Origin of the sequence: Amycolatopsis roodepoortensis (genome assembly GCF_024628825.1) — a bacterium.
Classification (GTDB): domain Bacteria; phylum Actinomycetota; class Actinomycetes; order Mycobacteriales; family Pseudonocardiaceae; genus Amycolatopsis; species Amycolatopsis roodepoortensis.
In genome coordinates this window covers 3630426-3857848 of sequence record NZ_CP102415.1, presented here as the reverse complement: position 1 = coordinate 3857848, position 227423 = coordinate 3630426, and the positions used below count along the sequence as shown (strand labels likewise).

Annotated in this window: 217 protein-coding genes and 1 other RNA gene (2 of these 218 cut by a window edge); 126 read left to right on the top strand and 92 right to left on the bottom strand. The window is 69.4% G+C overall.

Features of this window, described 5'->3' with window-relative positions:
• The 3 genes in view from NQK81_RS17915 to NQK81_RS17905 are tightly spaced (at most 32 nt apart) and all read right to left on the bottom strand, a layout consistent with a single transcriptional unit that may run on beyond the window.
• Positions 1 to 190 carry the beginning of a glycosyltransferase family 4 protein gene (locus NQK81_RS17915; RefSeq protein WP_126735159.1) on the bottom strand. The gene continues 899 nt to the left of window position 1, outside the view, so only the first 190 of its 1089 coding nucleotides appear in the window; it begins with the start codon at positions 188 to 190; its stop codon lies beyond the left edge, outside the window.
• Positions 183 to 2696, bottom strand: coding sequence for a glycosyltransferase (locus tag NQK81_RS17910; protein WP_257489083.1), 2514 nt, complete (start codon positions 2694 to 2696; stop codon positions 183 to 185). Before NQK81_RS17910 ends, NQK81_RS17915 begins: the two co-directional genes overlap by 8 nt.
• A gap of 32 nt (positions 2697 to 2728) precedes the next feature.
• Positions 2729 to 3640, bottom strand: coding sequence for a glycosyltransferase family 2 protein (locus NQK81_RS17905; RefSeq protein ID WP_257489082.1), 912 nt, complete (start codon positions 3638 to 3640; stop codon positions 2729 to 2731).
• Positions 3641 to 3659: 19 nt separating this feature from the next.
• Here NQK81_RS17905 and NQK81_RS17900 point away from each other — a divergent pair, with 19 nt between their 5' ends.
• Positions 3660 to 4727, top strand: a complete 1068-nt coding sequence (locus NQK81_RS17900; protein WP_257489785.1) for a glycosyltransferase family 4 protein — start codon at positions 3660 to 3662, stop codon at positions 4725 to 4727.
• 103 nt (positions 4728 to 4830) lie between these two features.
• A complete protein-coding gene (locus NQK81_RS17895) occupies positions 4831 to 5967 on the top strand; it encodes a glycosyltransferase family 4 protein (RefSeq protein ID WP_126735334.1) in 1137 nt (378 codons plus the stop codon).
• 204 nt (positions 5968 to 6171) lie between these two features.
• Here the strand turns inward: NQK81_RS17895 and NQK81_RS17890 are convergent, their stop codons facing one another.
• A complete protein-coding gene (locus NQK81_RS17890) occupies positions 6172 to 6705 on the bottom strand; it encodes a hypothetical protein (protein WP_257489081.1) in 534 nt (177 codons plus the stop codon).
• A 128-nt stretch (positions 6706 to 6833) separates the two neighbouring features.
• Here NQK81_RS17890 and NQK81_RS17885 point away from each other — a divergent pair, with 128 nt between their 5' ends.
• Together NQK81_RS17885 and NQK81_RS17880 are read left to right on the top strand one after the other, a co-directional pair.
• Complete coding sequence (locus NQK81_RS17885; RefSeq protein ID WP_257489080.1) at positions 6834 to 7700, top strand: glycosyltransferase family 2 protein; 867 nt, start codon at positions 6834 to 6836, stop codon at positions 7698 to 7700.
• Positions 7701 to 7758: 58 nt separating this feature from the next.
• Positions 7759 to 8799, top strand: a complete 1041-nt coding sequence (locus NQK81_RS17880) for a serine hydrolase domain-containing protein (RefSeq protein ID WP_257489079.1) — start codon at positions 7759 to 7761, stop codon at positions 8797 to 8799.
• Between the two features lie 16 nt (positions 8800 to 8815).
• Here NQK81_RS17880 and NQK81_RS17875 read toward each other — a convergent pair whose 3' ends face one another.
• Together NQK81_RS17875 and NQK81_RS17870 are read right to left on the bottom strand one after the other, a co-directional pair.
• Positions 8816 to 9316: a hypothetical protein gene (locus tag NQK81_RS17875; protein WP_185927248.1), complete on the bottom strand. Its 501-nt coding sequence runs from the start codon at positions 9314 to 9316 to the stop codon at positions 8816 to 8818.
• 137 nt (positions 9317 to 9453) lie between these two features.
• Positions 9454 to 9906 carry an adenylyltransferase/cytidyltransferase family protein gene (locus tag NQK81_RS17870; protein WP_257489078.1) on the bottom strand — a complete coding sequence of 151 codons (453 nt, stop codon included), beginning with the start codon at positions 9904 to 9906 and terminating at the stop codon, positions 9454 to 9456.
• 74 nt (positions 9907 to 9980) lie between these two features.
• Between NQK81_RS17870 and NQK81_RS17865 the strand changes: the two genes are divergently transcribed.
• Positions 9981 to 10877, top strand: a complete 897-nt coding sequence (locus tag NQK81_RS17865; RefSeq protein ID WP_126735154.1) for a DNA-3-methyladenine glycosylase family protein — start codon at positions 9981 to 9983, stop codon at positions 10875 to 10877.
• A 38-nt stretch (positions 10878 to 10915) separates the two neighbouring features.
• On the opposite strand, the gene NQK81_RS17860 is transcribed toward NQK81_RS17865, so the two are convergent.
• From NQK81_RS17860 to NQK81_RS17825, 8 genes are all read right to left on the bottom strand, one after another.
• Positions 10916 to 11104 (bottom strand): hypothetical protein, encoded by a 189-nt coding sequence (locus NQK81_RS17860; RefSeq protein ID WP_126735153.1) that lies wholly within the window; start codon positions 11102 to 11104, stop codon positions 10916 to 10918.
• A gap of 53 nt (positions 11105 to 11157) precedes the next feature.
• Positions 11158 to 11565, bottom strand: a complete 408-nt coding sequence (locus NQK81_RS17855; RefSeq protein ID WP_257489077.1) for a GntR family transcriptional regulator — start codon at positions 11563 to 11565, stop codon at positions 11158 to 11160.
• A gap of 30 nt (positions 11566 to 11595) precedes the next feature.
• A complete protein-coding gene (locus NQK81_RS17850; RefSeq protein WP_257489076.1) occupies positions 11596 to 12390 on the bottom strand; it encodes a hypothetical protein in 795 nt (264 codons plus the stop codon).
• A 64-nt stretch (positions 12391 to 12454) separates the two neighbouring features.
• On the bottom strand, positions 12455 to 13123 hold the full coding sequence (locus tag NQK81_RS17845) for a hypothetical protein (RefSeq protein ID WP_306856047.1): 669 nt from the start codon (positions 13121 to 13123) through the stop codon (positions 12455 to 12457).
• 30 nt (positions 13124 to 13153) lie between these two features.
• Positions 13154 to 13699, bottom strand: a complete 546-nt coding sequence (locus tag NQK81_RS17840) for an NUDIX hydrolase (RefSeq protein ID WP_126736395.1) — start codon at positions 13697 to 13699, stop codon at positions 13154 to 13156.
• Positions 13696 to 15033: a coenzyme F420-0:L-glutamate ligase gene (locus tag NQK81_RS17835; RefSeq protein ID WP_257489075.1), complete on the bottom strand. Its 1338-nt coding sequence runs from the start codon at positions 15031 to 15033 to the stop codon at positions 13696 to 13698. Before NQK81_RS17835 ends, NQK81_RS17840 begins: the two co-directional genes overlap by 4 nt.
• Positions 15026 to 16021 (bottom strand): 2-phospho-L-lactate transferase, encoded by a 996-nt coding sequence (gene cofD / locus NQK81_RS17830; protein WP_257489074.1) that lies wholly within the window; start codon positions 16019 to 16021, stop codon positions 15026 to 15028. Before cofD ends, NQK81_RS17835 begins: the two co-directional genes overlap by 8 nt.
• A complete protein-coding gene (locus NQK81_RS17825; protein ID WP_257489784.1) occupies positions 16018 to 16752 on the bottom strand; it encodes a GNAT family N-acetyltransferase in 735 nt (244 codons plus the stop codon). The genes cofD and NQK81_RS17825 overlap by 4 nt, the downstream gene beginning before the upstream one ends.
• A 53-nt stretch (positions 16753 to 16805) precedes the next feature.
• On the opposite strand from NQK81_RS17825, the gene NQK81_RS17820 reads away from it, so the two are divergent.
• The 3 genes from NQK81_RS17820 to dapC all read left to right on the top strand — a co-directional run bounded on the left by NQK81_RS17820 (position 16806) and on the right by dapC (position 18516).
• Positions 16806 to 16997, top strand: coding sequence for a hypothetical protein (locus NQK81_RS17820; protein ID WP_192746619.1), 192 nt, complete (start codon positions 16806 to 16808; stop codon positions 16995 to 16997).
• 110 nt (positions 16998 to 17107) lie between these two features.
• Positions 17108 to 17428, top strand: coding sequence for a ferredoxin (gene fdxA, locus NQK81_RS17815; RefSeq protein WP_016331413.1), 321 nt, complete (start codon positions 17108 to 17110; stop codon positions 17426 to 17428).
• Positions 17425 to 18516, top strand: coding sequence for a succinyldiaminopimelate transaminase (dapC, locus tag NQK81_RS17810; protein WP_257489073.1), 1092 nt, complete (start codon positions 17425 to 17427; stop codon positions 18514 to 18516). The genes fdxA and dapC overlap by 4 nt, the downstream gene beginning before the upstream one ends.
• Here dapC and NQK81_RS17805 read toward each other — a convergent pair whose 3' ends face one another.
• Complete coding sequence (locus tag NQK81_RS17805) at positions 18517 to 19125, bottom strand: TetR/AcrR family transcriptional regulator (protein WP_257489072.1); 609 nt, start codon at positions 19123 to 19125, stop codon at positions 18517 to 18519. It abuts the gene before it with no gap.
• A 79-nt stretch (positions 19126 to 19204) separates the two neighbouring features.
• Between NQK81_RS17805 and NQK81_RS17800 the strand changes: the two genes are divergently transcribed.
• Positions 19205 to 20608: an FAD-dependent monooxygenase gene (locus NQK81_RS17800; RefSeq protein WP_257489071.1), complete on the top strand. Its 1404-nt coding sequence runs from the start codon at positions 19205 to 19207 to the stop codon at positions 20606 to 20608.
• Here NQK81_RS17800 and NQK81_RS17795 read toward each other — a convergent pair.
• The 3 genes from NQK81_RS17795 to NQK81_RS17785 form a co-directional block, all read right to left on the bottom strand.
• The gene (locus NQK81_RS17795) at positions 20584 to 21552 is read right to left on the bottom strand and encodes a CHAD domain-containing protein (RefSeq protein WP_257489070.1); all 969 of its coding nucleotides are present in this window, start codon (positions 21550 to 21552) and stop codon (positions 20584 to 20586) included. The two genes, NQK81_RS17800 and NQK81_RS17795, sit on opposite strands and share 25 nt — an antisense overlap.
• A 440-nt stretch (positions 21553 to 21992) precedes the next feature.
• A complete protein-coding gene (gene dapD / locus NQK81_RS17790) occupies positions 21993 to 22979 on the bottom strand; it encodes a 2,3,4,5-tetrahydropyridine-2,6-dicarboxylate N-succinyltransferase (RefSeq protein ID WP_126736387.1) in 987 nt (328 codons plus the stop codon).
• Between the two features lie 28 nt (positions 22980 to 23007).
• Entirely contained in the window at positions 23008 to 23397 is a 390-nt protein-coding gene (locus NQK81_RS17785; protein WP_257489069.1) for a hypothetical protein, read from the bottom strand.
• Positions 23398 to 23445: 48 nt separating this feature from the next.
• On the opposite strand from NQK81_RS17785, the gene dapE reads away from it, so the two are divergent.
• On the top strand, positions 23446 to 24519 hold the full coding sequence (dapE, locus tag NQK81_RS17780; protein WP_126736385.1) for a succinyl-diaminopimelate desuccinylase: 1074 nt from the start codon (positions 23446 to 23448) through the stop codon (positions 24517 to 24519).
• Here the strand turns inward: dapE and NQK81_RS17775 are convergent.
• Together NQK81_RS17775 and NQK81_RS17770 are read right to left on the bottom strand one after the other, a co-directional pair.
• Positions 24512 to 25399, bottom strand: coding sequence for an aminoglycoside phosphotransferase family protein (locus tag NQK81_RS17775; RefSeq protein WP_257489068.1), 888 nt, complete (start codon positions 25397 to 25399; stop codon positions 24512 to 24514). The two genes, dapE and NQK81_RS17775, sit on opposite strands and share 8 nt — an antisense overlap.
• The gene (locus NQK81_RS17770; protein WP_257489067.1) at positions 25396 to 26649 is read right to left on the bottom strand and encodes a helix-turn-helix domain-containing protein; all 1254 of its coding nucleotides are present in this window, start codon (positions 26647 to 26649) and stop codon (positions 25396 to 25398) included. Before NQK81_RS17770 ends, NQK81_RS17775 begins: the two co-directional genes overlap by 4 nt.
• A 111-nt stretch (positions 26650 to 26760) precedes the next feature.
• Between NQK81_RS17770 and NQK81_RS17765 the strand changes: the two genes are divergently transcribed.
• Positions 26761 to 27519 carry a DUF3152 domain-containing protein gene (locus tag NQK81_RS17765; protein WP_257489066.1) on the top strand — a complete coding sequence of 253 codons (759 nt, stop codon included), beginning with the start codon at positions 26761 to 26763 and terminating at the stop codon, positions 27517 to 27519.
• Positions 27520 to 27718: 199 nt separating this feature from the next.
• On the opposite strand, the gene NQK81_RS17760 is transcribed toward NQK81_RS17765, so the two are convergent.
• From NQK81_RS17760 to NQK81_RS17745, 4 genes are all read right to left on the bottom strand, one after another.
• Positions 27719 to 28774 (bottom strand): chitinase, encoded by a 1056-nt coding sequence (locus NQK81_RS17760; protein WP_257489065.1) that lies wholly within the window; start codon positions 28772 to 28774, stop codon positions 27719 to 27721.
• A gap of 203 nt (positions 28775 to 28977) precedes the next feature.
• Entirely contained in the window at positions 28978 to 30567 is a 1590-nt protein-coding gene (locus NQK81_RS17755; protein WP_257489064.1) for a M28 family peptidase, read from the bottom strand.
• Positions 30568 to 30655: 88 nt separating this feature from the next.
• Positions 30656 to 32923, bottom strand: a complete 2268-nt coding sequence (locus tag NQK81_RS17750) for a M4 family metallopeptidase (protein WP_257489063.1) — start codon at positions 32921 to 32923, stop codon at positions 30656 to 30658.
• Positions 32924 to 33200: 277 nt separating this feature from the next.
• Positions 33201 to 34505 (bottom strand): helix-turn-helix domain-containing protein, encoded by a 1305-nt coding sequence (locus NQK81_RS17745; protein ID WP_257489062.1) that lies wholly within the window; start codon positions 34503 to 34505, stop codon positions 33201 to 33203.
• Between the two features lie 191 nt (positions 34506 to 34696).
• Between NQK81_RS17745 and NQK81_RS17740 the strand changes: the two genes are divergently transcribed.
• From NQK81_RS17740 to NQK81_RS17730, 3 genes are all read left to right on the top strand, one after another.
• On the top strand, positions 34697 to 36559 hold the full coding sequence (locus NQK81_RS17740; protein ID WP_257489061.1) for a glycoside hydrolase family 9 protein: 1863 nt from the start codon (positions 34697 to 34699) through the stop codon (positions 36557 to 36559).
• Between the two features lie 112 nt (positions 36560 to 36671).
• Entirely contained in the window at positions 36672 to 37457 is a 786-nt protein-coding gene (locus NQK81_RS17735; protein ID WP_126736377.1) for an LOG family protein, read from the top strand.
• On the top strand, positions 37457 to 38035 hold the full coding sequence (locus NQK81_RS17730) for an LOG family protein (RefSeq protein WP_257489783.1): 579 nt from the start codon (positions 37457 to 37459) through the stop codon (positions 38033 to 38035). Before NQK81_RS17735 ends, NQK81_RS17730 begins: the two co-directional genes overlap by 1 nt.
• Before the next feature lie 451 nt (positions 38036 to 38486).
• Here NQK81_RS17730 and NQK81_RS17725 read toward each other — a convergent pair whose 3' ends face one another.
• Positions 38487 to 39161, bottom strand: a complete 675-nt coding sequence (locus NQK81_RS17725; RefSeq protein ID WP_126736376.1) for a lysophospholipid acyltransferase family protein — start codon at positions 39159 to 39161, stop codon at positions 38487 to 38489.
• A gap of 51 nt (positions 39162 to 39212) precedes the next feature.
• On the opposite strand from NQK81_RS17725, the gene NQK81_RS17720 reads away from it, so the two are divergent.
• A complete protein-coding gene (locus tag NQK81_RS17720; protein WP_257489060.1) occupies positions 39213 to 40115 on the top strand; it encodes a glucosyl-3-phosphoglycerate synthase in 903 nt (300 codons plus the stop codon).
• Here the strand turns inward: NQK81_RS17720 and cydC are convergent.
• The 4 genes from cydC to NQK81_RS17700 form a co-directional block, all read right to left on the bottom strand.
• Positions 40104 to 41639: a thiol reductant ABC exporter subunit CydC gene (cydC, locus tag NQK81_RS17715; RefSeq protein ID WP_257489059.1), complete on the bottom strand. Its 1536-nt coding sequence runs from the start codon at positions 41637 to 41639 to the stop codon at positions 40104 to 40106. The genes NQK81_RS17720 and cydC overlap by 12 nt on opposite strands.
• Positions 41640 to 41760: 121 nt before the next feature.
• The gene (gene cydD / locus NQK81_RS17710; protein ID WP_257489058.1) at positions 41761 to 43356 is read right to left on the bottom strand and encodes a thiol reductant ABC exporter subunit CydD; all 1596 of its coding nucleotides are present in this window, start codon (positions 43354 to 43356) and stop codon (positions 41761 to 41763) included.
• 9 nt (positions 43357 to 43365) lie between these two features.
• On the bottom strand, positions 43366 to 44358 hold the full coding sequence (locus tag NQK81_RS17705; protein WP_257489057.1) for a cytochrome d ubiquinol oxidase subunit II: 993 nt from the start codon (positions 44356 to 44358) through the stop codon (positions 43366 to 43368).
• 3 nt (positions 44359 to 44361) lie between these two features.
• A complete protein-coding gene (locus NQK81_RS17700; protein WP_257489056.1) occupies positions 44362 to 45540 on the bottom strand; it encodes a cytochrome ubiquinol oxidase subunit I in 1179 nt (392 codons plus the stop codon).
• 140 nt (positions 45541 to 45680) lie between these two features.
• Here NQK81_RS17700 and NQK81_RS17695 point away from each other — a divergent pair, with 140 nt between their 5' ends.
• The 7 genes from NQK81_RS17695 to NQK81_RS17665 are packed head-to-tail and all read left to right on the top strand — an operon-like array spanning position 45681 to position 49294.
• Positions 45681 to 46007: a helix-turn-helix transcriptional regulator gene (locus tag NQK81_RS17695; protein WP_005155407.1), complete on the top strand. Its 327-nt coding sequence runs from the start codon at positions 45681 to 45683 to the stop codon at positions 46005 to 46007.
• Positions 46004 to 46669, top strand: coding sequence for a permease prefix domain 1-containing protein (locus NQK81_RS17690; protein ID WP_257489055.1), 666 nt, complete (start codon positions 46004 to 46006; stop codon positions 46667 to 46669). The genes NQK81_RS17695 and NQK81_RS17690 overlap by 4 nt, the downstream gene beginning before the upstream one ends.
• A complete protein-coding gene (locus NQK81_RS17685; RefSeq protein ID WP_257489054.1) occupies positions 46666 to 47316 on the top strand; it encodes a permease prefix domain 1-containing protein in 651 nt (216 codons plus the stop codon). Before NQK81_RS17690 ends, NQK81_RS17685 begins: the two co-directional genes overlap by 4 nt.
• Positions 47313 to 47984 carry a permease prefix domain 1-containing protein gene (locus tag NQK81_RS17680; RefSeq protein WP_126736369.1) on the top strand — a complete coding sequence of 224 codons (672 nt, stop codon included), beginning with the start codon at positions 47313 to 47315 and terminating at the stop codon, positions 47982 to 47984. Before NQK81_RS17685 ends, NQK81_RS17680 begins: the two co-directional genes overlap by 4 nt.
• Positions 47981 to 48283, top strand: coding sequence for a DivIVA domain-containing protein (locus NQK81_RS17675; protein WP_039917099.1), 303 nt, complete (start codon positions 47981 to 47983; stop codon positions 48281 to 48283). The genes NQK81_RS17680 and NQK81_RS17675 overlap by 4 nt, the downstream gene beginning before the upstream one ends.
• Positions 48280 to 48729 carry an SRPBCC family protein gene (locus tag NQK81_RS17670; protein WP_034324054.1) on the top strand — a complete coding sequence of 150 codons (450 nt, stop codon included), beginning with the start codon at positions 48280 to 48282 and terminating at the stop codon, positions 48727 to 48729. Before NQK81_RS17675 ends, NQK81_RS17670 begins: the two co-directional genes overlap by 4 nt.
• Complete coding sequence (locus NQK81_RS17665) at positions 48722 to 49294, top strand: DNA-3-methyladenine glycosylase I (RefSeq protein WP_306856046.1); 573 nt, start codon at positions 48722 to 48724, stop codon at positions 49292 to 49294. The genes NQK81_RS17670 and NQK81_RS17665 overlap by 8 nt, the downstream gene beginning before the upstream one ends.
• 258 nt (positions 49295 to 49552) lie before the next feature.
• Here the strand turns inward: NQK81_RS17665 and NQK81_RS17660 are convergent, their stop codons facing one another.
• Positions 49553 to 50347 (bottom strand): enoyl-CoA hydratase/isomerase family protein, encoded by a 795-nt coding sequence (locus NQK81_RS17660; protein WP_126736366.1) that lies wholly within the window; start codon positions 50345 to 50347, stop codon positions 49553 to 49555.
• A 195-nt stretch (positions 50348 to 50542) separates the two neighbouring features.
• On the opposite strand from NQK81_RS17660, the gene NQK81_RS17655 reads away from it, so the two are divergent.
• Both NQK81_RS17655 and NQK81_RS17650 read left to right on the top strand, forming a co-directional pair.
• Complete coding sequence (locus tag NQK81_RS17655; RefSeq protein ID WP_005155393.1) at positions 50543 to 50710, top strand: DUF3117 domain-containing protein; 168 nt, start codon at positions 50543 to 50545, stop codon at positions 50708 to 50710.
• Between the two features lie 90 nt (positions 50711 to 50800).
• A complete protein-coding gene (locus NQK81_RS17650) occupies positions 50801 to 52255 on the top strand; it encodes a leucyl aminopeptidase family protein (RefSeq protein ID WP_257489053.1) in 1455 nt (484 codons plus the stop codon).
• 7 nt (positions 52256 to 52262) lie between these two features.
• On the opposite strand, the gene NQK81_RS17645 is transcribed toward NQK81_RS17650, so the two are convergent.
• Both NQK81_RS17645 and NQK81_RS17640 read right to left on the bottom strand, forming a co-directional pair.
• On the bottom strand, positions 52263 to 52874 hold the full coding sequence (locus NQK81_RS17645) for a phosphatase PAP2 family protein (RefSeq protein WP_257489052.1): 612 nt from the start codon (positions 52872 to 52874) through the stop codon (positions 52263 to 52265).
• Positions 52875 to 52943: 69 nt separating this feature from the next.
• On the bottom strand, positions 52944 to 53828 hold the full coding sequence (locus NQK81_RS17640) for a LysR family transcriptional regulator (RefSeq protein ID WP_257489781.1): 885 nt from the start codon (positions 53826 to 53828) through the stop codon (positions 52944 to 52946).
• Between the two features lie 87 nt (positions 53829 to 53915).
• Between NQK81_RS17640 and NQK81_RS17635 the strand changes: the two genes are divergently transcribed.
• A complete protein-coding gene (locus NQK81_RS17635) occupies positions 53916 to 55169 on the top strand; it encodes an MFS transporter (protein WP_257489780.1) in 1254 nt (417 codons plus the stop codon).
• Between the two features lie 22 nt (positions 55170 to 55191).
• Here NQK81_RS17635 and NQK81_RS17630 read toward each other — a convergent pair whose 3' ends face one another.
• Entirely contained in the window at positions 55192 to 55842 is a 651-nt protein-coding gene (locus NQK81_RS17630) for an O-methyltransferase (protein ID WP_192746594.1), read from the bottom strand.
• 199 nt (positions 55843 to 56041) lie between these two features.
• On the opposite strand from NQK81_RS17630, the gene sigE reads away from it, so the two are divergent.
• Both sigE and NQK81_RS17620 read left to right on the top strand, forming a co-directional pair.
• On the top strand, positions 56042 to 56641 hold the full coding sequence (gene sigE, locus NQK81_RS17625) for an RNA polymerase sigma factor SigE (RefSeq protein ID WP_016331450.1): 600 nt from the start codon (positions 56042 to 56044) through the stop codon (positions 56639 to 56641).
• The gene (locus tag NQK81_RS17620) at positions 56638 to 57312 is read left to right on the top strand and encodes an anti-sigma factor family protein (RefSeq protein WP_126736361.1); all 675 of its coding nucleotides are present in this window, start codon (positions 56638 to 56640) and stop codon (positions 57310 to 57312) included. The genes sigE and NQK81_RS17620 overlap by 4 nt, the downstream gene beginning before the upstream one ends.
• 9 nt (positions 57313 to 57321) lie before the next feature.
• On the opposite strand, the gene NQK81_RS17615 is transcribed toward NQK81_RS17620, so the two are convergent.
• A complete protein-coding gene (locus tag NQK81_RS17615) occupies positions 57322 to 57888 on the bottom strand; it encodes an LppU/SCO3897 family protein (RefSeq protein ID WP_257489051.1) in 567 nt (188 codons plus the stop codon).
• Between the two features lie 161 nt (positions 57889 to 58049).
• Between NQK81_RS17615 and NQK81_RS17610 the strand changes: the two genes are divergently transcribed.
• Positions 58050 to 59579, top strand: coding sequence for a S1C family serine protease (locus NQK81_RS17610; RefSeq protein WP_257489050.1), 1530 nt, complete (start codon positions 58050 to 58052; stop codon positions 59577 to 59579).
• Positions 59580 to 59634: 55 nt separating this feature from the next.
• On the top strand, positions 59635 to 60054 hold the full coding sequence (gene tatB / locus NQK81_RS17605) for a Sec-independent protein translocase protein TatB (RefSeq protein ID WP_126736358.1): 420 nt from the start codon (positions 59635 to 59637) through the stop codon (positions 60052 to 60054).
• A gap of 84 nt (positions 60055 to 60138) precedes the next feature.
• Here the strand turns inward: tatB and NQK81_RS17600 are convergent, their stop codons facing one another.
• The 4 genes from NQK81_RS17600 to NQK81_RS17585 form a co-directional block, all read right to left on the bottom strand.
• Positions 60139 to 61284, bottom strand: a complete 1146-nt coding sequence (locus NQK81_RS17600) for an Mrp/NBP35 family ATP-binding protein (RefSeq protein ID WP_257489049.1) — start codon at positions 61282 to 61284, stop codon at positions 60139 to 60141.
• A 123-nt stretch (positions 61285 to 61407) separates the two neighbouring features.
• Complete coding sequence (locus tag NQK81_RS17595; RefSeq protein WP_257489048.1) at positions 61408 to 61917, bottom strand: DUF1003 domain-containing protein; 510 nt, start codon at positions 61915 to 61917, stop codon at positions 61408 to 61410.
• On the bottom strand, positions 61910 to 63208 hold the full coding sequence (locus NQK81_RS17590) for a magnesium transporter MgtE N-terminal domain-containing protein (protein ID WP_126736355.1): 1299 nt from the start codon (positions 63206 to 63208) through the stop codon (positions 61910 to 61912). Before NQK81_RS17590 ends, NQK81_RS17595 begins: the two co-directional genes overlap by 8 nt.
• 44 nt (positions 63209 to 63252) lie before the next feature.
• On the bottom strand, positions 63253 to 64164 hold the full coding sequence (locus tag NQK81_RS17585; RefSeq protein WP_257489047.1) for an aminoglycoside phosphotransferase family protein: 912 nt from the start codon (positions 64162 to 64164) through the stop codon (positions 63253 to 63255).
• 88 nt (positions 64165 to 64252) lie between these two features.
• Between NQK81_RS17585 and NQK81_RS17580 the strand changes: the two genes are divergently transcribed.
• Positions 64253 to 65101 carry a slipin family protein gene (locus tag NQK81_RS17580; RefSeq protein ID WP_257489046.1) on the top strand — a complete coding sequence of 283 codons (849 nt, stop codon included), beginning with the start codon at positions 64253 to 64255 and terminating at the stop codon, positions 65099 to 65101.
• Between the two features lie 47 nt (positions 65102 to 65148).
• Here NQK81_RS17580 and NQK81_RS17575 read toward each other — a convergent pair whose 3' ends face one another.
• Genes NQK81_RS17575 through NQK81_RS17565 form a run of 3 tightly spaced genes read right to left on the bottom strand, consistent with a single transcriptional unit; the run spans position 65149 to position 66572 of the window.
• On the bottom strand, positions 65149 to 65799 hold the full coding sequence (locus tag NQK81_RS17575) for a DUF4190 domain-containing protein (RefSeq protein WP_257489045.1): 651 nt from the start codon (positions 65797 to 65799) through the stop codon (positions 65149 to 65151).
• Between the two features lie 49 nt (positions 65800 to 65848).
• Positions 65849 to 66223 carry a DUF4190 domain-containing protein gene (locus NQK81_RS17570; RefSeq protein WP_126736351.1) on the bottom strand — a complete coding sequence of 125 codons (375 nt, stop codon included), beginning with the start codon at positions 66221 to 66223 and terminating at the stop codon, positions 65849 to 65851.
• A 31-nt stretch (positions 66224 to 66254) separates the two neighbouring features.
• The gene (locus tag NQK81_RS17565) at positions 66255 to 66572 is read right to left on the bottom strand and encodes a DUF4190 domain-containing protein (RefSeq protein ID WP_257489044.1); all 318 of its coding nucleotides are present in this window, start codon (positions 66570 to 66572) and stop codon (positions 66255 to 66257) included.
• Between the two features lie 158 nt (positions 66573 to 66730).
• On the opposite strand from NQK81_RS17565, the gene NQK81_RS17560 reads away from it, so the two are divergent.
• From NQK81_RS17560 to NQK81_RS17530, 7 genes are all read left to right on the top strand, one after another.
• The gene (locus NQK81_RS17560) at positions 66731 to 67927 is read left to right on the top strand and encodes an acyl-CoA dehydrogenase family protein (protein ID WP_126736350.1); all 1197 of its coding nucleotides are present in this window, start codon (positions 66731 to 66733) and stop codon (positions 67925 to 67927) included.
• An 85-nt stretch (positions 67928 to 68012) separates the two neighbouring features.
• Positions 68013 to 68522 (top strand): YflT domain-containing protein, encoded by a 510-nt coding sequence (locus tag NQK81_RS17555; protein ID WP_257489043.1) that lies wholly within the window; start codon positions 68013 to 68015, stop codon positions 68520 to 68522.
• A gap of 245 nt (positions 68523 to 68767) precedes the next feature.
• On the top strand, positions 68768 to 70090 hold the full coding sequence (locus tag NQK81_RS17550) for an ABC transporter substrate-binding protein (RefSeq protein WP_257489042.1): 1323 nt from the start codon (positions 68768 to 68770) through the stop codon (positions 70088 to 70090).
• A complete protein-coding gene (locus NQK81_RS17545) occupies positions 70087 to 71037 on the top strand; it encodes a carbohydrate ABC transporter permease (protein WP_257489041.1) in 951 nt (316 codons plus the stop codon). The genes NQK81_RS17550 and NQK81_RS17545 overlap by 4 nt, the downstream gene beginning before the upstream one ends.
• Positions 71037 to 71879 carry a carbohydrate ABC transporter permease gene (locus tag NQK81_RS17540; RefSeq protein ID WP_126736347.1) on the top strand — a complete coding sequence of 281 codons (843 nt, stop codon included), beginning with the start codon at positions 71037 to 71039 and terminating at the stop codon, positions 71877 to 71879. The genes NQK81_RS17545 and NQK81_RS17540 overlap by 1 nt, the downstream gene beginning before the upstream one ends.
• 3 nt (positions 71880 to 71882) lie before the next feature.
• Positions 71883 to 73061, top strand: coding sequence for an ABC transporter ATP-binding protein (locus NQK81_RS17535; protein WP_192746581.1), 1179 nt, complete (start codon positions 71883 to 71885; stop codon positions 73059 to 73061).
• Between the two features lie 338 nt (positions 73062 to 73399).
• Positions 73400 to 74161: an NPP1 family protein gene (locus NQK81_RS17530; protein ID WP_257489040.1), complete on the top strand. Its 762-nt coding sequence runs from the start codon at positions 73400 to 73402 to the stop codon at positions 74159 to 74161.
• Positions 74162 to 74167: 6 nt separating this feature from the next.
• Here NQK81_RS17530 and NQK81_RS17525 read toward each other — a convergent pair whose 3' ends face one another.
• Positions 74168 to 74320: a PspC domain-containing protein gene (locus tag NQK81_RS17525; protein ID WP_016331469.1), complete on the bottom strand. Its 153-nt coding sequence runs from the start codon at positions 74318 to 74320 to the stop codon at positions 74168 to 74170.
• A 247-nt stretch (positions 74321 to 74567) separates the two neighbouring features.
• Between NQK81_RS17525 and NQK81_RS17520 the strand changes: the two genes are divergently transcribed.
• Complete coding sequence (locus NQK81_RS17520; protein ID WP_257489039.1) at positions 74568 to 75491, top strand: hypothetical protein; 924 nt, start codon at positions 74568 to 74570, stop codon at positions 75489 to 75491.
• 340 nt (positions 75492 to 75831) lie between these two features.
• Here the strand turns inward: NQK81_RS17520 and NQK81_RS17515 are convergent, their stop codons facing one another.
• Positions 75832 to 76509, bottom strand: coding sequence for a TetR/AcrR family transcriptional regulator (locus NQK81_RS17515; protein ID WP_257489038.1), 678 nt, complete (start codon positions 76507 to 76509; stop codon positions 75832 to 75834).
• Between the two features lie 122 nt (positions 76510 to 76631).
• Between NQK81_RS17515 and NQK81_RS17510 the strand changes: the two genes are divergently transcribed.
• Positions 76632 to 78158: an MFS transporter gene (locus NQK81_RS17510; RefSeq protein WP_257489037.1), complete on the top strand. Its 1527-nt coding sequence runs from the start codon at positions 76632 to 76634 to the stop codon at positions 78156 to 78158.
• 59 nt (positions 78159 to 78217) lie between these two features.
• Here NQK81_RS17510 and NQK81_RS17505 read toward each other — a convergent pair whose 3' ends face one another.
• The 3 genes from NQK81_RS17505 to corA form a co-directional block, all read right to left on the bottom strand.
• Positions 78218 to 79063, bottom strand: coding sequence for a ParB N-terminal domain-containing protein (locus NQK81_RS17505; RefSeq protein WP_126736340.1), 846 nt, complete (start codon positions 79061 to 79063; stop codon positions 78218 to 78220).
• Positions 79060 to 79707, bottom strand: coding sequence for a metallophosphoesterase family protein (locus NQK81_RS17500; protein WP_257489036.1), 648 nt, complete (start codon positions 79705 to 79707; stop codon positions 79060 to 79062). Before NQK81_RS17500 ends, NQK81_RS17505 begins: the two co-directional genes overlap by 4 nt.
• Positions 79708 to 79884: 177 nt before the next feature.
• Positions 79885 to 80973, bottom strand: coding sequence for a magnesium/cobalt transporter CorA (corA, locus tag NQK81_RS17495; RefSeq protein WP_034313298.1), 1089 nt, complete (start codon positions 80971 to 80973; stop codon positions 79885 to 79887).
• Between the two features lie 324 nt (positions 80974 to 81297).
• Between corA and NQK81_RS17490 the strand changes: the two genes are divergently transcribed.
• Together NQK81_RS17490 and NQK81_RS17485 are read left to right on the top strand one after the other, a co-directional pair.
• Complete coding sequence (locus NQK81_RS17490; RefSeq protein WP_034313413.1) at positions 81298 to 81801, top strand: MaoC family dehydratase; 504 nt, start codon at positions 81298 to 81300, stop codon at positions 81799 to 81801.
• A 33-nt stretch (positions 81802 to 81834) separates the two neighbouring features.
• The gene (locus NQK81_RS17485; RefSeq protein WP_257489035.1) at positions 81835 to 82938 is read left to right on the top strand and encodes a DUF2332 domain-containing protein; all 1104 of its coding nucleotides are present in this window, start codon (positions 81835 to 81837) and stop codon (positions 82936 to 82938) included.
• 125 nt (positions 82939 to 83063) lie between these two features.
• Here NQK81_RS17485 and NQK81_RS17480 read toward each other — a convergent pair whose 3' ends face one another.
• Positions 83064 to 83492, bottom strand: coding sequence for an NUDIX hydrolase (locus NQK81_RS17480; RefSeq protein ID WP_257489034.1), 429 nt, complete (start codon positions 83490 to 83492; stop codon positions 83064 to 83066).
• A 186-nt stretch (positions 83493 to 83678) separates the two neighbouring features.
• On the opposite strand from NQK81_RS17480, the gene NQK81_RS17475 reads away from it, so the two are divergent.
• The 7 genes from NQK81_RS17475 to NQK81_RS17445 all read left to right on the top strand — a co-directional run bounded on the left by NQK81_RS17475 (position 83679) and on the right by NQK81_RS17445 (position 88181).
• Positions 83679 to 83840, top strand: coding sequence for a hypothetical protein (locus tag NQK81_RS17475; RefSeq protein ID WP_005167589.1), 162 nt, complete (start codon positions 83679 to 83681; stop codon positions 83838 to 83840).
• 24 nt (positions 83841 to 83864) lie between these two features.
• Positions 83865 to 84425 carry a PH domain-containing protein gene (locus tag NQK81_RS17470; protein WP_034313292.1) on the top strand — a complete coding sequence of 187 codons (561 nt, stop codon included), beginning with the start codon at positions 83865 to 83867 and terminating at the stop codon, positions 84423 to 84425.
• 51 nt (positions 84426 to 84476) lie between these two features.
• Positions 84477 to 85340 (top strand): PHP domain-containing protein, encoded by an 864-nt coding sequence (locus NQK81_RS17465; protein ID WP_126736336.1) that lies wholly within the window; start codon positions 84477 to 84479, stop codon positions 85338 to 85340.
• Positions 85337 to 85966 (top strand): MarC family protein, encoded by a 630-nt coding sequence (locus tag NQK81_RS17460; protein ID WP_016331481.1) that lies wholly within the window; start codon positions 85337 to 85339, stop codon positions 85964 to 85966. The genes NQK81_RS17465 and NQK81_RS17460 overlap by 4 nt, the downstream gene beginning before the upstream one ends.
• Positions 85967 to 86138: 172 nt before the next feature.
• Entirely contained in the window at positions 86139 to 86999 is an 861-nt protein-coding gene (locus tag NQK81_RS17455; RefSeq protein WP_126736335.1) for a RecB family exonuclease, read from the top strand.
• Positions 87000 to 87033: 34 nt separating this feature from the next.
• A complete protein-coding gene (locus NQK81_RS17450) occupies positions 87034 to 87369 on the top strand; it encodes a hypothetical protein (protein WP_257489033.1) in 336 nt (111 codons plus the stop codon).
• Positions 87370 to 87485: 116 nt separating this feature from the next.
• Positions 87486 to 88181: a hypothetical protein gene (locus NQK81_RS17445; RefSeq protein WP_257489032.1), complete on the top strand. Its 696-nt coding sequence runs from the start codon at positions 87486 to 87488 to the stop codon at positions 88179 to 88181.
• A 40-nt stretch (positions 88182 to 88221) separates the two neighbouring features.
• Here the strand turns inward: NQK81_RS17445 and NQK81_RS17440 are convergent, their stop codons facing one another.
• Together NQK81_RS17440 and NQK81_RS17435 are read right to left on the bottom strand one after the other, a co-directional pair.
• Positions 88222 to 89616, bottom strand: a complete 1395-nt coding sequence (locus tag NQK81_RS17440; protein ID WP_257489031.1) for an Rv3212 family protein — start codon at positions 89614 to 89616, stop codon at positions 88222 to 88224.
• Positions 89617 to 89651: 35 nt separating this feature from the next.
• The gene (locus NQK81_RS17435) at positions 89652 to 91271 is read right to left on the bottom strand and encodes a DEAD/DEAH box helicase (RefSeq protein ID WP_257489779.1); all 1620 of its coding nucleotides are present in this window, start codon (positions 91269 to 91271) and stop codon (positions 89652 to 89654) included.
• Between the two features lie 508 nt (positions 91272 to 91779).
• Here NQK81_RS17435 and NQK81_RS17430 point away from each other — a divergent pair.
• The 3 genes from NQK81_RS17430 (at position 91780) to NQK81_RS17420 (ending at position 94119) form a co-directional block, all read left to right on the top strand.
• Positions 91780 to 92433 carry a ferritin-like fold-containing protein gene (locus NQK81_RS17430; RefSeq protein ID WP_034313407.1) on the top strand — a complete coding sequence of 218 codons (654 nt, stop codon included), beginning with the start codon at positions 91780 to 91782 and terminating at the stop codon, positions 92431 to 92433.
• A 60-nt stretch (positions 92434 to 92493) separates the two neighbouring features.
• Positions 92494 to 92724, top strand: coding sequence for a DUF3107 domain-containing protein (locus NQK81_RS17425; protein WP_005167610.1), 231 nt, complete (start codon positions 92494 to 92496; stop codon positions 92722 to 92724).
• A 114-nt stretch (positions 92725 to 92838) separates the two neighbouring features.
• On the top strand, positions 92839 to 94119 hold the full coding sequence (locus NQK81_RS17420) for a heparan-alpha-glucosaminide N-acetyltransferase domain-containing protein (protein WP_257489030.1): 1281 nt from the start codon (positions 92839 to 92841) through the stop codon (positions 94117 to 94119).
• A 74-nt stretch (positions 94120 to 94193) separates the two neighbouring features.
• Here the strand turns inward: NQK81_RS17420 and NQK81_RS17415 are convergent, their stop codons facing one another.
• Both NQK81_RS17415 and NQK81_RS17410 read right to left on the bottom strand, forming a co-directional pair.
• The gene (locus tag NQK81_RS17415; protein WP_126736330.1) at positions 94194 to 94520 is read right to left on the bottom strand and encodes a DUF4873 domain-containing protein; all 327 of its coding nucleotides are present in this window, start codon (positions 94518 to 94520) and stop codon (positions 94194 to 94196) included.
• Complete coding sequence (locus NQK81_RS17410; RefSeq protein ID WP_125680280.1) at positions 94517 to 95284, bottom strand: TetR/AcrR family transcriptional regulator; 768 nt, start codon at positions 95282 to 95284, stop codon at positions 94517 to 94519. Before NQK81_RS17410 ends, NQK81_RS17415 begins: the two co-directional genes overlap by 4 nt.
• 50 nt (positions 95285 to 95334) lie before the next feature.
• On the opposite strand from NQK81_RS17410, the gene NQK81_RS17405 reads away from it, so the two are divergent.
• Positions 95335 to 96243: an AurF N-oxygenase family protein gene (locus tag NQK81_RS17405; RefSeq protein WP_185927314.1), complete on the top strand. Its 909-nt coding sequence runs from the start codon at positions 95335 to 95337 to the stop codon at positions 96241 to 96243.
• The gene (locus NQK81_RS17400) at positions 96240 to 97163 is read left to right on the top strand and encodes an alpha/beta fold hydrolase (RefSeq protein WP_126736328.1); all 924 of its coding nucleotides are present in this window, start codon (positions 96240 to 96242) and stop codon (positions 97161 to 97163) included. The genes NQK81_RS17405 and NQK81_RS17400 overlap by 4 nt, the downstream gene beginning before the upstream one ends.
• A 205-nt stretch (positions 97164 to 97368) precedes the next feature.
• Here the strand turns inward: NQK81_RS17400 and NQK81_RS17395 are convergent, their stop codons facing one another.
• Positions 97369 to 97905 carry a carboxymuconolactone decarboxylase family protein gene (locus NQK81_RS17395; protein WP_126736327.1) on the bottom strand — a complete coding sequence of 179 codons (537 nt, stop codon included), beginning with the start codon at positions 97903 to 97905 and terminating at the stop codon, positions 97369 to 97371.
• 100 nt (positions 97906 to 98005) lie between these two features.
• On the opposite strand from NQK81_RS17395, the gene NQK81_RS17390 reads away from it, so the two are divergent.
• Positions 98006 to 99049, top strand: coding sequence for an amidohydrolase family protein (locus tag NQK81_RS17390; RefSeq protein WP_257489029.1), 1044 nt, complete (start codon positions 98006 to 98008; stop codon positions 99047 to 99049).
• 35 nt (positions 99050 to 99084) lie between these two features.
• Positions 99085 to 100506 carry an amidohydrolase family protein gene (locus NQK81_RS17385; RefSeq protein WP_257489028.1) on the top strand — a complete coding sequence of 474 codons (1422 nt, stop codon included), beginning with the start codon at positions 99085 to 99087 and terminating at the stop codon, positions 100504 to 100506.
• Positions 100507 to 100577: 71 nt separating this feature from the next.
• Here NQK81_RS17385 and NQK81_RS17380 read toward each other — a convergent pair whose 3' ends face one another.
• Positions 100578 to 101201 carry a TetR/AcrR family transcriptional regulator gene (locus tag NQK81_RS17380; RefSeq protein ID WP_125680286.1) on the bottom strand — a complete coding sequence of 208 codons (624 nt, stop codon included), beginning with the start codon at positions 101199 to 101201 and terminating at the stop codon, positions 100578 to 100580.
• 282 nt (positions 101202 to 101483) lie between these two features.
• Between NQK81_RS17380 and NQK81_RS17375 the strand changes: the two genes are divergently transcribed.
• The 3 genes from NQK81_RS17375 (at position 101484) to moeZ (ending at position 104890) form a co-directional block, all read left to right on the top strand.
• Complete coding sequence (locus tag NQK81_RS17375; protein ID WP_257489027.1) at positions 101484 to 102341, top strand: alpha/beta fold hydrolase; 858 nt, start codon at positions 101484 to 101486, stop codon at positions 102339 to 102341.
• Between the two features lie 81 nt (positions 102342 to 102422).
• Complete coding sequence (locus tag NQK81_RS17370) at positions 102423 to 103592, top strand: DUF3152 domain-containing protein (protein WP_257489026.1); 1170 nt, start codon at positions 102423 to 102425, stop codon at positions 103590 to 103592.
• A gap of 119 nt (positions 103593 to 103711) precedes the next feature.
• On the top strand, positions 103712 to 104890 hold the full coding sequence (gene moeZ / locus NQK81_RS17365; RefSeq protein WP_126736324.1) for an adenylyltransferase/sulfurtransferase MoeZ: 1179 nt from the start codon (positions 103712 to 103714) through the stop codon (positions 104888 to 104890).
• Positions 104891 to 105174: 284 nt separating this feature from the next.
• Here moeZ and NQK81_RS17360 read toward each other — a convergent pair whose 3' ends face one another.
• A complete protein-coding gene (locus tag NQK81_RS17360; protein WP_257489025.1) occupies positions 105175 to 106143 on the bottom strand; it encodes a hypothetical protein in 969 nt (322 codons plus the stop codon).
• Positions 106144 to 106248: 105 nt separating this feature from the next.
• On the opposite strand from NQK81_RS17360, the gene NQK81_RS17355 reads away from it, so the two are divergent.
• Entirely contained in the window at positions 106249 to 107046 is a 798-nt protein-coding gene (locus tag NQK81_RS17355) for a TIGR02569 family protein (RefSeq protein WP_126736322.1), read from the top strand.
• 1 nt (position 107047) lies between these two features.
• Here NQK81_RS17355 and NQK81_RS17350 read toward each other — a convergent pair whose 3' ends face one another.
• The 3 genes from NQK81_RS17350 to NQK81_RS17340 are packed head-to-tail and all read right to left on the bottom strand — an operon-like array spanning position 107048 to position 110508.
• Entirely contained in the window at positions 107048 to 109291 is a 2244-nt protein-coding gene (locus tag NQK81_RS17350; RefSeq protein WP_257489024.1) for an FtsX-like permease family protein, read from the bottom strand.
• Positions 109288 to 109968, bottom strand: a complete 681-nt coding sequence (locus tag NQK81_RS17345; protein ID WP_257489023.1) for an ABC transporter ATP-binding protein — start codon at positions 109966 to 109968, stop codon at positions 109288 to 109290. Before NQK81_RS17345 ends, NQK81_RS17350 begins: the two co-directional genes overlap by 4 nt.
• Positions 109969 to 109983: 15 nt before the next feature.
• Positions 109984 to 110508, bottom strand: a complete 525-nt coding sequence (locus NQK81_RS17340; RefSeq protein WP_257489022.1) for a PadR family transcriptional regulator — start codon at positions 110506 to 110508, stop codon at positions 109984 to 109986.
• A 319-nt stretch (positions 110509 to 110827) separates the two neighbouring features.
• Between NQK81_RS17340 and NQK81_RS17335 the strand changes: the two genes are divergently transcribed.
• The 6 genes from NQK81_RS17335 to NQK81_RS17310 are packed head-to-tail and all read left to right on the top strand — an operon-like array spanning position 110828 to position 119657.
• The gene (locus tag NQK81_RS17335; protein WP_257489021.1) at positions 110828 to 112897 is read left to right on the top strand and encodes a molybdopterin oxidoreductase family protein; all 2070 of its coding nucleotides are present in this window, start codon (positions 110828 to 110830) and stop codon (positions 112895 to 112897) included.
• Positions 112894 to 114321 (top strand): FAD-dependent oxidoreductase, encoded by a 1428-nt coding sequence (locus NQK81_RS17330; RefSeq protein WP_257489020.1) that lies wholly within the window; start codon positions 112894 to 112896, stop codon positions 114319 to 114321. Before NQK81_RS17335 ends, NQK81_RS17330 begins: the two co-directional genes overlap by 4 nt.
• A gap of 29 nt (positions 114322 to 114350) precedes the next feature.
• Positions 114351 to 115709, top strand: a complete 1359-nt coding sequence (locus tag NQK81_RS17325) for a nitrate/nitrite transporter (RefSeq protein ID WP_257489019.1) — start codon at positions 114351 to 114353, stop codon at positions 115707 to 115709.
• A complete protein-coding gene (gene nirB, locus NQK81_RS17320) occupies positions 115709 to 118213 on the top strand; it encodes a nitrite reductase large subunit NirB (RefSeq protein WP_257489018.1) in 2505 nt (834 codons plus the stop codon). The genes NQK81_RS17325 and nirB overlap by 1 nt, the downstream gene beginning before the upstream one ends.
• Entirely contained in the window at positions 118210 to 118557 is a 348-nt protein-coding gene (nirD, locus tag NQK81_RS17315) for a nitrite reductase small subunit NirD (protein WP_257489017.1), read from the top strand. Before nirB ends, nirD begins: the two co-directional genes overlap by 4 nt.
• Complete coding sequence (locus NQK81_RS17310; protein WP_257489016.1) at positions 118554 to 119657, top strand: uroporphyrinogen-III synthase; 1104 nt, start codon at positions 118554 to 118556, stop codon at positions 119655 to 119657. The genes nirD and NQK81_RS17310 overlap by 4 nt, the downstream gene beginning before the upstream one ends.
• A 9-nt stretch (positions 119658 to 119666) precedes the next feature.
• On the opposite strand, the gene NQK81_RS17305 is transcribed toward NQK81_RS17310, so the two are convergent.
• Positions 119667 to 120785 (bottom strand): DNA glycosylase AlkZ-like family protein, encoded by a 1119-nt coding sequence (locus NQK81_RS17305; protein WP_257489015.1) that lies wholly within the window; start codon positions 120783 to 120785, stop codon positions 119667 to 119669.
• Between the two features lie 9 nt (positions 120786 to 120794).
• Positions 120795 to 121190, bottom strand: coding sequence for a DUF3224 domain-containing protein (locus tag NQK81_RS17300; protein WP_257489014.1), 396 nt, complete (start codon positions 121188 to 121190; stop codon positions 120795 to 120797).
• A 60-nt stretch (positions 121191 to 121250) separates the two neighbouring features.
• Between NQK81_RS17300 and NQK81_RS17295 the strand changes: the two genes are divergently transcribed.
• From NQK81_RS17295 to NQK81_RS17285, 3 genes are read left to right on the top strand one after another with little or no spacing between them, the layout of a single operon-like run.
• Positions 121251 to 122219 carry a helix-turn-helix transcriptional regulator gene (locus NQK81_RS17295; RefSeq protein ID WP_257489013.1) on the top strand — a complete coding sequence of 323 codons (969 nt, stop codon included), beginning with the start codon at positions 121251 to 121253 and terminating at the stop codon, positions 122217 to 122219.
• Positions 122212 to 123021 carry a uroporphyrinogen-III synthase gene (locus tag NQK81_RS17290; protein WP_257489012.1) on the top strand — a complete coding sequence of 270 codons (810 nt, stop codon included), beginning with the start codon at positions 122212 to 122214 and terminating at the stop codon, positions 123019 to 123021. Before NQK81_RS17295 ends, NQK81_RS17290 begins: the two co-directional genes overlap by 8 nt.
• A 54-nt stretch (positions 123022 to 123075) precedes the next feature.
• On the top strand, positions 123076 to 124365 hold the full coding sequence (locus tag NQK81_RS17285; protein ID WP_257489011.1) for a sensor histidine kinase: 1290 nt from the start codon (positions 123076 to 123078) through the stop codon (positions 124363 to 124365).
• Between the two features lie 344 nt (positions 124366 to 124709).
• Here the strand turns inward: NQK81_RS17285 and NQK81_RS17280 are convergent, their stop codons facing one another.
• Positions 124710 to 125540, bottom strand: coding sequence for a siderophore-interacting protein (locus tag NQK81_RS17280; RefSeq protein ID WP_257489010.1), 831 nt, complete (start codon positions 125538 to 125540; stop codon positions 124710 to 124712).
• Between the two features lie 14 nt (positions 125541 to 125554).
• On the bottom strand, positions 125555 to 125878 hold the full coding sequence (locus tag NQK81_RS17275) for an MGMT family protein (RefSeq protein WP_257489009.1): 324 nt from the start codon (positions 125876 to 125878) through the stop codon (positions 125555 to 125557).
• 54 nt (positions 125879 to 125932) lie between these two features.
• Between NQK81_RS17275 and NQK81_RS17270 the strand changes: the two genes are divergently transcribed.
• On the top strand, positions 125933 to 129148 hold the full coding sequence (locus tag NQK81_RS17270; RefSeq protein ID WP_257489008.1) for an ATP-dependent helicase: 3216 nt from the start codon (positions 125933 to 125935) through the stop codon (positions 129146 to 129148).
• Positions 129145 to 132402 (top strand): ATP-dependent helicase, encoded by a 3258-nt coding sequence (locus NQK81_RS17265; RefSeq protein WP_257489007.1) that lies wholly within the window; start codon positions 129145 to 129147, stop codon positions 132400 to 132402. Before NQK81_RS17270 ends, NQK81_RS17265 begins: the two co-directional genes overlap by 4 nt.
• Here the strand turns inward: NQK81_RS17265 and NQK81_RS17260 are convergent.
• Positions 132399 to 132785 (bottom strand): DoxX family protein, encoded by a 387-nt coding sequence (locus NQK81_RS17260; protein ID WP_034313224.1) that lies wholly within the window; start codon positions 132783 to 132785, stop codon positions 132399 to 132401. The genes NQK81_RS17265 and NQK81_RS17260 overlap by 4 nt on opposite strands.
• Before the next feature lie 88 nt (positions 132786 to 132873).
• Between NQK81_RS17260 and NQK81_RS17255 the strand changes: the two genes are divergently transcribed.
• Positions 132874 to 133950: a potassium channel family protein gene (locus NQK81_RS17255; protein WP_125680307.1), complete on the top strand. Its 1077-nt coding sequence runs from the start codon at positions 132874 to 132876 to the stop codon at positions 133948 to 133950.
• 161 nt (positions 133951 to 134111) lie between these two features.
• Positions 134112 to 134519: a hypothetical protein gene (locus NQK81_RS17250; protein WP_257489778.1), complete on the top strand. Its 408-nt coding sequence runs from the start codon at positions 134112 to 134114 to the stop codon at positions 134517 to 134519.
• 161 nt (positions 134520 to 134680) lie between these two features.
• Here the strand turns inward: NQK81_RS17250 and NQK81_RS17245 are convergent, their stop codons facing one another.
• Positions 134681 to 135766, bottom strand: coding sequence for a neutral zinc metallopeptidase (locus NQK81_RS17245; RefSeq protein ID WP_321183858.1), 1086 nt, complete (start codon positions 135764 to 135766; stop codon positions 134681 to 134683).
• Positions 135767 to 135982: 216 nt separating this feature from the next.
• Between NQK81_RS17245 and NQK81_RS17240 the strand changes: the two genes are divergently transcribed.
• The 7 genes from NQK81_RS17240 to NQK81_RS17210 all read left to right on the top strand — a co-directional run bounded on the left by NQK81_RS17240 (position 135983) and on the right by NQK81_RS17210 (position 142830).
• Positions 135983 to 137137, top strand: a complete 1155-nt coding sequence (locus tag NQK81_RS17240; protein WP_257489006.1) for a DUF7847 domain-containing protein — start codon at positions 135983 to 135985, stop codon at positions 137135 to 137137.
• Entirely contained in the window at positions 137131 to 137772 is a 642-nt protein-coding gene (locus NQK81_RS17235) for a DUF4129 domain-containing protein (RefSeq protein WP_257489005.1), read from the top strand. The genes NQK81_RS17240 and NQK81_RS17235 overlap by 7 nt, the downstream gene beginning before the upstream one ends.
• Positions 137769 to 138893, top strand: a complete 1125-nt coding sequence (locus NQK81_RS17230) for a DUF4350 domain-containing protein (protein WP_257489004.1) — start codon at positions 137769 to 137771, stop codon at positions 138891 to 138893. The genes NQK81_RS17235 and NQK81_RS17230 overlap by 4 nt, the downstream gene beginning before the upstream one ends.
• Before the next feature lie 17 nt (positions 138894 to 138910).
• On the top strand, positions 138911 to 139870 hold the full coding sequence (locus NQK81_RS17225; protein ID WP_126736589.1) for an AAA family ATPase: 960 nt from the start codon (positions 138911 to 138913) through the stop codon (positions 139868 to 139870).
• Positions 139870 to 141156: a DUF58 domain-containing protein gene (locus NQK81_RS17220; protein WP_257489003.1), complete on the top strand. Its 1287-nt coding sequence runs from the start codon at positions 139870 to 139872 to the stop codon at positions 141154 to 141156. The genes NQK81_RS17225 and NQK81_RS17220 overlap by 1 nt, the downstream gene beginning before the upstream one ends.
• A gap of 58 nt (positions 141157 to 141214) precedes the next feature.
• Positions 141215 to 141961, top strand: a complete 747-nt coding sequence (locus NQK81_RS17215) for a maleylpyruvate isomerase family mycothiol-dependent enzyme (RefSeq protein WP_257489002.1) — start codon at positions 141215 to 141217, stop codon at positions 141959 to 141961.
• Between the two features lie 86 nt (positions 141962 to 142047).
• Positions 142048 to 142830, top strand: coding sequence for an RICIN domain-containing protein (locus NQK81_RS17210; protein WP_257489001.1), 783 nt, complete (start codon positions 142048 to 142050; stop codon positions 142828 to 142830).
• An 80-nt stretch (positions 142831 to 142910) separates the two neighbouring features.
• Here the strand turns inward: NQK81_RS17210 and NQK81_RS17205 are convergent, their stop codons facing one another.
• Complete coding sequence (locus tag NQK81_RS17205; protein WP_257489000.1) at positions 142911 to 143984, bottom strand: hypothetical protein; 1074 nt, start codon at positions 143982 to 143984, stop codon at positions 142911 to 142913.
• Between the two features lie 17 nt (positions 143985 to 144001).
• Positions 144002 to 145009: a stage II sporulation protein M gene (locus tag NQK81_RS17200; RefSeq protein WP_126736569.1), complete on the bottom strand. Its 1008-nt coding sequence runs from the start codon at positions 145007 to 145009 to the stop codon at positions 144002 to 144004.
• 61 nt (positions 145010 to 145070) lie between these two features.
• Between NQK81_RS17200 and NQK81_RS17195 the strand changes: the two genes are divergently transcribed.
• Positions 145071 to 145949: an RDD family protein gene (locus NQK81_RS17195; RefSeq protein WP_257488999.1), complete on the top strand. Its 879-nt coding sequence runs from the start codon at positions 145071 to 145073 to the stop codon at positions 145947 to 145949.
• A 111-nt stretch (positions 145950 to 146060) separates the two neighbouring features.
• Here the strand turns inward: NQK81_RS17195 and NQK81_RS17190 are convergent, their stop codons facing one another.
• Positions 146061 to 147317, bottom strand: coding sequence for a neutral zinc metallopeptidase (locus NQK81_RS17190; RefSeq protein ID WP_257488998.1), 1257 nt, complete (start codon positions 147315 to 147317; stop codon positions 146061 to 146063).
• A 228-nt stretch (positions 147318 to 147545) separates the two neighbouring features.
• Here NQK81_RS17190 and NQK81_RS17185 point away from each other — a divergent pair, with 228 nt between their 5' ends.
• The 6 genes from NQK81_RS17185 to NQK81_RS17160 all read left to right on the top strand — a co-directional run bounded on the left by NQK81_RS17185 (position 147546) and on the right by NQK81_RS17160 (position 155077).
• Complete coding sequence (locus NQK81_RS17185) at positions 147546 to 149315, top strand: DUF2207 family protein (protein ID WP_257489777.1); 1770 nt, start codon at positions 147546 to 147548, stop codon at positions 149313 to 149315.
• A gap of 1 nt (position 149316) precedes the next feature.
• Positions 149317 to 150912: a DUF2207 family protein gene (locus NQK81_RS17180; protein ID WP_257488997.1), complete on the top strand. Its 1596-nt coding sequence runs from the start codon at positions 149317 to 149319 to the stop codon at positions 150910 to 150912.
• A 21-nt stretch (positions 150913 to 150933) separates the two neighbouring features.
• A complete protein-coding gene (locus tag NQK81_RS17175) occupies positions 150934 to 152238 on the top strand; it encodes a M16 family metallopeptidase (protein WP_192746527.1) in 1305 nt (434 codons plus the stop codon).
• Positions 152235 to 153611 (top strand): M16 family metallopeptidase, encoded by a 1377-nt coding sequence (locus NQK81_RS17170; RefSeq protein ID WP_257488996.1) that lies wholly within the window; start codon positions 152235 to 152237, stop codon positions 153609 to 153611. The genes NQK81_RS17175 and NQK81_RS17170 overlap by 4 nt, the downstream gene beginning before the upstream one ends.
• Complete coding sequence (gene nudC / locus NQK81_RS17165; protein ID WP_257488994.1) at positions 153611 to 154624, top strand: NAD(+) diphosphatase; 1014 nt, start codon at positions 153611 to 153613, stop codon at positions 154622 to 154624. Before NQK81_RS17170 ends, nudC begins: the two co-directional genes overlap by 1 nt.
• A 204-nt stretch (positions 154625 to 154828) precedes the next feature.
• On the top strand, positions 154829 to 155077 hold the full coding sequence (locus tag NQK81_RS17160) for a hypothetical protein (protein WP_257488993.1): 249 nt from the start codon (positions 154829 to 154831) through the stop codon (positions 155075 to 155077).
• Between the two features lie 104 nt (positions 155078 to 155181).
• On the opposite strand, the gene NQK81_RS17155 is transcribed toward NQK81_RS17160, so the two are convergent.
• Together NQK81_RS17155 and NQK81_RS17150 are read right to left on the bottom strand one after the other, a co-directional pair.
• Positions 155182 to 155544: a hypothetical protein gene (locus NQK81_RS17155; RefSeq protein ID WP_126736561.1), complete on the bottom strand. Its 363-nt coding sequence runs from the start codon at positions 155542 to 155544 to the stop codon at positions 155182 to 155184.
• Positions 155541 to 155924, bottom strand: coding sequence for a TetR/AcrR family transcriptional regulator (locus NQK81_RS17150; protein ID WP_257488992.1), 384 nt, complete (start codon positions 155922 to 155924; stop codon positions 155541 to 155543). Before NQK81_RS17150 ends, NQK81_RS17155 begins: the two co-directional genes overlap by 4 nt.
• 403 nt (positions 155925 to 156327) lie before the next feature.
• Between NQK81_RS17150 and NQK81_RS17145 the strand changes: the two genes are divergently transcribed.
• From NQK81_RS17145 to NQK81_RS17120, 6 genes are read left to right on the top strand one after another with little or no spacing between them, the layout of a single operon-like run.
• Positions 156328 to 157578, top strand: coding sequence for an ROK family transcriptional regulator (locus tag NQK81_RS17145; RefSeq protein WP_257489776.1), 1251 nt, complete (start codon positions 156328 to 156330; stop codon positions 157576 to 157578).
• 10 nt (positions 157579 to 157588) lie between these two features.
• The gene (locus tag NQK81_RS17140) at positions 157589 to 158971 is read left to right on the top strand and encodes an extracellular solute-binding protein (RefSeq protein WP_126736559.1); all 1383 of its coding nucleotides are present in this window, start codon (positions 157589 to 157591) and stop codon (positions 158969 to 158971) included.
• A gap of 4 nt (positions 158972 to 158975) precedes the next feature.
• A complete protein-coding gene (locus NQK81_RS17135; RefSeq protein ID WP_185927330.1) occupies positions 158976 to 159965 on the top strand; it encodes a carbohydrate ABC transporter permease in 990 nt (329 codons plus the stop codon).
• Entirely contained in the window at positions 159962 to 160855 is an 894-nt protein-coding gene (locus tag NQK81_RS17130; RefSeq protein WP_257488991.1) for a carbohydrate ABC transporter permease, read from the top strand. Before NQK81_RS17135 ends, NQK81_RS17130 begins: the two co-directional genes overlap by 4 nt.
• On the top strand, positions 160852 to 162117 hold the full coding sequence (locus tag NQK81_RS17125) for a 6-phospho-beta-glucosidase (RefSeq protein ID WP_257488990.1): 1266 nt from the start codon (positions 160852 to 160854) through the stop codon (positions 162115 to 162117). The genes NQK81_RS17130 and NQK81_RS17125 overlap by 4 nt, the downstream gene beginning before the upstream one ends.
• Positions 162102 to 163106 (top strand): N-acetylglucosamine kinase, encoded by a 1005-nt coding sequence (locus NQK81_RS17120; protein WP_257488989.1) that lies wholly within the window; start codon positions 162102 to 162104, stop codon positions 163104 to 163106. Before NQK81_RS17125 ends, NQK81_RS17120 begins: the two co-directional genes overlap by 16 nt.
• Before the next feature lie 58 nt (positions 163107 to 163164).
• Here the strand turns inward: NQK81_RS17120 and NQK81_RS17115 are convergent, their stop codons facing one another.
• From NQK81_RS17115 to NQK81_RS17100, 4 genes are all read right to left on the bottom strand, one after another.
• Positions 163165 to 163674, bottom strand: coding sequence for an SRPBCC family protein (locus tag NQK81_RS17115; protein ID WP_257488988.1), 510 nt, complete (start codon positions 163672 to 163674; stop codon positions 163165 to 163167).
• Positions 163671 to 163997, bottom strand: a complete 327-nt coding sequence (locus NQK81_RS17110) for an ArsR/SmtB family transcription factor (RefSeq protein ID WP_257488987.1) — start codon at positions 163995 to 163997, stop codon at positions 163671 to 163673. Before NQK81_RS17110 ends, NQK81_RS17115 begins: the two co-directional genes overlap by 4 nt.
• Positions 163998 to 164110: 113 nt before the next feature.
• Positions 164111 to 165478: a GntT/GntP/DsdX family permease gene (locus NQK81_RS17105; protein ID WP_257488986.1), complete on the bottom strand. Its 1368-nt coding sequence runs from the start codon at positions 165476 to 165478 to the stop codon at positions 164111 to 164113.
• On the bottom strand, positions 165475 to 165969 hold the full coding sequence (locus NQK81_RS17100) for a gluconokinase (RefSeq protein ID WP_126736552.1): 495 nt from the start codon (positions 165967 to 165969) through the stop codon (positions 165475 to 165477). The genes NQK81_RS17105 and NQK81_RS17100 overlap by 4 nt, the downstream gene beginning before the upstream one ends.
• Positions 165970 to 166072: 103 nt before the next feature.
• On the opposite strand from NQK81_RS17100, the gene NQK81_RS17095 reads away from it, so the two are divergent.
• Positions 166073 to 166768, top strand: a complete 696-nt coding sequence (locus NQK81_RS17095; RefSeq protein ID WP_257488985.1) for a FadR/GntR family transcriptional regulator — start codon at positions 166073 to 166075, stop codon at positions 166766 to 166768.
• A 52-nt stretch (positions 166769 to 166820) separates the two neighbouring features.
• Positions 166821 to 167762 carry a cobalamin biosynthesis protein CobD/CbiB gene (locus NQK81_RS17090; RefSeq protein WP_257488984.1) on the top strand — a complete coding sequence of 314 codons (942 nt, stop codon included), beginning with the start codon at positions 166821 to 166823 and terminating at the stop codon, positions 167760 to 167762.
• Positions 167763 to 168040: 278 nt separating this feature from the next.
• Here the strand turns inward: NQK81_RS17090 and NQK81_RS17085 are convergent, their stop codons facing one another.
• Genes NQK81_RS17085 through NQK81_RS17075 form a run of 3 tightly spaced genes read right to left on the bottom strand, consistent with a single transcriptional unit; the run spans position 168041 to position 170022 of the window.
• Positions 168041 to 168661, bottom strand: coding sequence for an FMN-binding negative transcriptional regulator (locus NQK81_RS17085; protein ID WP_257488983.1), 621 nt, complete (start codon positions 168659 to 168661; stop codon positions 168041 to 168043).
• Between the two features lie 54 nt (positions 168662 to 168715).
• Positions 168716 to 169537, bottom strand: a complete 822-nt coding sequence (locus NQK81_RS17080; protein ID WP_257488982.1) for an SURF1 family cytochrome oxidase biogenesis protein — start codon at positions 169535 to 169537, stop codon at positions 168716 to 168718.
• A 23-nt stretch (positions 169538 to 169560) separates the two neighbouring features.
• On the bottom strand, positions 169561 to 170022 hold the full coding sequence (locus NQK81_RS17075; RefSeq protein WP_257488981.1) for a low molecular weight protein-tyrosine-phosphatase: 462 nt from the start codon (positions 170020 to 170022) through the stop codon (positions 169561 to 169563).
• A 130-nt stretch (positions 170023 to 170152) separates the two neighbouring features.
• Here NQK81_RS17075 and NQK81_RS17070 point away from each other — a divergent pair, with 130 nt between their 5' ends.
• Positions 170153 to 170473, top strand: a complete 321-nt coding sequence (locus NQK81_RS17070) for a hypothetical protein (protein ID WP_126736547.1) — start codon at positions 170153 to 170155, stop codon at positions 170471 to 170473.
• A gap of 322 nt (positions 170474 to 170795) precedes the next feature.
• Here the strand turns inward: NQK81_RS17070 and NQK81_RS17065 are convergent, their stop codons facing one another.
• Complete coding sequence (locus tag NQK81_RS17065; protein WP_257488980.1) at positions 170796 to 171350, bottom strand: chorismate mutase; 555 nt, start codon at positions 171348 to 171350, stop codon at positions 170796 to 170798.
• Positions 171351 to 171381: 31 nt separating this feature from the next.
• Here NQK81_RS17065 and NQK81_RS17060 point away from each other — a divergent pair, with 31 nt between their 5' ends.
• The 4 genes from NQK81_RS17060 to NQK81_RS17045 all read left to right on the top strand — a co-directional run bounded on the left by NQK81_RS17060 (position 171382) and on the right by NQK81_RS17045 (position 176089).
• Positions 171382 to 172203 (top strand): Nif3-like dinuclear metal center hexameric protein, encoded by an 822-nt coding sequence (locus NQK81_RS17060; RefSeq protein ID WP_257488979.1) that lies wholly within the window; start codon positions 171382 to 171384, stop codon positions 172201 to 172203.
• Positions 172204 to 172219: 16 nt separating this feature from the next.
• Positions 172220 to 172957 carry a zinc ribbon domain-containing protein gene (locus NQK81_RS17055; protein ID WP_126736544.1) on the top strand — a complete coding sequence of 246 codons (738 nt, stop codon included), beginning with the start codon at positions 172220 to 172222 and terminating at the stop codon, positions 172955 to 172957.
• A complete protein-coding gene (locus NQK81_RS17050; RefSeq protein WP_257488978.1) occupies positions 172954 to 174063 on the top strand; it encodes a bifunctional RNase H/acid phosphatase in 1110 nt (369 codons plus the stop codon). Before NQK81_RS17055 ends, NQK81_RS17050 begins: the two co-directional genes overlap by 4 nt.
• A gap of 289 nt (positions 174064 to 174352) precedes the next feature.
• Complete coding sequence (locus NQK81_RS17045) at positions 174353 to 176089, top strand: glycosyltransferase family 39 protein (RefSeq protein WP_257488977.1); 1737 nt, start codon at positions 174353 to 174355, stop codon at positions 176087 to 176089.
• 61 nt (positions 176090 to 176150) lie between these two features.
• Here NQK81_RS17045 and sfnG read toward each other — a convergent pair whose 3' ends face one another.
• The 4 genes from sfnG to NQK81_RS17025 are packed head-to-tail and all read right to left on the bottom strand — an operon-like array spanning position 176151 to position 181076.
• Positions 176151 to 177242 (bottom strand): dimethylsulfone monooxygenase SfnG, encoded by a 1092-nt coding sequence (gene sfnG, locus NQK81_RS17040; protein ID WP_257488976.1) that lies wholly within the window; start codon positions 177240 to 177242, stop codon positions 176151 to 176153.
• Positions 177243 to 177275: 33 nt separating this feature from the next.
• Positions 177276 to 180110, bottom strand: a complete 2835-nt coding sequence (locus tag NQK81_RS17035; RefSeq protein WP_257488975.1) for a BREX system ATP-binding domain-containing protein — start codon at positions 180108 to 180110, stop codon at positions 177276 to 177278.
• A 31-nt stretch (positions 180111 to 180141) separates the two neighbouring features.
• Positions 180142 to 180525: a zf-HC2 domain-containing protein gene (locus NQK81_RS17030; RefSeq protein WP_257488974.1), complete on the bottom strand. Its 384-nt coding sequence runs from the start codon at positions 180523 to 180525 to the stop codon at positions 180142 to 180144.
• Positions 180522 to 181076, bottom strand: coding sequence for a sigma-70 family RNA polymerase sigma factor (locus NQK81_RS17025; protein WP_192746918.1), 555 nt, complete (start codon positions 181074 to 181076; stop codon positions 180522 to 180524). The genes NQK81_RS17030 and NQK81_RS17025 overlap by 4 nt, the downstream gene beginning before the upstream one ends.
• Before the next feature lie 246 nt (positions 181077 to 181322).
• Here NQK81_RS17025 and NQK81_RS17020 point away from each other — a divergent pair, with 246 nt between their 5' ends.
• The 14 genes from NQK81_RS17020 (at position 181323) to NQK81_RS16955 (ending at position 195643) form a co-directional block, all read left to right on the top strand.
• A complete protein-coding gene (locus tag NQK81_RS17020) occupies positions 181323 to 181973 on the top strand; it encodes a DUF4142 domain-containing protein (protein ID WP_257488973.1) in 651 nt (216 codons plus the stop codon).
• A complete protein-coding gene (locus tag NQK81_RS17015; protein WP_257488972.1) occupies positions 181970 to 182779 on the top strand; it encodes a ferredoxin in 810 nt (269 codons plus the stop codon). The genes NQK81_RS17020 and NQK81_RS17015 overlap by 4 nt, the downstream gene beginning before the upstream one ends.
• Complete coding sequence (locus NQK81_RS17010; protein WP_257488971.1) at positions 182776 to 184059, top strand: NAD(P)/FAD-dependent oxidoreductase; 1284 nt, start codon at positions 182776 to 182778, stop codon at positions 184057 to 184059. The genes NQK81_RS17015 and NQK81_RS17010 overlap by 4 nt, the downstream gene beginning before the upstream one ends.
• Positions 183980 to 184531 carry a COG4315 family predicted lipoprotein gene (locus tag NQK81_RS17005; RefSeq protein WP_257488970.1) on the top strand — a complete coding sequence of 184 codons (552 nt, stop codon included), beginning with the start codon at positions 183980 to 183982 and terminating at the stop codon, positions 184529 to 184531. Before NQK81_RS17010 ends, NQK81_RS17005 begins: the two co-directional genes overlap by 80 nt.
• 14 nt (positions 184532 to 184545) lie before the next feature.
• Positions 184546 to 184944, top strand: an RNA gene (gene rnpB / locus NQK81_RS17000) — RNase P RNA component class A.
• Between the two features lie 379 nt (positions 184945 to 185323).
• Positions 185324 to 186187: an SCO6745 family protein gene (locus tag NQK81_RS16995; RefSeq protein ID WP_257488969.1), complete on the top strand. Its 864-nt coding sequence runs from the start codon at positions 185324 to 185326 to the stop codon at positions 186185 to 186187.
• 443 nt (positions 186188 to 186630) lie between these two features.
• Positions 186631 to 186900: a hypothetical protein gene (locus NQK81_RS16990; RefSeq protein ID WP_126736535.1), complete on the top strand. Its 270-nt coding sequence runs from the start codon at positions 186631 to 186633 to the stop codon at positions 186898 to 186900.
• Positions 186901 to 186909: 9 nt separating this feature from the next.
• Positions 186910 to 187386, top strand: coding sequence for a hypothetical protein (locus NQK81_RS16985; RefSeq protein WP_076153445.1), 477 nt, complete (start codon positions 186910 to 186912; stop codon positions 187384 to 187386).
• A 3-nt stretch (positions 187387 to 187389) separates the two neighbouring features.
• Complete coding sequence (locus NQK81_RS16980) at positions 187390 to 190347, top strand: ATP-binding protein (RefSeq protein ID WP_126736534.1); 2958 nt, start codon at positions 187390 to 187392, stop codon at positions 190345 to 190347.
• Positions 190344 to 192509 carry a magnesium transporter gene (locus NQK81_RS16975; RefSeq protein WP_257488968.1) on the top strand — a complete coding sequence of 722 codons (2166 nt, stop codon included), beginning with the start codon at positions 190344 to 190346 and terminating at the stop codon, positions 192507 to 192509. The genes NQK81_RS16980 and NQK81_RS16975 overlap by 4 nt, the downstream gene beginning before the upstream one ends.
• 3 nt (positions 192510 to 192512) lie before the next feature.
• Positions 192513 to 193109 (top strand): hypothetical protein, encoded by a 597-nt coding sequence (locus tag NQK81_RS16970; protein WP_126736532.1) that lies wholly within the window; start codon positions 192513 to 192515, stop codon positions 193107 to 193109.
• Positions 193110 to 193113: 4 nt separating this feature from the next.
• Entirely contained in the window at positions 193114 to 194112 is a 999-nt protein-coding gene (locus NQK81_RS16965) for a C40 family peptidase (RefSeq protein ID WP_126736531.1), read from the top strand.
• 102 nt (positions 194113 to 194214) lie between these two features.
• Positions 194215 to 195411 (top strand): hypothetical protein, encoded by a 1197-nt coding sequence (locus NQK81_RS16960; protein WP_257488967.1) that lies wholly within the window; start codon positions 194215 to 194217, stop codon positions 195409 to 195411.
• 34 nt (positions 195412 to 195445) lie between these two features.
• Positions 195446 to 195643 (top strand): hypothetical protein, encoded by a 198-nt coding sequence (locus NQK81_RS16955; protein ID WP_007035345.1) that lies wholly within the window; start codon positions 195446 to 195448, stop codon positions 195641 to 195643.
• Between the two features lie 151 nt (positions 195644 to 195794).
• Here the strand turns inward: NQK81_RS16955 and NQK81_RS16950 are convergent, their stop codons facing one another.
• Positions 195795 to 196760 (bottom strand): ATP-binding protein, encoded by a 966-nt coding sequence (locus NQK81_RS16950; RefSeq protein WP_257488966.1) that lies wholly within the window; start codon positions 196758 to 196760, stop codon positions 195795 to 195797.
• Positions 196761 to 196894: 134 nt separating this feature from the next.
• Between NQK81_RS16950 and NQK81_RS16945 the strand changes: the two genes are divergently transcribed.
• Together NQK81_RS16945 and NQK81_RS16940 are read left to right on the top strand one after the other, a co-directional pair.
• Positions 196895 to 198304 (top strand): RNB domain-containing ribonuclease, encoded by a 1410-nt coding sequence (locus NQK81_RS16945; protein ID WP_257489775.1) that lies wholly within the window; start codon positions 196895 to 196897, stop codon positions 198302 to 198304.
• A complete protein-coding gene (locus NQK81_RS16940; RefSeq protein WP_257488965.1) occupies positions 198301 to 199062 on the top strand; it encodes a helical backbone metal receptor in 762 nt (253 codons plus the stop codon). The genes NQK81_RS16945 and NQK81_RS16940 overlap by 4 nt, the downstream gene beginning before the upstream one ends.
• 39 nt (positions 199063 to 199101) lie before the next feature.
• Here the strand turns inward: NQK81_RS16940 and NQK81_RS16935 are convergent, their stop codons facing one another.
• Entirely contained in the window at positions 199102 to 200532 is a 1431-nt protein-coding gene (locus tag NQK81_RS16935; protein WP_257488964.1) for an aldehyde dehydrogenase family protein, read from the bottom strand.
• Complete coding sequence (gabT, locus tag NQK81_RS16930) at positions 200529 to 201860, bottom strand: 4-aminobutyrate--2-oxoglutarate transaminase (RefSeq protein WP_257488963.1); 1332 nt, start codon at positions 201858 to 201860, stop codon at positions 200529 to 200531. Before gabT ends, NQK81_RS16935 begins: the two co-directional genes overlap by 4 nt.
• Positions 201861 to 201969: 109 nt before the next feature.
• On the opposite strand from gabT, the gene NQK81_RS16925 reads away from it, so the two are divergent.
• A complete protein-coding gene (locus NQK81_RS16925) occupies positions 201970 to 203439 on the top strand; it encodes a PucR family transcriptional regulator (RefSeq protein WP_257488962.1) in 1470 nt (489 codons plus the stop codon).
• Here the strand turns inward: NQK81_RS16925 and NQK81_RS16920 are convergent.
• Together NQK81_RS16920 and NQK81_RS16915 are read right to left on the bottom strand one after the other, a co-directional pair.
• On the bottom strand, positions 203423 to 204157 hold the full coding sequence (locus tag NQK81_RS16920; RefSeq protein WP_257488961.1) for a cache domain-containing protein: 735 nt from the start codon (positions 204155 to 204157) through the stop codon (positions 203423 to 203425). The genes NQK81_RS16925 and NQK81_RS16920 overlap by 17 nt on opposite strands.
• 32 nt (positions 204158 to 204189) lie before the next feature.
• Positions 204190 to 204933 carry a FadR/GntR family transcriptional regulator gene (locus NQK81_RS16915; RefSeq protein ID WP_034313079.1) on the bottom strand — a complete coding sequence of 248 codons (744 nt, stop codon included), beginning with the start codon at positions 204931 to 204933 and terminating at the stop codon, positions 204190 to 204192.
• A 164-nt stretch (positions 204934 to 205097) separates the two neighbouring features.
• Between NQK81_RS16915 and NQK81_RS16910 the strand changes: the two genes are divergently transcribed.
• From NQK81_RS16910 to NQK81_RS16890, 5 genes are all read left to right on the top strand, one after another.
• The gene (locus tag NQK81_RS16910; RefSeq protein ID WP_257488960.1) at positions 205098 to 206519 is read left to right on the top strand and encodes a gamma-aminobutyraldehyde dehydrogenase; all 1422 of its coding nucleotides are present in this window, start codon (positions 205098 to 205100) and stop codon (positions 206517 to 206519) included.
• 20 nt (positions 206520 to 206539) lie between these two features.
• Positions 206540 to 207634 (top strand): ABC transporter ATP-binding protein, encoded by a 1095-nt coding sequence (locus NQK81_RS16905; RefSeq protein WP_371878905.1) that lies wholly within the window; start codon positions 206540 to 206542, stop codon positions 207632 to 207634.
• 27 nt (positions 207635 to 207661) lie between these two features.
• Positions 207662 to 208867: an ABC transporter substrate-binding protein gene (locus tag NQK81_RS16900; protein WP_257488959.1), complete on the top strand. Its 1206-nt coding sequence runs from the start codon at positions 207662 to 207664 to the stop codon at positions 208865 to 208867.
• Positions 208868 to 208946: 79 nt separating this feature from the next.
• Positions 208947 to 209831, top strand: coding sequence for an ABC transporter permease (locus NQK81_RS16895; RefSeq protein ID WP_257488958.1), 885 nt, complete (start codon positions 208947 to 208949; stop codon positions 209829 to 209831).
• A gap of 9 nt (positions 209832 to 209840) precedes the next feature.
• Positions 209841 to 210647: an ABC transporter permease gene (locus NQK81_RS16890; RefSeq protein ID WP_034313067.1), complete on the top strand. Its 807-nt coding sequence runs from the start codon at positions 209841 to 209843 to the stop codon at positions 210645 to 210647.
• 6 nt (positions 210648 to 210653) lie between these two features.
• Here NQK81_RS16890 and pip read toward each other — a convergent pair whose 3' ends face one another.
• From pip to panB, 3 genes are all read right to left on the bottom strand, one after another.
• Positions 210654 to 211607, bottom strand: a complete 954-nt coding sequence (gene pip / locus NQK81_RS16885; protein WP_257488957.1) for a prolyl aminopeptidase — start codon at positions 211605 to 211607, stop codon at positions 210654 to 210656.
• 88 nt (positions 211608 to 211695) lie between these two features.
• The gene (locus tag NQK81_RS16880; protein ID WP_257488956.1) at positions 211696 to 212670 is read right to left on the bottom strand and encodes a right-handed parallel beta-helix repeat-containing protein; all 975 of its coding nucleotides are present in this window, start codon (positions 212668 to 212670) and stop codon (positions 211696 to 211698) included.
• A gap of 239 nt (positions 212671 to 212909) precedes the next feature.
• Positions 212910 to 213785 (bottom strand): 3-methyl-2-oxobutanoate hydroxymethyltransferase, encoded by an 876-nt coding sequence (gene panB, locus NQK81_RS16875; protein ID WP_257488955.1) that lies wholly within the window; start codon positions 213783 to 213785, stop codon positions 212910 to 212912.
• Positions 213786 to 214028: 243 nt separating this feature from the next.
• Between panB and lysX the strand changes: the two genes are divergently transcribed.
• Both lysX and NQK81_RS16865 read left to right on the top strand, forming a co-directional pair.
• Entirely contained in the window at positions 214029 to 217346 is a 3318-nt protein-coding gene (lysX, locus tag NQK81_RS16870) for a bifunctional lysylphosphatidylglycerol synthetase/lysine--tRNA ligase LysX (protein ID WP_126736515.1), read from the top strand.
• A 324-nt stretch (positions 217347 to 217670) separates the two neighbouring features.
• Positions 217671 to 218258 (top strand): DinB family protein, encoded by a 588-nt coding sequence (locus NQK81_RS16865; RefSeq protein ID WP_257488954.1) that lies wholly within the window; start codon positions 217671 to 217673, stop codon positions 218256 to 218258.
• Here the strand turns inward: NQK81_RS16865 and NQK81_RS16860 are convergent.
• On the bottom strand, positions 218255 to 218791 hold the full coding sequence (locus NQK81_RS16860; protein WP_257488953.1) for a methylated-DNA--[protein]-cysteine S-methyltransferase: 537 nt from the start codon (positions 218789 to 218791) through the stop codon (positions 218255 to 218257). The genes NQK81_RS16865 and NQK81_RS16860 overlap by 4 nt on opposite strands.
• 90 nt (positions 218792 to 218881) lie before the next feature.
• Here NQK81_RS16860 and NQK81_RS16855 point away from each other — a divergent pair, with 90 nt between their 5' ends.
• Entirely contained in the window at positions 218882 to 219508 is a 627-nt protein-coding gene (locus NQK81_RS16855; protein WP_257488952.1) for a VOC family protein, read from the top strand.
• Here NQK81_RS16855 and NQK81_RS16850 read toward each other — a convergent pair.
• A complete protein-coding gene (locus NQK81_RS16850) occupies positions 219479 to 221236 on the bottom strand; it encodes an NAD+ synthase (protein WP_126736511.1) in 1758 nt (585 codons plus the stop codon). The genes NQK81_RS16855 and NQK81_RS16850 overlap by 30 nt on opposite strands.
• A gap of 155 nt (positions 221237 to 221391) precedes the next feature.
• Complete coding sequence (gene secA2, locus NQK81_RS16845; protein ID WP_257488951.1) at positions 221392 to 223719, bottom strand: accessory Sec system translocase SecA2; 2328 nt, start codon at positions 223717 to 223719, stop codon at positions 221392 to 221394.
• Between the two features lie 149 nt (positions 223720 to 223868).
• Between secA2 and NQK81_RS16840 the strand changes: the two genes are divergently transcribed.
• Both NQK81_RS16840 and NQK81_RS16835 read left to right on the top strand, forming a co-directional pair.
• The gene (locus NQK81_RS16840) at positions 223869 to 225440 is read left to right on the top strand and encodes an alpha/beta hydrolase (protein WP_371878904.1); all 1572 of its coding nucleotides are present in this window, start codon (positions 223869 to 223871) and stop codon (positions 225438 to 225440) included.
• Positions 225441 to 225493: 53 nt separating this feature from the next.
• Positions 225494 to 227047: an alpha/beta hydrolase gene (locus NQK81_RS16835; protein ID WP_257488949.1), complete on the top strand. Its 1554-nt coding sequence runs from the start codon at positions 225494 to 225496 to the stop codon at positions 227045 to 227047.
• 78 nt (positions 227048 to 227125) lie between these two features.
• On the opposite strand, the gene NQK81_RS16830 is transcribed toward NQK81_RS16835, so the two are convergent.
• A protein-coding gene (locus tag NQK81_RS16830; protein ID WP_257488948.1) for an LppX_LprAFG lipoprotein crosses the window boundary here: on the bottom strand, positions 227126 to 227423 show its 3' end. The gene runs 371 nt beyond the window's last position; the window shows 298 of its 669 coding nt (coding positions 372-669); the start codon falls outside the window, past its right edge; the stop codon is at positions 227126 to 227128.

Below are 227423 nucleotides of genomic sequence, written 5' to 3'. Positions count from 1 at the left end.
CCCGGACGCCGTGCGGCAGCACGTGCCGCAGCCTTCGCCAGCCGCGCAACGTGAACGCGACCGCGCGAGTGTCCACTTCGGACATCGAGGCGAGCTCTTCGGACAGCGCGACGGTGTACCGGCCGATACCCGTCCTGGCACCGAGCAGCGGGGTCCCGTCGAGCAGGACGCGCAAGGGGCGGTCAGCCACGGCCGAGCCTCTGCTTGGCGACCTTGACCACGCGGCCGCCGACGCGGCGCGCGAGCTCCTTCGGGCCGCCGTCGGCGAGGTACTCGCGGATCAGGTCGACGTCGCGGCGCAGCATTTCCTTGCCCCGCAACGGTTCGGAGACCACGAGGTCGCTGGAGCCGGGCAGCCGGTCGGCGGCGGGGCGCGGGTTCCGGCAGAACTCCACCAGCGGTTTCAGCGCCTCCGGCCAGGCGTAACGCCGGGCGACCGCCGCCATCCGCTCGACACAGCCCGTGGCGAACTCCTCGTCGTACAACGCCTTTTCGAGCGCGTCGGCGAGCGCGTCCACGTCCTCGGCCGGGACGACGACGCCGAGCCGTTCCTCGCGGACCAGGTCGGCGAACGAGTCGCCGTCGGTGGTGACGATCGGCAGCCCGGCCCACAGGTAATCCAGCACCCGGGTCCGGAACGCGAAGGTCGTCTCGACGTGCTCGTAGTGCGTGGTGACGCCGCAGTTCGCGTCGAGCAGCCAGTTCTGGCGCTCCTCGTAGGGCACCCACTGCTGGTTGAAGAACACGTGCTTGCCGGTGAGGCCGAGCGTGTCGGACAGCAGCATCGTCCGCGCGCCGATGTCCATCTCGGTGACCTCGGGGTTGGGATGCTTCATGCCGAGGAACACCAGCCGGACGTCGCCGCGGCGCTGCCGCAGCAGTTCGATCGCGCGGACCAGGGTCAGCGGGTCGAACCAGCTGTAGACGCCGCCCGCCCACAGCACGACGTGGTCGGTCTCGCCGATTCCGTCCAAAGTGGACCGGAGGCCGGGGCCGGTGCGCACCGGGGCCTGCGACGGCAGGCCGAACGGGACGATGGACAGCAGCGATTGCGTGGTCGGGTCGGCGTCGTACAGGCGCGGCGACAGCCTGCCCATCGCGGCGAGGTGGCCCAGCCAGAAATGGCGCTGACGGTCCGAGGCGCAGAGGAAGAAGTCGCCGCGTTCCAGTTGCGCGTCGAGGACCTTGGTGACCCCGATGAGGTCCAGTGCCCGCTTGTCGTCGGGAACGCCCTTGCCCTGTTCGAGCAGTTCGAGGTGCATCGGGTCGTACAGATCCGCGACCACGATCTTGTGCGCGTACTGCTTCTTCAGCGAGGGCGCGAGTTCCAGCACGTGGCCCTGCAGGACGATGATATCGGCCCAGGCGATCGGCGTCTCCAGGTCACGCCGGGTGGCCGCGCTGACCCGGAACGCCGCGGGCGGCGGATCGGCGAGCGGATTGACCGTCACCAGGTGGACGTCGTGCTCGGTGGCCAGCGTCGCGGCCATGTTCCACGCGCGGATCGCCGGGCCCGCCATGCGTTCGGTGATCGCGTCGCCGGTGATCACCAGTACCTTGCGGCGCTGGCCGAAGAGCGCGTCGATACCGAACGTCTCGACCAGGATTTCGTGCGCGGCGAGATAACGCGGCAGCGGATATGCGGGCTCCAATGCCTTGCGCAGCAAGGGAAGCAGATCGGCGTCGGTGCGGACGCGGGCGGCCTGTTCGGCGGCGCGCGACTCGGCGAGCGACGGCAGCAGTTCGACGAACTGGTCGATCGCCAGCACGCCGGCCAGCGTCGTCCTCGGCACCTCGACCGGGCCGGTTTCGGCCGGACCGACACCCTTGGCGAGATCGAACCGGGTGGCGTCGAGGTCGCCGCGCGCGGTCGCCCGGCGGACGGCCAGCGCCAGCGCGGCGGGCAGCGCGCGCGTCAGCGTCTCGTCGGAAAGGTTCTTGTACAGCGCCGCCAAGGCGTTGCGCTCCAGCAGGAACGTCTCACGACCGGAGTCTGGAGCGTCCACTGTGGACATCGTGGCGTGGTGCCGGTGGTAGGTCAGCGACTCCGGCACGTAGCGCACGCGCCAGCCGCGCAGGTTCAGCCGCCAGCCGAGGTCGACGTCCTCGTAGAACATGAAGAACCGCTCGTCGAAGCCGCCGAGTTCGGCGAACACCCCGGCGCGGACGAACATCGCCGAACCGGTCGCGAACAGGACGTCCTTGGCGATCTCGTGTTCGGCGGCGGGGACGTCGGACAGCGGACTGCCGGCGTGGCGCTTGTAGCCCATGCCGAACCAGGTGAGGCCGGCGTCGACGAAATCGGTGCCGGTGCCGTCCCAGTCGAGGACCTTGCTGGCCACCGCGGCGACGGTCGGCTGCGCGCGCAGTTCGGCCACGGCCGTACCGACCCAGCCGGGAGCCGGGCGGGCGTCGTTGTTGAGGAAGGCGAGGACGGTGCCCGTCGCGTGCCGCGCGCCGAGGTTGCAGCCGCCCGCGAAGCCGGAGTTCACCGGGGACTCGACGAGCGTGACGCCCGGGGCAGCGGCCTTGATCTCGGCCACGTCGGTGCCGCCGGAGGCGTTGTCGACGCAGATGACCTCGAGGTTCGGGTAATCGTGTTCGGCGAGCGCGCGCAGGCAGGTGACGGTGTCGGCCGCTCCCCGGTAGTTCACCACGATCACCGAGACGACCGGTTGCGTTTCCCCCTGCGCCAAAGCCGTACTCCCTGCTCTCGATTGGGGCAAGCTTAATTGCCCGCCCACGCGTCCCAGACCGCGCCTCGGCCCAGTGTCGCCCGGCGCCCGATGGCCCGCCGCTCGAGCAGCGTGCGCGGCAGCCGGGCGGCGACGGCGCCCAGCACCTGGCACCGGAGGCTCAGACGGAAGTTCGGGGCGTCCGGTTTCCCGCGGAGGGGGAGTATCGCGGTCAAGATCGTGAACTTCACCAGCTGGCGGACCGCCACCGCGCGCGGAGCGCACCGCAGGAGGGTCAGCAGGCGGTTGCGTTCATTCCACAGGTGGAACGGGACCGAACCCGGCCGGGTGCTCGCGCCATGCCGGTGGGTGACCTCGGCTTCGGCGCCGACGACGTCCCAGCCCGCCAGCCGCAGCCGCCACGCGGTGTCGGTGTCCTCGTAGTAGCAGAAATAGGACGCCGGGACGCCGCCGACGGAACGGAGCGCCTCGACGTCGAGCACGGCCGCGCCCCCGCAGAAGCCGAAGATCTCGTCGGCGGGTTCCGGCAGGTCGGCGCCGTGGCCGTCGGCGGTCAGGCGGACGCCGGTGGACTGGACGGTCCCGTCGGCCAGCGTCAGCCGGGCGCTCACGGCCGCGGCGAGCGGAGCCTTGGCGAGAGTGTCTTCGCAGGTCGCGAGCCAGTCCGGGGCCGGGGCGGCGTCATCGTTCAGCCAGGCCATCAGCGGGGTGCCGACTTCCTCCAGCGCGGCGGCCATGGCGCCCGCGTAACCGGTGTTGTGCCGCAGCCGGAGCACCTCGGGCTTCGACGGATGGGCGGCGAGCAGGGCGGCCGTCCCGTCGTCGGAGGCGTTGTCGACGACCAGCGTCCGATGCGGGCGGGTCTGCGCGGCGAGCGCGTCGAGGCAGGCGGTGATGTGCGCGGCGCCGCGCCAGGTGACCACGACGACGGTGGTGCTGGTCATGCCAGAGAGAATAGAGACCATGCCCGAACTGGTCGTGCTCGCGGAGCAGCTGCTGGCACCCGTCCCCGGCGGGACCGGCCGCTACACCGGCGAGCTGCTGCGCGCCCTCGCCGAGACGGCGCCGCCGGGCTGGACGGTGTCGAGCGTGGTCGCGCGGCACGTCGACATCGACGCGGCGATCGTCGAAGGAGTCGCGGGGCCGCGCGTGCTGCCGATCCCGCCCCGGGCGCTGATCGCCGCCTGGCAGCTGGGCCTGCCGTGGTGGCCGGGCGGCGACGCTGTCCACGCGCCGACACCGCTCGCGCCCGCCCGCGTGCCGAAGGGGCGGACGTTGTCGGTCGCCGTGCACGACACCGTGCCCTGGACGCATCCCGAGACGCTGACCCCGCGCGGCGTCGCGTGGCACAAGGCGGTGATCGCGCGGGCCGCGGTGCGGGCGACCGCGCTGACCGTGCCGACGCAAGCGATTGCGGACGAGCTCACCGCGCTGGTCCCGGTCTCGGTGCCGCTGCGCGTGATCCCGCACGGTGTCCGGCCGCCCGCCGGGTTCGCCGAGGTCGCGCTGCCGGAGCGGTACGTGCTCGCGATCGGGACCATCGAGCCGCGCAAGGGCATCGACGTGCTGATCGACGCGGCCGGCCGGATCGGGGTGCCGCTGGTGCTGGCGGGTCAGCCGGGCTGGGGCGGCATCGACCCGGTGGCGCTGGCGCGCGAGCACGGCGCCGATGTCCGGGTGCTGGGGAAGGTGAGCGACGCGGAACTGGCGTTCGCGTTGCGGGGCGCGTCGGTGCTGGCGATGCCGAGCCGGGCGGAGGGATTCGGGCTGCCGCTGATCGAGGCGATGGCGGCCGGGGTGCCGGTGGTGCACTCGGACGTCCCGGCTCTGGTCGAGGTGGCCGGGGGAGCGGGCGTGACGGTCCCTGTCGGCGATGCGCAAGCGCTTGCGGACGCCCTTCGCGACGTACTCGACCGTCCGGAGCGTGCGGCAACGCTGCGTGACAGCGGCCTCGGCCGTTCGAGTGAGTTCACCTGGCAGCGCGCCGCTTCCGCCGTCTGGGGTCTCCACCTGCGGCAGCGGGTTGCTTGACCGGATTCAGCCGGAGTTTTCCTCGCGCGGCGGCAATCTGTCGGTTCCCCACCGCGGACCCAGGGCACCGCCGTACCCTCCTAGGGTGACCGATGACCCTCGCGTGCTGATCGACGCGACCGCCGTCCCCGCGGACCGGGGTGGCGTCGGACGTTACGTGGATTCGCTGGTCGCGGCGCTGGACGAGGACGGCGCGCGGATCACCGTCGTCTGCCAGCCGCGGGACGCGGTGCTGTACGACCGGCTGGCGCCCGGCGCGCGGATCGTGCCCACCTCGCCGTCGACGTCGACCAGGACGGCCAGGCTGACCTGGGAGCAGGCGACCCTGCCCCGGCTGGTCCGGCGGCTCGCCGCCGACGTCGTCCACTCCCCGCACTACACGATGCCGCTGGCCAGCCCGGCCGCTTCGGTGGTGACGCTGCACGACGCGACCTTCTTCACCGACGCGGTGCTGCACTCTTCGGTGAAAGCGCGCTTCTTCCGCGCCTGGACCGCGACGGCGCTTCGGCGCGCGACGCTGTGCATCGTGCCGAGCATCGCCACGGCCGCCGAGCTGGAGCGCGTCGGCCAAGTGCGCAACGCGGAACTGGAGATCATCCATCACGGCGTCGAACCGGACCGGTTCCATCCGCCCTCGCCCGCCGAAATCGAGGCCGCTCGCCAGGCCGTCGGGCTCGGGAAGACTCCGTACGTCGCCTTCCTCGGCGCGCTGGAACCGCGCAAGAACGTGCCCGCGCTGATCCGCGGCTTCGCGCACGCCGTGACCGGCAGGCCGAACCCGCCGGCACTGGTACTGGCCGGGCAACCGGGCTGGGATTCGCAGGTCGAACGCGCCCTCGACGCAGTACCGCACCGGCTGCGCGTGATCCGGGCCGGATATCTGCCGTTCGACACGCTCGCCGGCTTCCTCGGCGGCTCCGAACTGGTGGCGTACCCGAGCCTCGGCGAGGGATTCGGGCTGCCGGTGCTGGAGGCGATGGCGTGCGGCGCGGCCGTGCTCACGACCCGGCGGCTTTCGCTGCCGGAGGTCGGCGGGGACGCGGTCGCCTACTGCGGGGTCGGCGCTGGAGACGTCGCGGCGGCCATCTCGGAGCTCCTCGACGATCCGGCTCGACGGGCGGAGCTGGCCGAAGCCGCGCTTCGGCGGGCGAAGGAGTTCTCGTGGGCGACGACCGCGGAGCGGCATCGGGAGGCTTACGCGAAGGCCTGGCACCGGCATGCGCGGCGGCGGGCCGGCTGACCATTGCTTCCGGCCTCGTGCGTGTCGGGGAGCAAGGGACCTTTGCTACCGCCTCCGGCGGGGTCGCGTTCGATGCCGAGGTCGTGTCTCTGCCGGGGAGCCGCATGCGGCTCGTGGGGTATGCTTGAGGTGCGAGGCCCCGGTGGGGCCGAGTATGAAAGCCCGCGACGCGTCCGGACGGTCGTCTCGCGGGCTTTTCGCCGTTCAGGATTCGATGATCGAGTCGATGAGCCTGCTCGCTCTCCGGCGCCAATCACCGCCCGCGCCGAAACACCAGCCCACCGCGTCGGAAATCCACAGCAGGGGTTCGGCGGTCGAATTCAGATGTTCGTAGGTGAGCTCGGTCTTGGACGGCCGGTGGCCGAGGGCTCTCTGCATGGTCTGGCGATCGTGGAGATCTCGATGGTCACGCGAGTCCAGAACCAGCCGGTGAGCGTTCTTGGCGAGTAGGTCGGTGACAGCGCGTTCGAGGCATTTCTGTCTCGTCACTTCCTCTGTTTTCCGGGTGCACGAGCCCAGGTAGATGGCCGTCGTGACCTTCAACGCGGCTATACGGTCGATCAGTTGCCTTCGCCGGGGTTCCTTTTCCTTCTTGAAGTGCAGTTCCCGTGCTCCAGGAAGCAGCAACGAGCTCAACTCTCGTCGCGAGGGCGCGAGCTGTGCGGGGGCGACCAGGGTCATGCACAGGAGATATCGCTGATCTCGCACCGATTCGTCGATGAAGGCGTGCACGGGCATCGGTCCATTCTGCCCGGCGACGATCACGGATCGAAGTGGGGTGCACACGTACAGTTGCGACCGCGCAACCCTGGGCGTCGGGGTGGGTGCGGCGCGATCGCGTTCGGTGACGGGTGGACAATGGCCGCGTGACTGAGCACCCCAGCTACGGCGATGGGCTCGCCGTCGTGACCGTGACGTACTTCCCCGGCGAAACCCTGGAGAAGTTCCTCGACACGCTCGAGAAGGCGACGGACCGGGACGTCCAGGTCGTCGTCGCCGACAACGACTCCACGGGCGACGATGCGCTGGACAAGGCCGCCCGCCGGGACAACGTCAAGCTGCTCAGGATCGGCGAGAACGTCGGTTACGGCACGGCCGCCAACCGGGGTGTCGCGGAGCTGGACGACAGCTACGGCTGGGTCGCCGTGGTGAACCCGGACGTCGAATGGGAACCCGGTTCGCTCGACGCGTTGCTCGAGGTGGCCGGGCGCTGGCCGCGCGGTGGCGCGTTCGGGCCGCTCATCCACGATCTCGACGGCACCGTCTACCCGTCGGCGCGGCTCCTTCCGTCCTTCGGCCGGGGGATCGGGCACGCGGCGCTCGGCAAGATCTGGCCGGGCAACCCGTGGACGCGGCAGTACCGGCAGGAGACCGGCACCCCGGTCGAGCGCACGGCGGGCTGGCTTTCCGGGTCCTGTCAGCTGTTCCGCCGCGAGGCCTTCGACTCGGTCGACGGGTTCGACACGCGCTATTTCATGTATTTCGAGGACGTCGACCTCGGTGATCGGCTGACCCGCGCGGGCTGGCTGAACGTGTACGCGCCTTCGTCCAGTGTCATGCACATCGGTGGGCACTCGACTTCGAAGGCTTCGGCGAAGATGCTGCGCGCACACCACGACAGCGCGTACCGCTACCTCGCGGACCGTCACCGCGGTCTCCTGTGGAAGCCGGTCATGCTCGCGGTCAAGGCCGGTCTCGCGCTGCGTCTCAAGCTCGAAACGCGCCGGAAGTAGCCGTTCCGGCCACCGGAATTCGCGCGACTCGGCTCCCTGCCGTCGTTACCGTCGGTGCATGGACTTCGCCGCACTCGACACCTGGCTGACGGAACGCGCCGGAGAGGACCGCTTCTCCGGCGTCGTGCTGATCCGGCGCGGAGACGAGACACTGTTCGAACACGGATACGGCCTGGCCAGCCGACGCTGGTCGGTGCCGAACGCGCCGGACGTCCGGTACGACACCGCGTCGATCACCAAGGTCGTCACCGCGATCGCCGCACTGCGGCTGGCCGACGAGGGACGGCTGGACCTCGACCGCCCGATCGGCGAGCTCGTCGACCTCGCCGGCACGGCGATCGCGACCGGGGCGACGACGCGGCACCTGCTCACGCACACGTCCGGGATCGCCGACGACGCCGACGAGGAAGCCGGTGAGAGTTACGAGGCGTTGTGGGTCGACAAGCCGGTGTACTCGGTGGTCCACACCCGGGATCATCTGCCGAATTTCGCTTACCGGGCACCGAATTTCGCGCCGGGCGAGGGCTGCCGGTACTGCAATTCGGGATACGTCCTCGCCGGGCTGGTGATCGAGGAGATCACCGGACGGCCCTATCGCGACCACGTCCGCGAGGCCGTGCTCGACCGAGCGGGGATGACCGATTCGGGTTTCTTCGACCGCCGTGATCCGGAGCCGAGGGTCGCCGAGGGCTGGGATCCCATCCTCGACGGTGAGCGGGTCACGGGCTGGAAGCAGAACATTTTCAGCTACCCACCGATCGGTTCACCCGATGGTGGCCTGTACTGCACCGTCGGCGATCTCGTCCGGCTGCTGCGGGCGATCCGGGAGGAACGGCTACTGAGTCCTGCGCGCACGAAGGAGTTCCTGACGCCGCAGGTGCTTCACAGCAGCGGCGTCTGGTACGGCTTCGGCCTCGAATTCGTCCTGGCATCGGACGGCTCGGTGCGGCACTACTACAAGGACGGCGGGAACATCGGCGTCTGCTCGCTGATGCGGCACTACCCCGCCGAGGGGCTGGACGTCGCGATGCTGTCCAACGCCACGTACGGCGGGGGAGCGGCGATCAAGGAGATCGACCGGGTTGTCCGCGCTTCCTGAGAGGCACGTGAAGGAGCTAAATACCGTCCAGGCGGCGTGAGAGGTTCGATCGTCCCGAAGGGTTCTGCTTCACCGTCGGCACCAGGCCGCCGACCTCGTTCTCGACGGTCTCCGGCTCCGGCTGCTCGATCAGCGGGCTCTGCACCGGCGCGGCGGGCGGCCGCCGGGTGAGCGGGGTCGTCGCCTGCGGCAAAGGCCTGGTCTGCTGCGGAGCGCCGGGGCGGCGCGGGTACGGCTGCGGCTGGGTCGAGCCTTCGCCCCGAGCCGGCGGCAGGTCCAGCCGCGTCGTCGGTTCGGGCCCCGCGAGCGGGTGATCGTTCTCGGCGATCAACGAAGCCGGCAGCTGTGTGGTCGTATCCGGGTCCGAGGAACGGTCGATCTCGGCGACCACCGATCGGGGGATCTGCTGGGTGTTCGCGGAGTCCATCGGAGACGTCGCGTTGTCCGGTGTCACGACGAAGGCTCCACGCGCGCTTGCGCGTGCGAGCAAGGCGTCCGCCCGAGCACGGGGGTCCATTCCCCTAGGCCTCCCGACTGACCTGGGGCCCTCTGGGATCAGGGCCGACTGTGTGTTGTCTAGGGTAGGCCCTAGGTGCGGCTGCCGTCAGCAGACCCGCAAACGTCTTCCGACAAAAGTTGGCGGGCCGCCAGGTCTCAGGCTTCCATGTCCGAAAGGATCCGGGTGCTGGAGTCGGCCTTGTCCGTGCCGCCGATGCCGTAGATCATCGAGATGTTGTTGCGGGCCCCTGCCTCGACTTCGTCTGCCGGGAGCTCGTCGACGTTGCGCCGGTCGCCGCCGTTGCAGAACTCGAGCTCCGTGTCGGGGTACGCCGCGCGGATCTGGTCGAACGACTCGTTGATGCCCGGCCCCTGCTCGACGGCGACGTACACGTCGTCGACGATGCGCAGCGCGCGGACGATCCGGGCGCGGACGTCCTCGGTCTGGATCACCCTGCCCTTCTTGAGGACCTGCTGGTGATCGTTGTTGACGATGACGATCAGGTAGCCGGACCGCGCCTGCGCGGCCTCGAACAGATCGAGGTGGCCCTGGTGGAGCGGGTTGAAGTACCCGCTGACGATCGAGGCCTTCGCCGGTCGCTCGGTCATCGTCGGTGTCCTCCATAGGCTTACGGGTTCAGGTGGCCCGCTCACCCTAGCCGAGTGCCGGGTAGGTTCGGTGTGTGCGATTCCGTCCTGCCTTCGAGCTGGACCTGGACACGGTTCTGGGCCCGCTGAGCCGTGGCTCGAGGTCGCCCAACGTCGTCCGCACCGAGAGCGGGGTCACCTGGGTGGCCGCCAACACGGCGGACGGCGCGGGCACGCTCGCGCTGCTGCGGCGCGCGGACGGCGAGATCGAGGCGGAGGCTTGGGGGCCCGGCGCGGACAGGCTGCTCGAAGGCGTTCCGGCGATGCTGGGCGCGCACGACGACGACTCCGAATTCGTCGCGCACCACGACGTCATCGCGACGGCGCGCCGCCGCAACCCGGGGCTGCGCCTCGGCTCGACCGGCCGGGTGTGGGACGCGCTGGTGCTCGCCGTGCTGGAACAGAAGGTGACCAGCACGGAGGCGCTGCGGTCGTGGGGCGAGCTGTGCCGTTGGTTCGGGGAGCAGGCGCCGGGGCCGGGCCCGGCGCGGCTGCGTGTGCCGCCGACGCCCGTCGCCATCCGATCCATTGTGGACTGGAAATGGCATCGCGCCGGGGTGGACCTGAAGCGGCGGACGACGCTGATCGCCGCGGCCCGCGTCGCGTCGCGGCTGGAGAAGGCTGTGGAACTGAAGGGTGTCGAAGGCCGGGCCTGGCTGCGGAAGGTGCCCGGCATCGGCGTGTGGACCGCGGCGGAGATCGCGCAACGCGCCTGGGGAGACCCGGACGCGGTGAGCTTCGGCGACTACAACATCCCGTCGATGGTCGGGCACGCGCTGGTCGGCACGAAACTCGACGACGCCGGGATGTCCGAGGTGCTGGCGCCGTATTCACCGCAGCGGCAGCGGGCGGTGCGCTACCTCTCGACGGCCGGATTCCGCCGCCCGAGGTTCGGTCCGAAGATCGAACTCCGCGACTACCGCGCGATGTGATCGCGCTTTCGCCGCATTCGGTCCTCTGAATGCGGCCGTCAGTTGCCCCAGCCTTGCGGCGGGTAGGGCTGCTGCTGGCTCGGGTACTGCGGCTGCTGCTGCGGGTACTGGTGGTACGGCAGAGCGGGCGGCTGCGGCTTGCTGTTCGACTTCACGAGGAAGTAGATCCCGACGCCGACCCCGGCCAGGATCAGGGCGCCGACCACCAGTACCAAGAGGAAGACCATGCCGAGAGCCTAACCGGAAGCCCTGTCGCCGACCCGGTGGTGGGGATCCGGGCTCAGTGGGCGGGGCGCTCCCGCAGCCGCGGGTTCGTCCGGTAGGCCGCGACGTTCGCGGCCAGCGCGGCGTCGACGATGGCGATCGCCTCTCCCTGACTCAAGCCCAGCTTTCGGGTGATGGCGGCGTACTCGGCGGCGGCCTTCTGGGCCAGCTTCCGGTTTTGGTCCCCCGAGTCTCCGACGAAGGTGCCTGCCCGGCCACGGGTTTCGATCAGGCCGGCCTCTTCGAGTTCACGGTAGGCCTTGGCGACGGTGTTGGGCGCGATGCCGAGATCTTCGGCCAGTTTGCGGACTGTCGGAAGCTTCGTGCCGACCGGCAGCGTCCGATCCTTGATCTGGGCGGCGAACGCTGAACGCACCTGCTCGTACGGGGGGATCGGTGAGTTGGTGTCGACGCTGATGATCACTTCGTGCTCCTGGTTCTGGCTCGCGGCCGATCAGAAGACCGCGTTTCCCGGTGGCGGGGAGTCCAGCGGTGCCCGGTGAAGCCGGACTACGAGCGTAGCGAGCAGGCTGATCGCGAGGCTCCCCAGGACGTAGACCCACAGCCACGTGGCGAACTCCTGTATCGCGGAGGCCAAGGGGATGGCCAGTAAGACCCCGGCGGGCACCAGGGGCAGTTGCGCGTCCTTCTTGCGAAGCATGTCGTCGGTGCGCAGGGAGAGCTCGTCGACGGCCAGGCTGGGCTGCCTGATCACCTGCCGGGCCAGTGCGACGGACAAGACGCCGAGGACGGCGATTCCGCCCGCGTAGGTGAAGCCGACCAGCTGGTTTTCGGCGGACTCGGCGAGGAAACCGATGGTCAGGCCGAGACCGATGCCACCGACGGAGCTGACCAGCCACAGCGTGACCGTCCCGGTACCGGCCACCTCGCGCACGCCGAGTCGCTTTCCGTGCGCGATCCGGCGTGGCACCGATCGTGCCAGCCGCTGTTCCGCCCTGCGTATCCGGAGGGTCGCCCACCAGACAAGACCGGCCAGGACGACGAAGGTCACCAGGATCGCGATGAGAGAGGCCGATTCGGAAAGTCTCGGCCACTCCGCTTTTCGGCGTGACATGAGTTCGGGGACGGCCCCCGAGCGTTCGAGGAAGAAATCCTGGCTCAGGAAGAACCAACCGCCCCACGTGGCCCCGAGCAGGGCCAGTGCCACCCCGGCCGTCTGTGCCTTGATCCTGCTCCGCAGCTTCATCCTGGTCAGCTGAAGCTGCTGGGATTCGTCGAGAATCACCACAGCGCCCCCTTGTACCAGTGATCGTATCGCTATGATGACACAATCACTGATACAAAAACAAGGGTCACTGGCGAGGCGGCACGACCTGCGTGCGGTCGCCGTCGCCTGCTGGGGAGACGACCTGCGTCCGGTCGGCGTTCGCGGGCGACACGACCTGGGTGCGGTCCGCGACCGGCGAAACGACCTGCGTGTGGTCGGCGCCGGCAGGGGAGACCACCTGGGTGCGGTCGGCGCCCGCGGCCGCCTGCTGCTGCGGGGACACCACCTGCGTGCGGTCCGCGCTGCCGTCGATCGGCGGCCCGGCCTGCGGGGCGGGCGGCGGGAAACCGGGCATGGGCGGCTGGGCGGCGGCGAACGGGTTGGGCGCCGGGGCACCGGGCGGCGGCGTGAAGCCAGCCGGAGCCGGAGGGGGCGGGAACCCGGGCGCCTGGCCGTAACCGGGCTGAGGCGGCGGGAAACCGGGCTGCTGCTGCCAGTTGCCCTGCGGGGCGTGGCCACCGGCGGGCGGGGGAGGCGGCGGGAAGCCGGGGGCCGGGCCGCCACCGCCGAAGTTCGGGTTCTGCGGGAAGGTCATGGGCGGTTTCTTCGCCTGGTTGACCTTCACGATGATCACCACGATCACGATGATGATGACGATGATCGCCAGGGCCAGCAGAAACCAGCCGAAGCCGTCACCGTCACCGCTGCTGTGGACCCGGACCCGGTCGAGATATGGCGTCAGCGCCGTCAGCATCATTCCCCCTTTAGGACGTCAGCCGACACCCTAACGGCCGGGCGCCACGGCCACGGCGGCTTCCATCAGTTCGGCGAGATCTTCCGACCCTTCCGGCAGGGAATCCACCGGCCACCAACGAAGATCGTCCGATTCGTCGCTTTGGACCGGTTGTGCTCCGCGGGGCGCGCGCACCACGAAACGCACGTCGAAATGCCGGGTCGGCACGCCGAGCGAGCACGTGATCGGGTGGACGTCGAGATGCACCGGGGCCGGATCGATGACGAGGTCTTCGATGCCGGATTCCTCTCGTGCCTCGCGGAGAGCGGCGTCGGCGAGCGTCGCGTCGCCGGGTTCGCAATGCCCGCCGAGCTGCAGCCAGCGACCGACCCGCGGATGCAGGGTCAGGAGCACGTTTTCCGCGTCGGCGTCGAGAAGGACGGCCGACGCGGTGATGTGCCCGGCCGCGCATTCCCGGCGGCAGACGTCGTCGCGAGCGGCGAGGAAGCCGAGATAGGCCTGGCGTAAGGATTCCTGAGCCGCGTCCGCAGGCCGCCAACCGGACAAAGTGGACACAACGTCGTCGTGCAGGGTCACAGTTCGAGAAGTCCTTCACCGGGTTCGACGGGACCGCGCGCGGGCGGAAGCTCGGCGGGATGGCCGATCGCGACGGCGCCGAGCGGTTCCCAGCGCTCGTCCAAGCCGAGGACGTCGCGCACGATGTCCGCCGCGAAGATGGTCGAGCCGATCCAGCACGAACCGAGGTCTTCGGCGGCGAGCGCGACCAGCAGGCCCTGTACGGCCGCGCCACCGGCGACGGTGAACATCGTGTGCTCACAAGCGTTCCGGCGCTCGTCGCGATAGGTGTGGGCGCCCTCGGCGACGAGGAACGGCACCACGACTTCGGGCGCGTTGTACAGGATGTCGCCGCGGCTGAGCCGTTTCGCGACCTGCTCGGGCGTGAAGTCGTCACCTTCGAGATCGGCCTGCCACGAGGCCTTCATCGCGTCGAGAAGCTTGCGGCGCAAGCCTTCCTCGCGCAGCCACACGAACCGGACCGGCTTCGTGTGATGCGGCGCGGGCGCCGTGAGCGCCGTCCCGACCGCACGGCGGAGCACCTCGGGATCGACCGGTTCGCCGGTGAACGACCGGATCGAACGCCTCGCGAGCACGGCTTCCCGGCGACCTTGTGCGATGGATTCGTTGGTGCCGAGGCGGAACAGGTCCTCCTCGACCGGGCGCAGCAGCTTGCGGGCGGTGGAACCGTCGTCGGTCGGCTGGAGGCCGCGCACGACGGCGACCGGTGTCCCGCCGAGCTTGCCCTTGACCAGATCCGCCGCGGCGGCGAGTTCGTCGGCGATCGCCACCTCGGTGACCGCGAGTTCGTTGCCCTGGCTGTCGACCTCGCCCGCGTACGAGTGCAGCACCCGAAGGCCGGAAGCGCCGATCGCGGCGTCGGTCTGCCCGACCCGCCACGCGCGGCCCATCGTGTCGGTGACGACGACGGCGACCTCGACGCCGAGCCGTTCACGCAACCCGTTCCGCAGTGCGAGCGCGGAAGCGTCCGGATCGGACGGCAGCAGGGCGACCTCGCCGGAGGCCACGTTCGACGCGTCCACGCCGGACGCGGCCTGCACGATGCCGAGCTTGTTCTCGGTGATCACCGTCCGGTTGATCCGCGCGATCACCCGGACGGACTCCTCCTCGACGAGCTTGCGCCGGGCGGCGTCGCGCTCCTCCGGATCGGCGGGGACGCGGATCAGCATGCCCTCGACCTTGGAGACGATCTTGCTGGTGACGACCAGGACGTCGCCCGAGCGCAGCCATGGGGCCGCCTCGACGATCGCGCCGGTCAGGTCGTCGCCGGGACGGAACTCCGGCAGGCCATCGACCGGCAGGATCTCGATCTTCGCGGAAGCGTGGTCACTCAACGGAAACTCCTGCCAGATCGAAAGCGGCGCGCACCATGGCCGCCGTCGCGTCCACATCGGACATCAGCAGGGGCACGTCGCGGACGGCGACCCCCGGCACGTCGACGGTCTCGCCCTCGGAGACCAGCCACCCGTCGAGGACGCCGTCGGATTCCTTGCGGGAGCCGTAATGCCGCCCGACGGCCTCGGCCGAGGTCTCCACGCCGATCGCGCTCAAGCACGCGTCCGCCATGCCGCGCAACGGCTTCCCGCCGATGATCGGCGAGACACCGACGACCTTGGCGCGCGTCTTCCGCAGCGCGTCGCGGATTCCCGGCACGCCGAGCGTCGTACCCACCGAGACCACCGGATTGGACGGCGCGAACAGCACGATGTCGGCGGCCGCGATCGCGTCGAGCACGCCCGGCGCCGGTTTGGCCTCGTCGGCGCCGACGGCGATGATCGAATGCGCCTTCGGCTCGGCGCGGTAGCGCACCCACCACTCCTGGAAGTGGATCGCCTTGCGCTGGTCCGGATCCTCCGGATCGTCGATCACGACATGCGTTTCGACGCGGTCGTCCGACATCGGCAGCAGGCGCACACCCGGCTGCCAGCGATCGCACAGCGCCTCGGTGACCTGCGACAGCGGATAGCCCGCGCGCAGCATCCGCGAACGGATCAGATGCGTCGCGATGTCCTTGTCGCCAAGGCCGAACCAGGTCGGCTCGGCGCCATAGGCGGCGAGCTCCTCCTTGACCGTCCAGGTCTCCCCGGAGTGGCCCCAGCCGCGCTCTTCGTCGATCCCCCCGCCGAGGGTGTACATGCAGGTGTCCAGGTCCGGGCAGATGCGCAGACCGTGCATCCACACGTCGTCCCCGGTGTTCACCAGCGCGGTCACCTCATGCGGTGATTCCGGCGCGGAACTCCTCGCGGGCAGACCGAGTGCTTGTTTGACCCCCAGCAGGAAGCGGGCCCCGCCCACTCCGCCGACCAAAATGACGACCTTCACGACGGGCGATCCTCGCACGCCCCCGGAGCCGGGGCCCAGTAGCGGTACCTGTGGTGCTCCGTACAGCCCAGGCTTTCGTACAGCTTCAGCGCGCCGGAGTTCGCCACCGCGACCTGCAGCACCATCCCGGTCGCGCCCTGAGCGGCACCCCAGGCGCCCACGGCGGCCATCAGCCCGCGTGCCAGCCCTCGCCGCCGGAACTCCGGCCGTACCTCCAGCCGGGCGATGTGCAGCCACTCGCCGACGACCGCTCCGCGCACCGCGCCGGCCGTGCCGCCGTCCAGTTCCGCGACGCCGAAGCCGACCTTGCCGGTGCCGAGGACATGCCGTGGCGCCTCCGCCGGATCCGCGCCGCCCGCCGTCAGCTCCCACCATCCGGACGTCGGCTCGTCGAGAATCACCGCTCCCGCCGAGGTCCCCGGCGAGAGCGGCCCGGTCAGGACGCGGACCTCGTGGGCGGGACGGTGTTCCACATACTGGACCCAGCCGCAGGCGGCGATGGCGTCCTCCAGGGACGTGTTCTGGATCACCTGAACGACAGGCGGGATGGCATGATCGTGGGCGAAGTCACAGACCGCCCGCAAGGCGTCTGGCAGCGGTTTTCCCGGGTCACCGATCGCCAGGGCACTGTTGGCCCGGGCGGTGAACCCGTCCGCCCAGCGGAGCCTCCAGTCACCGATCCGGCTCTCCAGCAGGGGAGTCCAAGCCCGGCTACAGGTGAGCTCGAGCATTTCCGCACTGTTCACGGTTAGATTGTGCCAAGGAAGGCAGTGGAGGGACCCCGATGAGCATCGCGCGCAAGGACGACAGGCACAACGAAGACCTCGTCCGCGAGATCTCGGACGGCTTCAACCGGGCATTGGGCGCGGAAAAAGCCGTCGAGACGGACACAGAAGCGGCGAAGCCCGCCGCGCCGAAGTTCGTCATCACCGGGGACAGCAGGGCCACTCCGCCGCCGCGCCGGAAAGACCGCTGAACGCCCATACTCCGGGTACGGATAAGGGTGGCCTAAGCGGGCCGGTGGCGCCCGTGGGCGCGTAATGTCCGTTGCAGACTGGTGAAGCAGAGATAAAGCAGGAGTACGCAGTGACCTACGTGATCGCCGAGCCCTGCGTCGACGTGCTCGACAAGGCGTGTATCGACGAGTGCCCCGTGGACTGCATCTACGAGGGTGACCGCATGCTGTACATCCACCCGGACGAATGCGTCGACTGCGGTGCCTGCGAGCCGGTCTGCCCCGTCGAGGCGATCTACTACGAGGACGACGTCCCCGACGAGTGGAACGACTACACCAAGGCCAACGTCGACTTCTTCGACGAACTCGGCTCGCCCGGTGGCGCTTCCAAGGTCGGCAAGACCAGTCACGACCCCGCCTTCATCAAGGCTCTTCCCCCGCAGGGCGAATGAGCCGGGTCGCTCTTCCCGATTTCCCCTGGGACTCCCTCGCCGAGGCGAAGGCGAAGGCCCAGGCACATCCCGGCGGTCTCGTCGACCTGTCGATCGGCACGCCGGTGGACCCGGTCCCCGAGAGCATCCGCGCGGCGCTCGCGTCCGTGTCGGAGATCCCGGGGTACCCGACCACGCACGGGATTCCCGAGCTCCGGGCCGCCGCGATCGAGGCGCTTTCGCGGCGGCACGGCATCGAGGGGATTCCCGAGGCGGCCGTGCTGCCGACGATCGGTTCCAAGGAACTGGTCGCTTCGCTGCCGCGGCAGCTGGGGTTCGGCCCCGGCGATCTCATCGTGATCCCCGAGGTGGCGTACCCGACCTACGAGGTCGGCGTGCTGCTGGCGGGTGCTTCCCTGCTGCGCGCGGACAGCACCGTCGCGCTCGGCCCGCAGCGGCCCGCGATGCTGTGGATCAACTCGCCGTCCAACCCGACCGGATGCGTGCTCGGTGTCGACCATCTGCGCAAGGTCGTCGAATGGGCGCGCGAACGCGATGTCGTTGTGGTCTCCGACGAGTGTTATCTGGCGCTGGGCTGGGAAAGCGAGCCCGTGTCGATCCTGCACCCGTCCGTGCACGGCGGCTCCCTCGACGGTCTGCTGGCCGTCCACTCGCTGTCGAAATCCGCGAACCTCGCCAGCTACCGCGCCGGATTCGTCACCGGTGACCCGAAGCTCGTCGCCGGGCTGCTGGAGATCCGCAAACACTCCGGGCTGATCGTGCCGCGGCCGGTGCAGGAGGCCATGGTCGCCGCGCTGAACGACGACGAAGCGCTTGCCGTGCAACGGGAACGCTACGCGCGCCGCCGGCTGGTGCTGCGGAAGGCATTGCTGGACAGCGGTTTCGAGATCTCGCATTCCGAGGCCGGGCTGTATCTCTGGTCCACGCGCGGGGAGTCCGCGCTCGCCACCGTGGACTGGCTGGCCGATCGCGGCATCCTCGCCGCGCCGGGCACGTTCTACGGGCCGACCGGTGGGCGGCACGTCCGGATCGCCTTGACCGCGACGGACGAGCGGATCGACGCGGCCGTGGAGCGGCTCGCCTCCTGATCAGGACACGTCGCGGCCCGTGAAGCCCCGGTAGATGAATCGCGTCAGCGCCTCGATGGCTTCCTCCTCGGACACCGACGACGGGTCCAGCAGCCACGTGTGCGCGAATCCGTTGACCAGTTCGGCCATCATCGCGAGCGTGACCCGCTCCGACGCCGGGAGTTCCATTCCTGCCGCGGTGATGTACCCGAGGTGGTCGAGAAGGTCCGCCGCCTGAGCTGCGCCGAAGCGCGCATAGGTGCGTGCGAACTCGTCGCTGACCATCGCGGCCTGGCGCAGCGCGAGCATCGTCGCGGCGTTGTCGCGGTGGAAGTTCCAGTACTCGCAGACGTGCCAGTGCACGGCTTGCGGGTCGCTGAAGTCGGGCATGTGCTCCGGTGAGGCCGCGTTGACGTCGCTCTCCGCCGCTAGGTCTTCGAGGAGCGCTTCGAGCAGTTCTTCCTTGCTCGAGAAGTGGTTGTAGAACGAACCCGCCGCGCGTCCGGCCTCCGCCGTGATGTCGGTGATCTTGGTGTTCAGGTACCCCTTCGCCGCGAAAACGCGCTTCGCCGCCTCCTTGAGCGCGGCCTCCGTCTCCGCCGCCTTCTCCTTGCGGCTTGTCGCCGTCATCGGCACCTCCTTGACACGGAAGGCTAGCAACGAGCAAACTGAATCAAGATTCACTGAATTTTAATTCACTGGAGGGAAGATGGCCGAGGTACTGATCGCGGGAGCCGGTCCGACCGGGCTCACGCTTGCCATCGATCTCGCGCGCCGCGGCGTCGGCGTGCGGATCGTGGAGAAGGCCGAGACGTTCTTCGAGGGCTCGCGCGGCGACGGGCTGCAACCGCGCACGCTGGAGGTCTTCGAGGATCTCGGCGTGCTGGACGCAGTGCTGGCCGCCGGGCAGGTACCCGTGCCGATACGGATCCACCTCGGTGGCGAGGTCGTCGGGGAGCGGATGATGGCCGAACTCGTCGAGCCGACTCCGGACGTGCCGTATCCGAATGGGTTCTTCCTCGGCCAGTCGCGGACCGAAGGGATCCTGCGCGACCGGCTCGCCGAGTTCGGCGTCCAGGTCGAGCTCGGTACGCCATTGCTCGGTTTCGAGCAGGACGCCGGCGGTGTGACGGCCGAACTGCCGGGCGAGCGGGTGCGGGTCGATTACCTCGTCGGCGCCGACGGCGGGAAGAGTTTCGTGCGCAAGGCACTGGGGATCGCGTTCGAGGGCACCACCGACGAATCGATCCGCATGCTGCTCGGCGATGTCCAGGCCGAGGGGCTCGATCGCGCGTACGGGCATTGGTTCGCGAAGCCCGAAGACCCGATGTCGGGGATCGGGCTCACGCCGCTGCCCGGCGTACCGCACTTCCAGTTCGCCGCGCCGCTGGGCGAAGAGGAGGTCGAGGCGTCGCTCGGCACGTTGCAGGCCCGGCTCGACGAGCTGTCCGGCGGAGGGGTCCGGCTGCACGATCTCGCCTGGTCGACGGTGTGGCGGCCCAACATCCGGCTCGCCGAGCGTTTCCGGGAGGGCCGGGTCTTCCTCGCGGGCGACGCCGCGCACGTCCATCCGCCGACCGGAGGGCAGGGGCTCAACACCGGCGTCCAGGACGCGTACAACCTCGGCTGGAAGCTCGCCGACGGTTCACCGGAACTGCTCGACAGCTACGAGCCCGAACGGCGCGGGGTCGCCGCGCGGGTGTTGAAGATCAGCACCGAAATCCTCGAGAAGTACAAGGAAGGCGCGGACGACGCACACGACCGTGGGGAGAACACGCGTCAGCTCGACATCGGGTATCGCGGCGGCCCGCTCGCACCCGCGGCGACCGGCCGGATCCGGCCCGGCGACCGCGCGCCGGACGCACCGCTGAAGGACGCGAACGGCAAGTCCGTCCGGCTGTTCGAGCTGCTGCGCGGCCCGCAGGCGACGGTGCTGGTGTTCGGCGACGGCCCGGCGCCCGAAGGCGCGCGGCGGATCTTGCCCGCGGGCAGCGCGCTGTCCGACGCGGACTTCGAGGACGTCGGCGGGCATGCCTTCGCCGCGTATGAAGCCGGGAGCGGGCGGCAGGTGCAGATCCGCCCGGACGGCTACATCCGCGCGCTCACCGCCTGAGCGGCCTGGTCCACTTCGGCCCAGACGTCGCGCCACACGGCACGGACCTCGGCGCGGCGCAGCAGTTCCTTCTCCGCGATCCGGCCGGCGATGAAGGCGACCTCCGCGTCGACGGAGGACACGACGCCGCGCATCCGATCGGCGGCGACACAGGCGTCCTGGTGGTCACCGAGCACGGTCTGGAAGTTCTTCGTGGCCTTGATCAGCCGCTGGATCCGTTCCGCCTGCTTTTTCTTCGCGGCGGGCTTGGCCATCTCGGCGGCGTAGCGGAGTTTCTTGCCGTAGATACGAAGCGCGTGAAGGTCGTCATCCGGGGGATCGGCGGGAAGGGCCTTCACGGCCTTCGCGAGCTTTCGATGCGGCTTCGCCAGCCCGGCGACGAGGTCGGCCGAGGTCTGGGGACTTTCGACGTCTTCCTCGGTGGCGGGCTGCCGGGCGAGGCGGCCGATGTCCTGGAGCAGCGAGGCATACCGGGGGCTGGCGAGCGCGCGGGTGAGCCGCCGCTTCGCGACGCCGCGCTCGGTGACGAACTTCGACACCAGACGGCGCGCGGCAGGCTGGTCACGCACCTCGAACTCGGCGACGACCTCGCGGAGATGCCCGATCAGGACGTCGTAGTCGCGCACGTCGCCGAGGCTTTGGCCGAGCCAGCCGAGCTCGGCGCGCACCGGCTCGGCGTCGGGGCCGACGAGGCGGCCCGAGAGCTTGAGGACGCTCCGCATGCGGCGCAGCGCGACCCGCATCTGGTGCAGATCTTCGGGGTCGGCGCCGGACTTGGTGCCCGGTTCGTGCGCGAGGAGCGCGCGGATCTCGACGTCGAGTTTGACCCGGACGTGGGTGGCCGCCGGATCGTCCGGCCCGGCTTTCGCGGGACGGTCGCCGAGCCCGAGCGCGGCCGGAGTGGTCGAAGGGGCGTTCTTGCGCGGCAGGGTCTCGGCTGTCACAAGATGAATTCTAGGTGAACCGGCAAGGTGGTCCAGGCCGTGAGAGAAGCAAGGGACCTTTGCTACCGCCCTCCGGGGGAGAGTGGTAGCAAAGGTCCCTTGCTCTCTTTTGATGCCGCCGAGGATGTCGCGAAAGCTTTTGGTGCGCCGAGGACGTCGCGCTCTTTTTTGGTGCCGCCGAGGATGTCGCGAAAGCCACTTTCGGGACATCAGGCGTCGCGAAAGTGGCTTTCGCGACATCCGAGGGACCCAGGCGGTAGCAAAGGTCCCTTGCTCCCGCGCGCGAAGCGCACCGGGACGTCTAGCGTCCCAAACCCACACTGTCAGTCAGCGTCGCTACGCAGGGTGAGGGGCGTGTGGAAATAGGGACAGTCAACGTCTCTATCTCCACACACCCCTGCCCGCGCGGTAGCAAAGGTCCCTTGCTCTCTTTCCGCAGGTCAGTTGGCGTGCAGGGCCGCGTTCAGCTCGATGCCGACGCCGGTGCGCGCGACGACCTCGACGGCGCCGGTCCCCGAGTTCCGCCGGAACACCGCGCCCGAGATGCCGGACAGCTCCAGCGCCTTCACGACCTTGCCTTCGAAGGTCACCTTCGTGCCCGCCGTGACGTACAGGCCCGCTTCGACGACCGAGTCGTCGCCGAGCGAGATGCCGACGCCGCCGTTCGCGCCGATCAGGCAGCGCTCGCCGATCGAGATGGTCTCCTTGCCGCCACCGGACAGCGTGCCCATGATCGACGCGCCGCCGCCGACGTCGGAGCCGTCACCGACCACGACGCCCGCCGAGATCCGGCCCTCGACCATGGAGGCGCCGAGCGTGCCGGCGTTGAAGTTGATGAAGCCCTCGTGCATGACCGTGGTGCCGTTGGCCAGGTGCGCGCCGAGCCGGGCGCGGTCGGCGTCGGCGATGCGGACACCCGCGGGCACGACGTAGTCCACCATCCGCGGGAACTTGTCCACGCCGTAGACGGTGACGTTGCCGCGCGCCCGCAGCCGCAGCCGGGTCGCCTCGAAGCCCTCGACGGGGCACGGCCCGTGGTTGGTCCACACGACGTTCGCCAGCAGGCCGAAGATCCCGTCGAGGCTCGCGCCGTGCGGCCGGATCAGCCGGTGCGACAGCAGGTGAAGCCGCAGGTAGACGTCGTGCGTATCGCCGGGGGCGTCGGCGAGCCGGGCGATGGTGGTGCGGACCGCGACGACCTCGACACCGCGATCGGTGTCCGGGCCGAGCTGGGCGGCCGCGGCCTCGCCGAGGGCCTCGGAGGCCTCTTCGGCGGTCAGCCGCACCGTGCCGGCCTCGCTGTCGGTGCCGTCGGTCAGCTTGGGTAGCGGGAACCAGGTGTCCAGTACCGTGCCGTCGGTCGTGACGGTGGCCAGTCCGACGCCGGTGGCGCCGGTGGTTTCGGGGTCAGGGGTCTGCTCGCTCACGACCTGAACGGTAACCCAGTGACCGGCCTCAGCCGTCGACGAGGCTCTTCACACTGGTCAGCGCCGTCGCCATGTCGCCGAGCGCTTGGCCGCACGGGCCGCCGGGGGCCGCCTGGTCCTGGCAGTTCGCGGTGCGGAAGGCGGCGATCGGGCGCTCCAGCGCGTCGGCGTGCGACGCCAGGTCCGGGCGGCGTTTGCGGATGGTGCCCGCGGCGCTGAAGAGCTCGGTCACGTACTTCTGACAGCCCTTGGGAGACTCGGTCCCTGGCGCGACATAGCACTGATCGGTGGTCAGCGCCTTGAGCTTGATCGGCAGCACGTCCGGCCCGGTGCTCTGGGTCGGCCGGACCTTCACCGGGACTTCGCTCGATCCGCACCCGCTGAGCACCAGGAGGAGGGCGACCAAGATCGTTCGCATGCGCACTCCTTCACGGTAGTCCCGGGCCCCCGGCGGTACGGTGCGGGCATGCCTTCGCTCGACTTGCACGCCGATCCCGTCGACCTCACCGCCGCGCTGGTGGACATCTTCAGCGTCTCGGAGCAGGAGAAGGTGATCGCGGACACCGTGCAGGCCGCGCTCCAGGCGCAGGCGCCGCATCTCGAGGTGATCCGCAACGGTGACGCGGTGCTCGCGCGCACGAACCTCGGCCGCCCGTCGCGGGTGCTGCTGGCCGGGCATCTCGACACCGTTCCGGTCAACGAGAACCTGCCCGTGCGTCGTGAGGGGACCGGTGACGACGAGATCCTGCACGGTCTCGGCACCGTCGACATGAAGAGCGGCGACGCCGTCTTCCTGCACCTCGCCGCCGCGCTCCGGGAGCCGAGGCACGACATCACCTTCGTGTTCTACGACTGCGAAGAGATCGAAGCGACGAAGAACGGTCTCGGCCGCATCGAGCGCGAGCTGCCCGAGTGGCTGCGAGCCGATCTCGCCATCCTCGGTGAGCCGTCGAACGGCGGGATCGAGGGCGGCTGCCAGGGCACGATGCGGATCGAGATCCGCGTCGACGGCGTCCGGGCGCACACCGCGCGCGGCTGGATGGGCGTCAACGCGATCCACGGTCTCGCCGAGCCACTGCGCAGGCTGGCCGAGTACACGCCGCGCGTGGTCGAAATCGACGGTCTGACCTACCGCGAAGGCTTGCAGGCCACGAAGATCGGCGGCGGTGTCGCGGGCAACGTCGTCCCGGACGAAGCCGTGCTCACGATCAACCACCGGTTCGCGCCCGACCGGAGCGCCGAACAAGCCGAGGCGCACCTTCGCGAGGTCTTCGAGGGTTACGACGTCAAGATTGTCGACTTGTCGCCTGGTGCGCTGCCCGGGTTGAGCGCTCCCGCCGCGGCCGAACTGGTCGCCGCGGCCGGGGGCAAGGCGGTCGCGAAGTTGGGCTGGACCGACGTCGCGCGCTTCGCGGCTCTCGGGATTCCGGCGGTGAACTTCGGTCCCGGCGACCCGACGCTGGCGCACACCCGGCAGGAGAACGTGCGTGCGGGCGAGATCCGGCAGGTCGCCGCGGTGCTGCGCGAATTCCTCAGCTAGCCAGGGCGAGCCATTCGCCGAGGGCCTGCTCCGGGCCGCCGTAGGTCAAATGCGAGATGGCGAACATGGGGGCGACCACGCGGCTCCAGGCGTACAACCTGTCCTCGTCGAGCCCGCACGCGTCCGCCACCGAACGGCAACGAGCCTCGACGCCTTCGTGCCCGGCGCCGCTCACCACGTAGTCGACGGCGTCGAAGCACGGATCGCCCACGCAGGCCTTCGGATCGATCGCGATCAGCCCGCGCGATCCGCCGTCCAAGGCGTTGCCGAGATGCAGATCGCCGTGGAGCAACACGACTCCAGTCTGCGTGTCCAGCAGCTTCTCGCAGCGCTCGATCGCCCGCCGCCACGTGTCCGGGCCGATCCTGGCGGCGATGGCCGGTTCGGCGATCCGCTTGCCGATCCGGTCGAAGGACTCCTCGAACCGGCCGCGCAGGCTCCACGGCCAGTCCGCGGGCGGGGCGACGGAATGCAGCGCGGTGAGCAGTTCTCCCCACTGACCCGGCAGGGCCGACGGCGGCAGGTCCTCGGCCGGGGTGCCCGGCCGGATCTCTTCCAGCACCATCGCGCCGGCGTCCGCGTCGGCGGCGAGGACGCCGGGCACCCGGCCCGAGGGCGCGAACACTCGCAGCATTTCGAGCTGCTTGGTCAGCAGCGCGCCGTCCGGGCTGAGTTTGAGCACCGCCGGTGTCCCGTCGGACCAACGGCAGCGCAGGACGACGGACGAAGCCCCGCTTTCGAACAGTTCGCCGAGCTCGAAGTCCCATCGGGCGGCCAGCCGCGCGGCGAGGGCGGGGACCCCGGCGAGCCATCCGTCGGCGTCGGCACCGAACCGGTTCACCAAACGCGCACTGATGTCGTCCAAGTCCACTTCGGTCACTGGGAAACGTCCTCCTCGGCTCCGAGAAGGAGCAGTCCATGCCGCAGCAGGTCCGCGGCCTCTTCGAAGCGCCCCTGATCGCGAAGGAGCTCTCCCGCTTTGTCGATCGAAGCGGCCAGGACGCCGCGAGTGTCGTGGAGGGCGGCTACGTCGATGGCATGCGCGAAGCCTGCTTCGGCTGCTTCGAGGTCTCCACGGGCCAGGGCCAGCGAGCCCTGCTGGAACGTGAGTGAAGCGGACAGCGGCGAGTCCTCGGGGATGGCTTCGGTCGCTTCGGACAGTAGCGCGGCGGCGTCGTCGAGGCGACCGAGTTCGCGGCAGACGTCGGCGAGCTCCAGCGTGACCGCGTGATCGGGCGCGGCCGCGCGTGACGCGCGAAGGTCGGCGAGAGCGCCTTCGAGGTCGTCGGCACGCCGGTGCAGCGCCCGCGCGAACAGACACCGCGCCAGTACGGGCCGCAGCGCGCGTTCGTGGAGCAGGTCGTGCAGCGCCGACACGGCGGCGACGGCGTCGGCTAGCCGTCCGTCGCCGAGATAGGACTCGGCCAGCCGTCGCTGGTTCTCGGCGAGCTCGGCCAGGATCTCCTCGCCGCCGCGAGCGAGCCGAAGTGCCTCTCCCGCGTGATGCGCGGCCAGAGCGTTCTCGCCGAGGCGGAGCTGCCCGTCGGCGAGGTACGCGTGCAGGGTCAGGAGCAGCACCGGATGCGGATGACGGTCGAGGCTCGCGTCGAGCGCCGTCCGGAGCAGGTGCATCGCGTGATGCGGCTCGCCCCGGTCGATCAGGACATTCGCCCGCAACGCGGCGGCCAGTTCGCGGTACGGCGGGATGTCGTCGGCGAGCGCGGCTTCGGCGGCGGCCACCGATCGCGCCCTGGCGTCGCTGTCGGTGAACCGCGCGAGCCACAGCCAGGCGAGTCCGGCCTGGCGGTCGCGGCCGATCTTCTCGGCCCGCCGGGCCAGCCGCCGCATCTTCGGTGCCGAACCCTTCCCTGTCAGGAAGTCCGCCGCGGCGGCCGCGATGTCCAGATCGAGCCGGACGTCGTCGCGGGGCGACGTCACGCCGAGCAGTTCGCCGGTGTCCACGCCGAGCCGCGCGGCGAAATGGCGGATCGCGTCACCGGAGGGTGTCCGCGCGCCCGTCTCGACGGACGACACGTACGCGGCGGTGTAGTGCGGTTCGGCGAGTTCACGCTGGGTGAGGCCGCGTTCGGCGCGGAGTCGCCGTAGCCGTCCGCCGACCTCCTCGCCCATGACCGAGAACGATACGGGCGGGCGCGCCGAAAGGTTGCGCGCGCGGTCCCACAACCTCCCCAGGCGCCTGCTCGTACTCCTGGATGTGACCGCAGATCTCCGGGAGGACCGATGACCGCGCGCCGGGCAGTGGCTCTCGCCGTGTGCGCCTTGGTGGCGGCCGGCTGCGAAACCCATGCGGTCGCCCCTCCCGTCGTGACACCGGTCGTCGTTCCCTCGCCGACGACGTCGTCCTCCGCGCCGAAGGCGGTGCTGGCGCCGCCGTCCGCCGAAATCACCTTCCCGCGGGCGGGATCCGGGAGGTGGCTGTTCCCGCTCGGCGAAGGTCCGGTCGCGGGGCAGACCGGGAGGTTGCTGCGGTACCGCCTCGCCGTCGAGGCCGACATCGCCGGCGTGAGCGTCGACGGCTTCACCAAGACTGTCGAGCTCACTTTGGCGGATCCGCGAGGCTGGACCGCCGGCGGACGGTGGCGGTTGCAGCGGGTCGGCCCGGACGGTCCGGCCGATTTCACGATCCACCTCGCCACGCCGGGGACCCGGGACGTGCTGTGCGGCAGGCCCGACGGTTACACCTCGTGCCGCAACGGGGACGACGTCGTGCTCAACGTCGCGCGCTGGGCGAACGGCGTGCCCGGTTACGGTGCGTCGCTGACGGTCTATCGGCAGTACATGGTCACGCACGAGGTCGGGCACCGACTCGGGCGCGGCCACGAGAAATGCCCCGTGCCGGGCGCGCTCGCGCCGGTGATGCAGCAGCAGACGCTCGGCCTGCACGGCTGCGTCCCGAACCCATGGCCCTACCCCGATGGGAAGCAGCACTCGGGTCCTTCGGGGGAGTACGACGATCCGATCCCGACCGGCGAATCGTGAGTTACGCCCCCGATCACGCGAGTTACGCCTCTGATCACGCGAGTTCGCCGGTGCCGCACGGCGAGCCCGCGTGACGGAACTCGTGATTCGCGTGATTGAAGGCGTGATTCGCGTGATTGAAGGCGTAACTCACGTGATCAGACGGACGACACGTGTGATCAGACGGACGACTCACGTGATCGGACGGACGGCACGAGGATCAGCGGCCCTGCAGCGACTTCACGTTCTGGCCGAAGGTCCAGTTCCGCGAGCCGTCCCAGTTGATCGACCAGGTCATCAGGCCCTTCAGGGCCGGAATGCTGCGGTAGGCCTGGGAAACCAGGCTCGGCGACATGTAGCCGCCGCCGGCGCCTGCCTGCGCGGGCAGGCCGGGGGCCTGCTTGTCGTAGGGGACGCGGATCGTCTGGCCCTGGATCACCAGGCCCTTGTCGAGGCAGTTGGTCTGCGCGACGAAGCCCTGCACCGTCCCGGCCTGGTAGGAATCACCGGAGCAGCCGTACATGCTTCCGTTGTAGTACTGCATGTTCAGCCACCACAGCCTGCCGTTGTCCGCGTACTTCTTGATGATCGGCAGGTACGCGCCCCAGATCGAGCCGTAGACGACGCTGCCGCCGGTGACGTACGCGGTCTCCGGCGCCATGGTGAGCCCGAAGTTCGACGGCATCGCGGCGAGGACGCCGTCGATGATGCGGATGAGGTTCTTCTGCGAAGCCGAAAGCGTGGTGATGTTCCCGCTGCCGGTGAGGCCGGTTTCGATGTCGATGTCGATCCCGTCGAAGTTGTACTTCTTCAGGATCGGCACGATGGTCGCGACGAATTTGTCCGCCACGGTGGCCGAATTCAGGTCGATCCCCGCGGTGGCGCCGCCGATGGACATCAGGATGGTCGCACCTGCGTCCTTCGCGGCACACATTTCGGACGGGGTCGCGACCTTCACAGTCGCGTCCATCCCGTCCTCCCATTTTGCCGTTCCGTCGGACAGGATGACCGGAAAGGCCGCGTTGATCACGTTGTACCCGTTGGCCTTGATGCGGGCGTCGGTGATCGGGATCCAGCCCAGCGGCGGATGGACGCCGTTCGACGCGCCGTCCCAGTTCTCCCAGTAGCCCTGCAGGACCTTGCCCGCGGGCTTCGATTTGACCGCGCAGACCTCGGCGTCGGGTGACGCCTGCGCCGAGCCCAGTGCGACGAGGGTGGTGACGGCGAGTACCGCCGCGCCGGTGATTGCGAGCAGCCGTGAGACGCGACCGAACATACCCAGCTCCCATCTCGAAAGCGGTTTGAACGAACAGGAAGCGGCCGTTCGGCTCAACATAGGTCGCGATACCCGGCCCACGCTACCGACGATCGGGTGGTCTAGACCAGATATCGAAGAGTTGTCCGGAATTCCCTCTCACGCACGAAGGCCATCCCACGAGGCCGGGTGTCCTCGTGGGATGGCCTTCGCCATTCGGATGGTCAGACGGTGATGGTCCAGCTGTCGAGCGTGCCGGTGTCCTGCGCGTAGGCGTCGTAGAGCACGAGCGTCCAAGTGCCGGAAGCGGCCTCGTTGGTCACGGGGACCGAGTACGTCCTGGTGCCGAGATCCGTGCAGGGCAGGGAACCGGTCGGCTTGACCGAGTACGTGCTGCCGTCCGGCGCCTTCAGGCTGATCCGGAGGTCCTCGGAGCAGGTGTGCGTCCCGGTGATCGACACCTTCACCGGCGAGGTCGCCGCACCCGTCGCGCTGGACGTGATCGGGCTGTTGACCGTCGCGTAGTCGTTCAGCGCGAAGTCGGTGCCGTTGGTGAACGTGCGCACGCTGACGTCGCCGACGGTGAGCGTGTACTGCGCCGTGCGGTCCACCGAGGTCCCGTCACCGGTCACCGTGATCGTGCTGGTGCCGTTGGGGGTGCTCGCCGACGTCGCGATGGTGAGCGTCGAGGATCCGCCGGACTGCACCGAAGCGGGGTTGAACGTGGCGGTCGCCCCGGCGGGGAGGCCGCTCGCGCTCAGCGAAACCGCTTGCGCCGCACCGGAAGTCGTCGCCGTGTTGACCGTGACGGTGGTCGACTGTCCCGCTTGGACGGTGCCGGAGGACGGCGAGAGGCCGAGCGAGAAGTCGGGACCCGTCGACGTGCCGACGGCGAGCTTCCACAGCGCGTACGCGATCGCGTCGCTGTTCTTCTCCAGCGGGGTGTCCGGGATGTTCGACAGCGTGTCGCACGCGCGGTGATAGCAGCTGTCGAACGGCCGCCCGGCGGTGCCGCCCCATTTCTGTTGCTGCGTCGCGCTCTTCGTGTAGCCGGCGCCGGTCGCGAGACCGCCGACCGGGATGCCCGCGCTCTTGAACGAAGCGTGGTCCGAACGGCCGTCGCCCTCGGTGTCGCCCTCGGTCTGGATGCCGATCGTGCGGAAGTACTCGTCGAACACGGCCTTGACCGAAGCGACGTCGTCATAGACGAAGTAACCCCAGTTGTCCGAGCCGATCATGTCGAAGTTCAGGTAGGTCTTGATCTTCGTGCGCTCGGTCTGCGGCAGGCTGTTCACGTAGAACCTGGACCCGCGCAGGCCGGACTCCTCGTCGGCCCACCAGCCGAAGCGGACCCGCTTGGCCATCGTGGGATTCTCGCGGGCCAGGGTCAGCGCGACTTCGAGAATCGAGGCCGAGCCCGAGCCGTTGTCGTTGATACCGGGGCCGGCGCTGACGCTGTCGAGGTGCGCGCCGAGCATGATGACCTGACTGGCGTCACCCTGCGGCCATTCCGCGATGATGTTCTGGTTCGAACCCGCGCAGCTCGTGCACGTCTGGAGCGTGACGTTGTAGCCCGCGTCGCGCAGCTTCTGCGCCACATAGGACACCGACGCCGGATAGCCCGGCCGCCCAGCGGCGCGGTTGCCGCCGTTCTGGTTGGCGATGGTCTGCAACGCGCTCAAATGCGCCTTGACGTTGGCGAGCGAGATGTCCGGTGCGGCGGCGGCCGTGACCGCCTGCGCGGGCGCCGTGACGACACCCAGTACGGCGGCCATGCCGACGATGGCCGCTCCTATTCGCTTTCCCCACTTCATGCCGGGGTCTTCCTTTCCGAGGTGATGGTCCGTGAAGGCCTCCTTCCCTACGCTGAAAGTAGGGAAGGAGGCCTTCACGGAACGGGGATCAGACGGTGATGGACCAGCTGGAGAGCGTGCCGGTGTCCTGCGCGTAGGCGTCGTAGACCACGAGGGTCCAGGTGCCGGCCGCGACTTCGTTGGTCACGTTCACCGAGTAGTTCCGGGTGCCCAGATCGGTGCAGGGCAGGGAACCGGTGGGCTTGACCGAGTACGTGCTGCCGTCGGGGGCCTTCAGGCTGATGCGGAGGTCCTCGGAGCAGGTGTGCGTCCCGGTGACCGACACCTTCACCGGCGAAACCGCGTTGCCGGTGGCGGTCGAGGTGATCGGGCTGTTCACCGTGCCGTAGTCGTTCAGCGCGTAGTCGGTGTCGTTGGTGTAGGTGCGCACGTCACCGCCGGTGCCGACGGTCAGCTTGTACTGCGCGGTGCGCGCGCCGCTGGCCCCGGTGCCGGTCACCGTGATAGTGCTGGTGCCGTCAGGGGTGCTCGCCGACGTCGCGATGGTGAGCGTCGAGGAGGCGCCGGACTGCACCGAAGCCGGGTTGAACGTCGCGGTCGCCCCGGCGGGGAGGCCGCTCGCGCTCAGCGAAACCGACTGCGCCGTGCCGTTGGTGGTCGCGGTGTTCACCGTGACCGTGGCCGACTCGCCCGGCTTGACCGAGCCCGACGTCGGGGTGACGCCGACCGAGAAGTCGTTGCCCTGCGGGGTGCACGAGGTCGGCTCACCGGTCGCCGCGGTGACGCTGATGGCGTCCCACGCCGCCTTGGTGGTGTTGAACTCCGTGCAGGAACCCGGGTACAGCGCGAGCGCCGCTTCCAGGGTGGCCTTGCGGGCCGCCTTGTGGTTCCAGCTGGAGGTCTTCTTCAGCAGGCCGTTGTAGAAGATCTTCCCGGCTTTCTGGATGCCGATCCCGGTGATCGAGGTGTTGTTGCAGGTCGGGCTGGCCGGCTTGCCGACCGGCGCGGTGCCCTCGGCCAGCAGGTAGAACCAGTGGTTCTGCGGTCCGGCGGCGGCGTGCACCTCGGTGTTCGGGATGGACGACGAGTAGCAGTCGGGGTTGCCGGAGATCCGGCTCGGCTGGTTCATGTAGCGGATCGGCCCGCGGCCGACCAGGTTCACGCCCTCGCCGACGTCGTAGTCGGGGGTGTCCTTGGCGTTGTTGGCGTAGTGCTCGGTGATGGCGCCGAAGATGTCACCGGTGGACTCGTTGAGGCCGCCGTTCTCGTTGCCGCTGCCCGCGCCGCCCGGCGTGGTCTGGAAGATGGCGTGGCCGTACTCGTGCGCGACGACGTCCATCGGGGTGGCCTGGCGCTGGCTGTCCGACGAGCGGCCGTAGGTGGTCGAGGAACCGTTCCAGTAGGCGTTGGCCTGGTTGAGGCCGACGTAGGCGGGGAAGCCGCCGCCGTTGCCGTTGATGCCGTTGCGGCCGAGCCATTCGCCCAGCATCTTCCACTCGGTCTGCACGCCGAAGAGCGCGTCGACGCAGGCGGTTTCCAGGTCGGTGCCGGAGCCGTTGCCCCAGTTGTCGTCCGGGCCGCTGAAGGGCGAGCTGTTCTGGCGGGCGCAGCTGATGTTGGTCCGCTGCGGGTCGCGCATCGTGTACGTGCCGCCGGAGTTCGTCGTGTCGATGGCGACGTTGCCGGCGTAGTAGCTGTTCCCGGCGCCCAGCGTGCCGACTTCGTTCGCCGCCGCCTTCGGTGCGGCGGCAGGGAAGTTGGACATCTTGACGTCGTCACGCGTTTCGAGGACCGCGCCGGTCGCGCCGTCCACGAACACGTGCAGGTTACTCGGGTTCGCCGCCTTGGTGCCGGCGACGACGACCTCGTAGGCGAGCTTGGGGGAGTTCCCCGCCAGCACGACGAGCTTCGGCGCGACCACACTGTCTACTTTGGACAGCTGGCCGCGCGCGACCTCGGTCGCCTGCGCCGCGGAGATCCTGGCCTTGGTGTCGACCGAGATCGCCGCGGTCTCCGCGGCGCTGGTGCCGCGGACGCGTCCGGCGCCGTCGGCGACCACCACCGCGTCCCCGCCCACGACGGGCAGGCCACGATAGGTTCGTTCGTAGGCGGCGTAGAAGAGTCCTCCGCCACCGGGGGTCAGCCCGACGCGGCGGAAGTCTTCCTGCGCCCCCTTCCGCAGCTGGTCTACACCAGTCGCGGCGGCCCGGTCGGCCGCGCTCGCGGCCACGGCGTCGGGGCTCGCGGGCTGGACGGTGGCGGTGGTCGCGTTCGCCGGGGTCACCGGGAACGTCATGCTCAGGGCAAGGCCGGCGACAGCCGCCAACCCTGTTCTGAGCCCTCGCTGAACGGTCATGTGAACCTTCCATGGGCAGGACCGTGTACCCGTCCGGCCTTCAGGCGCGGCGGGGAATTCGACCTGGCGGGCGCACGGCGGGGACGGGGAGCGTGCCCATTCGGATAACTGGAGTTATCCCGATGGACACGTCCGAGTAAAGGAGCCGGTCACGAGGTGCGTCAATGGGCCGGATGGCCTAGCGGCGCGGGCGAAGATCCACATGCGGGGAATGAAATGCCTGTGTAGTAAGAGTTTTTCGCGCCATGTGCGATATATGGCGACTTTCGTATGGTTTTCAGCCGGCCGGCCCGAAATCGGACATAGCGGCCGCGCGCACGCCGCGGCGATAGGCCTCCGCGGCTTTTTCGATTAATCCGCGGGCGCGCAACGTGTCGCCCAAATGCAGTGAGGTGGCGACCAGCGCGCCGCGCAGTTCGGACTTTTCCTGTGCGGTGGCGGCTTCTTCGAGGAGCGCGGTGGCCTCGGGCAGGTCGCCGCGCGCGCGGGCGATGAGTCCCAGTAACCGGAGAACCTCGGTCCTCGCCTCGATGTCGGGGGATCGATCCAGAAGCGGGCGGATCCCTTCGGCGAGTTCGGCCGCCTCGTCGAGTTTCCCTTGGCGGCGACGGACATCGGCGAGTTCGATGGTCGCGCCGAGTACGCCCTCGCGTGAACCGGCCTTGGCCAGGAGGTCGCGGGCGAGCCGCAGTTCGGCGTGCGCCTCGTCGAGTTTGCCCAGCCGTCGCCACAGGAAGCCGCGCGCCCAGCGGCATCGGGCGGCGTCGCGGTCGTAACCGAGTGAGGTGAACAGGCGCAGCGCCCGCGAAAGGTCCTTCTCCGCGCGGTCGGCCAGGCCGATCTCCTGCCACAGTTGCGCGGCCTGCCGGTGATAACGCGCGGCGATGTCCGCGTGACGGGCGGAAGGGAGGACGCGACGGCCTTCCTCGGCGGCCCGGCGGGCTCGGCGGAGCGCGCCCATTTCGATCAACGGGTGGATCAACGCGGTCACCAGCGCCAGTTCGGCGTCGGGATCGCTCGCGCCGGTGGCGCGGAGATCGGCGAGCGCGTTCTCCACGAGCGCGACCGACGCGCCCAGGTCACCCGAAAGCGCGCGGCAGGCGGCGACGCGGTTGACGATCATCGCGCGCAGGCGGGGCGATGCGGCATCGGCGAGTTCCATGGCGTGCGCGAATCCCTTGTCCGCCAACGGGATGTCATAGCGCTGCCAGTGGACTTCGCCGAGATGGAAACGCGCGTGACATTGGATGTCCGGCAGCCGGTACTCCGCCGCTCGGCGTTCCACCCGGGCGAACTCGCGCTCGGCGGCTTCGAGCCCGCCCTTCTGCAACTCGCGATACGCGGCCTCGAGCGCGTCGCCGAGTTCTCCGGCGGCGCCAGGTGGCCGGTCGAAACGGAGTTCGTCCGCGGTGAGGCCGAGCCGCTGCGCGAGGTGGGAGAGCACGTCGTCCGAGGGCAGGCGGCGGCCGGACTCGACCTTGGCGAGGAAACCGCGGTCGTAGCGCGGCTCGGCGAGCTCACGCTGAGTCAGCCCGCGTGCCCGGCGCAACCGCCGGATCCGCGCGCCGAGTGGTTCAGCCATGGACGGCACCGATCCACGGTAGACGATTTCCCGCCGGGCATCGGGCTGAGCCGGACGGATATCCGCCAACAACGGCCGGATCCGGTGACTTCCGACCGGCGAAACGGACATATTGACTGGTGGCGCTCGGCGAGCTAGCGTCGTGCGCAATAAAAAGGAAACTTTCTTAACTAAATGTGAGCGGGGCGCCGATGATGGTGAGTTCCTGGTCCCGGACGGTGGCCGCGGTTTCGGCACTGGTCCTCGGGGGTTTGACGGTTCCGGCGGTTTCGGCCGCGGCGGCGGTGCAGGGTGAGGTCCGGGTCGACCAGGTCGGCTACGGCATCACCGAGACCAAGCACGCCTATCTCCTCTCCAGCGCGCCGGGTTCGTTCTCGGTGGTCGACGAACGCGGCCGGACCGTCCATCGTGGACGGACCGGGCAGTCGCTCGGCGCGTGGAACGCGAAGTACCCGGCGGTGTACCAGCTCGACCTGTCGAAGGTCTGGCTGCCGGGCAAGTACCGGATCGAGGTCACCGGCGAGACCAAGGCGACGTCGCCGACGTTCCGGGTGGACACCAAGGACCGGCTCTTCACGCCGCTCGTCCGGGCCACCAACGAGTTCTTCCAGGCGCAGCGCGACGGCGACGACATCATCCCGGGACGTCTCGACCGCAAACCCTCGCACCTGGCCGACAAACAGGCCACGGTCTACGAATGGCCCGCGTTCGGCGGCGAATTCGGCGACGAGATCACCGAACCGCTGAAGCCGGCGGGCGGGCCGATCGACGTCGAGGGCGGCTGGGTCGACGCGGGCGACTTCGTCAAGTTCACGTCGAACACGGCGTACTCGCTGGCCGAGCTGGGTTACGTGCTTCGCGAGGACTACGACCGGGCGCTGGCCGCGGAGGTCAAGCTCGGCCTCGACTGGCTCGACAAGATGTGGGACGAGAAGAGCAAGACGCTCTACGCCCAGGTCGGGATCGGCACGGGCAGCGACAAGTTCGGCTTCCTCGGCGACCACGACGTCTGGCGGAACCCGCACGACGACGACCCGCTCGACGTGAAGCCGGGTGACCCCAAGTACTTCGTGAAGCACCGGCCGGTCTTCCCCGCGAACCCCGGCGGATCGGGGCTCAGCCCGAACCTCGCCGGCCGTGTCGCCGCCGCCTTCGCGCTCGGCGCCCAGGTCGAGGCGAAGCGGAACCCCGCGCTGGCAAGGGAATACCTCGCCGAAGCCGCCTCGGTGTTCGCGCAGGCCAAGACCGAAAACGTCGGCGAACTGGTCACCGCGTTCCCGCACGCGTACTACCCGGAGTCGTCCTGGCGGGACGACATGGAACTCGGCGCGACGCAGCTGGCCCTGGCGGCCAAGGCCCTGCGTGACCCGAGGTCCGCCGAATGGACGCGGCAGGCGGCGCACTGGGCGAAGGCTTACATCGACGTCGAAGAGAAGAGCACGCTCAACCTGTACGACACCAGCGCGCTGGCGCACGCCGAACTGGCGAAGCTCCTGCGGCACGGCGTCCCGGGTGCGGCGCTCGGCCCGAAGGAACTGATCGGCGATCTGAAGCGTCAGCTCGACGAAGGTGTCGCGAGCGCGGCTCAGAGTCCTTTCCGGACCGCCGTCTCGGTGAAGGAATTCGACGCGGCCAGCAAGAGCTTCGGGTTCGCCGCGACCGAGCGGTTGTACGCGGACCTGACCGGTGACCGCCGGTACGCGGCGTTCGGCTCGCAGCAGCGGAACTTCACCCTCGGCGCGAACGCCTGGGGCATCTCGCTGGTCGTCGGTGTCGGCACCACGTATCCGCGGTGCCCGCACCACCAGGCGGCGAACCTCGCCGGCGAGGAGAAGCTGCTCTACGGCGCCGTCGTGAACGGCCCCAACGGGGCGGAGAACTTCGAGCACATGGAGCTCCCGCCCGGATCGAAGGACTGCAGGAAGCCCTTCGAAGCGTTCGACACCCCCGAGTCCCGCTACGCCGACGACCTCGCGTCGTGGCCGAGCAACGAGCCCGCCATCGACTTCACCTCGACGGCCATGCTCGCGTTCGCGCTGACCGGCCGTTCCTGAGGCGTGCACGCGGGGCCCGCTCGACGGCGGGCCCCGCGTTCGCGTAGCCGACAACTCCTGTTCGCGGCGATGCCGCCGCTCCGGACGGTGACGACGTCGTAGGCTTGGCGGGGTGAGTGAGACAAGCGAGTTCCCCGACGGCCAGTACCCGGAACGTCCGATCGAGCGCCACAAGGGCCCGGTCGTGCTGCGGCGGGATCGCCGTGACCAGGGCAGCACCACCGACCAGCGCCTGCTGGACTCGCGGGGCCCGAGCGACTGGGTGCACACCGACCCGTGGCGCGTGCTGCGGATCCAGGCGGAGTTCGTCGAGGGATTCGGCGCGCTCGCCGAGGTGCCGCGCGCGGTGACGGTGTTCGGTTCGGCGCGGACCAAGCGTGACCACCCGGAGTACGAACTCGGCCGCAAGATCGGCGGCGCGCTCGCGAACGCGGGCTTCGCGGTGATGACCGGCGGCGGCCCCGGCGCGATGGAAGCGGTGAACCGCGGCGCCAACGAGGCCGGCGGGTTCTCGGTCGGCCTCGGCATCGAGCTGCCGTTCGAGCAGGGCCTGAACCCGTGGGTCGACCTCGGCGTCAACTTCCGGTACTTCTTCGCGCGCAAGACCATGTTCATCAAGTACTCGCAGGCGTTCATCTGCCTGCCCGGCGGCTTCGGCACGCTCGACGAGCTGTTCGAGGCGCTCACCCTGGTGCAGACGAAGAAGGTCACGAAGTTCCCGGTCGTGCTGTTCGGCAGCGACTACTGGGGTGGGCTGTACGACTGGATCGCCAAGACGCTGCTCGCCGAGGGCAAGATCGGCGAGAAGGACCTCGACCTGCTGCACGTCACCGACGACATCGACGACGCCGTGCGCGTCGTCCAGGAGTCGTACCAGGCATGGGAGGACACCCACTGATGGCGGCGCCGCGCCGGGTCTGCGTCTTCTGCGGTTCCTCGATGGGCTTCGACCCGCGGTATGCCGAGGAGGCTCGTGCCCTGGGGACGTTGCTGGCGTCGCGGGGCATCGGGCTGGTCTACGGCGGGGCTTCGGTCGGGACCATGGGCGTCGTCGCGGACGCGGCGCTGGCCGCGGGCGGCGAGGTGATCGGCGTGATCCCCGAGGCACTGGGCTCCGTCGAGATCGCGCACGCCGGCCTGACCGAACTGCACGTCGTCGCCGACATGCACCAGCGGAAGGCGAAGATGGCCGCGCTGTCCGACGGCTTCCTCGCGCTGCCCGGCGGCGCGGGGACGCTGGAGGAGCTGTTCGAGGTCTGGACGTGGGCGCAGCTCGGGCTGCACGAGAAGCCGATCGGGCTGGTCGACGTCGGCGGGTACTACGCGCCGCTGCTGAAGTTCGCCGACCACATGGTGTCGGAGGGCTTCCTGTCGGCGGGGTACCGGGACATGCTCTCGATCGACTCGGACGCTTCGGTGCTTCTGGACGGCTTCGCGGTCTACGTGCCGCCGCCTCGGCCTAAGTGGGCCAAGTAGGGCTTGGGTAGCGCGTGAAGGCCCCCTTCCCTCGGCTCAGCCGCGGGAAGGGGGCCTTCACGCGCTGTTGCCGTGTTGCCTGGCTGCCCTCGGTACATGAAGGCCCCCTTCATTGCGCCTAGCGCCGTGAAGGGGGCCTTCATGTACTTGGGGCGCCGCGAAGGGCGAGTTTCCTCTGCTGAGCCGCGGGAAGGGGGCCTTCACGCGCGCTGCTCGTGACGAGTGGGGTCATTGGGGCACCTGGGCTCCGTGAGGTGACCGTCGAAGTCCGTGAAGGGCCCCTTGAGGGACCCAGGTCCGTGAAGGCCTCCTTCACTACCTTGAGGGTAGGGAAGGAGGCCTTCACGGCACTTCCCCTGGCCCAGCCGCACCGGAATGCGCGAAGAGTCCCTTGGTGCGAGCCGCGGGGGAGCAAGGGACCTTTGCTACCACCCCGGCCCCGCAAGAACCGTCAGGCAGCGCTCTGATCAGGCCGTTTGTGGTACGAGTCGACGTACTCCTGCCCCGAAAGCTCCAGGATCGCGTACATGATCTCGTCGGTCACCGAGCGCCGGATCGCCGGCGACGAGTCCTGCCCCTCGTACCGCGAGAAGTCCAGCGGCGCGCCGTAGGTGACGGTGATCTTCGCCCGACGCGGGATCCGCTTCCCGGCGGGCTGCAGGTTTTCGGTCCCGGAAAGCGCGACGGGCACGACCTTCGCGCCGGTCGCCAGCGCCAGCGCCGCGACGCCGGTGTGGCCACGGTGCAGCCGCCCGTCCAGCGAGCGGGTGCCTTCGGGATAGATCGCGAAAGCGCCGCCCGCGTCGAGCACCTTCCGCGCCGCTTCCAGCGCGGCGAGACCGGCCTGCGCGTTGCCGCGTTCGACCGGGACGTAGCCGAGGCCGCCCAGGAAACCGGCCATCAGTTTGCCCTTGAGCCCGCGGCCGGTGAAGTACTCCGCCTTGCCGAGGAACTTGACCTGCCGCATCGCCGTGAAAGTGATCACGCCGGTGTCCAGCGCCGCCCGATGGTTGGGTGCCAGCAGCACCGGCCCGGTGGCGGGGATGTTCTCCACGCCGCGGATCTCGGGGCGGTACAGCGCTCTGACCAGCGGTCCGAGCACGAATCGGACGAGTAGCGGTAGCAAGGTTCCTCCATCGACAGGGTGTCGGACTCCAGCATGGCACGATCACTACTCATGAGTTGGTTCGAGCGTCGTACGTGGCAGAACCCCGGCTGGACGGTCGAAGACATCGTCGCTGCGAAGGGTGACCGGACGGTTTCGGTCGTGCTACCGGCGCTCGACGAAGAGGACACCGTCGCCGAGGTCGTCGGGACGGTCCGGCCGCTGCTGGGCACGGTCGTCGACGAGCTGGTCGTGATGGACTCCGGGTCCACCGACGCCACCGCCGAGCTCGCGGCCCGCGCCGGCGCGCGCGTGGTGCATCGCGAGGACGTGCTCCCCGACCTGCCACCGGTGCCGGGAAAGGGCGAGGTGCTGTGGCGGTCGCTGGCCGCGACGACCGGTGACGTCGTCGTGTTCCTCGACTCCGACCTCGTCGACCCGGATCCGGCGTTCGTGCCGACCCTGCTCGGCCCCCTGCTCTGCGAGAACGACGTCCACCTGGTCAAGGGGTTCTATCGGCGGCCGCTGCGGCTGGAGAGCAGCGGCGGCGGCCGGGTGACCGAGTTGCTGGCGCGACCGGTCCTCTCGGCGCTGCGCCCATCACTCTCGGGGCTCATTCAGCCCCTGGGAGGCGAGTACGCCGCGACGCGCGAGTTTCTCGAGTCAGTGCCCTTCGCGGCCGGGTACGGCGTCGAGATCGGGCTCATCCTCGACGCCGAAGCGCGCTACGGCCTTGAAGGGCTCGCCCAGGTCAACCTCGGCGTACGCAAGCATCGCAACCGCTCGCTGCTCCAGCTGGGGGTGATGGCGCGCCAGATCCTCGGGACGGCGCTCGCGCGCTGCGGCATCAAGTCCGACGACCCCGCCCAGCTCACCCAGTTCGCGCAAGTAGGTGACGAATGGCTGCCGGAGGTCGCCGAGGTGTCGGTCAGCGACCGGCCGCCGATGCGTGAAGTGCGCGGCCTACAGCCGTAGGACCTCGTCGAACCCGGCCACCTGCGACTCGCGATGCGTCACCAGGACGACGGTGCCGCGCGCGGCGGCGAGCACATCGGCCAGGACGGCGTCGCCGTGTTCCGGATCCAGACCCTCGACCGGCTCGTCCAGCACGAGGACCGGCGGAGCCGAGAGCACTGCTCTCGCGAGGATGAGCCGCTGGCGCTGCCCACCGGACAGCGTGTCGCCGTCGGAGCCGACTTCGCGATCCAGCGGCAGGTCGAAACCGGCCGTGGCACAGGCGGCGAGCAGCTCCGCATCCGAAGCGCCGGGCTTCGCGAGCAGCAGGTTCTCCCGGACCGTCGTGTGGAAGACGTGCGCGTCCGCGAGCGCGCCCGAGATCACCGACGGAAGCAGCGTCGGATCGTAGGTCTCCAGCGGCTTCCCGTTCAGCAGTGCGCGCCCGGACGTCGGCGCCACGGCACCCAGCAGCACGTTCAGCAGCGTCGTCTTCCCGGCCCCGCTCGGCCCCACGATCCCGACGCGTTTGCCCGGCGGAAGGTCGAGGTCGACGCCGTCCAGCGCCGGGGCCCTGCCCTCGAACCGAACGCCGACCCCTTCCAGCCGCAGATGCCCGGGCTCGGGCGCCACGGTGCCGCGCGCGGGCGGCGGTTCCGTCAGCAGCGCGCGCACCCGCTCGGCCGACGCGCGGACCTCGACCCAGCGCTGAGCGGCCGCGGTCAGCGGAAGGACCAGTTCGAACACGGCCAACGAGCCCAGCGCGAGGGCCGCGGTCAGCGGCGGTGAAACCCCGGCGGTCAGGGCGATCGCCACGCAGGTCAGCAGCTGGACGAGGATGCCTGCCGCGGTCAGCAGGCTGGTGCGGTTCGCCGTCGCCCGATCCCGCGAAGCGAGCGCGTCGACAGCGTTGTGTGCGGTGTCCACAGTGGACTCGTGGACACCGTAGGCGATCAGCTCGCGCCGCCCGGTGATCAGCTCGACCGACCGTTCGGCGAGGTCGGCGCGGGCCGGAGCGCTCTTCTCCGCCGCCGCGCGGGTGATCCGCACGCACAGCCACGGCAGCCCGATCCCCGCGACGGCGAGTCCGAGCGCCAGCGCCAGCCCGGCGGCCGGGCTGGCGATCAGCGCGACCGTCGTCGACACCGCGCCGACGAAGGCCGCGACACCGGCGGGCAGCAGGCAGCGCAGGATCGCGTCCTGCACCGCGTCCACATCGGACACCAGCCGCGTGACGAGATCGCCGCCGGAATGCCGCGAAACCCGATGCGGCAGCAACGACGTGTACACGCGGGTCCGCAAGGCGCCGAGATACCGCAGGACGACCTCGTGTCCGGCGAGCCGTTCCGCGTACCGCAACCCGCCACGCATCAACGCCAGCGTCCGGACGGCGACGATCGCCACGGTGAGCGACGCCAGCGGCGGCTGCTCGGCCGCCTTCAACAGCAGCCACGCGGCGGTGGCCATCAACGCCAGCCCGGCGATCTCCGCCCCGGCCCCGATCAGCCCCGCTCGGCCCAGCCGAACCACATCCTTCGTGGACACGCCCCAGACGTTCACACCAGTTCCCGTTCTCTCAGTGTTCGTCGGTGAACCCGCGTCCGCGATCGACGTCGGCAGGACGCTGGTCGGTCATTCACCTCGCCGATGCGGCGGTGGCGTCCCGTCACCGCGATAGCGCGGTCACCGCCCGAGGTGCATCTTCAGCTCCGCCTACTGCTCTTACGGCGCCGTCGTGGACTTCGAGGACGCGGGTGGCCAGCGCGGCCATCGCGGGCCGGTGGGCCACGAGCACCGCGGTCCGGCCGGTGAGCAGTTCACGGGTCGCGCCGAGCACGGCCGCCTCGGTCCCCGCGTCGAGCCTGGCGGTCGGCTCGTCGAGCAGCGCGAGACCCGCCTCGGTACGGGCCAGCGCCCTGGCGAGGCCGAGCCGTTGCCGCTGACCGGCCGAAAGCGGCGCGCCCAGTTCGCCGATCCTGGTGCGGTAGCCGTCGGGCAGTCCGCGCACGACCTCGTCGAACGCCGCCGCGCGTGCCGCCGCCTGGACGTCCGGCACCTGGCCCATGGCGATGTTCTCCTCGACGGTCCCGGTGAACAACGTCGGCCGTTGCGGCACCCACGCCGTCCCCGCCCGCCACGCGGCCGGATCCAGCTCGCCCAGATCGACACCGTCGACGAGGACCCGGCCGGACGTCGGCGTCACGAAGCCCAGCAGGACCGCCAGCAGCGTGCTCTTCCCGGAACCGCTGGGCCCGACGAGCGCGACGTGTTCGCCCGCCTCGATGGTCATGTCCACTTCGGACAGTACGGTCTCGCCGCCGTACGCGACGCTCACCTTCTCCAGCACGATCCGCGGCGCACCGCGGCGGGCCACCCGCGAACCCCGGACGACGTCCTCCGAGCGCACGGCCAGCGCCTCACGCAGCGTGGCGAGCCCTTCGGCGCTGGCGTGGAACTTCGCCCCGGCCGCCCGCAGCGGCAGGTACGCCTCGGGAGCGAGCAGCAGCACGAGTACCGCCGTGTGCACGACCATGCCGCCTTCCAGCAGCCGGAAGCCGATCGGCACCGCGACCAGCGCCACCGAAAGCGTCGCCACCAGTTCCAGCACCAGCGCGGACAGGAACGCGACCCGCAGCGTGCGCATCGTCGCGTCGGTGTGCGCGTCCGCCATCGCCCGCACGGTCTTCGCCTGCGCTTCGGCGCGGCCGAACACCTTGAGCGTGCCGAGCCCGCGCACGACGTCGAGGAAATGCCCGCCCAGCTTGGAAAGCAGTGACCACTGCTTGGCGGTCTTCGCCTTCGTGTGCTGTCCGACCAGGATCGCGAACACCGGGATCAGCGGCAGCGTCGCGAGGATGATCAGCGCCGACGACAGATCCGCGGCGAACAGCCGGACGAGCACCGCGACCGGCACGATCGCCGAGAGCACCACCGTCGGCAGATAGCCGGTCAGGTAGGCGTCGCTCGCGTCGATCCCCTTGGTCACCAGGGCCGCGACCGCGCCGGGGTTCTCCGCCTCCGCGCCGAGAAGCCGTTTGCGCAGCCCGGCCTTGACCTTCGCCGCGAACCGGCCGCCGACGGACCCCTGGACACCCGCGAGCAACGCCCGTACCGCGATGGCGGCCACGAGCGTCCAGGTGACGCCGCCGCCGGTGAGCAGCGTCGCGAGGCCGTCGGCCTGGACGAGGATCGCCGCGGCGGTCAGCGTGCCGAGGACGGCCAGTAGGCCGAAATGGCGGCGCAGTCCGGGAAGGGGTGGCATGCCGGGCTCCTAGAAGTGCAGCAGCGAACGCTGGTCGACGCGGGTGTCGTGCCTGCGCCACGTCACCCACTGCACGGCGGCGATCGCCACGAGCGCGGGAGGCAGGACGAACGTGAGCAGACTGAGCATCTCGGTGCTGGTGGCCGCTTCCGTCAGGCTCAGCGAGAAGCCTCCGTCCACAGAGGACACCAACGTGTCGGGCAGGCGCGCGGTCCCGACGGCGAGCACCGGTGACGCCGACAGCGTCATCGTGGCGACGAGTGCCGTCTTGTGCCGGGCGGAGCGCAAGGCCGCCCAGGCGACGCCCAGCGCGCCGAACGCCAGCACGATCGCGGGCAGCACGGACCACGAAACGGTGGTCTCGACGGCACCCCAGACGACCGCCACGACCAGGAACGCGAGCGCCGGCGCGAGCAGGGCCTTGGCGATCCGGTTCGCGCGGGCGGTGAACTCCGCCGGTGCCCGGACGGCGAGGAAAGCCGCTCCCTGCAAGGCGAACAGCGCGACGAACCCCGCGCCCCAGAGCAGCGCGTACGGGCTGAACACCGCGAGGACGTCGCCGCTCGGTTTACCGGCCGCGTCGAGCGGGAGCCCGAGGACGAGGTTGCCGAGGAACACGCCCCAGGACACCGCCGTCACCCACGCGCCGACGGTGATCGCCAGCGTCCAGGCACCGCGGCGCGCGTCCGGACGCCTGCTGCGCAGCTGCACCGCCGCGGTGAAGGTGACCAGCCCGAGCAACAGGGTCACCACCGGGATGTACGCCCCGGCGAACACTTTTCCTTCCAGGTGCGGGAAAGCGCCGAACAGGACGCCGACCGCGGCCACCAGCCACACCTCGTTGGCCAGGAAGAACGGGCCGAACGCGCCGAGCACGCGCCGTCGTCCGGCCTCGTCACGGCCCAGCCTGCCGAGCAGCATGCCGACGCCGTAGTCGTAGCCCGCCAGCGCGAAATAGCCCGCGGTCAGGAAACCGAGCACACACCACCAGAGGATCACCATCGGTCAGACTCCGCTCAGGACGGGAAGTTCGGCGCGGGGCGCGGCCGCCTCTTCGACGGGCTCCGGGCCGCGTTTCGCGACCCGCGACATCAGCACCCAGTCGGCGATCGCGAGTACCAGGAACAACAGCGTGAAAGCGATGAAGGAGAACAGGATCTGCCCCGCCGGGATCGCCGCGACGGCGTCGGCGGTGGTCAGCTGCCCGCGGATCAGCCACGGCTGACGGCCGATCTCCCGCACCAGCCAGCCGAGGATCGCCGCGACGAACGGCAACGGGATGGCCAGCACCATCACGTACAGCAGCGGCCGGACCTTGGTGATCCAGTTCCGGAACAGCAGCAGCGTGCCGAGGATCGAAGCCAGGAAGGCGATGAACCCGATCTGGATCATGAAGCCCAGTGAGACACCGACGATGGGATCCGCTCCTTCCAGCTTGCCGGGGTGGTATTCCCCGAGCGGGCCGAACTGGGCGAAGCCGAAGCCGATCACCATCGTGCTGCCGGCCAGCGAGGCGAGCACGCCGATCCGCATCGAGCGCCGGAAGAACTCGATCTCCTTCGTGCGCTTGATGAAGTGGTACGCGCTGACGCCGACCACGAAGAAACCACCGGTCATCAGCGCCGCGCTCAGCACGTGCGGCAGCGAGGCCGTCAGCGCCGGGTTGGTGAACAGCGCGCCGAAGTCGTCGAGTTTCAGCACGCCGTTCTCGGTGTGCGTGCCGACCGGGTTCTGCAGGAACGAGTTGGCCACCATGATGAACAGCGCCGAGGCGTACGCGGTCAGCGTGACCAGCCAGATCAGCGTCAGGTGGACCCATTTGTTCAGCCGCCCCCAGCCGAAGATCCAGAGCCCCAGGAAGGTCGATTCGGCGAAGAAGGCCACCAGCGTCTCGATGGCCAGCGGTGCGCCGAAGACGTCGCCCGCGACCGCGGACAGGCCGGTCCAGGTGAGCCCGAACTGGAATTCCATCACGATTCCGGTGACGATTCCCAGCGCGTAATTGATCACGTAAAGCTTGCCCCAGAAGCGAGTCATCCGCGTGAGTTCCGGCTTGCCGCCGAACGCGGAGCGTGTCTGCATCACCGCGACGAGTGTCACGAGCCCCAGTGTGAGCAGCACGAACAGGAAGTGGAACGAGGTCGTCGTCGCGAACTGGAGTCTCGCGATCGGGAGTGCGTCCATGTCGAAGCACTGTATACGTAGCCTGCCTACATGTAGCCACTAAATCTATGAAATCGGGGTGATCTCGGGGACATTCCCTGAGGCCGGTCCGGGAAAGTCCCGGCTACCCTGGTATGCGGCGATGTGTAGACTGTCTATCTATGAAGGCCGACAGCCTGCGCGGGCACCTCGACGCGCTGCTCCTCGCCGTCCTCGACGGCCGGAAGCTGCACGGGTACGCCATCATCGAGGCGCTCCAGCTCCGCAGTGACGGCGCGCTCGACCTGCCGACGGGCACCGTCTACCCGGCGCTTCGCCGTTTGGAGCGCGCCGGGTTCCTCGCCAGCGAATGGGACGTCGTGTCCGGCCGCAAACGTCGTACGTACAAGCTCACGCGCTCAGGGCAGAAGGCGCTGGCCGCGGAACGGGCGGAGTGGCAGGAGTTCACCACCGTGATCGGTGGTGTCCTCGGGGGGAGCACGGCATGAGCACGATCGAGGCCTACATCGGCGACCTGGACAGGCGGCTGAACGGGTCGGCGAGGGCGAAGACCGATCTGCTCACCGAGGCAAGGGACGGTCTGGCCGACGCGGCCGAGGCGTATCGCGAAGGCGGTGCCGCCGAGGCGGAAGCCGAACGCCGTGCCGTCGCCGACTTCGGCCCGGCCGCGGTGATCGCCCGTGAGTACCAGGCCGAGCTGGCGTTGCGCGGCGACATCGGCACCTTGTGGAAGGTCATCGTCGGTGTGCCCGTGATCCAGGTGACCTGGGAGCTGGCGCGGATCTGGACCTATGGCGACTGGAGCCGTTCGGGGAAGCCGAATCCGGAGTGGTTCACGGCCGTCATCGAGATCTTCGGCGTCCTGGTCCTCGTTCCGGCCGTGATCGGCGCGGTGTCGCTGTTCGGGGCCCGGCGGCTGGGGCGCAGGCTCGACAGCGTGAGCCTGGGGAAGGTGACGCGGTGGACGGTGGGCGCCGCGGCGGGCACGAACCTGCTGGCGCTGCTGCTGCTCACCGTGAGCACCGCGGTCCTCGATCCGTCGAGGATGAACGTGAGCCTCGTGTGCAACCTGGTGGCGCTCGGCTGGGTCGCCTTCAGTTTCTGGCTGCTCTCACCGGCTTTCCGGCCCCGGCCCGCGCTCGCCGCATGAACGCGATCGAGGCCTACATCGGCGAACTCGACGCCCAGCTGTCCGGGCCGCGGTCGGCGAAAGCCGATCTGCTCACCGAAGCGAGGGACGGTCTGGTCGACGCGGCCGACGCCTACCGCGCGGGCGGTGTGGACGAAGCGGAAGCCGAACGCCGTGCCGTCGCCGACTTCGGCCCCGCCGACCTGATCGCCCGCGACTACCAGGCGGAACTGGGGCTGCGGCGAGACATCCGCGTGCTGTGGGAGCTGATCGCCGGTGTCCCGCTGCTGATCCTCGCCTGGGATCTCGCGCGGGGCTTCGCCGACTGGTCGGCGCTCGGCGCCGTGCCGTCGTGGTACCACCGCGCGATCGGTACGGCCGACACGCTGGCGGCGTCGTCCCCGGCCGTCGCGATCGCCGGGCTGCTCGCGGCGCGGCTGCTTTCGCGGCGGACGGCCGGTCCGCGGGTCGCGCGCGCCGTCTCGTGGACGCTGGCCGCGGCCGTCGGGTTGAACCTCGTCGCGGTCGCGACCTACGGCGGCGCGACCGGGCTGCTGGAGCCCGCGCGCATGCTCGTCAGCGTGCCGTGCGCGGCCCTGTCCGGAATCTGGATCCTGTTCAGCATGCGGCTCACGGTCGCCGCGCGGAGTTGGAGAACCACGGCATGACGGTGATCGAGGCCTATCTCGGGGAGTTGCGCGCCCGGCTGGACGGCCCGGCGTCGGCGAAGCGGGATCTGCTGCGCGAAGCGCGGGACGGGCTCGACGACGCCGCGGACGCGTACCGCGACGGCGGCTGGAGCGAACAAGAGGCGCAGCGGCGTGCTGTCGCCGATTTCGGGCCGGTGCACCTGATCGCCAGGGACTACCAGGCCGAACTGGGGATGCACAGCGGCACCCGCACCCTCTGGAAACTGATCCTCGGCGTGCCGCTGATGCAGCTCGCCTGGGAGTTCGCCCGCAAATGGACCTTCGGCGAGTGGTCGCAGCTCGCGCCGACGCCGGGTTGGTACAAGTACATCGCCCAGTTCACCCACGGTTCGGTCTTCATCGTGCCGGTGCTGGGGGTGATCGCCCTCGTCTCCATGCGCTGGCTTTCCCGGCGGATGGACGGTGCCCGGCTGGTCAAGACCGCCGGCGTGCTGATCGGCGAGGCCGTCGGCCTGAACCTGCTTTCGGTGGCGCTGCTGGTGATCGCCACCGGCGTCATCGACGCGTCGAGGCTGTTCCTGTCCGTGCCGTGCGGGATCCTCATGGTGCTCTGGGTCGTGGTCAGCGTGCGACTCGCCTTGCTGGCGCGACGATCGTGGCGTTCGTGTGCCACGATCGTCGCGTGACGACCGCCCTGATCTATCTCGTAGTCATGCTGCTGGTGGCCGCGGTGGTGTTCCTGCTGGCCGCCGTGGTGTTCGGCCGGGGTGAGGAGCTGGCCCCGCTGCCGCCCGGCAGCTCGCCGACCAGGCTGCCCGCCGAGGACATCACCGCCGAGGACGTCCACGCCGTCCGCTACCAGATGGTGCTGCGCGGCTACAAGATGTCCGAAGTGGACTGGGTGATGCGGCGGCTCGGCGTCGAGATCGAGGAGCTGCGCGCCAAGGTGGCCGAGCTGGAGGCCGAACGCGAGGGCGCCAGGTGACCGATGTCGTCGTCTCCGTCGACGTCGCGGTACCGGCCGGGACGGCTTGGCTCGCCCTGACCGATTGGGAACGCCAGGGCGAATGGATGCTCGGCACCGAGGTCGAAGTCGTCGAAGGCAACGGGCGCAGCGTGGGCTCGAAGCTGTCGGCGTTCACCGGCGTCGCCGGGATCGGGTTCACCGACACCATGGAGATCACCGGCTGGGAACCGCCGCTGCGCTGCGTCGTGCGGCATACCGGCAAGATCGTGCAGGGCACCGGGGTGTTCCAGGTGATCGAGAAGGGGCCGCACGCGTCGACGTTCGTCTGGGCGGAGCATCTGCGGCCGCCGTTCGGCGTCGTCGGGCGGCTCGGCTGGCCGGTCGCGAAGCCGGGCTTCGAACTGGGACTGCGGCTGTGCCTGCAGAGATTCGTGAAGTACGCGGAGGGGTACCGGGTTGGCTGAGGCGGGTCTGCTGGGCGCGGACGGGATCAAGCGGTGTTCGTGGGGCAACTCGGCCCCGGACTACGCCGAGTACCACGACACCGAATGGGGTTTCCCGCTCCACGGCGACGAAGAACTGTACGAACGCCTGTGCCTGGAGTCGTTCCAGTCCGGGCTTTCGTGGATCACGATCCTGCGGAAACGGGAGTCGTTCCGGAAGGCGTTCGAGAAGTTCAAGCCCAAGAAGGTCGCGGCCTTCACCGACGACGACGTCGCTCGTCTCATGGAAGACGCTTCGATCGTGCGGAACCGGGCGAAGATCCTGGCGGCGATCAACAACGCGCGGGCGATCGAGGAACTCGACGGTTCGCTGGACGACCTGCTGTGGTCGTTCGCGCCTTCGTCGCACACCCGGCCGCGGCGGATGGCCGACGTCCCGGCGATCACCGACGAGTCGAAGGCGATGGCGAAGGAACTCAAGAAGCGCGGTTTCGTGTTCCTCGGGCCGACGACCTGTTACGCGCTGATGCAGGCGACGGGGATGGTCGACGACCACGTGAAGGACTGCTTCCGGGCCGGCTCGTGAGTGGCTGGGACGGTTGTCGAGGGGTAAGTCAACGGTGTCGTCGCCGCTGGCGCCCGTGTCGCGAAAGCCACTTTCGCGACGCCTGATGTCCCGAAAGTGGCTTTCGCGACGCGTTCGGCAGGCGGACGCCCGCGAAGGGCCCCTTACCTACCCTCAGAGTAGGCAAGGAGGCCTTCACGGACCGGCAGAGCGCGGTGACCCCCCTGCGCCACGTTTTGCCTTACCCCTCAACAGAGCCGTCCTAGCGGCTCACGAGGGTCACTTGCCCTGGAAGTTCGGCTTGCGCTTGCCCACGAAGGCCTCGACGGCCTCGGTGTGGTCGGCGGTCGCGCCGAGCGCGGTCTGGGCCTCGTCCTCGGCCGCCAGCGCGGTTTCGAGGGACGACTCCGCGGCGACCGACAGGACGTTCTTGATCTTCGCGTACGCGACCGTCGGGCCGGCCGCGAGCTTCGCGGCGACCTTCTGCGCGCGGGCGGCCAGTTCCTCGTCGGGGACGACCTCGCTGACCAGGCCGAGCGTCAGCGCCTCGGCCGAGTCGACCGTGCGAGCCAGCAGCATCAGTTCGGCCGCGCGGCCGAGACCGATCAGCCGCTGCAGCGTCCACGACGCGCCCGAGTCCGGGCCGAGGCCGACGTTCGCGAACGCCATCAGGAAGTTCGCCGACGTCGCGGCGATCCGGAGGTCGCTCGCGTACGCGAAGGCCGCGCCCGCGCCGGCCGCCGGGCCGTTCACCGCCGCGATGACCGGCTTCGGCATCCCGACGATCGTCTTGACGATCGGGTTGTAGTGCTCCTTGACCGTGTGTAGCGGCGCGGGGTCACCCGCCTGCAGCAGCCCGACGTGCTCCTTCAGGTCCTGCCCGGCGCAGAACGCCTTGCCCGAACCGGTCAGCACGACCGCCCGGACACTGTCGTCGGCCGCGGCCTCGGTCAGGCCCGCCAGCAGCAGTTCCTTGAGTTCGACGGTCAGCGAGTTGTACGCCTGCGGCCGGTTCAGCGTGAAGGTGCGCACGCCGTCGGCGTCGGCGGTCAGCAGAACGTCGGATGTGGTCACGGGATCTCCTAGTCGGCGAAACTGCGGTCTGAGAGGAGTCTTTCAGCCTCGCGAGCCGCATACCAGCACCGATACGGCGGCAAAAGATCGGTCCGCGTTCGCGCTCGGCCGCTGATGAGGGACAATGGACAGTAGACCCGGCTGGCTTTGACGAGCGCGACCCGGGCGCGCCGGTTGAGACGGAGGGAGCACGCTATGGCGGCCATGAAGCCCCGGACCGGAGATGGTCCCCTCGAAGTGACTAAGGAGGGGCGGGGCCTCGTGATGCGCGTACCACTCGAAGGTGGTGGGCGCCTCGTCGTCGAACTCTCCGCGGAAGAAGCGAAGGATCTCGGCGCGGCCCTGCAGGAGGTCACCGGCTGAGCCGGACCGCACCAACGTTCAACCACCCGCACCCCGGTCTCCCTTCGGAGGCCGGGGTCGCGGTTCATCTGCGCCCGGAGGTCGCTCACTGTGCGTAACCCGCTACCCCCCGTTCCGGGGAAGCTGCTCGAACTCGAGGTCTCGGACGACCTACGGCGCGGAACGCCGCTGGCCACGCTGATCGCCGCGCCGTCCGAAGAGGACGGTGACGCCGGACTCGCGGAGATCGGCGGCGTGCGGCCCACCGGCAAGGCCGGTGACGTGCAGACCGTGCCGACGGGCGCCGTCCGCTGGCTGGCGGGTGTCGGCGACGGTGAGCCGAAGCAGTACCGCAAGGCCGGTGCCGCGCTGGTCCGCGCCGTTTCGTCGACGCTGGAAGAAGACGTCAAGGCGGGGGAGAAGGCGTTCCGCGCCTTCGCCGTCGAGCTGCCTGAAGACGCGGGCACCGAACACGTCGAGGAACTCGCGTTCGGGCTGCTGCTCGGCGGTTACCGGTTCACGGTGACGGCCGAGGAGCCGAAGCCGACCTTGCGGACCGTGCGCTTGATCACACGTCACGAGGTCGACCTGGATCGGGTCCGCGAACTCGCCGCGGCCGCCGCGTTCGCGCGCGACCTGGCGAACACGCCGTCGAACGTCAAGACGCCGGCCTGGCTCGCCGACACGGCCGCCCGGGTCGCCGGTGGCATCCCGAACCTGACCGTGACGGCACGGGACGAGAAGTGGCTGGCCGAGCAGGGCTTCGGCGGCGTCCTCGCCGTCGGCGGCGGGTCGGCCGCGCCGCCGCGGCTGATCGAGCTGGAATACCGGCCGCGTGGGGCGACGACGCATCTGCTGCTGGTGGGCAAGGGCATCACCTTCGACACCGGCGGTCTTTCGATCAAACCCGCCGATGGCATGCACCTCATGCGCACCGACATGGCGGGCGGCGCGGCGATCATCGCCGCGGTCCGCGCGATCGCGGCGCTGCGCCTGCCGGTGAAGGTGACCGGGCTGGTGCCCGCCGCCGAAAACCACGTGTCCGGTTCGTCGTACCGGCCCGGCGACATCGTCCGGCACTACGGCGGCAAGACCACCGAGGTGGGCAACACCGACGCCGAGGGCCGCATGGTCCTGGCCGACGCGCTCGTCTACGGCATCAAGAAGCACAAACCGGACGCGGTGATCGACGCGGCGACCCTGACCGGCGCCATGAAGGTCTCGCTCGGCGTCCGCACCGGCGGCGTCTTCGCCACCGAAGACGCGCTCGCGGACCGGATCACGAAGGCGGGCGAGCGGGTCGGCGAGGCGTGGTGGCGGATGCCGCTGCTGGAGGACCTGGCCGAGACCGTGCAGGGTTCGCTCGGTGACGTCCGGCAGGCGCCGGGTGGCCCGGGCGGCATCGTCGCTGCGCTGTTCCTGCGGGAGTTCGTCGGCGACGTGCCGTGGGCGCATCTCGACATCGCCGGGCCCGCGCGGGCCGACAAGACCTACGCCGACGTCGTGCCCGGGGCCACCGGTTTCGCGGCGCGGACGCTGGTCGAACTGGTCGCCTCCTACGCCTGACCTGCGGTTACCTGCGGGGCGGGAGCAAGGGACCTTTGCTACCGCCCCGCAGGTCGACCTTGGGCATGGGCTGGGTCGGCGCGTCCCCGGCATGGGCGGTGAGCCGTCGGGCGATCCCGGTCGCGGGTCCGGTCAGGTACCGGAACACGAGCCACGCCGTGACCGAGCCGAGGACGAGCCCGGCGAGCACGTCGTGCGGATAGTGCGCGCCGACGAAGACTCGTGAGAAGCCCATCAGCAGGGCGCCCGGGAGCACCCACGGCGCGAGCCGGCGCCAGGCGAGTGCCAGGCCGACGGCGGCGGCCGCGGCGATCGTGGAGTGGTTGCTCGGGAAGGACCAGTCACCGGCCGGCGGGCAGTCGACGAGCGTGACGAGGTTCCGGCACGGCCGGTCCTCCTGGATCACGCTCTTCAGACCCTCGCTGATCAGGTACGCGATCGCGGTCGCGGCAGGCGGCAGCAGCGCCATGGCGATCCGGACGGGCGAGGTGCGCGCCCGCCACAACATCCAGGCGAAGAGCCCCGCGAAGACGAGCAGTCCTGCTTCGGTGAACAGGATTCCTGTCGCTTGAAGCCAGTTCGGGCTCTCACCCGCCAGCTCCACGATGTCGTCGTACATTCACCCGAAGTTAGCGAAAACGACGTGCCCGCGTGGTGGACGAACGTCGATGATCGACCCTGACGATCGTCACCAACGTTGCGCGCGGACCCGCTCCCGGAACCGCAGGACGGCGGGCGGCAGGACGACATCGCGGCGCCAGGCCAGTCCGATGGTCCGCCCGACCGGCGGCACCAGCGGGACTTCGACGACGCCCGCCGGGCTGCCCGGCTCGAAACGGGGGAGCAGCGCGACACCGAGCCCGGCCGCGACCAGGCCGCGGACGGTGTCGGACTCCTGGCCCTCGAACGCGATCTTCGGTTCGAAGCCGGCCTTGGCGCACAGTTCGTCGGTGATGGTGCGGAGGCCGTAGCCGGTTTCGAGGAGCACGAACTCCTCGTCCTCGAGGTCCTCGATGGCGGCACTGGGCCGGTCCGCGAGGCGGTGCGACGTCGGAACGGACAGGAAGATCTCCTGCTCGGTGAGTACCGCGGTGTCGAGCAGCGGGTCGTCGACGGGGGCGGGCGCGAGCAGCGCGAGGTCGAGCTCGCCGCTGGTCAGCCGGTCGACCATGTCCTGACGTGACCCCTGGACCAGGGTGAACCGGACGCCCGGATGGTCGGCGCGATAGCCGCGGAGCAGCGTGGGGACCAGTGACCTGCCGAGCAGGTGCAGGAAGCCGAGGACGACGTGGCCGGATTCGGGGTCGACCTCTTCGCGAGCCTGGCGGACTCCGGCGTCGACGGCGGCGAGCGCGCGTTCGGCGGCATCGGCCAGCAGCTCGGCGGCGCGGGTGAGCCGGATGCCGCGTCCGTCGGGGACCGTGAGCGGGGCGCCGAGGGCGTCGCCGAGCGCCGAGATCCGGCGGCTTACCGTGGGCTGGGGGACGCCGAGCAGTTCGGCCGCGCGTGTGACGTTCGTCGTGCGGCGGAGTGCGGTGAGCAGAGCGAGCTGCGGGGCTAGCTGGGCGGTCATCCTTTCATTCAGCACGGTATCGATTGTGGCAGATGAGCGTATTAGACGTATCGTTTAGCCAGGCTTAGCTTCGGATCCGTGCCTGCCATCGGAACCACCCGCCGCGTGACGATCGCCGTCGCCGCGGCCGGGATCTCCTCGTTCGCGCTGCTCTACGCGCCGCAGCCGGTGCTGCCGCAGCTGGCCGAGCAGTATCACCTCGACCCCGGTGGCGCTTCGCTCGCGGTGAGCGTGGCGACCGGTGCGCTCGCGATCGCCGTGCTGCCCATCGCGGCGCTGTCGGAGGTCGTGGGGCGGCGTCCGGTGATCATCGCTTCGGTGGTCGCGTCGGTCGTATTCGGTTTCCTGCTGCCGCTGGCGCCCAGCTATCCGGCGCTGCTCGTGCTCCGGGCGCTGCAAGGGGTCGCGATCGCGGGGTTCCCCGGAGTGGCCGCCGCCTACCTCGCGGAACGGCTCGGCAAGGCCGGGCTCGCGGCGGCGGTGGGCGCGATGATCGCCGGGAACACCATCGGCGGCATGATCGGACGGCTCGCCGCCGGGTTCACCGCCGGACCGTTCGGCTACCACGGCGCGCTGATCGTGGTCGCGGGGATCGGGCTGGTCTGCACGGTGGTCACGGTGCTGGCCCTGCCGCCGGGGGAGCAAGGGACCTTTGCTACCACTTTCGTGGATCGCCGCAGGTCAGAGCGGCTGCGGGAACAGGCCAGGGCGGTGCTGTCCGGGCTCGGCGCGGCGGTGCGGAAGCCGGTCCTGCTGGCCCAGTACGCGGTCGCGCTGCTGGCGATGGGCTCGTTCGTCGCGCTGTACAACGCCGCCGGATTCCGCCTGACCGGCGAGCCGCTGAACCTCTCGCCCGCGATCGCGTCGCTCGTCTTCCTCGCGTACGCGATGGGCTCGGTCTCGTCAGCGACGGCGGGCAAGCTCGTCGGCCGGTTCGGCCGCCGCCGCGCGCTCGTCGGTGCCCTGCTGCTCACGATCGCGGGCGCCGCGCTGACGCTGTCCGACTCGCTGCCCATGGTCGTCGCCGGGTTCGTGGTGCTGACCGGCGCGTTCTTCGCCGCGCACGCCGTCGCCAACGGCTGGGCCGCCGCGGAGGCGCCAGAGAACGCACGGGGCCAGGTGGGCGGGCTCTACACGCTTTCGTACTACCTCGGCAGCAGCGTCGGGGGCGCCGTCGGCGCGACCGTCTACGGGCACGCGGGCTGGACCTGGCTGATCGTGCTCACCGCCGCCTGGCTCGCCATCGCCGCGGTGGCCGTGGTCGCGGTGGTCCCCAAGTCCGTGAAGGCCTCCTTGCGGGACTCTGGGTCCCTCAAGGAGGCCTTCACGGAACGCGTCTGAAAGCGGTAGCAAAGGTCCCTTGCTACGCGATCGCGGCGACCAGCAGCCCGCCGCCCACCGGCAACAGCGCCGGGACCAGCCGCTCGTCCTCGCGGAACGCCCGCGCGACCTCCCGCAGCGCGAGGGTGTCCGGATCACGTCGTGAGGGATCGGTCACCCTGGTCCCCGAGACGTTGTGGAACGCCAGTATCCCGCCGGGCCGCAGCAGCGAGACGGCCTTCTCGTAGCAACTCGGGTACTCGACCGGCGCCGAATCGACGAACACCAGGTCGTAGCCGCCGGGGGTGAGCCGGGGGAGGACGTCGAGCGCGCGCCCCATGATCAGGCGGGTCCGCCCCGGCGCGTAGCCGGCCTCGCGGAACGCCGCCCGCGCCGCCCGGTGGTACTCCGGCTCGATGTCGATCGAGGTGAGGATCCCGTCGTCGACCATGCCGCCGAGCAGGCACAACCCGCTCACCCCGGCCCCGGTCCCGACCTCGACGACGGCCTTCGCCCGCAGCGTCGTGGCGAGAAACCGCAGAGTCGCGCCCGCGCCCGCGCTCAGCGGGCCGCATCCCAGATCGGCCGACCGCGCCCGCGCGGCGGCCAGAACCTCGTCGTCGGGGACGTAGCCGTCGACGAGGTCGGCGTCGGCGGCCTCGGCAGGCGAGCCCGCATGCGTCCCGGAATTCACACGCGGAGGTTAGCGCTGCCTATCGTCAAAAGAGCGAAGACTCCCTGGTACCGACTTCTCAGCCTCCTCTCAGTCCAGTCTCACTAGAAACATAAGCAGGCCGGACAGACTGGTCCTCGACAACGGGAACACCGTGCTCATCGCCCGCGTTGGGTGGAGTAGTTGGGAGAAGACGCTGATGGAGGTGCCTACTTCCCCGATGCAGGAAACGATGCAGGACCAGCACGCGGACCAGGTCACGCCGGTGACGGTGGACGAGGCCGCATGGACGCCGCCCTCGTGGGACGAGGTCGTGCGTGAGCACGCCGACCGCGTGTACCGGCTGGCATACCGCCTGACCGGTAACGCCCACGACGCCGAGGACCTGACGCAGGAGACCTTCATCCGGGTCTTCCGCTCGCTCGCCTCCTACAAGCCCGGCACGTTCGAAGGCTGGCTGCACCGCATCACCACGAACCTCTTCCTCGACATGGCCCGCCGCCGCTCGCGTGTGCGGATGGAAGGCCTCCCCGAGGACACCGACCGCATCGTCGGTGACGACCCGAGCCCCGAGCAGGTCTACTCCGACACGCACCTCGACCCGGACCTGCAGGCCGCGCTCGACGAGTTGCCGCCCGAGTTCCGTGCCGCGGTCGTGCTGTGCGACGTCGAAGGCCTCTCGTACGAGGAGATCGGCGCCACCCTCGGTGTCAAGCTCGGCACCGTGCGCAGCCGGATCCACCGCGGCCGCCAGGCGCTTCGCGCTTCTTTGGAGCGTCGTCGCGCCGCGGCGCAGGAGTCTGCGAAGGTGGGGGTATGACCGCACCGCGAGGTTGGGGACTCCCCGAGTCGCATCTGCTTCCGGACGCCATCGTCGCCTTCGTGGACGGCGAGCTGTCCCTCGGCGCCCAGGACAGGGCTTCGGCGCATATCGCCCGTTGCCAGTCCTGCGCCGCCGAAGTGACCGCCCAGCGCCAGGCCGTCGCGGCCGTGAAGCAGGCGGGAGCCCCGTCGATGTCGGCGGGGTTCCTGGCCAGCCTTTGCTCCATCCCGCAGAACACCGAACTTCCCGGCACCCCCGACAACCTGGCCATGACCGCCGACGGTCAGCTGGTCGCCATCCAGCGGCCCGACCGGGTCGCCGGCCTTCGCGACACCGGGGTTCTGGGCGGGACCGCGCCGTTGGGATCAACGGCGCCGCTGGGCCAGTCGCCGAACGTGCTCGGCGGCGGGCGGTTCGGCCTCGCCCGGCGGAAGTACGCGCAGGGCGCCGGAGTCGTCGTTTCGGGTCTGGTGCTGAGTGCGCTCGCCCTCGTCGCGACCTCGGGTGACGGCACCGAAGAGCAGCCGAACACCGGTTTGACCCCGCCGCAAGGCGTCAACGCCGGGTTGCTGCCCGCGCAGCTGGGCGGCGCCCAGCCGGAGCCGCCGCGCAGCACCACGCCGAGTCCGAGCACGTCCAGCGTGCCCATGCCGGTGTCCGCCCGCTGATCCGCTCGGTCAGGGCGTGACGAAGCAGATCGTCGCGCCCTTGAACTTCGAGGTCCCGTAGCTCGCGTAGGAGACGACTTCCGTCGTGCCCTCGGCGCACGGACTGTTCTCCGGAAAGACCTCACTGATCCTCAGCCGCGCCGACCCGCAGTCCTTCAGCGGCGGCGGGGTCTTCGTCCCGATATCGTCGAAACACAACCCGACCTGGGCGTTGATCGCCAGGCACAGGCCGACGCCTTTCCCGCGCAGCGGCGTCTGGACGGCGTACTTGTAGAAGCCTTCCTTGCAGTTCCAGTCGCCTTCGTCGACCCCGGCGATGCCCACCGTGTACGGCACTCCCGGTGAATCGCACGGAGCCGGGACCGCGTCGGCCTCCTCGCCGGATCCGGTCAGCACGGCGCAGTCGCCCTCGGTCAGCGCTTTGGCCTGCTTCTCCGGCCCCGCGATGTTGTTCAGCGTGATGATCACGGCGAACCCGCCGACGGCCACGACGAGCGAGGTGGCGAGCAGGATCATTTGGACCTTGAAGGAGAAGCCCTTCTTCTTCGGCGGCTGCTGTGACCATTGCTCCGACATGCCCGTGAGACTGCCAGACCCGAGACACGGTTTCCTCATGTGTCACATTTCTCGCCGGGTTCGGGGAATCAACGCGCACTTCACCGTGGTCACGGCAGAATCCCGGGTGAGGCTTGGCGTACTCTCGCGTCCGGCCAACCTGATCTCAGCCCCGGGGAATGATGACCGAGCAGCCGAACGCGAATCCGCAGCAGCCTGGGGATCGGCTGGCGCCGCGCCCGCTGGCCCGGCCCGCCGTCGATCCGGCGCAGGCGGCCACGTTCGGCAGGCCGCGCGGTGTCGACGGTGCCTTCGACAAGCTGTACCAGCCCGGCACCAACGGTCAGTCCGCGCCGGGCTTGAACCTCGCGCCCCCGACGCCGGAATCGCTCGCCGAGGCCTTCCGCCGCCCGCCGGGCGCCGAAGGTGTCGTGCTGGAGCGGCCGCACGGGACCAACGGCGCCGAACCGTCCGCGAACGGCGCCGAAGGCCCGCTCTGGACCACGACCTCGGATCCCTGGCGCGACCCGTCGTCCGGCGCGGTGCTGGCCGGGCCCGCCGTGCACCAGGACTCGGATGAGGAGAAGGACGCCAAGCGCCCGCAAGGCGCGCTGCTGAGCCTTCCGGAGGTCCTTTTCGGGCGGCGTGTGCAGACGAAGGCGCTGGCGATGCTCGCCGCGGTCGCGCTCGTCATCGGTGCCGCCGGCGGGCTGATCGGCTGGTGGTTCGCCGACACCGGTACCGAACTGACCGGACAGGCCAGCATCTCCGAAGCCGACGCGGCCAAGGAACGTCCGGCGGGCTCGATCGCGGATATCGCCCACCGGGTGGCGCCCACCGTGGTCTCGCTCGAAGTGTTCAAACCCGGCGCCGAAGCCGGTCAGCAGGGCTCCGGCGTCGTCATCGACACCCAGGGCTACGTGCTCACGAACGAACACGTGATCTCCGCCGCGACGGCCGACGCGGCCACCAAGGTCACCGCCGTGTTCTTCGACGGCAAGCGCGTCGAGGCGAAGGTCGTCGGCGCCGACCCCAAGACCGACCTCGCCGTGGTCAAGGTCGACGTCAAGAACCTGACCGCGCTGCAGGTCGGGAAGTCGTCCGACCTCGCCGTCGGCGACTCCGTGATCGCCGTCGGTTCGCCGCTGGCGCTGCAGAACTCGGTCACCGCGGGCATCGTGAGCGCGCTCAACCGCCCGGTGACCGCCGGTGGCGACGGCGGCAGCGCGCCGGTGATCTACGAGGCCATCCAGACCGACGCCGCGATCAACCACGGCAACTCGGGCGGCGCGCTCGTCGACGCGACCGGCGCGCTGGTCGGGATCAACTCCGCGATCCGCTCGTCCAGCGCCGAAGGCGGCAGCATCGGCATCGGGTTCGCCATCCCCAGTGACTACGCGGTGAAGATCGCGAAAACACTGATCAAGGACGGCAAGGTCGTCCACCCCGACATCGGCATCAACGCTTCGTCGACCGTCGCGGGCTCCAGCACCATGGGCGCACAGGTCCGCAACGTCGCCCCTGGCGGCCCCGCGGCCGCCGCCGGGATCAAAGAAGGCGACGTCATCACGGAGGTCGGCGGACGGCTCGTGCGCGACTCGGCGGAACTGCTCGTCGCGGTCCGCGCCCGCGAAGTCGGCGAAGTCGTCCCTGTCCGCCTTGTCCGCGATGGGTCTTCTCTCGTCGTCGACGTGAAACTGGCCTCGGACTAGCGGGTTCGGGCGGGTACCCTGAACGGGGAAGACGCCGAGGCGGAGGTTCACACGGGTGTTCGAGAGTGTCGGCTGGGGAGAGATCCTCATCATCGTCGTCGCGGGTCTTTTCATCCTCGGTCCGGAACGGCTGCCCGAAGCGGCGTCCTGGGTGGCGAAGAGCGTCCGCAAGGTCCGCGACTTCGCGACCGGCGCCAAGACGCAGCTGCGTGAGGAGATGGGCCCGGAGTTCGATCAGCTGCGCAAGCCGCTGGAGGACCTGAGGGGCCTGCGGAACTTCGACCCGAAGCGGGTCGTCACCCAGCACCTGTTCGACGGTGACCCGGATCCGCTGGGGATCAACAACATCAACGGCACCAATGGCGCCAACGGGACCAACGGCGCCGCCAAGCCCAACGGCTACCCGGCGACCGCTTCGCAGCCCGAGCCGCTGAAGCCGGGGGAGCGCCCGCCGGTCGACCCGGACGCCACCTGACCCCTAATGCATTCAGTCCTCTGGATGCGGTCCTTGCGTGTGCAAGTACCGCGTCCAGAGGACTGAATGCGTAAGAAGGGGGGCTCAGCGGCCCGCGGGGGTGACGTTCAGCATCATCCCGGCCAGCCCGCGCGCCCGGACGGTCAGCTTCTTCGCCGCCTCCTTGAGCACGAGCGACGCCGGCGCGTCCGGCTCGGCCAGCACGATCGGCGTCCCGGCGTCGCCGTTGGAGACCACCCGCGGGTCCATCGGGACCTGCCCGAGCAGCGGCACGGTCGACCCGACCGACTTCGACAGCGAGTCGGCCACGGACTGCCCGCCGCCGGAGCCGAAGATCTCCATCCGCTGGCCGTCGGGCGTCTCCAGCCACGACATGTTCTCGATGACCCCGGCCACGCGCTGCCGCGTCTGGAGCGCGATCGCGCCCGCGCGCTCGGCCACCTCGGCGGCCGCCTGCTGCGGGGTGGTGACGACCAGGATCTCCGCGTTCGGGATGAGCTGCGCCACCGAGATCGCGATGTCGCCGGTGCCCGGCGGCAGGTCCAGCAGCAGGATGTCGAGGTCGCCCCAGAACACGTCGGCGAGGAACTGCTGCAGCGCGCGGTGCAGCATCGGCCCGCGCCACACGACGGGCTGGTTGCCCGGGGTGAACATGCCGATCGAGATGACCTTCACGCCGTGCGCCTGCGGCGGCATGATCATGGTGTCGACCTTGGTCGGCTTCTCCCGCGCGCCGAGCATCCGCGGCACCGAGTGCCCGTAGATGTCCGCGTCGACCACGCCGACGGAAAGCCCGCGTTCGGCCATCGCGGCCGCGAGGTTCACCGTCACCGAGGACTTGCCGACGCCGCCCTTGCCGGACGCGACGCAGTAGACCCGCGTCAGCGAACCCGGCTGCGCGAACGGGATCACCGGCTCTGCGGCGTCACCGCGCAGCGATTTCCGCAGCTCCGTGCGTTGCTCGTCGCTCATCACGTCGAGCTCGACCCGGACGTCGCTGACGCCGGGGAGCTTCTTGACGGCTTCGGTGGTGTCGTTGGTCAGGGTCGCCTTCAGCGGGCAGCCGGCGACCGTCAGGTAGATCCCGACGGTGACCACACCGTCCGAGCCGACCTCCACGTCCTTGACCATGCCGAGTTCGGTGATCGGTTTCTTGATCTCCGGGTCGTACACGGCCTTCAGCGCGGTGCGGACATCGTCGACGCTGGGGAGTTGCTGCGTACTGGTCACAGGTCCATGTTACGTACCGGTAGGCGGAGCTGGTCGAACCCGCCTGGCCGAGGGCCCCGGGATCACGGCGGCAGGGCGTCCAGAGGGTAAGAAGTGACTGCTTGGCGCCCTGGTTACCGAAGATCAAGTACCGGTAGGTGCGCGGTCGGGTTTGGCCTTGCGCGGCTTGGCGTCGAGATCCTCACGGAGCCGGTCGAGTTCGCCCCGCAGGAAGTCCCGCGTGGCGACCTCGCCGAGCGCGATCCGCAGCGACGCCAGCTCCCGCGCGAGGTATTCGGTGTCGGCCTTGGTCTGCGCGGCGCGGTTCCGGTCCTCCTCCAGGGAGACGCGGTCGCGGTCGTCCTGCCGGTTCTGCGCCAGCAGGATCAGCGGCGCGGCGTACGCGGCCTGCGTCGAGAACGCCAGGTTCAGCAGGATGAACGGGTACGGGTCCCATTGCAGCGAGACCGCGACCAGGTTCAGCACGATCCAGATGATGACGATCAGCGTCTGCCAGAACAGGTACTTGCCGGTGCCGAGGAACCGCGCGATCCGTTCGGTGAACCGGCCGAACGAATCGGGGTCGATGTTCAGCCTGAACCGGCTCTGGCCGCGGGGCTGGTCCAGCCGCCGCCCGGGCAAAAGTTCAGGCACGTTCGGTCTCCTCGGTGATCTCTCCGGTGATGTCGTGCAGCCCGGTCTCGCGCCAGTCCTCCGGCAGCAGGTGGTCGAGGACGTCGTCGACGGTGACCGCGCCGAGCAGGTGGTCTTCGGCGTCCACCACCGGCCCGCAGGTGAGGTTGTAGGCGGCGAAGTACCGCGTGACCTCGGACAGCGAAGCGTTCGGCTTCAGCGCGGGCAGCTGGGAGTCGATGGCGCTCGCCACCATCTCCGCGGGTGGTTCGCGCAGCAGCCGCTGGAAGTGGACGACGCCGACGAACCGCCCGGTCGGCGTCTCGGTCGGCGGACGGCAGACGAACACCATGCTCGCCAGCGCCACCGGGAGGTCGGCGTTGCGGATGTGCGCGAGCGCCTCGGCGACCGTGGCGTCCGGCGTCAGCACCACCGGCTCCGGGGTCATCAAGCCGCCCGCGGTGTCGGAGGAATACTCCAGCAGCCGCTTCACCGGTGCCGACTCCTCGGGTTCCATCAGCTCCAGGAACCGGTTCTGCTCGGCGGGCGCCAGCTCGGCCAGCAGGTCGGCGGCGTCGTCGGGATCCATCGCTTCGAGGATGTCGGCGGCGCGTTCCTCGGCGAGGTAGGACAGCAGTTCCTTCTGGTCGTCTTCGGGAAGCTCCTCGATGACGTCGGCGAGGTGTTCGTCGTCCATCGCGTCGGCGACCTCGTGCCGTCGTTTGAGCGGCAGGTCGCGGACCGTGGCGGCGACGTCGGCCGCGCGCATGGTGTCGAACAGCATCAGCAGCTGCGCCGCGCCCTGGGTCTGGCCGGTCAGGTCGGTGAGGCCGAGCCCGGACACCTCCGCCCACGGCAGCACCTGCATCGCCGATCGTCGTCTGCCGAGGCCGAGCCTGCTCGACCGTTCCCGGATCGCGAGTTTGGCGAGCACCCAGTCCCGCGTGCGCGTCGGCTCCATGCCGGCGTCGACGACGGTGACCCGGGTGTCCGAGCCGGCGAGGGTGGCGTGCGCGTCGAACAGCTGCCCGACCACCAGCACCTCGTTGGGCCGCTGGTGGAACCGCCGCATGTTCACCGATCCGGTGGCGAGCGTGATCGCGCTGGGTTCGATCGAGGTCACGCGCAACATCGGCACGAACACCCGCCGCCTCGTCGTCAGCTCGACGACGATGCCCAGGATTCGTGGCGGTTGCTGGTCCAGGCGCAGGCCCGCCACGAGGTCCCGCACCTTGCCGATCGATTCACCATCGGGGCCGAAAACCGGCAAACCGGCCAGCTGAGCTGCGAATACCCTGTTCACGGCTGCCATGCCCGAAGGTTATCCGCTCCCGGGGCCGGAGACGATTCGTGTGATCACCGCAATGCCCAGGCGGCGATTCCGGGAACGGCGGCGTAGGCCGGGTCTTCGGCGAGACTTTCGGGCGATGCGCCCTCGGCGAGGTCTTCGTACAGCCAGGTCCAGTTCTGCACCGCGCGGACCAGCGTCCACTCCCGCGCGCGTCCGGCGTCCACCCCGGCGGCCGCGGCGAACCACGCGAGCTTTTCGTCCATTGTGGACTCTTCTGCCCGGTTCCAGAGGATCGAGATCGCGCCGAACTCGAGATCGCCCGAAAGCGGCTTCGGGTCGATCACCAGCCACGGTTCGCGGTCCCCGGCGAGGACGTTCTCGAAATGCAGGTCCTCGTTGACCATCAGCTCCCCGGCCTCCGGTCCGAGCCGCGCGCAGATCTCCACCGCGGCGTCGATGTACTCGCGATCGAACGGTTCCCCCAGTTCGCTCCAGGTCTCCGGGAGTTCCGTGACCAGTTCCGCGGCTTCCTCGCGAAGGGAACGCCGCAGCGTGGCGGGAGCGGGGACGGCCAGCCGTCGCGCCAGGGCGCCGACGGTCTCGACGGCCTCCTGGATCGGCTCGGTTTCGAGCGACCGGCTCGCGTCGAGCCGCTCCAGGAGGAGGACGCCGTCCTCGGGCACGTTGTCGTACATCAGGACCGCGCCCTGACCGGCCCAAGTGGACAGTGCGAGCGGTTCGTCGTCGGATTCCTCGTGCGGCCAGCCGAGTTTGAGGATCGCGGGGGAGCCGTCCGCGCGGCGCACGGGCTGCGCGACGCCGACGAAGCCGTGCATGGCCTCGCCGTCGTATTCCAGCTGCCACTTCGCGGTGTACTTCTCGGCGAGGAACGGGAGGGAATCGAGCCATTCGGCGGCTCCCGGTCCGAGGTCGGCGGCGCGGTCGAGGAACTTGGGCGGGATCTTGAAACCGGTCACGAACCCACCTTGGCAGGCCTGTCCACCGTGTTTCCCTCGTGACCCGCCGGGCGTACCGTGAACAGCGAGAACAACCCCGGGAGCAGCCATGGTGGTGGAGATTCTCAGTGCGATCGCCGTCGCGGGCGGTGCTTGGCTCGCGACCAGCCTTCGCGTGGTGAAACAGTACGAACGCGGTCTCGTGTTCCGGTTCGGGCGGGTGCGCCCCGCCATCCGGCAGCCGGGGCTCGCGCTGCTGGTGCCGATCGCGGACAGGCTGCAGAAGGTCAACATGCAGATCGTCACGATGCCGATCCCCGCGCAGGACGGCATCACCCGCGACAACGTCACCGTGCGGGTGGACGCGGTCGTGTACTTCAAGGTGATCGACCCGGTGCTGGCCGCGGTCAACGTCCAGGACTACCGCTCGGCCGTCGGCCAGGTCGCGCAGACCTCGCTGCGGTCCATCATCGGCAAGAGCGACCTCGATGACCTGCTGTCGAACCGCGAACGGCTGAACGAGGGCCTGGAGCTGATGATCGACAGCCCGGCCTTGGACTGGGGCATCCACATCGACCGCGTCGAGATCAAGGACGTCGCACTGCCGGAGTCGATGAAACGCTCGATGTCGCGCCAGGCCGAAGCCGAACGCGAACGGCGGGCACGGGTCATCTCGGCCGACGGCGAACTGCAGGCGTCGCACAAGCTTTCGCAGGCGGCCGCGACCATGGCCGACACCCCGGCGGCGTTGCAGCTGCGACTGCTGGAGACCGTCGTGCAGGTCTCGGCGGAGAAGAACTCGACGCTGGTCTTGCCGTTCCCGGTGGAGCTGTTGCGCTTCCTCGACGCGAACACGCCGAGGCGGGAGACGCCTTCGGAGGAGCCGGAGGTTTCCGAGGGCAACGGTCAGGTGGCGCCGGCGCCCAGGGAACCGGGCGACGTGGGTCAGGTCTCGTGAGTGGCAAGGACGGTTAGAACCGTCCTTGCCACTCACGAGGCCCAGCGCTACTCGAGCTCCCCGTTCACCCCGAGAATGATCATCGTGCCGATGAAACCGACGTACAGCGCGATCACGACGTAGGCGATGATCACCGCCGCGAGCGCCATGCCGCGTCCACCCGCTTCGCCGCGGTTCGCCCGCGCCAGCCCGATGTGCCCCAGGATCAGCCCGACGATCACCGTCACACAGGAGCAGATCCCGACGAGTGAGCACACCAACCCGGCGATCGCCATCCCGTTGTCCTGCGACCGCGGGGGAGCGACCGCCGCGTACGGGTTGTACGGCTGCGGCGGCGGATACGCCGCGGGCAACGGCACGGGCGTGTACACCGACGGGACCGGCGGTTCCGGCGCCGCGTAGGGCGGCGGCACGGGCTCGGCGGTCAGTGGGTCGATGGCCTGCCCGTACGTCTCGACCGGAACCGGAACGGAAGCCGGCTCGGGAGCGGGAGCGGGATCCGGCGCGGAAGCCGAAGGCGGCTCGAACGGAGCGGGCGGCTCGAACGGCGGGGGCGGGGTGAAGGGTTCCGGTGGCTGAAAGGGCTGCGGGCCCGACACGGTTTCGGGCGCCGAAGACACCACAGTCGGGTCCGAGAAGGTGTTCGAGTCGGTGTAGGACGACGTCGACGGTGTGTCCTGCGAGTCGGAACTGCTCATCCGGTTGCCCCCTGGTTCGTGCGGGACACCACCGTATCGTCCGAACGGGTCACGAGACGCCCGCGGCTCCGATCGCGAGCACCACGAAAACGAACCACAGGATGACCGGGATCAGCCAAAGCGCGGTGACGACGTATCCGATGATCATCCCCGCCTGCGCCATGCCCTGGCCACCCGCTTCGCCGCGTTTGGCCTTCGACAGCGCGATATGCCCGAAGATGATCCCCAGGATCGCGGGGAAGCACATGATCAGCCCGATCAGCGAGCACACCAGCGACGCCACCGCCATGCCCTGGTCCGGCGGCCGCACGTAGGGCTGCTGGACGTAGTACTGCTGAGGCGGCGGCTGGTACGGCTGAAGTCCGTAGGGCTGCTGGAACTGCCCGGACGGCTGCTGCCCGTACGGGTCGTGCGGATTCGTCATGCTGGTCCCCTCGTAGACGAGGACCGTATCGCTACCGGAAAGCCCCGTGTTTCGCGGCGATGTTCAGCGCGACAGGGATCGCGATGGCGTACAGGACGATCATCAGATAGCCGACGATGAACGCGGCGAGCGCCATGCCCTTGCCGCCGGCCTCGTCGCGCCGGGCCTTCGCGAAGGCGACGTGCCCCAGGACGATCCCCGGGATCACGGACACCAGCCCGATCAGCCCGAAGAGTGAAAAGATCAGGGCCGCCGTCGCGAGACCGGAATCCTTGCTCCGCGCCGGAGCCTGGTTCGGGAAGGCGTACTGCTGTTGCGGCGGGAACCCGCCAAAGGGCTGCTGAGCCACGTTTCGTCCCCCTCGGACTGTGATCGGCTTGTCACTGTAGTGGCATGCTCACGGATGGCGTACGCGTGACTGCGCTCATAGCGAGGTCCCACGTCAGCCGTCATACTCACCGGTAACCCAGCGCCGGGAGCCCGGTGCGCGCGAATTTAGGAGCAGCGATGGCTCGCCTCGCCCAGACCGCCGGCTTGACCGACGTGCAGTCCGAAATCCTGGCCACGGTCCGCCAGTTCGTGGACAAGGAGGTCATCCCGCGCGCGCAGGAGCTGGAGCATTCCGACACCTATCCCGCCGACATCGTCGAGGGGATGAAGGAGATGGGCCTGTTCGGGCTCACCATCCCGGAGGAGTACGGCGGCCTCGGTGAATCGCTGCTGACCTACGCGCTCGTGGTCGAGGAGATCGCGCGCGGCTGGATGAGCGTCTCCGGTGTCATCAACACGCACTTCATCGTCGCGCACATGATCAAGCAACACGGGACGCCGGAGCAGAAGCAGCACTTCCTGCCGCGGATGGCGACCGGCGAGGTCCGCGGCTCGTTCTCGATGTCCGAGCCCGACCTCGGCTCCGACGTCGCCGCGATCAAGACCCGCGCCCGCAGGACCGACGACGGGTACGTCATCGACGGTTCGAAGATGTGGCTGACCAACGGCGGCAGCTCCAACCTGATCGCGCTGCTGGTCAAGACCGACGAAGGCGCCGAGAAGGCTCACCAGAACCTCACCACGTTCCTGGTCGAGAAGCCCGAGGGCTTCGGTGAGGTCGCACCCGGCCTCACCATCCCCGGCAAGATCGACAAAATGGGCTACAAGGGCGTCGACACCACCGAAGCCGTGTTCGACGGCTTCAAGATCGGCGCGGACAAGGTCCTCGGCGAGGCGCCGGGCAAGGGCTTCGCGTACATGATGGACGGTGTCGAGGTCGGCCGCGTCAACGTCGCCGCCCGCGCCTGCGGCATCGCGATCCGCGCGTTCGAGCTCGCCGTCGAGTACGCCCAGCAGCGCAAGACCTTCGGCAAGGCCATCGCCGAGCACCAGGCGGTCGCGTTCAAACTCGCCGAAATGGCCACCAAGGTCGAGGCCGCGCACCTGATGATGGTCAACGCCGCCCGCCTCAAGGACTCCGGCGAACGCAACGACGTCGAAGCCGGCATGGCCAAGCTGATCGCCAGCGAGTACTGCGCCGAAGTCACCCAGGACTCCTTCCGTATCCACGGCGGCTACGGCTACTCCAAGGAATACGAGATCGAGCGCCTCATGCGCGAGGCGCCGTTCCTGCTCATCGGCGAAGGCACCAGCGAAATCCAGAAGACCATCATCAGCCGCGGCCTGCTCCGCGAGTACAAGTCCCGCTCCTGAAGGAGCTGAAGGCGTCCTTCAGCTCACGTTCGCGCCTTTCGCCCGTCCTTGAGAAGATGGACCAGGACGGGCGAGAGGTGATTACGTGAGTGCTCCCTTTGGCGGAAGGGCCGCGGGCGGGCTGCCCAGGCTGCCGACACCGCCTACCGGCTGGCCGATCGGTTCCTACGCGACGTACGGCGAAGCCCAGCAAGCCGTCGGTTTCCTCGCGGAGAAGGAGTTCGGCGTCTCCGACGTGACCATCGTCGGCGTCGACCTGATGCTCGTCGAGCGCGTCGTCGGACGGCTGAGCTGGGGCCGGGTGCTGGGCACCGGTGCGGTGTCCGGCGCGTGGTTCGGCCTGATCATCGGGTTGCTGCTGGGCATGTTCAACAACCAGGGTTTCGCCTGGCAGCCCATGATCGGCGGGCTCGTGCTCGGCATCCTGGCGTGGACGGTCTTCGCGGCGATCAGCTACAGCATGTCCCGCCGCGACTTCTCCTCCGCGAGCCAGCTGGTCGCGGGCCGGTACGACGTCCTCTGCCAGCCGCGTTCGGCCGAACAGGGGCGCGAGCTCCTCGCCCAGCTGGCGTTGGGCGGCCGTCCCACCGGGTGACGCGGGGGCCGGGCCACTGACATTCGGCGGTACTCGTTCACCTGTTCGTCGTGCGGTCCGCTGAATCGTTACCGATACTGCTTGCGGGCGGTGATCGCCCGGAATAGGTTGCACAACACCAGTCGGGCGGTCGCGTACTCCAGCGTGTCCGCCCGAGCACTAGCACGTCGGGGTGCTGGCGCGCGGGCTTCTTCAACGCGTCCTAGTGCCGCCGTTCCCCGGGCGTGCGCGGGTGAGGAGGCCTCATGGGGAAGAGGATGAGCGCGAGCCGGAGGGGCCGCTCGCCAGGCCGCACCGGCTCGCTACTCGGCGCGGTGGCGCTGACGGCCGGCTTGCTGGCGGGTTGCGGTTCGGACGCCGGGCTGAAGATCAACGTCTACTACGCGCCCGAAGACAATTTCCAGTCCGTTGTGGACGATTGCACCAAGGCATCGGGCGGGCGGTACGAGGTCGTGTACAACAAGCTCCCGCGCCCGGCCGACGGCCAGCGGGAACAGATGGTGCGACGGCTGGCCGCCGGGGACGATTCGCTCGACGTCCTCGGGCTGGACGTCACCTGGGTCTCGGAGTTCGCCGAGGCGGGCTGGGTCGACGAATGGACGGGTGAAGCCAAGGCGGAGGCGACCGCCGGTGTCCTGCCCGGTCCGCTCGAAACCGCCACGTGGAACGGAAAGCTCTTCGCGGCGACCAAGAACACCAACGTCCAGCTGCTCTGGTACGACGACCGCCTGACCCCGACGCCGCCGAAGACCTGGGACGAGATGATCCAGCAGGCACAGGCGCTCAAGGCACAGGGCAAGCCGGCGAACGTCGTGTTCACCGGCGCGCAGTACGAAGGCCTGGTCGTCATCTACAACACGCTCGTCGAGTCGGCGGGCGGCAAGATCCTGTCCGACGACGGCAAGTCGGTCGTGATGGACGAGGGCGCGGTCAAGGCGCTGGAGATGCTCAAGAAGGTCACCACGGCCGGGATCACCGACCCGTCGCTGACCAACTCCAAGGAGGACGAGGTCCGCCAGGCCTTCCAGCGCGGCAACGCCGCCTTCGAGCTGAACTGGCCGTTCGTCTACGCCTCCTACGCCAAGGAGAAGAAGGACGAACTCCAGCACTTCAAGTGGACCACCTACCCGGAGTTCGAAGCGGGTAAGCCCGCCAAGACCACGATCGGTGGCTACAACCTGGCGGTCAGCTCGACCTCGAAGCACAAGGCCGAGGCCTACGAGGTCGCGCTGTGCCTGCGCAGCGCGAAGAACCAGAAGTTCTCCGCGCTCAAGGACGGTGTCCCGCCGACGATCGAATCCCTCTACACGGACACGCTGCCACTCGACGCGACGGCACCGCAGAGTGACGACAACCCGAGTATGGAAACGAAGTACCCGATGCGGGAAACGATCCTGGAGGCCCTCAAGGACGCCGCCGTGCGTCCGCTGACCCCGGCCTACCAGAACGCCTCGACGGTGTTGTCGAAGGTGCTTTCCCCGCCTTCCGCCATCGATCCGCGGAAGACGGCGGAAAAACTCAAAGAAGAACTCGCCGACGCGCTCCAGTCGAAGGGGGTGATCCCGTGACCGTGCAGGAAACCGCAGGTTCGGCGACCGCGGCCAAACCGGGCAAGAAGGCGAAACCCGTTCTCAGTGAAGGAAAGAAGGCCGAGCGCAGACTCGGGCTGTGGCTGTGCGCCCCGGCCGCGATCGTGATGATCGCGGTCACCGGGTACCCGATCATCTACTCGATCTGGCTCTCCCTGCAGCGCTACGACCTCAGGTTCCCGGCGCAGCAGGAGTTCGTCGGCCTCGACAACTACATCGCGGTGCTGTCCAACGGTTACTGGTGGACGGCGTTCGGGACGACGATGGGGCTGACCATCGTTTCGGTGGTGATCGAGTTCGTCCTCGGTATGGGGCTGGCGCTGATCATGCACCGGACGCTGGTCGGGCGGGGCCTCGTGCGGACGGTCGCCCTGATCCCGTACGGCATCGTGACGGTGGTCGCGGCGTTCTCCTGGTACTACGCCTGGACGCCGGACACGGGTTATCTGGCCAACCTGTTCTTCCCGGACAGCGCGCCGTTGACCGAGTATTGGCCGTCCCTGGCGATCATCGTGCTGGCCGAGGTGTGGAAGACGACGCCGTTCATGGCGCTGCTGCTGATGGCGGGCCTCGCGCTGGTGCCGGACGACCTGCTGAAGGCCGCGGCGATGGACGGCGCGACGGCGTGGCAGCGGTTCACGAAGGTGATGCTGCCGGTGATGAAGCCGGCGATCCTGGTGGCGCTGCTGTTCCGCACGCTGGACGCGTTCCGCATCTTCGACAACATCTTCGTGCTCACCAACGGCGCGCAGGACACGTCGTCGGTGTCGATGCAGACCTACAACAACCTGGTCAAGGGGCTGAACCTCGGGATCGGGTCGACGATGGCGGTGCTGATCTTCATCACGGTGGCGATCATCGCGTTCATCTTCATCAAGGTGTTCGGCACGGCCGCACCTGGTAGTGACAACGGGGGTAAGCGCTGATGGCGATCGGTGGAGCGGTCACTCCCGGCCGCAAGTTGAAGTGGGGCCTAGTCGACATCCTCGTGCTGGTGTTCGCGCTGTTCCCGGTGCTCTGGGTGGTCTCGCTTTCGTTCAAGACCAAGGAGACACTGGACGACGGGAACTTCATCCCGTCGGAATGGACGTGGCAGAACTACGCGGACATCTTCGAGACCACGGAGTTCATCAGGGCGCTGGTGAACTCGATCGGGATCGCGATCATCGCGACGGTGATCGCGGTCGTCCTCGGCACGATGGCGGCGTACGCGATCGCGCGGCTGGACTTCCCCGGCAAGCAGGTGCTGGTCGGGATGTCGCTGCTGATCGCGATGTTCCCGCAGGTGTCGCTGGTGACGCCGCTGTTCAACATCGAACGTGAGCTTGGCCTGTTCGACACCTGGCCGGGGCTGATCCTGCCCTACATCACGTTCGCGCTGCCGCTGTCGATCTACACGCTGTCCGCGTTCTTCCGGGAGATCCCGTGGGAGCTGGAAAAGGCGGCGAAGATGGACGGCGCGACCCCGGCGCAGGCGTTCCGGAAGGTGATCGCGCCACTGGCGGCACCGGGGGTGTTCACCACCGCGATCCTGGTGTTCATCTTCTGCTGGAACGACTTCCTGTTCGCGATCTCGCTGACCTCGACCGAGGCCTCGCGCACGGTCCCGGCGGCGTTGTCGTTCTTCACCGGGTCGTCGCAGTTCGAAGACCCGACCGGGACGATCTCCGCGGCCGCCGTGGTGATCACCGTCCCGATCATCCTGTTCGTGTTGTTCTTCCAGCGTCGCATCGTGGCGGGGCTGACGTCCGGTGCGGTGAAGGGCTGACCCATGGCTGAAATCGTTCTCGAAAAAGTGTCCAAGAAGTACCCCGACGGCGCCCTCGCGGTGTCCGAAGTGGACATCACGATCGCCGACGGTGAGTTCATCATCCTGGTCGGCCCGTCCGGCTGCGGGAAGTCCACGACGCTGAACATGGTCGCCGGGCTGGAGGACATCTCCTCCGGCGAACTGCGCATCGACGGCCAGCGCGTCAACGAGAAGGCGCCGAAGGACCGCGACATCGCGATGGTGTTCCAGTCCTACGCGCTGTACCCGCACATGAGCGTGCGGGAGAACATGGCGTTCCCGCTGCGGCTGGCCAAGGTCGACGACAAGACCGTGCGGGCGAAGGTCGAAGAAGCCGCGAAGATCCTCGATCTGACCGGGCACCTGGACCGCAAACCGGCGAACCTCTCCGGTGGTCAGCGGCAGCGGGTCGCGATGGGACGCGCGATCGTCCGCAACCCAAAGGCGTTCCTGATGGACGAGCCACTGTCCAATCTGGACGCGAAACTCCGCGGCCAGATGCGGACGTCGGTGTCGAAGATCCAGAAACAGCTCGGCACGACGACGCTCTACGTCACGCACGACCAGACCGAGGCGATGACCCTCGGCGACCGGGTCGTCGTGCTCCGGGCGGGTTACGTGCAGCAGATCGGGTCGCCGCAGTTCCTCTACGACAACCCGGCGAACCTGTTCGTGGCCGGGTTCATCGGCAGCCCGTCGATGAACTTCGTCCCCGCGACGCTGGAGAACGGGGCGGCCCGCAGCGCGCTGGGCGACATCCCGCTCACCGACCGGGTGCGGCGGCTGGTCGAAGCCGCCGACGCGCCGCGTGAGGTCATCGTCGGTATCCGGCCGGAGCACTTCGAGGACGCCGCGCTGGTGGACGCCGCCGCCCGCCAGGGCGCGACGTTCACCGCCCACGTCGACGTCCTCGAGTCGATGGGTTCCGAGAAGTTCGCGCACTTCTCGGTCGAGGGTGAGGCCGCGTCGTCGTCCGACCTCGCGGATCTCGCCGCCGACAGCGGTTCCTCGGACGTCCCCGGCGCCGAGTCGCAGATCGTGGCCCGCCTGTCGGCGGCCTCGTCGGCGGCGGAGAACCAGGACGTCGAGCTGTGGTTCGACGCGGACAAGATCAAGTTGTTCGACGGGGCCAGCGGCAAGAACCTGACCTACACCGACTGACCCCTGTAGCGCGTGAAGGCCCCCTTCCCTCGGCTCAGCCGAGGGAAGGGGGCCTTCACGCGCGCCCCGCGCGCCCAGTCGTAACTCGCGTGATCGAAGCCGTAACTCGCGTGCCTCAGGCCGTAACTCACGTGTCTCGAGCCGGAAGACTCCGTCCCGCCGGGCCTCGGTCGTGTTCGCCGCCCAATCACGCGAGTTACGCCTCCGATCACGCGTGTGCGGTGTCGGAGACCGGTCGCGATTGTCCACTTCGGACATCGGGGATTCCCCACCTTCGGCGGTTTACGTCGCTTAGGGTGATCGGGGACCCTCCGGGTACCTAGAGAAGGGTGCCTGCCTTGCCGAAGAAGCCGACACGCCGTCTCCTGCAGGGCCTGGTCGGAGCGGTCCTCATCACCACGCTCGCCCCGGCCGTCGCCTGGGCCGAACCCCCGCAGGCCCTGCCGTCGAACGCTACCGAGGTCGACCGCAAGTGGCAGCCGGCGTTCGACTACGACACCGACGGCTGCTACCCGACGCCCGCGATCTCACCGACCGGCGCGATCGCCACCGGTCTCAAGAACTCCGGCGCCCTCAACGGGCAGTGCCGTGACCAGTCGGACCTCGACAACACCAACTCCTACGCGCGGTCGAAGTGCAACAACGGCTGGTGCGCCCACCTCTACGACCTGTACTTCGAGAAGGACCAGGCTGTCCCGGGCATCGACTGCTGCGGGCACCGGCACGACATCGAACACGTCGTCGTCTGGGTCAACGAGGGCCAGGCCCGGTACGTCTCGACGTCGGCGCACGGCAACTACTCCACCTACGACCGCTCCAAGGTCGCCTGGGAGGGGACCCACCCGAAGATCGTCTATCACAAGGACGGCGCGAGCACCCACTGCTTCCGCATCGCGAGCGCGACCGAACCGCCGGAGAACCACTACAACGCCTGGCAGTACCCGGACCTCGTCAGCTGGGACGGGTTCCCGCCCGGTGTCCGTGACACGCTCGTCCGCGCCGATTTCGGCAGCGCGAGCCTGGCGATCAAGGACGGCTCCTTCGAATACAACCTGGGGAAGGCCAAACCGGCGGGCATCCCCTTCGATCCCAACGCCTGAGGCGGATCAGTACTCGCTCTCGGGGAGGGCGAGCCACAGCACGAGGTAGACGATGAACTGCGGGCCGGGCAGCAGGCAGGACAGCACGGCGAGGAGGCGGACCTTGCCCGGCGTGGTGCCGAAGCGTTTGGCGAGACCGGCGCAGACGCCGCCGATCATGCGGCCCTGGCGCGGTCGGGTCAGGCGGGCGGCTACGGGGTTCGTCACGGTATTTCCCTCTCGGTCGTCACGGTGTGTGAAACCCATTGTCGTCTCGTGACGGCCCTGCCGCATCCCACCGCGGAACGAAACGAACCCTTAAGGGCGTGAAATCGCGGTAAGGCGGTCACCTGGGAAAACGTGACGGACCCTGTGTTCTTCGCCCGTAGGGGCTGGTGTTCCGCGATCTTTTGACGATACTGCTCCGGTGCCCTCGAAGAGACTCAGCGCGGTGATCTGCGGTTTGTTCCTCGTCGCGGCCTGTTCCACGCCGGAACCGGCGGTGACACCTTCGACCACGGCGGGTGAGGAGGCTCTGACCGCTTCCGAAGCGCTCGGGGAATACTCGTCGCTCGATTACTGCAGCCTCGTCGACCAGCGAAAAGTCATCGGCGGCGGAAACGCGGTCAAACCGCCGTTGACCTCTTTCGAGTTCTGCCGTCTCGAATTCGTCGAGGGCGCGAATCGCTACACCGTGACCACCGGCCCGATCACTTCCGGGCAGGATCCGAACAATCAGCCGTACGAATACGCCGGGCCGTTGCCGGAAGGCGTCAGCGTCCAGCGCTCGACGTTCAACGAGGACATCGCCTGCACCCGGCTGCTCACCTTCGCCGATGGGATCAGGCTGTCCATCGCGGTGACCTCCGACGACACGGCGCCCGCCGATCAGGCCGACCGCTGCCGGATCGCCGACGCGACGGTCGACGGCGCGGCCGGGGTGATCGCCGCGCGCAAGGCCGGGCGGCTGAACCTTGACCAGCGTTCGTGGGGCCGCGTCGCGCCGTGCGCGCAGCTCGACCAGCACGAGCTCGACGCCGCCGCCGGTCCGGAGACCAAACCGGCGCCGGCGCTTTCCGGGCACAGCTGCATCCGCGGCAAGGTGAGTTTCTCGCTGTCGGTGGGCGCGGACACCACGCCGGGCGCGACGGAGGCGCTGGGCGGGCGGCAGGTCCAGGTCACCACGTCCGGCGCGTTCTGCCAGGTGACCACGCACCGGCCGATCCCGGGCACCCCGGACCGGGTCGAGCAGGCGATGCTCTCGGTGGTGGGCGTCGACGGGGAGCCGGAAGACGCCACCTGCGCGGCGGCGCGAGAGGTCGCCGCCGCGGTCTTCCCGAAGCTCCCCTGACGCCTTTCCCCCAACGCGTTTAGTCCTCTGGATGCGGTCCTTGCACGCGCAACTACCGCATCCAGAGGACTAAACGCGTGGCCCTCAACTCCAGGGCGCGTGCTCGAAGCCGGAACTCACGTGCTTGGAGGCGTAACTCACGTGATTGGAGGCGTAACTCACGTGACTGACGGCGTAACTCACGTGCTTGGGAGTGGAACTCGCGTGGTTGGGCGGACGACACGCATGACGTCGGGTTCGGCGCGTGCCGTCCCTCTGGACACGTGTGTTGCGCCTCCAATCACGCGAGTTACGCATCCGGGCACGTGAAGGCGCCGCATTCAGAGGACTAAACGCGGGGTCAGCGCAGGCGAGGCAGGCGGAAGGAGCACATCGCCTCGTCCAGCGCCTCGAAGTCGAGGGGCGGATGCGGCAGCGGGGTGGCGCGGCCGGGCTCGGCACGCAGGCCGTCCAGCAGCATCGCGAGGCACCGGCGCCACAGATCCGGCTGGATACCGTGCGTGAACTCAATGACCGAGCCGAGCATCTGGTGCAGGAGCGGGATGTCCGTCGGCATGAAATCGGCGCGGAGGACACCTGCCGTCTGAGCCCGCTCGACGAGCTGTGTGATCAACGGCACCATGCGCGATTTCGCCTCGGCGACGCGCTCCTGGCCGAAGACGTTCGACAGCATGACTTCGCGTAACCCGCGGTCACCGGCGTGCAGTTCGGCCGCGCGCCACGTGAAGCCCGCGAATCCCTCCCAGGGATCTTCGGCGCGAAGCGCCTCTTCGGCGAACTCGCGGATCGTCTCGAACTGGTCGACGAACATGGCCTCGACCAGGTGTTCCTTGCTCGGGAAGCGGCGATAGACCGTGCCCACGCCGACGCCGGCGTGATGCGCGACGTCGTCGAGGGTCGCTTCGAGCCCGCGCTCGCCGAAGACGGTGTGTGCCGCCGCGATGATGCGCTGCCGATTGAGTTCAGCGTCGCGCCGCAACGGCCGCGCCGGTGCGGCGGGAGCGAGTTCCCGAGCCATCCGTCCAGCTTAACAAACGAAGTAGAGGACACTTCTCCACTTCTTGTGTACCTTGGGCGCGGAAAGGGGAGATACCTACTCCACATAGCTTCTTCGTCACTATCGGTGAGGAAACCGCCCGTATGTCTGATTCATCCACCGCTGTCGTCACGCCGCCGGGGGACGCGGCCGCGCAGCACACCAACCCGCACCACGCCAGGAGATGGCTGATCCTGGTGATGATCGGCCTCGCCCAGCTGATGGTCGTTCTCGACGCCACCGTCGTGAACATCGCGCTCCCGTCGGCGCAGCAGGATCTCGAGTTCTCGAACGACGCCCGCCAGTGGGTCGTCACCGCCTACGCGCTCGCGTTCGGCAGCCTGCTCCTGCTGGGCGGGCGGCTCGCGGACCTCTTCGGCCGCAAACGCGCCTTCCTCGTCGGACTCGCCGGCTTCGCCATCGTGTCCGCGATCGGCGGCGCCGCCACCAGCATCGAAATGCTGCTCGTCGCCCGTGCCGCGCAGGGTGTCTTCGGCGCGCTTCTCGCTCCGGCCGCCCTTTCGCTGCTGACCACGACGTTCACCGATCCGAAGGAACGCGGCAAGGCGTTCGGCGTCTTCGGCGCGATCGGCGGCGGCGGCGCGGCGATCGGCCTGCTGCTCGGCGGCGTGCTGACCGAGTACCTCGACTGGCGCTGGTCGATGTACGTCAACATCATCTTCGCGGTGATCGCGTTCGCCGGTTCGGCCGTGCTGCTGAAGAACTCCGAGACCGATGGCCCGCGCCCGAAGCTCGACATCCCGGGCACGATCACCGCGTCGGCCGGTCTCTTCGCGCTCGTCTACGGTTTCGCGAACGCCGAGCGTGACTCGTGGTCCTCGGTGTCGGTGTGGGGTTTCCTCGCCGCCGGTGTCGTCCTGCTGGCCGCGTTCGTCGTGATCCAGCAACGGGTTTCGCATCCGCTGCTGCCGCTGCGGGTTCTGCTCGACCGCGACCGCGGCGGCTCCTACCTCGCGATGTTCCTGCTCGCCATCGGGATGTTCTCGATCTTTCTGTTCCTCACCTTCTACATCCAGCTGAACCTCCAGTTCACGCCCGTGCAGAGCGGGGTCGCGTTCCTGCCGATGGTGGCAACCCTGATGGCGAGCGCGACGTCGGCGACGGCCGTGCTGCTGCCCAAGTTCGGCGCGAAACCGTTGGTGTCACTGGGAATGCTGATCGCCGGCGCCGGACTGTTCTGGCTCTCGGCCATCGACACCACCAGCACGTACGCCGGCGGGGTGCTGTTCCCGCTGATGGTCATGGGTGTCGGCATCGGCCTCGCCATGGCGCCCGCGATGAGCGTCGCGACCTTCGGCGTCGACACGCACGACGCCGGTGTCGCGTCGGCGGCGGTCAACACCGCGCAGCAGGTCGGCGGCTCGATCGGGACCGCGCTGCTGAGCACGCTGGCCGGCAACGCCGCGACGTCGTTCGCCGCTGGGAAGGCGCCTTCGCCGCAGCTGGCGGCCGAAGCGGCTGTGCACAGCTACACGACCGCTTTCGTGTGGGGCGGGTGGATCTTCGTCATCGGTGCGGTGATCTGCGGGCTGCTGCTGCGTTCGGGTGCTCCGGCGAAGGCCCCTGAAGGCGCTTCTCCGGACGCTGCGCCGGTCGCCGTGCACATGTAGTCAAGTACGTGAAGGCCCCCTTCATTGCGCCTAGGTACATGAAGGGGGCCTTCACGTACCTAGGTGGGCCGCGACTGCGACCGCACGGCCTCGAAGACCTCGTCGTCCCACCGGTGCGTCCGGATCAGCCGGTACCGTTCGCACGCCACCCACAGATACGCCTCGGCGTCCGTGCGCGAGCCGATCAGGTCCGCCTGCCGCAGCATCGCCACCACCGGCACGAACTCCTCGTCGAACCACCGCTGCGCCAGCGTCGCGCGATCCGAGTACGCGCCTTCGTCCTGCATCAGCCGGAAGCCCCACGCCTCCACGTGCTCACCGAGCCGCGCGTAGTCCCACGGGTCCGTGAACACCACCGAAGCCCGCGACTGCCCCGACAGCGGGACGCGTTCCAGGAACAGCCGCCGGTAGTCCTTCACGATCAGGTCGCCGCGGTACCGGATCCCGCTCGGGTCCAGTTTGGTCCGCACCTCGGTGACCATCGCCTCTATTGTGGACAGTCGCATCGCGTGCGCCACCGAAACGCGGTGGTGCCCGTCGATGATGAAATGCAGTTCGCCGACGCGGTACACCTCGATCGGCGGAATCGACTCGCCGCGCCGGGTGGCCAGCGCCAGCCGTTCCCAGCGTTCGCGAACCCGCCCGGACGTCGGACGGAAGCGCCGGTCGAAGTCGCGGCCGCGGTCGACGCTGCCGACGATCGAATCGAGCCGGATCACCCGCGCCCCGATCTTCCGTTCGCCGAGATAGCCGAGCGCGTCGACCACCTCGTGGAACGGCAGCATGATGTTGACGTCGTCGGGTTCGCGGCGCAGCCAGTTCGCCAGCCGGGACAGCACCTGACGCCGTCGCGCGCGGAGGAAGTCGTGCTCCGCGTCCGCGCGGGGAAAGCCCGTGTCCTTCATGAGAACTCCATGATCCGGTACCCGACCACGTTGCGGACCGTGGTCCCGCCGACCACCCGGTCCGGCACGGGTTCACCGTGCGGGTGGATATGCCCGTGCAGCAACCACTTCGGGCGCAACAACTCGATCGTGCGATGGAGACAGTCGAAGCCGCGGTGCGGCGGATCCTCGCGGTCGCCGCAGTGCCGCGGCGGCGCGTGCGTGAGCAGGACGTCGACATCCCGCCCGTCCCGCCAGCGGCGGAGCCGGGCCCGGCGTACCAGCCGCCGGGCACGCCGCGCCTGCTGGCGTTGCGTCCACTGGTTAGGCCCGTCGTTGTAGCGGACCGAGCCGCCGAGCCCGGCGATCCGGAGCCCGCCGACGTCGACGATCCGGCCGTCCGCGTTCACCCCGCCCGCCGGCCCGGGCCACACGGCGGGGAAACCGTCCTTCATGGACAGTCCGCCGTAGCGCGTGTAGCCGGACAGGTCGGGGTCGTGGTTGCCGGGGACGAAGACGCACGGCACGTCGAGCGCGCCCGCCAGGAACTCGAGGTAGTCGTACGGCAGGTCGCCGGCGCCGATCACGAGGTCGGCGGGGTGGTTGCGGACGGCGGACGTCCACAACCGCTCTTCGACCTCGTCCGCGACGACCAGCGCTTTCATACGCTCCAGCGTAATGCCGGACGGCCTACTGCGGGCCGTGCGCGAACGCGGGGTCCTTGGCGATGATCGCGACGACGATGCCGAGCCAGACGAGGCAGAACGCCAGCGCCCAGAACTTGAGGTTGGTCAGGATCCTTGGCATGGGGAACTCCAGGTACTACCGAAAGCGGGAAGAGGTCAGAGCCAGCGGTTCTTCCTGAATATTCGGTAGAGCAGGATGCAGACGCCGAAGATGACCGTCATCGCCACCGGGTAGCCGAACCGCCAGTGCAGCTCCGGCATGTAGTCGAAGTTCATCCCGTAGATGCCTGCCAGCGCCGTGGGGACCGCGATGATCGCCGCCCAGGCGGTGATCTTGCGCATGTCGGTGTTCTGCTGGAGGGTGATCTTCGCCAGTGTCGCGTCGACCAGGGTGGTCAGCAGTTCGTCGAAGTTCGCGACCCGCTCCGCCACGGTGGTCAGGTGGTCGGAGACGTCACGGAAGTACGAGCGGACCTCGTCCGGGATCAGCCGCGTGTACCCCTCGGCGAGGCGCTGCAGCGGCGTCCCCAGCGGCATGACCGCGCGGCGCAGCTCCAGCACCTCGCGCTTCATGAAATAGATCTGCTCGGCGCTCACCTTGGACCGCGGCGCGAAGACGTGCGTCTCCATCTCGTCGATGTCCGACTCGATGGCGGTGGTGACGTCGAGATAGTGGTCGACGACGTGGTCCGCGATCGCGTGCAGCACCGCGGACGGCCCGAGGTCGAGCCGCTCCGGGTCCTGGTCGAGTTCGCGGCGCAGCCGGGCGAGCCCCGAGTGGTTCCCGTGCCGCACGGTGATCACGAAGTCGCGGCCGAGGAAGGCCATCAGCTCGCCGGTCTCGACGATCTCGTTCGCCGTCGCGGGCGACTCGTGCTCGACGTACCGGACGGTCTTGAGCACCATGAACAGCGTGTCGTCGTAGCGCTCCAGCTTGGGCCGCTGGTGTGCTTCGAGCGCGTCCTCGACGGCCAGCTCGTGCAGGCCGAAGGTGTCCGCGATGCCCTGGATCTGGACGGCGTCGGGCTCGTGCAGGCCGATCCAGACGAACCCGGCGTGCCGCTTGCGCACCTCTTTGATGGCCTCGGCGTGCGTCCAGCGGCCGGGCAGGCGCTTGCCCTCCACGTACACCGCGCAATCGACGACATACGCCGACAGGGGGACGGGCAGCGGGCGTTCGGGGACGCTCTTGGCGCGGCCGTTGCTCCGGCCGCGAAGGCCGCCGAGCGAGGGAATGGCAGGCATGGGATCTCCTGGGCAGACGTCGTGCGTTGATGCGCGAAGACGACGGGCCAAGCGGTCGGGGGGCCGCTCGGCTAGGCCAGCGTTCCCGGTTTCGTCAGCCCTGCCAGGTGGGGATCCGGCGAGACGTGAAGGCGGAAACGCTGCGACTACTAGGAAGCGGACTATCGCCACTGGACATCGGGTTCCTCACCTCCTTGGCTCGGCGGACGGTTACGCAGTGGTGTTGGTCGCGTTGACGACCCGACACCAATGGTCGAGGGTACTCCTCAACATGAAGGCCTGTCGTTCCAGGCTCACGCCGCGTTACTCGTGCAGGAGGAATGGGTGCAGTTCGGTCGCTATTACGAAGAGTTCGAGGTCGGTGCGGTCTACAAGCACTGGCCGGGCAAAACGGTCACCGAGTACGACGACCACCTGTTCTGCCTCATCACCATGAACCACCATCCGCTGCACCTCGACGCGCACTACGCCGAGGAGACCACCGACTTCGGCAAGAACGTCGTGGTCGGCAACTACATCTACTCGCTGCTGCTGGGGATGTCGGTGCCGGACGTGTCCGGCAAGGCGATCGCGAACCTCGAGGTCGAATCGCTGAAGCACGTGAAGCCGACCTTCCACGGCGACACGATCTACGGCGAGACCGAGGTGCTGGACAAGACGCCGTCGAAGTCGAAGGACGACCGGGGCGTCGTCTACGTCGAGACCCGCGGCTACAAGCAGGACGGCACGATCGTGTGTGTCTTCCGTCGCAAGGTGATGGTGCCGAAGCGGTCTTACGGTGACAGCAGGGGCGGTGAACAGCCCGGCCGCCCGGTTCCGCACGAATAATAGGTGCCACGAACGGGAAGAGGGAGCGCGTCGATGCCCATCGGGCTGGATGAGATCAAGAGCCGTCTGCGGAAGTTCGCGACGGTCGAGGCGGCCGGTGTTTCGCCGCTGTACGAGCACCTGGCGGCGAAGGCGGCCGAGGACGACGACGTCGCCGGGCTCCTGACCGACGCGCGTGGCGGTGAAGCGCGCGGAACGCTGCTCATGGCGACGGCGCACCGGCTCATCCAGGCCGATCCCATCCACCCGCTCTCGCGGTACTACCCGTCCGTCGGTGGTTTCGACGGCGTGGACTCGGAGACGTGGCCGTTGTTCCGCTCGTTCCTGCTGGAACGAGCGGACAAGGCCAGGTCGATCATCTCCTCGCGGTACACGCAGACCAACGAGGTCCGCCGTGCGGCGCTGCTGTACCCCGCGATGACGACGGCGGCGAAGGAGGCGGGCGGCAAGATCGCGCTGCTCGAGGTCGGCTGCAGCGCGGGGCTGCTCCTCGGCATGGACAAATACGCCTACCGCTACCAATGCGACGGCGGCGAACAGCTCACCGCCGGGCCCGCGAAGACCGCCGTCGGCCTGCACTGCGCGCTGGACCTCGCGCCCGGTGCCGTCACGCCGAAGGTGCCGAAGAAGCTGACGATCACCGCCCGCGCCGGCCTCGACCGCGCGCCGGTGGACCTGGCCGACGAGGACGAACTGGCCTGGCTCGAAGCCTGCGTCTGGGCCGACCAGCCGGACCGGATCCGGCTCCTGCGCACGGCCGCGGCGGCGCAGGGCAAGCAGCGGCCGGAGCTGATCGCGGGCGACGCGGTCGACGATCTCGCCGCCGCGGCGGCCACCCTGCCCGCCGACGCTCCGCTCGTGGTCTTGACCAGTCACGTGCTGGCGTACCTGGGGGAGCGGCGGGCGGACTTCATCGAGGCGCTCCGGAAACTCGCCGCGGACCGGCCGTTGTGGTGGGTCAGCGAGGAGTTCTACGCCGCCGCGCTGGAACCCTTGGTGCCCGGCCGGGCCGATCTGGCCGAACCGGTGGACCAGGCCGTGCTTGGACTGGTCCGCTGGGATGCCGGTGTCCCGGACGTGCGGGCATTGGCCCGGACGGCCCCGCACGGGCAGCGGATGACCTGGTTGCCCGTTTAGCCACGCCACGCCCAGGTTTCCCCATTCGGCTCTCCGCAGATGTCGGCAATGCGTCGGGAAGGCCGCTTTTCACCTCTTGTGCTGCTTTATCCCGGTGACTTTTGCCGAATCGTGTACAGCGGGTGTCAGGACGGCGGGAACTCGCCGGTCGGCAGCACTCCCCAATCGCGGAGAGTGACGAACAGGAGTTCGGCCAAGTGGCCGTGTTCGTCGAGTTCGATCAAGGTTCCGGCGTCGATCCACCGGGCGTCGGTGGCGTCGTCCCCGGCACGGAGAGTGCCGCCGGTGACCGCGCAGGCGTAATCGTGGATGTCATACGAGCCACGGCGGACGTTGCCGACGAGTGTGCCCGGCATCACGTCGAGCCCGGTCTCCTCGCGCATCTCCCGGATCACGGCCGCTTCGTCCGTTTCGCCGGGTTCGACCCGCCCGCCGGGAACCGACCAGAGTCCACGTCCGGGTTCATTCGCGCGCCGGATCAGCAGAATCCGCCCCAGTTCGTCGTGCACGATGCCGCCTACGCAGCGGACGGTGCTGTCCGAAACGGTGTTCATTCCCGAATGGTAGACGCGGGCTTCCTGACAATGGCTGTCCTGTACACGGAGAGTAGCCGTACGGTACACTTCCCCTCGCCGGCTGACCCAAGCGCGGGACTTCCCTCCCGCGCCGGTGGAAGGTGCGGTACAAAATGAATGGTCAGTATCCGCAGTCAGTCACCGTAAGAGACAGGATTGATCGCTGTGAACGCGAAAAAGCTCCTCACTTTCGCAGGAATCGCGTTGGTGCTGTTCTTCGTGATCGCGCAGCCAGGTCAGGCCGCGGGCCTCGTGGGAAACATCATCGGCTTCCTGCGTGACTCGGCCGAATCGGTGATCACCTTCGTCAGCAACGTCTTCAGCTAGCGGGGGAGCGGATACTCTATCGGTATGTTCGCCCCACGCGATCCAGACGAGTATCTCCTCGACACCGAGCGGCGGGTCATCCGGATCCGCCGGCACTGGGCTGTGCTGTTGTGGGAAACCTTCGAGACGGCCGCGTTGCTGGCCGTCTGCGTCCTGGTCTCCTACCTGTTGCCGCCCGCCGCGTGGGTCATCCAGAACATCCTCTGGTATGCCGCGTTGCTCATCATCCTGCGCTTCGCGTACGTGGTGATGGAGTGGTGGGTCGAGCGCCTGGTGGTCACGGACAAGCGGTTCGTCATGACCACCGGTGTCTTCACCACGAAAGTGCTGATGATGCCGATCACCAAGGTCACCGACCTCACCTACGAGCGTTCGGCGTGGGGCCGGATGATGGGGTACGGGACCATGGTGGTCGAGTCCGCCGGTCAGATCCAGGCGCTGAACCGCATCGACTACCTGCCGAAGCCGGAAGAGTTCTACGACACGATTTCCGAGCTCGTCTTCGGCGACAAGCAGAAGCAGGCCGAGCGCTTTTCGATGATCAAGGCGCAGCGTGCGGCGCGCGGCAAGAAGAAGGTCGGTTAGCGCAGGTCCCGGGGTCGCTGTGACCTGGAGCATCGTCGATACTGAGCGGCGATGCGCATCGACCTGCACGCCCACTCCACCGCCTCCGACGGCACCGACAGCCCTGCCGGGCTGGTCGCCGCCGCCGCGAAGGCGGGCCTCGACGTAGTCGCGATCACCGATCACGACACCACGGCCGGCTGGGCCCCGGCCGCCGAGGCACTTCCGCCGGGGCTCACGCTGGTCCCCGGCGCCGAGCTGTCGACGATCTCCGTCGATCCGGTGACCGGACGGCATATCAGCGTCCACCTGCTCGCGTACCTCTTCGACCCGGCATCGCCGTCGGTCGTGGCCGAGCAGACCCGGCTGCGGTCGGAACGGCGATGGCGGCTGCGCGTGATGGCCGAGCGGATGGCCGCCGACGGCCTGCCCGTCGATCCCGACGAGGTCATGTCGCTGCTGCCGGAGGACGGTTCGGCCGGGCGGCCGCATCTCGCGCAGGCACTGGTGCGGGCGGGCGTCGTCTCGTCGGTGAACGAGGCCTTCGCGAGCTATCTCGGCAACGGCAGCGGCTACTTCGTGGCGCGGCAGGACACGCTCGTCGAGGACGCGATCGACATGATCGCGGAGGCGGGCGGCGTCACGGTCATCGCGCACCCCTTCGCCTACACGCGCGGCGCGACCATCACCGTCGACGTGCTCGCCGGGCTGGCCGAGCACGGGCTCACCGGCGTCGAGGTCGATCATCCGAACCACGACGAGGAGACCCGCGTCCAGCTGCACGGGCTGGCGGGGGAGCTGGGGCTCGTGCGCACCGGGTCGAGCGATTACCACGGCACGAACAAGACCATCGATCTCGGCGACGAGACCACCGACCCGCTCGCGCTCGAAGAACTCGTCGCGCGGTCGACCGGCTACCAGGTCGTGACCCGGTGACGATCACGGACTTCTTCGACGCGCGCCTGTTCATGAGCGCGACGATCACGCTGATCGTCATCATGGACCCGCCCGGCACGGTCCCGGTGTTCCTGAGCCTGACCGGCCGCAAATCGGTGGCGTTCCGTGCCAAGGCCGCGCGGCAGGCGGTGCTGGTCTCCCTGCTGGTGATCTCGCTGTTCGCCGTTGCGGGACAAGCGATCCTGTCGTACCTCGGCATCGGTATCCCGGCGCTGCAGGGCGCGGGCGGGCTGCTGCTGTTGCTCATCGCGCTGCAGCTGCTGACCGGCAAGACCGGCGGCGAGGCCGAGGCGGCGGGCGACGACGTCAACGTCGCCCTCGTGCCGCTCGGGACACCGCTGCTCGCCGGTCCGGGCGCGATCGCCGCGACCATCGTCTTCGTGCGGCAGGCCGATGGGCACGTCGGCGCGTACGTGGCTCTCGCGCTTTCGATCGTGACAGTGCACTTCGTGCTGTACCTGTGCATGCGGTACTCGGGCGTGGTCATCCGGCTGATCAAGGAAAGCGGGATCACGCTGCTGGCGAAGATCGCGGGTCTGCTGCTGGCCGCGATCGCGGTCGAACTGGTGGCGAACTCGGTGAAGGGCTTCATCTCGGGCACGTGACCGGCCGGCCATGAGTACATGAAGGCCCCCTTCCTTGCGCCTAGGTACAGGAAGGGGGCCTTCATGTACCCGGGTCGGCCGCGAGTGATAGCAAAGGTCCCTCGCTTCCTTCCTGGGGATCCCCTCGAAAAGTGTCGGTGGGGGTGCGTAGCGTTGCGCGCGGGGTGATCCGATGGAGCAGATTGGTTTCGACTTCGGCGTCGAAGCGCCGCGCAAGCTGACGAAGGTCTCGCCCGCGCGCCTCGCGACGTTCGAAGATTGCCCGCGCCGCTACCGCATGGCATATCTCGACCGCCCGTCCCCGGTACGCACCGGCGCGTGGGCGCACAGCACGCTGGGTGCGGTGGTGCACAACGCTTTGCGGGCACTGTTCGACCTGCCGGTGATCAAGCGCGTGCCGCAGCGGGCGATGGCGCTCGTCGCCGAACACTGGAAGGACGCCGGGTTCGAAGACGCCGACCAGGCCGCCAGGTATCGCGCCAGGGCCAAGGCCTGGGTCGCGGAGTACGTCGAGCACAACGACGTCAGCGTCGATCCCGTCGGGCTGGAGCGCTGGGTTTCGGCGCCGGTCACGCTCGAGCCGGGCAGCGGGCCCAGCCTCATCATCGAGGGCCGCGCGGACCGGATCGATCAGCGCGGCCGGGAACTGGTGATCATCGACTACAAGACCGGCCGCCGCGCGCCGGACGAGTACGAGGCGCGCTCGTCGCAGGCCTTGGCGCTGTACGCGGTCGCGGCCGCCAGGACGCTGCGGACGCCGTGCTACCAGGTCGAGCTGCACCACGTGCCCACCGGAACCATCGCGGCCGCCGAGCACACCGAGGAGAGCCTGAAGCGGCATCTCCAACGCGCCGACGAGACCGCCGGGGACCTGAGGCTGGCAGCGGATACCCTGGACGCCGGCGGCGACGAGGACGTGTTGTTCCCGGCGCGCCCTGGCCGTCGTTGCTCATGGTGCGACTTCCGGCCCAGTTGCGCGGCAGGCCAGGAGGCCGGGCCCGCAGCTCAGCCGTGGGAGTTGCTGGCGCCCTAGATTCTCGAAACCCGACGATTGGACAGACGAGGACGTGTCGTCACCGGACACCGAAGAGCTCGCGACCATTCCGCCCGCGGACGAGCCCGTGACGCCCGGAAGCGGCCGGTTCTGGCGTGGGCTGACCGGATCGCTCGCGGCCGGGATGGCCGTGCTGGCGGTGTGCGTCGTCGCGATCGCCTCGGTCTGCCTGTTCACCGGCGCGCCGGGACCGGGGCTCCTGATACTGATCGGCCACCCGGTCGCGGCGGTCGTCGCTTTGCTGGCACAACGCGTCGCCGACTCGCGTGACGGCCGCGCCGCGGGCGGCGCCGGTCTCGTGGTCGTGGTGAGCGTGACGGCCGCGCTGAGCCTGTTCTGGTGGAGCTGACCCGGCAGGAAGGTGTCATTGACCGGAAAAGGCGTCCCGTCCCTGCGAAAATGTGGCTCACTGGGCATGTCGTGGATGAACACGCTGACCCGCAGCGAGGACGAAGGGCACTGTCGATGACCTACCCACCCCAGCCCGGACAGCCCGACCACGGTCAGGGCGGGCAGCAGTACCCAGGGCAGCAGCCGGGGCAGCCGTATCCCGAGCAGCAGCAGTACCCAGGGCAACAGCAGCAGTACCCGGGCCAGCCGCAGTACCAGCAGGGCGGCTACGACCAGAGCGGCGCGTACCCGCAGCAGCAGTACCCCCAGCAGCAGTACCCCGGCTACGGTCAGCAGCAGTACGGCCAGGGCTTCGGCGGGCCGCCCGCGCCCCCGAAGAACAACAAGACCGGTCTGATCGTGGGTATCGCCGCCGCTGCCGTCGTGGTGCTCACGCTGGGTATCACCGGATTCGTCGCGCCCGGGTTCTTCCTCAGTGACGACAAGGCCGAGAAGGCGTCCGGCCCGGAAGGCACCGCGCAGGCGATCATCGACGGCATCAACGCCCACGACAGGGCCGCGCTGACGGCGCTCAAGTGCGGGAGCGCCGAGAAGGACATCGACCAGATCATCGAGCGGGTCAACGAAGCCTCGGACGCTTCGCTCGGCCCGGTCACCAAGATCTCCGAGACCAAGTACACGGTCGCCGTCACCCTGACCGTCGCGGGTCGGCCGGGCACCGCCACCGGCACGCTCGCCAGCGAAGGCGGCAAGTGGTGCTGGAAGGAAGTCAGCAGGCTGCGTACTTCCAGGACTTCGACGACGCGCTGACGGCCGGCGGGAGCAAGGGACCTTTGCTACCGCCCGCCGGTCACTTGAGGGCGACGAGGGTGGGGCCGCGCTGCTCCAGCAGCACCGGCCCGACCGAGGAAAGCGTCACTGGGCCGGTGTAGCCGCGCCGGTCCACGCCGACGGTGCGGATCGTGGCGCCGGTCGTCTCGTCGAGCACGGCGAGCCCGCCCTGGATCGGCACGACCAGCTGTTCCCCGAAGGTCACCCCGGGGCCGGTGGAGTTGTTCAGCGTCCAGCGCGGCGTGAGGTCGTCCCGTGAGAACGCCATGGTCTTCGAGCCGGTGAACCAGTACACGCCCTGCGCGGTCCACGAGGTCGTCATGACGCCGCCCACCGGATCCGGCGAGATCTCCGCCTCGGGCAGGTCGAGCGGGTACGCCGACTTCTGCAGGCCGTCGCCGCCGTAGATGACCAGCAATTTCTGCTCGGGCAGCACGATCAGCGCGAGATCGCCGGACATCGCGACGACCTTCGCGTTCTTGCCGGCGAGCACGGTGCTGTAGTCGACCTTCGGGTCGTCGGCTTCGTCGTTGGTCGCGCGGTAGACGGTGAAGCGGTCGGCCGGGTCGCCGGGGCAGCGCTCGATCACGCCGATCTTGCCCGCCGCGGCGGCCACCGTGCCGTAGGTGCAGCCGGTCCTCGGCTGCTTGTTCGGGTTCACGATGGCGGGGACTTCGCCGTACTCCATGCTCTTGACCAGGTCGTCGCGCCAGGTGTTCAGCAGTTTCCTGCCGGTCGTGGTGACGTGCGACCCGTCGACGACCAGCCTGGTGCCGAGTTCGGCGTCGCCGTTGCGCTGCGCCGTGCGGCGCCCGGTGCCCGCGTCGAGCTGGGTGACCTCGCTGCAGCCGGTGTCCTTGCGGTACACCGCGTCCACCTTGATCCCGGCGAGCGCGACGGTGCACAGTTCGAGATCGCGCGAGTAGCGCCACCGGACCTCGCCGGTGTACGGGTCCCGGCCGAGGACCTCGCCCTTGTCCGCGGTGACGACGCTGTTGGCTTCGCCGATCGGGACCGGAGTCGCCGAACTCGGCGCCTGCCACAGTTCGCTCAGGGAGCCGGGAACTTCCGCCGGCGCGGGCGGGAGCCCTGGCGGCAGCGTGGCGGCGACCTGCGCGACCGTCGCCGCGTTGTCGCTGGTCACGCCGATGACGACGCCGGTGACCGCGACGACCACGACGATCGCCGCGGCGATCACGCGATCCCGCGGGCGGTTCCACGGCGAGCGACGGGCGCGTTTCCCGCCCAGCGGTGACTCGTCGGCCACCGGCTGGGCGGAATCGGCGTCCAGCACGTCTTCCGTGCCGATCGCGTTTTCGGCCGCCTCCGGCTCGCTGCCGTCCGGTTGCCCGGGATCGGCGGGCACGGGCCGCGCCGGTTCGTCGTCCGGCGCGGCGTCCCAGCGTTCGCTCACGTGCCCCTAGCTCCCCATGTCCGCAGTGTGAAAGCTCAGTCTGCCGACGCAGGTGTATCAGAAGTCGCCGTAGGACGGCGACGGCGGCGTCGGCGAGCCGGACGCTCGGCGCTGTCGCCCGCCTCCTTCTCGACCGCCGGGCCGCTGACCTCCGGGCTCGGCTTCGCGGCGCCACGGCTGCGACGGCGGGTCCGCGTGCGGCCCTCCGAAGAGGACTCAGAGGACTCAGAGGACTCAGCGGCTCCGCCCGCGGTCCCTTCCGCGGAAGCACTCGCGGCAGCGTCGGCGGCCTCGATCTTGGCGGCCGCGTCGGCGCCGCCACGGGTCCGCTTGCGCGGCGCGCGGTTGCGCTTGCGGGGCGCTTCTTCGTCCTTCGCCGGACCCTGGCCACGGCCGCGGCGCTTACCGCCCAGATCTTCTTCGACCTCGGCCGAAAGACCGGCGCGGGTCCGCTTCGACAGCGGGAGGCGCCCCGTGGTGCCCTCGGGGATGCCGAGGTCGCTGAACAGGTGCTTCGACGACGAGTACGTCTCGGCGGGCTCGGGCATGTCGAGCCCGAGGATGTCCGAGATCATCTTCCAGCGCGGCTCCTCGTCCCAGTCGACGAGGGTGATCGCGACGCCGGTGCGCCCGGCGCGGCCGGTGCGGCCGATCCGGTGGACGTAGGTCTTCTCGTCCTCCGGCGTCTGGTAGTTGATCACGTGCGTGACGTCGTCGATGTCGATACCGCGGGCGGCGACGTCGGTGGCGACCAGCACGTCGACCTTGCCGGAGCGGAACGCGCGCAGCGCCTGCTCACGGGCACCCTGGCCGAGGTCACCGTGCACGGCGGCGGCCGCGAAGCCTCGCTCGACGAGCTCGTCGGCGACCTTCTGCGCGGTGCGCTTGGTGCGGGTGAAGATCATCGTCAGGCCACGGCCTTCGGCCTGCAGCGCGCGGGCGATCAGCTCGGGCTTGTCCATCGAGTGCGCCCGGTAGACGAACTGGGTGGTGCGCTCGTGGATGGCGCCGGCGTCGTTCTCCTCGGCGCGGATATGCGTCGGCTGGGTGAGGAACGTGCGGGCCAGCGTGATGATCGGGCCCGGCATGGTCGCCGAGAACAGCATCGTCTGACGCTTGTCCGGGACCATCCGCAGGATGCGCTCGATGTCGGGCAGGAAGCCGAGGTCGAGCATCTCGTCGGCCTCGTCCAGCACCAGACCGCGGACCTTGCCCAGCACCAGGTGTTTCTGCTCGGCCAGGTCCAGCAGGCGGCCGGGGGTGCCGATGACGACGTCGACGCCGTTGCGGAGCGCCGCGATCTGCGGCTCGTAGGGGCGGCCACCGTAGATGGCCAGCGTGCGGATGCCGAGGTGCTTGCCCGCGCCCTTGAGGTCGTTCGCGACCTGGATGCACAGCTCACGGGTCGGCACGACGACCAGCACCTGCGGGGTGCCGTCGCCGGGGACCTCGACGCGGTGCAGCAGCGGGACGCCGAAGCCCAGCGTCTTGCCCATGCCCGTGCGGGCCTGGCCGATCAGGTCGTCGCCCGCCATGGCCAGCGGCAGCGTCAGTGCCTGGATGGCGAAGGTGCGCTCGATCCCGGCCTCGCTCAGCGCCTTCACGATCTCGGGCTTGACGCCGAAGGAAGCGAAGGTGGGGGCCTCGGGTTCCACCGGTGCGCCCGCCTGCAGCGGGTGCGACACGTCGAGCGCCGCCGGGCCCGATTCGCTGTGCTCCAGCGCGACGGCCTCCGGCACTCCGGTGGTGGTGTTCTCAACAGTTGTGGGTTCGTTCGTGGTCAGGGTGCTCGCCTCTCTCGTGACCAGCGCGCACTGCCCTGGTCACCGATCGACACTCGACCACGAAAATTCGCTCGGGCTCCGCGCTACTGGCGCTGGAGCGGCCCTTCGTGGGAATGCCGCAGGATGGCGTGCACGCACATCATTCTTGTGCTGACCAGGGCCGCACCGGCTGTCCTTCAGCCGCAGCAGCGTCCCGATCCGGGACGGATGATCCGTCGTATCCGGCGGCCAGTCTACCTGATCTGCGGTTTTCGGATAGTCCCCGCCGCGCCGGAGGTGGGAAGGCTCTCTTTCCGGCCAGAACTCCACGGCGCGCCGTGGAGGGTGGGATCGGTCTCTTCACCACCCCGAAGGTGTGTTCGGCGATACCCTTTCCGCCGTGACGGAGGCAAAGCAGATCAGCGAGGGCGTAGTCGATTTGCTCGGCGTACTCGCCTATGGGGAATTGTCCGCATTCGATCGCATGGCCGAGGACGCCCGCACCGCGCCGACGCTGTCCGGCCGGGCCGCGCTGGCCTCCATGGCGGCCGCCGAGATCGGGCACTACGACCTGCTCACCAAGCATCTGGCGGGGCACGGCGTCGCGATCGAGGACGCGATGCGGCCGTTCGTCGGGCACATCGACGCCTGGCACGCCTCCACGGCGCCCCGCTCCTGGCTCGAATCCCTGGTGAAGGCCTACGTCGGAGACGGGCTCGCGGCGGATCTCTACCGCGAGATGGCCAGCTGGCTCGATCCCGAGACCAAGGACCTGGTGCTCACCGTGCTCGCCGACACGGGGCATTCCGCGTTCGCCGAGCGCGAAGTCGCGGCCGGTATCGAGGCCGACCCGAAGGCGCGGGACAAGCTCGCGCTGTGGGGCCGCCGTCTGCTGGGCGAGGCGTTGACGCAGGCCCAGTACGTCGTCGCCGAGCGGGACGGGCTCGCCGAGCTGATCGTCGAGGGTTCCGGCGACCTTTCGGGAATCGCCGCGCTGTTCCGCCGGTTGCAGCAGGGGCACACCAAGCGCATGCAGGTGCTGGGCCTCGGCTGAGGTCACTTCGGCTAGCCTTGGCGCACCAGTAAATTTCGAACTTTCAAGCGGAGGTCCCACGTGGAGGTCAAGATCGGCATCAAGGACACGCCGCGGGAGCTCGTGGTGTCCAGCAGCCAGTCGCCCGACGAGGTCGAGGAACTGGTCGCGAACGCCTTGAGGGCCGGCGACGGGATCTTCCGCCTCGACGACGAAAAGGGCCGTAAGTACATCGTGCCCACCGACCGGATCGCCTACGTCGAGATCGCGCCGTCGGATGTTCGCAAGGTCGGCTTCGCTGTTGGTGGCTAACCCGATCGGGTTGTAGTCGGATGTCACAGTGGCGTCACCGCTGCGTCTCAGCCAGCTCTCAGATTTGATCGTCACGCTAAGGCGGGGACGGCAGGGGGCTAGCCGAGAAATGAGGTGGACGGCGTCACTGTGATGGACCGCGCGCTGCTCGACGGCGTGCGCACAGTTCCCGAACAAGGCAAACGGGTCGCTGGGCGGCTGACCGGTATCGACGTCGCCCGCGGCCTGGCCGTACTCGGCATGTACGCGGTGCATGTCGGCCCCGATCCCGCCAAAGGCGGCGTCGGGGTGCTGTTCAAACCGTTCGAAGGTCATTCCGCCGCGTTGTTCGCGGTGCTGGCCGGGGTCTCGATCGCGCTGATGTCCGGCGGCCGCCGTCCCAAACAGGGCCGCGACCGGACCCGCGTCGCGCTCAAACTGGCGACCCGCGCCCCGCTCCTGGTGGCGCTGGGGCTCTGGCTGACCAGCCTCGAGACCGGCTACATGGTGATCCTGGCCTACTACGGGGCCTGCTTCCTCTTCGCGATCCCGTGGCTGCGCGCGGGCGCGAAGGCGCTGGCGATCGCGGCGGTCGTCGTCGCCGTGGCGGGCCCGCTCCTCTCGCATCTGATCAGGGCGCAACTGCTGCCCCGCGACCTGCTCTTCTTCGCGCCGGACCTGACCGCGGACGACATCACGTCGACCGGGCTGCTGAAGGCCGCGACCGTTCTCGTCCTGACCGGGACCTTCCCCGCGTTGACGCTGATGGCGTACGTGTTCGCCGGGATGGCGATCGGGCGGATGGACCTGACCTCGCGCAGCGTGTGCCGTCGGCTGTTCTTCGGCGGATCGGCGCTCGCGGTGGGCGGGTACGTCGTGTCCTGGATCGCGACCGGGCCGCTCGGCGGCATGCAGGCCGTGTACCGCTCGCTGGAACCGGCCGCCGCGCAGATGGGCATGACCCCGCCGGAATTCCTGCGGCTGCACCAGACGTGGATCCACGGCACGCCGCCGACCACCAGCTGGGCCTGGGAACTACTGCCGACGGGGACCTCGTACACCCCGTTCGACCTGCTGATCTCGATCGGGATCGCGGCGGCGGTGATCGGTGGCTGCCAGCTGCTGATGCCGAAGTTCGAACGCGTGCTGCGGCCGCTTTCGGATCTGGGCGGGCGGGTGCTGAGCGCGTACGTGCTGCATTTCGTGGCGATCGCGCTGCTGTGGGACGAGAGCGACGGCGACTCGATCTTCAGCGTGCTGCATTTCGTCGAGTTCTCGGTGGTCGCGCTGACCGCGGCGGTGCTGTGGCGGAAGTTCATCGGGCGCGGGCCGCTGGAATGGGCGATGAACAAGCTGTCGAGCTGGCCGAAGTACGTGGTGCCGCGGAGCCGGGTGCCCGCTCAGCGGCAGGGCTGAATTCCCCGGTGACGCGTGAAGGCCCCCTTCCCTCGGCTCAGCCGAGGGAAGGGGGCCTTCACGCGCTTGAGGGGTCAGGCGTTGAGTTCGTTCAGTTCTTCGAGGCTGGTCGGCACGTGGAAGGGCGGCGTGCTGGTGCCCATGATGCGGTAGCGGTCCCACGGGTCCGGGTCGGAGAGCTCGCCCTTCGCGCTGTACTCGCCCGCGCGGATCTCGACGGCGGTCTTCTTGCCACCGGCGGCCGCGGACACCTGCTCGTTGGTGGCGACCCGGCCGTACCAGCGGTAGTACCCGTCAATGGGCTGGAAGTAGCCCCGCAGTTCCACCGTGGCCGCGATCTCGGTCCCGTCGATCACGAGGACCGCTTCGCCGGCGTAACCGTCTTCGTCGTGCTCGCTCATTTCGCCTCCGATTCCTTCCGCATCTGGACGACCTTGTTCTCTTCGAGCGGCAGGTTCGGGTCGATGACGATGCCCTGCTGCCGGGAGAGGCCGTCGATCGCGGCCCAGATGATCTGCGTCAGGTACTCGACGACGCTGTCGCGGCCCATCGAGCGCCGGTCCAGCCACCATTCGCCGGTGCTCTGCACCATGCCGACGATGCCGTGCGCCCACGGTTCGGCGGCGCCGGAGTCCATGTTGAACATCCGCATGTAGTCGCCGAGCAGCGCGGTCAGCGCGGTGGCGATCAGTTCCTTGTCCTCGGCGACGACGTCGGCCTTGACGACCACCTTCTCCTGAAGGCCGCCGCGCGCGAGCAGGCGGTACAGGTTCGGGTGCTCCTCGATGACGCTGAAGAACGCGTCGAGCGCCATCCGGATCCGGGGGACCGGGGCGAGTTCGGAGTTGATGGCCGGGATCAGTCGCTGGAAGAGGATCTCCGTGCCGCGCTGCCCGAGCGCGACGTACAGATCCGCTTTGTCGTCGAAGTGCCGGTACAGCACGGGTTTCGTGACGCCCGCTTCGGCGGCGACGTCCTCCATGCCGAGGTCCGGCCCGTGGGTGTCGAGTGCGCGCAGGGCGGCCTCGACGAACTCCGCGCGGCGCGCGATCCGGTGCTTGCGCCAGCGGTCGCGACGGGCATCACCCGTGTCGGCCTCACCCGCCGTGGGGTGCTTGCTCGACTGCTTGCTGTTGCGCTTGACACGTTCGATCACCCAAGTCATGCTACCAGAGGTAACTGTTACCACGAGTTACAGATAGGGGTGTGTCGGCAATGACGCGGGCGCTGAAGGAAACAGACCGGGAGAAGACGGCCGAGCGGCTGCTCAAGTCCTCCGCGAACAAGTTCTACGATCCCGACGTCGACATCGACTGGAACGCCCCGCTCGTCGACGGGAAGCGCTTCATCCCGGCCCACCGTTCTTCGCTCTACGGCACGAAGTTGTGGGACTCGCTGTCCGAAGAGCAGCGCATCGAACTCGGCAAGCACGAGGTCGCGAGCGTCGCCACGACGGGGCTGTGGTTCGAAATCCTCCTGATGCAGATGCTGCTCAAGGAGGTCTACGAAGAGGACCCGACCAGCTCGCACGCCCAGTACGCGTTGACCGAGATCGCGGACGAATGCCGTCACTCGACGATGTTCGCGCGGATGGCCTCGCGGATCGGCTGCCCGAACTACGGGCCGGTGCCGTGGTTGCGGAGGCTGGCGAAACTGATGCCGACGATCAGCTACGGCCCCGCGCGCTACGGCGCGATCCTCGTCGCCGAAGAGGTCCTCGACCGGCTTCAGCGCGAGCAGATGAACGACCCGGACATCCAGCCGCTGGTGCGCATGGTCAACCGGATCCACGTACTCGAAGAGGCCCGGCATGTCACCTTCGCCCGCGAAGAGGTGACACGCGGGATGGCGAAACTGTCGAAGAAGGAAATCCTCTACCAGCAGTTCATCATCGCGCTCATTTCGTATTTCGTGACGCGGGCCTTCATCAACCCGAACGTCTACAAGGCCGTCGGCATCCGTCCGCGCGACGGCGTCGAAGCCGCGCTGAACAACCCCCACTGGCGCGAAAGCATCCAGTGGGCAGGCGAGAAGATCATGCCGTTCCTGCAGGAATCCGGTCTGGTCGGCAAGCCGGGCATGTACTTCTGGCGCAAGTCCTTCCTGCTGCCGGGGAAGCGATGAGGAGCGTCAAGCAGCGCGACGCCGTGTCGTGGGACCCGTCGCGGGAACACCGGTTCGTGACCGGCGACGGCACCGCGCTCCACGTCGAGACGAGCGGCCCCGCCGACTCCGAACTCACGCTGGTGCTCGTGCACGGCTGGACCCAGGACCACCGGACCTGGGACGGCGTGGTCTCGCGGCTCGGCGACTCCGTCCGGACCCTGCGCTACGACCTGCGCGGCCACGGCGGTTCCGCGCCGGCGAAACCGGGCACGGCCACGATCGCCACCCTCGCCGACGACCTCGCCGAGCTGATCGAGGACCGCGTTCCGAACGGTCCGATCGTGCTCGCGGGGCACTCCATGGGCGGCATGACGATCATGGAACTTTCCCGCAGGCATCCCGATCTCGTGGCCCGGCGCGTGGCAGGGGTCGCGTTCGTCGCCACATCGTCCGGTGAGATGGACCGGATCACCCTCGGCCTGCCGGGGATCGCGGGCAGCGGCGCGGCGAGGTTCGAACGGAGGCTCGCGAAGCTGCTCGCGAAGAACCGCCGTGACGCCTTGCCGTTGCCGCTGTCGGTGGTGCGGCCGGGCGCCAGGTTGCTCGTCTTCGGGCGACGGCCAGCGCGAGCCGACGTGGACTCGGTCGCCGAACAGCTGCTGTGCGCGCATCCGGCGAGCGTCGCGGGGTTCCAGGACGCGATCTCTCAGCACGACTGCCGCGTCACGCTGGCCGCGCTGCAGGGCAAACCGGTGGTCGTGCTCGCCGGGGAGCGGGACCGGCTCTGCCCGCCGCCGCACGCCAAGGTCATCGCCGACGAGCTGCCGGAGGCGGAGTTCGTGCGCTATCCGGGCGCCGGGCACATGCTCCCGCAGGAACGGGCGCAAGAGGTTTCGGATCGCATCGCCGCCCTCGTCCGCCGCGCCGCGAGGGTCTGAAGGGGGGAGCAAGGGACCTTTGCTACCGCTTCTCTCGACATTGAGACAAGTGGGAGCAAAGGTCCCTTGCTGTCTTTCCGCAGGTCAGGGCTCGGACGGCGTGCTCGGGCACGTCGCGAAAGCCACTTTCGGGACATCAGGCGTCGCGAAAGTGGCTTTCGCGACGTGGGACGCGGCGAGGCGGTAGCAAAGGTCCCTTGCTCCCTCAGAGGTTCGTGTAGCCGTGCTCCAAGAGCCGGACGCCGGTCTCCCGGTAGGCGTCCTGGTCGTCGACGGCCAGGGTGGCCAGCCCGTCGACGTACCGGTTGAACATGCAGAACGCGGCCGCGATCAGCACCGTGTCGTGGATTTCGACGTCCGTCGCGCCCTCCGCGCGAGCCACCTCGATCAGGTCTTCTCCCACGGCTTTCCCGCTTTCGCGGACGGCGAGCGCGACGTGCAGGAGCGCTTTCACTTTCGACGGCACGGGCGCGCCGTCGACGTCCTTCCAGGCCGCTTCGACGACGGGCATGCCGCCTTCGAGCGCTTCGGCGGCGACAGCGGCGTGGCTGCGTGAGCAGAACGTGCAGTCGTTGCCGCGCGAGACGACCGCGCCGATCAGTTCGCGCTCGCCCACGCTGAGGCTGCTCGGCCCGCGCAGCAGGACCTCGGCGAGCTGCCCGAGCGGCGCGGCCGTCTCCGGCCGGTAGGCGAACAAGGCGGTGATGCCGGGAAGGTTTTCGTCGAGCGCGATATGGGGCATGGTGACTCCTCGCGGATCGGCAACGCGGTCGTTCGATTCATAGCCGAAACCCGGCTCGGCGCGCTGCCGCTGGATTGCTCGACAAGACGTGCGAGGGGGAATGGTGATCATCAGGGTCCGGGGGCGCGCGCTTCCCGATGGCGAGTATGTCGATTTGTACGCCGACGGCGACCGCTGGACGTCCGATCCGGTCCCGGGCGCGGAGCTGGTGGCCGAGGGCTGGCTTCTGCCGGGGCTCGTCGACGCCCACACCCATCCCGGAGCCGAAGAGCCCGGCGATCCGATGGACGAGGAGATCCTGCGCGCCGACCTGCACCGCCACGTCGACGCCGGGGTCACGATGATCCGTTCGCCAGGGCTGCCCGGTGAGCCGCCCGAGTGGTTCGGCGCCGAACCAGGCCTGCCCCGCGCGGTCCACGCGGGTCCGTGGATCGCCCGGCACGGCGAGTTCTTCGACGGCTGGGGCCGCCGCGCCGCGCACGCGGAGCTGCCCGCGCTCGCCGCGGAGCAGGCGAAACGCACCGGCTGGGCCAAGGTCATCGCCGACTGGCAGAACGGGGACGACGCCGTGCCGTCCGACGTCCTGACCGCGGTCGCCGAGGCGGTGCACGCGGTGGGTGGCCGTCTCGCGGTGCACTCGCAGCACGCCGCCGGCGGGGAGGCCGCGGTGGCCGCGTGCGTCGATTCCGTCGAACACGGAATGTGGCTGGATCCCGTCTACCTGCCGGACATGGCGGCCCGCGGCACCGCGCTCACACCGACGCTTTCGGTTTTCCAGGCGGGGCTGGAAAGGGTGCGGAACCGTGAGGACACCCCGCGGAAACGCTGGTTCGCCAGCGGGGTGGAGGCGCATCCCGCGCTGGTCGTTGCGGCGGCCGAGGCCGGCGTGAAGATCCTCGCCGGCACCGATTCCCGGCCGCATGGTCGCGTCGGCGACGAGATCCGCGCGTTGGCCGAAGCGGGGCTGCGATCGCACGACGCGCTCGCCGCGGGCTCGTGGGCCGCGCGCGAGTACCTGGGGTTGCCGGGGCTCGCACCGGGGGCGCCCGCCGACGCCGTCGTCTACGCGGAGGATCCGCGCGAAGACCTCGGACAGCTGGAACATCCCGTCGCGGTAATTCTGCGAGGCGTCCGCGTCAGGTGAGCTAACGTGATCTCATCGACTGGGGAGTTGAAACGATGAAACAGCGTGGATCGATACTGTCCGTCTTCACCCTCACCCTCGCCGTGGTCCTCGGCGCGGCCCTGCTCACGAACCTCGGCGGTGAGACCACCGAAGCCGGCGGCGATGCCGAGTTCGCCGGGGCCGGCCGTGTCGTCATCCGTGACGCCGCCATGGTGCTCACGATGGATCCCAGCCTCGGCGAAGGACCGCTCGGCGCCCTCGCCGACGCCGACGTCGTGCTTGAGGGCACCAAGATCAAGCAGGTCGGCAAGGACCTCGACGCGGGCTCGGCGAAAGTCGTCGACGGCCGCGGCAAGATCGTGCTGCCCGGCTTCGTCGACCTGCACAACCACCTGTGGCAGTCGCTCATCCGCGGCTGCGCGGCCGACAAGGAACTCATCGGCTGGCTCGGCAAATGCGTCATCCCGTTGTACCGCGCGCCCGTGACCGACGCGGACGCCTACGCGGGCACGAAACTCGCCGCCGCCGACATCGTCTCGACCGGCATCACCACGGTCACCGACTGGTCGCACGCGTTCAACACCGACTTCGCCAAGGGCGGTCTCCGCGCGCTCGGCGAGTCGAAGCTGCGGTTCCTCTACTCCTACAACGGCACCACCGATCCCGCGCTGCAGAACGAAATCCGTCGCGTGAAGCGTGAGGTCATCGACCCGAACCCGTTGGCGCGCCTGCAGATCGGCACCCATCCGTCCACGGGGAACTTCCCGAGCGTCGAGGCCTCGGAGAAGCTCGCCCGCGAACTCGGCGTCTCGCTGAACGTGCATCTGCTCGAATCGAAGGCCGACCTGACCGCGGGGCAGATGGACGCGCTCCGGCGGGCGAACGCGCTGCACCCCGGGCTGATGGCGAACCACGTGATCCAGACCACCGACGCCGATCTCGACGAGCTCGCGGCCGCCGGCGTCAGCGTGGCGCACAACCCGCTGTCGAACATGCGGCTCGCGTCGGGGGTGATCCGGCTGCCGGAGATGAAGAAACGGAACATGAAGGTCGGGCTCGGCCTCGACGGCGGCACCAACGACACGAGCGACATGTTCAACGTGATGCGCGCGGCCGTCGGTCTCCAGCGGGCTACCACGACGGATCCGGCGGTCTACCCGACCACCGCGGACGTCCTGCGCATGGCGACCCTCGGCGGTGCGGAAGCGCTGGGGATGGACAAGGAGATCGGGTCGCTGACGCCGGGCAAACGGGCTGACCTCCAGCTGGTCGACGCCCAGGCGGTCAACTTCGCGCCGAAGGTGGACTGGGTGAATCAGCTGGTCTTCAACACCCAGCCCGCGAACGTCTCGTGGGTGTTCGTCGACGGCCGCGCCCTCAAGCGCGAAGGACGCGTTGTCGGTATCGACACCGCGAAGGTCGTCGCCGATGCCCAGCTCGCCGCCGACCGCCTGAAGAAGCTCCTACCCCAGTGACCTGACGCATTTCGTCCTCTGAATGCGGTGGTCGCACGCGCAAGGACCGCATTCAGAGGACGAAGCGCGGGTCAGTGCTGGAGCGGGAAACCGCCGCCGATACCCCGCCAGGCGAGGTTGGCGGTGAGGGCGACGGCCTCTTCGCGGCTCATCGACTTGTGGTGCGCCAGCCAGAACCGCGCGCTGACCTGCGAGAGGCCCACGAGGCCGACGGCGAGCAGCCGGGCCTTGTCCTCGTCGAGGCCCGCGTCGGCGGTGATGGTCTCGGTGATCGCGTCGACGCTGGCCGACGTCGCCCGGTCCACCGCCTCCTGCACGGCGGGCTCGCCGCGCAGGTCGGACTCGAAGACCATGCGGAACGCGCCGGCGTCGTTGTTGACGAAGTCGAAGAACGCGCCGACGGTCGCCGGCACGCGCTGCTTGTTGTCCGTCGTGGAGTCGAGCGCGTCCTTGACCCGCCGCACCAGTTCGTCGACGTGGCTCTCCAGCAGCGCGATGTAGAGGTCGAGCTTGCCGGGGAAATGCTGATAGAGGACCGGCTTGCTGACTCCGGCCTCTTCGGCGATCTCGTCCATCGCGGCGGCGTGGTATCCGTTCGCGGCGAACACCCGCTGCGCGGCGGCCAGCAGCTGGGCGCGGCGTTCCGTTCTGGGCAGGCGAACACCTCGGGCCTGCAGTCGCGCCATGTCTGTCATCGTTCCTCCAGTTCGAGGCACTCGTCTCCGCCGAGAACGCAGCAGCGCAGTCGAGCGGGGCTCCACGGGCGGGGTCACCACCGCGTGAAGTGAGGTCGAGATTACTCGCCGGTACAGCCGGACCGCCAAGGGTCAGGCATCCTTGATGCTGTGTCTTCTCCAGTTTCCCGTGCCGCCGGGGGTCGTCCGCCGCTGACCCATGTGCCGCTTTCGCGCAGGTCGTTGCCGTCACTGGATCCCGCGCCGCCCCCTTGGCCCGGGGAAACAATAGGTGTCGCCGGGGTGAAATTGCACATCCGCCGGACGCCGGGCGGCCCGGAGACGGCCGTCTACGTCCACGGTCTCGGCGGTTCGTCCACGAACTGGACCGACCTCGCCGCGCTCCTCGCGCCCCAGGCGAGCGGCACGTCGATCGATTTGCCGGGTTTCGGCTATTCGGAGCCGCCCGCCGGGTTCGACTTCAGCCTCGACTCGCACGCCGAGATCGTCGCGAGCCACATCGAGAGCCTGGAAGCGGGGCCGGTGCACCTGTTCGGCAACTCGATGGGCGGCGCGGTCGCGCTGCTCGTCGCGGCCCGCCGTCCGGAGCTGGTGAAGACGCTGACGCTGATCTCGCCCGCGATGCCGGATCTCCGGCCCAGTATGAAACGGCTGTCCGACCCGCGAATGGCGTTCGCGTACCTCCCGCTGATCGGTCCGAGGGTGCGGCGGCGGCTGGCCGCGCTCGGCCCGCGTGAACGCGCGATGCAGGTCATCAAGCTGTGCTTCGCCGACCCGAGCCGCTTCGCCGACAGCAGGCTGGACGAGCTCGAAGAGGAGCACAGTGCTCGCGCCGCCTTCGCGTGGGCCGCCCCCGCGCTGGCCCGCAGCACGTTCGGCATCTTCCGGACGTGGTCCGCCCGCGGGCCCGCGTCGCTGTGGGCGGTCGCGCCGAGCGTCGACGCGCCGACGCTCGTCGTGTGGGGGCAGCACGACCGGGTGATCTCCGTCCGGCGCGCCGAGCGCACCGCCCGGCTACTCCCGCACGCGCGGTTGCTGGTCCTTCCCCGAACCGGCCACGTGGCGCAGATGGAACGCCCGAATGTCGTAGCGAAGGCCGTTTTGGGGATGTGGGAATCGGTCGAATCGGGCACCTGGTAGCCCATCCGGGTGAGGAGGACACGCCGCACGAAGCGCCGGTCGCTCACAACATCACAGTTCGGTTATGGCACCCTGGTGCGCGTGGATCGGGTAAAGCAAGGCGCGCAGGGCGAAGGTCGGCGGTCTCAGTACTCCGCCTCCGCCCGTCGTCCGCCGCGCTCCCAGCCCCGGACCACCGACGTGCCGCGCACCGGCCAGTACCGGCCGACGCCGCCGCCGTCGCAGCGGCTCGACGAAGATCGCTACCGCCCCGGTGGCCGCCGGACCAGCGCGCAGCCGCTCAGCGCCTCCTGGAGGCCGCACGAGCCCGGCGCCGCGAAGACGACCGCCAAGCGCAAGAGCAAAGGCGGTATCGGCCAGTTCGCCAAGACCTATGGCTGGCGCGTGTACGCGTTGCCGATCCTCGTGGTGATCACCGCGCTGGTCGTGTTCAACACCGCCACCGGCCCGCCCGAGCCGATCGCCACGGACGGGGCGAGCCTCGCTTCGTCCGACGGTTCCGCCGGCAACGGCGGCGAGCCGGGCGCCGGTGTGGACGGGGGCGGCGACGTCCTCCCGGAGAACCCGGCCAAACCGGTCGACCTCAAGATCCCGACCGCGGACCTGCCCACGGGCGGCAACTTCACCGAGTCCGGCAAGGGCACCTATCACGTGGTGCCGGGCAAGGGCGAAAAAGTGGGCACGGGTCAGCTGTTCACGTACACCGTCGAGGTCGAGGACGGCATCGACCCGTCCAGCTACGGCGGTGACGACAGCTTCGCCACGATGGTGCAGGGCACGCTGTCCAATCCCAAGAGCTGGACGTGGGACGGCAAGAAGGCGCTGCAGCGCGTCGACGCGAGTTACCCGAACCCCAGCTTCCGGGTGAGTCTCACCACACCGAACACCACGCATCGCGCGGACGTCTGCATGTTCCAGATCACCTACGAGACGTCTTGCTACCGCTCGAGTTTCGACAAGCGCGTGGTGATCAACCTCGCCCGCTGGGTGCGGGGGGCGCTGGCCTTCGAGAGCGACATGACCGGGTACCGCCAGTACGCCATCAACCACGAGGTCGGGCACGCCCTCGGCGGAAAGCACGTGGGCTGCCCCGAGAACGGCGCGGTCGCGCCCGTCATGATGCAGCAGACCTTCGGCGTCTCCAACGACTTCGTGGCGCAGCTGAACAATCTCCCCGGCGGTGACCGCGGCAAGGTGCCCGCGGACGGCAAGGTCTGCAAGCCGGGCTCCTGGCCGAACCAGACACCCTAGTCCACGCCGTCTCACCTGCTGGACGGGTCCCAGGATCTGGAACAGGGGAAGGCGTCCGGGCCTTTCCGTGTTGTAGATACTGGGATGCGACCCGCGATCCACGCGAGATGGAGGACCCGATGTCAGGCACGCTGCCGCCGCTCGTAGAGCCGGCCGCCGAGCTCACCAAGGAAGAGGTGGCCCGGTACAGCCGTCACCTGATCATCCCGGACGTCGGGATGACCGGGCAGAAGCGGCTGAAGAACGCCAAGGTGCTGGTCATCGGTGCCGGCGGCCTCGGCAGCCCGGCGCTGCTGTACCTCGCCGCGGCCGGGGTCGGCACGCTCGGCATCGTCGATTTCGACGAGGTCGACGAATCCAACCTGCACCGCCAGGTCATCCACGGCCAGTCCGACATCGGCAAGCTGAAGGCCGCGTCCGCGCAGGAGTCGCTCGCCGAGATCAACCCGTTCGTCAAGGTGCACCTGCACACCGACCGGCTCGAGTCGTCCAACGCGCTGGAGCTGTTCGAGCAGTACGACCTGATCCTCGACGGCACCGACAACTTCGCGACGCGGTACCTGGTCAACGACGCCGCCGTGCTCACCGGCAAGCCCTACGTGTGGGGCTCGATCTACCGGTTCGAGGGCCAGGCGAGCGTGTTCTGGGAGGACGCGCCGAACGGCAAGGGCCTCAACTACCGCGACCTCTACCCCGAGCCGCCGCCGCCCGGCATGGTCCCGTCGTGCGCCGAAGGTGGCGTGCTGGGCGTGCTGTGCGCGTCGATCGGCTCGATCATGGTCAACGAGGCGATCAAGCTGATCACCGGGATCGGTGAGCCGCTGCTGGGCAGGCTCGTCAGCTACGACGCGCTGGAGATGAAGTACCGCGAGGTCAAGATCCGCAAGGATCCGGAGACCCCGAAGATCACCGAGCTCATCGACTACGAAGCGTTCTGCGGTGTTGTGTCCGACGAAGCCGCTTCGGCCGCTTCGGGACACACGATCACTCCGGCGGAGCTCAAGGCCAAGTTCGACAACGGCGACAACTTCGCCCTCATCGACGTCCGCGAGCCGCACGAGTACGAGATCGTGAACATCAAGGGCGCGACGCTGATCCCGAAGGACAAGATCCTCTCGGGCGAGGCGCTGGCGGAACTGCCGCAGGACAAGCCGATCGTGCTGCATTGCAAGTCGGGCGCGCGTTCGGCGGAGGCGCTCGCGGCCCTGCACCAGGCCGGGTTCAAGGACGCGACCCACCTCGGGGGTGGCGTGCTGGCGTGGGCGCGGCAGATCGACCAGAGCCTGCCGACTTACTGAGGTTTCGCGGAAGCGCGTGAAGGCCCCCTTCCCTCGGCTCAGCCGAGGGAAGGGGGCCTTCACGCGCGGGTGGTAGCAAAGGTCCCTTGCTCTCTTTCTGCAGATCGGCGTGGTGACCGTGTGGATTTCGGGTCATCTGACGCACCAAAATCCACACGGTCCGTAGGCGCCGTCACGCGGAGTTCGGGGTGTGTGGAAATGGGGACACTCAACGTCCCTATTTCCACACACCTCCACTCGGCCTCGCCCAAAGTGGTAGCAAAGGTCCCTTGCTCCCCCGAGCGTCAGTAGCCGACGGACCGGCCCACGAAGATCGCCCGCACGAACTTGGCGAACTCCGCGACGACGTCCGTCCGGTTCCCCAGGGGCGACTTCGGCACGGCGGCGATGATCTCGGCGTCGGTCAGCGGATGGGTCTTCCCAGCCAGCTCGCGCAGTTCCTCGGGTTTCCAGTTGTGGTTCCCCGCGAGGTGCACCGACAGCGCGCCGCGCCGCTGGACGAACTCGATGCGGTCCGCGTTCCGCCGGATGAACTCGCCTTCGCCGACTTGAGCGCACGTCGCGTTTTCAAGGCGCCAAGCGGTCTTCACCGACGTCTCGCAGCTCTCGACGGCGTCGGTCGCGAAGGTCCAGACGGGCGAGATCCACAGCTGCGGCGCGTACTCGACGATCAGCGCCCCGGAGTCTTCGGTCGTCTTGGTCGGGAGCCGCTGCGGGCCGAGGTCCGCCGCGAGAGTGCGATCGCGTGGGACGCCGGTCGCGGCGAGGCGCCGTGCGGGGGTGTCCGGAGGCAGTGACGCGGGGACGGCGATCCCGCCCGCGATCAGGGCGACCAAAAGGACACCCGCGCCTGCCCGCACCCGGAGATCACGCGTGAACAGCCCCGCTACGAGCAGCACCGGCACTCCGAGGAACGGAACCGCGAACCACGGGTCGAACGCTTCGGCCACTTCCAGCACGAAGATCGCGCCGAAGACACCGCAAATCCCGGTCGCGAAGGCCCAGGCCAACCGCGGCCAAGGCTTCGCGACGGACGGAAACGCTTCCGGTGCCGCGAAAGCGACGAGATAGACCACCCCGATCGACACGAGCGGCACCGGCAACGCGATCCACGGAACGTGCAGGAAAGCGGCGACCGGGAGCAGCAGGCCCACGGTGAGCGCCCCCAACGTGCCGAGCAGCCACAGTGAGCCGAGTGCGAGCGCGGTGAGCTGCCCGCCGGTGAGGCGGCGCTGAGCCGTTCGGGGGATCACGGTCGAAGAATGGCAGGTCAGAAGCGATCCTGTCTTGAGTATCGCTACTCAAGACCAGCGCGTCTTCTCGTTCGTGGCGCGGAAGACGGGGTAACGTGCCGAGCCGTGCGTGCCACCCTTGAAAGCCCTCCGGAACACGTCTGTTCGGCGTTCGGCGGACGTACCGGTGACGCGGAACCGCTGCCCGGCACCACCGCCTGGCGCTACAACGATCTCGTGCTCAAACCCGTCGTCGACAAGTCGCGGACCCTGTGGACGGCCCGGGCGCTGGAAGCCGTCGACGAGCCGGGGCTGCGGGTCGCGAAGCCCGTCCGGTCCAGCGACGGCCGATGGATCGTCGGCGGCTGGTCGGCGAACCGGTTCGTGTCGGGCACGGCCGAGCACCGGTACGACGAGGTCGTGCACGCGGCGGTCAAACTGCATCGCGCGACGGCCGGGTTGCCGCGGCCGGATTTCCTGGGACGGCGCACCGACATCGAGGCGCTCGCCGACAAACTCGCCTGGGGCGAGGCGGAAGTGCCCCTCGACGAGAACAAGGGCGGCCGCTGGTTCGAGGTGCTGGCCGGTTCGCGAAGACCGGTCAAACTGCCGGACCAGGTCGTCCACGGCGAGCTTCTCGCCGGAGTGCTCTTCGACGGCGACGCGGCCCCCGGCATCGTCGATTTCGTGCCGTACTACCGGCCGGGTGAATGGGGCGCCGCGATCGTCGCGGTCGACGCGCTGGCCTGGGGCGGCGCCACCATCGATCTCCTCGAACGCTGGGCGCATCTGCCCCAATGGCCCCAGCTTCTCCTGCGGGCTGTCCTCTTCCGGCTCGCCGCCAACGCCCTCGACCCGCGGTCGACCCGGGCGGCGCACGACGGACTCCGTGCCGCCGCCCGGGACGTGAGCGCGGTGCTGTAGGTCACTCGGTGCGCAGGTTCTCCGTCTTCGCCGCAGCGCGGACGGACGGGACCGTCGACGCCGTCACCAGCAGCACCATCGCGATCGCCGCCGCGGCGAGCAGCCCGACCGCCGGCCAGTCGACGTGCAAGACCTTCCAGAACAGCCGCCTGCCCAGCGCGGCGACGGCGATCCCGGTCACCGTCGCGACCACGATGCCCACCAGGAGCGGAATTCCGTTCTGCCACAGCAGGGATCGGACGATCACCCGCACCGGCACGCCGGTGGCGGACAGTGCCCCGAGCGCCCGGCGCCGTTCCCGGACCTGTTCCTGAGCGAGCACCAGCAGGCTCACCCCGGCCAGCAGCAGGACGGACAACGCGCCGCCGAACAGGATGGTCCGCACGTCGTCGAGCATCCGGGCCTCGTCCGAGACCCGCTTTTCGTTGGCGGACGCCACCGAGACCTGTCCGCTGTACGGCGCCACCGCGTTCCGCACCAGCTCGACGAAGTCCGGATCGCCGGTCGTCCCCCGCAGGCTCACCGTGACCGGCGCGGCGGCCAGGTCGACGCCCGCCATCGCGGCGGGTGTCGCGAGCACGTGTGGCTGGAGCTGCTCGCCGAGCCCCGACGGCTTCACGCCGAGCGGGCGGGGCGTGGCCGGAACGGTCCAGGGCCACTCCCTCTTGTCGTCGTCGGTGAGCTTCACCGACTGTCCTTTGTGGAGAGAAGCGGGATCGGCGAACACGTCACCGTCGTGGCATCCGGTCGCCGTGGTGGTCGCTTCGATCGTGGCGCAGTCGGCGACGGTGAGCGAGACGAGCCCGCCATCGCCGCGGTTCGTGTCGACGAGCATCGAGCGCATGGCCTGGAAGCCGGCCGCGCCGGGCACCGCGCGGACCGCGGCGATCGCCTGATCGGCCACCGAACTGTCGGCATGGACGGAGATCCGGTCATCGGTCTTCTCCTGGTGAACGGCCGCCGACGTCGCCTGGCCCGCCAACAGGCTCTGCAGCGCGATCACCCCGGCGAGCACCACGCAGAGCCCCGCGACCACCCGGGCCGGGGTCCCGCTGTCGTTCCGCAGACGGCGGATCGCGAGCTGGAACGACGGCGGCCCGCCCTTGATCCGGGCGACGGCACGCTCCAGCAGCCACGGCAGCACCGCGGGTATCCCGAGCATCAGCAGCACGGCACCGGCGATCAGCGCCATCCGGCCGAGTTCGCTCGCGACGCTGAAATCCGGGGCTATCAAAGCGATTCCGGCGGCGATCGGCAGCAGCCTCCACCACAACCGCCGCTTCGGCGGCACGGTTTCGCGGACGACTCCGAGCGGTTCGGCGACCGTGTGCCGCTGCGCGGCCCAAGCCGCCGCCACGGTCAGGGCGGGGACCACGAGCACGATCAGCACCACCAGCGGCCACGGCGGCGTCAGGTCCTCCGGGTACACCCCGAACCGGAGCACCTGGAAGTCCGCCACCGCGCCGCGGAACAGCAGGAACGACGCGCCGCCGGCGACCAGCCCGGCCACGGCGCCCACGAGCGATTCCGCCGCGGTGATCCGGCGCAGCTGCTTGAGGGACGAGCCCGCCAGCCGTAGCGCGGCGAGCCGCCGGTCACGGGCCGCACCGCCGAGCCGGGAGACCGTCCCCACGAAGATGAACACCGGCGTGAGCAGGACGAAGAGACCGATCAGCAGCAGCGAGAGAATTCCCCGTTCGAACGGCGCTTCGTAGCCGGGAGGGGAACCGAAGGCATAGATCGGGGCGCCGTTGCGTGGATTGTCCGTGCCGGCGTAGACGACGAGATCATTCGGATTGAGTACCGCTCCCGTGCCGATGATCCCGACCGGCTTGCCGGGCAGACGGGGCCGTAACAGACCACTGGTGTCGGCCGCGACGAGTTCGTCGAGCTTCGGGGAAAGGAAGACCTCGCCCGGCGCGGGCAGCCGGTCCACCCCCGGCGGGATCGGCGAGTTCGGTCCGGTGGCGTGAAGGTGGACGAGCGAGATCGCCTGCCCGCGGAAGTCGGTCGTCGTCGTGTGGTGGTTCAGCGGTGAGACACCCGGGATCGGTTCGTACCGCGGCGAAGCGGCGTACGCCCGCTGGTCGCGGTTCTCCTTGACGGTGCCCGCGGAGGCGCCGATCAGGAGGACCGCGACCGCGAGCCCGATGCCGACGGTGCTCAGGACGAGCCTGACGATCGAGCCCCGGCCGCCCCCGACGGCCAGCCGGAACCCCAGCATCAGGTCTTCGCGCCCGGTCATCGGGTGATCACCGGTTCGCGTGTCCGGCCGTCTCGCACGATGACCTCCCGGTCGGAGTAGGCGGCCACCCTCGGTTCGTGGGTGACGAGGACGACGGCGGCGTCGGTCTGCTTCGCCGTCTCGGACAGCAGTCGCATGACCAGCTCTCCGCTGAGCGTGTCCAGCGCGCCGGTCGGTTCGTCGGCGAAGACCACCGACGGTTCGGTGATCAGCGCCCTGGCCATGGCGACCCGCTGGCTCTGCCCGCCCGAAACCTGGCCGGGGGTGCTGTCACCGGCGTCGCCGACCGCCAGCCGGTCGAGCCAGGTCCGTGCGAGCCGCTCGGCGGGGCGGCGTTTCATCCCGCCAAGGCGCAGTGGCAGCGCGACGTTCTCCAGGCAGGTCAGCTCCGGGACGAGCTGCCCGAACTGGAAGACGAAGCCGAATTCGGTGCGCCGCAAGGCGCTGCGTTCGGTGTCGGACATGCTCGCGAGGTCACGGCCGCGGAACAGCACCTGACCCGCGTCGGGCCGCACGATTCCGGACAGGCAGTGCAGCAGCGTCGACTTCCCGGAGCCGGAGGGGCCCATGATCGCGACGATCTCGCCGGCTTCGAGCGTCAGCCCCGCCCCGGTGAGCGCCTGATTCGGGCCGAAGGCCTTGTGCAGGCCGAGCCCGTGTAACAACGGTGTTTCCACTGTGTGGTCCCCAGATCAGCGCGTCAGCTGGCGCGCGAGGTCGTCGAGGCGGGCGGCGGTGAGTTCCAGCCACCGCAGATCCGCTTCCAGGTGGAAGAGCGCGTGGTCGCAGATCAGCTGGTCGGCGAGGTCGCCGTCGGTCTTGCGGGCGGTGAGCTCACGCATGGCGCGCAGGTGGGAGCTCCGCTGGGCGTCGAGCAGGTCCTGCGCGCCGCGGCCGGACAGCAACGCGAGCACGACCTTGGTGTAGAGCGTGTTCTGCAGGTAGACCGAGGGGTTTTCCGGGCTTTTCAGCCATTCCTCGACGTTGGTGACGCCCGCCTCGGTGATCGCGTACCGCTTCCGGTCCGGGCCGGCGCCCGCCTCGACGCCGTTCTCCTCGACCAGGCCGTTCTTCAGGAGCCGGTTCAGCGTCGAGTAGACCTGCCCGTAGTGCAGCGGACGGTCTTGGCGGAACTGCTTGTCGTAAAGCTGTTTGAGGTCGTAGCCGTGCTTCGGGCCGGCTTCGAGCAGGCCGAGCAGCGTGTTCCCGATGGACATGGGGGCGACTATACACACAATCTATACATCGAGTGTATAGCTGCTGAGGGCGTCGTTCCCCGCATGTGACGCGGTGAAGGCCCCATCAGCCCTTTTGGCCCGTGCCGCATCAAGAGGTGCCGCGAAAGCCACTTTCGGGACATCAGATGTCCCGAAAGTGGCTTTCGCGACGTCGCGAGGTCGACTCGGGCAGGCTCGCGACCTCACGGTGTGACGTGGCTCGACGGCGGGCAATGTCAAACGCCTGAAACATTCAGGAGTTTTCAGGTAACACGGCCTACCTACCTTCAAGCGCTATCGACGCCTGGAGGAGGTGCCCGTGCCACTCGCCGCCCCCACCGTGACCGCGGTGGACACGCACTGCCCTTACTGCGCCCTGCAGTGCGGGATGAGCCTCGACGGCGCCCGGGTCGCCCCGCGTGACTTCCCGGTCAACGCCGGCGGCCTCTGCCAGAAGGGCTGGACGTCGGGGGAGCTCCTCACCTCGCCCTCCCGCCTGACGACACCGCTGATCAGGGTCGACGGTGAACTCCGGCCCGCGACCTGGCCGCAGGCCCTCGACCTCGTCGCGAAGCGGCTCACCGAGATCCGCGAAACCAAGGGCGCCGACTCGGTCGCCGTCTTCGGCGGCGGCGGGCTGACCAACGAGAAGGCTTATCTGCTGGGGAAGTTCGCCCGGGTCGCGCTGGGCACCTCGCAGATCGACTACAACGGCCGGTTCTGCATGTCGTCGGCGGCGGCCGCGGGGATCAAGGCGTTCGGCGCCGACCGCGGGATGCCGTTCCCGGCCACGGATCTCGCCGACGCCGACGCGGTCCTGCTGATCGGCGCGAACCCCGCCGAGACGATGCCGCCGTTCACCCAGCATCTGCGTGGCGCGGACCTGATCGTCGTCGACCCGCGCCGCACGCCGACCGCCGAACTCGCCGGACTCCACCTGCAGCCCGCGCCGGGAACCGATCTCGCGCTGGCGCAAGGCATCCTGCACGCCGTCGTCGCCGACGGCCTGCTCGACAAGTCCTATGTGGTCTCGCGGACGAACGGCTTCGAGGAACTGTGGCGCTCGGTCGCGGCCTGGTGGCCGGAGCGCGTCGAGCAGACCACCGGCGTCTCCGCCGCGGACCAGCGTCGCGTCGCCGCCAAGCTCGCCGCCGCCCGCAACGCCTACGTCCTCACCGCGCGCGGTACCGAACAGCACGCCAACGGCACCGCGATGGTCAACGCCTGGATCAATCTCTCGCTCGCCCTCGGCCTGCCCGGACGCAAGGGTTCCGGGTTCGGCTGCCTGACCGGGCAGGGCAACGGACAGGGCGGTCGCGAGCACGGGCAGAAGGCGGACCAGCTGCCCGGCTACCGCAAGATCGACGACCCCGCGGCCCGCGAGTACGTCGCCGGAGTGTGGGGCGTGCCGCCCGAATCCCTGCCGGGGCCGGGCCGGTCGGCGGTCGAGCTGCTGGAGGCGCTCGGCACCGAAGACGGGCCGAGCGCGCTGATGGTGTTCGGCAGCAACCTCGTCGTTTCCGCGCCCGGTGCCGGGAACATCCAGGACAAAGTGTCCTCTTTGGACTTCCTGGTGGTCTCGGACCTCGTCCTTTCGGAGACGGCGGCGATGGCCGACGTCGTCCTGCCGGTCACCCAGTGGGCCGAGGAGGACGGCACGATGACCAACCTCGAAGGCCGGATCCTCCTGCGTCGCAAGGCGATCGACCCGCCGTCGGGCGCGAAGACCGATCTTTACGTGCTTTCCGAGCTCGCCCGCCGGTTCGGCCAGCCCGAGGGACGGTTCCCGGCGGACGCCGAGACCGTTTTCACCGAGCTTCGGCAGGCCTCGAAGGGCGGTGTCGCCGACTACTCGGGCATCACCTACGACCGGCTCCGGGACGGTGAGGCCCTCTACTGGCCCGTCCCGGCGGAGTCGCATCCCGGCACGCCGCGGATGTTCCTCGACTCCTTCGCCCATCCGGACGGCCGCGCGCGGTTCGTCCCGGTCGACCACGTCGGCCCGGCCGAGCTGCCCGACGCCGAATTCCCCTTGCAGGCCACCACCGGGCGGGTCCTGCAGCACTACCAGTCCGGGGCGCAGACCCGGCTGGTCGAAGAACTCAACGACGTCGTGGCGGAGGCCTTCGTGGAAGTTCATCCCGACACCGCTGCCCGCGCGGGGCTGGCCGAGGGCGACCTCGCCGTCGTGCGCTCCCGCCGCGGGAAGACCGTCGCCCGCGTCCGCTGTGTGGCGTCGTTGCGTCCCGACCTCGTGTTCCTGCCGTTCCACTTCCCCGGCGAGGGCCGGGCGAACCTGCTCACCAACCCGGTGCTCGACCCGACGAGCCGGATGCCCGAGTTCAAGGTGTGCGCGGTCGCGCTCGCCCCGGCCGAGGCCGTCGCGTGAGCCCCCGGTCGGTGGTCATCGCCGGGTACGGGATGGCGGGCGCGCGGCTCGCGGACGAGATCCAGCGCCGCGATCCCGATGGCGAGCGGGTGCGGCTCACCGTCGTCGGCGCGGAGGAGCACGCCGCCTACAACCGGGTGCTGCTCTCGTCGGTGGTCGCCGGCACCATGCGGCCCGAGGCCGTCCGGCTGCACGACGACGAATGGTCGTCCCGCACCCGCGCCGACCTGCGCCGGGGTGTCTCCGCGACGTCGATCGACCGGGACGCGCGCCGGGTCCACCTCGACGACGGGTCCACTGTGGACTACGACGCGCTCGTGCTCGCCACCGGCGCGAACCCGTGGATGCCGCCGGTCGAAGGGCTCGAACCCGGCCCGGACGTCGTCGCGTTCCGTACACTCGACGACTGCGCGCGCATTCTCGACGCCGCCAAACTTGGGGCGCCGGTGGCCGTCCTCGGCGGTGGGTTGCTCGGCCTGGAAGCCGCGCGGGGCCTCGCCGGACGCGGGAACCTCGTCACCGTCGTGCATCCGATGCCGCACATCATGGAACGTCAGCTCGACGCGGAATCCGCGCGGGTGCTGACCAGGAAGCTCGAAGAACTCGGCGTCGCCTTCCGGCTCGGCGTCGGGGCCGCGCGCTACGTCAGCGGCGACGGGCTCAAACTCGACGACGGCACGCACGTACCCGCCGATCTCATCGTCGTCTCCACCGGCGTCCGGCCCGAGACGAAACTGGCCGTCGACGCCGGGCTGACCGTCGAAGGCGGCATCGTCGTCGACGATCTGCTGCGCACCAGCGACGGCCGGATCCACGCGATCGGCGACTGCGCGAAGCATCCGGGCGCGTTCGGCGGCCTCGTGCAACCCGCGTGGGAACAGGCCACCGTCGTCGCGGATCTGGTCACCGGCACGAAATCCGCGTCACGCTATCGCGGCACCCAGGCGGTGACGCGGCTCAAGGCCCGCGGCATCGACCTCACCGCGCTCGGCGAGACGATGACCGGCGCGGACGACCCGACCGCCGAAGTGCTCACCTTCAGCGACCCGGCGGGCTGCCGCTACGGGAAGCTCGTCATCCGGGAAAACCGGGTGACCGGCGCGATCCTGCTCGGCCTGCCCGACGCGGCCGCGACGATCACGCAACTCTACGACCGGGGCACCCCGGTACCCGAAGACCGGCTGGCGGTCCTTTTAGGACGGTCGTTGCCGCCGGGAGCGCCGTCGGCGGCGAGCCCGGCCGATCTGCCCGCGTCGGCGGTCATCTGCCGCTGCAACGCCGTGACCAAGGGGCGGCTCGTCGAAGCGTGGCGCGGCGGCGCCACCGACGTCCCCGCCCTCGCCGGGGCGACCCGCGCGACGACCGGCTGCGGCGGCTGCAAGGACGCCGTCGGCGGGGTCGCGAAATGGCTGGCCGCCCAGTGAACCCGAACGCATCCACCAAGGAGGACCTCATGCACGCTCGTGGAAAGCGCTGGATCGAGCACTGGGATCCGGAGAACGAGCGGTTCTGGGAGGAGACCGGGAAGAAGGTCGCCCGGCGGAACCTCTGGTTCTCCATCCTGGCCGAGCACATCGGCTTCTCCGTCTGGACACTGTGGTCGGTCATGGTCCTGTTCATGGGCCCGCAGTACGGGTTCTCGGCCGCCGACAAATTCCTGCTGGTCTCGACACCGACGCTGATCGGCGCGCTGATGCGGCCGCTGTACACCTTCGCGGTGGCGAAGTTCGGTGGCCGGAACTGGACGATCGTCAGCGCGTTGCTGCTGCTGGCGCCGACGATCCTCGCGGCGATCGCGATGGAACCGGGCACCTCGCTCGGCACGTTCCTGCTGATCGCCGCACTCGGCGGGGTCGGCGGCGGGAACTTCGCGTCGTCGATGACCAACATCAACGCGTTCTATCCCGAGAAGCACAAGGGCTGGGCGCTCGGACTCAACGCGGGCGGCGGGAACCTCGGCGTGGCGGCGATCCAGCTGATCGGCCTGCTGGTCATCGGCACCGTCGGCGCGACCGCGCCCCGGGTGGTCCTCTACATCTACATCCCGCTGATCGTGGTCGCCGCGACCTGCGCGTACTTCTTCATGGACAACCTCGCCTCGATGAAGGGCGACACCAAGGCGATGCGCGAGGTCGTCAAGGATCCGCACACCTGGGTGATGTCGTTCCTCTACGTGGGCACGTTCGGTTCGTTCATCGGGTACAGCTTCGCCTTCGGCCTGGTGCTGCAGAACCAGTTCGGCCGCACGCCGCTGCAGGCGGCCGCGGTGACGTTCCTCGGGCCGCTGCTCGGTTCGTTCTCACGGCCGACGGGCGGCTGGCTGGCCGACCGCATCGGTGGCGGCAAGATCACCTTCGTGACGTTCGTCGGCATGGCCGCGGCGACCGTGGTGCTGATCCTCGCGTCGTCGTCGAACTCGCTGGCGCTGTTCACCGTCGCGTTCATCGTGTTGTTCGTGCTCACCGGTATCGGCAACGGCTCGACGTACAAGATGATCCCGGCGATCTTCCGCGCCAAGGCCAAGGTCGCGATCAGCGAGGGCGCGGACGAGACGCTGGAGATGCTCAAGGCCCGCAAGCTCTCCGGCGCCCTGATCGGCTTGGCCGGGGCGATCGGCGCCCTCGGTGGGCTCTTCATCAACCTGGCCTTCCGCCAGTCGTTCGCGGACACGAAGAGCGGGGTGCCGGCGTTCATCGCCTTCCTCGTCTTCTACGGCCTGTGCTTCGCCGTCACCTGGGCGGTGTACCTGCGCAAACAGCAGTCGGAGGTGGCGAGCACCCGAGGTCTGGCGCTCGCCGGGGCGGAGGTCTGATGCGGAAACTCGTCGTCGCGGGACATGGCATGGTCGCGCACCGGCTCGTGGAAGCGGTGCGCGCGGAGGACAAGACCGGCGAGTGGCAGATCGTGGTCCTCGCCGAGGAGGCGCGGCCCGCTTACGATCGCGTCGCCCTGACGTCCTATGTGGACACGTGGGACCCGGCGTCACTCGCTTTGGAAGGCGCGGACTACGCGGACGACCAGATGGTCGAACTGCGGCTCGGTGACGCGGTGGTTTCGGTGGACCGCGAGCGCAAGATCGTCGTCACCGAAGCCGGATACGAGCAGCCATACGACTCGCTCGTCCTCGCGACCGGTTCGCGGCCGTTCGTCCCGCCGGTGCCGGGCCACGACCTTCCCGGCTGCTTCGTGTACCGGACGATCGAGGATCTCGACGCCATCCGGGAAGCCGCTCAGCGGCCCGGGCGCGGACGTCGTTCGGCGGTCGTCATCGGTGGCGGGCTCCTGGGGTTGGAAGCCGCGAAGGCGTTGCGGGACATGGGCCTTTCGCCGCACGTGGTCGAGATGGCGCCGCGCCTGATGCCGCTGCAGGTCGACGAAGGCGGTGGTGGCCTGCTGCGACGGCTGATCACCGACCTCGACGTGACCGTCCACACGGGAACGTCGACCGACGCCATCGAGCCGGACGGCGAACGCTACATCGCGAAGCTCGGCAACGGCACAGAACTCGACGTCGACCTGGTCGTGTTCTCCGCCGGAATCCGGCCGCGTGACGATCTGGCGCGTTCGTCCGGCCTGGAAGTCGGCGCGCGGGGCGGGATCCTGGTCGACGACACCTGCCGGACGTCCGACCCGGCGGTGTACGCGATCGGTGAATGCGCGGCCGTGGGCGGCAAGGTGTACGGCATCGTGGCGCCCGGGTACGCGATGGCGGAGATCGTCGCGGCGCGGCTGACCGGCGGCGAGGGCACGTTCCCCGAGCCGGACATGTCGACGAAGCTCAAGCTCATGGGCGTCGACGTCGCCAGCTTCGGCGACGCGCACGCGGCGACCGAGGGTGCGCTGGAGGTCGCGTTCAACGACGCCGTCGCCGGGACGTACAAGAAGCTCGTCGTCTCGGACGACTCGAAGACGTTGCTCGGCGGGGTGCTGGTGGGCGACGCGAGCGAGTTCAACACGCTGCGCGCGATGGTCGGCAGGCCGCTGCCCGCCGAACCCGGCGCGATCCTCGCCCCGGCCGGTGGAGGGGCGGCGGTCGGTGTCGACGCGCTGCCCGACGCCGCGCAGATCTGTTCCTGCAACGCGGTCTCCAAGGGTGCGATCACGCACGCGATCACCGAAGAGGGCTGCGATTCGGTCGCCAAGATCAAGGGCTGCACGCGAGCGGGCACGGCGTGCGGATCGTGTGTCCCGCTGCTGGGCAAGCTGCTGACGGCTTGCGGTGTCGAGCAGTCGAAGGCGCTGTGCGAGCACTTCACCCAGTCGCGCGCGGAGCTGTTCCAGATCCTCCAGGCCACGCGGATCACCACGTTCAGCGAGATGATCGACCGCTACGGCACCGGAACCGGCTGCGCGATCTGCAAACCGGCGATCGCGTCCATCCTGGCCACGCTGGGCAACGGGCACATCCTCGCCGGCGAGCAGGCGACCCTGCAGGACACCAACGACAAGTTCCTCGCGAACCTGCAGCGCAACGGGACCTACTCGGTGGTCCCGCGCATCCCCGGCGGCGAGATCACGCCGGAGAAGCTGATGGTGATCGCGCAGGTGGCGATGGATTTCGGGCTGTACACCAAGATCACCGGCGGGCAGCGGATCGACCTGTTCGGCGCCACCGTCGACCAGCTCCCGCTGATCTGGCGGCGGCTCGTCGACGCCGGTTTCGAATCGGGGCACGCGTACGGGAAGTCGTTGCGCACGGTGAAGTCGTGCGTCGGTTCGACGTGGTGCCGCTACGGCGTTCAGGACAGCGTCGGGCTCGCGATCGAGCTGGAGCTGCGCTACCGCGGCCTGCGCTCGCCGCACAAGCTGAAGTCGGCCGTTTCGGGCTGTGCGCGGGAATGCGCGGAGGCGCGGAGCAAGGACTTCGGCATCATCGCCACCGACAAGGGCTGGAACCTCTACGTCGGCGGTAACGGCGGCGCGACCCCGCGGCACGCCGATCTGCTGGTGTCCGAAGTGGACACAGAGACGCTGATCCGGACGATCGACCGGTTCCTGATGTTCTACGTCCGCACGGCCGACCGCCTGCAGCGCACCGCGCCGTGGGTCGAGGAGATGGAGGGCGGACTCGACCACCTGCGCGCGGTGATCGTCGACGACAAGCTCGGCATCTGCGAGGACCTCGACGCGGCGATGGCCAAACACGTCGGCGACTACGCCGACGAATGGCGCGGCGTGCTGGAGGACCCGGAGAAGCTGGCGAAGTTCACCTCGTTCGTCAACGCGCCGGGCACGCCGGATCCGACGATCTCGTTCCGCACCGAACGCGACCAGAAGGTGCCCGTGCTGCTGGGCATCCCGGAGGTGAAGCAGTGACGACCTCGATCCAGCGCACCTGGACCGCCGTCTGCGCGGCCGGCGCCGTTCCCGAATGGTCCGGTGTCGCCGCCCTGCTCGAAGGCGAGACGCAGGTGGCGATCTTCCGGCTGCCCGGCGACCGGTGGTACGCACTGTCCAATGTGGATCCGATCAGCGGTGCGGCGGTGCTTTCGCGAGGCATCGTCGGTGACGCGAGCGGTGTCCCCGTGGTGGCTTCGCCGGTGTACAAGGAACGCTTCGATCTGCGGACCGGCTCGTGCCTGGACGCCGAAGGAGTCTCGGTCGCGGCCTATCGGGTGCGGGTCACCGATGGTGTCGTGGAGGTGGAATTCTCACCGTGACAGAAGTCCTTCCCCTGGCGGGATTCGTCATCGGGATCACGGCGGCGCGGCGGGCTGACGAGCTCGGCGCGCTGTTCGTGCGTAAGGGTGCGACCGTGCGCTACGGCCCGGCGATCCGGATCGTGCCGCTCGCCGACGACACCGAACTGCGGGCGGCCACTCGGCGCCTGCTGGAGGACCGGGTCGACGCCGTCGTCGCGACGACCGGGATCGGCTTCCGCGGCTGGGTCGAGGCGGCCGAAGGCTGGGGGCTGGGGGAGGAGCTGCTCGACCGGCTCGGGAAGTCGACGCTGCTGGCCCGTGGTCCGAAGGCGAAGGGCGCGATCCGCGCGGCCGGGCTTTCGGAGGATTACTCGCCCGCTTCGGAGAGCAATGCCGAAGTCCTGCGGCATCTGCTCGATTCCGGTGTGGACGGTCAGCGGATCGCGGTGCAGCTGCACGGCGAGCCGCTTCCGTACTTTGTGGACAGTCTGCGCGCGGCGGGCGCCGAGGTGATCGAGGTGCCGGTGTACCGGTGGGTCGGGCCCGCCGATCCCGGCCCGCTGGACCGGCTGCTCGACGGTGTCCTCGACGGTTCGGTGGACGCGTTGCCGTTCACCAGCGCGCCCGCGGTGGCGTCCATGCTGGCGGTCGCGAAACGGACCGGGCGATTGCCGGGAATCGTGCGGGCGCTGGAGAAGCGGGTCGTGGCGGCCTGTGTCGGGCCGATCACCGCGGCGCCGTTGGCCGCGCTCGGGATCCCGACGGTCCAGCCCGCGCGGTCGCGGATCGGGGCGCTGGCGCGGACGGTGTCCGACGCGCTGGAATCCCGTTCGCCGCGGCTGACCGCGGGCGGGCGGAGTATCGAACTGCGGGGGCAGGCGGCGTTGGTCGACGGCCAGTGGTGTGACATCGCGCCCGCGCCGATGGCCATACTGCGGGCGCTGGCGGAGGCACCGGGGCGGGTGTTCTCCCGGCGGGAGCTGATCTCCGCGTTGCCCGACGGCGGCGAGGAACACGCCGTCGAGACCGCCATCGGGCGCCTGCGGAGCTCTTTGGGGTCGCCGAAACTCGTCCAGACGGTGGTGAAGCGCGGCTACCGCCTGGCCGTCGATCCTTGACCCCCGGGGTCAGGACCAGGTGACGCGGTGGTCGGGGAACTCCCGGGCGGCGGCGACGCGGGCGGCCTCCGCCTCGGCCGCCTTCCGCACGGCCGGGCGGAGGGTGTCGAACGAGGTGACCGTGAAGTCGAGCCGCTTCTTCCCGCTCGCCTTGGCCCGCCACACGCCGGCGATCTCGCCGCCGGCCAGCAGCGCGCCGGGATTGCCGAGGATCTTCCAGACCTCCTTCTGCCGGGCCTTGTCCGGCACCAGCACGGCGCGGTCACGCGCCTGGACGAACGGGTCCATCGGCGGCAGCAGGCGCACCACGTCCGGCTCCGGCGGTTTCTCCAGCAGCGGCACGCCGTCTTCCGGCAGGAACGCCTTCTTCCCGTCGACGCGGACCTCGGCCAGGCCGCCCGGCCACATCGCGTCGACGCCGGCGCGGGTCGTCCCGACGTACGCGGCGGCGTCGCCGGGGGAGGCCGGACCGTTGATCCGCAGGTAATTCTCGATGACGCGTTCGGCCGCCCTGACGTCCGGCGACGTCTTGAGGCGGCCGCGCCCTTCCAGCGGTGCCAACGTCGCCGGCGTCGCGCCCGCTTCCAGCCGGACCCCGGCGTGGATCGACGCGACCCGCATCAGCTGCTCGTAGATGTGCACGACACCGCAGCCGCGGCAGGCGTACGACAGGCCTTCGGGGATCAGTTTCGTGACCGCGCCGCTCACCGCGCCCTTGGTGAGCACGCCGGTGACGACCTCGCGGATCGCCTTCGCCGCGGTGAAAAGCGCGTCCGTCGCGGACATGCCCGCGTCCTCGACCTGCTTGCGCTGCCACAGGATCCGCGCCATGGCGTCTTTCTCGTCGAGCGGCACGAGCGCGGCCCGGACCGCGTCCAGCTCGGCGCGACGGTGGAAATGGGGCGCGCCGCGATGCGTCCACGCGAGCACGAACCGTTCGCCGTCCCAGACCGACGGCGTGATGTCGCCGTCGATCCGGGCGGCGAGGCCCAAGAGGGCGGTGTCCCGCACGGAATCCTGCAGTCCGAGGTCGAACACGGCCGCGGCGGCCGGATCCGTCTCCTCACGGTGCAGGCCGTGGGCCGCGATCCGGTACGCCAGCACCTGCTCGCGATCGACCTCGAGCACTGGTCCTCCTCAGAGCGAGTAATCGAGTGTGTACGACATCGTCGGCTCACCGAGGACGCCGGTCGTGGTGCCGGTGCCGGTGATCCCGGCGAGTTCACCCGTTCCGGAACCCTCGACGATCGTGAACTTCGACGAGATGCCCTTGGCGTCGAACCCGGTGTCGTGCTTGATGACGAAGCTTCCCTTGCGCCCGTCCACACTGCCTTCGATCCGTTCGAAGCCCGGCGCCGGCGTTCCGCCGCCGTCGTAGCCCTCACCCGCGTAGTACAGCAGGTAGTCGAGGATCGACTCGCCTTCGATCAGCCCGTTGTAGTCGAAGGTGGCGTGCGCGTAGGCGACCCGGGGGCCGCCGTCGGTGCCGCTGACGATCGATTCTTCCCAGTTCTTCACGGCGAACGTGTTCATGGGTTCACCCTGTCAGCCAAACCTGTCAGGATGTGTCAGGTTTTCTGGGATACTCGATCCATGCGCGCGAGCAGGCTCCTGTCCGTTCTCCTCCTGCTGCAGAACCGCGGCCGGATGACGGCCGAAGAGCTGGCCGCCGAGCTGGAAGTGTCGGTCCGGACGGTCTACCGCGACGTCGAGGCGCTGTCCGCGGCCGGCGTGCCGGTGTACGCCGATCGCGGGCGCACGGGCGGATATCAGCTGGTCGACGGCTATCGCACGCGGCTGACCGGGCTCACCGAGGAGGAGGCGCAATCGCTTTCGCTGGCGGGCCTGCCGGGCGCGGCCGGCGAGCTCGGGCTGGGTACGGTCCTCGCCGCCGCCCAGCTCAAACTGCACGCGGCCATGCCCGCGGAGCTGCGTGCCGGGGCGAGCAAGATCTCCGAGCGGTTCTTTCTGGACGTGCCCGGCTGGCATCGCGGGATCGAAAGCCTGCCGCGACTGTCCGAACTGGCCGACGCGGTCTGGCACGCGCGGCGGATCAAGGTCCGGTACGAACGCTGGGGGCAGCGGAAGGTCGAGCGCGTGCTCGACCCGCTGGGCCTGATCCTCAAGGCCGGGAACTGGTATCTCGCGGCGCGGTGCGACGGGAGCGACCGGACCTATCGGGTCTCCCGGATCGAAGAGCTCGAAGACCTCGGCGAGGTCTTCGAGCGGCCGTCGGACTTCGACCTCGCGCGCTACTGGCAGGAGTGGTCGGAGCAGTTCGAAAAGCGGATGTACTCGCGGATGGCGGTGGTCCGGCTGAACGAGTTCGCCCGCATACTGTTGCCCTTCTATCTCGGAGCCGTCGGAGCGCGGGCGTTGCGGGAAGCGGATGCCGAACCGGACGAAAACGGCTGGCTGACGATGGAACTGCCGGTGGAGCCGGGAGAATCGGCCGTCGGCGAACTACTGCGGTTCGGCGGGAACCTCGAAGTGCTCGAACCGGCGGAGCTGCGCGAGCGGCTGGCGGAGGAGATCGGGAAGATGGGCGCGGTTTATGGCTGACCTGGACGGCATCACGATCGGGATCACCGCCGAGCGGCGGGCCGACGACTTCATCGGCGCGCTGACGCGGCACGGCGCGACCGTCCTGCACGCGCCCACGATCCGGATCGTCCCGCTGCCCGACGACACCGAGCTGCGGGCGGCGACGGAGGCCGTGCTGGCCCGGCCGGTCGGGTTCACCGCGGTCACCACCGGCGCCGGATTCCGCGGCTGGCTTTCGGCGGCTGAAGGCTGGGGGCTGCGCGAACCGTTGCTGGAGCGGCTGGCCGCGTCTCGGATCTTCGCGCGCGGGCCGAAGGCGGTGGGCGCGGTGCGTGGTTTCGGCCTCCGGGAGGAGTTTTCCGCGCCCGAGGAGAGCAATGCGGAACTGTTCGAAGGCTTGCGCGATGCCGGGGTCGGCGGCGCACGGGTCGCCGTCCAGTTGCACGGAACCCTGCTGCCCGAACTCACCGCGTCGCTGCGGGACGCCGGTGCGGAAGTCGTCCAGGCGCAGCCGTATCGCTGGCTTTCGCCAGCCGACGTCGCTCCCGTGCACGAACTCGTCGAAAGCGTCATTTCCGGGCGCGTGCACGCTTTGGCCTTCACCTCCGCTCCGGCGGCGGCGAATCTGCTGACGCTGGCGGGGTCGCGTCGCGAGGAACTCCTCGACGCACTGCGTGGTCCGGTGCTGTGCGCGTGCGTCGGCCCGGTGACCGCGGCTCCGCTGGAAGCGGCCGGAGTAGCGACCGTGCAGCCCGAACGTCAGCGGCTCGGCGCGTTGGTCAAACTTCTCGTCGCGGAGCTGCGCATTCGGCCGTCTTGACGCGGGTAGTCCGCTTTGCCAGGCTCGACCCATCGGACGCGGGGAGGGCGGCGGATGTCCGAGTCTCAATCGGTCACGTTCGTGCGCGCGATGTTGCGAAAGGGTTCTTCGGTGCTGGGCGCGAGCCCGGCCGACGAAGCACCGGACCCCGATTCCGTGCCCGACTGGCGCTATCGGGAAGACTCGGCGGACACGCTGCTGATGCGCGCGATCCGCTATTCCGCGCTCGGCCCGATCTTCTACCGCGTGGCCGCGTTTCCGAAGGTGTACCTCGGTTTCCTGGTCTCGAACGGGTCGGCGGGCATCGTTCCCGTGCTGAGCACGACGATCGTCGGGATGCTGCTCAACGTCCTCGCGGTCTGGTGGGTGGTGCGCGGCCGCGGGATCCGGGCGAAGACCTCCGGGCGGCTGATGTACGCGGATCTCGCCGTTGGCGTGGTGCTCACGACGATCGTGGCCGCCGCGGCGCCCGCCGATATCCAGCCGTTCGCCGTCGACGTCGCGTGGACGTGGATGGTCGGGACGGTCGCGTTGTGGACGCTGTCGTTTGGGCTGCCCGCGGCGCTCGCGCTGGTGATCGCGGCCGTGCCGTTCCGGGCGTTCCTGACCTGGATCGGCGGACTGCCGATCGACCATCCGCTCGCGGTGAGCCGGTCGGTGGGGTGCATGGTCGCGCTCGTCGTGGCGATGGTGACCACGGCGGGGATCCTGATCCTGCTCGGCGTCGGGACGCGGTTCGCGCTGGGGATCGGGATGCGCCGGGGACAGCGGGCCGAACGCCTGCGGACCCAGCGGGTCATGCACGACAGCGTTTTGCAGACGCTGGAGGCGATGGGGCTGGAGGCGCCGGACGACGACTCGGCGGCCTCGGAACGGCTCGCCGAAATGCGCGCCACCGCGCGGGCGCAAGCCGCCGAACTACGGCGCGAACTGCTCGGCCCGGACGCGCCGTCGGCTCGCGGGCTCGCGGCGGACCTCGCCGAGGTCGCCACCGAAATGGCGCGGGACGGCCTGCGCACCCAGCTCGTCGCCGCCGAGACCGAACAGGACTACCGGCTCTCGCACGCGCGCCGGACCGCCATCCGCGACGCCGTCCGCGAAGCGCTCCGAAACACCGTGAAGCACGCCGGGACGAACCAGGTCGTGCTTCGCGTCGAGGAAAGCGAAGGCGGCGTCGCGGTCATCGCGCGGGATCAGGGGACCGGCTTCAGCATGCTGGATCGGCCGCCGGGCTTCGGGATCAGCCAGTCGATCATGGCGCGGCTGGCGGAGGTCGGCGGGCGGGGGACGATCGATTCGCAGCCGGGGCGGGGGACCCGGGTGACGCTGTGGGTGCCGCACTGAGGGGCTTGACCGCTCAGTCCGTGAAGGCCTCCTTCACTACCTTGAGGGTAGGCAGGGAGGCCTTCACGGCGTTCTGCGGCGGGGTGGGAGCAAGGGACCTTTGCTATCGATTGCTTAGCGTGGCTACGTAAGTGGTAGCAAAGGTCCCTTGCTCCCTTTCCGCAGGTAGACGCGGTGACCGTGTGGATTTCGGGTCATCCAACGCACCAAAATCCACACAGTCGATCAGCGCTGTTACGCGGAGTGCGGGGTGTGTGGAAATAGGGACACTCAACGTCCCTATTTCCACACACCCCACCCGCGGTAGCAAAGGTCCCTTGCTCTCTTTCCGCAGGTCAGGGGCCTCAGTCCTCGTCGGGACCAGGCGTCTCCCCGGCCTCCGCCTGCCGCATCGCTTCGCGCCCGGCGGCCTCTTCGCTCATCCCTTGCCGCCAGTATCCCGTGAAGCAGATCGCCCGCTTGTCGACGCCGCGCTCCCGAACGAGGTGCCGCCGCACCAGCTTCACCATGTTCGCTTCGCCGGAGATCCACGCGTACGGCGTCCCGCCCGGCAGCTCCGCCTTCCGCACGGCTTCGAGCACCGAGTCGCCGACAGGTCCCGAGCCCCGCACGACCCAGTGCAGCTCCACGGTCCCCTGCGTTTCGAAGACCTGCCGGTCTTCGCGATCACTGATCTCGACGTAGACCACCGCTCGCGTCCCGGCGGGCAGCGCCTCGACGATCGCGCCGATCGCCGGGATCGCGGTCTCATCGCCGACCAGCAGCTGCCAGGTCGTCTCCGGAGGGACGTCGTAGAGCCCGTGCGGCCCGAGGAATGCGACCCGATCGCCCTCCGAAGCGCGCGAAGCCCACGCGGAGGCCGGGCCTTCGTCGCCGTGCAGGACGAAGTCGATGTCCACCTCCTGCACCGACGGTCGCAGCGCGCGCACGGTGTACGTGCGCATCGGCGGCCGGACGTCGTCGGGCATCGCGAGGTAGGTCCGGTACCAGGACAGCACTTCGTCGCCGGCCAGCGGCGCGGGCAGCACGGGCTCCGCCTGGCCGGGCTGCGGGAAGAACACCTTCAGGTACTGGTCGGGCGCCTGGTCCACCAGCGACGCCCCCGAGAAGGTCACCCTGCTCATATGCGGGGTGAGCCGCCGGACACCGGTCACCTTCGCCTCGATGTAGCTCATTAGGGGAGGCTAACCTAAAAAAGAGCGCCGGGACCAGCGTCGTCGCCGGGATCACGTTGCCACCGGTATTTACGCAGGTCGACGCGCTGGCCGTCGGGGATGACGCCCTCCGCGCGCAGCCGTTGCAGCTGTTCGTCGAGAAGATGCGGAGCCGGTGTCCCGTCGGCCCGCAGAATGCGGTGCCAAGGCAGGTCGTGGCCGTCCTCGCCGAGGATCCGGCCCACCAGCCGCGGCGACGGCGCCCCCGAAACCGACGCTATATCCCCATAAGTCGCGACCGAGCCGGCGGGCACGCTCGCGATGACCTCGCGCACCCGCTCGTGCAGTTCGTCATCCATGGGACCACTTTGCCGTGCCGCTGCGAGGTTGTGTCGGCGGGGCGTGGTTCCATCGTGGGCGTGAACGGGCGGCGAACAGCGGCAGGAACCGACGCGCGGCTGGTCCGCACGCCGGTCACCGGCACGCCGTCCTTCCAGTGGGATTCCGGCGCCCGCCGCCTGCTGGCCGCCCCGGACGGCTTCCGCCGGGTCCTCGGCGGGCCGGGGACGGGCAAGACGGCCTTGCTGGCGTCGGCGGCGTCGCGGCGCATAGCGGAGGGCGCGAACCCGGAGAGCGTGCTCATCCTGACCACCTCCCGCAAGGCGGCCGAGGTCCTGCGCGCCGACATCACCCACCGGCTCACCACCGACCCCGAAGAGGATCCGCTGCCGCGCACGATCCGTGAGCCGCTCGTGCGCACGGTGCACTCGTACGCGTACGCGCTGTTGCGGATGGAGGCGCAGGCCGACGATCTGCCGCCGCCCCGCCTGCTGGCCGGAGCGGAACAGGACGTCGTCGTCCGCGACCTGCTCGCCGGCGACCTCGAAGAGGGCGCGCTCGACTGGCCGGAGCAGCTGAGGCCGGCGCTGGGCGTGCCCGGATTCGCCGAGGAGCTGCGAGACCTCCTGCTCCGCGCCGCCGAACGCGGGCTCGGCCCGGAGGATCTGGTCGAGCTCGGCAGGCGCCGCGGCCGGGAGGAGTGGATCGCGGCCGGGCGCTTCTGGAGCCAGTACGAAGAGGTCACGCTGTTGCAGGGCGCGGGCGGCAACGCGCTCGGCGTGGCGAGCGCGCCCGCGCTGGACGCCGCCGAGCTGGTCACTTCCGCGCTGCTCGCGCTGGAGGACGATCCCGAACTGCGCGAACGCGAGCAGCGCCGCGTCCGGCACCTCTTCGTCGACGACGCGCAACATCTCGATCCGTTGCAGACCCAGCTCATCCGGCTCATCGGGCACGCGGCCGACGAGTTCGTCGTCGCGGGTGACCCCGATCAGTCCGTGTTCTCCTTCCGCGGCGCGGATCCCAGCCTGTTCGCCGGCGCGGACGAGGACGGCGAGCGCACGGTGCTGCTCACCACCGCGCACCGGCTCGCTCCGGCGATCCGCACGGCCGTCACGAAACTCGGCTCCGTGCTGCCCGGTTCGTCACCGCAGCGCAAACTCGTCGACGCGCCGGACACCGAGGGCGGCGCCGTCCGCGTCCGCCTGATGCCGACCCCGGCCGCCGAGGCGAGCTGGATCGCCGATCAGCTCCGCCGCGCGCATCTCGTCGACGGCGTGCCGTGGTCGGAGATGGCGGTGCTCGTCCGGTCGCCGGCCCGTACTTTCCTTGTCCTGCAACGTGCTCTGCGGGCAGCCGGGGTGCCCATCGGGTCGGCCACCGAGGAACTGCCGCTCGCGAAGCAGCCCGCGGTTCGTCCTCTACTGGCGATGCTGCGGCTCGCGGCCGATCCGGAGCTGCTCGACGTCGACCTCGCCGAGATGCTGCTGTCCTCGCCCCTGGGCGGCGCGGATCCCCTCGCCCTGCGCAGGCTGCGTCGCGGCTTGCGCCGGTTGGAGCTTGCGGGCGGTGGGCAGCGGTCGAGCGACGAGCTCCTGGTGGAAGCCTTACGTACCAACGATGTCCTCACCGGTCTCGCGGATGCCGAGGCGTTGCCGATGCGCCGGATCGGCGGTCTGCTGCACGCCGCGCACCAGGCGGTCGTACGCGGCGACGGCGTCGAGCAGGTGCTGTGGGATCTCTGGCAGGCGAGCGGTCTGGAGGATCGCCTGCTGCGGCTGGTCGACCGTGGCGGTTCGCTCGGCTCCCAGGCGGATCGTGACCTCGACGCGATCGTCGCGCTCTTCGACGCGGCCGGTCGCTATGTCGACAGATTGCCGAAGGCGAGTGTCGCCTCGTTCGCGGATTACCTGTCCTCGCAGAACATCGCCGGTGACACGCTGGCCCCCGCGGCCATGAAGAGCGACGGTGTCTCGCTGCTCACCGCGCACGCGTCCGCCGGTCGCGAGTGGACGGTCGTGGCCATCGCCGGTGTCCAGGAGGGCAGCTGGCCGGATCTGCGGCTGCGCGGTTCCGTGCTCGGCGTCGAGCGGCTGGTCGACCTCATGTCCGGCGTCGACGACGAAAAGGTGTCCGCCACCGCGCCGATCCTCGCCGAAGAGCGGCGGCTGTTCTACCTCGCCGCGAGCCGCGCGCGGAAGACGTTGCTGGTCAGCGCGGTCGCGGGGGAGGACGAGCAGCCCTCGCGGTTCATCGACGACCTGGAGGAGAACGGCGCGGACGACGGCGGCCTCGACTCGCGGATGAAGCCGGCGGGACGCTCGCTGGTGCTCGCCGAACTCGTCGGCGAACTGCGTGAGGTCGTCTGCGACGAATCGAGCGAGCCGGAAAGGCGGCGGCGGGCGGCGCGCCAGCTCGCGAAACTGGCCGCCGCCGGCGTGCCGGGCGCACATCCGGGAACCTGGTACGGCCTGCTGGAACCCTCCACCGGCGAACCCGTGCACGGGCCGGGCGATCTCATCCGGATTTCACCGTCCACTGTGGAGGTTCTGGTCAAATGCCCGCTGCGCTGGCTGATCGAACGCCACGGTGGCAGTGACCCGGCGCAGCTCGCGGCCGTCACGGGCACCTTGGTGCACGGGCTCGCGCAGGCGGTCGCCGGTGGCAGCAGCGACGAGCAGATCCGCGCGGCCCTCGATGAAGCGTGGGTTCGGGTCGACGCCGGGGCGCCGTGGTTCTCGCGCCGCGAGCGGTCGCGGGTCGAGCAGATGCTGCGGAACTTCATCACCTGGCTGGAATCCAGCCGCAAGGAGCTGATCGAGGCCGGGGTCGAGCAGGACATCGAGGTCGAGCTCCCGGTCGGTGATGACGATGTCCGCGTGCTCCTGCGCGGCCGCGTCGACCGCGTCGAGATGGACAAGGACGGCCGCCCGGTCGTCATCGACATCAAGACCGGCAAGGTCCCGATCTCCGCCGCCGACGCCGAACAGCATCCGCAGCTCGCCGCGTACCAGCTCGCCGTGCTGCTCGGCGCGGTCGAGGGCGGTTCGAAACCCGGCGGCGCGCGGTTGGTCTACGTCGCGAAGTCCAACAACAAGACCGGATCCACCCAGCGCGAGCAGGCGCCGCTGGACGAGGACGGCGGCAAGCAGTGGCTCGAACTGGTGCGCTCGGCGGCCGGATCCGCCGCGGGCCCGGAGTACGGCGTCACCGAGAACCCGGACTGTGATCGTTGCCCGGCAAGGGGTTGCTGCCCGCTGCGGCCCGAGGGCAGGCAGGTGACCGGCCCGTGATCTCCGAACTTCAGCGCCGCCAGGTCGAGCCGGGCGAGATCGCCCGCGCGCTCGGCCTGCACAGCCCGACCGACGAGCAGGCCGAGGTGATCGCCGCGCCGATCGAGCCGTCGCTGGTCGTCGCGGGCGCGGGCGCGGGCAAGACCGAGACGATGGCCGCGCGCGTGGTGTGGCTGGTGGCCAACAGTGTCGTCCCGCCGGAACGGGTGCTCGGCCTGACCTTCACCCGCAAGGCCGCCCGCCAGCTCGGCGAACGCGTCCGCACCCGGCTGCGCCGCCTGGTCGGATCGGGGCTGCTCGACAAGATCGACCCGACCGGCGACCTGCGCACCACGGTGACCGCGGGCGAGCCGACGGTGCTCACCTATCACGCGTACGCCGGGCGATTGCTGTCCGAACACGGCCTGCGGTTGCCGGTCCAGCCAGGCGTCCGGCTGCTTTCGGAGACGTCTTCGTGGCAGTTCTCGCATCGCGTGGTGTCCACTTGGGACAATGACCTGGACACTGACCGCGTGCCCGCGACGGTGACGGCGCAGTTGCTGGCGCTGGCCGGGGAACTCGGCGAGCATCTGGTCGAGACCGAACGGCTCGCGGAGTACACGTCTTGGCTGTGCGAGGTCATAGAGAACGCGCCGCGCGCGAAGGGACAGCGCGCCTCGTTGCCGCAGAAACTCGCCGAAGTCATGGCCGCGCAACGGTTCCGGCTCGCGCTCCTGCCGCTGGTCGAGGCGTATCACGCGCGGAAACGGGCGGAAGGCGCGCTCGACTTCGCCGATCAGATGTCGCTCGCCGCGCAGCTCGCCAGCAGCTATCCGGCGGTGGTCGCGGGGGAGCGCGAGCGTTACGGCGCCGTCCTGCTCGACGAGTACCAGGACACCGGGCACGCCCAGCGGATCCTGCTGCGGTCGCTGTTCGGCGGCGTCGAGCATCCGCCGATGCCGGTGACGGCGGTGGGCGACCCGGCACAGGCCATCTACGGCTGGCGCGGGGCGAGCGCGGCGAACCTGCCCCGGTTCACCACGGACTTCCCGCGCGACAACGGCGAACGGCTCGTCCCGGCCTGGGATTTCGGGCTGCTGACCAGTTTCCGCAATCCGCCCGAGGTGCTCGAACTCGCGAACGCGATCTCCGAACCGTTGCGGGAACGCGGTCTCGGTGTCGCCCGGCTGCGCGCACTGGAAGGCGCGGGCTCGGCCGATATCGCCGCCGCGTTGCTGCCGGACGTCCGCGCCGAACGCGAGTGGGTGGCCGACGCGGTGGCGAAACGCTGGTTCGAAACCGTGGAGGAGACCGGAAAACCGCCGACGGCCGCGGTGCTGGTGCGCCGTCGCGCCGACATGGCGCCGATCGCGGCGGAAATGCGGGCACGCGGGCTGCCGGTGGAGGTCGTCGGTCTCGGTGGTCTCCTCGACGAACCGGAGGTGGCGGACCTGGTCAGCACGTTGCGGGTGCTCGCGGACCCGCTCGCGGGCAGCGCGGCGGCGCGGTTGCTGACCGGCGCGCGCTGGCGGATCGCGGCGGCCGACCTCGCGGCGTTGTGGCGCAGAGCGGGCGAGCTGTCCTCTCCCGTCCCGCCGTCGGGAAAGTCCGATGTGGACGAACCGGTACTGGTGACCGAACGGGTCGAGCAGGCCGGGCTCGCCGACGCCATCGACGATCCCGGGACGCCGGAACGGTATTCGCCCGAGGGTTACCGGCGGATCCGGAAGATCGGTGCCGAGCTTTCGGCGTTGCGACGGCGGCTGGACCAGTCGCTGCCCGAGCTGGTCGCCGACGTGGAGCGCACGATGCTGCTCGACGTCGAATCGCTGGCGCGGCCGGGGCCGGCCGGGCGAGCGCACCTGGACGCTTTCGCCGACGTCGTCACGGATTTCGCCGAGACGTCGCCGACGGCCACTCTTTTGTCCTTTGTGGACTACCTGAACACGGCCGCGCACGCGGAGGACGGGCTCACGCCCGGTGAGGTCGAGGTCGTCCCGGATCGGGTCCAGGTGTTGACGGTGCACTCGGCCAAGGGGCTGGAATGGCGCATCGTCGCGATCCCGCATCTGGTCAAGGAAGTCTTCCCCGGCCGGCGGCGTTCGTCGTCGTGGCTGCGGACGTCGACCTCGCTGCCCGCCGCGCTGCGCGGTGACTCCGAGGACCTGCCGGTGCTGCGGATTCCCGAGGGCGCCGACCGCAAGGAAGTGCAGGAAGCGCTGGAGCTGCACGAAGAAGGCTTCGTCGCGCGTGAAGCGGACGAGGAGCGGCGGCTCTGTTACGTCGCGCTGACCCGCTCCGAGCACACGATGCTGATCTCCGGCCATTGGTGGAACGAGAGCAGCGCGCGGCCGAAGGGGCCGTCGGAGTTCCTGCTCGAAATCGGCGAGGTGATGCGGGCGAACTCGGTCGGCCGCATCGAGCACTGGGCCGACGAGCCGGAGACCGACGGCGAGAACCCCCTGGTCGCCGACTCCCGGCGGTCGCGGTGGCCGGTCGATCCGCTGTGGCCGCGGCGCGAGGGCGTCACCAACGGCGTCGACTTGGTGCTCGGGGCGATGGAAGAGGCCGAACACGCCGAGGAAGAGGAAGAGGACGATCCGGACGGCTGGATCTCCGACACCAAGGTGCTGCTGGAGGAGCGCGCGCGGGCGCGGGATCGCGTGCAGCAGGTGGTCCTCCCGCCGCATCTTTCGGTGAGTCAGCTGGTCGAGCTGTCGGCCGATCCCGCCGCGCTGGCCAAACGGCTGCGGCGGCCGCTTCCCGTACGGCCCAACACTTACGCGCGCCGGGGCACCGCGTTCCACGGCTGGCTGGAGCAGCGGTTCGGCGGCGAGCAGTTGCTGGAGATCCACGATCTGCCCGGCGCGGCGGACGTCGACGAGGCGCCCGATACCGAGCTGGAGGCGTTGCAGACCGCGTTCGAGAAGAGCGAGTGGGCGCATCGGGTACCGCACGCCGTCGAGGTCCCGTTCTCGGCGGACGTCGTGGGCGTCACGGTGCGCGGGCGGATGGACGCCGTGTTCGCCGACGCGGACGGCGGCTGGACCGTCGTCGACTGGAAGACCGGCGCCGTGCCGGACAAGGACCGGCTCGAACCGCTGGCCGTGCAGCTGGCGGCGTACCGGCTGGCGTGGGCGGCGCTGAAGAAGGTGCCGGTGGAGAAGGTCCGGGCGGCGTTCCACTACGTGAAACACGACAAGACCGTCCGGCCGGCGGATCTGCTGGACGCCGAAGGACTGCGGCAACTCCTGCGGAGCGTCCCGACGATCTAGGCGCGGTCGCGCACCTTCAGGGCCCAGGTCACCAGCGGGATCTGGAGCGGGACGCGGGCCCAGAAGGCCACCCGCCAGTGCTTCGGTGCCTTCCGGCGATCGGCGTCGACGGCCATCTTCACGTTCCCCGGCAGCACCACGACGAACAGCAGCGCGGCCGCGAGCCCGCCGAGCCGTCGCGTCTTCGGGTTGGCGACCGCCGCGGCGACGCCCAGCTCGGCGACGCCGGAGCCGTAGGTCCACGCGCGCGGGGAGCCGGGAAGCTGCTTCGGGATGATGGCGTCGAACGGCTTCGGCTGGACGAAGTGCAGCACACCGGCCGCGCCGAGCAGGCCGGCGAGGAAATACGCGGGCCGCTGAGACGGCTTGGAATCCGAAGACATGCCCTGAGCTTCGCATACCGCGCTCAAGGTGAGGATCTTCGGCTATCCTCCCGACCGTGAGTGACGCGGACCAGGCCGGAGCCTGCGCATGAAGGTGCTCAAGCGTTTCCCGGTCAGGCTGAGCGACCGCCCGGACCACGAGCTCGTCGGCGTGATCCGCATGCCGGAACTGACGGTCAGCCCGCTGCGGTCGATCCTCAAACGGATCATCGGCGCGGTCCTCGCCCTGCTCGCGACCGTCCTGATCGTCTACCTCGACCGGGACGGCTACCGCGACGCCAACGGCGACGGGCTCACCTTCCTCGACAGCCTCTATTACGCGACCGTGTCGCTGTCGACCACGGGGTACGGCGACATCGCGCCCGCGACGCCGTCCGCGCGGCTGGTCAACGTCCTGGTGATCACCCCGCTCCGGGTGCTCTTCCTCATCGTCCTGGTCGGCACCACACTCGAAGTGCTCACCGAGCGCTCCCGCCAGGCTTTCAAGATCCAAAAGTGGAGGACGAAAGTGCGTGACCACACGGTCGTCGTCGGATTCGGCACGAAGGGCCGGTCGGCGGTCAACGCGCTGCTCGGGGACGAGAACGTCGAACCCGACCACATCGTCGTCGTGGACACCGACCAGCAGGCCCTCGAAGCGGCCACATCACTCGGCCTGGTGACCGTGCACGGCTCGGCCACCCGCGCCGACGTGCTGCGCGTCGCCGGCGTGCAGCGGGCCAAGGCCGTCGTCGTCGCCCCGAACCGGGACGACACCGCGGTGCTGGTCACGCTGACCGCCCGTGAGCTGGCGCCGAAGTCGCACATCGTGGCGTCGGTGCGGGAGGCGGAGAACGTCCACCTGCTGAAGCAGTCGGGCGCGAACCAGGTCGTGGTGTCGAGCGAGACCGCCGGACGCCTGCTGGGCATGGCGACGTCGACGCCGCTGGTGGTCGACATGGTCGAGGACCTGCTCACCCCCGAGTCCGGCCTCGCGATCGCCGAACGCCCGGTGGAACCGTCCGAAGAGGGCGGTTCGCCGCGGCATCTGCCGGACATCGTGCTGGGTGTCGTCCGCGACGGCGTCCTGTACCGCGTGGACGCTCCGCAGGCCGACGCGATCGAGCCGGGGGACAAGCTGCTGTACATCCGGAAGGTGACCTCCGCGGAGACCATCGAGCGGTAGCAGGGGCTATTTGTCATCACCTCCCAGGGCTCCTCTGTTCTGCCGCTGCCACCACCTCCCAGGGCTTCTGTGTTTTGCCGCGAGGTTCTGGGAGCATGGCGTTCGTGCGCAAGCGATCGGACCCCGCCAGAGGGCTCACCCCGGGGTGGAACTCCCTGGCCGTGGCGGCCGGGGCCGGCCTGCTGGTGATCTTCCTGGCCTGGCTCGCCGGGCCGGGGCTGTTCGGTATCTCGAACGAGACCAAGGGGACGACCGTGCGGGCGGAGGTCGTCGAGCCCGCGCCCTGCACGGGCGGCGGCGCGACCGAGAAGGTCAAATTCGAATTCGGCGGCAAGCCGATGGAGGGCTCGCTCAACGCCTGCGGACACGGCAAGGGCGAGCGCCTCGAGGTCGTCGTCCCCGACGGCGCTTCGGGGGACGCGGTCGCCGTGCACGCGGCCGAGGCGACGGCGGGAGCGAGCGACGCGCGGCGGCCGCTCGGGCTGGCGCTGCTGGTTTTCAGCTGCTTCGCGGGCGGGATGTACGTCTTCTTGGTGTTGCGTGGGCCGCGTGTGCCGGTGACCGCCTGACCTCTGGTCTCGGACTGGTCACGCGGGACTGTGTGGATTTCTGGTCATCCAACGCCACAAAAGCCACACAGTCGGCACCCTGGGCGACCACCCACCCGAAGCGCGTGAAGGCCCCCTTCCCTCGGCTCAGCCGAGGGAAGGGGGCCTTCACGCGCGGAAAGTCAGGAAACGGCGCTCGCCGGGGCCGAGAAGGTGTTGCAGTCGGCGATCCGGTTGTTGCTCGCACCCGCCCGCCACCAGGACGCGTAGTGCGCGTTCGTCCCGTGGTCCTGGCTGCGCGAGGTGTTGTCGCCCCGGGTCTCCTGGTCGTTCCAGGCCTTGTTGTACATGTCCCGGCTGACCGTGCCGCCCTGGTCGACGTGCGCGCCGAGGAACATCCCGGAGAAGCACTGCGCCTGGAGTTCCTTGCGCCGCGACATCTCCAGCCCGGCGGGGCTGTTCTGGCCGGCGTCGTAGATCTTCTGCCAGGCCGCGTCCATCAGCCCGGCGACCTCCTGCACGTGATGCCCGTACTCGTGCGCGAAAAGGGCCAGGTAGACGCCGGGGTTGTTGCCGTACTGGTCGGTCTGGAGACCACGGAACGGCACGTAGAGGTTGTTCTCGCAGTAGTACGCCGCCGTCGCGATGCCCACCTGGATCGTGCCGCATTCGGTCTCGAAGCTGGCGCCGGTCGGGAAGTGCAGCGCGGGCGGCGTGAACGGCAGGTCGTAGGCGTCGAGGAACGGGCCCCAGGCGTTGTCGAGGCATTTGCCGGCCGCGGTGAAGAACGCCTCGGCGGCCTGCTGGCTGCTCTGCCACTGCGGCAGCGTGCAGACCCGGTTCCGCAGGCCGGCGTTGGGGTCCTGGAGGATCGGGTGGTCGGCGAGCTTGAGGATCTTCTGCGGACCGCTCGACGAGGACGGCGCCCTGGACGGCGACGTCGGGAACGGATTCGTCGAGGAAGAGGGCGACGAAGACCCGCTCGGCGGCAGTTCCGCCCGCGACGACGTGTTCGGCAGGGTGCTGTAGCCCGCGTTCGCTACGTGATCGGAGTCGTCACGATTGAGTGAAACGATCGCCACCAGGCCGAGGACCAGCACCGCGACCGCGCCGAGGCAGATACCGATGATCGCGCCCACGGACTTGCGCGGCGGCGGAGGCGGGAAGTGGTGCGGCGCGCCGTGCCACTGGGCAGGGTGCTGGCCGTGCACCGGCGGTGGCTGGACGGCGCCGCGTGGCGGCCACTGGCCGTGGGGCGGTTGCGTCATCAAGTCGGTCCCGGTGGTTCTAGGGGCGAACCGGGGGTACCCGGCCCGATGTTCAGCATAACGAGCTAACGGTGTCCCCACCCACAGCTCGGCTGCAGAGGGTATCCAGCGTGAGGCGAGCGGTCACCCATCAGTGTCGTCCCCCCAGCTCTGGCTGGGTGTCGGACCCTCTGGAAGAGTGGGCGCAAGCAACGTGAACGGGTAAGGGGCTGTCGCATGACGGAGACCGGCGGACCGTCCGGGCCTGAAGGCACCGAGATGCCGAAGCCGAAGGCGGGGGAACCAGCACAGTCGAAGGCAGGGGAACCAGCACAGCCGCAGGCTGACACGCCGACACCGCCGCAGGGGGAAGTGCCGCCCTCACCGGCGCCGGAGCAGCAGTGGCAGTCCCCGTCCGGGGCGACGCCGCCGCCTCCTCCGCTGCCGTCGTATCAGCCGCCGCCGCAGCAGCAGTATCCGAACTGGAAGGTCGGCCTCGGCAGGCCCGGCGTCATCCCGCTGCGCCCGCTGAACCTCACCGACATCCTCGACGGCGCGGTCACCGCCATGCGCAAGTACTGGCGGATGGTGTTCGGTGCCGCCGCGGTCACCGCCGTGTTCACCGCGGCCATCAACCTGGTCGGGCTGCTGCTGGTCGACACCACCGCCGACCTCGAGCGGATGCGTGATCTCGGCCCGGCGGCCACCGATCAGGAACTGATGAACCAGATGCTCGGCGTCCTCGGCGGGACGCTGGCTTCGTCGTCGATCAGCCTGGTCGCCACCCTGCTCGGGACGACGGTCCTCACCGGATTCCTGACCGTGTTGATGGGCAAGGCCGTGCTGGGCAAGCCGGTCACCTTCAAGGAGGCGCTGCGTGAGGCGACGCCGCGGCTGCTGCCGCTGCTCGGCCTGACCGTGCTCTACACGATCGCGATCATGGTCGCCGCGATCTTCTGCCTGCTGCCCGCGATCATCCCCTACACCTTCTGGGCGCTGGCCAGCCCGGCGTTCATCCTCGAACGCGGCACGGTGATGGAGGCGTTCCGCCGGTCGGTGAAGCTGGTGTCGGGGATGTTCTGGCGGGTCTTCGGCATCCTGCTGCTGGCCACCGTGATCTCGTCGTTCCTGGCGTCCATCATCACGATCCCGTTCAGCTTCAGCGCCTTCCTGTCCATCTTCGGCGATCTGGACCAGATGTACGTCCCGTCGACCGGCGATCTCATCCTGCAGTCGGTGGGCACGGTGATCGCGCAGACGATCGTCGGCCCGTTCACCGCGCTCGTCACCGTGATCCTCTACATCGATCAGCGGATGCGCCGTGAGGGCATGGACATCGAGCTGGCCCGCGCGGCCGGGATCGCGACGCCGCCCCCGCCGCAGGCATGGTGACGCGCTTCCTCACCGAGGTCCCGGTCGACATCGACCGGGACACCGCCCGGCTGCGCGCCGCCGAGGAGCTCTCGGGCGAGGGCTATCAGGCCGCGAGGCCGAGCTGGCTGACCGAAGCGTTCAACTGGGTGGTCGAGAAGCTGCTGGGCTTCCTCGAAAAGGTGAACAGCGCGGTGCCCGGCGGGATCTTCGCCGTGCTGCTGCTGGTCCTCGTGCTGATCGTGCTGGTCGTGGTGATCCGCCTCAAGTCCGGTCCGCTGGCGACGTCGGCCAAGAGCGGCCGGGCCGTGTTCGCCGGGCAGCGCAAGGCGTCCGGCGAACATCGCAAGGCGGCCGAGGAGGCCGCGTCGCGCGGTGACTTCGACGACGCAGTCCGCGAGCGCTTCCGTGCCGTGGTGCGGTCCTTGGAGGAGCGCGCGCTGCTGGACGAGAAGTCCGGCCGGACAGCCGACGAGGCCGCCATCGAAGCCGGCCGGCTGCTGCCCGACGTGGCCGCTTCCTTGCGCGCGGGCGCCCGGTTGTTCGACGACGTCCACTACGGCGGGATCCCCGCGACGGAGGCCGGCTACCGGTCACTGTCCGAATTGGACGAGAGCTGCCGTCGCGCCAGGCCCGTCGCCTTGGCGGCCGGATGACCTCGGTCTCGCCCGACGCCCGCCGGATCTGGCGCGGGGTGCGGCTCCCGCTCGCCGTCGTGCTCCTGATCGTGCTGACCGGGACGCTGCTCGTCCTGCTGCGGGGCGACCAGACCACCGGCGCGCTCGAACCGGGTTCGTACGAGCCCACCGGGAGCCGCGCGCTGGCGACGCTGCTGGAACGGGAAGGCGTCAAGATCCCGATCGTGCGTACCGCCGCCGCGGCCAAGGGGGTCGCGAGGGGCGCGACGGTCTTGATCACCCAGCCCGAGTACGTGCCCAAGAGCGCCTTCACGGAGATCAGGCAGAACGCCGAACAGGTCGTGCTGGTGCAGCCGAGCCCTCGCACGGTCGAAGAGATCCTTCCCGGTGTGAGGGTGAACGGCCAGGCCGAGACCGAGACCCGCGCGCCCGACTGCGAGGCCGAGGATCCCGTCGCGGCGGGCAACGCGACGATGGGCGGCCTGAAGTACGCGGCAACTCAGCCGAGGGCGCAGGAATGCTACGGCGGCTCGTATCTCGAAGTCCCGGGTCCACAAGGGACGGTGACCGTACTCGGCACCCCCACCCCGCTGACCAACGACTGGCTGGCCGACGAGGGCAACGCGGCGCTGGCGATGCGGCTGCTCGGAAAGCACGAGCGGCTGGTCTGGTACCTGCCGACGGCCGCCGATCCGTCGCTGGAGACCGAGAAGAAGCCGCTGTCCGAGCTGATCCCGGCGGGCTGGTCGTACGCGGCCTTGCAGGCCGGGGTCGCGGTGGTGCTGCTGGCGCTGTGGCGTTCGCGGCGGCTGGGGCCGGTGGTGACCGAGCCGATCCCGGTCGTGGTCCGCGCGGCGGAAGCCACCGAAGGACGGGCGAGGTTGTATCGCAAGGCGAAAGCCGCCGCGCACGCCGGGGAAACCTTGCGGGAGGCGGCCCGCGCGCGGCTCCGGCCGTTGCTGGGGCTCACCCGCGACGCCGAACCGGCCGCGCTCGTGGAGTCCGTCGCCGCGCGGACCGGCCGGCCGCCCGCGGAGATCGGCGCGCTGTTGTACGGGGACCCGCCCGCCGATGACGCCGCGCTGGTGCGGCTGGCGGACGGACTCGATGTCGTGGAACGAGAGGTGGAGCGGTCTTGAGTACCGAACAGTCCAATATGGACGCCGCGGCCGACGCGCGGGCGGCGCTGATCGCGCTGCGTACCGAGGTCGGGAAGGCCGTGGTGGGTAACGACGCGGCCGTCACCGGGCTCATCATCGCGTTGCTGTGCCGGGGGCACGTGCTGCTCGAAGGCGTCCCCGGGGTGGCGAAGACCCTGCTGGTGCGGGCACTGGCGGCCGCGCTGGACCTGGAGACGACGCGGGTGCAGTTCACGCCGGACCTCATGCCGGGCGACATCACCGGTTCGATCGTGTACGACGCGCACAGCGGGGAGTTCTCGTTCCGCGAAGGCCCGGTGTTCACGAACCTGTTGCTGGCCGACGAGATCAACCGCACGCCGCCGAAAACGCAGTCCTCGCTGCTGGAGGCGATGGAGGAGCGTCAGGTCTCCAGCGACGGCAAGACGCGGCCGCTGCCCGACCCGTTCATCGTCATCGCGACGCAGAACCCGGTCGAGTACGAGGGCACGTACCCGCTGCCCGAGGCGCAGCTGGACCGGTTCCTGCTGAAGCTGACCATGCCGATGCCGTCCCGTGAGGACGAATTCGGCATTCTTTCCCGGCACGCGCAGGGTTTCGACCCGCGTGACCTCGGTGCCGCCGGCGTCACGCCGGTCGCCGGGGCCGCCCAGCTCGACGCCGCACGGCGCGCGGTCGCCGGAGTCACCGTGCGCCCCGAGGTGCTCGCCTACATCGTCGATGTCTGCCGGGCGACGCGGTCGCTGCCGTCGGTGCGGCTCGGTGTCTCCCCGCGTGGCGCGACCGCGTTGCTCGCCGCGACCCGGGCGTGGGCTTGGCTCGCGGGCCGTGACTACGCCACCCCGGACGACGTCAAAGCCTTGGCGCGTCCGGCTTTGCGGCACCGGCTCGACCTGCGGCCCGAGGCCGAACTCGAAGGCGCGACCGCCGACGGCGTGCTGGACCGGGTCCTCGCGTCCGTGCCCGTTCCGCGCTGATGGCCGTCACCGGGCGGCTCGGGCTGCTGGCGCTCCTCGCGGCGCCGGCGGTCGGTTTCCTGCTGCCCTCGTGGGCCGGGATCGGGCTGGCCGCGGCGGTGCTGCTTTTGTTGGTGGTGCTGGACCTCCTGCTCGCCGGGAGCGTGCGGCGGCTGGAATTCGCGCGCTCCGGCGCGACGTCGGTGCGGCTGGGGGAGGCGTGCGAGGTCACGCTCACCGTGGCCAATCCCGGCGGCCGTCCCGTGCGCGCGTGGCTACGGGATGCCTGGCCGCCCAGCGCCGGCGCGGACGACCGGCACCGGCTGACGTTGCCCCCTGGCGAACGCCGCGTCGTGACCACGCGGCTACTGCCGACCCGGCGCGGCGACCGGATCGCGGCGAGGGTGACCGTCCGGTCGACCGGGCCGCTGGGGCTCGCCGCGCGGCAGGGTTCGCACGACGTGCCATGGACCGTGCGGGTGCTGCCGCCGTTCCACAGCCGCAAGCACCTGCCTTCGCGGCTCGCGCGGCTGCAGCAGCTCGACGGCCGCAACGCGGTGCTGATCCGGGGCCAGGGCACGGAATTCGACTCCCTGCGCGAATACGTGATCGGTGACGACGTCCGGTCTATCGACTGGCGGGCTTCGGCGCGCGCGTCCGACGTCATGGTGCGGACCTGGCGCCCGGAACGTGACCGGCACGTGGTGCTGGTGCTCGACACCGGCCGCGTTTCGGCGGGCCGGGTCGGGGACGCGCCCCGGCTCGACGCGGCGATGGACGCGGCCCTGCTGCTGGCCGTGCTCGCCGCCCGGGCGGGTGACCGCGTCGACCTCCTCGCCTACGACCGGCAGGTCCACGCCGCGGTCCAGGGATCGACGGAGTTGTTGCCCGCCTTGGTGAACGCCATGGCGCCACTCGAATCGTCGCTGGTCGAGACCGACGCGCGGGGGATGGTCGCGGAGGTGCTGCGGCGGACCCGGCGGCGCGCGCTGGTCGTCCTGCTGACCGGGCTGGACGCGGCACCGCTGGAAGAAGGCCTGTTCCCGGTGCTGTCGAAGCTGACCTCGCGGCACCAGCTGATGATCGCTTCGGTGGCGGACCCGCGGGTCGCCGAGATGGCGGCGGGCCGCGGTGACGCGGAAGCCGTCTACGACGCGGCCGCGGCCGAGCGCGTGCTGGCCGAACGACGCCAGGTCACCGCGCGGCTGGCGCGGCACGGGGTCGAGGTCGTCGACGCGGTGCCCGGGGACCTGCCGCCGCGGCTGGCGGACCGGTATCTCGCGTTGAAGGCGGCCGGACGGCTGTGATGTCGAGAACCGTGAAGCGGCTCCGACCACCTGGTGAACCGATCATCAGGAGGAACCGATGGATTTCGACCGGCACTGCGCGGAGATCGTCACCCAGGCCGAACTGCTCGCGACCGAACTGGCCGACGCCGACCTGACGACGCCCGTGCCGTCCTGTCCAGGCTGGACGTTGGGCGCGCTGGTGCGGCATCTCGGCGCCGGGCATCGATGGGCGGACGAGATCGTCCGGAGCCGGGCGACCGCGCCGGTGCCCGACGACCGGGTGCGCCGGGTGGACGGCGACGATTCCGGACGGCTGCCCGGGTCGTGGCTGGTGGACGGGGCCACCCGGCTGGCGTCGGCGCTGCGGGAAGCGGGACCGGACGCTGAGGTCTGGGTGCCGTTCCACTACCGGACCGCGTCGTTCTACGCGCGCCGCTTCACCCACGAGACGCTCGTCCACCGCGCTGACGCGACTCTGGCCGCGGGGAAGGAGTTCCACGCCACGCCCGAAGTCGTGCTCGACGCGATCGACGAGTGGATGGAACTCGAAGCGCTGCCCCTGCACTTCGAGCTCAGGCCGGAGAAACGGGAGATCCTCGGGGCGGGCCGGTCGGTCGGTTTCGAGGCGGGGGAGCACGCGTGGTTCCTCGACCTCGACGGCTCGGCGGTCACCTGGGAGCGGGGACGGCGCGGCGCCGCGGTGACCGTGCGTGGCTCGCTGACGGATCTGTTGCTGGCGCTCTACCAGCGCCGGGACGCCGGGGACGTCGTCGGTGACCTCGATCTGTTCGAGCTGTGGCAGACCCACGTGCGGTTCGGCTGAACCCGATGGAGTGGTGCCGGTTGGCGACGACGGTCGCGGGCGGTTAGCTCGGAGGGAGATCCGGACCGACAGGATAGGGGCCAGTCTTGCGCAGGTTCGTGCTGTTCCTAGCGGTGGTTTCGGTGATGCTGCCGGGGTCGCCCGCTTCCGCGCAGCCCGCCGGAACGCCGGTCTACCTCGCCGACGGGGGCGGCACGATCTCCTTGGCCGCGGCCGACGGCAAGCTCGCGCTCGCCGACGCGAAGGACGCCAACGCGCAGTGGGTGTACGACAAGGCCGCGCTTTCGTACAAGCATGTCGCGAGTGGACAGTGCCTGGCGGCGATCAGCCCGGTCGACGGGGTCGGCGTCAAACTCGTGGCGTGCGACGGCAAGGACCGTCACCAGCAATGGCGCCGCAACGCCGGGCTGCCCGGGCTGGTGCTGCTGGCGAACGTGGCGACGGCCCGGTGCCTGACCGCGGAGTCGCCGGTCGTCGGGGCCCGGCTGTACCAGGAGGTGTGTTCGCTGTCCGGACTCTCCAACACCTGGGCGGCCGGTGTGCGGACGCTCGCGATCCTGTCGGGCAACGGGCAGCGGCTGTCGACGAAGACACCCGGTCAGCCGTTCGTGGTGCGCGTGGTCGGCGAGAACGGCCAGCCCGCGGCCGACGTGCCGGTGAACTTCTTCGTCCGCGCGGCACGGCCGAAGAACGTGCTGATCTTCGAAGGCGGCGCCGAGACGGCGACCGCGAAGACCGCGGCCGATGGCTCTGCGGCGAGTCCGAAGATCGTCCTGACCGAACCCGGCGAGTTCGAGATCCGGTTCACGGGCAGCGCGAGCCTGGAGGACGGGAACACCATCACCTTCGAAGGCAGCTGCACCTGTTGAGCTACGGCCGGGTTGGTCGTGAGTGGCGATTCGTGTTCTAACCCGAAACGCCGCTCACGACCAACCTGACCCATGCGGAACTACGCCACCAGGGCGAAACTCGAGTAGTACTCACCCGAGGGATCCCGTGAACCGCTCCGGTCGGGGCTGACCTCGGCGCCGACCCAGCCTTGGAACGCGCCCGCGTCGTCGATCACCTGCAGGAGCGGCCGCACGTGGCTGTTCCCGAGGTAGCAACCGTTGTAGGACAGGCATTCGCACCAGAACTCGTAGCTGTTGCGCCGTCCGCCGAAAGCGTCGCTCAGGTAGTAGAACCGCCTGTCACCGGTGTCGACGATCTTCTTCGCGCAGGCCTCGTATCCGGGGCCGGCGGGGCAGCAGGAGGACGGGTCGCATCCGGAGTCGTACTGCACGAACCCGAGGCAGGAGCCGTCGTCGCATTGGTTCCACCCCGGGCCGACGCCGAGGGCGCCGCTGCCGCCGCGGGTCCAGTTCGTGATCGCGCGGCGGTTCACGCCCTGTCCTTCGAGCAGGTACGACCGTTGGGTCGCGCGGACCGAGCTCATCGGGGCCTTGCTGGTCTGCGCGAGGGAGGCGTTGCTGCCGTAGGCGATGCCGCTGGTGATCGAGTAGTCGTCGCTCACGAGTTGCAGGCGGCCGAGACCCGGCCGGGTCTCCGAGACCGCCCACGTCTCTTTGAGGTCGACGGCGGTGGTGGTGCCGTCGACGGTGCTGCGGGTCCAGGTGATGGCCACCTGCCCGGAGGTCTCGGCGTAGGTGCCGGTGAAGTGGCCGTTCGGCGCGCCGGTGAAGCCGGGCGCGGTCTTGATCGGGCAGTTGTTGCGGGGATTGGTACCCGGTGCCCAGTCTCCGCAGTAGTAGACGTCGCCGCTGTCGACCGGGACGGGGAAGCCCGCCTGGCTCCAGGTCCAGAAGTTGTGCGCGACGGTGTTGTCGGCCGGGTTGAACACGAGATAGCCGAGGCGGACGTAATTACGGTCGGCGTCGGTCCGGAACCCGCCGACGCTCACCACCCAGTTCAGCTTGCCGGACGGCGCGGACACGGTTTGAGCCTGTGACGCGCCGACGAGGAGCGTCGAGGCGAGGACGGACAGGACGACGATCGCGAAGACGCGTAACCGTTTTCTCCCCATGAAAGGAGCTAACCAGGTCAGCCGGCTTCCGGTCGAGAATCTCCAGCGTATCGCCAGTCGACATCACCCACTTCGCCCGCTTTCGCGGCGCGACGCCCGACGACGAACACGTACAGTAAGAACGCGACCTCGGCGACTACTCCGATTCCGATGCGTGCCCAGGTCGGCAGGCCCGACGGCGTCACGAACCCTTCGATCACGCCGGAGATCAGCAGCACCACGGTCAGCCCCAGCGCCATCACCACGACCGACCGGCCCTGTTCGCCGAGCGCCGCCGTCCGGGAACGGCGTCCCGGGTCGATGACCGTCCAGCCGAGCTTCAGTCCCGTCCCGGCGGCGACGAACACCGCGGTCAGTTCCAGCAGGCCGTGCGGCAGGATCAGGCCGAAGAACACGTCGAGCCGCCCGGCCGAGGACATCAGCGCCGCACCGATCGCGAGGTTCAGCGAGTTCGCCCAGAGCGCGTAGATCACCGGGACCCCCAGCACCACGCCGAGGAACAGGCAGGTCGCCGCCACCCACGCGTTGTTGGTCCAGACCCGCGCGGCGAAGGAGCCCGCGGGGTCGGACGAGTAGTACGTCTCGTACTTCCCGCCCGGCGCGGTCAGGTCCTTGAACTCCTCCGGCGAGGCCAGCGACGCGAGCACCTGCGGGTCACCGGCGATCCACACCGCCGCGATCGCCATCACCGCGATCGACGCCGCCGCCGACGCGAGCCACCAGCGCCGGCTCAGGTACAGGGCCGCCGGGAACCGCTGGGTGAAGAAGAGACCGAATTCGCGCCAGGCCGGACTGTGCGAGCCGGTGACGGCGGAGCGCGCCTTCGCGACCAGGCCGGACAGCTGCGCGACGAGCACGGGATCGGGCGCGACCGAGCGGATGATCGACAGATGCGTCGCGACGCGCTGGTACAGCGTCACCAGCTCGTCGGCGTCCGGGCCGCTGAGCTTCCCGGCGCGGCCGACGAGCTCGCGCAGCCGATTCCATTCGGCCTGATGCGCGGCGACGAACACGTCCACGTCCAACTCGGAGCCCTCCCGGCCATCGTCCTTGGTCGCCCAGCCTATTCGTCACTACGCTTGCCCGGTGGAACAAGAGTCCGAACTCGTCACCGGCGAGGCCGTCGTCCTGGACGTCCGCGCGGCGAAACTGGCCAGCCGCGGGCTCGCCATGATGCTCGACGTCGCCCTCCAGCTCGTCGCCCTGATCGTCGCGATGCTGGTGCTGAGCCAGGTCGCCGCGTTCGGTGACGAAGCGCTGGCGCTGACCCTGTTCCTGGTGACCGTCGTGCTGATCATGGTCGGCTATCCGGTGATCTTCGAGACACTGAGCCGCGGCCGCACCCTCGGGAAGATGGCGCTCGGCCTGCGGGTGGTCCGCACCGACGGCGGCCCGGTGCGGTTCCGGCACGCGCTGGTCCGCGGGCTGGCCGGGTTCTTCATCGACTTCTGGGCGCTCGGGATGCTCGGTGTCGTGGCGGTGGTCACGTCGCTGCTGTCGCCCAACGGCCGCCGCGTCGGCGACTACCTCGCCGGCACGCTGGTGATCCGGGAACGCATGCCCGCCGCCAGGACACCGTATGTCGGGATGCCGCCGCAGCTGGCGTACTGGGCCTCGCAGCTGGACCTGACCCGGCTTTCGAACGACCTCGCGCTGGCCGTCCGCCAGTACCTGAGCCGGACGAGCGAGCTCCGCCCCGAAGCGGTCGAGGCGCTCGGGTACGGGCTCGCCCAGCAGGTCGCGGCGGCGATCGGGGCGCCGGTGCCGCCGGGGGTGCCGTCCTGGGCGTACCTGTCGGCCGTGCTGGCCGAGCGACGGCGGCGGGATCAGGCGAAGCTCCAGCCGGCGGTCCAGTACGGACAGGCTTATCCGCAGGCGGTCGCTCCGGCCGCTCCCGCACCGGTCGCCCGGCCGGAAGCCCCCTCGGAACCGGCTCCGGAGAACCCCTTCGCGCCACCGGGCTGACCCGCGCTGAGAGAAGTCCGTGAGTGGCCGCGCGCAGTACATGAAGGCCCCCTTCCTTGCGCTAGACGCAAGGAAGGGGGCCTTCATGTACTTACGAAACCTCAGCGCGGGTCAGGAAACGTCGGCCGGCTTGGCCGCCCAGGTGTTGCACTCGAACATCCGGTTCTTCTGCGCGCCGTGCTGCCACCACGACACCGCGTGCGCGTCGGAACCGTGGTCGCGCGGGCCGCCGTCGCGGTCGCCGCGGTCCTGGGTCTGCCAGGCGTCGCGGTACATCGCCTGATCGACCGAGCCGCCGCGGCCCACCGTGGAACCCAGGAACGTCCCGGAAAGACACTGCGCCGAAAGCTCGTTGCGCCGCGACATCTCCAGTCCCGCCGCCGAATCGGTGCCCGCTTCGTACCGGGCGGTCCAATAGGCCTCCGAAATACCGGATAGCGCTTGGATGTGGTGCGCGTACTCATGGGCGTAGACGGCCAGATAGACCCCCGGCCGGTTGCCGTACTGGGAGACCTGGAGGCCTTCGTAGGGCATGTAAAGCGTCTCGTTCTGCGAGCAGTAGAACGCCGCCACGGAACCATTGCTGGCGTCGCCGCAGGGGCTCGACCAGTTCTTGCCGGACGGGTACTTCACGGTCGGGACCCGGAACGGCAGCTTCGTGTAGTCCATGACCTGCCGCCAGACGCTGTCCAGACAGGGCCGCGCGCTCTCGAAGAAGGCCGCCGCCGCGTCCGGGTTGTTCGCCCAGCGCGCGAGGTTGCACGGCTGGTTCGGCAAGCCGACCCGGGAATCGAGCCACAGCGGGTTGTCCGCCAGTTTGAGGACCGGCCGCGGGCCGGAGGGCGTGCGGCTGGCCGACGTCTCGCGGGTCGAGCCCGTCGAAGTCTCGCGTGAAGCGGTCGTCTCGCGCGAACGGGTGCTCGTGGTCGACGTGTCACTGGACGTGGTCGTCGTCGTGTAGTCCGAAGTGGAGGTCGTGGGATAGCTCGAGTACCCGACGTCCGCGACTTGGCGCGACCCGCCGCCGGCGATGGTGACCACCATGAGCAGCCCGCCCATCACCGCCATCAGCGCCACGATCGCGACCGCCGCGATCACCCCGCCGTTCGACTTCTTGGCTTGGTATCCCCCGTAAGGAGTGAACGCGGGCTGCGCGAAACGCGGGCCGTACGGAAGCTGCGGCGGGCCGACGGCGCCGGGCCGGAACGGGACCGGCGCGCCGATCCGCGGCGGCGGCAGCGGAGCCGCGCCCGGCGGGGGCAGCGGCAGGCCACCACTCGGCGGACCCGGACGGAACGGCGGCGGCTGCGAAACCGGCGGCCGGGGACGACCGGGCGGGACGGGGCCCGGCCGGTTCGGCGGGGGCATCGGCCGGCCGCCGCGCGGTGGCAGCGGACGAGCTCCCGGCGGCGGAAGCGGACGGCCACCTTGCGGTGGTCGTGGCGGCGGAGTCGGCCGGCGCCGCGGATCAGGCGGGCCGGGCGGCTGCTGGTTCATCGAGTGGATCCCCCATGCGTTCGGCAACGCCGTTCGCCCAGGTGGCGGATTCGGCGTTTCGGCGGTCAGCATAGATCGGCTGCCCTAGAGTGTGTGGCTGTGTTGACGAAATGGGGGACGGCGGTCGTGGCCGTCGCGGCGAGCTCGGCCTTGATGGCCCCGCCGTCGGATACGAACGTTCCGGAGGCGCCCGCGGCGGGCCCTTCGCTGACGAACGCGCCGCAGCTGCCGAAGCCGCCGCCGATCGGCGCGCGCGGTCAGCTCGGGCTCCTCCAGCCGCCGTCCGGCGCGGCCGCGAACGTCGCGGTGAAGGTGGAACGCGACGGTTCGCTGTCGATCACCGAGCAGGTGACCGTCCCGGGTGGACAGCAGCTCGTGCGCCGGATTCCCTTGAAGGTTCCCGCAGGCGAAGATCAGGACCGCGTGTACGTCGTCCGTGACGTCTCGGTCGAGGGCGCGGGCAAGGCGGAGCCGAACGGCGAACAGCTGGTCGCCACCTTCGACGGCGGCGCGTCCACCCTCAAGTACAAAGTGGACGGAGCGGTCGCGGACGTCGCCGGCGCGCAGCAGGTCCGCTGGCAGGTCGCGAGCGGCTGGGACGGCGAGCTGTCCCGGGTGTCCGCTTCGTTCAGCGCGCCGACGCGCGAAACGCCCACAGTGGACTGTTTCGCCGGGCCGCTCGGTTCGGACAGGCAGTGTTCGCTCGCGGAGACCGACCACAGCGGCGTCGTCCGCGTCGAGCAGGACAAACTCCCGGCGGGTGAACGGGTCGACATCGCCGTCCAGCTCCCGGCAGGCACGGTGCCCGCGAACGCGCGCTTCGAGCAGATCGCCACGGTCGGCGGCGCGTTCGCCCTCACCACCCTCGCCGGCCTCGGTTTCGGTGCGCTGGCACTGATCCTGGTGCTCGGCGCGCTCGCCATCTGGCTGCTGCGCCGTCGCGACAAGGCCGCGCTCACCGCGGGCACCGGTCCGGTCGACGTCCTCATGCGCGACGGCGACCGGGTCTCGTTCGCCTCGCCCGACGGTGTCCTGCCGGGACAGGTCGGCACGGTCGTCGACGAGACGGTCGACGTCGTGGACGTCAGCGGCACGGTGGTCGACCTCGCCGTCCGCAACTACCTGTGGATCGCCGAGGTCCGCGGCGCGGGCACGGTCGACTGGCGGATCGCGCGCCGCAACGCGCCGGACGAGCACCTCGCGGCCTTCGAACGCGAGATCTACACCGCGATCCTGCCCGAGGGCACCGATTCCGTGCTGCTGTCGGAACTCCGGGGCCGCGGCACCGTCGATCTCCGTGTCGCGGGCGAGGCGATGTACGCCGACGTGGTGCGCAAGGGCTGGTTCTCTTGCCGTCCGGACAAGGGCAAGGGCAAGCTCACGTGGGCGGGGCTCGGCCTGATCGCGCTCGGCCTCGTGGGCATCGCCGTCCTGACGTTCACCGTCGGGCACGCGCTGCTCGGCGTCGCGGCCGTGCTCGCCGGCGTGGCCGCGCTGCTGGGCGCTTCGTGGGTGCCGCCGCGGACCTCGCGCGGCAGGCGACTGGTCGGCCAGGTGCGCGGGCTGCTCGAGTACCTGCACACCGTCAAGGTCGCCGACATCCCGGTGGCGGACCGGGAAATGGTGTTCTCGCGATCGCTGCCGTACGCCATCGTGCTCGGTGACGCCGAGCGCTGGCTCCGGACGTTCGAAGGGCTCGACCCGTCGGCGGACGGCTCGGCCGGGCTGTACTGGTTCGGCGGTCTCGAAGGCGACCGGGACCTGCGCCGGTTCGCCGCGCACCTGCCGTCGTTCCTGTCCGCTTTGGACGGTCTGCTCGCCGAATCCGGGCACCTGCGCTCGCTCCGTCCCGAACCGGTCCCCGCCTGACGTGAAGATCTGCTTGCTGGTCGGTCTCCTGCTGGTGCTGGGCGCGGCACCGGCGGGAGCGCAAGGCGAACCGCAGCTGCCCTCGCTGCCGAACAGCGCGGAGATCTCGCTCAAGGTGGAACGCGACGGCGCGCTCTCGGTCGTCGAGGCGGTGTCCGTGCCGAGCGAGGCGACGATGACCCGCCGGATCCCGCTCCGCACCGCGGCCCCGAACGACCGTGACCGGATCATCGGCATCCGCGACGTCGTCATCGAGGGCGCGGGAAACGCCGAGCTGACCGACGACGAGTTCACCGTCAAGCTCAAGGGCGGCACCTCGATCGTCAGGTACACAGTGGACGGTGCGGTCTCCGAAGCCGACGGCCTGACCAAGGTGAGCTGGCAGCTCGCGGGTGGCTGGGACACCCGGCTCGAGCTCGTGCGGGCGAGCTTCGCCGCGCCGTCCGTCCCGAACGCCGTCATCTGTCACGCCGGACCCGAGGGGTCTCGCGTGCGCTGCGGTACCGCCCAGATCGCGCATTCCGGGCTGACCAGGTTCAGCCAGCAGAACCTCGCGGCCGGGCAGCGGATGGAGATCTCGGTGGAGCTGCCCGGCGGGACCGTCCCGGCGAACGCGCGCCTGGAGCCGTCGAAGACCTTCGCCGGGGCGTTCGTGCTCACCGCTCCGGTCGGCTGGGCCTGGTTCGGCTTCGCGCTCGCGCTGGTCGCGGCCGCGGTGGCGCTGGTCCTGCTGCGGAGGCGGGACGAACACCCTGGAGACGCGCTCCCAGTCCGCTTGCTCGCCGGGAAGGCGTTCACCTCACCCGACGGAGTGCTGCCCGGCCAGGTCGGAACCGTCCTCACAGGTCGCGCCGACGCCGTCGACCTCGCCGCGACGGTCGTCGACCTCGCCGTCCGGAACTACCTCTGGGTGAGCGAGGAGCCAGGCGAGCTGACCGGCTGGCGGCTCGTCCGCCGCAACCCGCCGGACGACCAGCTGACCGCCTGCGAACGCGCTGTCTTCGACGCGCTGCTGCCCGGCGAACGCGAGTCCGTGCTGCTGTCGGAGATCCAGTCGGCGCGGATCGGGATCGAAACGGTGCGCGAGGCGCTGGACGACAGCGTCGTCGAGCGCCGCTGGTACTCGCGGCTGCCCGGCAGGCTGCCCCGGGCCGGCCTGCGGATCTGCTGCTACGGCCTGTTCCTCACCGTCCTGCTGGCCTTGACCGTCGGCTACGCCCAGCTCGGCCTGATCGTCATCACCGCGGGCGCGGTACTCGCCGTCGCCGCCCGGTGGCTGCCGGTGCGCACCGGCGCCGGTGTCGTGCTGCACCGGCGGCTGCTCGGCGTCCGTGACGCGCTGCTGGCGACCAAGCCGGCGGCCGTCCCGAAGCTCGAACGCGAGGTGCTGCTTTCCCGGGCGCTGCCGTACGCGCTCGCTCTCGGCGAACAGGAAACCTGGGTCGCCGGATTCGCCGAGCTCAAGGGTCCGCCCAAGATCTACTGGTACGGCAAGGAAGACGGCGGCGAGGTCGCGATCGAGCGGGTGAGCGACTTCACGGCCGCGCTAGTGGGAACCTTCGCCGCGACCCGCCAGGGTCGTCGCCTGGAGGCCTGAGTAGCCCGTAGGGTGGTGCGCATGGCCGATCCCGAGCTTGTCCGATTCACCCTCGACAACGGTCTGCGCGTGGTGCTCGCGCCCGACGCGACCGCTCCGGTGGTGGGTGTCAGCGTCCACTACGACGTGGGCTTCCGTTCCGAGCCCGAAGGGCGCACCGGTTTCGCGCACCTCTTCGAGCATTTGATGTTCCAGGGGAGCGAGAGCCTGGAGAAGCTCGCGCACTTCCGGTACGTCCAGTCGAGTGGTGGCAGCTTCAACGGCTCCACCCATCCGGACTACACGGACTACTTCGAGGTCCTCCCCGCCGCGGCTCTCGAGCGCGCCCTGTTCCTCGAAGCGGACAGGATGCGGGCGCCGAAGCTGACGCAGGAGAACCTGGCCAACCAGATCGACGTGGTCAAGGAGGAGATCCGCCTCAACGTGCTGAACCGGCCGTACGGCGGGTTCCCGTGGATCCTGCTCCCGCCGGTGCTCTACTCCACGTTCCCCAACGCGCACAACGGTTACGGCGGTTTCGAGGATCTCGAACAGGCCACCCTCGACGACTGCGCGGCCTTCTTCGACACCTACTACTCGCCCGCGAACGCGGTGCTGACCGTCGCCGGTGACTTCACCGTCGAGGAGGCCCGCGAGCTGATCGAGAAGCACTTCGGCGACGTGCCGCACCGGCCCGCGCCGCAGCGTCCGTCGTTCGCCGAGCCCGCCCCCGAGGGCGAGCTGCGCGGCGAGCACGTGGACCCGCACGCCCCGCTGCCCGCGGTCGGCGTCGGCTACCGCATGCCGGACCCGATCAACGACCTCGACGGCTACCTGGCGAACCTCGTGCTCGCCGGCGTGCTGACCGACGGCGACGGCTCCCGCCTGCAGCAGCGCCTGGTGCACCGTGAGCCGCTGGTCGTCGACATCGGCGCGGGCGCCGGGCTGTTCGGGCCGTTCGAGGCCCGCGACCCGGACACGTTCACCATCACCGCGATCCACCCGCACGAGGTCGGCACCGACCAGGTCCTCGCCGCGCTGGACGAGGAACTGGAGAAGCTGGCGGCCACGCCGCCGGAAGACCAGGAGATCAAGAAGGTCACCGCGCGCTGGGCCGCGAGCCTGCACTCCGAGCACGACAAGCTGGTGTCCCGCACGCTGGCCCTCGGCTCGTTCGAGCTGCTCTACGGCGACGCTTCGCTGGTGTACCGGCTCGCCGAGAAGATCTCGGCGATCACCGGGGAGGCCGTTTCGGCGGCGGCGAAGGCGCTGCGGCCGGATTCGCGCGCCGTGCTCGTCGTCCGCCCCGGTAGTGGATCTTCAGACCAGGAAGGTACCGAGCAGTGAGCGCACCGCACCGCACCGCCGAGGAGATCGGCCGCACGGCCGCCGGGCCGCGTCCGGTCCCTTCGCTGGGGACACAGCGCGCCGCCGCCGATCTGTCCCATGTGGACACCACGCTGAGCAACGGGCTGCGGGTGCTCGCCGTCCGCAAGCCCACCGTGCCGCTGGTCGAGCTGCGCGTCTGGATCCCGTTCGCCGGTGAAGACAAGCTGCACCCGGCGACCGCCGAGGTACTGGCCGAAACCCTGCTGACCGGCACCGCCCGCCGCGACCGCATCGAGATCGACGCGGACCTCGCGCTGATCGGCGGCGACCTCGCCTCCGGTGTCGACCCGGAGCGCCTGATCATCACCGGTACCTCGCTGGCCGACGGCCTGCCGACGATGCTCGACGTCCTCGCCGACTCGCTCACCGGCGCGTCGTACGCGGACGCCGAGGTCGAGCGGGAACGCGAGCGGCTCATCGAGCGGATCGCCGTCTCCCGCACCCAGCCGAGGACTATCGCCCGCGAGGCGCTGCAGAAGCACCGCTACGGCGACCACCCGGCCGTGCGCGAGGTCCCGCAGGCCGAAGACGTGGCGGTCGTGACGCCGGAACAGGTTCGCGCGCTGCACCGGGCTTCGGTGCTGCCGCGGGGATCCGTGCTGGTGATCGTCGGCGACATCGACCCGGATACCGTCATCGGCGACCTGGAGAAGGCGTTCGGCGGCTGGGCTTCGGACCGCTCCGCCGTCCGCCTGCCCGTGCTGCCCGACCTCGTCGGCGGCAACGTCCTGCTGGTGCCGCGGGCCGGTGCCGTGCAGTCGCAGATCCGGCTGTCCGCGCAGACCGTGTCGCGCACGGACCCGCGGTATCCGGCGCTGCAGCTGGCGAACCTCGTGTACGGCGGGTACTTCTCGTCGCGGCTGGTCGAGAACATCCGCGAGGACAAGGGTTACACCTACAGCGCGCACTCCGGTTTCGAGTTCACCGACCAGACCGCCGTGGTGAACGTCGACGCGGACACCGCGACCGACGCGACCGCCGCCGCGCTCCTGGAGACGCGGTACGAGCTGGCCAGGCTCGGCCTCGTGCCGCCGACCGCCGACGAGGTCGAGTCGGTGCGCCAGTACGCGATCGGTTCGCTGGTCACGGCGGCGTCGTCGCAGGGTGGCCTTGCCGCGCAGCTGTCCGCGCTCGCCGCGACGGGGCTGGGCGTCGAATGGCTGGCCGGACACCCGGAGCGCCTCGCCGCGGTCACCGCCGAAGACGTGGCGAACGCGGCGCTGGAGTTCTTCGCGCCCAAGCGGTTCACCGGGGTCGTCGTCGGCGACGCCGAGGTCCTCGCGCCGAAGCTGACGGCGCTGGGTGACGTGACCGTCGGGGAGCCCTCCTGATGGAGACGCCGTTCGGGTTGGGGGCGCTCCCGACGCTTTCGCGCTCCACGGCGGACCGTCAGGAATCCTTGCGCACCAACCCGGACAGGCTCGCCGAGCGCTGGCCGAACGCCCGGATCGTGCTGCTCGACGAGCACGCGCGCACCCCGGTGGTGGAGGGTTCCGGCACGCTCGCGACCCGCAAGTCGCAGGACTTCGGCACCGAGCCGCCCGCCGACGCGGTCTTCCTGGGGGAGTGGCAGGGCACCGACTACTGGTCGATGCCGGGCCGCCCCGCCGGGGAGACCGAGACCGTCGAAATGGCGGGCAGCTGGGGCGTCATCGAACAGGTCCAGCGCCGCGACGGCGAGATCTGGGTCGACCTGCGCGGCTACGGCGACCTGCTCGACGACACGTCGGCCGGGCTGTTCACCACCGCGCAGGCGCTGCAGGCCTGGCGGCGGCAGGCGAAGTTCTGCACGCGCTGCGGCAGCCCGACCGAGCTGATCCAGCTGGGCTGGGCGAGCAAGTGCACCGGCTGCGGCCGGGAAGAGTACCCGCGCACCGACCCAGCGGTGATCTGTCTCGTGCACGACGACGCCGGCGTCAACGGTGAGCACGTCCTGCTGGCGCGGCAGCCGATCTGGCCGCCGGACCGGTATTCGATCCTCGCCGGTTTCGTCGAGGCGGGGGAGTCGCTCGAAGGCTGTGTCGAGCGGGAGATCCGTGAAGAGGTCGGCGTCGAGGTGCGCGATGTGCGTTATCTCGGCAGCCAGCCGTGGCCGTTCCCGCGGTCGATCATGCTCGGCTTCACCGCGCGGGCCGACATCGCGTCGACGATCGTGCCCGCGGAGGGCGAGATCGAAGAGGCGTTCTGGGTTTCGCGCGAGGAGGTGCGGGCCGCTTTCGCGAACAGTCAGCTGCGGAACGCGGGCGCCGTGCCGACGCCGATCGCCGGCGGCACCCGGCAGCTGGTGCTGCCCGGGAACTCGTCGATCGCGCGCGTGATGCTGGCGGCCTGGGCGGGCGTCTGATCCCGGGCGTAACTCACGTGCTTGAACGCGTAACTCGCGTGATTGGACGCGTAACTCGCGTGATTGGACGAGTTACGTCTCCAAGCACGCGAGTTACGCCTTCGATCACGCGAGTTCGGCGTTTGATCACGCGGTGATCCCGGTGTCCGCTAATCTCCGGCCGTCCGGTTTTCGGGATTGTCGAGTCAGGACACTGGGGAAAACATGAAGAACACCTTGCGGCGGTTCGCCGTCGCCGGAGCCGCTGTCGCGGCCTTCGTTTCGTTCAGCGCCGTGACCGCGGGAGCGGCGCAGGCCTCGGACTACGAGTACTTCAAAACGTATCCGAACCAAGAGGAGTGCGGGATCAGCGGTCACCACGGCCAGATCGCCGGGGACTGGGATGGATGGATGTGCTATCCCTCCAACGTGATCCCCTGGGCGTACGACCTGTACGTGCAGCCCAACTTCTGATCCACCACCGCGTCGTCGAAGGGCCGCTCGGGAGGCCTCGAACCTCCTGAGCGGCCCTTCGGCGCGGCTGTGCGTGAAGGGGCTTCACGCACTCGACCGGGTCGTCACGCGACCGCGATCGCGTTGTTGACGGCGGTGACGGTCCCGGCGGGATCGTCGACCGTGAGCACCAGCCGGTTGAAGTCCTCGGCCTCGTCGAGGGTGATGACGACCGTGCGGTCGAAGCCGGAGACGTTCCAGAACTGCCGGTCGCCGTCGGCGTGAAAGGTGCCGCAGAGCTTCCCTGGCAGGTGGAGACCCGGCCCGCGCCAGCCCTTCGGCTCGTCACGCATCCCCGGATCGTGCGTCGCGCCGCGCACGTGGGCGAGCGGGAATTCGAGCCGCCGGGTGAATGACCAGATCTTGTCGATCCCCACCGGTTCGACCACCAGGCGGTCTCCGGTGATGGTGACGCGGTTGTTGCTCATGTCGTTCCTCCGTTGTCGATGTCCGGCAATCCGGCGCGGGTCAGCAGCCGTCTTCCCAGCTCGTCCGGGGTCGTCCCGCCGTCCTCGATGACGGCCCGGACCCGCGCGCGCAACCGCTCGTCCTCGGGTGCGATTTCGAGCAGAGCGATTAGCAGGACGTCTAGCCGTCCGGCGCTGTCGTGCCGGTCGGCGGCGACGTGCTCGAGCACCCGGGCGAACAGGCCGTGCTTGCTGCCGAACGCGCCGTACAGGCTCCCCCGGTGGACGCCGGTCGCCTCTACGAGGTGATCGACCGAGGTCGCGTGGTATCCCCGCTGCCGGAAGACCGCCGCCGCGGCTTCGATCGCTGTCTTCTCGTCGAACTGGCGTGGTCGGGCCATGGGTTTGAGAATAGTCATTCAAGAATGACCAGTCAAGAACTCCAGTGGCCGTCTCGCGTGCTTGGGTGGACGACACGCGTGACCAGGCGGACGACACGCGTGCTTGGGCGGACGACACGCGTGACTGAATGGACGACACGCGGCTGGTGTTCGAGTCGTCCCTCCAGTCACGCGTGTCGTCCGTCGGATCACGCGTGTCGTCCAATCGGCCCGCAGGTGCTCGCCAGTGGCCACCCTCCGCACCGGTACCCATACCCACTGTGCGGAACACGGCAAGCGTTACCTCCCCGTTTCCCGACCCCGTTGACGGCTGTGGCTCGGCTCACTACAGTCCCCGGAAACCGTCTGTAAAGTTTCCTAACGAAGTCGGGAGCGAACTCAAGTGCGAGCCGGCAGTCCGCGAATGCTGCGCGAGATCAACGATCGCGCGGCCATCGAGGTCCTCCTCAGGGACGGCCCTCTGACGCGCTCCGAGCTCGAAGTCGCCATCGGCCTGTCGAAGCCCGCGACGGCGCAGCTGCTCACCCGTCTCGAGCAGGACGACGTCGTCACCAAGGCGGGCGTCCGCGGCGGGGGCCGCGGCCCGAGGGCCCAGCTCTGGCAGGTCAACGGCGGCGTCGCCTACGTCGCGGCCGTGGACCTGACGCCGCAGCAGGCCGACTTCGTGGTCGCCGACGTCACGGGCGCGGTGCTCGCCGAGTACCAGGTCCCGCTGCCGGTCCACGAGGGTGCGGACGTCGTCGGCACGTTCGGCGCGGCGCTCACCAGCGTCGCGAACAGCGCCGGGCTCGCCGCCACCGATCTCCGCCACGTCGTCATCGGCGCGCAAGGTGCCTTCGATCCCCGCACCGGCCTGCTCTCCTCGGCGCCCCACATCCCCGGCTGGCTCGGTTTCGACGTCCCGCGCAGGCTCAGCCGGGAGCTCGGCGTCGAGGTCACCATCGAGAACGACGTCAACCTCGTCGCGATCGTCGAAATGACCGTCGGCCAGGCCGTCGGGCTCGACGACTTCGTGATGATCTGGCTCAGCGACGGCGTCGGTGGCGCGGTGGTCGTCGGCCGCAGGCTGCTGCGCGGCGCGACCGGCGGTGGCGGCGAGATCGACTGGATGCGCGTACCTGATCCGGTTTCCGTTGCCACGCCGAAGGAAAAGCCGCGCGCGGGAGATCGTTTCGGTGATCTCGTCGCCTCCCCGGCCGTCGTCGAGCTGGCCGCCGCGCACGGCATCGAGGCCGAAACCGGCGCGGACGCCGTCGCCAAGGCCCGCGAAAGCCACAACGAAGCCTTCCTCGACGACCTCGCCCGCCGTGTCGCGGGCGGCGCGGCCGGACTGATCGCGGTCGTCGACCCCGAACTCGTGCTCCTTTCCGGCGATACCAGCCGGGCGGGTGGCGACGAATTCGCCGCACTGGTCGCGAAAAGGCTGCACGAACTGGTCCTGCCCCGCACCCCCGTCGGGGTCGCTTCGGTGCAGGGCAACGCGGTCCGCGCGGGCGCGCTCCAATCGGCGCTCGCCACGGTCCGCCGGGACGTCTTCGGCGTCAACACCCCTTCGCTCCTCGGGCCCGGGCGGTCCGGGGCGGGAGAGCCAAATCCGATCGTGGCGATCCCGGATTCACGAACAGAACCACCGTCTCCCGCCCCAACCAACTAGGAGGAGGGTCATGAGTTCCACGACCCAGGTTCGGAGAAGTGGCCGCCGTTGGCGCGGCTCGATAGTGCTCGGCGCGGTCACCGTCGCCGCACTGGTGTCCGCTTGTTCGGGCGCCGCAAGCGGCCCGAACGGTGGGGCGGGCGACGCGGCGGCCGCCCCCGCCGCGGACGCGAAGCTCACGCTGACCGTCTACAGCAAGTTCACCGACCGCGAGTACAACGTGGTCACCGCCGGGCTCAACAAGCTCAAGGCGAAGTTCCCGAACATCGAGATCAAGCACGAGGGCCAGCAGGACGACGACAAGATCACCCAGTCCATCCGCGGTGGCAACCCGCCGGACGTGGCGATCTCGTTCTTCACCGACAACCTCGGCGCGTGGTGCTCGACGGGCAGCTTCCAGGATCTCAAGCCCTACATCGACCGCGACAAGATCGACCTGACGCAGATCCCCGACGCCGTGCGCAGCTACACCGAGTTCCAGGGCAAGCGCTGCGCCATGCCGTTGCTCGCCGACGTCTACGGCTTCTACTACAACAAGGACATGTTCGCGGCGAAGGGCGTCACGTCGCCGCCGAAGACGACCTCGGAACTGTTCGAGGCCACCAAGAAGCTGACCGAGTTCAACGCGGACGGCTCCATCAAGGTCGCCGGCTTCCTGCCGTCGATGCCGTTCTACGCCAACATGGCGCAGTACTGGGCCCCGAACTTCGGCGCCAGCTACCTCGGCCCCGACGGCCAGTCGCACCTCGCCGACAGCCCCGAGTGGAAGGCGATGTTCGACTTCCAGAAGCAGCTGGTGGACTTCTACGGCGGCCACGCCAAGGTCGAGCAGTTCAAGGCCGGTCTCGGCGAGGAGTACTCGGCGGACCACGGTTTCCAGCGCGGCAAGCTCGCGATGATGATCGACGGCGAGTACCGCACCGCGTTCATCAAGGACCAGGCGCCGGAGCTCAAGTTCGGCACCGCGGCCCCGCCGGTGCTCGACAGCAAGCCCGACCGCTACGGCGGCGCGTTCACCACGGGCACGATCATCGCGATCCCCAAGGGCGCCAAGAACCCCGGCGCGGCTTGGGAACTGATCAAGCAGGTCACCCTCGACACGGCGACGCTGGTCGAGCTGTCGAACGGCCTGAAGAACGTCCCGAGCACCAAGGCCGCGCTGACCGACCCGAAGCTCGAGGTCACGCCGGAGTTCAAGACGTTCCTCGACCTGTACAACGGCGGCAAGCTGACGCCGAACCCGTCGACCCCGATCGGCGACGCGCACCTCAAGGCGGTCAACGACTTCGCCGAGAAGTGGCAGGCGGGCAACGTCCCCGACATGGTCGCGGGTCTGAAGCAGGTCGACGCTCAGATCAACGACGAGCTGGCCCAGAAACGCGCCGGCGGCTGATCGCATGACTTCGACCCTGGATTCCAGGGCGGTCGCCTCCCCTTCCGCGTCCACCCGGACGCGGAAGGGGAACGCGGCGCGCCGCCGTCGCACCGTCTTCTACTTCATCGCCCCGGCGATGCTGGGTTTCCTGATCTTCTTCGGGTATCCGCTGATCGCCACGGTGTACTACTCGTTCACCCGGTACGATTTGATCAACGCGCCGGAGTTCATCGGCTTCGACAACTACGTCCGGATGTTCACCAGCGAGCCGCTGGTCGGCACCGCCGCGTACAACACGTTGTGGCTGGTGATCGTCCTGACCGTGTGCCGGGTGGTGTTCGCGCTCGGCGTGGCCTCGGTCATCTCCCGGCTGAAATCGGGCGTCGGCCTGGTCCGGACGCTGTGCTACCTGCCTTCGCTGGCCCCGCCCGCCGCGGCGACCCTGGCCTTCGTGTTCCTGTTCAACCCGGAATACGGCCCGGTGAACGCGTTCCTGGACTTCGTCGGCATCGACGGCGGCCTGTGGTTCAACGACCCGGCGATGTCGAAGCCGGCGCTGACCCTGCTGGTGATGTGGGGTTCGGGCGAGCTGATGATCATCATCCTGGCGGCGCTGCTCGACGTGCCGCAGGAGCAGTACGAGGCCGCGGAACTCGACGGCGCCGGGCCGGTCCGCCGGTTCTGGCACGTCACGCTTCCGTCGATCTCGCCGGTGCTGCTGTTCGGCATCGTCAACTCGATCATCTTCGCGTTGCAGTTCTTCACACAGGCGATCGTCGCGGGATCGGCCGCGGCGGGCGCGGCGGACGTCGCGGGCAACACGAAGTTCATCGGCGCACCACAGAACTCGACGCTGACCTATCCGGTTTGGCTGTACGTCCAGGGTTTCCGGTACTTCAACATGGGTTACGCGGCGGCGATGGCGGTCCTGCTGTTCGTCGTCTCGGCCGCGTTCACGTGGATCCTGGTCCGGCAGCTTCGTAAGTCCCAGCACCAGGAGGAAGGCGGATGACGACACTCGCTGAGCGGCAGCCCGCCGCCCCCGCTTCCGAACCGCCGAAGGTGCGGATGCGGCGCCAATGGGACAAGAAGCTCTACTGGATCGCGACGCACAGCGTGGGCATCGCGATGGGCGTGATCTTCATGCTGCCCATCCTGTTTGTGTTCCTCACCGCGGTGATGTCCAGCGACCAGGCGCTTTCGTCGAACTTCTGGCCGAAGGAATGGCATTTCGAGAACTTCATCGAGGTGTTCGAAAAGGCGCCGCTGCTGCAGTACTTCGGCAACAGCATGCTGTATTCGACACTGGCCACCGTCGGGGCGCTGGTCTCGGCGATCCCGGCCGCGTACGCGCTTTCGAAGCTGAAGTTCCGCGGGCAGAACCTGTTCTTCATGCTGACCGTCGCCGCGATGATGCTGCCCCCGCAGGTCACCGTCGTGCCGTTGTACGACCTGTGGGTGCGGCTCGGGTTCACCGGGACGCTGATCCCGTTGATCGCGCCGTACTTCTTCTTCGACGCGTTCTCGATCTTCCTGTTGCGGCAGTTCTTCCTCACCATTCCGAAGGACTACCTCGAAGCGGCGAAGATCGACGGCTGCAACGAGTTCAAGGCGATGGTCAAGGTCCTGATCCCGATGGCGAAGCCGGGGATCGCGGCCACCGCGATGTTCTGCTTCCTGTTCACCTGGAACGACTACTTCGGTCCGCTGCTCTACACGGGCGAGACCCGCGACAGCTGGCCGCTCTCGCTGGCGATTGCGTCGTTCCGCGGCATGCACCACGTGGAATGGAACCTCACCATGGCGGCCACCGCGCTGATCATGCTGCCGGTGATCGTGTTGTTCGTGTTCGCGCAGAAGTCCTTCGTCAAGGGCATCACATTCACAGGGGTCAAGGGATGAAACTGGCAGTCGTCGGTGGTGGATCCACTTACACGCCCGAGCTGATCGACGGGATCGCCGGACGGCGGTCCACTTTGGACGTCGACGAGATCGTGCTGATCGATCCGGACGCGTACCGGGTGGAGGCGGTCGGGGACTTCAGCAATCGATTGCTGAGCCACGCCGGGCATCCGGCGCGGGTCCGCACCACGTCGAGTCTCGAAGAGGGCGTCGACGGGGCGTCGGCGGTGCTGATCCAGCTGCGGGTCGGCGGGCAGCGCGCGCGGCGCGGGGACGAGACTTTCCCGCACGCCTGCGGCTGTGTCGGGCAGGAGACCACGGGTGCGGGCGGCCTCGCGAAGGCGCTGCGCACCGTTCCGGTGGTGCTCGACATCGCCGACCGGGTAAGGAAGATCGCCGGTGACGACACCTGGATCGTCAACTTCACCAACCCCGTCGGCATCGTCACCCGTGCGCTGCTGAACGAGGGCCACCGCGCCGTCGGGCTGTGCAACGTCGCGATCCACCTCCAGCGCACGTTCGCGCAGCTGCTCGGCGCCGGTGTCGACGACGTCAAACTCGTCCACACCGGACTGAATCACCTGAGCTGGGAACGGAAGGTGCTCGTCGACGGCGAGGACCGGCTGCCGGAGCTGCTGGCGGAGCACGCGGAATTCCTCGGTGAGCACGTCACCGCGCCGGTCGAATGGATGCGGCGGATGAACGTCGTGCCGTCGTACTACCTGAAGTACTACTACGGGCACGACGAGCAGGTCGCGAAGCAGCGCACCGAGCGGCCGCGCGCGGACGTCGTCAGCGACGTCGAGGAGGAACTGCTGAAGGTCTACCTCGACCCGGAGGTGGTGACCAAACCGGAGCAGCTGGAAAAGCGGGGCGGTGCCTACTATTCCGAGGCCGCTGTGCAGCTCGTGCACGCGCTCACCTCGGGTGGCCCGGCGGAGGAGCACGTCGTCAACGTCCGCAACGAAGGCACTTTCGACTTCCTGCCGGACGACGCCGTCATCGAGGTTCCGTCCCTTGTGGACGGTTCCGGGCCGCGCCCGATCCCGCAGTCGCCGGTGGAGCAGCGGTTCGCCGGGCTCATCGCCGGCGTGACCGCGTACGAGCACCTCGCGCTGGAGGCGGCGATCAAGGGCGGCCGCGACCGGGTGGCCGACGCGCTGTTCGCGCATCCGCTGGTCGGCCAGTACACCAAGGCCGATCGGCTCGCCGACTCGCTGGTGCGGATCAACCGCGAGTTCCTGCCGTGGGCGGGGGCATGACGGCCGGGTCAGCCGACGTCGTCGTCGCGATCGACGGCGGCAACAGCAAGACCGACGTCCTGATCGTCTCCCGGGACGGACGGGTGCTCGGACAGTCGCGAGGGCCGGGCGCGTCACCGCAGAACATCGGGGTCGACGGCAGCGTCCAGGCACTGGAGAAGCTGGTCCTGGAAGCCCTTCGCGGGGCAGGGCTTCCCGCCGACCGTCCTTTCGCGACACATACGTCGGCCTACCTCGCGGGGCTGGACTTCCCGCAGGAGGAAGCGATCCTGCACGCCGCGCTGGCCGCGCGCGGCTGGAGCGACACGCTGATCGTCGGCAACGACACGCTCGCGCTGCTGCGCGCGGGCAGTACCGACGGGACGGGCGTGGCGGTGGTGTGCGGCGCCGGGATCAACGGGGCCGGCGTCAGCGCCGACGGCCGTGAGCACCGGTTTCCCGCGCTGGGCAAGATCTCCGGCGACTGGGGCGGCGGCTACCGGCTCGGCGAGGAGGCGCTGTGGTGGGCCGTCCGCGCCGAGGACGGCCGTGGTCCCGGCACGGCTCTGCAAACCGCCGTCACCGCGCACTTCAAGACGTCTTCGGTGCTGGAAGTGGTGGAGCGCCTGCACTTCGGGGAGCTGCACTCCGATTCGATCCACGCCCTGTGCCCGCTGCTGTTCGCCGTCGCGGCGGGCGGCGACGAGGTGGCGCAGGACGTGGTCGACCGGTTCGTCGAAGAGGTCGCCCTGCTGGTGTCGGTCATCCTGCGACGGCTGGAGCTCACCGAGGAAGCGCCTGAGGTCATCCTCGGCGGGGGAGTGCTGACCGGGGTCGGCGCGCAGGTGATCGCGGAGATCGAGCGGCGGTGCCTGAAGGTGGCGCCGCAGGCCGCGATCCAGGTGGTCGACGTCGCCCCGGTGGTCGGCGCGGCGTTGTTCGCGCTGGACACCATCGGCGCTTCCGCCGCCGCGAAAGCCTCCCTCAAGGCCGCCACCAAACGGGTCTAGATCGCGCGTGAAGGCCCCTTTCCCTCGGCTCAGCCGAGGGAAGGGGGCCTTCACGCGCTCAGGAGGCGGCGGGGACGATCGGCTCGTCCGTCTCCAGCAGCGTCTTGAGGTCCGAGAGGATCCACGGCCAGCCACCACCGGCGTTCTCGCCCGGTCCGGCGTTGATGTCCTCCTGCGAGCCGTTGAGCAGCGCGGCCGTCGTGGGCGCGTCGGTGACGTCGTGGGTGACGGTCAGCCGGGTGCCCGCGGTCTTCGTCTCTTCGATCTCATAGGTGAGCTTGGTGTACGGCTCCTTGTCGAAGGACGGGTCCATCAGCAGCTTCCAGGTGATGACCAGCTTGCGCGGTGGGTCGACCTCGAGAACCTCACCGTCGACCAGGTCGTTCGTGAACCCCGCCTCGACGTATTCCGGCGTGGGGTGGGTGGCGTGCTTGCCACCCGGCCGCAGGTCGAAGTCGACGAGACCGGTGTAGCCGTACTTCCGCGACCATTCGGGCTTCGTGATGGCGTCCCAGATCTTCTCCGGGGTGGCCTTGATGTAGACGCGGTAAACCTGGGTGTCGGTCATGAGGGCTCCTCGTTTTCGAGTTCGGCCTTGAGATCGAGCAACGCGGCCACGTTGCGCTCCGTGAACTTGTCGATCCACCGGTCGTGGATCTGGCGGATCGGCACCGGGTTGAGAAAGTGCTTCTTCTCCCGGCCCTCCTTGCGCGTGACGACAAGTCCGGCTTCTTCGAGCAGTTTCAAATGCTTCATCACGCCGAACCGGCTCATGTCCACTTCGGATTCGAGCTCCGTCAGCGTGCGGCCGTCACGCGCGAACAGCTGGTCGAGCAGGAACCGGCGGGTCGGATCCGCCAGGGCCTTGAATACCAGGTCGTCGTCGGGCACGTCAGAAGAATAGGTGACCAAAAGGTCACGTGTCAACCGGAAGTCTCCTGGAGCGCGTGAAGGCCCCCCTTCCCTCGGCTGAGCCGAGGGAAGGGGGCCTTCACGCGCTTCGGCTAGAGGAGGGTGCCCAGCGGCAGGATCAGCGCGATCGCGACCACCGAGATGACCGTCTCCATGATCGACCAGCTCTTCAGCGTCTGCCCGACCGAAAGCCCGAAGTACTCCTTGACCAGCCAGAACCCGGCGTCGTTGACGTGGGAGAAGAACAGTGAACCGGCGCCGATCGCGAGCACCAGCAGCGCGCTGTGCGACGGGTCCATGGTCGCGGCGAGCGGGGCCACGATGCCGGCGGCGGACACGGTCGCGACCGTCGCGGAGCCGGTCGCGAGCCGGATCGCGACCGCGACCAGCCAGCCGAGCAGTAGCGGCGACAGGTTCGCGCCGGTGGCGAGGCTGGTGATGACGTTGCCGACCCCGGCGTCGACCAGGGTCTGCTTGAACCCGCCGCCCGCGCCGACGATGAGCAGGATGCCGGCGATCGGCGGCAGCGAGTCCGCCAGCGTGGACGACAGCTTGTCCCGCGTGAAACCCGCGGACTTGCCGAGGGTCAGCATGCCGAGCAGGACCGCGGCGAGCAGCGCGACCAGCGGGTCGCCGATGAAGTCGAGCACGCGGCGGACGTGGTTCTCCTTCTCCAGCAGGATGTCCGCGAGCGCCTTGCCCATCATCAGCACGACGGGCAGCAGCACGGTGGACAGCGTCGCGAAGAAGCCGGGCCGCCGTCCGTCCGAAGAGGACGATTCCGGGATGAGGCGTTCCGGCGCGACGGCGTCGGGGACCATCTTCGCGGCCAGCTTGCCGAACAGCGGCCCGGCGATGATCACCGTCGGGATCGCGACGAGCAGGCCGAAGGCCAGGGTGAGGCCGACGTTCGCGTTCAGCGCACCCGCGGCGGCGAGCGGCCCGGGGTGCGGCGGGACGAGACCGTGCAGCACCGAAAGCCCGGCGAGCGCGGGGATTCCCAGCATCAGCAGCGGTTTCCCGGTGCGCTTGGCGACCAGCAGGATCACCGGGATCAGCATGACGAGGCCGATCTCGAAGAACATCGGCAGCCCGATCAGCGCGGCGACCAGCGCCATCGCCCACGGCAGGGCGCGGTCGCCCGCGCGGCGCAGGATGGTGTCGACGATCTGATCCGCGCCGCCCGAGTCGGCGAGCAGTTTGCCGAGCATCGCGCCGAGCGCGATCAGCACGCCGACCGAGGCGACGGTGGAACCGACGCCGGAACTGAAGCTCTTGATCAGCTTGTCCACCGGCATGCCCCCGACGAGCCCGAGCACGCCGGAGCCGAGGATCAGGGCCAGGAACGGATGCTGCTTCGCCTTGGTGATCAGGACGACGATCACGGCGATGGCGAGCACCGTCGCGCCGATGAGACGGGTGTCGTGTCCGGTCCAGGCGGCGGCGAGTGTGGTGGTCATCGGCGGTCCTTGAAAGCGGAAAGGGCGGTTTCTACGATCTCTTCCGGCTTCTTCGCGATGTCGGCGACGAGACCGAATTCGTCCGGCTGCAACGGTTCGAGGTCGGCGAGCTGGGAGTCCAAAAGGGACACCGGCATGAAATGGCCGGAGCGGGTCTTCATCCGGTCGGCGAGCAGGTCGCGGTCGCCGTGCAGATGCAGGAACCAGACGTCGCCGCCGCCGCGCAGGATGTCGCGGTAGCGGTACTTGAGCGCGGAGGACGTCACGACGCCGCCGGTGGACTGGTGATCGGAGATCCAGGCGGCGATGGCTTCGAGCCAGGGCTGCCGGTCTTCGTCGTTCAGCGGGTGACCGGAACTCATCTTGTCGATGTTCGCCTTCGGATGGAACGTGTCCGCTTCGGCGTAGTCGACGCCGAGATGCTCGGCGAGTGCCGTGCCCACTGTCGTCTTTCCCGAGCCGGAAACGCCCATCACCACGATGACGGTCATCCGTACCTCCCACGTCGTTGTAGCCGGGACGAGTACAGCTCAAAAGTACTACTTAAGCAACATCAAGTACTACTTAATCGAGTCAGAACGTTAGAGTCGCCTGGTGGGCAACGACAGGCATGCCGAAGTGCTCGACGCGCTCGGCTCCGCGATCGCGAACGGGGAGCTCCCGCCGGGCTCCGTCCTGCGCTCGGAGGAGCTCCAAGAACGGTTCGGCGCGTCGCGCACGGTGGCGCGCGAGGTGGTGCGCGTCCTCGAAACGATGTGCCTGACCAGCAGCAAACGCCGGGTCGGGGTGATCGTGCGCGAGCCGCGCGACTGGAACCATTACGACCCGAGGCTGCTCCGCTGGCAGCTCGACGGATCCGAGCGGAAGACCGCGCTGCGCACCCTGACCGAACTGCGTTCCGGTGTCGAACCCTGCGCCGCCCGGTATGCCGCGCTGCGGGCGACTCCGGAAGAAGGCGGCCGTCTCCGGGCGCTGGCGAAGAGGCTGGAGGAGACGGCGCGCCGGCGGGACCTCGAAACCTTCCTGGGGCACGACGTCGCGTTCCACGATCTGCTGCTGTCCGCGTCGCGGAATCCGATGTTCGCGCAGCTTTCGGCGGTCGTCGCCGCGGTGCTCGCCGGGCGCACCGGACACGGGCTGATGCCGGAGCAGCCGCAACCCGAAGCCGTCACCCTGCACGTCGAGGTCGCGGCGGCCGTCGACGCCGGCGACGCCGACCGGGCCGAACGCGCGATGCGCGACATCGTCATCCAGGCGCGTGACGAGATGGCCGTCCTCCTGGACGGATGATCTTCGAGTAATCTCTGCAGGTCTTCGAGGGATACTGCAGGCAGGGGGCGACGTGAGCGCGGCGCGCGCGATCGGCTTGGTGTTGGGGGTGGCCGCGGACGGGGCGATCGGGGATCCTCGGTCCCGGCGTCCGGTGACGGTGTTCGCCAGGGCGGCTTCGGCGGTGGACGCGAAGGTACGGTCGAAGCATCCGGTGGCCGGAATCCTGTGGACCGGTGGCCTCGCGGGCTCCGCCGTGCTGGCGGGCGTCCTCGCCGAACGCGCCGGACGGCGCAGCCCCGTCCTGCAGGCGACCACGACCGCGGTGACCACCTGGGCCGTCCTCGGCGCCGCCGGCCTGGCCGCGCACGGCACGTCACTCGCGCGGGACCTCGAAGAAGGCGAACTCGAGACCGCGCGCGGCACACTGTCCACACTGGACCCCCGCGTCGCCGACGACCTCGGCGTCATCGGCCTCTCGCGCGCTTCGGTGGAGACGCTCGCCGAGAACACCGCCGACGTCGTCATCGCGCCGCTGGTGTGGGGAGCGCTGGCCGGTGTCCCCGGCCTGCTCGGCTCGCGCGCGATCAGCCTGCTGCGCGGCCTCGGGCGCGGGCGTCCCGAGCGGTACCGATGGCTCGTCGCCCGGCTGGACGAGGTCGTCCACCTGGTGCCCACGCGGGTCGCGGCCGGGCTGACCGTGCTCGCGGCCCCGGTCGTAGGCGGCTCGGCGGGCGGTGCGTGGCGGGCGTGGCGGCGGGACACCACCGCGCACCCGAGCCCGAACGCTGGCCGCGTCGAGGCCGCGTTCGCCGGGGCGCTGGAGATCCGGGTCGGCGGGCGGACGGTGTATCCGCACGGGGTCGAGGAACTGCCGGTGCTGGGCATCGGCCGCAACCCGGACGCTGGGCACGTGACGCGGGCTGTCGAACTCTCGCGGGTGGTCGGGTGGCTGGGCGCGCTCAGCTCGGTGGTGCTGGCGGGTGTCGTCGGGCTTCGGCGACGGCGGCGCTGACGCCCCGAAGGTGCCCTTCGAGACATCCTCTTCCGGTCCTGCCCGGGCTCGGGCTCGCCGCGCGGGGGAGCAAGGGACCTTTGCTACCACTTGGGGCTCTGACCTGCGGAAAGAGAGCAAGGGACCTTTGCTGCCGCGCAGGGGTGTGGGGAAATAGAGACGTTGAGTGTCCCTATTTCCCCACACCTCCTACTCCGTGTGACGACTGTGTGGATTTTGGTGCGTTGGGTGACCAGAAATCCACACGGTGCCCGCCCGAGGGGAGCAAGGGACCTTTGCTACCGCTCCCGCCGCGCCAGCTGTGCCCGCGCCCGTGCGTCCATCGGGCCGTGGCGCCGCGCCAGCTCCGCGTCGATCCGCGACCGGTCGGCGGGCTGTTTGTTCCCGCCGAACTTGAACTTCGCCCGCACCCCGGTCACGGTCAGCTCGACGCCGCGGATGCCGGGAAGAACCCGCTTGTCCGGCGCCTCGGTTGCGCTCACCCCCACCCGGCCCGAGCCGGGCTCGAAATGCGCGAGCTGCCGGTCGAGGAGCGCTGCCTTCTCCGCGGCGTCGTCGACCAGCCGGACGTCGCATTCGAGCTGGACGGACGCGTAGTACGACGTCGGGACTCCGTGCGGCGGGTCGGCGGGGGTGTTCCAGTCCGAGCGGATGTAGGTGTGATCGTCGATCACCGAAAGCAGTGCGCGCGGGTGTTCCTCCAGCAACGGCCAGACCGGGTTGGGGCGTGCGAGGTGCAGCAGGACCGTTCGGTCGCCGTCGTAGACGAAGTGCACGGGGTTGACGATCGGCAGGTCACGGCCCGCGCCTCCGGCGATCAGCTGGCCGAAGTCGTGTGTGGAGAGCCAGGCCTGCCATTCGGTGTCGTCGTGGGCGGCGTCCCACGGGTGAATCAACATGATCGAAGGGGATCACGCTGAATGGACCTATGAAAGGGCCATTTTCGCGCCAGATCAGGTGGCCACTTCGGAGCGTTCGTCCTCGGCCAGCATCTCCGCGACGCTCTTGCGCCGCTGTGGCCGTTCCGTGGCCAGCGCGCCACCCGGCTTCAGCTCGCGGACGGTGAAGTACAGCCAGCCCATCAGCGCCATCGCCCCGAACGCGATCCACTGGAGCGCGTAGGAGAAGAACGGCCCGGCGTCGGTCTGCGGCAGCGGCAGCGCGCCCAGCACGCCGGGCTGGTTCACGTCGAGCTGGAAGTAGCCCGGCCGGATGTCCAGCTTCGCGGCCCGCGCGACGACCTGGGAATCGACGACGTAGCTCTGCAGCTTCCCGCCGGTCGACTCGTCGGCGAAGGCGTCGCGGTTCTTCCCGTCCTTCTCGTCGTGACGGGCCCGCGTGACGATGTCGACCGTGCCGGTGGGAGGCGGGGCGAAGGGGAGCGCGCGCGACTTGTCGTCGAGCCGGACGTATCCGCGGTCCACCAGCACGACCGTGCCCTCGACGGTCCGGAACGGTGTCAGGACCTCGTAGGCCGCTTCGCCCTGGACGGAGCGCAGACGGGCCACGACCTCGCCCTCGGGCAGGTACGTTCCCTTCATCGCGACCAGGTGCCATTCGGTGCGCTGATCTGGGGCGGCCCCGTTGGGAAGCAGCTGCTCCAGCGACCGCGGCTGGCCGGAGAACGACTCCCGCAGCGCCGCGTTCTGGTGCTCGCGCTCGGTGTTGCGGGAGAACTGCCATGGCGCCAGCAGGGTGAAGCAAGTGATGGCGAAGGTGAACACCACCAACGTCAACGCCAGCCACCCGGGCTTCAGCAGGAACTTCAACCGCACCCCACCACGGTAAGCGGTCGGCCTCAGGCGTGTGCGCGCACCCAGTCGAGCAGGCCGGGAACGGCCCGCTCGATCATGCCGAGGACGTCCTCGAAACCGTCGTCCTCGCCGTAGTACGGGTCCGGGACCTCGGCGCCTTCGGGCGCGGACGGGTCGAACTCGCGCAGCAGGCGGACCTTCGACGGGTCCGACACCTTGCGCCGAAGGAACGACAGATGGCCCTCGTCCGCCGCGAGCAGCAGGTCGGCGGCCAGATGCCCGCGGTCGACCTCGGCCGCGACGTGGCCGGTCGGGTAACCGTGTTCGGCCAGCTTCGCGCGGGCCCGCTTGTCGGCGGCCTCGCCCACGTGCCAGCCGCCGGTTCCGGCGCTGGACACCTGGACGAGGTGATCGAGACCCGCTTCCTCGGCCTTCGCGCGGAAGACGAGCTCGGCCATCGGGGAACGGCAGATGTTGCCGGAACAGACGAAGACGATGTGCAGCACCCGATCAGTGTGATGGCCGCCGGAGATCGACCGCTCACCGGCTCCGAACGGCTACCGGGCGCGCGAAGCTGGAAAGCCGGGACGAAGCGGGAGTAGACCTCCTGGAGAGAAACACGCAGGAAGGTCGCGTATGAGCGCACCAACACCCAGCGTCGAGTCCCCGGCAACCGGGCTCCGCTGGTACCGCATCACCGTCAAGCTTCCGCACCCCTACGAGGTCGGGCGGATCGTGTCGGAGCACCACTTCGTCCAGGCGAGATCGCCGAAAGAGGCGATGACCAGGATGCCGTTGCACCTCAGGTCGAGCGCGTCCGTCGCGCCGTACCAGGTCGTCCGGCCCGACTTGCCCGATCAGGCGACGAAGGCCTACCGGGCGATGCTGTGGACGGGCCGCGTGGTGCGCGCGGCCGGCCGGTGGGCGATCAGTAAGGACGCGAAGGCGCTGGACTGAGCCCGGGCGGTAGCAAAGGTCCCTTGCTCTCTTTTCGCAGGTCAGCGGCCTCCGTGCGCGGACCGAAGGATGTCGCGAAAGCCACTTTCGGGACATCTGACGTCCTGAAAGTGGCTTTCGCGACACGGGCCGCGGCCGAAGCGGTAGCAAAGGTCCCTTGCTCCCCTCAGGCGGGCACTGTGTGGATTTCGGGTCACCCAACGCACCAGAATCCACACAGTCACTACGCGCAGTAGGGGCGTGTGGAAATAGGGACACTCAACGTCCCTGAATCCACACACCCCGCCGCGGTAGCAAAGGTCCCTTGCTCCCTTTCCGCAGGTCAGCGCCGCACACAGGCAGACCGCACCGACTCCGCGAGCGCCCCCGAGTGCAGCCGGTCCAGCCCCCGCCGCGCGTCGGTCAGCCGCACCGTGACCGCGAGCCGCGCGTCGCACGACCGCCGCGCCCGCGCGTCCCGGGTCTCCGCGAGTTCCGTGAGCAGCCCCGCGTTCAGCCGGTCGATCACCGGCCGCACCTCGGTCCCCAGATCGGGTCGCCCGGGCGGCCGGGTGCCGGGGTGCTCGGTCCACCGCGCGTACAGGCCGCGCTGCACGACCTTGTTCGCCTCGATCTGGTCGCGGAAGAACCGCACCACTCCGGCCGCGTCAAGACCGAGGCCGGGCGCCTTCGCGGCCACCGAGTCGAGGATCTGCTGTTCGCGCACCGGATCGTCGATCGGCGACGGCGTGCCGAACTTCGCGGCCGCGACCTTGTCGGCGATCTGCACGCGCTGAGCGGCCAGGTCGGCCAGTTCCCAGAGTCCCGAAGACGCCGACGCGGGCGCGGGTAGCAGCACGAGAAGCAGCGAGGTGGCACAGAGCACCCGAAGTCGCATGCCCGGAAACGCTACATGCGAAAATCCCCAGGTGCCCGCGCTAGCCGAAGTCATCGCCGCCTTGGAGCAGGCGTACCCGCCCGAACTCGCCGAATCGTGGGACGCCGTCGGACTCGTCTGCGGCGACCCGGCCGAGCAGGTGGACAAGGTCCTGTTCTGCGTCGACCCGGTCGACGAGACCGTCGAAGAGGCGATCGACGGCGGCGCGCAGCTGATCGTCGCGCATCACCCGTTGCTGCTGCGCGGCGTCCACGGCGTGCCGGCCGACAGCACCAAGGGGCGTCTCGTGCACCGCCTCATCCGCGCCGGCGTCGCTCTCTACTGCGCGCACACCAACGCCGATTCCGCGTCGCCTGGCGTCTCCGACGCGCTCGCCGACGCCATCGGCCTGACCGTCCTCGGCCCGCTCGACCCTCGCGAGGACGGCGTCACCGGTATCGGGCGCATCGGCGAGTTGCCCGAGCCCGAACCGTTTTCCGCCTTCGTCGAACGCGTCGCGAACGCCTTGCCGCGCACGGAGCCGGGCGTCTACGGCGCGGGCGACCCGGCCCGGCCGATCCGTCGTGTCGCGGTCTCGGGTGGGTCCGGCGACAGCTATCTCAAGCGGGCCACCGCCGCCGGTGTCGACGCGTACGTCACAGCCGATCTCCGGCATCACCCCGCCGGCGAACACCTCGCCGAGATCACCGAAGTCCCCGCCCTGGTCGGCGTAACGCACTGGGCGAGCGAATGGCCGTGGTGCGAGCAAGCCTCGGCCGTCGTCCGTGCCGCGTTTGCGGGTAACGTCGACGTTCACGTCTCCACGAGGTGCACCGACCCGTGGACGCTACGGGCCACCCGAACCGAGCACTGACAATCCAAGGAGCACCGTGAAGGCCGATCCCGCCGTCCAGCGCCAGCTGCTCGAACTCGCGAAGGTGGACGCGGAACTCTCGCGTACCGCCCACCGTCGCCGCACCCTGCCGGAGATCGCCGAGATCGACGCGGGCGAGAAGACGGTGCGCGAACGACGTGACGCGCTGGTCTCGGTCCAGACCGCGGCGTCCGACCTCGACCGCGAGATCGCGCGCCAGGAGAAGGAGATCGAGTCGGTGCGCGCCCGCGGCGACCGCGACCGCAAGCTCCTCGAATCCGGTTCCGTCGCGGCCAAGCAGATGGCCGACATCGAGCACGAGCTGAACAGCCTCAACCGGCGCCAGGCCGCGCTGGAGGACGACCTGCTCGAACTGATGGAACGCCGCGAGGCGCTCGAGCTGGACGCTCAGCGCACCAGCGCCGAGGTCGCGAAGGCCGAGAACGAGGTCGCCGAAGCCGTCAGCCGCCGCGACGAGCACTTCACCGACCTCGACACCACGAAGGCCCGCCGCGACGAAGACCGCGCCAAGCTCCTGCCGCGGTTCCCGGAAGACCTGCTGAAGCTGTACGAGCGGGTCCGTGCGCAGAAGGGCATCGGCGCGGCGCTGCTGCGGGCCCGCCGCTGCGGCGCGTGCCAGCTCGACATCGACCGCCGCGAAATCGCCGAGATCAAGGCGGCCCCGGAAGACAACGTCATCCAGTGCGAGAACTGCGGCGCCATCCTGGTGCGCACGCTGGAGTCCGGCCTGTGACCGATCACGTGCTCGTCGAGGCCGACGGCGGTTCGCGGGGCAACCCGGGGCCCGCCGGATACGGCGCGGTCGTCAAGGACGCGGCCACCGGCGAGGTGCTCGCCGAGCGCAAGGCGTACGTCGGCATCGCGACCAACAACGTCGCCGAGTACGGCGGCCTGATCGCCGGGCTCGCCGCGGCCGCCGAGCTCGGAGCGTCCACAGTGGACGTCCGGATGGATTCGAAGCTCGTGGTGGAGCAGATGTCCGGGCGCTGGAAGGTCAAGCACCCGTCGATGCAGCCGCTCAACGCCGAGGCCAAGGAGCTGGCGGCGCGGTTCTCGCGCGTGCGCTACGAGTGGATTCCGCGCGCGGAGAACGCCCACGCGGACGGGCTCGCGAACGAGGCGATGGACGCCGGCAAGCAGGCGGAAGCGCCGAAGAAGACCGTGAAGCAGGACAGGGTCAGCCCGGTCGGCTGGACCGGTGCGACCGGGACACCGACCAAGCTCCTCCTCGTGCGGCACGGCCAGACGGCGATGTCGGTCGAGAAGCGGTACTCCGGCCGCGGCGACGTGCCCCTCACCGAGCACGGCAAACAGCAGGCGGCCGCCGCCGCGAAACGCCTCGGCGCGATGGAGGGCCTGGTCGTCGACGGCGAGGCCGCGCCGATCATCGCCTCACCGCTGATCCGCACCCAGCAGACCGCGCAGGCGATCGCCGACGCGCTCGGCGGCCGGGTCGAGACCCACCCCGGCCTGATCGAGACCGATTTCGGCGACTGGGAGGGCCTCACCTTCAAGGAGGCCATGGACCGCGACCCCGAATTCCAGACCAGCTGGCTTTCCGACACCTCGATCGCGGCGCCGGGCGGCGAGAGCTTCGACGGCGTGCACCGGCGGGTCCGCAAGGCCCGCGACGAATTGATCGCGAAGTACGGCGGCCGGACGCTCGTGCTGGTCAGCCATGTCACGCCGATCAAGGCGCTGCTGCGGATGGGCCTGGACGCCGGGCCGTCGCTGCTGTTCCGCCTGCATCTGGATCTGGCGTCGCTGTCGATCGTCGAGTTCTATCCGGACGGCAACGCGTCGGTGCGGCTGGTGAACGACATCTCGCATCTGTCCTGATCAGTGTCTTCTGAAGCGTGCTGTCGGATTTCCGTAGCCGGGCCGCGGCATCCGGCGGCACTCACCGAGCCGGGGCGGCGGCCCGCCTCCGTAAATCCGAGACCTGCGGCCAAGAAGAAGCGCGCGCAGGTGTCCTTGCTCAACCAGCCGACCCCAGTTCGAGCGAAGCGCTCCTGGCCAGAAGGTGTGGCGCGGATCACGCCTGGATATGACGCGTCGGAAGCGGCCGATGGGGTATTGGCTACAGTTTCGGGCGACGGCACGTGAGCGAAAAGGCAAAGACGGGGACATGACGGCGAGCGCACTCAGCGAGGCTTCCGAAAAAGACGTGCCCGACCCGGCCGAGACGCCGGCCCGTCGTGGCCTGGCCGCCCGTGTCGCGCCGTACCTGGCGGTGCTCGCCGGGGTGGCGGCGCTGGCCTGGCACGGCACCCTCTACGGCCACTGGATCGTCGACGACGCGGCCATCACCTTCTCCTACGCGCGCAGCTTCGCCGACGGGCTCGGCCCGGTGCTGCAGCAAGGGCAGCCGTCGGTCGAGGGCTGGTCGAACTCGACGTGGCTGGTCGCGCTGGTGCTCGGCAAGCTCGTCGGTGTCTTCGACAGCGGCATGCTGTTCGGCGTCCCCGACTACGTCATGTTCCCGAAGCTGCTGGGGCTCCTGTTCACCGCCGGGACGCTGGCCGCGTGCCACATCATGGCGAAGCAGATCTTCGCGCGCTTCGCCTGGCTGGCGACGCTGGTCGTCGGGCTGACGCTCGCCGCGATCCCGTCGTTCGTCATCTGGACGATCTCCGGCCTGGAGAACTCCCTGTTCGGGATGGCCGTCGCCTGGCTCGCCGCCCTGCTGTTCGTGGCCGTGCGCAAGGACACCGTCCTCACCGCGAAGGTCGCGATCTGGTCCGGGGTCCTGGTCGCGTTCGCCGCGCTGACCCGCCCCGAAGGCCTGATCTACGGCGGTGCGTACCCGCTCGTCGTCCTGTTCCAGCTGCGGAAACCGCTCCTCGGCCAGAGCATCAAGCTGATCGTGGTGTCCGTGGTCGCGTTCGCGATCCCGTTCGGGGCGTACCTCGCCTGGCGGATCGCCGAATTCGGCAGGCTGCTGGCGAATCCGTCCATCGCCAAGGGCCAGGGCCTGCCCGGGCTTTCGGCGCTGAAGCAGCCGTTCGAGCTGGTCGGCTACGCCGGTGTCGCCGGGACGATCCTGCTGGCGCTGACCATCGGTTACGCGCTGGTCCGCGCGGAATGGCGGCGCGCGCTGATCGCGCTGCTGGTGCCGCTGGCGCTGGGCATCATCGCGTACGGCGTGATGGTCCCGGACTGGATGGGCCAGCACCGGTTCGCCACCCCGATCTGGATCCTCGGCGTGCTCGCGGGAACGCTGGCCGCCGGTGAACTGATGCGCCGCTCGCGGGCGGCGCTGCGCACCGTCGTGGTGCTCGTGCTGGTCGCGGCCGCGATCCCGTCCGGGATGGGCTTCGCGTCGGCGTCGAAGAAGTTCCAAGAGGTCCCGACGGTCCCCGCGTGCCTCATCGCCGACCGGTTCGGCCGCGGGTTCAACACCATGGCCGACATCCTCGGTCTCCAGCAGGCGTCGCTGCTGCTGCCCGACCTCGGCGGCTCGTCGATGACCAGCCGCCTGCACCTGGTCGACATGGCCGGGCTGGTCGAGGCGGACGTCGCGGACTTCGTCAAGAACGGCGACATGCCCGGCCTGCGCGACTACGTGTTCGACAAGGTCAAGCCGACCTTCATCCACTCGTGGGGCCCGTGGGCCGCGGGCAACGGCATCACCGTCGACCCGCGGATCGACCGCGACTACGAGCCGATCTTCGTGTACCCGGGCAGCGGCCCGCGGAACGGTGACTTCGTGCGCAAGGACGCCATCACCAGCCCGGACAAGCTGAAGGCCGTCCAGGACTACGCCGCGAAGACCATGCCGGAGGTCGAGAAGGCGCGCTTCGGCGGCCCGCTCAAGGACTGCGGCCCGACCATGCATCCGGGCCAGACCGTCTACCTGCCGTAAACCCCTGCGTTCAGTCCTCTGGACGCGGTAGTTGCCCCGTGCAACGACCGCATCCAGAGGACTAAACGCGTTCCAGGGCCGCCTCTTTCTCCCGGATCACCGGAAGCACGTGCTTCCCGAAGTACTCGACGTCCTCCAGGTAGTGCAGGAAGCCGAGCAGCAGCAGGTTCGCCCCGCGCTTCTTGTACTCGATGGCCCGGTCCGCGATCTGCTCGGGCGTGCCGATCAGCCCCGTGCGGAAGCCGTCGTTGTACTGCACCAGATCCTGGAACTCCGAGTCGGCCCACATCCCCTTCTTGTCCGATGTGGAGCTTCCCGCCTGCTTGACGGCATTGCGAAAGCCCTCGACGGCCTCGGTGTTCGCCTTCTCGACGATCTCGCGCAGGACGGCCTTCGCCTCGCTCTCGGTCTCGCGGGCGATCACGAAGCCGTTGAGCCCGAAGCGGACGGCGTGGTCGTTCTTGGCCGCGTAGCCGCGGACTTCCGCGACCTGCTCGCTGAAACCGTCGAAGTCCTTGCCGTTGCTGAAGTACCAGTCGGAGACCCGGCCCGCGAGCTTCCGCGCCGCGGTGGAGTTGCCGCCCTGGAAGATCTCCGGATGCGGCCGTCCGACCGGTTTGGGTTTGATGTCGAAATCGTGGATCCGGTAGAAATCACCGCCGAATTCGGCGTGGTCGCTGGTCCAGAGCTCCTTCAGCACCCGGATGAACTCTTCCGAACGACGGTATCGTTCATCGTGTTCGAGCCACGGTTCGCCGAGGTTGGTGAATTCGTCCTTGAACCATCCGCTGACCACATTGACCGCCGCGCGACCGCCGGAGATCACGTCCGCGCTGGCGATGAACTTCGCGAGCACCCCGGGATGCCACAGTCCGGGATGGACCGCCGCGATCACCTTCAGCCGCTGCGTCGCGAGCAGCAGCGCGAGGCTGAACCCGGTCGATTCGTGCTGGTAGGCGGCACCGTAGCTGGCCGTGTAGCGGACCTGGCTCAGCGCGTACTCGAACCCGCTGTTCTCCGCGAGGACGGCGAGTTTTCGGTTGTACTCGTATCCCCAGTCGGTGCGCTGCTCGATGTCGCTGGTGACCAGGCCGCCGCTCACATTGGGGACCCAATAGGCGAATTTGAGTGGTTCGGATTCGATTCCCGGCATGTCGCGGAGTGAACCGCCGTGCGGGCGAAATCGTCAATCGGCGTCCACGCGCTGGGACCGGCCGAGCGCGGAACTCAATTCGGTGCGGCCGGTGATCCCCAGTTTCCGGTAGGCCCCGGACAAATGCAGTTCGACGGTGCGGCGGGTCAGGTGCAGCGCCTCGGCGATCTCCCGGTTGGTGAGACCTTGTGACGCCATCAGCGCGACGCGGTACTCCTGTTTGGTGAGGCCGTGTTCGTTGTCCTTCGCCGTGGTGAGGCTGGCGCGCGCGTCCCGCAGCGCCTCGGCGGCCCGTCTCGCGAGCGGCCGCGCCCCGCAGTGCTTGCCCGACTGCGTGGCCATCCGCAGCGTGCCGATCGCCTTCTCGGCCTGCCCGTGCCGGGCCTGGAGCAGGCCGAGTTCGGTCAGCGCCTCGGCCAGCGCCAGTTTCGCGGTCGATCCGCCGAGGACGTCGACGGCCTTGGTGAGCAGGCGTTCGCCCTCCTCGCCGAGGCCGCTGTCGCGGACGAGCCCGGCGGTGGTCAGCGCGCCGCCGAGGATCCTCGGCGATCCCCAGCGCCCGGCGGCGTCGAGATCCTCCTCGGCGAGCCGGGCCGCCGCGTCGGTGCGCCCGAGCGCCAGCGCGGTGCGGGCGGCGTGCGCGCGCCACGGGGCGAAGCCGGGGAAGCGCATGCCGTGATGTTCGAGACGGCGGCCACAGCCGCGCAGGTCTTCGTAGCCGAGCTCCGGCTCGCCGGTGGCCGCGCGGAGCCTGCCGCGGGCGTAGAGCAGGTAGTTGTGCGTGAAAAGTGCTTGTGTGGCGGCGAAATCGACTTTGCCCAGCACCGCGTCCGCGACGTCGTGGCGGCCGAGGTCGACCGAGACCTCGATCAATCTCGCCGCGCACAGCACCGCGATCGGGCACCGGCTGAGGGCGCCGCGTTCGTCGAACTGCCGCACCAGCGATTCGTAGTGGACACTCGCCCGCACCAGATCGCCGCCAGCCTGCACGGCGATCCCGCGGGCGAGGGTGGCCAGTGCCCCCTTCGGCACGTGGAAGTCCCACGGCAGGCGTTTCGTGTCGAGCACTTGGCAGAGCTTGTCGGTGAGCGCGGGCTCGTCGGCGAGCGCTGCCGTCGCGAGCGTGAAGAAGTAGGGCTGTTCGAACAGTTCGGGCTGCTCGCCGGACAACGCCTCCCCGAAATGCCGGACGGCGTCCGCCGAGGACTTCCCGCTGCGCACCGCGTCGAGCGCGAGCAGCCCCGACCGGCTCTGCTGCGCGGCGGGATCGTTCAGCGGTGCCCACTGCCGCTCGAAATCGCGGAAGTCCGGCGGTGGCCCGAGCCTGCTGCCCGCCTCGGCGAGATAGGTCATGCACAGCAGCGGCCAGACGGCGTCGGGCCCGCCCGTGTCGAGCCGGGCGGCGAACTGGCCGGCGGAGTTGATCGCCAGCCGCGCGTCCGGGCCGCAGCACAGCGAAAGGATCATGGCCGTCGCGACGAAGGCCGCGGTTTCGCGGTCGTCGATGTGGTCGATGGCCTCGCGCACCCTGGCCGGCGCCGAATCCGGGTCGCAGTGGAATTCCGCGTGCGCGAGCTGGAGCAGGATCGCCATCCGTTTGCGTTCGCTGAGCCGTTCTTCCAGCGCCCGCGACAGGAACCGGATGGAGAGCTCCGGGTCGCCCGCGACCACGGAGTGCCGCGCGGCGAGGCGCAGGACGTCGACCGCCCAAGGGATCCTGATCGCGGTCGCCTCAAGGAGATGCGCGCCGACGCGCTCCGGCGCGGCACCCGCGTCGTGCAGGAGCCGTGCCGCGCGGGCCTGGGTGACCGCCCTGGTGGTGAGCGGCATGTCGGCGAGCACCGAGTTGCGGACGAACCGGTAGGTCAGCGCCGGCCGGTGGCTGTTGCTCAGCAGGTGCACGCGCACCATCGTGTCGATGGCTTCCATCGCGGTGCTCTCGTCGACCCCGGCCAGCTGGGCCAGCAGGTCGAAACTCGCGTCCTCGCCGAGGATCGCGACGGCTTCGAGCATTTTCGGCGCGGCGGTGTACTCGTGCATGCGGACCCGCAGCACCTCGCCGATCATCGCCGACCCCGCGGCGTCCAGGTCCATCCCCGGGACCAGGCGGCGGCCCAGCGCGCCGAGCAGGAACGGGTTGCCGCCGGTGACCTCGCGGCATTCCTCGGCGAATCGCCCGGGAGAGACACGAAGGAACTCGGCGACGTGCCGGGCGCCGAGCCCGCGCAACAGGATCGTCGCCGGAGTGCAGCCGGACATCTCCAGCAGCGCGACCTCGCCGGTCTGCACGTGGCCGACCAGCGAGGTCAGCACGACCATCACCGGCAGGTGCTCGACCCGGTGGCGGATGTAGGCGAGACAGCGCATCGACCACGGGTCGGCGAGGTGGATGTTGTCGATGCCGAGGAAGACCGGCCCCTGTTCGGCGGCGTGCCGGACGGCGTGGAAGAAGGCGTCGAGCGCCTCGGTCTGTTCCTCTTCGGTCCGGGGGCGGCGCTCCGGCAGCGATTCGGTGGCGTGCGGGGCACGCGGCCTCGGTGATCCGGGGACGGCGGGCGCGTGGGTGAGCCCCTCGATCAGCTGGCGGCCGACCCCGCCGCTCAGATGCGTCTCCAGCCGGGACGCGGTGGCGATCGCGACGGTGAACCCGGCCGCTTCCGCGAGCTCGCCCGCCGCGGTGAGCATCGACGACTTGCCCATGCCGAACTCGCCGACCACCACCGCGCTGACGGCCCGGCCGGCCAGGGCGGCCCGGAGCAGCCCGGTGATCGTGCCGAGTTCGCCGTCTCGGCCCAGCAGCCCTGCGGCGCGGCGCTTCGGTACCGAAGGCCCGCCGAAGGGGCTCTCGGGATTTACTTCGGTATGCACCGTAGAGACCTTCGTGTCGGGTTGCGGCAGACTACTCGAACGTAAGCGGTATCGGGAGTAATCGCTGGTCATCGAGGGGAGCACGGGTCGAGATGCGCGCATCCGACGAGATCCGCCGAAGCCGGCGGGACGACCGTTGCGACGACATCAGGGCCGCGACGACGCACGCCAGGAAGACCACCACGAGGTTGGCCGCGATCAGCGACAGCCGCCCGCAGCGCCGCGAAGCGACGGGGGACAGGTAGGTCAGGTCGGCCTTGGCCAGCGCGTCCTCCACCGAAGCGAATTCCGCGACCTGGCGGCCGCAGCGCACGCAGCCCTTCAAATGTGTTTCGAAGGCGTGAGCCTCGGCTTGGTCCAGCACACCGAGTACGTACGCCGCCACATCGGTGTGTTTCACCTTTCGCTTCGTCATCGCGAACCCAGCTCTCCTAACGACCGTCGCAATGTCCTCATAGCCGCGTACAGCCGTGATTTGACCGTTCCCTCCGGGATTCCCAATATCACCGCCGCCTCCCGGACCGTATGCCCGGTCAGATACGTCTCGTAGATGACGGCCTGATATTTGCCGTCCAGATAGCGTAGTGCTTCGGAAATGACGAGCGCGGACAGCGACTGCTCGGTCCGATCCGCTATTTCGGCGCTTTCGGAACTGTCCAGCTCCACCTCCTGCGGGCGTGCGCGCCGGTTTCGCCAGCCGTCGATCACGATCCGCTTGGCGACCGTGAGCAGCCAGCCGCGCAGCATTCCCGGCTCACGGTTCAACGTGTCGGAATGCTGCCAGGCGCGAATCAGCGTCTCCTGTACGACGTCCTCCGTCCATTGCTGATCATGGCCGGTCAGGTACATCACCTGGTTGAACAGGGTTTCCCGGAAATCCTTGTACAGCAACGCGATCAGCTCGTCGGAAAGCTCGCTCGACCGAGCGTCGCCGCCGAGCCGGCATTCTCTGCCCACTGCTTCCATGAAGTTCGCGACCTCCCCAGCGGTGGAGGATTTCCCAGGTTCGTACACCGTAGCGCAGACTATCGCCGTGGGCCATGTGCAGTAGTGCTCTATTTACCATTAGTCGTCCGGTACGTATGTCGACCGGAAACGGTTCTAAATATGTCGTGTGATGCACATCACACTGCGTGCGGCAGTGGAGATCGAACCGGCCGCTCCGGTTCGCCGTACTCCCAGTGAGGCATATCTCGGACGGGGACGGGTGAAATGATCTATCGACTTCTCGGAGTGGTGATCGGCTGCATGGTGATATGGCTGGGAACGCCGGCCCATGCCTTCGCGGAAATCGACTCCCATGATCGGGAGCTCCTTGTCCGGGTACGCCAAGCCGGTTTGTGGGAAGGCCCGGTGAGCCGTCAGGCGGAACAGCGCGGGAGCGCCCAGCGGGTCCGCGAGGTCGGCCGCAAACTCGCCGACGACCACGACCGTCTCGACACGCAGGTCCGCGCACTCGCTTCGAAGGTCCGGGTCGAACTGCCCGGCGAACCCACCGCAGAACAGCGCTCGTGGGCCGACGAGATCACCGGTGCCGCCGGTGCCGACTTCGACCGGCTGTACGTCAACCGCGCCCGTGCCGCGCACGGGAGCATCTTCGGTCTCGCCTCCCACGTCCGGGCCGCCACCCGCGACGACGCGATGCGGTCGTTCGCCCAGACCGCCGTCGACACCGTCATGCGGCAGATGACCCTGCTCGAAAGCACCGGTATCGCCGAGACCACCTCGCTGATGGTCGCTCCGGGTGGCGGCAACGACCTCGACGGCGGCGACATCGCGCTCGGCATGCTCATGGTGGGGATCGCCGGCGGGGCGACCTTCGGGCTCGTGCGGTTTCTCGGCGTGCCGGGCGGGCGAGCATGACGGCCTCGCTCCTGGCGGTGATCCCGGCCCCGTCGCCGCACGACAGCGGGGTGCGGGACATCGCCGCCCTGTCGGCCCGGTTCGCCTACGTGACGATGTGCCTGACGCTGGTGTGGGGCGTGCTGAGCGCCACCGGCTGGATCAGGCGCGTCACCGGCCACGAGGCGTTGCGCGGCGGTCACGTCGTGTTCGCGACGTTCAGTCTCGCCACCGGCGCCGTCCACGGACTGTCCTATCTGTTCCTCGACGACGACTCGTTCGGTGTGCTCGCGCTGCTGATCCCGTTCGCGGGCGGCGGGGTAGCGCGGCACGCGGCGGGAGTCGTCGGGCTGGAGCTGTTCGTCGCCGTCTCGATCACCGCCGCGGTGCGCCGCGGGGTGACCGATCGCCGCGGGCAGCGGTTCCATCAGGCCGGCTACTTCGCGGTCGGCCTGCTGGCGATCCACTCCTGGCTCGGCGCGGCGGCGAACGGGAACCTCGCGACGGTCTGGCTCGGCGGGATCACCGTGCTCACCCCCGCCGTCGTGCTCACCGTGCTCCGGGTGCTCCCGCCGCGGGCGCTGGTGTGGCTGGGGCTGCTCGAAGGCGGCGCCGGCCGGGCGCGACCGGTCCGGATCTCCGTCGACGACAAGAAATGCCACCGCTACGCCATCTGCCAAGCCGAAGCGCCGAAGGTCTTCCAGCTCACACACGACGGCCAGCTGCACTACCTCCGGAAACCCGGGGCCAAACAGATGCCGCTCGTGCAAGCCGCGGCCAGAGCCTGTCCGATGCGGGCGATCCGATTACAGGGGGCGGAACGATGAGCGAACGGATCGTCGTGGTCGGCGGCGGGCTGGCCGGCCTGCGGTGCGCGGAACGGTTGCGGGAACTGCGGTTCGACGGCGAACTGGTGATCGTCGGCAACGAGCCGGAGCTGCCGTACCACCGCCCGGCGTTGTCGAAGCAACTGCTGACCGGAGCCACCCATCCGGCGGAAATGCCGCTCGCCCGGCCCGGCGAGATCGACGCCGAATGGCGGTTCAACACCCCGGCGACCCACCTTCAGCCGGGTCGCCAGGTCGTCCATCTGCCCGGGGCGGAGGAACTGCACTACGACGGGCTCGTCATCGCCAGCGGCGTCGAACCGCGGCGCCTTTCCGGTGTGCCGCACGGACATCCGCGGGTGGTCGTGGTCAGGACACTCGCCGACGCCGCGGAACTGCGCGACAACCTGGCCGCCGACAGCGGGCCCGTCGCGGTGCTGGGCAGCGGGTTCATCGGCTGCGAGGTCGCGGCGAGCCTTCGCGAGATCGGCCGGGAGGTCACCATCGTCGGCCGATCGGCGCATCTGCTCGGCGAGGTCGTCGGCAAGCACATCGGGCAGAAACTCTCGGCGCTGCACCGGTCGCGAGGGGTGCGGCTGGCGCTGGGCGCGTCCGTCGACAGCTGGCAGACCACGGCGAACGGCCTGCGGCTGCGCTCGTCCGACGGCTGGATCCTGGACGTCTCGTGTGTCGTCGTGGCCGTCGGGACCGTGCCGTCGATCTCGTGGCTGCGCGGCTCGAAGCTGCCGCTCGACGACGGCGTCGTCTGCTCGCCGACCTGTCACGTGCTCGGGATGGGCAACATGGTCGCCGCCGGTGACGTCGCGCAGTGGCCGAACCTGCGCTTCGACGAGACGCCGAGACGGGTCGAACACTGGCTCAACGCCGTCGAAATGGGCCGCGCGGCCGCGGAGAACCTGCTCGCCGGCCCGCAGGCATCGCGTCCGTTCGCGCCGGTGCCGCGGTTCTGGTCCGAACAGCACGGCATGCGGATCCAGGCGGGGGGCATCCCGAAGCTCGGCACCGACACCGTCGCGCTCGCTTCACCCGTCGGCGGTGAACGGCCCGTCACCGGATTCGTCCGCAAGGGGCGGCTCGTCGGTGTCGTCGGCCTCGACAGCCCGTCCGCCGTCCTCCACTGGACCAACGAGATCGCGGAGCAGAACCCCGTCAGCCACCCGGGAGAACAGGAGACGCCTGATGCGCCGATCGCGGTTGACCATGCTCGTCGTCATCGCGGCGCTCGTCGTGGGGGCCGCGATGTGGTGGCAGGCGGCTGAACCCGCGTCGCGGACGGCTCAGGCTCCGGTCACCGAAGCCCTCCCCGGCCCGCGGGTGCCGTCGTCCCCCGGTACCTCACCGCCCAGCACCCCGGCCGGGACGCGGCTCACCGCCGTCTATATGACCCGGATGGGGCAGGCCGTCCTCGACGAGACCGGTGCCGTCCTCTTCCGCTACGAACGCGACGATCCGCACAAGGCCCGCTCGGCGTGCCTCGGGGACTGCGCCGTCGTGTGGACGCCCGTCACGACCAGCGGCACGCCCTCGGTGACCGGCATCGACCCGGCGCTCGTCGACACCATCAAGCGTCCCGAAGGCGCCGAACAGGTGACCTTGGCGGGCTGGCCGCTCTACAAGTTCGCCAACGCGCGACCCGGCGAATGGACCGGCCAGGGCACCGACCACCTGTGGTTCGTCGTCCAGCCCGACGGGCGGCGCAACCTGAACTGCCTGCCCGGACCCGTGCAGTAGGATTCGCCGACGGACGAGTCGGCGGGGCGGCCGCGAGCCGGGAAACCGGTTCGAGGAAAGTCCGGACTCCACAGGGCAGGGTGGTTGTTAACGGCAACCCGGGGCGACCCGCGGGACAGTGCCACAGAAAACAGACCGCCTCCGCTCGTTTCGCGGGCGGGGGTAAGGGTGAAACGGTGGTGTAAGAGACCACCAGCGTCCTGGGTGACCAGGACGGCTAGGTAAACCCCACCCGGAGCAAGGCCAAGAGGGAGCCGCGAGGCTCCTGCGCAGGCGATCGAGGGCTGCCCGCCCGAGCCTGCGGGTAGGCCGCTCGAGCCCGCCGGCGACGGCGGGCCTAGATGGATGGCCGCCACCCGTGCCGCCGCAAGGCGGGGCGGGGACAGGATCCGGCTTACACGCCGGCTCGTCCGTACTTCTTTTTCTCTCGCGGCTGGGCGCCGACCCGCGACGGGCACGGCCGCCCCTGTGGCCGCCCAAGTACATGAAGGCCCCCTTCCTTGCGCCAGGCGCAAGGAAGGGGGCCTTCATGTACTCCCCGAGATGGGCGGTAGGCCCGTGAAGACCTCCTTACCTACCTTGAGGGTAAGGAAGGAGGCCTTCACGGACTCCGGCGGCGGTGAGCGGTGGGCCGGGGTGGTCGTGAGTGGCGTTTCGGGTTAGAACCCGAAACGCCACTCACGACCACCTCGACCCGCGCCCGACCTGCGGAAGTGATAGCAAAGGTCCCTTGCTCCCGCCGCCGCCCCTTCGGACGCTGCGCCCGTCACTACTTGTCGGTAGGCTGCCCTCATGGGTGAAGCGAGTCGCGTCACGGGACGGTTCCGCGGAACGTTCGATGTACTGCATTCCCTTACCTACTTCGCCCCCGAGACGGAAGCCGCGCTCACCGGCGTGGGCCTCCGCCCAGGGCGCATGACGTACTTCGCGGGCCGCGCGGCGCCGATGGGCGCGGTGGGACCCGGCGTCGTCGCGGCGACCTTCTACAACTTCAACCCCGAACTCGTCGCCCGCCACATCCCGCGCGCGTGGACGCTGGCCACGCCCGAAAAGATCATCGAGGCCCGGTTCGAAGCCGTCGACGCGACGCTCACCCGGCTGCTCGGCAAGGAGACGCTCGGTTCCGAAGAGGTCGCCGAAGCGGCGGAGCTCGCCCGCGAGGCGACCGGCGGCTGCCAGGTCGACGGCCGTCCCCTGTTCGCCGGGCACGCGGGGCTCGACTGGCCGAGCGAGCCGCATCTCGTCCTGTGGCACGCCATCACCCTCCTGCGCGAGCATCGCGGCGACGGGCACATCGCCGCGCTCGTCGCCAACGGGCTCGACGGGCTCGCCGCCCTCGTCACGCACACCGCCACCGGCAAGGGGTTCCTGCCCGCCGCGGCCAAGGAGTCCCGCGGCTGGAGCGAACAGCAGTGGGACGACGCGGCGGCCAAACTCCGCGAACAGGGCATCCTGGACGACCAGGGCGGCCTGACCGAGGCCGGGAACGATCTTCGCGAACGGCTCGAAGTCGCCACGAACGCGGCGTCGACGGGGCCTTGGGAGCACCTCGGCGAGGAGAAGACGAAGCGGCTTCACGAGCTGTGCGGGCCTTTGAGCCGCCGGGCCGTCGAAGCGGGCGCTTTTCCCGCGAATGTGTTCTCCACGGGCCGATAATCACGCTATGTAGTGAAAATGCCGCCCCTGATTTCGCTTTGGGTAACGGAAGCGTGACTTTCGCTTGATCGGCACTCATGTTTTTTGTCGAATACGTGTTCACCCAGCGGACTCGGGAGAAGCCACCGAACGAGTCATGTCACACTGGTCGAGGCCGAAATCTCCGCGGCCGACCCGTACTCACAGTGAGCAAGATGCCTCGCAAGCGAGTGAGGCCGTCAGCACACTGCGAAATACGGGTGGCCGGGGTTAATCCAGACGACCCTTGCAACGATGATGGAGACCGAGGATGGTCGTGGTGCTGTGCCTCGCTCTGTGAACTGTAGACAAAACGACATCTACAGAGCGCGCTTTGACCACTACGCCTCGTGACGCCATGATGTTCGAAGCACCACCGAGCCAGAACCGCGCGATCCCCCTCTCCGCGCACCGGGAGTAATGCGATGATGACCATGACCACCCTCGACACGCTGGCCCAGGGCGGAGAGCTCGGCACCGGCAACGTCCGCACCTGGCTGATCGACAACATCATCCCCCTGGTGCTGCTGGCCGTCGCGCTCCTCCTGCTGTGGCTGGGCGGTGGCAAAGGGGACAACGCGGGTGTCATGCGCCGACTCGCCGGTGTCGTGATCGCGCTGGCGATCATCGGCCTGGCGGTGAGCGGCGCCGGAGTCAACGTGGGCCAGTGGATCGCCGGCCTCTTCACAGGCTGAGGGCTCGCGTTGCGTATCCGGACCGATGACGAGGTTTACCGGGTCGACGCCGTGTGGCTCGGCCCGCCGAAAGCGACTTTTCCCTGGAGAGCCCGCTACGTCGCGTGGCTCGTCGGTATCCCGGTCTTCCTGCTCGTGCTCACCGTCGAACGGTGGGCGGGCTGGAGCTTCGGGTTCTTCTCGACCGCCTGGGCCTTCGTCGCCACAATTGTGATCACCAGATTGATCACGGCCAAGATCAGCCACGAGCGCCCGCTGGGCGCCGTGGCCGCGATGGCGGCGAAAGAGCTCAACACACCAAGAGAACGGACCACGGGCACGGGTGGCGCCGCCAGCGCATCCCGCGTCCGGGTACGGGCGAACCGCCCGCTACCGAAGCACCGCAGGAGACGGCAGTACCAGCACCACGGCTACGGCGGCGGCGCCGGAGCTCAGGGAACACCACGAGCGCGTCGGAGCCGCCCCGCGGCTCGGGCCGGGAGGTAGTCGTTGTTCGGTCGCGGCGGAAGCCGAGGAAAACGTGATCGAGATCTGCAGCAAGGGGCCTGGCACCCGCCCCAGCAGGTCCGCTCCGCGCAGCCCAAGAAGGCCGGCAAGGGGAGGAGGCTGCCCGGCGAGGCGGCCATACCCTCCTATACCCCGTCCATCGCGGCGCGAAGCATCGACGGGCACCTGTTACGCACCGGTTATGAGGTGTACGCCTGGTACCGGCTCGCGCCGCAGCGCTGGTCGTTCCGGTCGGACTCGCAGCGCCGCGACCTGATCGCGGCGATCGCCGGCCAGTACGCGGAGCTCCAGGGCCGCTGGCTGCACCTGCGCGTGACCAACCGGCCGTACCCGATCCGCATGTGGGCCGAGGCCCACGTGCACAACGCCGTCGGCCGTCCACAGGACGTCCAGGGCGCGCTGTCCTTCGACGACTACCTCATCGGCGAGCAGCAGCAGCTCATGGGCCGCTCGATGGCCGAAAAAGAGGTCTACCTCGGCGTCCAGGTGCAGACCAGGCGGATGATCGACCGCGCGGTCGAGAGCGCCGCCCCGGTGCTGCGCAAGATCCTGCCGGAGGCCGTCGACGCCGAGCTGGCCGCGCTCGATTCCGAGGTCGAGCACCTCGACCAGGTGATCGGCTCGGCCGGTCTCGAAGGCCGTCCGGTGCACGCCGAGGAGATGTCCTGGCTGATGCACCGTTCGTGCTCGCTGGGCCTGCCCGCGCCGCGCAACATGCCCGCGGTCCCCGGCGCGGCCTGGGAGCCAGAGGACCTCGCCAGCTTCACCGACGCGGCGGATTTCCACGCCGAGCCGTACGCGCCGACGGTGACCGTCCGTGGCCGCACGGGGTCGAACGCCGGGGTCTCGCGGCATCTCGCCGTCCTCACCGTCGGCCAGATGCACGGCCTGCAGATCCCCGAGGTCGACGACCCGTGGATCCAGCACGCGGACCGGCTGCCCGCCGCGGTCGAGGTGTCCGCGCGGATCTACGTCCGGCGCCCGGAAGAGGTCGCCGGTGAGCTGCAGCGCCAGATGAACAAGGTGCGTTCGCAGGTCAAGCACTACACCGACGAGCACGAGCTGGAGCCGCCGCAGTCACTGGCGCGCCAGGCGGGCCGGGTGCTGGAGATCGACGACGAGATGACGTCGGGCTTCACCGCGCTGGCCACCCGCGTGCGGTCGTGGTGGCGGCTCGCGGTGTCGGGGCCGACGGAGCGGGACGCGCTGCGCCTCGCCCAGCAGCTCCTCGACCTCTACAAGCCGAAGATCGCCGTCGAGCATCCCGAGGCCCAGTACGCGCTGGCCCGCGAGTTCATCCCCGGCGAGCCGCTGGCTTCGGCCGCGTACATGCGCCGCGGTTCGGTCGTGTGGGCGGCGTCGTCCGTGCCGACCGCGACGGCCGAGGTGGGCGACCGCCGCGGCATCCTGCTCGGCGAGACAGTGACCGCGACCCGGCGCCCGGTGGCGTGGGACCCGTGGATGGCGCAGGAGATCCGCGACGGTTCGGGGCTGACCGCGATGGTTGCGGGCCTCGGTGGCGGTAAGTCGTTCCTCGGCGGCGGCATCGTCTACAAGACGCTCCGCGCGGGCGCGCACTGGACGATCCTCGACCCTTCGGGCCCGCTGTCGCGCCTGTGCGACCTGCCCGAGCTGCGTCCGTACGCGCGGCCGATCAACCTGCTCAACGCGCAGCCCGGCATCCTCAACCCGTACCGCGTGGTCGCCGAGCCGCAGCTCGAGCACTTCATGGACGAGGACGACCCAGAGCGCTCCTGGCGGCGGGAGAAGGCCCTCGCGGGCGCGACTCGCCGCCGTCTCGTCCTCGACGTCCTCACCGGCGTCTTGCCGTACGAGGTCTCGCGGATGGCGCAGACCCGGATCGTGCTGCTGCGCGCCGTCCGCGCCGTCGGCGGCCGGTTCGACGCCGACCCGGGCCAGGTCATCGACGCCCTGCGGCGCGACTCCAGCGAGCACCACGAGCACGCCGTCGTCGTCGCGGACTTCCTCGACGAGATGCGCGAGCGGATGGCGCTGCTCATCCCGGAGAGCGACGCGGACCCGTACGCCGAGACCCGCGACGACCGGATGACCGTGCTGACCATGGCGGGGCTGACCCTGCCCAAGGACGGCGTCCCGCGCGAGTACTGGACGGACGCGGAATCCCTCGGCGTCGAGATGCTGAACCTCGCCGCGTGGCTGACGCAGCGGTCGGTGTACGAGAAGCCGAAGGAATTGCGCAAGGGCGTCTGGATCGACGAGGCGTTCTTCCTCTCCGAGGTCCCGACCGGCCGCGTGCTGATGAACCGCTTCGCCCGTGACTCGCGAAAGTGGAACGTCCGTGTCCTGCTGTCCTCGCAGATCCCCGCGGACTTCCTGAAGATCCAGGGTTTCGTGGCGCTGCTGGACTCGGTGTTCGTCGGCCGTCTCGACGACGACGACGCCCAGGCCGACGCGCTGCGCCTGCTGAAGGTCCCGGTCGGTGTCGGCTACGAACAGGTCGTCGCGGCGCTGGGCCGCCGCCCCGGGTCGTCACGCGATCTCCAGCGCGACGTCGAGCCGCGGCAGTTCATCTTCGGTGACGGCGCCGGCGGCGTGGAGCGGATCCGCGTCGACTTCTCCGGCCCGCACCTGGAGCACCTGCGCCGGGTCATGGACACCACCCCGGGTTCGCCCGACGCCAAACCGTCCAGGCCGGGCAACGAGCTCGCCGTCCCGGAGGAGAAGCCGTTCGTGGCTTCGCCGCCGGAGGAGGACGACTTCGAGCTCGAAGAGGACCTCGAACTCGCGGCCGAACTCGAGGTCGGGCTCACCGACGAGCAGATGCTGGGCGCCCCGGACCCGCTCGCCGCGGAGACGGGCGAGGTCCAGGGTGCCGTCCAAAATGGACATAACGGTAGCGGTGGTCAAGGCGAGCACGCGCGCGCCGGCAAGGGTGGCACCGGCAGGGATGCCGCATGAACACGGTGCTCACCCTGGCGTTCGTTCTCGCGTTCGCCGCCGGCTGGCACGCGCTGCGCCGCCGTCTCAAAGAGGGGCCGCGGCCCGGCAAGACCAGACCCAGCCGCCGCGCGACGATGTTCGTCGTCATGGTGATCCTGGGCCTGCAGGCCGTGGCGACCGCTCCGGCGGCGTCGGCCGCGGCGTGTGGCGAGGCACCGAACCCGGAACGTCCGGGCGCGGGCATGGTCGGCGCACTCGATCCGCCCACGATCGCCCGCGGTGAGGGCGGCAGCCCGTACAACGTCTACGGATACGCCGGGCACGTCTGGGACACCTTCGAAACCGACTGCGGCCCGCTCGCGGGCATCACCTCGCCCAACTCGACGATCGACACCTGGGCGGGCAACCAGCTGTTCAACATCGGCAAGAACATCGTCGGTGCCACGAACTCGCTGCACTACTCGGTGATGCAGGGCAGCTTGCTCAGCCCGCTGTACAACGCCGTCAAGGCCGGGGCCGAGAAGGTCTACAACAACATCTACGCGCAGCTGTTCGGGCTGGCCGCGCTGATCATGTCGATCATGTTGTTCCGCAACATCTGGCGCGGCGATCTCGCGGCGGTCAGCAAACGGGCCCTGCTCGGGCTCGCCGCGGTCTGGCTGGCCGCGTCCTCCTTGGCACTGCTGAGATTCCTCGATCCGATCGACAACGCGATCGTGCAGACCACGACCAACATCCAGGCCGGGTTCATCGACGAGCCCAAGACCCCGCCGTCGTCCGAGCCGCAGCCCCCCGCCGCGCAGCCGTGTCAGGCGACTCCGGAGGCCGTGGCCGCCCGCCAGCCCTGGGACCGGGTCCCGACCGAACTGCACTGCCGCGTCGTCTACGACAACTGGCTCCGCGGCGAATTCGGCAGCCCGGACGCGCCGCAGGCGATTCAGTACGGTCCGGCCCTCCTGGACGCGCGGGCCTTCACCAGGATTCAGATCCAGCAGGGCGGGGACGCCGACGCCGCGCTGGTCGACTCCAAGAAGGCGGCGTTCAAGGACATCTCCACCAAGCTCGGCCCGGCGACCGGGTACTTCACCGGTGAGGACGGCAGCCGCGTCGGCGCCGGTTTCCTTTCGCTGGGCCAGGGGATCTTCTACTCGCTGTTCCAGCTGCTGGCCAAGGCGACGGTGCTGCTCGCGCAGGTGCTGATCAGGATCTTCGTCCTGACGGCTCCGCTGATCGGCCTGATCGCGCTGCTCCAGCCGCAGATCATGCAGCGCATCCTGAAGGTCGTCGGCGCGGTCGCCTTCAACCTCATGGTGCTCTCGGTGCTGGCCGGGGTGCACACCCTCCTGCTGGAGGCGATCTTCACCGCGGGGAACTCGCTGTCCCTGCTGACGAAGATGGTGCTGGCCGCGATCATCACCGTCCTGCTGTTCATGGTCGGCCGTCCCGTGCGGCGGCTGTGGCAGATGGTCGAGATGTCCGTCGGCATGGTCGGCGGCGCGATGCCTTCACCGCGTGGCGGGCTCTTCTCCCGCTTCCGCAAGAAGAACAACGAGCCGACCCCGCAGGACGCGTTCTGGCAGAACGTCCGCGACACCGACGACGTCGTCGACGGCGACCTCCGCGGCCCCGTGGGCGCGACGGTCGGCGGCGGGCGGTTCCGGCCCGAGGCGACGATCTTCGCCAGCTCCCAGCGGCTCGACAACGGTTCCGGCGCGATCCGTCCCGCGGCGGCGTGGTCGGGAGCGCCGTGGCCGGGTGCCGTCGGCGGTGGCGGCGGTATGCCCGCGCTGCCCGCCGGTGGTGGCGGAGGCGTTCCCGTGTTCGGCCAGTACAACCCGTCCGCGGGCAATCCCGGCGACTCGATGTTCACCTCCGGCGGCCGGAGCCCGATCCAGGTGCCGAGCCGCCGGGTCGACACCTCGCCGGTCGCCGACCGGCGCTGGAGCGACGAACCCGAACCGGTCGTGGTGCCGTCGCGGATGAACACCGCGGGCGGCGGTTACACGACGCCGGACCACTCGGGTGCCGTTCCGGTGCAAGCCGGCCCGTCCACTCCGCGTCCTCGGCGCGTCGACCCCGAAGTCGTCGCGGGCAAGCCGGTCTTCGTGCTGTACCGGCCTTCGCGCGGGCTCGAGGTCCGCGAGGAAGTCCGCGACACAGACCACGCTGTGGGCCGGTGACCCATGCCGATCCGGACCAACCGCGGGCGGACCGCGGTCTACCGCAGACTGTGGGGCTGGCCGTTGCGCTCGCCCCGCCACCTCGTCGGCACGCTGGTGATCCTCGCGGTCGTGCTCACCGCCTTGGGCATCCTGCTGCCCAAGGCCATCGGAAAACCGGGACCGACGGCCGGTGGGCCGGGTTCGTCGGCGACAGCCACCTCACGCCCCGGCGTCGCGGCGCCGGTGACCGTGACGTCGACGTTGCCGCCGAGGCTCACCACCCAGCCGCCGCCGTCGTCCGCGCCACCTGACCAGGACGGTGTCCGGGTCGCCAAGGAGTGGGTGACGGCATGGGCGAACCATCCCGACGGAACGACGACCGAACAGTGGCTGAGCGGCCTGAAGCCGTACACCACCGACGAGTTCTGGTCCACGGATCTGCGGACGGTGGATCCCGCCAACATCACCGCGACCAGGGTCAACGGGGAGCCGAAGGTCGCGTCCTCGGTCGCCGGGTCGATGGAGGTCGACGTCCCGACGGACGGGCCCAAGGTCCGGGTCACCGTCGTCAAGACGAACCCGGGATGGCGGGTCACCAAGTTCACCCAAGCGGGCTGACCCGATGAAGATCGGGCTCATCGTCGGTGTGCTGATCACCGCGGTCTTCGCCGCGGTGGTCACCACGAGCACGGTCACCAAGGTGGTGACCGACCATGTGGAGGCGCAGTCGGGCGGGGTCGTCAAGACCTCGTGCGACGCGTCGATCGGGCCGACCCTGCCGGGACAGACCGATCGCGGTTCTTCGGACATCAACAAGCTGGACGAGGAACAGAAGGGGATCGTCGCGCTGATCATCTCGATCGGCAAGCAGCGGTCGCTGTCCCCGCGCGCGTGGCAGGTGGCGATCCAGGCCGGGATGACCGAGTCCAAGCTGCGGAACCTGACCTACGGCGACCGCGACTCGCTCGGCATCTTCCAGATGCGGCCGTCGATGGGCTGGGGCACCGTCGCCCAGGTCACCGACCCGCCTTACCAGGTCAACAAGTTCTACGACGTCCTGCTCGCGGTGCCGAACTGGGAGAACATGCGGCCCGGCGACGCCGCGCAGCGCGTCGAGCGCTCCGGCTTTCCCGACCGGTACCACAACTGGGAGCCGATGGCCGCCCTCCTCGTGCAGAACGAGGGCCAGATCGTCGACGTCGTCGGCTGCGGCACGAGCGTCGGCAGCGTGGTGCCGCCGAGCCAGGCGGCCGCGCAGGCCATCAAGTTCGCCCTCGCCGAGCAGGGGAAGCCGTACGTCTGGGGCGCCACCGGACCGAACAGCTACGACTGTTCCGGGCTGATGCTGCGGGCCTACGAGTCGGCGGGGATCATCATTCCGCGGGTTTCGCGTGACCAGTACAAGGGCGGCGCGATGCTGCCGGTGCGGCAGGCGCAGCCGGGTGACCTGCTGTTCCTCGCCACCGTGCCGTCGAACCCGGCGACCATCCACCACGTGATGATGTACCTGGGCGACGGCAAGATCGTCGAGGCGCAGCAGACCGGGGTGCCGGTTCACATCCGCGACTTCTCCTTCGACGAGGCCGAAGTGGTCGCGCAGGCGGTCCGTCCTGGCGTTTAGCATGGTGAGCGCGTGGTATCGCGATCGCGGGACCATCGGATTCACCCGAAGTGGCGGCCTGTCCACCGGCACGCGGCCGCACACTGGCAGAGGATGAAGAACGTGGCACGGAAATTCGGAAGGCGAGGCAAGCCCGCGGCGGGAGGCGGCCCGGAGGTCGACCCCCGCGATCTTTTCGGTACCGCCCAGCCCGCACGGCAGGCGGCGCGGCCGGCGTCGAGCACGCCGCTGGCCGACCAGCTGAACCAGGGCTGGCCGGGTGTCGATCCCGGTTACGTCGTGTTGCCGCGTTCGCTGGCCGAGGGGATGTCGCTGCCCTGGCAGCAGCAGATGGCCGCGTTGCTGGCCCAGTTCCACCAGGAGAACGCCCGGCTCGCCTGGCCGATCTACCGGGTGGTCCCGTCGCGCTACGAAAAGCTCGTCGATCTCGACGAGGAGCAGCTGGCGGAGGCCGGCTACCTGGTCGAGATGGACACCGAAGGCGAGATGATCTACCGCGAGCGCAGCGGCCGGAAGGTCGAGGACCCGGCGAACACGACGGTGCTCGTCTCGTGCCTGGACCCGATTCCGAAGCCTGCGCAGCGTCAGGCGCCTCCGCCGCCTGCGCAGGCCGCGCCGCCCGCGACCGGGCAGCCGCCTCGCGCTCCGGCACCGATGAACATCGGGCCCGCGCCGGTGTGGCGTACGGTCGCGCCGCCTCCGGGTCCGCCCGCGCCGCCGTTGCCGGGCAACCAGGGGATGGCCGCGCCCGCGCCGCAGGCTCCCGCGCCTCAAGCACCCGCCCCGCAGGCCTCCGCGTCTCAGGCTTCTGTGTCTCAGTCGCCTGCGCCTCAAGCACCGGCGCCTCAAGCTTCTGTGCCCCAAGCACATGCCCAGCAGCCTGCCGTGCCCCAAGCACCCGCTCCTCAGCCGCCGTCGGCCCAGCCGCCGCTACCTCAGCCCACCAGGACCCAGCCGCCGCCCGGAAACCACACACCGCCGCCGGTGAGCGCGCCGCCTTCCACCCCGGAAGCCCCGTCCGCCGCCGCGCCCTCGCAAGCCGAGCCGGAGCCGCCCGTGACGCCGCCGTCGTCCGCGATGCCCCCGGCTCCTCCGTCGACGCAGCCGGTGTCGCCTCCGCCGGGAATCCCCGTGGCGCCCGAACCGGCGACCCCGCCGCGCGGCGTCCCGATGCACCGGGGCTGGTTCGACGAACTCGGTGAGAACGTGCCGGAAAGCTCGAAGGTGGATCCGCCCGAAGGCGGCGAGTTCGGCCCGACCGGCGATCCCACGGAGATCCCCTACCGCTATCGCAAGTGATGACAGGACGTCCGGGTGATGTCAGGCTTGACCCATGTCGAGCGACCCGAACCCGGATCAGGGCTGGTACTTCAACACCAAGACGAACCAGGTCGAGCACCTGGAACGAGGCCGGAGCATCGACCTCCTGGGCCCGTACCCGGACGAGGCGACGGCCCGGCGCGCCCTGGAGATCGCCAAGGAACGCACGAAGCAGGCCGACGCCGAAGACGCCAAGTGGAACGGCGACTGACCCTCGTGAGTGGTCAGGACGGTTAGAACCGTCCTGACCACTCACGAGCACCTGCGCCGGCCGCTCGCCCCACCTCCGCGCACGTTGCGAAAGCCACTTTCGCAACCTTCAACGTTGCGAAAGTGGCTTTCGCAACGTGCCGCACCGCGGCTCAGGCGTCCTGCCGCGCCAGCGCCGGTCCGAGCACGAACTCCGGGTCCACCTGCGCGGTGAGGTCTTCCCCGGCCCGCCCGCTGCCCCACGCCCGCGCGTTGCGGAGGTGGAACTCGACGCCCTGCCGCTGGTAGCGCGCCCAGTCGCGCCGCTCGCCGTCGACGGTCGCGAGCATCGAGCCCAGGGTCGTGAGGTTGTGCGGCTCGAGTTCGCCGATCGGGCGCGCGCGGCCGCGTTCGGCGGCGCGGACGTGCCGTGAGTTCTCCATCCAGCCCAGGAGGGCGTCGCCGACCTCTTCGCGCAGGAACTCGATGTCCTCGTCTTCGGTGACCTTGTTGCCCACGACGACCAGCCGCACGCCGAAGTCGCGCGCGTAGTCGGCGTACTGCCGGTACACGCCGACGCTGCGCACGGTCGGCTCGCACACCAGGAACGTCACGTCGAACCGCGTGAACAGCCCGGACGCGAACGCGTCGGCACCGGCGGTCATGTCCATGACCACGTACTCGCCCGCGTCGTCGATCATGTGGTTCAGCAGCAGCTCCGCCGCTCCGACCTTCGAGTGGTAGCAGGCGACGCCCAGATCGTCCTCGTCGAACTGCCCGGTGACGCCGAGCCGCACACCGCCGAACTCGCGGAAGCAGGCCTGGAAGATCGGGTTGTCCTCGAACGGCCGGACCAGCCGCGACCCGCGCCCGGGCGGCGTGGTCTTGATCATCGAGGCGGCGTCCGCGATCCGCGGGTTGTCGCCGCGCAGGTACTCCTTGATCAGGCCCATGTTGTCGCCCAGCGTCGGCCACGCGATGGCCTCTTCCTCGCTCGCGCCGAGCGCGACGGCGAGGTGCTGGTTGATGTCCGCGTCGATCGCCAGAACCGGTTTCCCGCCGCCGGCCAGGTACGCGGTGAACAGCGACGCCAGCGTGGTCTTGCCGCTGCCGCCCTTCCCGACGAACGCGATCTTCACGCCACGGCCCTTCCTGTCGTTTTGAAAAGGGTATCGGTTTTCATTTCGGTCCGTAACGTACACCCGACCGGCCCGCACCCGAACGGGCGATCAACGGCGCCGGATCGGGATAGGGTTGGGTGGTGCCTCCACTCGTGATCAGGACACACGCGGCGGGAGGGGACTTCGGTCACCTCCGGGCCGAGTTCTCGCTGCCGGAGTCGTTCGGGCCCGACGTGCTCGCCGAGGCGGAGGCGGCGGTCGTCGATCCCCTCGAGTCGGCGGGGGAGCGCGAGGACGCCACCGGTCTGCCCTTCGTCACCATCGATCCGCCCGGCGCCAAGGATCTCGACCAGGCGGTGCTGGTCGAGCGCGTCGAGGGCGGCGGGTTCCGGGTCCACTACGCGATCGCCGACCTTGCCGCGTTCATCCCGCCGGGTGGCGCGCTCGACAAGGAGGCGCGCCGTCGCGGGCAGACGCTCTACCTGCCCGACGGGAACGTCCCGCTTCATCCGCCGGTGTTGTCCGAGGGCGCGGCGAGCCTGCTGTCGGGGGAGACCCGGCCCGCCGTGCTGTGGACCATCGACGTCGACGCGAGCGGCGAGCCGACGGCGACCAACGTCCGCCGGGCGCTCGTCCGCTCCACCGAACAGTTCGACTACGAAACCGTCCAGGCGGCGATCGACGCGGGCGATCCGCATCCCTCCGTCGCCGCGCTGCCGGAACTCGGCCGGTTGCGCCGCGAGCTCGCGATCCGGCGCGGCGCGGTCGAACTGCAACTGCCGGAGCAGGAGATCAGCGGCGACCCCGACGGCGGCTGGGCGCTGATCCAGCGGCCGCGCAACGACGTCGACGCGTGGAACGCCGAGATCTCGTTGCTCACCGGCATGGCCGCGGCCAAGATCATGATCGGCGCCGGGATCGGGGTCCTGCGCACGCTGCCCCAGCCCGACGCCGAAGCGATCGAATGGCTGCGCCGGTCCGCGCAGGCGCTGAACATCGATTGGCCCGAGGGCAAGAGCGTGTCGGAGTTCCTGGCCGCGCTCGATCCCGGTCAGCCCGCGTCCATGGCGCTTTTCGCCGACACCACCAGGCTTCTGCGCGGCGCCGGGTACACCGCGTTCGACGGCGAGCTGCCCGCCTTGACCACGCACGCCGGGATCGGCGGCGCGTACGCGCACGTCACCGCGCCGATCCGGCGCCTGGTCGACCGGTTCGCCACCGAGATCTGTCTCGCCGTGAGCGCGGGCCGCGAAGTGCCCGAGTGGGTCCGCGCGGCGCTTTCGGAGGTGCCGGAGCAGATGACCGCGTCCGACACGCTGGCCGCGAAGGTCGAACGTGCCTGCATCGACCAGGTCGAGGCATGGGTCATGGCCGAGCACATCGGCGAGGAGTTCGACGCGATCGTGCTGCGGGCCGACGACGCCAAATCGGAGATCCTGATCGAGAATCCGCCGGTGATGGGCAAATGCGCGGGCGAGAAGCCGCCGGAAGGCGAGCGGATCCGCGTCCGGCTCACGGCGGTGGACGTCGACAAGCGGAAACTGTCCTTCGAGCGCGCATGATCGACGATCTCGGCGAAGTCGTCCCGCTGCGCGAACCGGCGTCGCGGGTGGTGTCGCTCGTGCCGTCGCTGACCGAGGCCGTCGAGGTGAGCGCGCCGGGAAGGCTCGCGGGCGCCACGGACTACTGCACCCATCCGGTCGATCTGGACGTCCCGAGGGTGGGCGGCTCGAAGTACCCGAACGTGGGCAAGGTGCTGGAACTCCAGCCGGATCTGGTGCTGGCCAACTCCGAGGAGAACCGGCCGGAGGACGTGGAACGCTTACGTGCCAACGGAATCCCGGTCTGGGTGATGGAGGCGTCGGCGACCGTGCCCGGCGCGCTCGCGTCGATCCGGCGGATCTTGACGCAGGCCTACGACCTCGCCGAACCGGATTGGCTGGTCGAGGCCGAAGAGATCTGGCGGGAGGCGCTGCCGGAGCGGTTCCGCGCGGTCGTGCCGGTCTGGCGGAAGCCGTGGATCGTGCTCGGCAGGGACACCTTCGGCGGCGACGTCCTGCATCGCGTCGGAATCGGGAACGTCTACGCGGAGCACGAAGAGCGCTACCCGCGCCCGAAGCTCGACGAGCTCCAAGCGCGCTTCGCGGCCGGAGACGCGAACCTGCTCGTACTGCCCGACGAGCCCTACGAGTTCACCGCGGACGACGGCCCCGAAGCGTTCCCCGGCGCGAAGCACGTCCTGGTCTCCGGGCGCTACCTGACCTGGTACGGCCCTTCGCTCGTCGAAGCGCACTCCCACCTCACGCATTTAGTCCTCTGAATGCGGTAGAGCGCATCCAGAGGACTAAATGCGGGCAGGTCAGAGGGTGAGGCCGGTGAGGACGGTGACGCGTTCTTCGGTGAAGTCGGCCATCGCCGACGCGGGGCCCTCGCGGCCGACGCCGGAGTCCTTCACGCCGCCGTAGGGCATCTGGTCGGCGCGGAAGCTCGGAACGTCGCCGACGAGCACGCCGCCGACACGCAGCTTCGCGGACACGTCGAACGCCGTCGGCAGGTCGCGCGTGAACACTCCTGCCTGAAGGCCGAAGCGCGAGTCGTTGATCCGGCGCACGCCGTCCTCCACCGACTCCACGCGCGTGATCGACACGACCGGCCCGAACACCTCGTCGGCCATCACCGACGCGTCCTCCGGCACGTTCGCGAGCACCGTCGGCTCGACGGTCGCGCCGTCGCGCTTGCCGCCGGTCAGCAGTTCGCCGCCCGCCTCGACCGCCGCGGTGATCCACGACTCCACCCGGGAGGCGGCGTCGGTGTTGATCAGCGGGCCGACGTCGACGCCGTCCGTCCGCGGATTGCCGGTCCCGAGCGCGCGCACCTGCTCCAGCACCTTCGCGCGAAGCTCGTCGTAGACGTCGGCGTGCGCGTAGACGCGCTGCACCGAGATGCACGACTGGCCGGCCTGGTACATCGCGAACGTCGCGATCCGCTGTGCCGCGAAGTCCAAGTCCGTCCAATCAGGACAGACGAGCACCGCCGCGTTGCCGCCGAGTTCGAGCGCGACGTGCTTGCGCGGCACGCTGTCCCGGATACCCCAGCCCACCGGCACGGAACCGGTGAACGACACGACCGGCAGCCGCGGGTCCGAAACCAGCTTGGCCGATTCCTCGTTGTTGACCGGGAGGATCGACCAGCTCCCGGCGGGCAGATCGGTCTCGGCGAGGATCTCGCCGAGCAGCAGCGCGGTCAGCGGCGTCGCGGGCGCGGGCTTGAGCACGATCGGCGCGCCGACCGCGATCGCCGGCGCGACCTTGTGCGCCACCAGGTTCAGCGGGAAGTTGAACGGCGTGATGCCCAGCACCGGGCCCTTCGGCACCCGGCGCACCAGCGCGAGCCGTCCCGTACCGCCCGGGTCGGTGTCGAGGCGCTGCAGGTCACCGGAGAACCGGCGCGCCTCCTCGGCGGCCCAGCGGAACGTCGACGCCGCGCGCCCGACCTCGCCGCGCGCCCACTTCAGCGGCTTGCCCGACTCGGCGGTGATCAGCTGCGCCAGCTCTTCGGACCGCTCACCCAAAACTTGGGACACGTGGTCCAACGCGCCCGCCCGGACGTGCGCGGGCAGCGTCGCGAACTCGTCCTGGACATCGTGCGCGGCCTGGACCGCGGCCTCGATGTCCGAAGTGGACGGAACGTGGTGCGAGCCCGCCTCGCTTCCGTCGAAGGAGTGACGGACGACGACGGTCTCGCCGCTGGTGACCGGCTTTCCGGCTACCCAGAAGGGGAATGTGGTCACTTGGAAGCCTCCGTGCGGACAGCGTGCTCCAGGACCGAAAGGCCCTCTTCGAGCAGTTCGGTGGACAGGGACAGCGGCGGCAGCAGGCGGACGACGTTGCCGTAGGTGCCGCAGGTGAGGACGACGACGCCCGCCTGGTGGCAGGCCTGCGCGACCCGCTTGGTCAGGTCGGCGTCGGGTTCGGTGGTGCCCGGCTTGACGAACTCGGCGGCCAGCATCGCGCCTCGGCCCCGGACGTCACCGATCACGCCGGTCTCCTCGGCCAGCGCCCGCAGGCGCGGCAGCACCGTGTTCTCGATGCGCTTCGCCGACGCCGCGAGGTTCTCCTGGCGCATGACCTCGATCGAGCCGAGGGCCGCGGCGCACGCGATCGGGTTGCCGCCGTAGGTGCCGCCGAGCCCGCCTGGCGGGACTGCGTCGAGCAGTTCCGCGCGGCCGGTGACGGCGGCGAGCGGCAGGCCACCCGCGATGCCCTTGGCGGTGGCGATCAGGTCGGGCACGACCTCTTCGTGCGTGGAAGCGAACCACTCGCCGGTGCGGCAGAAGCCGGTCTGCACCTCGTCGGCGACGAACACGACGCCGTTTTCGGTGCACCAGGCCGAAAGCGCGGGCAGGAACCCGGGAGCGGGCTCGATGAAGCCGCCCTCACCCTGCACCGGCTCCAGCACGATGGCCGCGACCTGGTCGCCGCCGATCTGCTTCTCGATGCGGTCGATGGCGATCCGCGCCGCCTCGGGGCCGGACAGGCCGTCGCGGTACGGGTACGAGCCGGGTACGCGGTAGACCTCGGGCGCGAACGGGCCGAAACCGTGCTTGTAGGGAATGGACTTCGCGGTCAGCGCCATCGTCAGGTTGGTACGGCCGTGGTAGGCGTGGTCGAACACGACGACCGCCTGGCGGCCGGTCGCGGCGCGGGCGATCTTCACCGCGTTCTCGACGGCTTCGGCGCCGGAGTTGAACAGTACCGAACGCTTCTCGTGGGTGCCCGGCGTCAGCTTGTCGAGTGCTTCGCACACCTCGACGTATCCCTCGTACGGCGTGACCATGAAACACGTGTGTGTGAACCGGCCCACCTGCTCACGGACGCGGTCCACGACGGCGGGGGCGGCGTGGCCGACGTTGGTCACCGCGATGCCGGAACCGAAGTCGATCAGGACGTTGCCGTCGGCGTCGGTGAGCAGGCCGCCTTCGGCCGAGGTGACGTAGACCGGCAGCACCGAACTCACGCCCGCGGCGACGACGGCGGCGCGTCGCTCCTGCAGGGCGCGCGAGGCGGGGCCGGGGATCTCGGTGCGCAGCCTGCGCTGGGTTTCGGTGGTGACGGTCACGGCCAGACTCCTGCGGACGCGAGGGACGGGGTCGCCCTCCAGAATGGGAGCCCGCCCGGCCCGCGTCAGCTCGACATCTTGTCGATATCGAGGCGTAGAGTTGGACAACATGGCACTGACCCTCGCCGCCCTCGCGGCCGAACGTCCGCTCGGCCTGCGGGTGCGCGCGGCCGAGGCGGGGCTCGACCGGGCGATCGGCTGGGTCCACCCCACCGAACTGACCGATCCGCAGGCCTTCCTCGAAGGGGGCGAACTGCTGCTGACCACCGGTCTCGCCCTCGATGAGACCACCTCACCCGGGTACATCCGGCGACTGGTCGACGCGGGCGTGGCGGGGCTCGGTTTCGGAGTCGGGCTCAGCCACGAGAGCATTCCTCAGTCGCTTGTGGACACCGCGGAAGAGGTCGGGCTGCCGGTGCTCGAAGTGCCGAGGAAGACGCCGTTCATCGCGATCACGCGGGCGGTGTCCCGCGCGGTCGCCGCCGACGAATACGCCTCGCTCGTGCGCACCGGCAAGGGACAGCAGGAACTGACCAGGACCGCCGTCGGCAAGGGCGGGCCGGGCGGCGTGGTGCGCAAACTCGCGAAGCTGGTCGACGGCTGGGCGCTCCTGCTCGACTCGTCCGGTGCGGTCACCGAGGCTTCGCCCTCCGCGCGGCCCTTCGCCGAGGAACTCCAGGACGACTTCGCGCGGCTGCGCGCGGGCACACTGGTGACGGTGGCGGGGGAGTACGAGGTCGTCCTGCAGACGCTCGACACCCGTGCCCGGGGTGTGCTCGCGGTCGGCACCCGGGAGCCGCTCGATGCCGCGGGGCAGCACATCGTCAACACCGCCGTGTCCTTGCTTTCCCTTGCGCTGGAACAGAACCGTGAGCACGTGGACGCCGTGCGACGGCTGCGGTCAGGGCTGTGTGACCTCCTCGCCGCGGGGCAGGCCGAACTCGCCACGCGCACGATGAAGTCGCTCTGGGGCGGTGTCCCGGAAGCGCCGTGGTCCGTGCTGGCCGTCGCCGGCCCCGCGGGTGCGCGCCGCTCGCTCGCCGACGCGCTCGACGCCGAAGTGGCTGGGGACAAGGTGTTCTTCGGCGAGGTGGGGGCGTTCGTGGTCGCGCTCGGCGACGTGGAGACCGTCGCCCGGCGGGCTTCCCGGATCGGCGGGCTGCACGCCGGGCTGTCCGATTCGGTGTCCACAGTGGACTTCCCGGCGGGGCTCCGGCAGGCGAAACAGGCGGCGGAAGCGGCGAAGGCCGAGCGTTCGCCGTTGGTCCGGTTCGCGGAACACGCCGGGCGCGGTTTCCTGGAGATGGTCGATCCCCAAGCGGCACAAGCGTTTTCGGACAGTCTGCTGGCGCCGTTGCGGCACCATGACGCGACTGGCCGAGGCGAGCTCGTCGCGTCGCTGACCTGCTGGCTCGAACACCACGGTCACTGGGATCTGGCGTCCGCGCGGCTCGGCGTCCACCGGCACACCTTGCGCAACCGCATGCGCAAGGTCGCCGAACTGACCGGCCGCGATCTCGATTCGCCAGGGGTGCGCGCCGAATTCTGGCTCGCGCTGCAGGTCAGCGCTCGGACCTGACCAGGGCGATCGGCGAGTCACCGCAGCGCCGCAGCCGCGTGCCGGTCTCCGTCGTGACCGGCTCCGCGCCGGCGGACCACCAGGCCGGGACGTCGACGTCGCGGACCAGCGATCCGGTCGCCTGGCGCGCGTTGTTCGACACGATCACCCGGCCTTGGGCGTTGACCAGCGCCGCACGGCCGCCAAGCGCGCGCAGCTTCAGTTGCAGCAGACGCTCGACCTCGCGCACGTAGATGTCCGCGCCGACGACGCCCGCGAAAGCCCCGTCACGCTGGACGGGAACCGTGAAGGTCAGCGTGTACTCGTCGGTGCAGAGGTAGTCGACGTACGGACCGTTGATGTGGCGGCGGCCGGTGTCACGCGGGACGGTGAACCACGATTGCCGGGTGTAGTCCAGGAAGTTCTCGCTGTCCGGATCGAGGCTGATGACCAGTTGCGCCGGCTCGTCGTCCCCGGTCTCGGTCCACCATTCGAAGGCGAATTCCTGATCGGCCAGCGCGTTCGGCGCGCTGATGAACCCGGCGCCGACGACCAGGCCGCCGAGGACGTCGAAGACCTGCGGCCGGAGGCGGGTCAGGTCTTCGGCGGTGGCATCGGTGGAGGCGGCCAGGAGCCCCTCGGCGCCGGCCAGTAGCGTCTTCAGCCGGCCGAAGACGTCTTCGACCAGGGCGGATACCTGTTCCACGACCTCGGAACCGGCGGACGGTGTGTCGTTCACGATGCTCACCTCGGATGCGCGGATGCCGCAGCTTAAGGGGCCAGAAGGTCTAAATGCACGTCCGCCAGCCGGTCTATCGCTTCGAGGATGTGCTCCTCGGTGAGCTTTCTGGCCAGCTCGCCGTCCCCCTGCGCGATGGCGGCGGCGATCGCGCGGTGTTCGGCGTAGGCGTTCTCGCGGGTGCCGTGCGGCTCGAGCGGCAACCACAGCAAACCGCCTCGTTCGCTCTGCAACTGCACTTCTTCCCTGGTCAGCCGTGGCGATTGGGCGGCCGCGGCGACTTCGAGATGGAACTGGCGCTCGGCGCGCGACGCCTCCGCGCCGGTGGCTGTGCGGATGTCCTCGGTCGCCAGTTCGAGTCGCTCGATGTCCTCGGGCGAACTCCGCTCGGCGGCGAGTTTGGCCGCGGCGCCCGCGATGGCGAGGTAGTGATCGCCGACGTCGCGAAGCTCGGACAGCGAAACCGTGCGAAGGCGCTCTCGCCACGAAGCAGCCGAAGGGTTGGCAGGCGTCTTCACGAAGCTTCCGCCGCCTCGGCCGCGTCGCGTCTCGACAAGGCCTTGCTGTCGCAAGGCCACGAGCGCTTCGCGGACCGTCACGGTGGAGACGCCGAACTGGGCGGCCAGCTCGGCTTCGCTCGGCAGCTGCTCCGAGTCGGCCAGCAGCCCGAGAGTGATGGCGTCGACCAGCCGCGCGGTGACCGCTTCCGCCCGGCCGATCTGGTCGAGCGGAGCGAACATCGCTGATCGCGCGCTGTGCGACATCCCCTTACGCATGGTGGCCCTTCGCCCGTACCGCTACCCGATGGAGGCAATCTTGCCCCATCGTCTTGTCATTTAACATCTGGACTTATATGTTTTAGCTCCCTCGCCGCCCCAAAAGGGAGCAAGGGACCTTTGCTATCGCCTCACGCCCCCAGGCCCAGTAGCCAGGAGCTCTCGTGCAGCAGTTGAAGCACTTCATCGGCGGTGAGTACATCGGATCCGCGTCGGGCCAGGTCGCCGACGTCGTCGATCCCGTCACCGGCCGCCCGTACCGCACCGCCGCCGTCGCAGGCCCCGAAGACGTCGACCGCGCGCTCCAGGTCGCGGCCGCCGCCTTCGAAACCTGGCGCGACACCACGCCCGCGCAGCGCCAGCTCGCGCTGCTGAAGATCGCGGACGCCGTCGAAGCCCGCGCGGAAGAGATCGTGCTCGTCGAATCGGCGGACACCGGCAAGCCGGTCGCGCTCACCGCGGCCGAAGAACTGCCGGCGATGGTCGACCAGTTGCGGTTCTTCGCGGGGGCCGCGCGTGTCCTCGAAGGACGGTCGGCGGGCGAGTACATGGAAGGGCATACCTCTTTCGTCCGCCGAGAACCGATCGGCGTGTGCGCGCAGGTTACGCCGTGGAACTATCCGCTCCTCATGGCGGTCTGGAAGATCGCGCCCGCCCTCGCCGCGGGGAACACCGTGGTGCTCAAACCGGCCGACACGACGCCCGCGTCGACCCTGCTCTTCGCCGAGATCTGCGCCGAATTCCTGCCGCCAGGCGTGCTCAACGTGATCTGCGGCGACCGCGACACCGGGCGCGCGCTCGTCGAGCACGAGATCCCCGCGATGGTGTCCATCACCGGCTCCGTGCGGGCTGGGATCGAGGTCGCCGCTTCGGCCGCGAAGGACGTGAAGCGCGTACACCTGGAGCTCGGCGGTAAAGCGCCCGTAGTGGTCTTCGCGGACGCTGACATCGAAGCGGCCGCTGAGGGCATCGCCGCCGCCGGGTACTTCAACGCGGGCCAGGACTGTACGGCGGCTACGCGGGTCCTTGTCGCCGACGAAGTCCACGACACCTTCGTCGCGGCTCTCACCAAGCAGGCGCGGGCGACCACCACCGGCAAGCCCGACGACACGTCGGTCACCTACGGCCCCCTCAACAACGCCGCGCAACTCGAACGGGTCGCCGGGTTCGTCGACCGGCTGCCCGAGCACGCGGTGGTCCACTGTGGAGGGAAGCGGCAGGGGGACGAGGGCTACTTCTACGAACCGACGGTGATCTCCGGCGTCCGGCAGGACGACGAGATCAGCCAGACGGAGATCTTCGGCCCGATCATCACCGTGCAGCGCTTCGAGACCGAAGCCGAAGCGCTCGCCGCGGCCAACGGAGTCGAGTACGCGCTCGCGTCGTCGGTGTGGACCACCGACCATCAGCGGGCGATGCGCCTGGCCCGAAAGCTCGACTTCGGCTGCGTGTGGATCAACACGCATATCCCGCTGGTCGCCGAGATGCCGCACGGCGGCTTCAAGAAGTCCGGCTATGGCAAGGACCTCTCGCTCTACGGCCTCGAGGACTACACCCGCGTCAAGCACGTGATGAGCGCGCTGTGACGACCACCGAAAGGCACGCCATGCCGCATCAAGCGCCCGCGACCGCTGCGGGGGAGCAAGGAACCTTTGCTATCACTTCCGCAGGTGGAGGCGACATTCCGGCCATTCGCCTGCGCGGGTTGCGCAAGGAGTTCGGCCAGGTCCACGCGGTCGACGGCGTCGACCTCGACATCCCGCCCGGCGAGTTCTTCTCGATGCTCGGCCCGTCCGGCTCCGGCAAGACGACCGTGCTCCGCATGATCGCCGGCTTCGAGCTCCCGACGGCGGGCACGATCGAACTGCACGGCCGCGACGTCAGCCGTCTCGCTCCGTTCGACCGTGACGTCAACACCGTCTTCCAGGACTACGCGCTCTTCCCGCACATGACCGTGCAGCAGAACGTCGAGTACGGCCTCCGGGTGAAGCGTGTCCCCCGCGCGGAGCGCCGCCAACGCGCGAAGGAAGCTCTCGAAACCGTCCGGCTCGGCGAGTTCGGCGAGCGCAAACCCGACCAGCTCTCCGGCGGCCAGCGGCAACGCGTCGCGCTCGCGAGGGCACTGGTCAACCGGCCGAAGGTGCTCCTGCTCGACGAACCACTCGGCGCCCTCGACCTGAAGCTGCGCCACACCATGCAGACCGAGCTGAAACAGATCCAGCGCGACGTCGGCATCACCTTCATCTTCGTCACCCATGACCAGGACGAGGCGTTGACGATGAGCGACCGCATCGCGGTCTTCAACGCCGGCCGGATCGAACAGGTCGGCTCACCGGTCGAGGTCTACGAGCGGCCCGCGTCGGCGTTCGTCGCCGGCTTCGTCGGCACCTCGAACCTGCTCAGCGGCGGCGGCGCCGAGAACATCATCGGCAAACCCGGTGTGTTCAGCATCCGCCCCGAGAAGATCCGCATCGACGCCGATCTCTCGAAATCCGCCGAGGTCGGTGAAACCAGCGCCACCGGCACCGTCACCAACACCGTCTACGCCGGCGCGACCGTGCGCTACGAGGTCACCCTCGACGCCGGCGGCCAGCTCTCCGTGGTCCGGCAGAACACCGCCGAACCCGCGGACTTCGAGGGCGGCCGCGTCCGCCTGAGCTGGCGGCACGAACACAGCTTCCGCGTCCCCGAAGCCGGTTAGTCCTCCCCTGTACCGAAAGGTTGTTCAATGAAGAACAGGAAACTCGCGCTCGCCGGCCTCCTCGGCGCCGGCCTGCTCGTGGCCGCCTGCGGAACCTCCGGATCCAGTTCGACCGCGGCCGCGCCCGGCGGGCAGGGCTTCACCGCGCCGAAGCTCGACGCGCTCGCGCAGCTCGGCCAGCCGGAAGGCCAGGTCAACGTGCTGGCCTGGCCCGGCTACGCGGAGAACGGCTCCAACGACCCGGCCGTCGACTGGGTCACCGGTTTCGAGAAGGAGACCGGCTGCAAGGTCAACGTCAAGGCGTTCGGCACCTCCGACGAGGCCGTGAGCCTGATGAAGACGGGACAGTACGACGTCATCTCCGCCTCCGGTGACGCTTCGCTGCGGCTCATCGCGTCCGGAGACGTCGAACCGGTGAACACCGCGCTCGTGCCGAACTACGCCGACGTCTTCGACTTCCTCAAGAACCGTCCGTGGAACAGCGTGAACAACGTGTCCTACGGCGTGCCGCACGGCTGGGGCGCGAACCTGCTCACCTGGCGCACCGACAAGGTGAATCCGGCGCCGACGTCCTGGTCGGTCATGTTCGACGCGAACAGCCCGTACAAGGGCAAGATCACCGCCTACGACTCGCCGATCTACATCGCCGACGCCGCGCTGTACCTCCAGACGCACAAGCCGGAACTCGGCATCAAGAACCCGTACGCCTTGGACGACAAGCAGTTCCAGGCCGCCGTCGACCTGCTCAAGCAGCAGCGCCCGATGGTGGCGGAGTACTGGTCGGACTACCTGAAGGAGAGCCAGGCGCTCAAGAGCGGCGACGCCGTCGTCGGCACCGCCTGGCAGGTGACGGTGAACCTGACCAAGAGCGAAGGCGCACCGGTCGAATCCGTGCTGCCGTCCGAAGGCGCGACCGGCTGGTCGGACACCTGGATGGTGGGCGCGAAGTCGCCGCACAAGACGTGCTCGTACAAGTGGCTGAACCACATCGTCAGCCCGAAGGCCAACGCGCAGGTGGCCGAGTACTTCGGTGAATCGCCCTCGAACCCCAAAGCGTGCGCCGAAACCAAGAACAAGGCGCACTGCGAGACCTTCCACGCCGGTGACGCCGCGTACGCCTCGAAGATCCAGTACTGGACGACGCCGATCGCGCAGTGCCTCGACGGCCGCACCGACGTCAAGTGCAAGGACTACGGCGAGTGGACCCGCGCCTGGACCGAGATCAAGGGCTGACCTCCCGAACTCCGGGAGCGGACGGTGGTGCCCCCCAACGCCGTCCGCTCCCGGTCCCATCCCTCACCTGGTGGAGACGATGACGACCACCCTCGATTCGCCGAGGCGGAGAACCTCCGCCTTCCTGTACCGCAAACCCAGGCTGCGACTGGGGATCCTGCTCTCCGCGCCGATGCTGTGGCTCGGCCTCGCCTACCTCGGCGCGCTGGCCGCGTTGTTCGTGACGGCGTTCTGGAGCACCGACGTCTTCACCGGCCAGGTCGTGACCGAGTGGTCGCTGAACAACTTCGTCACCCTCTTCAGCGACGCGGTGTACCGCACGATTACCCTCCGGACGGTCGGGATCGCCGCGCTCGTCACGGTGGTCACCGCGATCATCGCCTTCCCGATGGCGTTCTACATGGCCAAATTCGCCTCGCCGAGGGCGCGGCGCCTCCTGGTCATCGCCGTCATGACGCCGTTGTGGGCGAGCTACCTGGTGAAGGCCTACGCGTGGCGGACCATGTTGTCCGGCAACGGGGTCCTGCACTGGCTGCTGAACCCGTTCGGCCTCGACACCCCCGGGTACGGCGTGCTCGCGACGGTGATCACGCTGTCGTATCTCTGGCTGCCGTACATGATCCTGCCGATCTACGCGGGCCTGGAGCGACTGCCAAACTCACTGGTGGACGCTTCGGGTGACCTCGGCGCCCGGCCGTTCCGGACGTTCCGCTCGGTGGTGCTGCCGGTGACCTTCCCGGCCGTCGTCGCCGGCTCGATCTTCACGTTCTCGTTGTCGCTGGGCGACTACATCGCGGTGAAGATCGTCGGCGGCACGTCGCAGATGCTCGGCAACGTCGTCTACGACAACATCGGCGCGGCCAACAACCTGCCGTTCGCGGCGACCGTCGCGACCGTACCCGTGGTGATCATGCTCGCCTACCTCGCCGCCGTGCGCCGCACGGGCGCCTTGGACAACCTGTAGGAGCGCGCGATGCGGCTTTCCCGGACGACCAAATACCTTCTGCTGGCGGCGCTGGTGCTCGGCCTCGCGGTGATCTACTTCCCGCTGCTGGTGGTCCTGCTCAATTCGTTCAACGCGGACACCACCTTCGGCTGGCCGCCGTCGAGCTTCACCCTCGAATGGTGGGGGCGGGCCGCGGAGAACCAGGGCGCGCTGAACGCACTGTGGACGAGTGTCCAAGCAGGACTCGCCGCGACCGCGATCGCCTTGGTACTGGGCACAATGGCGGCCTTCGCGCTGCAGAAGTACCGCTTCTTCGGCCGCAACCAGGTGTCGCTGCTGATCATCCTGCCGATCGCCCTGCCCGGTATCGTCACCGGTATCGCGCTGAACAACGCCTTCCGCACGATCCTCGGCATCGACCTCGGCCTGTTCACCGCGATCGTCGCGCACGCGACGTTCTGCATCGTGGTGGTGTTCAACAACGTCGTCGCGCGCCTGCGGCGAATGGGCGGCAACCTCGAAGAAGCGTCGATGGACCTCGGCGCCGACGGGCTCACCACGTTCCGGCTGGTGACCTTCCCGATGCTGCGGTCGGCGCTTCTGGCCGGGGGCCTGCTGGCGTTCGCCCTGTCCTTCGACGAAATCATCGTCACGACGTTCACCCTCGGAACCGGGCTCGAGACCCTGCCGATCTGGATCCTGAACAACCTGTTCCGGCCGAACCAGGCCCCGATCGTCAACGTCGTGGCGGCGGTGCTGATCCTGGCGTCGACGGTGCCGGTGTATCTGGCGCAACGGCTTTCCGGCGACACGACTTCGGGCGGCCGGTTGTAGGCGCTCCTACCGAAAGGAATCCGTGGCGGCCCGGAGCGCCGCCAACATCCCCGGATCCGTCACCGCGTGCCCGGCCGCTTCCACCAGCTCCAGCTTCGAGTCCGGCCAGGCCCGGTGCAGCTCGTAAGCCGTCGTCGGTGGGCACACCGCGTCGTACCGCCCCTGCACGATGACACCGGGAATCCCGGCGAGCTTTCCGGCCTCGCGGATCAACTGCCCTTCCTCGAGCCACGCGCCATGGCAGAAGTAGTGCAGCGCCAGCCGGGCGAACGTGACCGCGAATTCCGGTGACGCGTACTGGTTCCGGAAGGCCGGATCCGGGCGGAGGCAGACGATCGCGCCTTCCCAAGCGCTCCATGCGATGGCGGCGCGCTCCCGGATCGCCCGATCGGGGTGATAGACGAGCTCGCGGTAGGCCGAAAGAGGGTCGTCGCGGCGGTCCTCGGGGATCGGGGCGAGGAACGCTTCCCACTCCCGGGGGAAGAGGTTTGCCGCGCCGCCGTTGTAGATCCAGTCGAGTTCGCTCCGCCGGACGGTGAAGACTCCGCGCAGGATGATCTCGCTGACGCGGCTCGGGTGGGTTTCGGCGTAGGCGAGGGCGAGGGTCACGCCCCACGAGCCGCCGAAGAGCTGCCACTGGTCGAGATTCAGCCGTTCGCGCAGCTTTTCCATGTCCGAGACTAGGTGCCAGAGGGTGTTGACCGACAGGTCGACGTCCGGTGTGCCGATGTGCGGGGTGCTGCGGCCGGCACCGCGCTGGTCGAACAGGATGATCCGGTAGGCCTCGGGATCGAAATGCCGCCGGGCCATCGAGGAGATGCCGCTACCAGGGCCTCCGTGCAGGACGACCACGGGTTTGCCGTCCGGGTTCCCGGCTTCCTGGCAGTAGATCCGGTGCCCGTCGCCGACGTCGAGCATGCCCTCGGCGCGCACGTGGATCGGCGGGTACAGGTCGTCCATAAGGACACTCTGCCCGATCGGCGAGTGTCCGAAGGGTGGGGGCCCGCCCCCGCCGCCGGGCTGAGCGGGCCCCCGGTCTTCGGTCGCGTCAGCAGCCCGCCGTGGCGGCCACGTTCGCGAATCCCTTCCCGGCGCCGGTCACCTTGTTGCTCGCGCAGACCTTGTTCCCCGTCGAGGCCTTCACGAGATAGAAGCCGTACGCGTAGCTGGACCGCACGTCCGCGGTGTTGCCGGAAAAGGTGTTGCCGCGGCCCCAGCCGTCGAGCTGGACATGGACCTCGAAGCCGCCGTAATTCGCGTCGTGCACGAAGACCTTGCTGCCCCGGTTGTCCGCGACCACGTAGTTGTTGCCCTTCATGTCCACCCAGCTGTCGGCGAAGTGCTCGCCGCTCTGCCCGGTGCCGTCGAAGACGTTGCCGCGCAGTTCACCGCCGGTGGTGCCTTCCTTGATGTCGATCGACTCGGCTCGCACGTTCGGGCCGATCTTGTTGTTCAGCGCCTTGTTGCGGTCGCTCCGGTCGGGTGTGCCACCGGGCCAGTTGCCCTTCGCGGAGCCGAAGTAGATGCCTTCGCCGTAGCCCGCGTACTCGCGGCCGGTGTCGGTCACCTCGGAGTTCTTCACGACGTTGTCGGTGCTCGTGTACTGGAAGTGGATGCCCTCGTGGCCGACGCCGGTGACCTTGATGCCGTCGACGACGGTGTTCTTGACGCCGGTGGCCATCAGGCCCTTCTGGCCACCGGTGAGGGTGAAGCCGGTCAGGTTCCAGTAGCTGCCCGTGAGCTCCAGCGTGCGCCCGGCCGAGGCCTTGATGACCGCGCTTCGCGGCCCCTTCAGGGTGATGCGGCTGCTCGACGTGCCGCTCTTCGCCGCCTTGAAGTTGCCCGTGAAGGTCTTGTCGGCCGCGAGTTCGATGACGGTTCCCGGAGTGACCGAAGCGAGCGCCGCCGTGAGCTGCTCCGAAGTCGCTACGCGGACCGTCGCGGCCTGTGCGGGGTACGCCGCCAGCGTGGACAGCAGGGCGGCACCGGTCGCGATGGCCAGAACCCGCTCACGAACACGCATCCGTGGTCCTCCTCGTCGAGGGATCGAAGCTCGGTCGTGGCGGCGACGGGCTAGACGTTAAGCCTCTTTACGAATGCGCGTCAAGGACATGATTGAAGTTCATGTATGTGAACGACTAAAGGAGGGTCGCCCTGCGCGGCCCTCCGGAAAAGAGAGCAAGGGACCTTTGCTACCGCGCTCCCCGGCGGCCCGAGTGGTAGCAAAGGTCCCTTGCACTCTTTTCGCAGGTCAGAGGCGGGTCAGTCGTGGAACGAGTGCTCCGGAGCCGGGAACTCGCCTCGCCGGACGTCCTCCGCGAACGCCGTCGCGGCCCCTGCCAGCACGCCGGCGAGGTCGGCGTACTTCTTCACGAAGCGCGGGGTCCTGCCGCGCCGAAGCCCGGCCATGTCCTGCCAGACGAGGACCTGCGCGTCGCAATCAGGCCCGGCGCCGATGCCGACGGTCGGGATCTTCAGCTCGTGCGTGATCCGCTTCGCCGCTTCGGCCGGCACCATCTCCATGACGACCGCGAAGGCACCGGCCTCCTCCAGGGCGAGCGCGTCGGCGAGCAGCGCTTCGGCCGCTTCGCCGCGCCCCTGGACTCGATAGCCGCCCAGATTGTGTTCACTCTGCGGGGTGAATCCGATATGTCCCATCACGGGGACACCGGCCGACGTCAGCGCCTCGACGTGCGGAGCGAATTTCCGCCCGCCTTCGAGTTTCACCGCGTGCGCGCGGCCTTCCTTCATGAACCGCACCGAGGTTTCCAGCGCCTGCTGCGGCGAGAGCTGATACGAGCCGAACGGCAGATCGGCCACGACCAGCGCCCGCTTCACCGATCGGGTCACCGCCCGGGCCAACGGCAGCAGCTCGTCCACCGTCACCGGAAGCGAAGTGTCGTAACCGAAGACGTTGTTCGCCGCGGAATCCCCGACGAGCAGCACAGGAATGCCCACTTCGTCGAACAGCGCGGCGGTGTACATGTCGTAGGCGGTGAGCATCGGCCACGTTTCGCCGCGCTCTTTCATGTCACGAAGATGATGTACGCGGACCTTCTTCCCAGAGGTGGCCTGGGGCGCCGCGCCGGTCCCGTACGGAGCCGCGAGCTCGCCGGAATCCTTTTCGGTGGCAGACATCCTTGTCGACCGTCCTTCCCTCGAGGCCTCGAAGAGGTCCCCGGGTCGTGGAGCTGAACAGGCCAAGCCTGACATGCCGATATGACCGTCCCAAGGCCCTGCGACCAGCTTCACACAGCGCCGTCACACCCGCGAATGAGGAAATTCAGACCAGAGGATGATGATCGTTGACAACCACGCAGGGTTGTGTGACGTCAAGTAAGTACAGCTGTCGATCTCCTGTGTGTACCGCGAAGGACCAGAATGGCAAACCCAGTGCGCCGAGTCGCGCCGTGGAAGGCGAGGGCGGGCGGGATCGTCGCCACCCTCGTGCAGCTCGCGGCCGTGTTCTCGGTGATCCTCCTGCTCGCCGGCGGGGTGAAGGGGCCGGTGCTCAGGACGGGTGACATCGCCTTCTCGGCATTGAGCATCCCGACGAACGCGAGCCTCGTGATCGTCCTGCTGCTGGTCGTCCTCGGTGCTGCGCTCCGCCGCCGCAAACGCGCCGCGCTCTACACGCTGCTGCTGTTCCAGGTCGGTGGGCTGGCAGTGACGCTGGCCTTCCAGGCCGCGCTGCTGTGGTGGCCCGAGCTGCTGAAACTCGGTCCGTGGCAGGTCCGGCACATTCCGCACCAGGTGTGGGTGCTGGCCATCGCCGACCTGATCTCCCTCGGCATGATCGCGCTGCTCTGGATCCTGCGCCCGGCGTTCCCCGCCCGGCTGGCACCCGGCGCGTGGCGCGACGGACTCACCGTCCTGTTCGGCGGCCTGGCCGCGGTCATCCTCGTCGGCTGGGGCTTGAGCGAAGCCTTTCCCGGTCGTCTCGCCGACACCTGGGAGCGTTTCGCCTGGGTCGTCAACCACACGACCGGAGAGAACATCCAGCTTCGCAGGGTCGGCATCGGCGAAGGCCCGGCCTGGCTCGACCTCGTTCTCGACCTCAGCGCGACAGCCGTCGCGACGGCCGCGTTGTACACGCTCTTCCGCGGGGTGCGTAGCCGTCGCTTGAGGACAGACGAGGAAGAACTGCGCGTACGCCGTCTTCTTGCCGAACACGGCGAAGACGACTCTTTGGGTTATTTCGCCACCAGGCGCGAGAAGAGCGTCGTCTTCTCGCCCAACGGCCGCGCCGCCGTGGCCTACCGAGTGCTCGCGGGCACCAGCGTCGCGAGCGCGGACCCCATCGGTGATCCCGACGCCTGGCCCGACGCGGTCCGCGCCTGGCTGAACGAAGCGCGCACCTACGGCTGGACACCCGGCGTGCTCGGCGCGAGTGAACGTGGCGCGAAGGTCTACGCCGACGCGGGCCTGCGCGCGCTGGAAATAGGTGACGAAGCCGTCCTCGACGTCCGCGACTTCAGCCTCGCCGGACCGGAACGGCGCTCGGTCCGGCAAGCGGTCAAACGGATCGAACGGGCCGGATACACCACGAAAGTCCGCCGGCACAGCGAAATTCCGGCCGAGGAAATGGCCAAACTCCTGCTGCACGCGCAGCAGTGGCGCGGAGCGGAAACCGAGCGCGGCTTCTCGATGGCGCTCGGCAGGCTCGGTGATCCGAGCGACGGTCGCAGCGTGATGGTGGAGGCGTACGACGCCAAGGGCGAGCTTCGCGGCATGCTGTCGTTCGTGCCGTGGGGCCGTCGCGGTCTGTCGCTCGACCTGATGCGACGCGACCGCGACGCCGAAAACGGGCTCAACGAATACATGGTCGCGGAGGTCGTCGCGGCGAGCTCACGCCTTGGCGCACAACGGATTTCACTGAACTTCGCGATGTTCCGCGCCGTCTTCTCCGAGGGGGAGCGGATCGGCGCGGGCCCGGTGCTGCGCGCATGGCGTGGTGTCCTCAGCATGGCGTCGCGCTTCTTCCAGCTCGAATCGCTCTACCGGTCCAACGCCAAGTACGGCCCCGGCTGGGAGCCGCGTTTCCTGTGCTACTCCTCGGCTCGACGGCTGCCGCGGGTCGGCATCGTGGCCGGCGCGCTCGAAGGATTCGTCCCGACGGGACGGTCGGGACGAGCGTTGAAACTGGAGACCGTCACCGACGAATTCGTCGCCGAGGTCCACCGCATCGAAGCCAACGCGGCCACCCCCGCGCCGAAACAGGTGCGGCGCCCCGATCAGGTCCGGGTGCGGATGGCGAAGCTGGATCGCTTGCGGGAAGCCGGGATCGATCCCTATCCGGTCGGTTTCGCCCGGGAGGACCAGCTCGGCGACGTCGTGTCGAAGTTCGGTGATCTAGGCCCGGACACCCACACCGGTCATCGGGTCCGAGTCGCGGGGCGGGTGCTCGCGATGCGCAATCTCGGCGGGCTGTGTTTCGCGCGGGTCAAGGATTTCAGCGGTGAGATCCAGCTGATGCTCGACGCCTCCGTACTCGACCCCAGCGGCTGGCGGCGCGGTGTCGACCTCGGCGACCACGTCGGCGTGAGCGGGCAGGTCGTGACGTCCCGGCGCGGTGAGCTTTCCGTGCTCGTCGACGAATGGACCGTCACGGCGAAGAGCCTGCATCCGTTGCCGGACAAGCGAAAGGGCCTCACCGACCCGGAGACGCGGGTGCGGCAGCGCTACCTGGACCTCGCGGTGAACCCGGATTCGACGGCGATGCTGCGGATGCGCTCGACCGTGGTGCGCGCGGTGCGGGAACGGCTGCATCAGGGCGACTACCTCGAAGTCGAAACGCCGATGCTGCAGACCGTGCACGGCGGCGCCAACGCGCGTCCGTTCATCACGCATATCAACGCCTACGACATGCGGATGTACCTCAGGATCGCCCCCGAGCTCTACTTGAAGCGGTTGTGCGTGGCCGGCGTCGAGCGAGTTTTCGAACTGAACCGGAACTTCCGCAACGAAGGCGTCGACGCGACGCACAACCCCGAATTCACCATGCTGGAGGCGTACCAGGCGTACGCCGACTACAACACGATGCGGACGCTGACGCGCGAACTCGTGCAGTGCGCCGCGGAAGCCGCGTACGGCGCGCAGGTCGTTCGCCGTCCGGGGCCGGACGGGACGGTCGTCGAGTACGACATCTCCGGCGACTGGCCGGTGATCCCGGTGCACGAAGCCGTCTCGGCGGCGCTCGGGGAGACGATCGACGCGAGCACCTCGGTCGCCGACCTCCAGCGGTTCTGCCGCGCGGCGGGAGTGCCGGTGAACGAGGAGGCCGGGCACGGCGATCTCGTGCTCAAGGCACACGAGCACCTGGTCGAAGGCGCGACGGTGCTGCCGACGTTCTACACCGACTACCCGACCGACGTGTCGCCGCTGACCCGGCAGCATCGCGTGGATCCGCGGCTGGCCGAACGCTGGGATCTGATCGCGTTCGGCTCCGAGGTCGGCACGGCCTACACCGAGCTGACCGACCCGCTCGAACAACGGCGGCGGCTGGAGGCCCAGTCGCTGCGCGCGGCGAGCGGGGACGTCGAGGCGATGGAGCTGGACGAGGACTTCCTGCTCGCGCTCGAACACGGCATGCCGCCGACCGGTGGTCTCGGGATCGGTGTCGACCGGCTGCTGATGATGCTGACCGGGGCGTCGATCCGGCAGACGGTGCTGTTCCCGTTCGTCCGGCCGCAGGGATAGCCGGGGGAGCAAGGGACCTTTGCTCCCACTTCTCTCAACATCGAGATAAACGGGAGCAAAGGTCCCTTGCTCTCTTTCCGCAGGTGGGAGCGATCACTGTGTGGATTTCGGGTCATCCAACGCACCAAAATCCACACGGTCGGTACTCGCCGCTACCCGGAGTAGGAGGTGTGTGGACATAGGGACACTCAACGTCTCTACATCCACACACCCATCGCGGCGACGACCCGTGATAGCAAAGGTCCCTTGCTCTCTTCCTGGCCGAATCGCCCCAGCAAGCCGCCATCGGATGCCATGATCCCCTCCTCAACGGAAGGAGCCGCCATGGCTGGAAACGTTCCCCCGGTCGCCGACGAGCGCGAGGGTCTCCTCGCCTACCTCGAGCAGCAGCGCCACGTCCTGCGGATCGCGGCGCACGGCCTTACCGAAGAACAGGCCAGAGCCGTCCCCACCAGAAGCTCGCTGAGCGTCGGCGGCCTGATCAAGCACACCGCGTTCACGGAAGACGGCTGGATCGACATCCTGCTCCAGAAGCCCTCGAAGCCGATGGACGAAGCGATGAAGGAGTACGAAGCCGGCTACGTGATGGCTGAAGGCGAGACGCTCGAAGACGTGTTCGCGCGCTACGACGAGGTCGCCCGCCGAACCGCGGACGTCATCGCCGGTATAGCCGACCTCGGCCAGCCGGTCCCGGTGCCGAAGGGCGTGCCCTGGTATCCGCAGGACGTCGACGCGTGGTCGGTCCGCTGGGTGTTGCTCCACCTCATCGAGGAGACCGCGCGCCACGCCGGGCACGCCGACATCATCCGCGAGCACATCGACGGCGCCACGGCGATCCCGCTGATGGCAGCCGCGGAGGGCTGGCCGGAGACGCCGTGGCTCAAGCCCTGGTCACCTGCCCAAGGCAACTAGAACAAGGTCGGTTCGTCCGCCAAAGCGCCTTCGATGACCAGCATCCGGCGCTTGGTGGCGACCCCTCCGCGCGCGGAGAAACCGCCGTCCTTGCCGCCCGCGGCGAGTACGCGGTGGCACGGCACGATGATCGGGAACGGGTTCCGGCCCATCGCCTGCCCCACGGCCTGCGCGCCGCCGGGCATGCCGAGGATGTTCGCGATGTCGCCGTACGTCAGCGTCTTGCCCGCGGGGATGGTGCGGATGAACTCGTAGACCCGGTGGTGGAAGTCCGGTACTCCTTCGTAGTCGAGGCCGACGCCGGTGAGATCCGTGCGCTTGCCGTTCATCAACGAGACGATCCCGTCGATCGCGCGCTGGATCTCGCCCGGCGGTGTGGATTCGGTCGCTTCGGGAAGGCGCGCGGTCAGTCGCGCCCTCGTCTTCTCTTCACTGCCCTCGGGGAGCTGGACCGCGACGACCCCGCGTTCGCTCCATGCGATGCCGCAGTCGCCGATCGCGGTGCCGAACACGGAATAGCCCGGTGCCGTCATGTGCCCAGGGTACGAGAGCGGACCGACAGTTTCGGGTTCACCGCCATGCCGCGGTGCCGCCGGAGCCGTGGCTGCGGTAGGAGTATGCACATGAGCGACCTCGTGCTTGATCACCTCGTCTACGCCGGGCCGGACCTAGAAGAGGCCGTCGCGCGCGTCGCCGAGCTGACCGGCGTCACGCCGGTACGCGGCGGAAGGCATGTCGGGTTCGGTACGGCCAACTATCTGGCCGATCTCGGCGCCGGTGCCTATCTCGAGGTGGTCGGCCCCGACCCGGACCAGCCCGAGCACGTCGGGCCGCGTCCGTTCGGGATCGACGAGCTGACCGCGCCCGCCCTGGTCACCTGGGCCGCACGGGTGGAAGGCATCGACACGGCGATCGCCGAAGCGCGTGAACGTGGTTACGACCCGGGCGAAGCGTCCGAGATGTCGCGGATCACCGACGACGGCGAACTGCTGACCTGGCGTCTCACCGGAGCGGGCGGTCTCGGCGGGCTCGCGCCCTTCCTCATCGACTGGGGGAGCACCCCGCATCCGACGACGCGGGGGCTCCCGTCGATCCCGCTGCTCATGGTGACCGGCGTCCACCCCGAGCCCGCCGCGGTCGAATCCGCGGTCCGCGCGCTCGGGATGGACATGCTCGTCCGGCGTGACACGAAGCCCGGCCTGGTGGCCGTGCTGACGAACTCAGCGGGGAAGCAGGTCGCGCTGAGCTGAGCGGGTCACGACGGTGCCCTCCCGCCAGCCGTTGGTCATCGGCAGCCGACGGTCCCGTCCGAACGCCTTGAAGGTGATCTTGGTGCCCGGCGGGTACTGGCGGCGCTTGTATTCGGCCTTGTCGACCATCCGCACCACGCGGTCGATGGTCTCCGGCTCGAAGCCCGCGTCGACCAGGTCGACGTAACCGCGGTCGCCCTCGATGTAGTCGTCGAGGATGTCGTCGAGCATCAGGTAGTCGGGCAGCGAATCGCTGTCCAGCTGACCCGGCCGCAGTTCGGCCGACGGCGGTTTGGTGATCGAGTTCTCCGGGATCGGCGGGGTTTCGCCGTTCTTCTCGGCTTCCGCGTTGCGCCACTTGGCCAGGTGCCAGACGTGCGTCTTGAACAGGTCCTTGATCGGCGCGAAGGCCCCGACGGCGTCGCCGTAGATCGTCGAGTAGCCGACGGCGAGTTCGGTCTTGTTCCCAGTGGCGAGCACGAGGTGACCGTCCTGGTTGGACAGTGCCATCAGCAGCATGCCGCGGACGCGGGCCTGGATGTTCTCCTCGGCGAGGCCGGTCAGCTGAAGCTGCTCGACGTAGACCTTGACCATGTCCGCGATCGGCTCGACGCGATAGTGCGCGCCGATCCGGCGGGCGAGATCTTCGGCGTCGCCCTTCGAGTGCTCCGAGGAGTACTCCGAAGGCATCGAAACGCCATAGACGTTGTCGCCGCCCAGCGCGTCGGCGGCCAGCGCCGCCACGACCGCGGAGTCGATGCCGCCCGAGAAGCCGAACGTCACCGACGAGAAGCCGTTCTTGTGCACGTAGTCGCGAAGGCCGACGACGAGTGCGTGCCACACCTCGGCCTCGTCCGACAGCGGCTCGCTGATCGCGGACTCGGTGCGCGGGGTGTACGCCGGGACGGGCTCCTCGCTGAGCACGCGGCGCTTCACCCGCAGGCCCTCGAACTCGCCTTCGGCGGTGTGCCCGCCCGACTCGAGATCCGTGTCGACGACGAGCAGGTGCTCGACGAACTGCGGCGCGCGCGCCAGCAGCCGCCCGTCCGCGCCGACCACGATCGAGTCGCCGTCGAAGACCAGGTCGTCCTGACCGCCGACCTGGTTCGTGTACACCAGCGGCGCCCCGGCCTCGGCCGCGCGGCGCGCGATCAGCGGTAGGCGGATGTCGTCCTTCGCGCGCTCATACGGCGAAGCGTTGGGAGCGACCACGAGGTCCACGCCGGCCTTGCCCAGCGCGGAGATGGGGCCGCCGTCCTGCCAGACGTCCTCGCAGATCACCATGCCGACGTCGACACCGTGGAAACGGACGACCTCGAGGTCGTGGCCCGGCTTGAACCAGCGGTGCTCGTCGAAGACGCCGTAGTTGGGCAGGTGGTGCTTGAACTGGCGGGCGACCACTTCGCCGCGGTAGAGCGCGGCCGCCGCGTCGCGCGGGCCGGCCTCGTCCAGATCGAGGTATCCGATGTAGGTGAGCACCTCACCGCAGCCGGCTTCTTCGAGTCGCCGCGCGAGCACGTCCACCATCTGCTTCGAGGCGGAGGCGAAAGTCGGGCGGAGGGAGAGGTCCTCGACGGGATAACCGGTGAGGGACATCTCCGGGAAGACGACGATGTGGGCGCCTGCTTCGGCGGCCTTGCGAGTCCACTCGACGGTGAGCTCGGCGTTGCCTTCGAGGTCCCCGACGGTGGTGTTGACCTGGGCCAGTGCGATGCGCAGTTGCGGCATGCCGACATTCTCACCCACCGGCGTCCGCGGGGACGACCGGATGTGCCGAATCGCCCACCTGGGGTCCGGCCGGGCGAAAGAGAGCGGGGGACCTTTGCTCTCACTTCTCTCAACGTCGAGAGAAGTGAGAGCAAAGGTCCCCCGCTCCCCGCGCGCTACTTGCGCTTGATCATGCTCCGCACCTTCTTGATGGTCTGCTCGAAGTCGGAGTCGAACGGGTTGTCGTGCACCAGGTAGGTCCACGTCGTGTTCGCCCGCCGCACGCCCGCGTCACCGAGGTCGATCCCGTTCTCGGTGATCTCGGCCTCCTCGAGCGTCTTCGCCGCCCGCTCGGCCGCCTCCGGGATGATCTTGTGGAACTCGGGGATCGCCGCGCGGTGGAACTCGTCGATCGGCGTTTCCCGCGCCAGCGCCCGCAGGTGGATGCTCTCCCGCACGTCGGTCAGGAACGCCAGGTGGTCCGACCACAGCTGGTCGATGTGGAACAGCAGCACCTCCCGGCACAGCTGCTCGACGCGGGCCTCGTCGTCGACAGCCTCCGAAAGCTCCTTGAACTTCTCCGGGTGCGCCTTCTCCAGCACCTCCGCCGCGTGCTTCGTCCGCAGCACCTTGTCCCGGTGCTCCAGCAGCTCGCCGCGCTGCCGCTCGATCAGCCGCGTGTAGCGCCAGGTGTTCCGGTGGATCTCCAGGTCGACGCCCTCGGCCACGCGCTGCGCGTGGTTGATCTGCCGCAGCGCCGCCGGGTCGGTGATCTCGCCGCTGCCCACGTCGGAGCTGATGCCTTCGGGGATGTCCGGCGCATTCGACAGCACGAGCTCGTCGTTCAAGCTGGCGAAGAACACCGCACTGCCCGGGTCGCCCTGGCGCCCGGAACGGCCGCGCAGCTGGCCGTCCAGCCGGCTCGACGGGTAGCGGGCGGTGCCGATCACGTGCAGGCCGCCCAGCTCGACGACCTCGTCGCGGCCTTCGCCGTCCTTGCCACCCAGCCGGATGTCGGTGCCTCGGCCCGCCATCTGGGTCGAGACGGTGACCGCGCCCTTCTTTCCGGCGTCGGCGATGATCGCGGCTTCCTCGGCGTCGTTACGCGCGTTGAGGACGACGCATTCGAGGTCGACCTTCGCCAGCTTCTCGGCCAGCTCTTCGGATTCGGCGACGTCCTGGGTGCCGACGAGGATCGGCCGCCCGGTCTCGTGCACCCGCCGGATCTCCTCTTCGATCGCGCGCAGCTTCTGCGACGGTGATCCGAAGATCCGGTCCTCCTGGTCCTCTCGGATGTTCGGCGTGTTCGGCGGGATGACCGCGACCTCGAGCTTGTAGAACTCGCGCAGCTGCTCGGCGACCGCGACCGCGGTACCGGTCATCCCCGCGACCTCCGGGTACCGCGCGAGCAGCGCCTGCACGGTGATCGAGTCGAGGATCTCGCCGCGGTCGGTCGCCTTGACCTGCTCCTTCGCCTCGACGGCCGCCTGGAGGCCGTCCGGCCAGCGCTGCAGTTCCGCGACGCGGCCGCGGGCGGCGTTGATGAGCTGGACCTTGCCGTCGCGCACGAGGTAGTCGACGTCGCGGGTGAGCAGCGCGTGCGCGTGCAGTGCCACGTTCACCGCGGGCAGCCTGTCCGAACCCGTCTCGTCGTAGAGGTTGATGTCGTCGCCGAGGGCCTTCTCGACCACCGAAGCGCCCGCCTTGGTCAGCCACGCGTTGCGGCCGTCGGCATCGGTCTCGTAGTGCAGCCCGAGCCGCAGCCGCCGGACGATGTTCGCGACCTCTTCGTCGGCGTCGGTGTGGTCGATCGACCCCGCCATCACCAGCGGCACACGGGCCTCGTCGACCAGCACGGAGTCCGCCTCGTCGACGATCGCGACCTCGGGCTCGCGCTGGACCAGGTCCTCCTCGCGGGTCACCAGCCGGTCGCGCAGCACGTCGAAGCCGATCTCGCTGACGGCGCCGTACGTGACCTCCTTCGCGTACGCCTCGCGGCGCTCGTCGCGGGAGTGCGCGGGCTCGACCCAGCCGACGGAGACGCCGAGCAGGTCGTAGATCGGGCCCATCCACTCCGCGTCACGACGGGCGAGGTAGTCGTTCACCGTGACGACGTGGACGTGCTTCCCGCGCAGGGCGTACCCGGCACCGGCCAGCGCACCCGCCAGCGTCTTGCCCTCACCGGTCTCCATCTGCACGATGTGCCCGCTGAGCAGGCCCATCGTGCCCAGCAGCTGGACGTCGAAGGCACGCTCGCCGAGCGCCCGCCGCGCGGCCTCGCGACCGAGCGCGCAGACCTCGATCAGCTGGTCGTTGCCGAAGGAAGACGCTTCCCGAAGCTTGCCGGCCCGCTCTGTCAGCTCCTCGTCGGAGAGCTTCTCCAACTCGGGCTCGAGCTTCTCGATGGCCGGCAGCAGCGCTTCGTAGCGGGTCAGCTCGACGCTGCCCGGCCGCTGAATGATCCGGCGCAGCTTCTTGCCCACCCGGCTGATCAGTGCTGCCACCCCTGTGCTCCCGTCTGTTCTTCTGCCGTCCGCACCCGTACCACCAACGCGGTGGTGGTGCGGCCGAGTTCCACGGCCGATGGCACGATCCAACCGTGTCCACTCATGTCAGCGCCAGGTCCCGTGCCCGTCGATTCGCCGCGATCACGCTGTCCGGCCTGCTCGCGGTCACCGTCGCCGCGTGCTCGTCGGGAGAGGGTAGAACCCAGCCGCCGCCTCCGGCCACCGAGTCGCACGCCCCGACCGGGCAGGTGCCCGCCGGACTCGAGAAGTTCTACGGACAGAGCCTGACCTGGGCCGACTGTGCACCCTACGCGACATCCGATGACGCGAAAGCGGCGTTTCGAGTGAAGGACGCACAGTGCGCGCGGCTGACCGTCCCGCTCGACTACGCCAAACCCGAAGGCGACTCGATCACGCTCGGCCTGCTGCGCCGGAAGGCGCTGGAAACCGACGAAAGGATTGGCGCGCTCGTGGTCAACCCCGGCGGCCCCGGCGCCTCCGGGATGCAGGCCGCGGCCGGTCTCGCCTCCCGGACCGCGACGAACGAGCTGGGCAAACGCTTCGACATGGTCGGTTTCGACCCGCGCGGCATCGGCGCGAGCCAGCCTCAGATCCGCTGCCTGTCCGATGCCGAACGTGACGCGGACCGCGCGGACGACAGCGAGACCGACGGCTCACCCGAGGGAGTGAAAAAGCAGGAGACCGAGTCCCAGGACTTCGCGGCGAAGTGCGCCGAGCGGACCGAACACGGCGCCGCGATGCTCGCGAACCTGGGCACGCGCGACGTCGTCAAGGACATGGACATCCTGCGCTCGGTCCTCGGTGAACCGAAGCTGAGCTACCTCGGCTACTCCTACGGGACGCGGATCGGATCCGCCTACGCCGAGGCGTTCCCGGCGAACGTCCGCGCGCTGGTGCTCGACGGAGCCGTCGACCCGGAGCAGGACGCGGTGGAGTCGCTGGTCGCGCAGGGACAGGGCTTCGGCAAGGCGTTCGGGGAGTTCTCGAACTGGTGTGCCGCACGCGAAGACTGCGCCCTCGGCCGCGACGCCGCCGGCGTGACGAAGGCGTTCCAGGATCTGGTGCGCCCGCTGATCGACTTCCCGGTGCCAGTCAGTGACGGCCGGAAGCTGTCGTACGAGGACGCGACGACAGGCGTGATACAGGCCCTCTACCAGGAAGATCTCTGGGAACCGCTGAACTCCGCGCTCAACGACCTGAAGCGCCAGCGCGGCGACGGGCTGGAGAAACTGGCCGACCTCTACAACGAACGCGGCGCCGACGGTCGCTACGGGACGACGCAGGACGCGTTCGTCGCGATCCGCTGCGTCGACGACCCGCGGGTCACCGATCCGGCGAAGATCCTCGACGCGCAGAAGCGGTACGCGGAGGCGGCGCCGTTCCTCGACGACGGCAGGCCGGACGGTTCCGCGCGTGACGCCTGCGCCTTCTGGCCGGTGCCGAACACGTCCGAACCGCACCAGCCGAACGTCGAAGGGCTGCCGAAGACGCTGGTCATCTCGACGACGAACGACCCGGCGACCCCCTATCAGGCGGGCGTCAACCTCGCGAAAGCGATCAAGGGAGCTTTGCTCACGTTCGAGGGCAACCAGCACACCGTGTTCCTCCAGGGTGTGTCGTGCGTCGACCGGATCGGCATCGATTACCTGGTGAACGGCGCCCTGCCGGACGAGGGCACGCGCTGCGCCGCCAAGTAACGAGTTCGGCGCGAAGGCCCCATGAGCGGCCGGGACGCTGCGAAGATCGCGAGATGAGCCTTCGCCGCGTCCCGGCCGTGCTCGTTGCCGTCGTGCTCGTTGCCTCGTGCACGACGCAGCAGCCGCAACAGCCACAGCCGGCGCCGTCGCCGACCACCACGGCGTCGCCCACTCCGGACCCGAAGGCGCTCGAGAAGTTCTCCGAGCAGAAGCTGGCGTGGGGTGCGTGCGCGTCCCACACGGACAAGGCGTTCGACTGCGCGAAGCTCACCGTCCCGCTCGATTACCTGAAGCCGGACGGCGAGACGATCTCGATCGGCGTCCTCCGGCACAAGACGAAGAACACCGGCCGTCGGATCGGCTCCCTCGTGCTCAACCCAGGCGGCCCCGGTGGCTCTGGCGTCTCGGCCGCGGCGCGGATCGCGAAGTCCCGCCCCGCGGCGGCGCTGGCCGAACGCTTCGACATCGTCGGCTTCGATCCGCGCGGAGTGGGGACCAGCGAGCCGAAGCTCGTCTGCCTCACCGATGCCGAACGCGACGCGGACCGAGCGGAGGATTCGGAAAGCGACTCGACGCCCGATGGTGTCGCGAAGCAGCTCGCTGACGCCAAGGCGTACGCCGCGAAGTGCGCCGAGCGCACGAAGCACGGTACGGAGCTCCTCGCCAACATCGGGACCAGGGACGTCGTCCGCGATCTCGACGTCCTGCGTTCGGCTCTCGGCGACGAGAAGCTCAGCTACCTGGGCTTTTCCTACGGCACGCAGATCGGGACCGCCTACGCCGAGGCCTATCCGGACAAAGTGCGGGCGTTGCTCCTCGACGGTGCGGTCGATCCCCAACTCGACACCGCCGAGTCGCTGGTCACGCAGATGGCCGGGTTCCAGAACACCTTCGCCGAATTCGGCAAATGGTGCGCCGCTCGCGCGGAATGCGCGCTCGGCCGGGACGCGGGCGCGGTGACGAAGGCGTTCCAGGACCTGGTGCGGCCGCTGATCACCGAACCGGTGCCCGCCGGGACCCGCAAGCTCTCGTTCGAGGACGCCATCACCGGGACAAGCGCCGCGCTGTACTCACAGGACGCTTGGAAGTTCCTCAACGACGGGCTCGCCGAGCTGAAGCGGGGGAGCGGCAAGACCCTGGTCGCGCTCGCGGACAACTACTACGGCCGCGAGACGGACGGCAGGTACACCGGCATCCTCGACGTGTACTTCGCGGTCCGCTGCGTCGACAGCACGCGGATCGCCGACAGGCGGGTCATCGAAGGCGCCCACCAGCGGATGCTCCAGGGCGCGCCGTTTCTCGCCGGTGGCACCCCGGACATGAGCGAGCTCGACATCTGCTCGGTGTGGCCCGTGCCCGCCAGCTCAGAGGTGCACAAACCGGACATCGCCGGCCTGCCGAAGCCTCTGATCATCTCGACCACCGACGACCCCGCGACCCCGTACGCGTCCGGGGTGAACCTGGCGCGGGACCTCAAGGGAGCTTTGCTCACGTTCGAGGGAGCGCAGCACACCGTGTTCCTCGAGGGGAACGAGTGCGTCGACCGAGCAGGCATCGCCTACCTGATCGACGGCGCACTGCCCGCCCCGGACGCCCGCTGCTCCTAGCAGAGGAGCAAGGGACCTTTGCTACCACCGAGCCCGCTGACCAGGCATTTCCCGCCAAAACGGAGCAAGGGACCTTTGCTACCGCCCGGCGCCCACGATCACCGCGTTGTGCCTGGTCAACGCCAGTTCCAACATCACCGCGAACTCCTCCGGCCTCGTCGGCGGCACCTGCAGCCACACCCGCACCAGCCGCCGCGGCTCGTCCCGCGAAATCCACAGCTTCACGAACACGTCCGACCTGATCTCCGGCACGATCCCGCCGATCACCGCCGCCGGCACCTTCGCGGCGATCCGGAACGACTCGGTGTCCTGCACCCGCTCCCACCGCTCGCCGCGCAGGTCGGTCGCCCCGGTCAACAACCGCCGAAGCCCGCCT

Bases quoted from the DNA above. Each gene is read 5' to 3' on its own strand.
- NQK81_RS17905 (WP_257489082.1), bottom strand. From the start codon at position 3,640: ATGACCAGCACCACCGTCGTCGTGGTCACCTGGCGCGGCGCCGCGCAC.
- NQK81_RS17900 (WP_257489785.1), top strand. From the start codon at position 3,660: ATGCCCGAACTGGTCGTGCTCGCGGAGCAGCTGCTGGCACCCGTCCCC.
- NQK81_RS17890 (WP_257489081.1), bottom strand. From the start codon at position 6,705: ATGCCCGTGCACGCCTTCATCGACGAATCGGTGCGAGATCAGCGATAT.
- NQK81_RS17880 (WP_257489079.1), top strand. From the start codon at position 7,759: ATGGACTTCGCCGCACTCGACACCTGGCTGACGGAACGCGCCGGAGAG.
- NQK81_RS17875 (WP_185927248.1), bottom strand. From the start codon at position 9,316: ATGGACCCCCGTGCTCGGGCGGACGCCTTGCTCGCACGCGCAAGCGCG.
- NQK81_RS17870 (WP_257489078.1), bottom strand. From the start codon at position 9,906: ATGACCGAGCGACCGGCGAAGGCCTCGATCGTCAGCGGGTACTTCAAC.
- NQK81_RS17860 (WP_126735153.1), bottom strand. From the start codon at position 11,104: ATGGTCTTCCTCTTGGTACTGGTGGTCGGCGCCCTGATCCTGGCCGGG.
- NQK81_RS17845 (WP_306856047.1), bottom strand. From the start codon at position 13,123: ATGCTGACGGCGCTGACGCCATATCTCGACCGGGTCCGGGTCCACAGC.
- NQK81_RS17825 (WP_257489784.1), bottom strand. From the start codon at position 16,752: ATGCTCGAGCTCACCTGTAGCCGGGCTTGGACTCCCCTGCTGGAGAGC.
- NQK81_RS17820 (WP_192746619.1), top strand. From the start codon at position 16,806: ATGAGCATCGCGCGCAAGGACGACAGGCACAACGAAGACCTCGTCCGC.
- dapC (WP_257489073.1), top strand. From the start codon at position 17,425: ATGAGCCGGGTCGCTCTTCCCGATTTCCCCTGGGACTCCCTCGCCGAG.
- NQK81_RS17805 (WP_257489072.1), bottom strand. From the start codon at position 19,125: ATGACGGCGACAAGCCGCAAGGAGAAGGCGGCGGAGACGGAGGCCGCG.
- NQK81_RS17800 (WP_257489071.1), top strand. From the start codon at position 19,205: ATGGCCGAGGTACTGATCGCGGGAGCCGGTCCGACCGGGCTCACGCTT.
- NQK81_RS17785 (WP_257489069.1), bottom strand. From the start codon at position 23,397: ATGCGAACGATCTTGGTCGCCCTCCTCCTGGTGCTCAGCGGGTGCGGA.
- dapE (WP_126736385.1), top strand. From the start codon at position 23,446: ATGCCTTCGCTCGACTTGCACGCCGATCCCGTCGACCTCACCGCCGCG.
- NQK81_RS17770 (WP_257489067.1), bottom strand. From the start codon at position 26,649: ATGGGCGAGGAGGTCGGCGGACGGCTACGGCGACTCCGCGCCGAACGC.
- NQK81_RS17765 (WP_257489066.1), top strand. From the start codon at position 26,761: ATGACCGCGCGCCGGGCAGTGGCTCTCGCCGTGTGCGCCTTGGTGGCG.
- NQK81_RS17760 (WP_257489065.1), bottom strand. From the start codon at position 28,774: ATGTTCGGTCGCGTCTCACGGCTGCTCGCAATCACCGGCGCGGCGGTA.
- NQK81_RS17755 (WP_257489064.1), bottom strand. From the start codon at position 30,567: ATGAAGTGGGGAAAGCGAATAGGAGCGGCCATCGTCGGCATGGCCGCC.
- NQK81_RS17750 (WP_257489063.1), bottom strand. From the start codon at position 32,923: ATGACCGTTCAGCGAGGGCTCAGAACAGGGTTGGCGGCTGTCGCCGGC.
- NQK81_RS17745 (WP_257489062.1), bottom strand. From the start codon at position 34,505: ATGGCTGAACCACTCGGCGCGCGGATCCGGCGGTTGCGCCGGGCACGC.
- NQK81_RS17740 (WP_257489061.1), top strand. From the start codon at position 34,697: ATGATGGTGAGTTCCTGGTCCCGGACGGTGGCCGCGGTTTCGGCACTG.
- NQK81_RS17730 (WP_257489783.1), top strand. From the start codon at position 37,457: ATGGCGGCGCCGCGCCGGGTCTGCGTCTTCTGCGGTTCCTCGATGGGC.
- NQK81_RS17720 (WP_257489060.1), top strand. From the start codon at position 39,213: ATGAGTTGGTTCGAGCGTCGTACGTGGCAGAACCCCGGCTGGACGGTC.
- cydD (WP_257489058.1), bottom strand. From the start codon at position 43,356: ATGCCACCCCTTCCCGGACTGCGCCGCCATTTCGGCCTACTGGCCGTC.
- NQK81_RS17705 (WP_257489057.1), bottom strand. From the start codon at position 44,358: ATGGTGATCCTCTGGTGGTGTGTGCTCGGTTTCCTGACCGCGGGCTAT.
- NQK81_RS17700 (WP_257489056.1), bottom strand. From the start codon at position 45,540: ATGGACGCACTCCCGATCGCGAGACTCCAGTTCGCGACGACGACCTCG.
- NQK81_RS17695 (WP_005155407.1), top strand. From the start codon at position 45,681: ATGAAGGCCGACAGCCTGCGCGGGCACCTCGACGCGCTGCTCCTCGCC.
- NQK81_RS17690 (WP_257489055.1), top strand. From the start codon at position 46,004: ATGAGCACGATCGAGGCCTACATCGGCGACCTGGACAGGCGGCTGAAC.
- NQK81_RS17685 (WP_257489054.1), top strand. From the start codon at position 46,666: ATGAACGCGATCGAGGCCTACATCGGCGAACTCGACGCCCAGCTGTCC.
- NQK81_RS17680 (WP_126736369.1), top strand. From the start codon at position 47,313: ATGACGGTGATCGAGGCCTATCTCGGGGAGTTGCGCGCCCGGCTGGAC.
- NQK81_RS17655 (WP_005155393.1), top strand. From the start codon at position 50,543: ATGGCGGCCATGAAGCCCCGGACCGGAGATGGTCCCCTCGAAGTGACT.
- NQK81_RS17645 (WP_257489052.1), bottom strand. From the start codon at position 52,874: ATGTACGACGACATCGTGGAGCTGGCGGGTGAGAGCCCGAACTGGCTT.
- NQK81_RS17640 (WP_257489781.1), bottom strand. From the start codon at position 53,828: ATGACCGCCCAGCTAGCCCCGCAGCTCGCTCTGCTCACCGCACTCCGC.
- sigE (WP_016331450.1), top strand. From the start codon at position 56,042: ATGCAGGAAACGATGCAGGACCAGCACGCGGACCAGGTCACGCCGGTG.
- NQK81_RS17620 (WP_126736361.1), top strand. From the start codon at position 56,638: ATGACCGCACCGCGAGGTTGGGGACTCCCCGAGTCGCATCTGCTTCCG.
- NQK81_RS17615 (WP_257489051.1), bottom strand. From the start codon at position 57,888: ATGTCGGAGCAATGGTCACAGCAGCCGCCGAAGAAGAAGGGCTTCTCC.
- NQK81_RS17610 (WP_257489050.1), top strand. From the start codon at position 58,050: ATGACCGAGCAGCCGAACGCGAATCCGCAGCAGCCTGGGGATCGGCTG.
- NQK81_RS17590 (WP_126736355.1), bottom strand. From the start codon at position 63,208: ATGGCAGCCGTGAACAGGGTATTCGCAGCTCAGCTGGCCGGTTTGCCG.
- NQK81_RS17580 (WP_257489046.1), top strand. From the start codon at position 64,253: ATGGTGGTGGAGATTCTCAGTGCGATCGCCGTCGCGGGCGGTGCTTGG.
- NQK81_RS17575 (WP_257489045.1), bottom strand. From the start codon at position 65,799: ATGAGCAGTTCCGACTCGCAGGACACACCGTCGACGTCGTCCTACACC.
- NQK81_RS17570 (WP_126736351.1), bottom strand. From the start codon at position 66,223: ATGACGAATCCGCACGACCCGTACGGGCAGCAGCCGTCCGGGCAGTTC.
- NQK81_RS17560 (WP_126736350.1), top strand. From the start codon at position 66,731: ATGGCTCGCCTCGCCCAGACCGCCGGCTTGACCGACGTGCAGTCCGAA.
- NQK81_RS17550 (WP_257489042.1), top strand. From the start codon at position 68,768: ATGGGGAAGAGGATGAGCGCGAGCCGGAGGGGCCGCTCGCCAGGCCGC.
- NQK81_RS17540 (WP_126736347.1), top strand. From the start codon at position 71,037: ATGGCGATCGGTGGAGCGGTCACTCCCGGCCGCAAGTTGAAGTGGGGC.
- NQK81_RS17535 (WP_192746581.1), top strand. From the start codon at position 71,883: ATGGCTGAAATCGTTCTCGAAAAAGTGTCCAAGAAGTACCCCGACGGC.
- NQK81_RS17525 (WP_016331469.1), bottom strand. From the start codon at position 74,320: ATGATCGGCGGCGTCTGCGCCGGTCTCGCCAAACGCTTCGGCACCACG.
- NQK81_RS17515 (WP_257489038.1), bottom strand. From the start codon at position 76,509: ATGGCTCGGGAACTCGCTCCCGCCGCACCGGCGCGGCCGTTGCGGCGC.
- NQK81_RS17510 (WP_257489037.1), top strand. From the start codon at position 76,632: ATGTCTGATTCATCCACCGCTGTCGTCACGCCGCCGGGGGACGCGGCC.
- NQK81_RS17505 (WP_126736340.1), bottom strand. From the start codon at position 79,063: ATGAAGGACACGGGCTTTCCCCGCGCGGACGCGGAGCACGACTTCCTC.
- NQK81_RS17500 (WP_257489036.1), bottom strand. From the start codon at position 79,707: ATGAAAGCGCTGGTCGTCGCGGACGAGGTCGAAGAGCGGTTGTGGACG.
- corA (WP_034313298.1), bottom strand. From the start codon at position 80,973: ATGCCTGCCATTCCCTCGCTCGGCGGCCTTCGCGGCCGGAGCAACGGC.
- NQK81_RS17485 (WP_257489035.1), top strand. From the start codon at position 81,835: ATGCCCATCGGGCTGGATGAGATCAAGAGCCGTCTGCGGAAGTTCGCG.
- NQK81_RS17480 (WP_257489034.1), bottom strand. From the start codon at position 83,492: ATGAACACCGTTTCGGACAGCACCGTCCGCTGCGTAGGCGGCATCGTG.
- NQK81_RS17470 (WP_034313292.1), top strand. From the start codon at position 83,865: ATGTTCGCCCCACGCGATCCAGACGAGTATCTCCTCGACACCGAGCGG.
- NQK81_RS17465 (WP_126736336.1), top strand. From the start codon at position 84,477: ATGCGCATCGACCTGCACGCCCACTCCACCGCCTCCGACGGCACCGAC.
- NQK81_RS17455 (WP_126736335.1), top strand. From the start codon at position 86,139: ATGGAGCAGATTGGTTTCGACTTCGGCGTCGAAGCGCCGCGCAAGCTG.
- NQK81_RS17445 (WP_257489032.1), top strand. From the start codon at position 87,486: ATGACCTACCCACCCCAGCCCGGACAGCCCGACCACGGTCAGGGCGGG.
- NQK81_RS17415 (WP_126736330.1), bottom strand. From the start codon at position 94,520: ATGAGCGAGCACGACGAAGACGGTTACGCCGGCGAAGCGGTCCTCGTG.
- NQK81_RS17410 (WP_125680280.1), bottom strand. From the start codon at position 95,284: ATGACTTGGGTGATCGAACGTGTCAAGCGCAACAGCAAGCAGTCGAGC.
- NQK81_RS17405 (WP_185927314.1), top strand. From the start codon at position 95,335: ATGACGCGGGCGCTGAAGGAAACAGACCGGGAGAAGACGGCCGAGCGG.
- NQK81_RS17400 (WP_126736328.1), top strand. From the start codon at position 96,240: ATGAGGAGCGTCAAGCAGCGCGACGCCGTGTCGTGGGACCCGTCGCGG.
- NQK81_RS17395 (WP_126736327.1), bottom strand. From the start codon at position 97,905: ATGCCCCATATCGCGCTCGACGAAAACCTTCCCGGCATCACCGCCTTG.
- NQK81_RS17390 (WP_257489029.1), top strand. From the start codon at position 98,006: ATGGTGATCATCAGGGTCCGGGGGCGCGCGCTTCCCGATGGCGAGTAT.
- NQK81_RS17385 (WP_257489028.1), top strand. From the start codon at position 99,085: ATGAAACAGCGTGGATCGATACTGTCCGTCTTCACCCTCACCCTCGCC.
- NQK81_RS17380 (WP_125680286.1), bottom strand. From the start codon at position 101,201: ATGACAGACATGGCGCGACTGCAGGCCCGAGGTGTTCGCCTGCCCAGA.
- moeZ (WP_126736324.1), top strand. From the start codon at position 103,712: ATGTCAGGCACGCTGCCGCCGCTCGTAGAGCCGGCCGCCGAGCTCACC.
- NQK81_RS17350 (WP_257489024.1), bottom strand. From the start codon at position 109,291: ATGACCGGGCGCGAAGACCTGATGCTGGGGTTCCGGCTGGCCGTCGGG.
- NQK81_RS17340 (WP_257489022.1), bottom strand. From the start codon at position 110,508: ATGTCCATCGGGAACACGCTGCTCGGCCTGCTCGAAGCCGGCCCGAAG.
- NQK81_RS17325 (WP_257489019.1), top strand. From the start codon at position 114,351: ATGCACGCTCGTGGAAAGCGCTGGATCGAGCACTGGGATCCGGAGAAC.
- nirB (WP_257489018.1), top strand. From the start codon at position 115,709: ATGCGGAAACTCGTCGTCGCGGGACATGGCATGGTCGCGCACCGGCTC.
- NQK81_RS17300 (WP_257489014.1), bottom strand. From the start codon at position 121,190: ATGAACACGTTCGCCGTGAAGAACTGGGAAGAATCGATCGTCAGCGGC.
- NQK81_RS17295 (WP_257489013.1), top strand. From the start codon at position 121,251: ATGCGCGCGAGCAGGCTCCTGTCCGTTCTCCTCCTGCTGCAGAACCGC.
- NQK81_RS17290 (WP_257489012.1), top strand. From the start codon at position 122,212: ATGGCTGACCTGGACGGCATCACGATCGGGATCACCGCCGAGCGGCGG.
- NQK81_RS17285 (WP_257489011.1), top strand. From the start codon at position 123,076: ATGTCCGAGTCTCAATCGGTCACGTTCGTGCGCGCGATGTTGCGAAAG.
- NQK81_RS17280 (WP_257489010.1), bottom strand. From the start codon at position 125,540: ATGAGCTACATCGAGGCGAAGGTGACCGGTGTCCGGCGGCTCACCCCG.
- NQK81_RS17275 (WP_257489009.1), bottom strand. From the start codon at position 125,878: ATGGATGACGAACTGCACGAGCGGGTGCGCGAGGTCATCGCGAGCGTG.
- NQK81_RS17260 (WP_034313224.1), bottom strand. From the start codon at position 132,785: ATGTCTTCGGATTCCAAGCCGTCTCAGCGGCCCGCGTATTTCCTCGCC.
- NQK81_RS17255 (WP_125680307.1), top strand. From the start codon at position 132,874: ATGAAGGTGCTCAAGCGTTTCCCGGTCAGGCTGAGCGACCGCCCGGAC.
- NQK81_RS17245 (WP_321183858.1), bottom strand. From the start codon at position 135,766: ATGACGCAACCGCCCCACGGCCAGTGGCCGCCACGCGGCGCCGTCCAG.
- NQK81_RS17240 (WP_257489006.1), top strand. From the start codon at position 135,983: ATGACGGAGACCGGCGGACCGTCCGGGCCTGAAGGCACCGAGATGCCG.
- NQK81_RS17235 (WP_257489005.1), top strand. From the start codon at position 137,131: ATGGTGACGCGCTTCCTCACCGAGGTCCCGGTCGACATCGACCGGGAC.
- NQK81_RS17230 (WP_257489004.1), top strand. From the start codon at position 137,769: ATGACCTCGGTCTCGCCCGACGCCCGCCGGATCTGGCGCGGGGTGCGG.
- NQK81_RS17225 (WP_126736589.1), top strand. From the start codon at position 138,911: ATGGACGCCGCGGCCGACGCGCGGGCGGCGCTGATCGCGCTGCGTACC.
- NQK81_RS17220 (WP_257489003.1), top strand. From the start codon at position 139,870: ATGGCCGTCACCGGGCGGCTCGGGCTGCTGGCGCTCCTCGCGGCGCCG.
- NQK81_RS17215 (WP_257489002.1), top strand. From the start codon at position 141,215: ATGGATTTCGACCGGCACTGCGCGGAGATCGTCACCCAGGCCGAACTG.
- NQK81_RS17205 (WP_257489000.1), bottom strand. From the start codon at position 143,984: ATGGGGAGAAAACGGTTACGCGTCTTCGCGATCGTCGTCCTGTCCGTC.
- NQK81_RS17190 (WP_257488998.1), bottom strand. From the start codon at position 147,317: ATGCCCCCGCCGAACCGGCCGGGCCCCGTCCCGCCCGGTCGTCCCCGG.
- NQK81_RS17175 (WP_192746527.1), top strand. From the start codon at position 150,934: ATGGCCGATCCCGAGCTTGTCCGATTCACCCTCGACAACGGTCTGCGC.
- nudC (WP_257488994.1), top strand. From the start codon at position 153,611: ATGGAGACGCCGTTCGGGTTGGGGGCGCTCCCGACGCTTTCGCGCTCC.
- NQK81_RS17160 (WP_257488993.1), top strand. From the start codon at position 154,829: ATGAAGAACACCTTGCGGCGGTTCGCCGTCGCCGGAGCCGCTGTCGCG.
- NQK81_RS17155 (WP_126736561.1), bottom strand. From the start codon at position 155,544: ATGAGCAACAACCGCGTCACCATCACCGGAGACCGCCTGGTGGTCGAA.
- NQK81_RS17150 (WP_257488992.1), bottom strand. From the start codon at position 155,924: ATGGCCCGACCACGCCAGTTCGACGAGAAGACAGCGATCGAAGCCGCG.
- NQK81_RS17145 (WP_257489776.1), top strand. From the start codon at position 156,328: ATGCTGCGCGAGATCAACGATCGCGCGGCCATCGAGGTCCTCCTCAGG.
- NQK81_RS17140 (WP_126736559.1), top strand. From the start codon at position 157,589: ATGAGTTCCACGACCCAGGTTCGGAGAAGTGGCCGCCGTTGGCGCGGC.
- NQK81_RS17135 (WP_185927330.1), top strand. From the start codon at position 158,976: ATGACTTCGACCCTGGATTCCAGGGCGGTCGCCTCCCCTTCCGCGTCC.
- NQK81_RS17130 (WP_257488991.1), top strand. From the start codon at position 159,962: ATGACGACACTCGCTGAGCGGCAGCCCGCCGCCCCCGCTTCCGAACCG.
- NQK81_RS17125 (WP_257488990.1), top strand. From the start codon at position 160,852: ATGAAACTGGCAGTCGTCGGTGGTGGATCCACTTACACGCCCGAGCTG.
- NQK81_RS17115 (WP_257488988.1), bottom strand. From the start codon at position 163,674: ATGACCGACACCCAGGTTTACCGCGTCTACATCAAGGCCACCCCGGAG.
- NQK81_RS17105 (WP_257488986.1), bottom strand. From the start codon at position 165,478: ATGACCACCACACTCGCCGCCGCCTGGACCGGACACGACACCCGTCTC.
- NQK81_RS17100 (WP_126736552.1), bottom strand. From the start codon at position 165,969: ATGACCGTCATCGTGGTGATGGGCGTTTCCGGCTCGGGAAAGACGACA.
- NQK81_RS17085 (WP_257488983.1), bottom strand. From the start codon at position 168,661: ATGTTGATTCACCCGTGGGACGCCGCCCACGACGACACCGAATGGCAG.
- NQK81_RS17070 (WP_126736547.1), top strand. From the start codon at position 170,153: ATGAGCGCACCAACACCCAGCGTCGAGTCCCCGGCAACCGGGCTCCGC.
- NQK81_RS17065 (WP_257488980.1), bottom strand. From the start codon at position 171,350: ATGCGACTTCGGGTGCTCTGTGCCACCTCGCTGCTTCTCGTGCTGCTA.
- NQK81_RS17045 (WP_257488977.1), top strand. From the start codon at position 174,353: ATGACGGCGAGCGCACTCAGCGAGGCTTCCGAAAAAGACGTGCCCGAC.
- sfnG (WP_257488976.1), bottom strand. From the start codon at position 177,242: ATGCCGGGAATCGAATCCGAACCACTCAAATTCGCCTATTGGGTCCCC.
- NQK81_RS17030 (WP_257488974.1), bottom strand. From the start codon at position 180,525: ATGACGAAGCGAAAGGTGAAACACACCGATGTGGCGGCGTACGTACTC.
- NQK81_RS17025 (WP_192746918.1), bottom strand. From the start codon at position 181,076: ATGGAAGCAGTGGGCAGAGAATGCCGGCTCGGCGGCGACGCTCGGTCG.
- NQK81_RS17020 (WP_257488973.1), top strand. From the start codon at position 181,323: ATGATCTATCGACTTCTCGGAGTGGTGATCGGCTGCATGGTGATATGG.
- NQK81_RS17015 (WP_257488972.1), top strand. From the start codon at position 181,970: ATGACGGCCTCGCTCCTGGCGGTGATCCCGGCCCCGTCGCCGCACGAC.
- NQK81_RS17010 (WP_257488971.1), top strand. From the start codon at position 182,776: ATGAGCGAACGGATCGTCGTGGTCGGCGGCGGGCTGGCCGGCCTGCGG.
- NQK81_RS17005 (WP_257488970.1), top strand. From the start codon at position 183,980: ATGCGCCGATCGCGGTTGACCATGCTCGTCGTCATCGCGGCGCTCGTC.
- NQK81_RS16995 (WP_257488969.1), top strand. From the start codon at position 185,324: ATGGGTGAAGCGAGTCGCGTCACGGGACGGTTCCGCGGAACGTTCGAT.
- NQK81_RS16990 (WP_126736535.1), top strand. From the start codon at position 186,631: ATGATGACCATGACCACCCTCGACACGCTGGCCCAGGGCGGAGAGCTC.
- NQK81_RS16975 (WP_257488968.1), top strand. From the start codon at position 190,344: ATGAACACGGTGCTCACCCTGGCGTTCGTTCTCGCGTTCGCCGCCGGC.
- NQK81_RS16970 (WP_126736532.1), top strand. From the start codon at position 192,513: ATGCCGATCCGGACCAACCGCGGGCGGACCGCGGTCTACCGCAGACTG.
- NQK81_RS16965 (WP_126736531.1), top strand. From the start codon at position 193,114: ATGAAGATCGGGCTCATCGTCGGTGTGCTGATCACCGCGGTCTTCGCC.
- NQK81_RS16955 (WP_007035345.1), top strand. From the start codon at position 195,446: ATGTCGAGCGACCCGAACCCGGATCAGGGCTGGTACTTCAACACCAAG.
- NQK81_RS16940 (WP_257488965.1), top strand. From the start codon at position 198,301: ATGATCGACGATCTCGGCGAAGTCGTCCCGCTGCGCGAACCGGCGTCG.
- NQK81_RS16925 (WP_257488962.1), top strand. From the start codon at position 201,970: ATGGCACTGACCCTCGCCGCCCTCGCGGCCGAACGTCCGCTCGGCCTG.
- NQK81_RS16915 (WP_034313079.1), bottom strand. From the start codon at position 204,933: ATGCGTAAGGGGATGTCGCACAGCGCGCGATCAGCGATGTTCGCTCCG.
- NQK81_RS16905 (WP_371878905.1), top strand. From the start codon at position 206,540: ATGCCGCATCAAGCGCCCGCGACCGCTGCGGGGGAGCAAGGAACCTTT.
- NQK81_RS16900 (WP_257488959.1), top strand. From the start codon at position 207,662: ATGAAGAACAGGAAACTCGCGCTCGCCGGCCTCCTCGGCGCCGGCCTG.
- NQK81_RS16895 (WP_257488958.1), top strand. From the start codon at position 208,947: ATGACGACCACCCTCGATTCGCCGAGGCGGAGAACCTCCGCCTTCCTG.
- NQK81_RS16890 (WP_034313067.1), top strand. From the start codon at position 209,841: ATGCGGCTTTCCCGGACGACCAAATACCTTCTGCTGGCGGCGCTGGTG.
- pip (WP_257488957.1), bottom strand. From the start codon at position 211,607: ATGGACGACCTGTACCCGCCGATCCACGTGCGCGCCGAGGGCATGCTC.
- NQK81_RS16880 (WP_257488956.1), bottom strand. From the start codon at position 212,670: ATGCGTGTTCGTGAGCGGGTTCTGGCCATCGCGACCGGTGCCGCCCTG.
- panB (WP_257488955.1), bottom strand. From the start codon at position 213,785: ATGTCTGCCACCGAAAAGGATTCCGGCGAGCTCGCGGCTCCGTACGGG.
- lysX (WP_126736515.1), top strand. From the start codon at position 214,029: ATGGCAAACCCAGTGCGCCGAGTCGCGCCGTGGAAGGCGAGGGCGGGC.
- NQK81_RS16865 (WP_257488954.1), top strand. From the start codon at position 217,671: ATGGCTGGAAACGTTCCCCCGGTCGCCGACGAGCGCGAGGGTCTCCTC.
- NQK81_RS16860 (WP_257488953.1), bottom strand. From the start codon at position 218,791: ATGACGGCACCGGGCTATTCCGTGTTCGGCACCGCGATCGGCGACTGC.
- NQK81_RS16855 (WP_257488952.1), top strand. From the start codon at position 218,882: ATGAGCGACCTCGTGCTTGATCACCTCGTCTACGCCGGGCCGGACCTA.
- NQK81_RS16850 (WP_126736511.1), bottom strand. From the start codon at position 221,236: ATGCCGCAACTGCGCATCGCACTGGCCCAGGTCAACACCACCGTCGGG.
- NQK81_RS16835 (WP_257488949.1), top strand. From the start codon at position 225,494: ATGAGCCTTCGCCGCGTCCCGGCCGTGCTCGTTGCCGTCGTGCTCGTT.